The organism is Microbacterium sp. ProA8 (assembly GCF_039905635.1).
GTDB lineage: Bacteria > Actinomycetota > Actinomycetes > Actinomycetales > Microbacteriaceae > Microbacterium > Microbacterium chionoecetis.
Genome location: NZ_CP157000.1, coordinates 856,748 through 1,087,433 on the forward strand (window position 1 = coordinate 856,748; position 230,686 = coordinate 1,087,433).

The following is a 230,686-nucleotide window of genomic DNA, read 5'->3' on the forward strand; positions in this document are numbered from 1 at the left end:
GCCGGTGACGATCGACGCGAGCTGCGACGCGCTGTTCCCGCCCTCGGCCGACGGGACGCCCGCCTCCGCAGGCTAGGCCACGCGCCGGGCGGGTCCCGCCGGGGGATCCGTCAGGGACGTCCCATCCCGAAGTACGCCCACCCTGCGGCCCGCCACGCGCCCGCGTCGAGGCAGTTGCGACCATCGACGATGATGCGTCCGGTCGCGAGGTTCCCGGCGTGCTCAGGCGCGAGTTGACGGCGGTATTCGTCCCATTCGGTGACGACGATCACGGCGTCGGCACCGCGCAGCGCCTCGTCGCGATCCTCGACATAGGTGAGCTGCGGGTGCAGCCGGCGGGCGTTGCGGATGGCGGCTGGATCGGTGACGGTGACGGATGCCCCGAGTCCGTGAAGACGAACCGCGACATCGAGACCGGGCGAGTCGCGGATGTCGTCGCTGTGAGGCTTGAAGGCCGCGCCGAGCACCGTGATCTTCTTCTTGAAGACCGATCCGTCGAAGGCCTCGGCTACGAGGTCGACAGCCCTGTCGCGGCGACGCAGGTTGATGGCATCGACCTCGCGCAGGAACGCCACAGACTCGCCTCTGCCGAGCTCTTCGGCCCGCGCCGCGAAGGCGCGGATGTCTTTCGGCAGGCACCCCCCGCCGAACCCGATGCCGGCGCCGAGGAAGCGACGGCCGATGCGCACGTCGTGTCCGATCGCGTCGGCGAGCTGGGTGACATCGGCGCCGGTGACCTCGGCGATCTCTGCCATCGCGTTGATGAACGAGATCTTGGTCGCGAGGAAGGCGTTGGCCGCGACCTTGACGAGCTCGGCCGTCGCCCAGTCGGTGACGATGAACGGTGTGTTCTTCGCAATGGCCGGGTGGTAGACCTCACGCAGCACGTCCGCCGGGTCGGTCTTTTCTCCGGTCGCCGAGCTCTTCGAAGGGCCGACACCCACCACGAGCCTGTCGGGCTCGATCGTGTCTTTCACGGCCCAGCCCTCGCGCAGGAACTCGGGGTTCCACACGAGCGTTGCACCGGTGGCCTCGATGCGCGGCGCGAGCTCTGCGGCGGTGCCGACGGGCACCGTCGACTTTCCTGCCACCACGTCACCCGCGCTGAGGTGCGGGAGCAGGGCGTCGACCGCAGCGTTCACGTATGTGAGGTCTGCGGCGGACCCGTCCTTCTGCTGCGGAGTGCCGACGCCGATGAAGTGCACCGATGCCCCGGATGCCTCCGACACGTCGGTCGTGAACCGCAGGCGGCCCGACGCGACGCCGGCCGTGAGCAGCTCCTGGAGATGGGGCTCGTAGAACGGCGCCTCACCTCGGGAGAGGGACTCGACCTTGCGCGAGTCGACGTCGATGCCGATCACTTCGTGCCCGATCGACGCCATCGCGGCCGCGTGGACGGCACCGAGGTATCCGCAGCCGATCACAGACAGGCGCACGAGGTTCTCCGTTCGCGCGGCGGAGCGCCGCGTGAACATTCCTATCAGACGCCGTGAACCTGATTGAGCCGAGCCCCGGTCATCAGGCGGAGGCCTTGGCGCGGTTTCGTGCCTTCGCCGATCCGCGTTTCGCCGACTTCTTCGAGCCATCGGCGTCATGCGTGGAGCCGTACGTATAAGCGCCGTAACCGTAGCTGTCGGGCCCGCGCGTGGGCAGCATCGTCATGACGAGGCCGAGCAGCTGTCCGCCGGCTGTCTCGAGGCTGCGGATGGCGCCGGTGAGGTCGTGCTTGTTGGTCTTGCCGGACGCCGCGACCATGATGACGCCGCGTGTCTTCTTGCTCAGCACGGCGGCGTCGGTGACGAGCAGCAGCGGCGGCGCGTCGATGAGCACGTAGTCGAAGTGCTCGGTGAGCGCGGCCAGAACGTGGTCCATCGCGACCGCGCCGAGCAGCTCGCTCGGATTCGGGGGCACAGCGCCCGAGGTCAGCACGAAGAGCTGGCCGCGGCCCCACTTCTGCAGCGCGTCGGCGAGCTCGACCCGGCCGATGAGCACGTCGGTGAGCCCCACGCCACCCTCGATGCCCATGTAGTCTGCGACGCGCGGCAGACGCAGGTCGCCGTCGACGAGCGCGACGCGAGCGCCGGTCTCGGCCAGTGCGATCGCAAGGTTCGCAGTGGTGGTCGACTTTCCTTCACCAGGTCCGGCGCTCGAGACGACGAAGGAACGCGGCCCGCCCTCGATATTGAGGAACTGCAGGTTCGTGCGCAGGGACCGGAACGACTCGGCGCGGGGGCTGCGGGGGTCGGCGTGCACGATGAGCGGGCGCTTCTGCGCGCCCGGGTCGAAGGCGATGCCGCCGAGCAGGGGAGCGGTCGTGAGCTGCTCGATATCGTGCAGCGTGCGCACGCGCGTGTCGAGCACGGTCCGCAGCACGCCGATGCCGATTCCGGCGGCCAGGCCGAGCAGCGTGCCGAGCGCGATGTTGAGCATGGTGTTGGGGCTCGACGGGTTCGCCGGGGCCACCGCCGGCTGCACCGTCGTCACCTGCACGGGGCTCGCGGCATCCGGCGTCGTGGGCTGCTCGAGGGTCGTCTGCACTGCGTTGGCCAGACTGGCCGCCGTGGCGTCGGCGATGGCTGCCGCCTGCTCAGGGTCAGTGTCGGTGACGGTGATGTCGATCATCACGGTGTTGAGGGGAGCGGATGCCGACACTTGGCCGCTCAGCTGAGCGGCGGTCATGTCGAGCCCGAGCTGTTCGATCACGGGGTCGAGCACGAGCGCCGTGTTGACGACATCCACGTAGCTCGCAACGATCTGACGAGCGAAAGTCGTGCCCTGCACGAGGTCCCCCGTGGCGGCCCCTTCTGAGCGCACCGACACATAGAGCTGAGTCGTCGACTGGTACTCCGGGTCCTGCGTGAAGGAGTACGCCGCACCTGCGGCTGCGCCGACGAAGGTGAGCACGAGGATGAGGATCCAGTTCTTGTGCAGGATCCTGATGTAGTCGCGCAGTTCCACGTCGCTAGATTTCCTTCGTCGTCAGGCGCAAACGGGCAGAGCGTGCGCCGTCGGCCATTGTCTCACAGGGCGCGACTCAGACCTGGGCGGCTCCTAGGAGGCGGCGTGCGTCACCCCGTAGGTGTACTGGCTGTACGCCGTGCTGTCGGGACCCTTGGTCGGGAGCTTGGTGATGATGACGCCCAGCAGCTTGGCGTCGGCTGAGGCGATGGCCTTTACCGCTCCGGCGAGCTGCGGCTTGCGTGTCGAGCCGGACGCTGCCACGAGGATCGCTCCGGTCGTGAGGCGTGTGAGGACGGCCGCGTCGGTCACGGCAAGCAGCGGGGGCGCGTCGATGATGATGTAGTCGAAGGCGCGGCGCAGCTCTTCGAGCGTCTTCCACATGGCCCGCGAGCCGAGCAGTTCGGCCGGGTTCGGCGGCAGGCTCCCCGCCGGAAGCAGGAACAGCTTGCTGCGCCCCCACGGCTGCATCGCGCCCGACAGGGGCACTCGTCCGACGAGCACGTCCGACAGCCCCACGCCGCCCTCGATGTTGAAGTTGTCGGCGACGCGCGGCTTGCGAAGGTCGGCGTCGAGGAGCGCGACCCGCATGCCGGTCTCGGCGAGCGTCAACGCAAGGTTCGCGGCGGTCGTCGACTTGCCCTCGGCGGGTGCCGAGCTGGTGATGACGAACGCGGGAGTTCCCGCTTCGACGTTCAGGAACTGCACGTTCGTACGCACCCGCCGGAACGCCTCGGAGCGTGGGTCGTGGGGTGCGGCCCGCACAACCAGCGGCCGCTCGGCCGATTCGGGGTCGAACGGGATGCCGCCCAGGATCGGCGCATCGACGACGGCTTCGACATCCTGGACGGTCCGCACGCGGGTATCGAGCACCGAACGCAGCAGGGCGAGGCCGGTTCCGGCAGCGAGGCCCACGAGCAGGCCGAGAGCGAGGTCGAGCCGCAGGTTGGGCGACGACGGCTCGGTCGGCACCTTCGCGGCCGAGATGGTCTCGACGCGCACCTTGCTCTCCGCCTCGGTGCCGGTGGGCGCTTCGAGCTCGGTCGTGACGGCGGTGGCCAGGCTGTCGCCGATCGCGTTGGCCAGCTGCGCGGCCTGGCTGGGGTTCTCGTCGGTGACGGTGATCGTCATCACCTGGGTGTTGAGAGGAGCGGATGCCGTGACCTGCGCGGCGAGCTCGCCCGAGGTCGTGTCGAGGCCGAGGTCTTGGATGACTGAGTCGAGCACGATCGCGGTCGGCACGACCCGCACATAGTTGGTCACCGCCTGGCGGGCGTAGCTGGTGCTCTGCGCGAGGTCCCACGCGGCGCCGCTGTTGCGGACGGAGACGAACTGCTGCACGGTCGACTGGTACAGCGTGGGCGAGAGCAGCGCTGTCATAGCTCCGACCGAGCCGCCGATGATCGTGCACGCGAGGATCAGCAGCCAGCTGCGCCGAAGCAGCGCCACATAGTCCCTCAGCTGCAACGATCCCCCCACAGGTCTGCGGCCACACAGGCGCGCCCGGCTATTCTGAATGCTGGCGCCGGATGTGCGCGCCGAACAGCACATTCGATCCTCGCACATCACGAACGGTCTGCCATGAGCTCACTCGCCCGTCTCTTCCCCGAAGACACGTCCGCCACGTCGGCCGTGCCTGCGGTGTCGAGCCGTGAGGAGTCGGAGCGGGTCGAGCAGCTTTTCGCGAAGCCGCAGACGCCAACGGGCGCGGCACCGACAGCGGTCGACGACACTGCTGACCTGCAGGCGCTCGTAGGGGGGCGCGGTCGTGCGATGGCGATGGGCGGTGGCCCGGTCGCGGCTCCTACGCGGATCCGCCGGGCTGGCAACACCGTCGACGTGCTCAATGTCGTCACCGCTGTGATCGCGGTGCTCGCGCTGGTGCTGGCCACCGTCGTCGCCTGGATCGTGATCGCGTCGGCATCGCCCGAGACCGACGCGCTGCGCACCCTCTCACAGAGCGAGGCAGTGCTTGCGAATGAGACGCAGGCGGTGAATGCCGCCATCGGCCGGGTCGACCAGTCGCGCGCCGACGGCATCGCACTCGGACAGCAGTTCCAGCTGCCTCTCACGCAACTGCAGGGCATGAGCGACGACGCCGCGCTGGCTGCGGCCGAGACGGCGCGCGCCGCCTATCTCGCGGCTCTCGAGGGGCTGGCGGTTCCCGCGACGGTGACGGCATACGCGTCGCCTCCGGTAGATGAGGAGTCGCTGCCGTCGATCGGTGCGGCGATCGAGGGCGTGTCGACCCGTTCGACCGAGGTGTCGGGGGTGGCCGATTCCATCGCTGACCTGCGCACGCAGCTGTTCACTCTCGATCGCACGTTCGCGGCGGCGATGGCGACGTTCGCGGCGACGCTTCCCGCGAGCGCCCAGATCATCGTCGAAGAGAACCCATACGCAGACGAGACGTTCGCCGAGGCGGTGACGCAGACGGCGGATGCCGTCGCCACGAGCGCGCTCGCGACAGCGGAGTCGATCGCAACCCTTTCCGCATACTCCACGGCGGTCACCGCGCTGCGCGAGGATCAAGAGCGCGCCGAGATCGAGATCGCGGAACAGCTGGCTCGCGAGGAGGAGGAGCGCCGCCGGCAGCAGTCGGGCGGCGGTGGCGGCGGTGAGGAGACAACGGATCCCACGACTCCGACCGATCCGACCGTCCCGACGGATCCGACGGAGCCCACCGACCCGACCACTCCGGTCGAACCTCCGGTCGAACCGCCGCCCGGCGAGGGCGGCGGCAACGGCTGATCCGAACCCTTTCACTCGGTCGTTGACAGTGCGAAGCGAGGCGAAACGCCCGAATCTTCCCGGTCGTTGAGCGAGCGAGGAACGAGCGAGACGAAACGTCCCGAGCCTCCGCTTACCGCGCCGTCATAGCGATCGACATCACCCGCACGACCTGATCCACAGCAGGCACCAACTGCGAGGCAGACAACTGGTACGTCTCCCACGAGCGGCGGTACGGGTCGATCACGTCGTCGTCGGCAGGGTCGGCGGGCGGTGCGCTCATGCCGCGCTGCGCGGCGACGGCGGCCACCGCAGCGCGGGCTCGTGCACGTCCGTCGGCGCCGCCGACGACGGATGCCGCAGCGATCTCGTCGTCGGTGGTGTCAGCCGCCAGCCGCGCGAACTCGCGCAGCGTGAAGGCCGACCGCAACCGCGCCGGCGCGAGCTCGACGATCTTCCGCCGGTGCTCGCGGCTCATCGCCAGAATGAGGTCGGGGGAGCGCAACTCGGCGTCGGTGAGGTAGCGCGAGCGGTGATTGTCGGCGATCTCAGCCGCGACACCGAGCGCGAGGGCGAGGCGTTGCGCCTCCGCCGTCATCGCCGCGCTGGCGAGCCCCATCGTTCCTGCGCTGTGCACCAGCGGCGCGTACGTGGCGAGCCGAGTGCGCAGCAGCGTCTCGGCGAGTGGAGAACGGCAGATGTTGCCGGTACACACGGTGAGTATCTCGAACATCGCTCTTTCTCAGTGGTCCCGATGGGTCGGCCGGCGCGTGAGTTCGATCGTACGCGAGGGTTCTGGCAGCGGTGGCGCCGACTCAGTTCCCCAGGCGTACGCCCGCACCCCCATCGGCTCATCGCGATCCCTCTCGAAGTGCACGCAGGACGCCAAGCGCGTGGGAGCCGATGAGTGTCCGGTTGCACAGCGGCTAGCCTTGTCTGATGAAGGTTCAGGGACGCGGCGCGCTCGCCATCGTCTACGTCGCGCTGGCGATGTGGCTGGTGGTTCCGGCGACCATCGCGCTCGTCGAGGCCGGTTACTGGAGCGAGACCGAGCTGTTCACGAGCGTCTTGCTGATGGTCGTGCCGGCGACGATGCTCACGTTGTCTGTCGTATCGCGTGATCACAGCCTGGCTTGGTCGATCTTCTGGGCCTGGTCGTTGATCTTCCTTGGCCTCGCCCCGGCGTACCAACTGAGCCTGGGGATGCTTCCCTGGGGCGCAGTCTTGTCGCAGACGCTCGTCACGGACGCGCAGCGAGTCGTCTTGCTCGGATACTTGGTCGCGATCGTCGTCTTCGTCATCGCCTCGAGGTATGCGGGGAGCCGTGGGTTCACTCCGCCACGCCAGGTGGACGCCGGTAGCCCGCTTCAGCGCGCGACCGTGGCGATGATCTGGGTACACGCTGGGATTAGCCTGCTGTTCGTCGCTCTCATGGGCACGGCGATGTACTCGGGTAGAAGCGCCTTCAGCGCGCGGCTCGTCGAGATCGCAGCGATTCCCGGGATCGGTACGGCGTACTTTCTCTCGTCTGCGGGCGCGATCATAGTGCCGGCAATCGCAATCACGATCCGCAAGATGGGAGTTCCTGTCAGCGCGTGGCTGGTCGGGCTCTCGATGAGCGTATCCCTGCTGGTGACTAACCCGCTCATCGGCTCCAGATTCCTGACGGGGAGCTTTCTGGTCGCGGTCACCGCGGCGCTGCTCACCCGTACGGCGCGACGATGGCTTCCCGCCGGCGTCGTCCTTCTGTTCGTGACGGTGTTCCCTACGCTCGATTTGCTGCGCGGCGATGGAACCGGTGCGACGCGCATCGAGGTGACCGATCCATCGACCACGTTGACAAGCCTCGACTTTGATGCATTCGAAATGCTCTATCGCGCGGTGTCGCTCAACGGCCAATCGGCGCATGGATCGCCGAGCGCTGGTGAGCTACTTCTGGCTCCGCTTCTTCGTTGGGTCCCGATTCTCAGCGACAGCGTCCAGGGCAACGCGACCGGCCCGGTCGTCGCGCGGTCGACAGGAATGGGCTTCACGAATGTCTCCATGCCGCTTTGGGGTGAGGCCTTCTTGATCGGTTCCTGGTTGGGCGTGGTCGCCGGGTTCGCGGTTCTGGGCGCCGTCATCGCGGCAACCCGTCGCCCCAGTTCGCTGGCAGGCGTGCTGCTCGAGGTGCCTGTTGCGGCGCTGCTATTCATTGTCCTTCGGGGATCTCTTTACGAAGTCCTCGGTTACGTGCTGCTCGCGGTTGTGGTCGCATGGTGGCTGTCAACAGTTGAACAGAGGGGCGGGCGGCGATCTCAACGCGGGAGGGACAGCGGCCTTCGCGCGCCGATTGCCTCGCCTTCGGCGGCACGAGATTAACAGAGATCAGCCGCTCTTCGGTAAGCGCGGGTTGGGACTCCTGGTATCGTCGGTTGTCGAAGTTGTCCGAGTCTGGACTGACGAGTATCGCCACATGCAACCAGCCCAGCCGCTCCCGCCGCGCCAGCCTGAGATTCCCACATGGACTCTCGTCACGGTCACCTACAACAGCGCCGAGCAACTCCGACGTCACTGGCAGTCGAGAGTGCCGGCTTCAGTCCGGTGGATCGTCGTCGACAACGCATCCACCGATGACTCCCGCGAAGTCGCTGCCGCGCTGGGTGCCGAGGTTATCGCGCTTCCCAGCAATATCGGGTTCGGTGCGGCCAACAACGTCGGATATGCGCAATCCGACACCGAGTTCGTGGGATTCGTGAATCCCGACGTCAGTGGAGACTGGGACAGTCTTCCGACGCTGGCAGATGCGACCCGGCAGTCGGGGGGACTGCTCACCCCGCAGCTCATCAATCACGATGGCTCCCTTCAGCCGAACGGTCGCGGATGGCCGTTCCTGCTCAGCAAGGTCCTGCACCGCACCACCGACGGATCCCGTGATCGTTCGTACCGGCGCTATGCGAAGCGAGACGAGATGCGGAGTGTCGTCTGGATCATGGGCGCGGTCGTGCTTGCGTCTCGCGACGTCTTCGAGCGGCTCGACGGCCCCTGGGACGAGTGGTTCTTCGTTTACTACGAAGACGCAGACATCTGCCTGCGTGCGCGTCGTCTCGGCATTCCCACGATTGTCGCCGGAGGCGTCCATTGGCGCCACGGTTGGGAGAGGGCGACCTCCACATTCAATCACCACGCGTGGAGGCGGGAGATCCCATCGATGATGAAGTTCTACGCCCGCTACCCACTGCTCCTGTCGCCATTCATGGCATTGACGCAACGGTGGCTCGAAAAGGGCGGGCCGCGTTGACGCCCGACGAGTATTGCGGGTCCTGCGCGACCGGGTTCTGGCGTGAGTAAGCAGGGCGGCCGGGAAGTCCTCGGTCGCGGATCGGTGTACACAATCGGCACGGTGGCGCCGATCCTCGTCACGCTTCTCATCACTCCGTTGGTCGTGCGACTCGTCGGAACAGCTCAGTACGGGTATGTCGGCATTTCGATCACGACCTACCAGGCGGTCGCTGTCATCCTGCCGCTCGGCCTTCCCGCGGCGGTGACCCGTCACGCTCTGATCGAGCGTTCAGCACGCGCCGGTGCGGCCGGGCTCGTGCTTCTGGGCGCGGCAGTCGCCGTCGTCATCGCCATTCCGGTGGCGTTGACCTCTCCTGCCTGGGGTGCGGTCCTGTTCGGCGACGTGGGATGGCTCCTGGTCTGGCCGGTGCTCTCGAGCGTCGGCTTGGCGTGGATGGCATTGGGGCAGTCGATGCTCAGGGCCGACGACCGCGCGAAGAGTTTTGTCGCGCTCGGCTGGACCATGGCGATCGCGCCGCCGGCCAGTGCGCTCGCCCTGTGCGCACTCTCCGGCGCGGAGGTGGTCGTCTACTTGGTGGCCCTCGCGATCGTGCAGGTGCTGGTCGGCGCCGCCGCGGTATGGGTGTCCTGCCGCCGTGCGCATGCCACGACGTCGGCCGTCGAAGCGCGCGGAGCCCTGCGGGTCGCTCTGCCGACGGTGCCGCACCAGCTCGCGATGGCTTCGTTGGGCGTTGCCACGGTTGCGATCGTCACATCGATGGGCGGTGTGACCGCCGGCGGGCAGGCGCAACTCGCAATCCTGCTGGGAACCGCGCCGCTCACCATCTTGGGGGCTCTCAACAACGCATGGGCGCCGATGGTGTACCGAGCCTCGGGTGTGGAGCGCGAGCGGCTTCTGCGCTCCACGACCGCGGTCGTGTCCCTGGTCGCGCTCGCACTGACCGCCGCGTTCTGCGTGTGCGCTCCCTGGCTCGCTCTCATTCTGGTGGGTCCCGCGCATTCGACACCGCTCACGACCGCGGCCCTGATCACCTCGGCAGGCGCGGGATTCATGGTTCTATACCTCTCCAACATCCATCTGGTCTTCGTGAGCGGGCGGACCTCGCTGCTGGCAGTGGCGACCCCTGCCTCCCTTCTCATCAGTGTCGTCACTGCGTCGGCTGCGTCTGCAGCGTCGGGCGTCGCGATGCTCGCGGTGATCGTGGTCCCGGTGTTCTACCTGCTGCAGTATGCGGCGAGCACGGCTCTCCGGCACGTGGTGGGGCAGCCCGCAACGCGCGTGAGCGCGGCCGTGCCTGCCGTAGCAGCGTCCGGCCTTGTTCCGATCCTCGCCGCTGCAGGAGTCTGGATCGATGGCGCCGCCATCATCGCATTCATCGCGGCGGTTGTCATTGCCGCCATCGGTGGCGGCGCCACCTTCCTCATGTGGCGCCGCCTTCAGATCGCGGAGCTGCTGTGACGCCGGTCGGCGCGATCTGCATGGCGGTGTACCGTCCCGATGCAGTGGCGCTCAAGCGCCAGATCGACTCGCTGCAAGCCCAGAGCATTGGCGATTGGCGATGCGAGATCGCCATCGATGGGGGGCGCCCCTCGGATCTCGCCACCGTGCACTCCTGTGTGGGTGGCGACGGCCGGTTCAGAGTCGTCAACTACGTCGACCGCGTCGGCTTCTACCGCAACTTCGAGCGAGCGATGAAGCAAGTCGACTACGAAGTCCATTGGATCGCCCTCGCAGATCAGGACGACCGCTGGTACCCGGACAAGCTCGAAAAGCTGATACCCCTGCTGGACGGAGCTGAGCTCGTGACCGGGCAGGCCCGTGTCGTCATCCAGCAGGGAACCGAGATGGTCGACGGGGGTGCGACGCGACGCAGATGGCTGGGGCTCTTCGCGGATCTGCTGGACAACTCGGTGACGGGAAGCTTCTGCGTCTTCACGCCGTCGGTCGCGCGCGCCGCGTTGCCCTTCCCACAGCCCACCGACGCGGCATATCACGACCATTGGATCGGGGCATGTGCCGCAGCCGTCGGCTCGGTGCGCATAATCGACGATCCTCTTCAGGATTACATCCAGCACGATCGCAACGTCGTGGGGGAGTCGAGGGGCGGCCGGTGGCTGTCGCGCCTCGCGGACTGGCGCACACGCGCCGGTGGGTCGTTCTCGCTCAGCTACCTGGCAGCTGAGCGTTGGGGATGGCGCGTGGAAGTCGCCCGAACACTTCTCGAGAGAGTCGACGTCGACCCGAATGTGCAAGCGGATCTCGAGCTATTCGCGTCGGGTCGCCTTTCAACGCGGTTGGTGAGTCGAAGCCTGGGCGCGCTATGGAAGCGACAGGCCCCCGTAGGGCGCGTCGTCGCACTCCTCGTCGGGGCCGGTTCGGCATCGGGGCTCGGCGGCGGGCGGAATCAGGTCAGCGCGAGGAGAGCAGAGAATGGTTGACGGTTCGCGAGCGGCACGAGAATCGGACGAGTCCGAACGCCAAGCCGGGGCACCGCGGGTTCGCACGGTCGCGTTCTACCTGCCGCAGTTCCACGCCATCCCGGAGAACGACCGCTGGTGGGGTGAGGGGTTCACGGAATGGACGAACGTGCGACGCGCCGAACCCGCATTCTCGGGCCACGATCACCCGCGTCGGTCGACCGCTCTCGGCGAGTATGACCTCCGCGACGACTCGGTACTGCATCGACAGGCCGAACTCGCTGCCGCTCACGACGTCGACGCGTTCTGCATGTACTACTACTGGTTCGCCGGCAAGCGTCTGCTCGAGACTCCGCTCGATCTGTACCTCGATCGCGGGCCGGACTTCCCCTTCTGCATCTCGTGGGCGAATGAGAACTGGTCCCGGCGGTGGGACGGAAAGGACCAGGAGGTCCTGATCGCTCAGTCCTACGATGATTCCACCGCAGCCGAAGTCTTCGCCGACATGGCGAGATACCTCGCAGATCCGCGTTACCTGCGCTTCGACGGGCGCCCGGTCATCGTCGTCCACCGAGTGGATCATCTGCCCGATCCGCGGGGATTGGCCCAGACCTGGCGGCGGATGTCCGAAGCGGCGGGGTTGGGCTCGCCATACCTGATCGCCGCGGAGACCCGCCGGAACATCGATCCACGGGATGTGGGATTCGATGCCGTCGCGGAGTTTCCTCCCGTCGGCGCGAACACGCTGGGTTCCGCTCTCCTGCTTCCGCCCGCTGAGCTGAGCCGTCAGTTCCGCGGGCGGCTGATGTCGTATCGCCGGACGGCGAAGCGCTTCATGCAACGGCGCGACGCCTCGTTCCGCCGTCACCCGGGAGTGATGCCGGGTTGGGACAACAGCGCACGCCGCGGTATGAAGGCGACGGTATACGTCGGATCGTCGCCGCAGGCATATGGTGCTTGGATCGCTGACGCCCGGAGGCGCGAAGCGCGGCACGAGGGGCCGGGGCTGGTTTTCGTGAACGCGTGGAATGAATGGGCCGAGGGCGCGTACCTGGAACCGGATGCGTCCAGCGGTCAGGCCTACCTCTCCGCGACGCGTCGGGGTCGAATGCCCCCGACCGCCCGCCCAGCGGGAACCTACGGGTTGCCAGCGATCGGGTGGTGGTACTCACTGGCCCTCGCGGCGGCGGCCACCGGCCTGAACGCAGTTCGCACGGCAGGCGACAGCATGAGGCGTCGTCGTGCAGGCTGAGCTGGAAGAGCTTGCGGCCGAGATCGTGGACTCGTTGGCGTCGTTTGACTTCGGTCCGGAACACGGGTCCACCATGCGCCTCGTGGCCGGGGCGGCTTTCGGCCTGATGGCGAGTATTCGCCCTTCTCCCCGCGCGGACCAAGTGTTCGATGGTCCGGTCAACCTCATCGTCAACAATCCGGTCGAGCACGGTGCGAGGTTCAGTCGCGCCCTCGCGCAATCGCTTCCCACTACTGAACCGTCCACGGTGTTTGCAGATGCACGCCACGCGGATCCTCTGGTGGGCGAGGTCCGAGACCTGCCCGGGGTAGGGCTACGATCGATCCACGCCCTCGGATCCGCGTCGAGGCTGCGCCTCTATGCGCGGCTTCGGAGGCTTCCACTCGTCATCGAGCACATCAACGCGGTGCCCGATCGCTGGCGCGCCGAAGTGGCATTCCTGTCGCAGGCGTTTCGCTACCAGGCCGCCCTGAGGACGGACTTCTCGCGAACAAGTCTGATTGTCACAGACTTCGACCGTGGCACTACGGCCCGGCCCTGGGTATGGGCAGCCAGACGGTCGGGAAGAGCCGTGGTCACCGCGCTCCATGGCTCGCCGGCGTCGGCCACCTACCTGCCGCTTCTCGCCGACGCAGTGTTGGCGTGGGGCCAGGCTCAGTCGGTCTGGCTCGATGCGCATCGGACGGATGCGAGCATCCACGTCGTCGGACGGGCGGACCTGGAGAATCGAACGTCGATTGCGGATGGTGTCGATCGACTGGTGATCTGCCACTCCCGCGAGGAGTTGCTGCCTTCGGAACAGCAAGCGCTCGTCTCGCTGATACGCGACTTCGGTGGGATCGGGGTCGAAATCATCCTGCGTCGACACCCCAGCGCGCGCGGTCCCCTGCACGAGAGCTGGCGCCCGGTCGAGGACCTCGCCCAGGTCGTTCCATCCGCCGGGCAGCCGCTGACATCCTTCCTATGCCCCGGCGACTTCGTCGTCGGTGTTGCGTCGACGGCGCTGGTGGACGCGCTGGTATCCGGACACGGCGTCGCCGTGATCGCCGCGCCGTCACGGCCGCTGCCCGCGGATCTGAAGACGATCGCGCCGCTTTCGCCGAGCTTCACCCCAAGCACCGGGCACGCTCATGCCAAGCTCAGCCCAGACTACGTCGCGCACCTGGAGTCCCTGTCCATGCGGATCGTGGCGGCTGTCGGCTCCGAAGCGGCGCAAGCAATGAGCGCCGCCATCCTCGCACTGGCCGACCAAGGCGCACACCGCGTGGCTCCGGATTCGGCATCTGAGACCTGACATCGACGGCGTCGGCCGTTGTCGACCTCGATGCGGAAACGGAGAGCGGGTCAGGCGTCCAGCTTCTTCTGGGGCACGTCGGCGTTCAGCCGTGCGATGTCGGGGTGCAGTCCGAGGAGATCGATGATCTGATCGCCGGTCATGAGATGAGCCGAATGATCGTTTATCAACCGCGAGATGACCACCCAGTCGTCTGATGTGTCGAGTGTCAGACGGTACTGCGATGCATCGGACGATCGCCGAATCGACCGCAGGTTGATCCGCGACGCACCCCCGATGTACATGTACGGCGTCACGTGCTCGCGCTCGGCAGGAGAAACACCGAGTCGATCCGCTTCGTAAAGGAGCTCAGCGCTGAACACCTCGAAGTCGAAGCCCCGCGGGTATGTCCGGTCCAGGGTGTTGGAGAGGAAAGCTCGAGGATCCTTCAACGCGAGGTACTCCTCGACGCCTTGCCGAACGATCCCGCCGTCGATCAGCGGACAGTCGGATGTGACGCGGACCACTACGTCGAGATGGAATGTGCGCGCTGCGTCGGCGAACCGGGAGAGCACGTCGTGCTCGCTGCCACGGCTTGCCCCGGCGGCACCGGCGTCCCGCGCGGCGGTGGCGATGACGTCATCGGCAGCGCCGGTTGTCGTGGCGACGAAGACGGGGTAGCCCGCCCAACTCAGACGATGGACGTGGTGGGTCAGCACGTTCGCTCCGCCGGCTTCGAGCATCACCTTTCCGGGGAGTCGCGTGCTGGCCATGCGGGCTTGGGAGATGACCCCGACTCGAGTCATCGCAACGCCTCGGCGAGCGTGTCGATCACCTGATCCACCTGAACGTCCGACAGGTCTGGGAACAGCGGGAGCGACAGTTCCTCGCCGTAGAACGCCTCCGCGTTCGGGCACATTCCTCGCTTGTAGCCGGCGTCGGCGTAGACAGGATGCCAGTACACGGGCATGTAGTTGACCTGGACGCCTATGCCCGCGTTGCGCATGTGCTCGAACACGTGACGCCGACGGCCATCGAGTACGCGGAGGGGATAAAGATGCCAGACGGGATCGACATCCTCGCGCTGCACCGGGGTGCGGACAGCTTCGAGACTGTCAAGAGCGGCGTTGTAGCGCGCGACGATCTGCGCGCGACGGAGCTTGAAAGACTCAAGGCGCTTCAGCTGAGCCACTCCCAACGCGCTCGCCACGTCGGTGAGGCGGTAGTTGACACCGAACTCGTGCACCTCTTGATGCCACGCGCCCTCGTCCTGGATCCTGAAACGGTCCGCATCTCGGACCAGGCCGATGAAGTGGAACTCGTGCGCGCGCTGCGCGACGCTCGCGTTCTTGGCGACGACTGCTCCGCCCTCGCCTGTCGTGAGGTTCTTCGTCGGGAAGAACGAAAATGTCGTCACATCGGCGAGATCGCCGACCGGACGCCCGCGATAGGTGCCGCCGATCGAATGGGCCGCGTCGTCGAGGGTGACCGCCCCGACCGTGTCGGCTAGCGCCTGGAGCGCGTCGTAATCTGCGGGGTGGCCGGCGTAATCGACGGCTGCGATGACCTTCGTGCGGTCCCCGACGAGCGCCGCAGCCGCCGCCGGATCCAGGAGAGCCGTGTCCTCCTCGACGTCTGCGAACACGATTTTCGCGCCAAGGATCGAAGCCATCGCCGTCGTCGCCACGAACGTCATCGGCGTCGAGATCACTTCATCGCCGGGGCCGACGCCCAGCGCCGCATAGGCCATGTGGAGCGCGGCTGTTCCGGACGTGGCCGAAACGGCACGGTGCCCGCCTGCCATCTCGCCGATGCGACGCTCGAACTCGGCGACCGTCGGCCCGGTCGTCAGCCAGTCACCCCGGAGGACCTCGACGACGGCCTGGATGTCCTCTTCCGACACCGACTGCCGACCATACGGCAGCATCAGATTGCCGATTCGACGATTGCCGCGATCTCATCGCGGGTGTACCACTGGTCGTTCGCATCGGACCGGTACGCGAATCCCTCGGGCACCGGCACCGCGTCCGCGGGTGCCGTGTACCCCCAGGAGGCGAGGTCGGGCTGGATGATGAAGTACTTGCCGTCCTGGACCACCACCGCGCGCCGTCCCTCTTCGGGGCTGATCATCTCTTCGTGGAGCTTCTCGCCGGGCCGCAAGCCGACATCCACTAGTCCAGCGTCGGGGACGATCGCGTGTGCAAGATCGGTCACCTTCATGGAGGGAATGCGGGGAACGAGGAGTTCGCCGCCCTGCATGAGGTCGAACGTGTCCACCACCATCTGCACGGCCTGCGGAAGCGTGATGAAGAACCGCGTGCAGCGGAGGTCGGTGATGGGAAGAGGCTTGCCCTGGTCGCCGAGCGCCTTGAAGAAAGGAATCACCGAACCGCGAGACCCCATGACGTTGCCGTAGCGGACGACGGCGAATCTCGTGTCGTAGGCGGCGGCATAGTGATTGCCGGTGATGAACAGCTTGTCCGCGGTGAGCTTGGTTGCGCCATAGAGGTTGATCGGGCTGGAGGCCTTGTCGGTCGACAGTGCCACGACCTTCTTCACCCCGGCGTCGATCGACGCCTCAATGACGTTTTGGCTCCCGAGCACGTTCGTCTTGACGAACTCGAAGGGGTTGTACTCGGCGGTGTCCACCTGCTTGAGCGCGGCGGCGTGCACGACGTAGTCGACGCCGTGGAGTGCCCGCGCGAGACGCCGCTCATCGCGGATGTCGCCGATGAACCACCGCAGTCGCGGATCATCCTTGAAGATCTGCCGGACCTCGTACTGCTTGAGCTCGTCGCGCGAGAAGATCACCAGCCTGCGCGGGTCAAGGTGGTCGAGCGCGTAGCGGATGAACGCCTTCCCGAAGGAGCCCGTGCCTCCAGTGACGAGAATGCTGGATCCACTGAGGATGGACACGTGGTGGGCTCCTTGGATTGATTTTCGACGTTCGGGGCAGGGCGGATCCGACTTGCGTCGAGTCCGCAGCCGCGAAGCCCCCGAATTATCCTACTAAGGCGCAGGACAGCGCCATGCTCCCCGAGGTCGAAGGCAGCTCCGTGAACCCACGCACAACACTGATCCACTGCAACGGCGGCGGTGACTATGGAATGGGACACTGCATGCGCGCCCTCGCGCTCGCGGAGGAAGCGATCGGACGAGGGTGGCAGGTGCACATCGCCGGCGACCTTGCGCCGAACGCGGTAGATCTCCTAAACGGCGCCATTCCGACCGCGCGGGTCAGCCGTATCGCGTTGCGCGGCGTGGAAGAAGAACTCCTGCAGTTGCTTGAGGCTGAGTCACCTGATGTCGTGCATCTCGATACCTATTGGGGGACGTTCGACGCTCTGTTCGGACGTAAGTGGCTCCTGAGCAATATGCAAGACGGCCCGTTCGGGGTCCGCGACGCAGACGTCTCAGTGGATGCGAACCTCGGCGCGGAAGCGGCCTTCGTGCAGCCGGCGGCGCATCTCGTCCACCTCGCAGGTAGCCGTGCAGCACTCACGCGCCGCGCCGTTCGTCGACATCATCATGAAGTCAGGCAGCTGAGCGCCAGTGCGCCGCGAGCCGTGACGGTTGTGTTGGGTGGAACCGACCCTGGCGGCGTAACCCCGCTCGTCGTGGAAGCGCTGAGCGTCGTCGAGTGCGATATCGAGCTGACCGTTGTCAGCCCCTCTGGCGATCCGGCTGTCGTCGAAGCAGCGAGGCGTAGCCCGCACGCCGTGCGGGTCGTTCCTTTTGTGGAGGACCTGCCAGGGCTTGCGGTCGCCCAGGATCTTGTGATCAGCGCGGCTGGGACCTCGGTGCTTGACTTCGCCAGCATGGGCGTTCCGATGGCAATAGTCTGCGTCGCGGACAACCAGGTTGCAGGGTACAAGCGCGCGATCGCACAGGGGGTCGCGCTCCCACTTGGAACACCGCTAGCTGACGACCTCCACGAGAGCATCCGCGCACTCGGCCCGCTGCTGCAAAACGCAGCCGAACTTCGCCGATTGTCGGATCTGGGACGAGCTTCTGTCGATGGACTCGGCGCGTGGCGGGTTGTGTCGGCATGGGAATCCGTGCTCCAGCACCGACCGGCGGAACTGCCGCTCCGTGATCGCTGGGCGTCGCGCAGGGCCTCCCTGGCGGACGCCCGGCTGCTGTTCGAGTGGAAAAACGATGAGGAGACGAGACGACGGTCTCGCTCGACGGAGCCGGTCTCGTGGTCCCCACACTTGGAGTGGCTCACGCGCACCGTGGAGTCCTCAGAGCGCCGGCTGCTCATCGTCGAGCATGAAGGTCAAGCCGTCGGCACCGTGCGGTGGGACCACATCGGGCCGGCGCGGTGGGAGGTCTCCATCACTGTGGCTCCGCACGCGCGAGGCAAGGGAATCGCGCGCTACATCCTCGCAACCGCAGAGCTCAGCGCAAACGAATGGGCTCCCGTGACACTGGTAGCGGTGATTAACGAGGAGAACTTTGCGTCGCTCAGGCTGTTCGCGTCGGCCGGTTACCTGCCTGACCTGCCGGCTGATGAAGCGGGCTTCCGCGCTTTCGCCAAGCAACTTGCCTAGATCAGGTCCCAGGTGAGCGGCGTTCCTCGTTCGGCATCGGCTACGAATCTGCGCCCCATGACAATCTCCACGTTGTCCACGGGTAGACCACCTGCTGGTCGGATAGAACGCACATTCTGCGGTGAGACGACGTCTCCCGCTCGAACATCGGCGACAACGTAGAGAGAGCGACGAAGCGCGAGCACGGTGCGTTCCTGCTCCGTCGGGCCGAATCCCTCTCCGCTCTGCACGGCCAACCGCGCCTGATCGGACGCGACGACCAGCGACGCCATCTCCGCTGGGGACAACGAGAAGTCGGAGTCGACGCCGCCGTCACGCCTGTCGAGCGTAACGTGCTTCTCAATCACGACCGCACCGAGAGCGGCTGCGGCTACGCCGACGCCGATGCCGAGCGTGTGATCTGACAGACCCACGGGTACGTCGAAAGCGCGGCGGAGCACCTCGATGTTGCCGAGACGGGCCTCTTGGGGCTGAGCGGGGTAGGCCGCGGTGCAGGCGAGAAGGACCAGATCGCTGCACCCGGCGTCGCGGGCCGCCGACACGGCGGCGTCGATCTCGGCAAGGGTAGCCATCCCCGTGGACATGATGATGGGTTTGCCAGTGCGCGCGATCTCACGAATCAATGGAAGATCGACGATCTCGGCAGAGGCGGTCTTATACAACTCCACGCCGAGTTCCTCGAGGAATGCGATCGATGACAGATCGAAGGGCGTTGAGAAAGGAATGAGGCCCTGACTACGTGCCCGTTCGAAGATCGGCGCGTGCCAGTCCCAAGGAGTGTGTGCTTCTTCATACAGCTCGTACAGGGTCCGATTGCCCCATAGCCCGTGGTCATTCGCGACACGGAATGCCGGCTTGTCCGATGAAATGGTGAGGGTGTCGGCAGTGTACGTCTGGATCTTGAGCGCTTGTGCTCCTGCGCCGGCGACAGCATCGACGATCGCCAACGCGCGGTCCAGATCTCTGTTGTGATTGCCTGACATTTCGCCGATGACGAAGACCGGCGCATCGGCCGCGATTCTGCTGGTACCCACAGCGATGGCCTGTGTTGAAGTCACCCCACGAGCTTAGGTTGTCTTCGCGTCGGCGCTGGCCGTTCATGCAAGCTGCTGTGTCGCATCAGGACAGGGCGATCAGTACGCGCCGTCTTTCGCCACGACCGCACGCAGCGTCCGCCAGAGGATGATCAGGTCGCCCGTAAGCGACCAGTTCTCGACGTAATAGAGATCGAGGCGGATCGCATCAGCCCAGTCAAGGTCGGAGCGGCCACTGACCTGCCAAAGGCCGCTGATTCCCGGCCGCACGAACAGCCGACGGTGCGCGCCGCCCTCGTAGAGCGCCACCTCGGCGGCGACCTGCGGCCTCGGCCCCACGAGGCTCATCGATCCATCGAGAACGTTGAAGAGCTGGGGGAGCTCATCGAGCGAATACCGGCGGATGAACCTGCCCACGGGGGTGATCCGCGGGTCGTTCGTCACCTTGAACAGTGGGCGATCAGAGGTCCCTTGTGCGTCGAGCAGACTCTTCAGCTGATCATCGGCACCGACGATCATGGAACGGAACTTCCACATCTTGAAGGGCACGCCCTTGCGGCCGACGCGTTCCTGGCCGTAGAACAGGGGGCCGCGACTGGTCGACTTCACCGCGATCGCGACGGCAATCATGATCGGTGACGCGAGCAGGATGAGTACGAGGGCACCAAAGACATCAGATGCACGCTTGAGAAAGCGGTGGATGCCGGTGAACTCGGGATAGTCGACGTGGATAAGGGGGAGGCCCGCCACCGGGGTCGAATGGATGCGCGGACCAGCAACATCGGTGAGAGCCGGAGCCACGATCAGGCTGGCCCTGCGCTCTTCGAGACCCCACCCGAGCTCGCGCAACTGGCGCGGCGTGAGCGAGTGGTTGCCTGTGACCACCACGGTGTCGGCGCGAGCGCGGTCGACGTTCTCGAGCACGTGCTGCCAGTCGCCGATCACAGGAATGTCCTCCGTCAGAGCCACGTCCGTGCTCCCGTGCTCAGTGATCGCTCCGACGATTGCAAGCCCGCATCCGGGATCGCGCTGAATCTGCTGAGCGACGTGAATTGAGCTGGCGCGGTCACCGACGAGAACCGCGTGACTGAGGAGGCGGCCACGGCGACGGCGTCCGATCAGCCACTTGCGCCACATCCAGCGGCTGAGTACCAGGAGAGCCCACCCTACGGGCAGTGCGACGAGCAGATACGAACGTCCGATGGGCGCTTGCAGGGCGAACGCGAGGATGGCGAAGACCCCGAAGAACGAGAAGGTCGCGTTTGTGACCCGCTTGTACTCGACCACACCGGTGCCGATGATCTTGTAGTCGCGCGTGCCGAAGAGCCGGAGTGACAGCGCCCAGCCGAGCACCATCACGACTGAGACGAACGCGTATGTGACCGCCACATTGTCATCGGGGACGCCCGCGATCACGAGCTTCTCGCCAAAACCGATTCTCGCGATCTGTGCGCCGAACACCGCCATCGCGATGACGATCGTGTCGGTGATGGAGAGAAGCCTGGCGAACAGTCGCTGCCAGCGGCGGACGCGAGCGGCGGGTGACGGGAAGTTGCGAGGCCTGGGCGCGACCCACTCACCCCGCGGGGGGCGCACGGGAGCCTGAGGGCGCTCGTCGATCGCCACGCGTCAGAGTCCTCTGCTAGCGCGCTGGTGGCGGACTGTCACGTGCCGATCATCTCCCCCGAAGACTCCCCACCCTGCGCGGGCGCGCGGATGGCCCTAAATCGGTGAGAACCGTTCGAGGATACCAGCAGTAGAACAGCGCTTTCCTGAACACGTGCGCCAGCAATGCCAGCCTCGCTGCGGTGTAGGCTGACCCGAATCGGCCGTGATCTTAGGGAGGGCGCGCGCCGTTGGTTCGCATACCCGGAAGCGGCGACCCCAGCCGCGACGAAGCATCGCCCCCGGAGACCACCTCGCCTGCCGGTGGCGATGATCGAACGCGCGCGCTGGAAGAGCTGTTCGGCACTCCTCCTCCCATCCAAGATGACATGGCGCGGCCGGACGCCAGCACGGCCGACCGGCTCGCAGCCTTCTTCGCTCGAGTGCAGGATGAACAGCAGGCGAGCCCACCTGCGCGCGGCGACGCGCTGGTCGCCCCTGCCGTGAGCGCGTCCCCGGCGGAGGACCTCGCGCACCTCGCGTCCGTGACGGACGATCTCGTCCCGCCGGCGTCCCCGACGGAGGACCTCACGCCTCCCCCACCCGTGACGGACGAGGTCGCTCCGCGCGAGCGGGGCGACAGTCTGCCGCCGGCCGTGCACGACGACGAGGACCTGTTGGCGCTCGACGAGGGGGACCTGTACTCCTACGACGCCGATGACCTCTTCGCATTCGACGCCGACGGCGAGCTGATCGAGATCGACCAGGTGCACGACGACCAACCCGCGGCATCCGCTCGCGAGGCTCTGCCCGTCGCGGGTGCCCTCGCTGGGGCGCAGGCAGCACCCTCCACCTCGAAGCGTGCGGCGAGACGCGAGGCGAAGCTGGCTGCCAGAGCCGCGAAGGCCCCGGGCCCACACGGCGAGTTCGCATCGACGCCGCGGGGGCTGCGCGCCTGGGGCAAAGGGGCCTGGTGGGCGGTCGGGATCTCGGTCGCTCTGATCCTGGCGGTGGTAGCAGGAAGCATCTACGTGGCCCAGACGGTGGCAGCGCAAGCCGAGGAGCTTCGCGTTGCCGTCGCCGAGTTCGAGACTGCCGCGGAGGCTGCGGATGATCCCGTCGCAGCCATGGAAGCCGCGTACGCGAAGTACGACGAGACAGCTGCGGCCGCGCGGCCGGCGGCCGACAGTGCTGCTCCGGCGCTCGCGGCGGTTGCCGGCATGAGTGATCAGGCCGCCCTCGATGCGGCGAACGCCGCGCTGGGCTCGCTCGTCACACTGCTCGACACCACGACGCTGCCCGAGCGGCCGCCGCTCTACGCGCCGCCCGATCTCGCGACGATCGACGATGTCGACGCGGCCGAACAGGCGGCGGACGCCGCGCGGGACCATGCCGCCGACATCATCGCGGTGACGGAGAAGGTGGATGCCGCCACCGCCGCCGTGGCGCAGCATTTCACGGCACTCACCGAGGCGCAGCGGGTGCTCGGCGCCACGCTGCCCGCGACGGCCGAAGCGCTCGCAGAAGAGAACGACCTCGCACGGCAGTCGTTCCGCGACGACGTCCTCGCCACGGCGGGAGCCGTTGGCGCGGCTCAGGCCGCAGGGGGAAGTGGCGACCCCGAACTGCAGGCGTACGCGGCCGCCGTCACGGCGCTCCGCGACGACCAGAAGCGGGCGGAGGAGGCGGCAGCCGCTCGGCGCAACGCACCGGCGCCCCAGCCGCAGCCGCAGCCGCAGCCGCAGCCGCAGCCGCAGCCGCAGCCTGAGCCCGAGCCCGAGCCCGAGCCCGAGCCTGAGCAGCCCCCAACCGAGCCGGAACCGGCGCCGAGTCCGTGACCTGAGGCGCAGCGGCGGTTTGGCTGCGGCATCCGTCTGGCGTAGTATTGATCTTTGGTGCCTGCTCAGCTGACCTGGCACCACGAACGTGAGCCCTCCACTGGCGTGTTCGGTCCCTCGTCGAGAGACAGAACCACCCCGGAGTGGGATTCACGAACCTCTCCGTTCGAATCAAGAAAGCAGCACTACTGTGACGCGCACTTACACCCCCAAGGCTGGCGAAGCCCAGCGCGAGTGGCTGGTCATCGACGCGACTGACGTCGTTCTCGGCCGTCTCGCCTCGCACGCCGCCGTCCTCCTCCGCGGCAAGCACAAGCCGACGTTCGCCCCGCACATCGACCAGGGCGACTTCGTCATCATCATCAACGCCGAGAAGGTCGCCCTGACGGGCCAGAAGCTCGAGCAGAAGAAGGCCTACCGCCACTCGGGCTACCCGGGCGGCCTCAAGTCGGTCACCTACTCGGAGCTCCTCGAGAAGAACCCCGTCCGCGCCGTGGAGAAGGCCGTCCGCGGCATGCTCCCGAAGAACTCGCTCGGCCGCGACCAGCTGGCGAAGCTCAAGGTGTACCGCGGTGCTGAGCACCCGCACGCCGCGCAGAAGCCCACCGCGTACGTTTTCGACCAGGTCGCCCAGTAAGCGCCGCAGAGACAAGGACACACTGATGGCGAACATCGAAGAAACCCCCACGAGCTACTCCACCGAGTCCCAGGTCGACGAGACCGTCGTCGCCGCCGAGCGCCCCGTGCTCTCGGTGTCGGGTGCGGCCGTCGGCCGTCGCAAGCAGGCCATCGCCCGCGTGCGCGTCATCCCCGGCTCGGGCACCATCACCGTCAACGGCCGTGCGTTCGAGGACTACTTCCCGAACAAGCTGCACCAGCAGCTCATCGCCGACCCGTTCACGGTGCTCAACCTCACCGACGCGTACGACGTCATCGTGCGCATCTCGGGCGGCGGCCCCTCGGGCCAGGCCGGCGCGCTGCGCCTCGGCATCGCCCGTGCGCTGAACCAGATCGACGAAGAGAACAACCGCCCGACCCTCAAGAAGGCCGGCTTCCTCTCGCGCGACGCCCGCGTCATCGAGCGTAAGAAGGCCGGTCTCAAGAAGGCCCGCAAGGCGCCGCAGTACTCGAAGCGCTGATCGGCTTCACCTCCGTATGCCGATCTTTGGCACGGACGGGGTGAGGGGGCTGGCCAACGGCCCCCTCACCGCCGATCTCGCACTGTCTCTGGCCCAGGCGACCGCCGTCGTCCTGGGCCAGGGCCGTACCGCCGAGGCGCGCCGCGCCGCAGGCAAGCGTCTCAGCGCCGTCGTCGCGCGCGACCCCCGCGTGTCGGGCGAATTCCTCTCGGCCGCGGTCGAGGCGGGGCTCGCGTCCTCGGGCGTCGACGTCTACGACGCCGGCGTGCTGCCCACGCCCGCGGCGGCGTTCCTCATCGCCGACATCGATGCCGACTTCGGCGTCATGGTGTCGGCCTCCCACAATCCCGCCCCCGACAACGGCATCAAGATCTTCGCCCGCGGCGGCGTGAAGCTGCCCGACATCGTGGAAGCGCGCATCGAGCGCGCCATGGACGGGCAGAAGCTGCTGCCCACGGGTGCCGCCATCGGCCGCATCCGCCGGTTCGCGGACGCCGAAGACCGCTACGTCGTGCATCTGCTCGGCTCGTTGCCGAACCGCCTGGACGGCCTGCACGTCGTGCTCGACTGCGCGCACGGCGCGGCATCCGGAGTCTCTCCCGAGACCTTCCGGGACGCCGGAGCCAAGGTCACCGTCATCGGCGCCGACCCCGACGGCTTCAACATCAACGACGGCGTGGGCTCCACGCACCTCGACGTGCTGTCGAAGGCGGTCGTGGCGCACGGCGCCGACGTCGGCATCGCGCACGACGGCGACGCCGATCGCTGCCTCGCCGTCGACGCGGACGGCAAGATCGTCGACGGCGATCAGATCATGGCGATCCTCGCGGTGTCGATGAAGAACCGCGGCCGCCTCACCGACGACACGCTCGTCGCCACCGTGATGAGCAACCTCGGCCTGCACCGCGCCATGTCGGCGCACGGCATCCACGTCGAGACCACCGCCGTCGGCGACCGCTACGTGCTCGAGCGCATGACCGAGGGCGGCTTCGCCCTCGGCGGCGAGCAGTCCGGCCACGTCATCATGAGCGAGTTCGCGACGACCGGCGACGGCGTGCTCACGGGCCTGCATCTGGTCGCCGAGATGGCCCGGACGGGCAAGACGCTCGCCGAGCTCGCCTCGATCATGACCGTGTACCCGCAGGTGCTCGTGAACGTCCGCGGTGTGGACCGCACGCGGGCGGGCTCCGACGATGTGGTTCAGGATGCCGTGGCCCGCGCCTCCGCCGAGCTCGGCCTCTCGGGGCGCGTGCTGCTGCGGCCGTCGGGCACGGAGGAGATGGTGCGCGTGATGGTCGAAGCCGGCTCCGAGGACGACGCCCGCCGCCACGCGGACGCGCTCGCCGAGGTCGTGCGGGAGCGGCTGGCGCTGTAGCCGAGATGCGCCGGCGGTGGGGCCGGCGCACCCCGGGCGCCGGCATCCGGGATACTGGATAGCGTTATCTGCACGCGCACGCCCCGGGGAGACGAATGTCGAAGAGCGCCAAGCCTGCCACCCTCGCGGACGTCGCACGACTGGCGGGGGTGTCGGTCCCGGCGGCGTCGCGGGCGCTGAACGGCGGCGTCCGCGGCAAGCAGAGCGGGTCGCCCGAACTGCGCAGCCGCGTGGAAGAGGCGGCGCGCACGCTCGGCTACTCGGTGAGTCCGGCGGCGCAGGCGATCAAGGGCGGCCGGGCTCGCACGGTGGCGTTCATCGTCGGCGACATCGACGACTTCGGCTCGGCGACGATGATCGCCGGCATCATGCACGCAGCGGAGGAGCACGGAGTCTCGGTCGCCGTGCGCACGACCCGTGACGACTCCGCGCGCGAGATCGAACTGCTGGCACAGCTGCGGGGCGAACGTCACCTGGCCGTCGTCATGGCGACCAGCCGGACGACGGATGCCGCGCGCGAGGCAGCGGTGAAGGAGCAGTTGAAGGTGCTGAGCGACCACGGTGCGCGCATCGTGGTGATCGGCGACAACGACCTGGGGTTCCCGACCGTGACCGTCGACAACCGTCACGCCGCGCGACTTCTCGCTGAAGGACTGGCGGATGCCGGCAAGCGGCGCTTCGCGATGGTCTCGGGTCCGGACATCGAGCTGACCGCCCTCGAGCGCGTCGGGGGATTCGCCGAGGGGCTCGCGGCGCGCGGCATCGAGGTCGCGGAACGGGACATCGTGCACACCGAGTTCTCGCGCGACGGGGGATACCGCGCGGTCGAGCAGCTGCGCGACCGGCTCGCGGAGCTCGACGTGATCGCGGCGATGAGCGACGCGATGGCGGTCGGCGTGATCGCCCGCCTGCGCGAACTGGGCGTGTCGACGCCGGCCGACATCGAGGTGACCGGGTTCGACCACGTGCCCATGCTCGGCGATGTGCTGCCGGGGTTCAGCACGGTGGAGGTGCCGCTCGAGCACTTCGGCGGCGCGGCGCTCGAGCTCGCGCTCGCGCTCGACAACGGCGCGGTCCCCGCCGAGACGATCGCGCTCAGCGCGACGCCCATCCTCCACGGCACTCCGCTCGTCACTGTGTGAGCGCGATCGTGCCGTCGCCGCGGGCCGGGGAGGCGCCGGCGCGTAGGCGGAAAGCGCTTCACGAAACTATGTGGCAAACGTTGTCCACTTTGAGGTACTCTCTCCGAGACGGAAACGTTCCGGCACGAATCAAGGGAGATCACATGCATGACGCGATGACGCGGGCAGGGATGCGTGCCCGTATGGGCCGCCGCTCGCCCTGGATCGCCGGCGCAGCGGGCATCGCTGTCGCGGCACTCGCGCTGACGGGCTGCAGCAGCCCGGCGGACGACAGCGACGAGGGCGGCGCGGCGGCCGAGAAGACCACGATCCGCTTCCTCTACGCCACCGGCGACGAGACCTGGAACTCGGTGGTCGACACCGTGGTCGAGGCCTTCAACGACCAGAGCGACACGACGACCGTGCAGCTCGACCCGCTTCCCGCCGGAAGCGACTACGCGACGGCGCTGAAGACGATGGATGCCACCGGCAACTGGCCCGCCGTCGTCGACATGCGCGACACCCTCACGTACGTCAACGCGGGCAAGCTCGCGCCGATCCCCGATTCGGTCACCGAGCTCATCCAGCCGGAGGCGTTCGGCACTGCCGAGGACGGCAACGTCTACACCGTGCCGTACAGCGCGCTGAACGGCGAGATCGGCCTGAACATCGTCTACAACAAGGACTACTTCGAGGAGCACGACCTCGAGGTGCCCGAGACGTACGACGACTTCCTCGACCTGCTCGCCGACATCAAGGCGAACGGCGACGCGCCGCTCGCGACCGCCGCGGCGGAGGTGTGGCCGAGCGACCAGCTGTGGAAGCCGCTCGCCGCGCCGTACTTCGCGGAGTACGGCGACGAGGGCGGGTTCTGGACCGCTGCGCAGAACGGCGACGCCACCGTCGAGGACCTGCGCGAGCCGCTGCAGGAGCTGCTCGACATCACCAATGAGTACGTGCTCGAAGGCTGGCAGTCCACGGCGGACGCGCAGACCACGACGCTGCTCGTGAACGACATGGCGGTCATGGCGACCTCTTCGGCGGGCATCGGCCGTCTCAACGACATCAACAAGGTCGACCCGGAGTTCAACGCGGGGCTGTTCATCATCCCGGCCGAGGACGGGGCGATCAACGTGCTGAAGAACGCCGTCAACGGCGACACCGCCGGCGGCCTGGCGATCTCGGCCCAGGCGGCCGACGACGACGCCGAGTACGCGTCGGCGACGGAGTTCCTGGAGTACTTCTACCAGGTGGAGACCGCCAACCTGATGGAGTCGCAGGGCTGGTTGGCGCCGAACATCATCGCCGCGGACGAGATCGAGCGCAACACGTCGATCCCGGGTTCGAAGGACTACTTCGCGCTTCTCGAGAACCCCAACCTCGCGTGGTACGAGAACGTGTCGAACCTGTCCACGTTCAGCGCGTTCAACACGTTCTTCCGTCAGGCGCGCATCGAGATGCAGGACGGCCAGTCGTCGATCGACGACACCATCGCCAAGGTGCAGGCGGAGTTCGACAAGACGGTCGCAGCGGGCTGAGACCACACGTGACAGGGTGCCCGGGCAGCTGCCCGGGCACCCTGGAACGGAGGCGAGGAGGTCTCCATGACTGATCAGAGTGCCCTGCAGGGGCAGACCGCGGTGGTCGGCACCGCCGTCCGGCTCACCGGCGAAGGCCCGCTCGACGGCGCGCCGGAGGGCGCGGCCGACGACGTCCCGTTCCTTCCCGCCGGACCCCCGAGCGAGCTGCGCCGCACACGCCGGTTCCGCAGAGTGCGCTGGGTGATGCTGGGCTTCATCGCCCCGGCGCTGGTGGTGTACCTGCTCATGGTGATCGTGCCGTCGGTGCAGTCGCTGCAGCTGAGCTTCACGAACTGGGACGGCATCAGCCCGGACTACGACTACATCGGCGTCGCCAACTACGAGGAGATCCTCGGGAGCGGCAGGTTCTGGAACGCCGTCAAGAACACCCTCATCCTGGGTCTCGGATCCGCGGTCATCATCAACGCCATCTCGCTCGGCGTGGCCCTGATGCTCGACCACGTCGGCAGATGGCAGGGGCTGTTCCGCACCGCCGTGTACCTTCCCTCGCTCGTCAGCGCCTTCATCCTCGCGACGATCTGGAAGTACCTGCTGAACTACAACTTCGGCGCCGTGAACGTCTTCCTGCGTGACATCGGGTTGCCCGAGTCGGCGCGCGACTGGCTGGGCGACAGCTCGATCGTGGTGTGGGTCATCCTCTTCATCACGTGCTTCACGCTCGGCGGCAACACCACCCTCATCTACCTCGCCAACCTGCAGTCCGTGCCGCAGGACCTGGTGGAGGCCGCGCGGATCGACGGCGCCAACAGCCGCCAGGTCTTCCGCCATGTCACGTGGCCGATGCTCGCGGGCGCGGTCACGGTCAACATGACGCTCGCGATGATCGCGGGGTGGACCATCTTCGACCAGGTCATGGTGCTCACGTCCGGCGGGCCCGGGTTCGTCAGCGAGACCATGGCGTTCTTCATCTACAAGGTCGGCTTCGGCGAGTATCGCGCCGGCTTCGGCAGCGCGGCCGCGATCGTGCTGTTCCTCGTGGTGATCGTCAGCACCGTGGCGGCGAACGCCTACATGCGCAAGAGGGAGATCCAGGCATGAGCACCCAGACGCAACTGCTCGTCACGCCCGAGCGCACGCGCCGCCCGCGCACGCGGCGCCGCAAGCGGCTGACCGCCGGCCAGGTCGTCGTGATGATCGTCCTCGCGGTGCTGGTGCTGATCGTCGCGAGCCCCGTGCTGTACGCGCTGCTGAACTCGTTCCGGTCGTACGGCGAGATCACGATGGACCCGATGGGGCTGCCCACGCAGTTCACCCTCGACAACTACGTGCAACTTTTCCAGCAGACGGATTACGGCGAGGCGCTCGTCAACACGCTCATCATCACGCTCGCCACGGTCGTGCTGCTGATCGCGATCGTGCCGATGGCCGCGTACGGCATCGAGCGCGTCGGCGGCCGCACTTCCCGGTTCATCTACATCCTCTTCATCGCCGGCCTCATGATCCCGTTCCAGGTGCGCATGATCCCGCTGGTGAAGGGATTCGACGAGGTCGGTCTGTACAGCACGCTGACCAGCGTGGTGCTGGTGCATCTTGGCGGAGCGGCGAGCTTCGGCATCCTGCTCTACTGCAGCTTCATCAAGGGCATCCCGATCGAGGTGGAAGAGGCCGCGAACATGGACGGCGCAGGTCGCCTGCGCACGTTCTGGTCGATCGTGTTCCCCATGCTGCTGCCCGTGACGTCGGCGTTCGTCATCATCCAGGCGCTGGGGCTCTGGAACGACTTCTTCATCCCGCTGGTGTTCCTCGACTCGTCCTCCGCGGGCACGATCAACGTCGCGATCAACCGGATGGTGGGGCTGCTCACCTCGCAGTGGCAGCTCATCTACACCGGCGCGATCCTGGCGATCATCCCGTCGGTGGCGATCTTCGCGGCCTTCCAGCGCTACTTCATCAAGGGCATGTCGGTCGGGGCGGTGAAGGGATGAGCGCCGCGCCGACGACCTCGCAGCGTGGCGGCGCGATGGCGCGCGCGCGCGTCCTGCTCGCGCTCGACGGGCCGCTCGCGGCCACCGTGCTGACCGTCTTCCGGTCGTTCGTGCTGTCGGTCTCGTTCATCGGATGCCTCGTGCCCGTGCTCGCGTTCACGGCGCTGGTCGGCTGGCAGGCCACTCATCTGGCGGTGTGGCTGGGGTCCGTGGCGCTGCTGCCGCTCGCACCGGCGACATACGCGCTGCTGCGCGGTGCCCGCGCGCTGCTCTCGCAGCGCGGCGACGCGCCCACCGGACGGGAGTTCTGGACGTCGTTCGCTCGCGGATGCCGCGATCTCTGGTGGGCTGCGCTCGGCCTCGGCGTCGTGGTGGTGGTGCTCCAGTACGACCTGGCGCTGTTCGGCGGCACCGACGCGGTCGTGCTGCTGGCCGCGGTCGCAGCGGCGCTCGCCGTCGTGCTGCTGATCGGGGTGTGCGTCGTCGCGGCGGCGCAGCCCGCGGGCGTCCGAGGGCCGCTCGAGACCGTGACCGTGGCGATGCGCGCCATGGCGCGTCGTCCGCACATCGCGCTGAGCTGGCTCCTCCTCATCGGGGTCGGCCTGGCCGTCACGGCGCTGCCGCTGATCGGCCCCGCGATCGCCCTGTTCCTGCCCGCGACGGTCGCCGCCGGCATCCACATCTGCAACGACGCGCTGCGTCTTCCGCTGAACGACGAGACGAGACAGACTCCGTGACCGAAGCCGTCCATCATCCTGCCGCGCAACATCCCGCCGCACTTCCCTCTTCCGCGCTTGCCCCTGCCTCCCTGATCCCACGCGAGACCGGCCCCGCGGCACCGGTCACGAGCCGCGCGCGCGTCGGCGTGTTCGAACTGCGCTGGGCGGATGACGCGCCGGCGTCGCTGGTCGTGCCGTCGTCGGCGCACAGCGGCCGGCCCGGCGTAGGTCTCGTCGAGGTCTTCACGTCGGCCGAGCAGCGCGCCCGCACCAGCCAGGCGTACTGGCGGTCGGCTGTCGGCGAGCGGCTGCGCGTACAGGGATCGCAGGTCATCGCCGAGTCCGACGCCGTGCGCGCGGTCGTCGTGCAGAGCGACGCCGTCAGCGGGATCGAGGTGCGCACGACCGTCACGGCACCCACGGACACCTCGGCGGTGCGCATCCAGAGCGAGATCCGTAACGCCGGACGCGAGGCCGTGGTGATCGCCGCGATCTCGTCGGCGACGATCGGATTCGGGCGGTCGGCGCGCGATCTGGACGAGACGGTGTGGGGCTCGGCCGCGAGCGAGTGGCTCGCCGAGGACCGGTGGAGCGAGGTGCCGCTGCGCACGCTGCTGCCCGACATCTCGCTCGCACTGCACGCGCAGGACGCGCGCGGGCATGCCGGGCTCACGAGCCACGGCGGCTGGTCGAGCGGAGAGCACGTGCCGTGCGGCTACCTCTCGCGTGCTGACGGCGAGACGCTGGCGTGGCAGATCGAGACGAGCGCGGGATGGCGCGCGGATCTCTGCCAGGCGCGGGACGGCGGCGTGCTGTCACTGCTCGGCCCGACCGATCTCGAGCACCAGTGGGCGCACGAGCTGCTGCCCGGAGAGGCTTTCACCACCGTGCCCGTCGCGCTGGCGGTCGGGCCGCTGAGCCCGGGCACTCTCGGCAGCCCAGACGGTGCGCTCGGCGAGCTCACCCGGTACCGGCGCTGGCTGCGCGGTGCGGCAGGCACGCAGCAGCTTCCGGTCGTGTACAACGACTTCATGAACACGCTGATGGGGCAGCCGACGACCGACGAGCTGCTGCCGCTGGTCCGTCGCGCCGCCGAGGTGGGCGTCGAGGTGTTCTGCATCGACGCCGGGTGGTTCGCAGACCCGGCGATCGGGGACTGGTGGTCGACCGTCGGCGAATGGCGCGAGGCGCCCGCCCGGTTCCCCGGCGGCGGGCTGCGACGCGTCATCGACGCGATCCGCGACGCCGGCATGGCGCCGGGTCTGTGGCTCGAGCCCGAGGTCGTCGGCATCGACAGCCCCGCGGCATCGCGGCTCCCCGACGAGGCGTTCTTCCAGCGCTTCGGGCAGCGGGTGCAGGAGGACCGCCGCTACCACCTGGACTTCCGGCATCCTGCCGCTCGCGCGCATCTGGACGCGACCGTCGATCACCTCGTCGAGGAGTTCGGCATCCGCTATCTGAAGCTCGACTACAACATCAATCCGGGTGCGGGGACCGAGCACCACGCCACGACGGCGGGGGACGGACTGCTCGGGCACACCCGCGCGTTCCGGGACTGGCTGGTGCGGGTGCAGCAGCGGCATCCGTCGTTGCGCCTCGAGAACTGCAGCTCGGGCGCGATGCGCGCCGACTACGCGCTGCTGGCGGTCACGCACCTGCAGTCCACGAGCGACCAGCAGGACTTCCGGCTGTATCCGCCGATCGCGGCGTCGGCGCCGGCATCCATCCTTCCCGAGCAGTGCGGCAACTGGGCCTACCCCGCCCGCGACATGAGCGACGAAGAGACCGCGTTCACGCTCGTGACGGGGTTGAGCGGCCGGCTGTACCTGTCGGGGTTCCTCGACGAGCTGCGGCCCGACCAGCGCGCGCGCATCGCCGAGGCGGTGGCGCTGCACAAGGGACTGCGCGACTCGCTGGCCACCGCACTGCCGTTCTGGCCGCTGGGGCTTCCCGCATGGGACGACGAGGCGCTCTGCCTGGGGCTTCGCGCCGCGGACGGCGACCTGCTGTTCGTGTGGGATCGGGATGCCGCGCCCGCCGCATTCACGATTCCCGGGGTCGCGGGCGAGGTCGAGGTGCTGTTCCCGGCCGATGGGGCCGGGTGGGGACTCGACACGGGGCCGGGCGGGCTCGAGGTGTCGACGCCGGCAGGGATCGGTGCACGTGTGCTGCGAGTGACCCGTGGCTGAGCGCGTCACCATCGTCCCCGGACGCGTGTTCACGGACGATCGGGGCCGGACGGCGCAGCTGCACGGCATCGGCCTGCAGCGGGTCGGTGACCGGTGGCTCGCCTGGGGCGAGGACAAGGCTGCGGGCGACCGTTTCACCGCGGTCGCGTGCTACTCCTCGGACGATCTCGCGCACTGGCGCTATGAGGGCGACGCGCTGACCCGGGCCGACGGCGACATCGGCCCCGATCGCGTCGTCGAGCGTCCCAAGGTGCTGCAGCGCCCCGACGGGCGCTGGGTGATGCTCCTGCACGTCGATGGACCGGTCGAAGGCGAGGAGGGCGACTACGCGTATGCACGCGTCGGCTTCGCGATCGCCGAGCGCCCCGAGGGCCCGTACACGTACGTGCGCAGCGAGCGTCCCCTCGGCAACCTCAGCCGTGACATCGGCGTGTACCAGGAGGACGGTGTCGGCTACCTGCTCTCGGAGGACCGCGACAACGGCCTGCACATCTACCGCCTCCGCGAGGACCACCTCGGCGTCGAGGCGGTCGTCGCGACGCTCCGCCAGCAGGCCAACCCGGCGATCGGCTACGAATCGCCCACCCTCGTGCGTCACGAGGGCCGCTACTACCTCTTCGGCTCGGACCTCACCGGCTGGAGCATGAACGACAACATGTACACCAGTGCTCCGGCGCTGGAGGGGCCGTGGGAGGAGTGGCACCCCATCGCGCCGCCCGGCACCCGCACCTTCGAGTCGCAGGTGAGCGTCGTCGCGCCCGTCGGCGACGGGTACGTGTACATCGGCGACCGCTGGGATCCGTCCCGGCTGGCGGAGTCGCCGGCGGTGTGGCTGCCGCTGCGCATCCGCGACGGCCGGGTGGAGCTCGAGTGGCGCGACCGGTGGAGCATCGAGGAGCTCGGCGCATGAGGGCCGCACTGCTGATGGACCCGGCGCTCGTGCCGTTCGTGTTCGGCGACGCCGAGCGGGAGCGACTGGGCGAGATCCTCGAGGTCGACACCGGGGATGCCGCCACCTCGCTCGCGGACATCCCCGACCCGTCCGGGGTCGAGCTGCTGATCGCCGGCTGGGGCGTCTCGCGCGTGAGCCCGGACGACCTGGACGCGTTCCCGAAGCTGCGGGCGATCGTGCACTGGAGTGGGGGCAACGGCGCACTGGACGGCCCGGCGTCGCGCCGCGGCATCCGCATCTCCACCGCTCGCGCGGCCAACGCGATCCCGGTCGCCGAGTTCACCCTCGCGTTGATCACGCTCGCCGCGAAGGACGCGTTCTGGGCCTCGCGCCGCTACAGCGCCGAGCAGCGGTTCATCGACCGCGAGGCCGAGCTGCCGCGCACCGGGCTGTACGGCACGACGGTCGGGATCGTGGGGGCCTCGACCATCGGCACCCTCGTCGTCGAGAAGCTCCAGGGCAGCGACGTCCACGTGCTGCTCTACGACCCCTATGCCACCCCCGAGACCGCAGCGCGGCTCGGCGCGGAGCTCGTTCCCGACCTCGTCGCGCTCGCCGCACGGTGCGACATCCTCTCGATCCACGCGCCCGAGATGCCCGCGACGATCGGCATGGTGTCGGCGGCGGTCCTCGCGGCGCTGCCGGACGGCGCCACGGTGATCAACACCGCACGCGGTGCGCTGGTCGACCAGGACGCCCTCGTCGGCGAACTCCGGCGGGGACGGCTGCGAGCCGTGCTCGACGTCACCGAGCCCGATGTGCTCGAGCCGGGGCATCCGCTCTACACGCTGCCGAACGCGTTCCTCACGCCACACCTCGCGGGGTCGACGGGCAACGAACTGCGCCGCCTGGGCGAGGTGGCGCTCGCCGAGGTCGAGCGGTTCGTTGCCGGCACGCCCTTCGCGCACCCGATGCCCGTGCTGCCCTGATCCTCGTCCCTGGAGGCGCTTCGTGCCCGTGATCCACAACCCGGTCCTGCGCGGGTTCAACCCCGACCCCTCGATCCTGCGCGTCGGGCACGACTACTACATCGCGACCAGCACGTTCGAGTACCACCCGGCCGTCCGCCTGCACCATTCGCGCGACCTCGCGGAATGGTCCACGCTCGGCCATGCACTCGGCGACGGCTTCGACCTGCGCGGCATCCCCGACTCCGGCGGCGTGTGGGCGCCGAGTCTCACGCATGCCGACGGGCAGTTCTGGCTCGCGTACTCCATCGTGCGCAGCATGGACGGCGACGACAAGGACATCGACAACTACCTCGTCACCGCCGACGCGATCACCGGGCCGTGGAGCGAGCCGGTCCACCTGGGATCGCGGGGGTTCGACTTCTCGTTCTTCCACGACCCCGACGGCACGCACTGGATCGTCGGCGTGCAGTGGGACCAGCGGCCCGAGTACCCGTCGTTCTCGGGGCTGGTGGTGGAGCAGTACCTGCCCGGCGAACGCCGCACGAGCGGCGACGCGGTGAGAATCCATCGCGAGGATGGTCTCGTCGAAGGCCCCAACCTCTACCGCATCGCCGACTGGTACTACCTGCTGATCGCCGCCGGCGGCACCGGGTGGAATCACGGCATCACCATGGCCCGCTCGCGGAGCCTGCTCGGACCGTACGAGCGTGACCCGCGCGACGCGGTGCTCACGACGCGCGACGCGCCGGGGCATCCACTCCAGAAGGCGGGACACGGCGAACTGGTGCAGACGCCCGACGGCGACTGGGTGCTCGCGCACCTGGCGAGTCGCCCGACGCTGCACCTGGGGGAGCGCTACAGCACGCTCGGCCGCGAGACCTGCCTGCAGCACGTCGTCTTCGACGACGAGAGCTGGCTGCGGCTGGCAGACGGCGGTCATCACGCAAGCGTGGCCGTCGCGGTCCCCGGTGACGGAAAGGGGACGGATGCCGCACCCGGCCCGCGCGGCTGGGTCGACGACTTCGACGCCGACCTCCTCGACTCGACGCGCTGGTCGACGCTGCGCGCTGCATTGCCCCGCGCGACGGCGGATCTCGGCGCCCGGCCGGGATGGCTGCGGCTGCGCGGAGGGCACTCCGCGGCATCCGTGTTCGATCAGTCGATGATCCTGACCCGCGTCGAAGAGCACCGCGCCGACTTCGAGGTGATCCTCGACGCCGAGCCGCGCAGCCCCCGCGAGGCCGCCGGGCCCATCGCCTGGTACGACCGCGCCGGATGGATCTGGCTGCAGCTGACGCAGGATGCGGAGCACGGACGCCACCTGCGGGTGGTGCGCCGCGACGCTGCCACCACGACGCGCTCCGCGCCCATCGCCGTGCCCGAGGGGCCACTCGGCCTGCGGATGCGCCTCGATGGCCCAGTGCTGCGCTTCGCGTGGGCGCCGGCCGGCGAGGGGGCATGGCGCGAGGTCCCTGAGGACTACCCGGCGTGGACGCTGTCCGATGACCACGGGCCCCGACTGCGCTTCACCGGGCTCTTCTTCGGCGTGCGCGCCGACGACCTCGACGGGCGCGGCTGGACCGCAGACCTCGACCACGCCGCGATGCGCTTCGAGCCCGATCCCGCGTCCTGAATTGCCCCTTGACGCCTTCCAGGCGACACGACATCCTTAACCGGCAAACGTTATCCACCCTCATCCACGATCGGAGTCGATCGGGGCGACAGGAAGAGAGATCGATGAAGATCGAGCAACGACGCGGCGTCCGTCGCGTGATCGGAACCCTGACGGCGTTGGTCTTGGCGGCGTCCGGGTCACTCGCCGCGGTGCAGCCGGCGGCGGCTGCAACCGTCGCGCCGATCGCTCCGCCCGAGATCATCAGCACAGTGAGTGACGCCGGTTTCGCCCACCCGGGCGTCGGGTTCACCGCGGACCACCTCGAGAACATGCGTACTCAGGTGCTCGACGGTGTGGATCCCTGGGCGAGCTACTACGACGCCATGACCCAGACGAAGTACGCGGCCCGCACGTTCGTGCCCGAGAACGCGAAGGACGCCACCGACGCCCCGAAGAACGACGCGTACGCGAGCGCCGGCATGCGCTCCAGCGCACTGCGCGACAGCCTCGGCGCGATGGCGCAGGCGCTCGAGTACGTCGTCACCGGCGACGAGCAGTACCGCGCGAACGCGCTGCACGTGCTGCGCACGTGGAGCAACCTCGACCCGGCCAAGTACGCCTACTTCGCCGACGCGCACATCCACACCGGCGTGCCCCTCTACTACATGCTGATCGCCGCCGAGGTGGTGCGGGGCACCGATGCCGCGAGCGACTCGCTCAACGGCTACGACCTGCGCTGGACCGACGAGGACCAGCAGCGCCTCGAGGACAATCTCGTGCGTCCCGTGCTCGACACGTTCCTGTACTCCCCGAACCGGCTGTGGAACCAGCACCTCTACGGCGTGATCGGCATGGTGGCGGCCGCCATCTTCCTCGACGACGCCGACCTCTATGCGGAGCGCGTGGAATGGTTCACGGTGAACGCGGGCTACGAGAGCGAGCATGACCTGTACGGCGGAGACGTCAACGGCGCCCTCGCCTCGCTCTTCCGTGAGGTTCCCGCCGACGCGCCGGGCAACACCACGGGCGCGCCGTTCGTGCAGCACATGGAGATGCTGCGCGACCAGGCCCACGGCCAGGGGGACGTCGACATCTTCGTCGCCCTCGCGCGCCTCGTCGACAATCAGGGCACGATGCTCGACCCCGTCGCCGGCACCGTCTCGACTGCACCTGACGCGGTGTCGCCCTACCGGTTCCTCGACAACCGCATCCTCGCCGGCGCCGACACCTTCGGCGCGTTCATGATGGGGGAAGAGGTGCCGTACATCCCCGCGACCGAGGGCGGCGCGATCTCGCAGGCCTATCGCGGCCGGCTGCAGGACCCGATGAGCGAGGCGTATCTGCAGTATCGCTATGTCGCCGGCGTCGACGTCGAGGCCGAGGCGCCCCACGTCGCCGAGCTCTACGCCCACCGCGACGGGCCGCTGTACTACTACGGCGCCGCCGTCCAGAACTTCTGGAACGACCGCGGATCCGACTACACCGCTGCCGAGTACTGGGTGGCGTTCCCGCGCGAGCTCGCCGACGTGCCGGGCGCGGCCGCACCGCTCGCCGACGGCCTGGAGCTCTCGGTGGGAAGCTTCGGCACGCCGCTCGGCGGGGGAGCGCAGCGCGACACGGACGAGGACGGCACCTCGTTCATCCGCCTCGACGCGGCGGCGGATGACGCGCAGCTCGCCGTGCGGCGTGCGGTGTGGGCCGACAGGACGAAGGCCTCCCTGGTCGGCATCAAGCTCCGCAGCGACGGGGTCGCACGGTTTCAGGTCGCGCGCACAGCGCAGGAACAGCAGTACGAAGAGATCGTCGTGCCTGACACGGACGGCCAGTGGCGCTATGTCTGGCTCGACGTGAACGCCGAAAAGGCGCCCGGCGCCGTCGGCGACAACATCGTGTTCCTGAAGGCCACGGGCTCGGATGCCGTGGTCGACGTCGCCGGCGTGCTGGCACAGGCGAACGGCGTGCTCACTCCGCCCGTGTTCGGCGACGCTCCCGCCGTGGAGGTCATGGCCGTCGCGGGCGAGCCGTGGACGCGGGCCTTCCCGACCACGGACGCCGGTGGGGGCGAGGTGCAGCTGGAGTTGCAGAACGCGCCCGCGGGCGCCGAACTCGCCGGTGAGACCGTCAGCTGGACGCCCTCGCAGAGCGGCACGGCCGACATGGTCGTCGTCGCGTCCGATGCGACGACCGTGACGGCTCTTCCCGTCGCGGTCACCGTCGCCCCGAACCGCGCGGCGGCGATCGGCAAGCTCCTCGAGCGCATCGAGGGTGGCTCGGAGCTGTACACGACGGAGACGTGGCAGCCGGTGGAGAATCTCGAGACGCAGGCGCGTCAGGTCCGCAAGACCGCGAGCCCGGCGGAGTTCGCCGACCTGCTCGCCCGGCTGGGCGATGCGATCGCCGAGCTGCAGCTGCTCAACCCGCGGCTGCCGGACGGCTCCCTCGACTACACCGGCATCGTGACCGCTCCGGCGCTGAGCACGTCGCAGCTCCGGGTGCTCGCAGACGGCGACAATCAGACGACGTGGGGCGATCAGCGGGTGGCCGGCATCGCCTTCGACTTCGGGCCGGGCTTCCGCGTCTCCGCCGACGCGTTCGGAATCCAGGCGCGCGACGCGTTCCCCAACCGGGCCGAGGGCACCAATGTGTACGGCTCCGACGACGGCGCGACCTGGACACTCCTCACGCAGCACCCGAATGCCGGAGAGGATGCCGCCGTCGAGTGGATCCCGGTGCGGGACGAGGTCCGCGACCAGCGGTACCGGTTCCTGAAGTTCCAGGTCGACGAGCCGGGGGTGCCCTCGGATCCGGCGTACCCGGGCATCTGGAGCATCGCCGACATCAGGATCGACGGGGTGCGCAGCGAGGCGACCGGTGCCATGGACACGGTCACGATGTCGTCGTCGGACGGCGTGGCCGGCCGGGTGGTGGCCGGCGACCGCGTCGAGCTGCGGATGACAGGCCCGGCGGGCAACACCGGGGTGCAGGTGACGCTGCTCGGAGAACCCGCGCAGGTCACGTCTCCCGCCCCCGGCGAGTGGGTGGCCTCGGCGGCCGTGCCCGCCGCAGCCCCGGCCGGCGCCGCGGTCACCTTCACCATCGCCTTCACGACGCCGGACGGCAGGACGGCCGACCCCGTCGCCGCGACGACCGACGGCTCGAAGCTGTTCCTGTCCACCGACGAGGGACTGCTCGACGATGCGTTCCGCGGCGCTACCGTGCTGCGTCCAGACGGCGTCGTCGATGCCGCGTGGACCCAGTACACGGCGAAGATGTTCGACGGCGATGCCACGACGCACTCCGACACGCGCCTGAACGCGGGCACCTACGGGAACGTGTGGGACTTCGGCACCGATGCCCGTGTGACAGTCACGGGCGCCGAACTGCTCGTGCGGCAGGACGGGTACGGCACCTCCCGCATCGCCGACATGCGCCTGGAGGGGTCGAACGACCTGAAGACGTGGACCCGTCTGACTCCGGGCGTTCCCGCGAAGACGCTCGAGTGGCAGCGGTGGCCGGTGCAGGGGCAGGCTGCGTACCGCTACATCCGCATCGCGAACGGGCAGATCCTCGGTGTCGCCGAGCTCCGGCTGTTCGGCAGCGTGGTGCCGTTCTCCGGCTGACATCGGCGGCGAGGGGTTGGTCCAGAACCGGCCTCTCGCCGCCGCCCCGGACGTCGGCCGCGGCATCCGTCGGCACGAAGTCTCCGGCTCCGCTCCGCGCAGGCGCACCCATAGGCTGAAGGCATGCCCACAGGTGCGACTCCCGGCAGCGGACGCGCGCGGGTCAGCGACGTCGCCGCCGCAGCCGGCGTCTCGCCGACCACCGTCTCGCACGCCCTCAGCGGCGCCCGGGCCGTCAATGCCGAGACCCGCGAACGGATCCTGGCGGTCGCACGCGAGCTGGGGTACGTCCCCGACCGGGTCGCGAGCGGACTGCGCCGGCGCCGCACCGGCGTCGTGGGTCTGATCGGCGACGACCTGGCCGCCACGCCCTTCGCCGGGCGGATCATCGAGGGCGCACGACGCGCCGGCCTGGAGCGGGATGTGCTGCTCATGGTGGCCGAGAGCGGCGGTGAGGCGGAGGCGGAGCGCGACCTCGTCGCCCGCTTCCTCGCGCAGCGCGTCGACGGGCTCCTGATCGCGCGGATGTACCACCAGCGCGTCGATCGACCGGCGGTACCCGACGACGTGCCCGTCGTTCTCGTCGACGCCGCTCCGGAGCCGGGCTGGGAGGTCGACGCGGTGGTGCCCGACGAGGCGCAGATCGCCACCTTGGCATGTGAGCGGCTCATGAGGGAGGGCCACCGCGAGGTCGCGTACATCGGCACGGTCGACGAGTCCCGCGCGGCCCGAGGTCGCCTGATCGGCGTGCGCTCTGCCCTGGGCGACGCGGGCATCGCCCTCGGCGACGGCCGACTCGAGTTCTGCTCCTCGGATGCGGCGGGCGGACGGGAAGCGGGCGGCCGGCTGCTCGATCAGCCGGCGCCGCCGACGGCCGTCATCTGCTTCAACGATCAGATCGCGATGGGCGTGATGCAGGCGGCGACGCGGCGCGGCATCCCGGTTCCGGCCGGACTCTCGATCGTGGGCATCGACGATCTGCATCCGGTCGCCGACGCCCTCGACCCGGGGCTCACCACGATCGCGCTGCCGCACGACGGCATGGGCCGCTGGGGGATGACGCGCCTGCTCGACCGTATCGACGGCACGGCGCCGCCCCTCGGCGACGGCCTTCACCTGGTGCGCGGCTGGCTCGTCGAGCGTGCATCGGTCGCCGCGCCGCCCACCCGCCCGCCCCGCTAGTCGCGCTCGGGCGCGCGTGCGACCGGTGCGACCCGCAGCGGCGTGAGGCTCGCGTCCGACACGACGACGTCACCCCGGGCGCCCTCGAGCAGCAGCCCACGCTCGCCCGCGGTCCCGAAGGTCGCCATGGTGAGCGCGGCCTCGCCCCCGCCCGCGAACACCTCGATCGAGGCGGCATCGACGACGATGTCGAGCTCGATCCGCCCGTCCGTCGGCTCCGCTGGTGCGGTGCGCACCTGCCGGTACGCGTCGGGCATGCTCCCCGCGACCGCGTCGGAGTCCCGTGTCGCGAAGGCGACCTGCCGATCGAAGTCGTAGCCGACGGTTGCGAAGCCGCCGTCGCCGGTCTGGACCTTGACGCGCAGCTCGCCCGCTTCGCCCGAGGCATCGAGCCGTACCCGGTAGGCCCCGGATGCCGGCACCTCCAGCTCCACGGTGCTGTCGGCGGCGAGCCGCATGTCGTCGATGGGCTGCGGCTCGCCCTCGAGGGACTCGAGCTCGGCCGCGGGACTCGAGCGCAAGGTGGCTCGCCCTCGTTCGGAGCCGAGCGTGATCGTGCGGACGATCGAGTCGGATCCGCCGTGCCACTCCTCGGTCGGGAACCGGTCCGCGTACGCCCAGTTGTTCATCCATCCGATGCTGTAGCGCGTCGCGAGTCGCTCCTCCTCCCCGAGCCGCGGGTCGTCCCACGTGACCGCCGCGTAGTAGTCGGGTCCGTGATCGAGCCACTGGTGGCCGGTGCCGTCGGCGACGAAGCGCTCGCCGTCCCACTCGCCGACCCAGTACGCGGTGCCGGTGGTCATGCCCTCGGCCGCGCCGTTGGCGCCTGCGACGAGCACCCATCGCACGTCGTCGGCATCTCCGCCCACCGACATGGGGAACAGGTCCGGGCACTCGAGCACTCCGAGCCCGGTGGTGGCGAAGTCGGACGTGTAGGTCCACTCGCGCAGGTTCGGCGATGTGTAGAAGCCGATCCGGTCGTGCTCGGCGAGCGCCATCACCCAGTGCCGGGCCGACTCGTCCCAGAACACGCGGGGATCGCGCCAGTCGGCCACGCCGGGGTTGTCCATCACCGGGTTGCCGTCGTACGACTCGAAGCTGTACCCGTCGTCGCGCGAGAAGAACAGCGACTGCCGCTGCACGCCGTCCACCTGCTGTGTGACCAGGGCGATCACCGCGCCGGCGCCGAAGCCGGCGGTGCCTTCCTCGTCGACGACGGCCGTGCCCGTCCAGATGTCGCCGAGGCCGTTGGCGTACTTCTCGATCGCGACCCCTTCGTCCTTCCAGTGCACGAGGTCGGTCGAGGTCGCGTGGTACCAGGCCGTGCCGTTCCCGTCGGGATAGTCGGCGTTGTAGAGGTAGTAGTAGTGCCACACGCCGTCAAGGAGGAACGGTTTCTGGGGGTCGTTCATCCAGTTCTCGCCGGGCGTGATGTGGATCCCCGGCCGATGCGGTGACCAGTCCGCCGGTCGCTCGGTCGCACCGGCCGACGGCGCGGCCGGCGAGGGAGCCGTCTCCGCCACCTTCCCCCGGGGGAGGCCGATGGCCAGCACCGCGACCACTGCCACGGCCAGCACCGCGAGCGCGGCGGCGACGGCGATCACGACGGAGCGTCGGCGGCGGGGCGTGAAGGGGATGTCGCCTTCGGGCATGACGGATCCTTCCATGGTGGTTCGGGTGGGGATGCGGCGGACGGATGCCTCGGCACGAGGCCGTGCCGAGGCATCCGTCGTTTCTGCAGTTCCGGTCAGCGCAGCGTCTTCTCGTTGCCGCCGGGGTTGATGTTGATGTTCGCCGGGATATCGGCGTAGCCGCCGAGTCCGCCGGTGCCGTACGAGTAGTCGACCGCCGAAGAGGCGCCGTCGATGTCGATCTTGACCGTCGGCGCGAGCGTGCCGCCGCGGCGGAAGTCGCCCTCGGTGCCGATCGTGTCGATGAAGGACTGCACGAGTCCACCGGGCATCACGTAGTGCGAGTACGCCTGGAAGTGCCCGATCGGCTGGTTGAAGTCCGGGGCGAAGGGCTGTCCGCCCGCGAAGTTCAGGTTCGTCGGGTTGCCGAGTGCGAGGCCCGAGCCGGCGTTCATCGGCTCGTAGTCGCTGCGGATGCCGTCGCCGACGAAGCCGTAGACGCCCTCAGGACCGTCGATGCCATTCGCGAACGTGCCGCGGTGGCTGATGGTGAAGAGGTAGTACTTGCCGTCCTTCATGTAGATCTGCGGGCGCTCGGTCTGGTCGGTGACGCAGTTCGCCGACAGGATGGGCGGGAGGAACTCCCACTCGGTGAGCTCCTCGTTCTTCGCCTTCGCCAGGCCGACGTTGCCGATCTGGTACGTGGCGCCCGAGGCGTTCACCTGCTCGACCGTCTCTGCGAAGGGATCTCCCTCGCGGTAGCCGAGGTCCTCCTCGGTGCACGTCGCGCTCTCGCGGGGCATGGCGGAGTTGCCCTCGAAGACCATGAAGGTCTCGCCGGGGTGGGCCGGGTCCTCGAAAGTGAACGGGTCGCGGAAGTTGAAGAACTCGTTCTGCGCACCGGTCTGGTAGTACGTGCCATCGGCCTGCAGCAGGTCGGTGACCTCGTCGAATCCGGTCAGCTTCACGCCGTTCTTGTTCGCGTGCACCTTCCCGACGCTGAGTGCGATGCGCGGGTCGTACGGCTTGCGGTTGCTGCCGTCCTCGTTGCGGTAGAACGCGACGTCCGTGAAGAACAGCTTGATCTCGCCGCCCTTCGAGATGCGCGCCGAACCCGACCACTGGGTCTGGTGGCTGTACGACTGATCGGGGAAGATCCTGCCCGTCACTCCCTCGTCGAAGACGAGGCCGCCGTACGTCCAGCCGCCGTTCTCAGGCCGCTCTTCGGCAGGGAGGCCGGCGGGGCGGTAGAAGTAGCCGATCTTCGCGAAGACATGACGCTCGTCGAACACGAGGTTGCGGTCGGCCACGAGCGAGAAGATGATCTCCTGGCCGTTGACGCTGTACTGGTTCGCGTCCTCATCGGTCAGCGGCCACGAGTCCCAGACCCAGACCTCCTCGTTGCTCATGTCGGGGAAGTCCTGCGGAACCGCGGGCATCGTGAGCTCGGCGGGCATCGAGTTCTGCTTCGAGCCGGCGGTCGGGTCGGACAGCCGCTTGAGCTGCCGCGCGTCCGCCCGGGTCCACTTGGCGGTGAAGTCGTCTTCGGGGGCATAGGCCTCCTGGGTGTGGACGGTCGGCTCAGGTCCGTCCTGGAGGTCGGGCAGAGCCGTTGCGGTGGTGGAGCCGACGGCGGCAGCGGCGGGCAGGCCGACCAGTGCCGACACCGCGACGGCGGCGGCCGTGACGCCGCCGGTCAGGATGCGCCTGAGGCGCTTCGGGGGAGTGTTCATTTCTGGAGCTCCTTCGAGATCAGGTGATGCAAATCGATTTGCATCACCCCTCCATAGTGACACGGACCGGACGATCGCGCATGTCGGCCGTTCGGGGGACAGCGGCTGCGACGACACGGTGCTTGACGCGACGCCGGTCGTCGGTTCATAATCGACCCGTTCGATAAATCGATTTACCACAATGGAGTGCACAGCATGGCGAGGGCCCGGATCTCAGACGTGGCGGCGGCAGCCGGCGTCTCGGTGACGACGGTGTCGCTCGTCATGAACGATGTGGAATCGCGCATCTCGGACGAGACGCGGCAGCGGGTGCGCGAGGCCGCGCGGGCAATCGGGTACGCGCCGAGTTCGGTCGCCCGCGGACTGCGCACGCAGCAGACCCGGACCGTCGGCCTCATCTCGGACCAGATCGCCACGACCCCGTTCGCCGGCGACATGCTCGCCGGCGCGCAGGACGCCGCGCGAGAGAACGGCTACCTCGTCTTCCTCATCGACACCGGCGGCGACAGCGTGATCGAAGCGGATGCGATCCGCGCGCTCACCGCCCAACAGGTCGACGCGCTCATCTACGCGTGCATGTGGCATCAGGTGGTCCCGGCTCCGACCGGGCTGCCTGCGGGGGCGGTCTTCCTCGACTGCCGGCCGGAGGGCGGGGGCTTCCGCTCCGTCGTCCCCGATGACCGCGCCGGGGGTGCAGCGGCCGTGCGTCAGCTGGTCGCCGCGGGGCATCGGCGCATCGCCTACATCGACACCGACGACACTCCCATCGCGTCGGCCCTGCGCCACGAGGGCTACCTCGAAGTCCTCGCCGAGAACGGCATCCCCGTGGATCCCTCGCTCCACGTGCACGGCGAGACGACCGCCCGCGGCGGGCGCGCCGCGTTCGAACAGCTGCTCGAGCTCCCCGAGGAGCAGCGCCCCACCGCGATCTTCTGCTTCAACGACCGCATGGCGGCCGGCGTGTACATCGCCGCGCACCGCCGCGGCCTCGACATCCCGCGGGACCTCTCGATCGTCGGCTACGACGATCAGCAGCTCGTCGCCGCAGAACAGGATCCCCCCCTCACAACCATCGCCCTGCCCCATTACGACATGGGCCGCTGGGCGATGGAGGTCGCGCTCGGCGTCCGCGCAGAGGGGGATGAGGACGCCACGCACCTCATGGAGTGTCCCGTCATCCGACGAGACTCCGTAGGCCCGCCGCCGGCGCAAGTCGCCAAACCGAACCGGCGACGGGCTTCACACACCGAGAGGCCGCCGGAGGCGGCCACCGATCGGTGACCCACGCGGGCGTGGGTCACCAAGAAAAGGAAACCACAACAATGCGCACAAGGACCCCGATCCTCGTGTCCGCGGGGCTGGTCACGGCGATCGCCTTGACCGGCTGCGGGCAAGCCGGCCAAGGAGACGCCACGACCGCGGACGGCCGCACCGAGCTGACGATGTGGACCCACTCGGCGGGCAACCCCGCCGAGCTCGAGGTCTACGAGAAGATCATCTCCGACTTCAACGACTCGCAGGACGAGTACGAGGTCGTCCACGAGTCGTTCCCGCAGGGTGCCTACAACGACGCGATCGTCGCCGCCGCGGCATCCGGAGATCTTCCCTGCCTTCTCGACCTCGACGGCCCCATCATGCCCAACTGGGCCTGGGCCGGATATCTGCAGCCGCTCGAACTGCCCACCGAACTCACCGACTCGCTGCTGCCGACCGCGGTCGGCAAGTGGGAGGGCGAGATCTACTCCGCCGGGTACTGGGATGCGGCTCTCGCCATCTTCGCGCGGCAGTCGGTGCTCGAGGGCAACGGCATCCGCATCCCGACGATGGAGGAGCCGTGGACGGCCGACGAGTTCGGCGCCGCTCTCGCGACGCTGAAGGATGCCGGATACGAGACGCCGATCGACATCGGCGCCGAAGACACCGGCGAGTGGTGGCCGTACGCGTACTCGCCGTTCCTGCAGAGCTTCGGTGGTGACCTGATCGACCGCTCGACCATGCTCACCGCCGACGGCGCGCTCAACGGACCCGAGGCGGTCGCATGGGGCGAGTGGTTCGCCGGTCTCTTCGCCGACGGCTACGCCGACAACAGCGGGACCGTCGGCAACCAGGAGTTCGTCGACGACGAGGTGGCGCTCAGCTACACGGGCGTCTGGAACGCCGTCGCCGCACTCGACGCGGTCGGCGACGACCTGCTCATCCTGCCCCCGCCGGACCTCGGCAACGGCCCGAAGATCGGCGGCGGCTCGTGGCAGTGGGGCATCTCGTCGGAGTGCAACGACGCCGACGGCGCTCGTGAGTACCTCGAGTTCAGCTTCCAGGACGAGTACATCACCGAGTTCGCCGACAAGCAGGTCGTGATCCCCGCCACCGAGGCGGCCGCGCAGGCATCGGAGTACTTCGGCGACGACGGCGCCCTGCGTCCGTTCGTCGAGTTCTCGCAGGAGTACGCGGTGCTGCGTCCCGAGACACCCGCCTACGCCGTGATCTCGGCCACCTTCGAGACCGCCGCGAAGGACATCATGAGCGGCGCCGACGTGCAGGAGACGCTCGATCGCGCTGTGTCGGACATCGACGCGAACATCGCGTCGAACGACGGGTACGGCTTCCAGTGATCCGCCGCGCCGGCGGGGGCCTCATGCCCCCGCCGGCGCATCCTCAGAGAGACCTGCCATGACTGTCACTCCACCGACGGTCGCCGCCGAAGAACCTCGGCGCGAACTCCGTCGCTTCCGCTCCATCAAGGGGCGCGAGACCTGGGCCGGACTCGGCATGATCGCCCCCGCCGGCATCCTCCTGGTCCTGTTCCTGATCATCCCGGTGATCCTCGCCTTCACGCTGTCGTTCACGAACGCGCGGCTCATCTCGCCCAACCCCCCGCGCTTCGTGGGGATGGACAACTTCGTCCGCGCGTTCACCGCCGACCCGCTGTTCGTGCAGTCCGTCGGCAACACCGCCGTCTTCGCGCTGGTGGTCGTGCCCGTGCAGGCGGCTCTCGGGCTGCTGCTGGCGGTGCTCGTCAACCGGCGCATGCGCGGCGTCACCGCCTTCCGCGTGATCTTCTTCATCCCGGTCGTCACCTCGATCGTCGTGGTGTCGATCCTGTGGAAGTTCATGTACCAGCAGGACGGCCTGATCAATTCGATGATCGACGCCTTGACCTTCGGGCTGTGGTCGGGCGCCGACTGGCTGAACGATCCGCAGACCGCGCTCGGCGCGATCATCTTCATGTCGATCTGGCAGGCCGTCGGATTCCACATGATCATCTGGCTGTCGGGTCTTCAGACGATTCCCGAAGAGCTCTACGAGGCCGCCAGGATGGACGGCGCGAGTCCGTGGCGTCAGTTCACGAACGTCACCTGGCCGGGCCTTCGACCGACGATGGTGTTCGTGCTCGTCACGATCACGATCGCAGCGCTCGGCCTCTTCGTGCAGGTCGACGTGATGACCCAGGGCGGGCCGCAGGGTGCGACCTCCACCATCGTCTTCCACGCCGTGCGGAAGGGCTACGAGCAGCAGGAGATCGGCTATGCCGCCGCGATCTCGCTCATCTTCTTCGTCGCCGTGCTGATCATCGCGCTCATCCAGCGCCGCGTGACGCGAGAGAAGGACTGACTCATGTCCGAAACCCGAACCCTCACCACAACGCGTGACGCACGTCGCCCGGCGCCGCCCGCGGCCCCCGTCCGCAGCGAGAAGTCGCACCGACGGCGCGGGAAGATCCTCCTGTACGTCGCGATGTCGCTGTTCGGCATGCTGTTCCTGTTCCCGCTCGTGTTCATGTTCGTCTCGAGCCTCAAGCCCGACGCGCAGATCCTGCAGGACGTCGATTCGGTGAACGCGTTCCTCCCCACCGGAGACATCAGCCTCGACAACTACTTCGGCGTCTTCGATCGCGTGCCTGTCGCGCAGTTCCTGTTCAACTCCGTGTTCGTCACCGTCCTCACCGTCGGGCTCGGTCTCATCGTGAACTCGATGGCGGGCTTCGCGCTGTCGCGGCTGGAGTGGAAGGGCCGCATCGTCGTCCTCGCGCTGGTGATCGCCACGCTAATCGTGCCGTTCGAGACGATCGCGGTGCCGATGGTCTACTGGGTGGCGCAGCTGCCGACGCTCGTGATCGAAGGCGGGGTGCTGAAGTACGACTTCGGCTGGCTGAACACCTACGAAGTCCAGATCGTGCCGTTCATTGCGAACGCGTTCTCGATCTTCCTGTTCACGCAGTACTTCTCGACGATCCCGAAGTCGCTGGACGAGGCCGCTCGCATCGACGGGGCCAGCTGGTTCACCATCTACCGCCGCATCCTCGTCCCCCTGTCGGGGCCGGCGTTCGCCACCGTCGCGATCCTCACCTTCCTGCCCGCGTGGAACCAGTACCTCTGGCCGCTCATGGTGGTGCAGAAGGAGGAGCTGCGGCCGGTGATGGTCGGCATGCAGTACTTCTTCCAGCTCAACACCGCGTGGGGTGAGGTGATGGCGTACACGTCGCTCATCACCCTGCCGGTGCTGATCGTCTTCCTGATCTTCCAGCGGGCATTCGTGAGCAGCATCGCGGCGAGCGGGGTGAAGGGATGAGCACGGATGCCGCGCCGCGCGTCGTCGTGATCGGCGAGTCCCTGGTCGACATCGTGCACCGCACCGCCGGCGGCGTCGATGAGGCGCCGGGCGGCAGCCCCGCGAATGTCGCCCTCACACTCGGTCGCATCGGCCGCGCTCCGACCCTCGTCACGAGACTGGCCGATGATGACAGAGGACGCCGTGTGCGCGGCTGGCTCGAGCAGTCGGGGGTCACGGTCGACGCCGTGGCCGCACCGCGGACGTCGACGGCCACCGCGCTGCTGGATGCGGGCGGGGCGGCGACGTACACGTTCGACCTGGAGTGGGATCTCGGCGGCGACGTCGCACGACTCACGGAGGAGGTGCTCACCTCGGCCGATCTCATTCACGTCGGATCGGTGGGCGCCTTCCTCGAGCCGGGCGCCGGCCACGTCGCCGCACTCGTGCGGGCGGCGCACGGCCGGGCGATCGTCACGTACGACCCCAACATCCGCCCGTCGCTCGTGCGCGACCCTCAGGCGGTGCGCGCCCGGGTGGCCGAGCTCCTCGGCATCGCCGATGTCGTCAAGGCCAGTGACGAGGATCTCCGGTGGCTGCACCCCGGGCGGGACGCGATCGAGGTCGCTCGTGAGTGCCTCATCGGCGGCCCTGCCCTCGTCGTGGTCACGTGCGGCGCCGACGGGGCGATCGCAGTGACCGCGAACGGCGAGGTCGTGGTTCCCGCCGTGACGACCGAGGTCGTCGACACGGTCGGTGCCGGCGACACCTTCATGGGCGCGCTCATCGACGGCCTGCTCGCTCGCGAGCCGGGCCTCGGCCTGCGGGCATCGGGTGGCGGCATCCGTCCCGGCGAACTCGACGCGCTCCTCCGGCGCTCCGCTGCGGCTGCCGCGATCACGGTGTCGCGTCCGGGCGCCGACCCGCCGCGGCGGGAGGAGCTGCTCGCGCGGACCGCGTGACGCCCACCGACCGAACCCCTCCCTCGGGGACTGATTCCGGCTTTTCCGCCGGCCACTTCACCCGGCGCGCCGTGTCGCGCCTCACTCGAAAGGCTTCTCTCTTGTTCGACCTCCCCGGCTCCTGGGTATGGGACTTCTGGTTCGCCGATGACGGCGACCGCTACCACCTGTTCTTCCTCTACGCCTCGCGCGCGCTCCATGATCCGGATGCCCGCCACCATCGCGCAGCGATCGGCCACGCGGTCTCGACGGACCTCGTCGAGTGGACGCAGGTCGCCGACGCGCTCGTGCACAGCGATGCTCCGGCGTTCGACGAGCTCGCCACCTGGACGGGGTCGGTGGTGCGGCATCCGGACGGCACGTGGTTCATGTTCTACACGGGTGCCTCGCTCTCGGCCGACGGCCGGAATGTGCAGCGGATCGGCTACGCCACCTCGCCCGACCTCCTCGTCTGGACCAAGGCGGAGGGACCGGTGCTCGAAGCACGCGAGCCCTGGTACGAGAAGCTCGCGAGCGGCGCCTGGCACGATGAGGCCTTCCGCGACCCCTGGGTGTTCGCCGACCCGGACGGGGACGGATGGCACATGCTCCTCACGGCCCGCGCCCCCGAAGGGCCCGTCGCCGGGCGTGGTGTGGTGGGTCACGCCTGGTCGGCCGACCTGCGCACGTGGGAGCTTCGCGCCCCGCTGACCGCGCCGAGCGAGCAGGGGTTCGGGCAGCTCGAAGTGCTGCAGGCCGAGGTCGTCGACGGGCGGCCGGTGCTGATCTTCTCCTGCCTCGCCGAACACGCCACCGACGCGCGCCGCGACAGTGGCGGAGGCACCTGGGCGGTGCCGGCGGAGAGCTTGCTCGGCCCGTTCGACGTGGACGCCGCGTACCCCTTGACGGACGAGCGCCTCTACGTCGGGCGCCTGCTGCGCCGCCGCTCGGACGGCCAGTGGCTGCTCTTCGCCTTCCGCAACGCGGGCGACGACGGGGCGTTCGTCGGAGGCGTCACCGATCCCATGCCCGTCGAGTGGCGCGGAGGGCGGCTCGTCCAGCGCGCCACCGAGGCGGTGGCGAGCGCCTGACACCGATCGGGCCGGCACCCCGCGGGCGGGTGCCGGTCCCGCCCGCGGTCGCGGGGTGCGAAGCCCGCACGGAGAAGGGATGACGATGGTGTCAGATGCAGGACGCAGGCGGGTGCGGCTGGCCGCCGGCGCGCTCGCCGTGATGGGTGTCGGCGTGGCCGGAACGCTGATGGGTGGGTCACCGGAGAACGCCGCCCGAGCGGCCGACTCGGATGACGAGTACCGCGCGCAGTACCACTTCACGGTGCCGGACCACTGGAAGAACGACCCGCAGCGGCCGATCTTCGTCGACGGCAAGTTCCACTACTACTACCTGTACAACGGCGACTACAACGCCGATCCGACGGCGAACTTCGGCACGGAGTGGCGACTGGCGACCTCCTACGACGGGGTCGTCTTCGCCGATCAAGGCGTTGCTGCGCCCAAGAAGACCAATGCCAACTACGACCTCTGGTCGGGGTCGGCGGTCGTCGATCACGCGAACACCGCCGGCTTCGGCGCGGGCGCCGTGGTGATGCTCGTCACGCAGATGGATCATCCGACCCTCGCCCAGCAGGCCAACGCGTCCGGCCCGCAGGCGCAGTTCCTCTGGTACTCGACGGACGGCGGCAGGAACTTCCGGCCGCACGGCGAGGCGCCCGTCATCCCCAACGATGGTCGAGCGGATTTCCGCGATCCGAAGGTCGTCTGGGATGCCGAGCGAAGCCGGTGGGTGGCGCTGATCGCCGAGCGCGATCGCGTGAGCTTCTACACCTCGCCGGATCTGAAGAACTGGTCGCGGGTCTGGGAGTACGTGAACCCGGGCATCGGCACCATCGAGTGTCCGGACCTGTTCCGGATCCGTGCCGACGACGGCTCCGTCAAGTGGGTCTTCGGCGTCAGCGCGAACGGGTACGCGACGAACGAGCCGGCGACATTCGCGTACTGGACGGGCTCGTTCGACGGCACGTCGTTCGCCTTCGACCAGGATGCCCCGCAATGGCTCGACCACGGGTTCGACTGGTATGGGGCGGTGACGTGGGAGCACCCGGCGGCGCCTTTGGATCGCCGGTACGCCGTCGGCTGGATGAACAACTGGGATTACGCGCACTCGACGCCGACGTGGGGATCCGACGGGTTCAACGGGACGGACTCCATCACGCGGGAGATCCGGCTCGCGCGCTACGGTTCGACGTTCAGCCTGGTCTCCCAGCCGGTCGCCGCGCTGGAGAGCATCGCCACGACGCGTGTCGAACTCGGCGACGTCACCGTGGACGGGTTCCTGCCTCTCGCGTACGAGGGGGACGCGTACCAGGTGGAGGCGGACGTGACGTGGCAGACCGCAACCAACATCGGACTGCAGCTGCGGCGATCCGCCGACGGAACCCGCCACGCCGACGTCGGGGTCACCGAGACCTATGCGTATCTCAACCGCGGTCAGACCGGTCATCCCGCCGGCACCTGGAAGGCCGAGAGCCGCTCGCCCTTCTCGTCGGACGGCGGTCGCGTCCACCTGCGGATCCTGGTGGACCGGACGACGATCGAGGTGTTCGTCGACGACGGCCGGTATGTGCACTCCAGCCAGGTGTTCGCGCCCCCCGCCGACGACGGCATCGCGCTGTACTCGGCGGGTGGTCCGGCAGCGTTCCACGACCTGACGATCACGGAGTTCGGCAGCGTCGTGCAGCGGCCGGCCAAGATCATCGGCGACTTCGAGGGCGCCTCGTGGGGAGAAGGCTGGACGGCGACCGGCAGCTTCGCCGCAGCCGCTCCCAGCTCCTCGGGCCTGGCCGGACAGGTCGGGACGCGGGTCGCCGACACGTTCGCAGGCGGGGGCGATCCGGCGACGGGCACGATCACGTCACCCGCCTTCACCGTCGACCGGAACTTCGTTCACCTTCTGATCGGCGGGGGCGATCATCCGCTGGGCGTGGAGCCGGCCACTTCGGTGCAGCTGCTCGTCGACGGCCGGCCGGTGCGCACCGCGACCGGCGAGGACTCCGCACGGCTCCGCGCGGTCGAGTGGGAGGTGAGCGAGTTCGCGGGCCGGACGGCGCAGATCCAGATCCTCGATGACGCGACAGGCGCGTGGGGACACGTAATGGTGGATCAGGTTCTGCTCAGCGATTGAACCGCGGACTTGAGACGTGAGACTCCCAGTCCCTAGAGTGACGGAGGTGCTCGGACTCTGGGGGGATCGAGCACGGCGATCCGTGGACGGCCCCGTGCCGTCGCGCGGACGACCAGGTCGGTGCCGGGTTGTGGGGACCCGGCACCGGATCTCGGCCGTCGGCTCGGCATCGTCGGACACGCCGTCGGCTCCGCGGGATAATCGAAGGATGCCGGAGTCAGGACCTCGATCGCGGAGACCCGCGGGGCAGACGCGCACGCTCATGCTCGAGGTCGCCGTCGCCCGGGTCAAGGCGGAGGGGCTGCAGCTCGACTACGCCAACATCGAGCTCGAGGATCTGATCCGCGCCGCGGGCGTGCCGCGCTCGACGGTCTTCCGCATCTGGCCCGACCGTGCGGCGTTCGTCGCGGATCTGGTCCGCGCGCTGTTCGAGGCCGATCCGGGGTTCGAGACCGGCTTCGACGATGAGACGCTCGGCTTCATCGAGCACGCCGTGACCGAGGGCGCGGCTGCGGCGAGCTCGCCCGAGGAGCAGCAGGCGGCCCTTCGCGACGTCCTGCGCGCGGCGGTGGCGCACAACATGGCCGCGGTCGAGGACACCGTCGCCTGGCGCGTGTACCGCACGATGTCTGCGGCGCTCTCGAGCGGGGATGCGGTGCCGGGCGGCGACGACATCCGCGCGCTGCTGTCGGAGATCGTCGGCCGGTATCTGGATCGGATGGCCGAGCTCTACCGCGTGCTCAACGCCGCGTTCGGGCTGCGCATGCGGTCGGGCCTCGACGAGCGCGACCTCGCCATCGCCGTCATGGCCACGATCGACGGCATGGGCGACCACCGCCGGATCAACCCCGTGATGATCGACGCTCCGCGCACGGTCTCGCTGGGGGTCGAAGGTCCGCGCGACTGGCACCTGGCGGGGATCGCGATCTCCGGCATCCACGACGCGTTCACCGAGCGCATCGAGACGTAGTCCGTTTCCGCAGCACCGTCGATCAGGCGCTCGGCGCGCTCCAGCTGAGCGACTCGATGTAGCGCAGCAGCACGCCTTCGCGCAGTGCCCACGGCGAGACCTCGAGCTCGTCGATGTCGAGCGCCCGCATCGCCTCGTGCAGCACGACGGCGCCGGCCACGATCTGGAACGTGCGGTCGGGAGTGATCCCCGGCAGCTCCTGTCGAGCGGATGCCGGGATCCGGGCCAGCCGCGGAATCCACGAGCTCAGAGAGGCGCGGGGGAGCAGCATCCGTTCGATCCCCGACCATCCGGGAGCGGGGTAGCCGACCAGCTTCGCGAGCGACCGGATCGCCTTGGACGAGCCCACCACATGGTCGGGGCGGGCGAGCTTGCCGAAGGTCGCGGCAACCGGTCTGAGAGTGGTGCGGGCATGGTCTCGGAGCTTCTCGACGGCCGCCTCACCCGGCGGGTCGTCGGGAAGGAACTGGATCGTCATGCGCCCGGCACCGAGGGGGACGGATGCCGCGGCCTCGGGCAGCTCGTCGGGCCCGGCCGCGATCTCGAGCGAGCCGCCGCCGATGTCGAACAGCAGGATCTGCCCGGCGGCCCAGCCGAACCAGCGGCGCACGGCGAGGAAGGTGTACCGCGCCTCGGTCTCGCCGCCCAGCACCTGCAGCGGCTGGCCCAGCGCCGCCTCGATGAGCGCGATGACCTCGGGGCCGTTCTTCGCCTCGCGCACGGCCGAGGTCGCGGTCGCCAGCAGCTCGTCCACGCGCTCGGACGCGGCGACCTCACGGGCCTGGGTGACCGCGGCGACCAGCGCGGTGACGCCTTCTTCGGTGATCGACCCGTCGGGCGCGAGGTAGCGCATCAGGCGCAGCACGGTGCGCTGGCTCGTCGTCGCGAGCGGCCGGCCCCCGGGACGGACGTCGGCGACCAGCAGATGGACGGTGTTCGAGCCGATGTCGAGGACTCCGAGGCGCACGCGTTCAGAGTAGCGGCAGGGGCGTGCCCGGCCGCCCGGTCGTGCGGAACGGCGGGAGATGACGGATGCCGGAGGCCCCCGGCATCCGTCATCCCGCCGCCAGCGGCTACGATGAACGCGATGTCCGCCGATGAAGCGACCACCTATGACATGGGTGCTGTCACCCCCGTTCTCTCGCTGTACCGCGAGATCGACCGCGCCGACTGGGCACGGCTGGCCTCGGGGCTGACGCAGCCGCTCAGCGAGACCGAGATCGTCCAGATCCGCGGGCTCGGAGACCGCCTCGACATGGCCGAGGTCGCGCAGGTGTACGTGCCGCTGTCGCGCCTGCTGTCGCTGTATGCCGAGTCCACGAAGCGCCTCGGCGCCGAGGAGTCGGGGTTCCTGGGCGAGGCGGACTCGACGACGCCGTTCATCGTCGGCGTCGCTGGGTCGGTCGCGGTCGGCAAGTCGACGATCGCCCGCCTGCTGCGCGAACTGACCTCGCGCTGGCCGGGCACGCCGCGCGTCGAGCTCGTGACCACCGACGGCTTCCTGTATCCGAACGCCGAGCTCGAGCGTCGCGGACTCATGGACCGCAAGGGCTTCCCCGAGTCGTACGACCGCCGGGCGCTGGTGTCGTTCCTCACCGAGGTGAAGAGCGGCGCGCCCGAGGTGCGGGCGCCGTTCTACTCGCACATGCGCTACGACATCGTCCCCGACGCCGTCGTCACCGTGCGCCGCCCCGACATCGTCATCGTCGAGGGCCTCAATGTGCTGCAGCCGCCGCCCACTCCCAACGACGTCGCGGTGAGCGACCTGTTCGACTTCTCGATCTTCGTCGACGCGGATGCCGAGCACATCTCGCAGTGGTACGTCGACCGCTTCCTCGCGCTGCGCCGGGCCGCGTTCAGCAACCCGAACTCGTTCTTCAACGTCTTCGCGCAGCTGTCGGACGACGAGGCCGTGGAGCGCGCTCTCGGCTACTGGAACACGATCAACCTCCCGAACCTCGAGGAGAACGTGCTTCCCACTCGCCACCGCGCGAACCTCGTGCTGCAGAAGGCCGCCGACCACACCGTCGAGAAGGTGCTGCTCCGCAAGCTCTGACGCCTGGCCGCGGCGCAGGCGGCGGACCGCGGCATCCGTCCCGTTCTTGGCCAGTCGCCAAGTTGTGCACCTCGAACCCACCGTTGTTGGCGAGTCGCCAGGACTGCGATGGCGGTTGACGGTGCGTGGTCGCCAAGATCGGCGCGGGCGCGGCGCATTTCTTGGCGAGTCGCCAGATTTGAGTGACCGGGTGCCGGGGCCTGCGGCATCCGCTATTCGTAAAGGAACCGCGCAAAACCCGCCGCCTAGCATTGTGGGCATGTGTGGAATCGTCGGATACGTGGGCCCGCGCCCGAGCCAGGCCGTGCTGATCTCGGGGCTCTCGCGTCTCGAATACCGCGGCTACGACTCCGCCGGGATCGCCGTGATCGACGGTGACGGGGGGCTCGGCATGCGCAAGCGCGCGGGCAAGCTGCAGGTGCTGCGCGACGACCTCGCCGCCCGGCCGCTCGCCGACGGCACCACCGGCATCGGCCACACCCGCTGGGCGACCCACGGCGGCCCGACCGACGGCAACGCGCACCCGCACCTCGCCGACGACGACAAGCTCGCCGTCATCCACAACGGCATCATCGAGAACTTCGGCGAGCTCAAGGACGAACTGCTCGCCGACGGCTTCACCTTCCGCAGCGAGACCGACACCGAGGTCGCCGCCGTCCTGCTCGGCCGCGAGTACGACCGCACCGGCGATCTCGTCCAGGCCTTCCGCGCCGTCGTCTCGCGCCTCGAGGGCGCGTTCACGCTCCTCGCGATGCACCAGGACCAGCCCGGGCTCGTCGTCGGCGCGCGCCGCAACTCGCCGCTCGTCATCGGGCTCGGCGAGGGCGAGAACTTCCTCGGCTCCGACGTGGCGGCGTTCGTCGAGCACACCCGCAACGCGCTCGCCATCGGGCAGGACCAGATCGTCGCGATCACGCCGTCGGGCGTCGAGGTCACCGATTTCTCGGGCAACGCCGTCGAGGTCGAGCCGTTCGAGGTGACCTGGGATGCCGCCGCCGCCGAGAAGGGCGGCTGGTCGTCGTTCATGGCCAAGGAGATCTCGGAAGAGCCCGATGCGGTCGCGAACACCCTGCGCGGGCGCGTGCGCGACGGCGAGGTCGTCATCCCCGAGCTCGACGGTCTGGATGAGCTCTTCCTCGGCATCTCGCGCATCATCGTGATCGCGTGCGGCACGGCGGCGTACGCCGGTCAGGTCGGCAAGTACGCGATCGAGCAGTGGACCCGCATTCCGGTCGACGTCGAGCTCGCGCACGAGTTCCGTTACCGCGACCCGGTCATCGGGCCCGACACGCTGGTCGTGTCGATCAGCCAGTCGGGCGAGACCATGGACACGCTCATGGCCGTCAAGTACGCGCGCGAGCGCGGCGCGAAGACGCTGTCGATCTGCAACACGCAGGGCGCGACCATCCCGCGCGAGTCCGACGCCATCGTCTACACGCACGCGGGCCCCGAGGTGGCTGTCGCCTCGACCAAGGCGTTCGTCGCGCAGATCACCGCGCTGTACCTGTTCGGCCTGCACGTCGGCCGCATCCGCGGGGCGATCGCCGCCACCGATGCCGCCGACCACGTGCGCGAGCTCGAGGCGATTCCGGGCAAGATCGCGCAGATCCTCGAGCGCGAGCAGCCCCGCATCGAGCAGTTCGCGCACTGGATGGCCGACACGCGGTCGGTGCTGTTCCTGGGTCGCCACGTCGGCTACCCGATCGCGCTCGAAGGCGCGCTCAAGCTCAAGGAGCTGGCCTACATCCACGCCGAGGGTTTCGCCGCCGGCGAGCTCAAGCACGGACCCATCGCCCTCATCGAGCCAGGCCAGCCCGTCTTCGTCGTGGTGCCGTCGCCGCGCAAGTCGGCGGAGATGCACAAGAAGGTCATCTCGAGCATCGAGGAGATCCGCGCCCGCGGCGCCCGCGTCATCGCGATCGCGGAGGAGGGCGACGCCGCCGTGCTCCCCAAGGCCGACGAGGTGCTGCGCATCCCGCTCGCGGGCCCGTTCTTCGAGCCGCTCCTGGCGGTCGTGCCGCTGCACATCTTCGCGATGGGCCTGGCCACGGCCAAGGGCCTCGACGTCGACCAGCCGCGCAACCTCGCCAAGTCCGTCACTGTCGAGTGAGCGCTGTGGAGTGAGCGCACTGGCATAGCGCCGTGCCCCTCGCTCGCTGGCGGCGGGTGTGAAAGTTCCGGGCTCGATTGTGGAAATCGACGCCCCGATGGCCCGTCAGAGGCGATCGGTCCCGGTTCTTTCACCGAGGCCGGGCGGGAGCGTCGCCCGGTAGTCTGACGGATGCCGCGCGCGCGGCGCGGCAGGAGGTTCACGTGATCGTCGGAATCGGTGTCGACCTCGTCGACATCCCGCGGTTCGAGCGGACCATCGAGCGCACACCGCGGCTCGTCGAGCGGCTGTTCTCCGACGCGGAACGCCGCCTGAAGCCGCACTCGCTCGCGGCGCGGTACGCGGCGAAGGAGGCCCTGATCAAGGCCCTCGGCGGCTCGGACGGCGTGCACTGGACCGAGATCGAGATCGCGTCCGAGGCATCCGGTCGCCCGCACTTCTCCCTGACCGGGTCGACGGCCGCCGTCATCGCGGAGCGCGGGATCACGGCCCTGCACCTCTCGATGTCGCACGACGCCGGCCTCGCGACCGCCTACGTGATCGCCGAGGCGGCGCCGGGAACCTCCGTCTCGCCGAACCAGGGGATTCGCGCCCAGACCGAGGGTGACGTCACCGGTGTCGACGGGGATCCCCTGTCTCGGCGCTCCCTGAGCGCCGGCACACCGACCGCGGAGGGGGCCGAATGAGCCGCCTTCCCGGCGGCGCGCTGCGCGAGGCCGTCGTCGACGTCGGCGCCATCGAGGACAACGTGCGCCACCTCCGCCGGCTCACCGACTCCGAGATCATCGCCGTCGTCAAGGCCGACGGCTACGGCCACGGCGCGGTACGGTCGGCGCTCGCCGCCCTCGCGGGCGGTGCGACGCGCCTGGGCGTCTCGGACATCACCGAGGCCCTCGCGCTGCGCCGCGCCGGCATCGACGCGCCCATCGTCGCGTGGCTGCACGCCCCCGGCGCCGACTTCGCCGAGGCGGCCGCACGCGGGATCGAGCTCGGCATCTCGAGCCTCGAGCAGCTGCAGCAGGCCGCGGCTGCGGCATCCGCCGATCGTCCCGTCGGAGTCCACCTCAAGATCGAGACCGGGCTGTCGCGCAACGGCATTCCGCCCGAGGACTACCGCGTCGTGTTCGCCGAGGCGGCGCGGCTCGAGCGGATCGGCCGCGTGCGCGTCATCGCCCTGTTCAGCCACCTCTCGAACGCTTCGGTCGAAGACGACCGTGCCGCACTGCGCGCCTTCGAGGAGGGCGCGGGGATCGCCGCCACCCTCGGGCTCGCCCCGCCGCTGCGGCACCTCGCCGCGACGCATGCGGCCATCGACCTGCCCGAGTCGCGCCTCGGCTGCGTGCGCATCGGTATCGGCCTGTACGGACTGTCGCCCTTCGCCGACCGCACCTCGGCCGACCTCGGCCTCCGACCGGCGATGACGCTGCGCGGCGCGGTCGCCGCGGTGCGCCGCGTGCCGGCAGGCAAGGGCGTGTCGTACGGGTACGACTACCGCGCCGAGCGCGACACGACCCTTGCCCTCGTGCCCCTCGGCTATGCCGACGGCGTTCCGCGACAGGCCTCGGGCGCAGGACCGGTGTCGATCGGCGGCCGGCGGTTCACCGTCGCCGGCCGCATCGCGATGGACCAGTTCGTCGTCGACGTGGGCGACGCTGCCGTCGCGGTCGGCGATGAGGTCGTGGTGTTCGGCGATCCGACGCTCGGCGCTCCCGCCGCGACGGACTGGGCGGATGCCGCGGGCACGATCAACTACGAGATCGTCACGCGCGTCGGCCCCCGAGTCGCCCGCCGGCAGGTCTCGGAATGAGCGGGAACGCCGACGACACGCCCGTTGTTGAATCGAGCGTGGACACGAAGATCTCGAACACGGGCACCCACGGATTCGACGCACTCGTCGGCACGAGGGAGATCTCCTCGCCCGAGGCCATGGAGGCGCTCGGCGAGGAGATGGGACGGATGCTGCGCCCCGGGGACATGGTGGTGCTCACCGGTCCGCTCGGGGCGGGCAAGACCACCCTCACCCGCGGCATCGGGCGGGGGCTGGGGGTGCGGGGCCCGATCCAGAGCCCGACGTTCGTGCTCGCCCGCACGCACCCCTCCCTCGTCGGCGGTGCGCCGCTCGTCCATGTCGACGCGTACCGGCTGGGCTCGGCCGCCGAGCTCGACGACCTGGACATCGACTTCGACGGCTCGGTCGTCATCGTGGAGTGGGGCCGGGGCCTTGTCGACGGCATCCGCGACCACTGGTGGGACGTCGAGCTCGAGCGCGAGTGGCACGGGCGAGGGCAGGACGACGCGTGCTACGGCGTCGCCCACGAGGCGGAGCTCGACGCCGACGCGCCCCGGCTCGTCAGGATCGCCCGCCACGGCGCAGCCGGCGCGGATGACGCGCCGACTACCCTGGGAGGGTGATCCTCGGCATCGACACGTCGCTCGGCTCCGCAGTGGCGGTCGTCGAGCCCGACGGCGTCATCCGCTCCGAGGTCCGCAGTGTCGACCCGCGCGGCCACGCAGAGGTCATCGGCACGCTGCTCGAGCGGGCGATGGCCGAGGCATCCGTCACTCCCTCCGACATCACGCATGTCGCCGCGGGAATGGGACCCGGCCCGTTCACCGGGCTGCGCGTCGGCATCGCGGCTGCGCGCACGTTCGCGCTCGGGCGCGGACTGCCGGTCGTACCCGTCGTGAGCCACGACGCCGTCGCGCTCGAGCTGCTGCTGCACAGCGCGCTCACGGCCGACTGGGGATACGTCGGCGACGTCGAAGACGGCGCGGCCGAGACCTTCGCGGTCGTGACGGACGCACGCCGGCGTGAGTTCGCGTACACGCTGTACCGCGGCATCGACGACGACGGCCTGCCCATCCGGGTGGCCGAGCCCGCGCTCGTTCCGCGCGACGACCTCGACGCCGCGCTCGCACACGCCGAGGCGGCACGCCGCGACGCCGACCACATTCCCGCCGCGATGCTCGCGCTCGCGGCAGCTCGCGCACTCTCGGCCGGGCGGACGATCGGCCACGCCGACGCGCTCTATCTGCGGTCGCCCGACGTGACGCTGCCCCACGCCCCGAAGCGGGTGAACCCGCACGCGTCGAGCACGCCGGGGGAGCAGCGCACGCCGGTGACGGCCGCGCGACCGACCCACCAACAGCAGCGGGGCGAGGCATGAGCATTCGCAGGGCCACCGGCGACGATCTCGCCGCCATCATGACGCTCGAGCGCGCATCGTTCCCGACCGACGCGTGGTCGGAGGCGATGATGCGCGAAGAGCTGGTCTCGCCGCACGGCTGGTACGTCGTCGACGACGAGGCCGGGCGCCTCGTCGGCTACGCAGGACTGCGGGCGGTCGCCGGGGCGAAGGATGCCGACATCCAGACCATCGCCATCGCCGACGTCTCGCGGGGCCGCGGCCGGGGGCGGACGCTCCTGCGGACGCTGCTCGAGGAGGCCGCACGCCGCGAGGTCGCCCACGTCTTCCTCGAGGTGCGCGCCGACAACCCCGTGGCCCAGAAGCTGTACGCGTCGGAGGGGTTCGCCGAGATCGGCCGCAAGCCCAGGTACTACCAGCCCGACGACGTCGACGCCGTGGTGATGAGGCTCGACGTGCGGGCCTGGCGCGGCGCATCGACGGGCTCGGCGAGCGATGCCGACGGCGGCTCGGCCAGCGAGGACGCCGGCTCGGGGACCGCGTGGGACGGAGGGGTGTGCACGTGAACCGCGCCGAACCGCTGGTGCTCGGCATCGAGACGAGCTGCGACGAGACCGGCATCGGGATCGTCCGCGGTCGCACGCTGCTGTCGAACACGATCGCGAGCTCGATGGACGAGCACGCCCGCTACGGCGGGGTCGTGCCGGAGGTCGCCGCCCGCGCGCACCTCGAGGCGCTGCAGCCGTCGATCGAGGCGGCGCTGGCCGAGTCGGGCGTCGCGCTCGCCGACCTCGACGCCGTCGCCGTGACGAGCGGTCCAGGCCTCGCCGGAGCGCTCATGGTCGGCGTCGGCGCGGCGAAGGCGCTCGCCGTGTCGCTCGAGAAGCCGCTGTACGCCGTCAACCACCTCGTCGGTCACATCGCGGCCGACGTCCTCGATGCCGAGGCGCCCCCGCTGGAATATCCGACGGTCGCGCTGCTGGTCAGCGGCGGGCACACGTCGCTGCTCCTCGTGCGTGACCTCACCACGGACGTAGAACTCCTCGGCGAGACCATGGACGACGCTGCGGGTGAGGCGTTCGACAAGGTCGCGCGGCTGCTCGGGCTGCCGTATCCCGGGGGGCCCGAGATCGACCGGGCCGCGGCATCCGGAGATCCCAAGGCGATCCCGTTCCCCCGCGGGCTCTCGCGCGCGTCCGACATGGCAGGGCATCGCTACGACTTCTCGTTCTCGGGTCTGAAGACGGCCGTGGCTCGCTGGGTCGAGCAGCGCCAGGCCGCTGGCGAGCCGGTGCCGGTTGCGGATGTCGCGGCGAGCTTCCGCGAAGCCGTCGTCGACGTGCTCGTGACCAAGGCGCTCGCCGCGTGCCGCGACTACGAGGTGCCGCGCCTGCTGCTCGGCGGCGGCGTCATCGCCAACCGTCGCCTGCGCGACGTGGCGCTCGAACGCGCCGCGGCAGAGGGCGTCACCGTGCGGATTCCGCCCCTGTCGCTCTGCACCGACAACGGCGCGATGATCGCCGCGCTGACCTCCGAGCTGATCATGGCGGGGCGCGCGCCCTCAACCCTGGAGTTCGGCGCCGATTCGACGCTGCCCGTCACTGAGATCCAGGTCGCGGAATCGGCATGACGGACGAACGGATGCCGCCGCCCGGCGACGACGCCACGCCCGAGCCCGTCCGGCCCGGCGCAGCGACCGCGCCGCGGCCCGCCGAGCGGGCCATAGCACCGGCGGCCACGCCTCGGGCGGGCGCGGAGGCGAGCGATCCGCCTGCGGATGCGATGGAGCCGGCGGCTGAAACCGAGCCTGCGGCAGCGGCGGCCGACGCCGCGCCCGTCAAGACCGAACAGGCAGCGAAGACAGACCCGGCGACGACCGACGCGCCGCCGGTGGAGAGTGGCTCGGCGGCCCCCGACACGGCGGCGGAGCCCGACCCGGCGGCGGAGCCCGATGCGGCGGTCCCCGACACGGCGGCGGCCGACCCGGCGACCGAAGCAGCTGCGGTGGAGAGCGATTCGGCGGCGGAGCCCGGCCCGGCGGAGCCCGGCCCGGCGGCGCCCAGCCCGGCGGAGCCCGCCCCGGCGGCGCCCAGCCCGGCGGAGCCCGCCCCGGCGGCGCCCGAAGCGGCTGCCGTGGAGACAGCTCCGGCAGCGGCTACAGGTCCGGCGACGACCGACGCGGCGCCGGTGGAGGATGTCTCGGCGACAGTGACCACCGACGCGGCGTCGGTGGTGACGACAGACCCGGCCGCTGCCGAGCCGCCGCACGCCGCGGCCGAGCCCACCGTCGGCGCGAATGAGCCGGAGACGGGCGCGGCGCCGCCAGCGCGATCGGCCGGTCCCACCGTGACGTCGGTTTCGCCGGACGTCGATCTCGCGCAGGAGGCTTCGCCCCTGCCGGGGGTGCACCGCGGCGGATTCCAGCGGCTGCCCACGGCACCCGTCGCCGTCACCGTGGAGACGGCGCCCTCCGAGCCGGGCGGGGATTTCACGCCCGACGACGCGTCGTGGCAGGCGACCGACTCCGCGTTCCACCGCGGCTTGGCAGGCTGGGCACTCGCCTTCGCCGTCGTCGGTCTCCTGGTGTCGATGTTCGTCGGCTGGGGCTTCCCCATCGGACTGGTGGCGGTGGTCTGCGCGATCATCGCGCTGCGTCGTCCGCTGGAGAACCGCGCCATCGCGGTGTGGGCGATCGCCCTCGGCGGGCTGTCGATCCTGTACAGCGCCGGCTGGCTGCTCTACACCGCGATGCGGGCCAACCTCATCCCTTGACCGCCTGAGCCGCCAGTCACCCCCCTTCTCACGTTCACTTGCGCTGAACGTACAGAGAGGGCGGCATCGCGCGTACGTTCAGTGCAAGTGAACGGAGTCAGGAGAACGAGCGCGGCGCGGCGCGGCCCAGCGACGGGCTCAGACCCGGTCGGCGAGGATCGCGGTGCGTCGGTTGCCGATGCGAGTGAGCAGCAGGGTCGCCGACCCGGACCCCCGGAGCTTCAGGCGCGGGCGCAGGGCGGCGGGGTCGACATCCACCCCCCGCTTCTTGATCTCGAGCGTTCCGATGTCGCGCTCGCGCAGCGCCTTGGCGAGGGCCTTCACATCCGCCGGCAGCACCTCGCGCACCCGGAAGGTCGAGACGAACGGCGAGGTGAGGGCGGCGTCCGACGTGAGGTACGCGATGTGCTCGTCGAGCATGCCCGCCTCGAGGCTGCGAGCGACGTCGCCGATGAGTCGCGCGCGGATGACGGCGCCGTCGGGCTCGTGCAGGTAGGCGCCGAGTGCGCGAGCGGGTTCGTCCTCGGCATCCGTCTCTGCCGTCAGCTCGTGAGCCTGCGCGCCGTTCGCGCCGTCGCCGCGGATCACCAGCGCCGCACGGCGCACCCCCTCGCGCGCGAGCGCGCCCGACCACAGCACCAACTCGACGGTCGACCCGTCGGCGCTCACCCACTGCGCCTCGACATCGTCGGGAATGAGTCCGCGGTCGAGGCCGGGCCCGAGCTTGACGCCGACCGGCAGGCGTCGCGCCAGGTCGAAGACCCAGTCCAGCGACGGCGACCAGTCCTCGGGACGGGTGCGCGCGGTCTCGGTGTGGCCGGCGGTGCGTCGCGCCGGGTCGAGCCAGACGGCGTCGATGCCGTCGAGGTCGGCGTCTTCCGCCGTGCCGTGGCGCACTTCCACATCGGTGCCGAACGGCGCGAGGTTGTACGCGGCGATGCCGGCGGTCACCTCGTCGGCGTCGACGGCGGTGACTCGCAGGCCGAGGCCCGCAAGGCCGAGGGCGTCGCCGCCGATCCCGCAGCCGAGATCGGCGACGTGCGTGAAGCCGGCGTCGCGGAACCGCGCGGCGTGACGCGCGGCGATGGGCAGACGCGTCGCCTGCTCGAGTCCGGCGCGGGTGAACAGCATCCGCTCGGCGAGATCGCCGAACTTCGCCGCCGCGCGGGTGCGCAGCCGGGCCTGGCCGACGACCGCCGAGACGAGGTCGGGGGAGTGGCCGTCGCGGCGCAGGCGGGTGACCGCGCGGGCGACGTCGTCGGACGACTCGACCGGCGGCATGGTGTCGAGCAGCCGCAGTCCGTCGGACGTCAGGAGCGCTTCGAGTTCGGAGAGTTCCACCCGCCGAGCCTACGGCGCGGGCGCGAGAATCGGCCGCGCGGGGTCACAGACCGGGGCGGCGGCACGGGCCGTGCGACGGTGGCTCGGTGCCATCGACCGCCGCGCAAACGCCGACCATGGCCGCCTGTGACGCCCGATTGGCACTCACGTTGCATGAGTGCCAGACGGTTGCCTAGACTGTCATCAGCACTCTCAACGTCAGAGTGCTAACGAGTCTTAGTCTCAAGAAAGAAGAGGTAGACCGTGTCGGTTTCCATCAAGCCGCTCGAGGACCGCATCGTCATCAAGCAGGTCGAGGCCGAGCAGACCACTTCCAGCGGTCTGGTCATCCCCGACACCGCCAAGGAGAAGCCCCAGGAGGGCGAGGTCTTCGCGGTGGGTCCGGGTCGCATCGACGACAACGGCAACCGCATCCCGCTCGACGTCGCCGTCGGCGACCGCGTGATCTACAGCAAGTACGGCGGCACCGAGGTGAAGTTCGGTGGTGACGAGTTCCTCGTCCTGTCGGCTCGCGACGTGCTCGCGGTCGTCGTTCGCTGAGTCCCGCGCACAGCGCGTACCGAAAGGGTCGGATGCTTCGGCATCCGGCCCTTTCGTCACGCCCGGCGCGGGCGTCGCCCGGTTCCGGTGTCACGAATGCGGGCTTCGCGGGCGTTGTTGCAGCATGTCGTGACCCTCGAACCGAGGCGGGCACGGTTCGGGTGTCACGAACGGCGGGTTCCTGGGCGGTGTTGCGGCGCGTCGTGACCCTCGAGGCCGGGGCGGGTCGCCCCCGCGGCCGGCCGGACCTGGGCGGACGTAGGCTGGTGCGGTGACTCCTGAACCGTCCTCGAGATCTGGCGAGGGCGGTATCGACGAACTCGCACAAGCCGCAGCGGCGACCGGCGGGATAGCAGTGCCGGCGGCATCCGGATCAGAACTCCACTCCTCGCGGGAGCGGACGCTCGGCGGTGTCTACGCCTTCAGCGCCTACCTGCTCTGGGGCTTCATGCCGCTGTACTTCCTGCAGCTCGTGCCGACGGGGCCGTGGGAGATCGTGGCATGGCGCATCGTGCTGTCGCTCGGATTCTGCGCCCTGCTGCTCACGCTGACGCGCACGTGGGCGCGACTGGCGGCGATCTTCCGGCAGCCGAGGGTGCTCGGGCTCACCGTGATCGCCGGTCTGCTGATCTACGTGAACTGGCAGGTCTTCATCTACGGTGCCCTGAGCGACCAGGTCATCGAGACCAGCCTGGGCTACTTCATCAATCCCATCGCGACGGTCCTGCTCGCGGTGCTGGTGCTGCACGAGCGCCTTCGCGCGACGCAATGGGTCGCGATCGGCATCGCGGCCGTCGCCGTGCTCGTCATCGTCATCGGCTACGGCGCCTTCCCGTGGATCGCCCTCACGCTCGCGGCATCCTTCGGCGTCTACGGCCTGGTGAAGAAGAAGGTCGGCCCGTCGGTCGACGCCGTGAGCGGCCTGACGCTCGAGACGCTGTGGCTGACCCCGATCGCGACGATTGTCCTGGTGGTCGTGGGCGTCACGGAGGGGCTGACGATGGGGGCGAATGGCTGGGAGCACGCGGTGCTGCTGGGCCTCGCGGGCATCGTCACGGCGATTCCGCTGCTGCTCTTCGCGTCCGGCGCACGGCGCGTGTCGCTGACGACGATCGGCCTGCTGCAGTTCGTCGCTCCGGTGCTGCAGTTCATCATCGGGGTGTGGCTGCTCCACGAGCCCATGCCCGTCGAGCGCTGGATCGGCTTCGCGCTCGTGTGGGTGGCGCTCATCGTGCTCACGGTGGACTCGGTGCTGCACGCCCGGCGGGCGCGCGCCGCGCGCTGACGCCGGGTACCACGCGCGCCGCGCTCGCGTGGATGCGGCGAAACCGGGGATTCCCGTCGAAACCGGGGACGACGCCCTCGGTTTCGACGGAAATGCCCGGTTTCGGCGTGCGTGGCGGCGGGCGCTCGCGGGTCAGCGCACGAGGCGGGCGATGGCCTGCGTGGCCTCGGTGATCTTCGCGTCGGCCTCCGCGCCGCCCAGGCGTGCGGCATCCACCACGCAGTGGCGCAGGTGGTCGTCGAGCAGACCCACGGCGACGGCCTCGAGGGCGGAGGTCAGGGCGCTGATCTGCGTGAGGATGTCGATGCAGTACTTCTCGTCCTCGACCATCTTGTGGATGCCGCGGGCCTGTCCCTCGATGCGCTTGAGGCGGTTGAGGTACTTGTCCTTGTCCGTGATGTAGCCGTGGTGCGCGGCGTCGCCGTCGGGTGCAGAGGCGTGGTCGAGGACGGCGTCGCCGTGAGTGTCGATCGTCATGTCTGTGGACCCTTCATTGTGAGCGATGTTCATTATTTCGAGGTGGCAGCCGGCGAGAGCCAGCCCCCGAGGCCGCCCGCTACGAGGCAGCCCACTACGAGGCTCCGACCAGCGCCGCGGGCATCGGCTTCTTCTGCTGTGCCTGGCCGGTCGTGCCGCCCGACAGGCTGCGGAACCTCCGCAGGCGGAGGCTGTTGCCCACCACGAACACGCTCGAGAACGCCATCGCCGCTCCCGCGATCATAGGGTTCAGCAGGCCGAGCGCGGCGAGGGGGATGGCCGCGACGTTGTAGGCGAAGGCCCAGAACAGGTTGACCTTGATCGTGCGGAGGGTGGCGCGTGACAGGCGGATCGCGTCGGCCGCGCTGCGCAGATCGCCGCGCACCAGAGTGATGTCGGATGCCTCGATCGCGGCATCCGTCCCGGTTCCCATCGCGAGACCGAGGTCGGCCTGGGCGAGCGCGGCGGCGTCGTTCACGCCGTCGCCGACCATCGCGACGACGCGTCCCTCCGCCTGCAGCTGCGTGATCACGGCCACCTTGTCCTGCGGCAGCACCTCGGCGATCACGCGCTCGATGCCGACCTCATCGGCGATCGCGCCCGCCGCGGCCGCGTTGTCGCCGGTGAGCAGCACCGGCGTGAGCCCGAGGGCCCGCAGCTGCGCCACCGCCTCGGCACTCGTCGGCTTCAGCTGATCGGCGACCACCAACAGCCCCCGCACCTGGCCATCCCACGCGGCCAGCACGGCGGTACGCCCGAGCGTTTCGGCCGACGCCTTCGCGGCGGCGAGGTCGGCGGGAAGAGCCAGCGTCCAGTCGGCCAGCAGCGACTCGCGTCCGACGAGCACCGCGTGCCCCTCGACGATGCCCGACACGCCCTTGCCCGGAACGTTCTCGAACGACTCGACGGCGGGGAGCGCGCCGGCCTCGGCCGCGGCGCCGCGCGCGATCGCCTGTGCGATCGGGTGCTCCGAGGCGTGCTCGACGGCACCGGCGAGACGCAGCAGCTCGGCCCGGGCGCCGGCAGAGGCCGAGTCGGCGGGGGCCGAAGCGGATGCGGCATCCGTCCCCGCGCTCGCGGGGCCGGCGACCACGACGTCGATCAGCGACATGCGCCCCATCGTGACGGTGCCGGTCTTGTCGAGCACGACGGTGTCGACGGTGCGTGTGGATTCGAGCACCTCAGGACCCTTGATCAGGATGCCGAGCTGAGCCCCGCGGCCCGTGCCGACGAGCAGCGCAGTCGGAGTGGCGAGACCGAGCGCACACGGGCAGGCGATGATCAGCACCGCCACCGCGGCGGTGAACGCCATCGACGCGGAGGCACCGGTGAGCAGCCACCCGGCGAGCGTGCCGAGCGCGATGAGCAGCACGATCGGCACGAACACGCCGGAGATGCGGTCGGCCAGACGCTGCACCTTGGCCTTGCCCGACTGCGCATCCTCCACGAGGCGCGCCATCTGCGCGAGCTGGGTGTCGTCGCCCACGCGCGTCGCGCGGACCACCAGGCGACCGCCTACGTTGACTGTGGCGCCGACCACGGCGTCGCCGGGCGCGACCTCGACCGGCACGGATTCACCCGTGACCATCGAGGCGTCGACAGCCGATGTGCCCGAGGCCACGACCCCGTCGGTCGCGATTTTCTCGCCCGGGCGGACGACGAACTCATCGTCGGCGCGCAGATCGGCGATGGGCACCCGCACCTCGTCGCCGGTCGGCCGCAGCACCGCCACATCCTTCGCCCCGATCTCGAGCAGCGCGCGCAGGGCGGCGCCCGCCCGGCGCTTGGAGCGCTGCTCGAAGTACCTTCCGGCCAGGACGAAGGTCGTCACGCCGGCCGCGACCTCCAGGTAGATGTCTCCGGCGCCATCACTCGGGGTCACCGACCACTCGAACGCATGGGTCATGCCGGGCATGCCTGCGTGGCCGAGGAAGAGCGCGTAGAGCGACCAGAGGAACGCGGCCGAGACGCCCAGCGAGATCAGGGTGTCCATCGTCGCGGCGCCGTGGCGCAGATTGATCCACGCCGCCCGGTGGAACGGCCAGGCGCCCCACACCACGACCGGCGCCGCGAGCGCCAGCGACGCCCACTGCCAGTACGTGAACTGCAGAGTCGGAATCATCGCCAGCAGGATCACCGGCGTCGACAGCACGATCGACCCGATCAGGCGGTGGCGCAGGCTCGTGAGCTCCGGATCGGCGGCGTCACCCGCGACCGGCTCGACAGCCGGCGGGGCGGGGAGGGCGGCCGAATACCCGGTCTTCACGACCTCGTCGATGAGCGCCTGCGGGTCGAGTCCCGCGGGGACGCTGACGAACGCCTTCTCGGTGGCGTAGTTGACGGATGCCTCGACCCCCTCCATCCGGTTGAGCCGCTTCTCGATCCGCGCGGCGCACGACGCGCACGTCATCCCGCCGATCTCGAGTTCGACCCGGGCGGGAGGGGGACCGGCGAGCATCAGGCGCGGACCGCGCTGTAGCCGGCCTCGTCGACGGCCGCGATGACGGCGTCGTCGGCGACCTGGGTGGACGAGACGATCTTGAGCGTGCCGGAGGCCGCACTCACCTGGACGTCCTCGACGCCCGCGAGCTTGGACACTTCGCCGCGCACGGAAGCCTCGCAATGCCCGCAGCTCATTCCGGTCACCTTGTACTCGGCCTCAGCCATGTCTTCTCCTCGTGTCGTGCGGTGTTCGGATACCCCTGTGGGGTACGTCGATCCAGTGTATACCGGCCAGGGGTATAGGAGGCCGTGGGGGAGCGGTTTCCGTCTTCCGCGGCATCCCACGCCCGCAGAGTGAGCTATCCACAGGCACGGCGGGTCGAAGGGCCCAGGATTTGCCCGCCGATCACGGTTTTCAAGCTGTTACAGATCGTTAACGAAAGGCAACATTGCGGAGGCCCGGGGGCGATTAGGTTTAGTGCACTGGGTCGGCGCCCGAGCCGTTCCCGTGTTAATCACACAGCAAGGAGCAACATGAGCGTCTTCACCCGCTCGCGCACCACCACCACCCTCGGTGGCATCGCGCTCATCGGCGCCAGCGCCCTCGTCCTGGCCGGCTGTGCCGGTGGTGGCGGCACCGGTGGCGAAGAGCCCAACGAAAGCGCTGGGCCCGCCGAGGAAATGACCCTGACGGTCGGCACGGCTCTGCCGCAGACGGGAAACCTGGCGTTCCTCGGCCCGCCCGAGGAGGCGGGTGTCGCATACGCGCAGTCGCTGATCGAGGAGTACGCCGAGACCACCGGCCTCAGCGTTGAGCTGGTCTGGGGCGACTCGGGCGACCTCGACAACAAGGCGTACGAGACCGAGGTGCCCCGCATCCTCGCCGAGGACCCGGCCGCCATCATCGGCGCCGCGTCGTCGGGTGTCTCGCTGCAGTTCATCGACCAGGTCATCGGCGAGGGAACCATCCTGTTCTCGCCGGCCAACACGTCCGACCAGTTCACGACGTACGAGGACAACGGACTGTACTTCCGTACCGCCCCGTCCGACGTACTGCAGGGTGAGGTCCACGGCAACTTCGTCGCCGAGCAGGGCCACCAGACCCTCGGCCTGATCGTGCTGAACGACGCGTACGGCACCGGTCTGGCGCAGTACATCACGGAGGCCTTCGAAGGCGCCGGCGGCGAGGTCGTCGCCGCTCCGACGTACAACCAGGGCGACACCTCCTTCGACGCGCAGATCTCCGAGGTGCTCGCGGCCGACCCGGACGCGATCTCGGTCATCAGCTTCGACGAGGCGAAGACCATCCTGCCGGCCCTGATGGACCGCGGCTTCGACCCGAACAACCTGTATCTCGTCGACGGCAACATGGCGTCGTACAAGGACGACTTCCCCGCGGGCCTGCTCGAGGGCGCGAAGGGCACCTACCCCGGCCCGACGCCGGACCAGGTGCAGGAGTTCATCGATGGACTCGACGCGTTCGTCGAGGAGTCGGGTGACGAGCCGCTGAAGGACTACACCTACGCTCCGGAGTCGTTCGACGCGCTCAACCTGATCGCGCTCGCTGCTCTCGCCGCTCAGTCGACCGACCCGGCCGACATCGCCGAGAAGCTCATCGAGGTCTCCGGTGGTTCGGGAGACGGCGAGAAGTGCGAGTCGTTCGCGGCTTGCGCCGACATCATCCTCGCGGGTGACGTCGCGGACTACGACGGCGTCTCCAGCCCGGTGACGTTCGACGAGGTCGGCGACCCGACCGAGGGCTTCATCAACATCTACCAGTACGGTGCGGACAACACGTACACGCCGTTCGAGGGCTGAGAAACCCTCACACGGAACGCCCTCGGGTCCTCGGACCCGGGGGCGTTCCCCTTTTCTCCGGTACGAGCGGGAGCGCACCGCTAGGGAGCGTCACGCTCCGCCCTCGGGCACGGCGCCGGGCATCCGCGCGTGGCGACATCTGACGGCGGAGGGATGGATGCCGAGCGCAAGCTGCGGGCCATCAGAAGCCGGCATGGACCGCCACCCGTTGGGCGCGCCGGTGCCAGGAGCCGGGTGTGAGACTTCGGACGCGAGGAGACCGTGCACGGACGCGAGGAGCGGGGACGCGACCAGGCGGAAGGCGCCGCGTCAGAGGCCGGACCCGAGAGGGTGGACCCGAGACGCCGGTCGAGACGCGCGAAGGCCGTACGACGCAAAGAAGAGGGGGACGGATGCCGCGGCATCCGTCCCCCTCTTCTCGTGTCGTGCGCGCTATGCGCCGAGCGTGCCGAGGTAGAGCTCGGTGACCTTCGGGTCGTTGAGCAGTTCGCGACCCGTACCGGTGTAGGCGTCACGGCCCTGGTCGAGCACGTAGCCGCGGTCGCAGATCTGCAGGCAGCGGCGGGCGTTCTGCTCGACCATGATGCAGGTCACGCCGGCCTTGTTGATCTCCGAGACCCGGATGAACGCTTCATCCTGCCGGACCGGGGACAGGCCGGCGGACGGCTCATCGAGCAGCAGCACCTTCGGGTCCATCATCAGCGCTCGGCTCATCGCCACCATCTGACGCTCACCACCGGAGAGCGACCCCGCGCGCTGCTTGAGGCGCGTGCCCAGCTCGGAGAAGATGCCCGTGACGAACTCGAGACGCTCCTTGTAGACGCCCGGGCGCTGGTACAGCCCCATCTGGAGGTTCTCGGCGATGGTGAGGCTGGGGAACACGTTGTTGTTCTGCGGGATGAAGCCGACGCCACGGGCGACCAGCTTGTTGGCCCGGAGCCCGGTGATGTCGTCCCCCTCGAGCGTGATCGTGCCCTTGCGCACGTTCACCTGGCCGAAGATCGCCTTGAGCAGCGTCGACTTTCCGGCGCCGTTCGGGCCGATGATGCCGATGAGCTCACCCTCGTGGGCGACGAGGCTGCAGCCGTTGAGGATGTTCACGCCCGGCAGGTAGCCGGCGTGCACCTCGTCGACGACGACGACGGGTGTTCCCGTCGCGGTGGGAGCGGTCATTTGCCGTCCTCCTTCTCTTCCTCGGCCACACCCTGATCGACCAGAAGGTCGGCACTGGCCGTCGCGGATGCCTGGGCATCCGTCGTCGGATCGGCCTGGACGACGTCGATGCGACCCGTCACGACGCCCAGATCGAGCTCCTGATGGGCGCCCAGATAGGCGTCGATGACGGCGGGGTTGTTCATGACCGTCGTCGGGTCGCCCTCGGCCACGATCTTGCCCTCGGCCATGACGACGACCCAGTCGGCGATGTGGCGCACCATGTGCATGTCGTGCTCGACGAAGAGCACCGTCATCCCCTCCTGCTTGAGGTCGATGATGTGGTCGAGGAGCGACTGGGTCAGCGCGGGGTTCACGCCGGCCATCGGCTCGTCGAGCATCACCAGCGTCGGCTCGGTCATGAGTGAGCGGGCCATCTCGAGCAGCTTGCGCTGACCGCCCGACAGGCTCGCGGCGAAGTCGTCGGCCTTGGCGTCGAGCTTGAACTTCTCGAGCAGCACCATCGCGCGATCCTCGAGCTCGGCATCCTGCGATCGCCAGAGCGCGGGGATCATGCCCCCCCAGAACTTCTCGCCGCGCTGGTTCTTGGCGCCCAGCTTCATGTTCTCCATGACGGTGAGCAGGCCGAGCGCCTTGGTGAGCTGGAACGTGCGGACCAGCCCCAGGCGCGAGACCTTGTAGGCGGGGACGCCCGACAGCGATTTGCCGTCGAACGTCCACGTGCCGTGGTCGGGCTTGTCGAATCCGGTCAGCAGGTTGAAGAGGGTCGTCTTGCCGGCGCCGTTGGGACCGATGAGGGCGGTGATCGCTCCCCGCGGGATCTCGAGGTGCTCGACGTCGACGGCGGTCACGCCGCCGAAGGCGCGGTGCACGCCGTCGGCGATGATGATCGGGTCGACCTTGGCGACGCCGGGAACGGCCTCTCCGACGTGAAGACCGGTGGTCTTGGGGCGGGCGACCGGCGCGGTGCCGGTGGCCGGAGCGTTTTCACTTGACAAAGGTCAGCTCCTTCCTGTTGCCGAGGATGCCCTGCGGCATGAAGATCACGAGCAGCATCAAAGCGACGCCCACGAGGATGAAGCGCAGCGTGCCTGCCTGGATCTGGTTCAGGCCCGGCAGCCAGCCGGCCTGCGCCATCGCCGGGAGCACGTTCGACAGGAAGGTCTGCAGCGCCCAGAAGATGACCGATCCGAGGATCGGACCGAACACAGTGGCTGCGCCACCCAGCAGGAGGGCGGTCCAGACGAAGAACGTCAGCGAGGTGACGTACACACCCGGGCTCACCGCAGACGGCAGGGCGTAGACGACGCCGCCGGCGGCGGCGAGCACACCACCGAGAACGAGCGCCTGCATCTTGTAGGCGAACACGTTCTTGCCCAGCGACCGGACCGCGTCCTCGTCCTCGCGGATGCCCTTGAGAGCGCGCCCCCAGGGGCTGCGGGTGAGCATCCACACGACGAGCGCTGCGAAGCCGAGCGTCAGCAGGCCCATGATGCGCACCCACCACTGGGTCTCGTTGTAGACCCACGGTCCGAAGCCGTACTCGCCGGCGGGGATCGGGTTCGAGGCGCGGAAGCTGCCGTGGTAGCCGCTCAGTCCGTCGGCCGATCCAGTGAATTCGTCGAATGCCGTCGTGAGGAACAGCAGGCGCACCACTTCGGCGGCCGCGATCGTCACGATGGCGAGGTAATCGCCCCGCAGACGCAGCGTCGGGATGCCGAGGATCAGGGCGAAGACCGCCGCGCCCCCGAGTCCGACCAGAGCGCCCGCCCACCAGGGGAAGTCGAACGACAGGACGGAGATCGCGTAGCCGTAGGCGCCGATGGCCATGAAGCCTGCGATGCCCATGTTGATCAGGCCGGCGTAGCCGAAGTGCACGGCGAGGCCGAGAGCGGCCAGCGCGTAGCCGATGGTCGCCGGGCTGAGGATCGACGAGGCGGTGTTGGAGAGAATCTGAAGCAAGTCCATGAGTGTGTGTCCCTATCCGATTCGCTCGCGTCGTCCGAGGATGCCCTGTGGTCGGAACAGCAGGATCACGATCAGGATGAACAGTGCGCTGGCGTACTTGAGGTCGGCGGGGATCCAGAGGCTGGAGACCTCCACCAGGATTCCGACGATCAGCGCACCGACCAGGGCGCCGTACGCGGTGCCCAGCCCGCCGAGCACGACCGCGGCGAACATGAGCAGCAGGATCTGCGCGCCCATGTCCCACTTGATGCCCGGGCGGTAGTACGCGTACAGGATGCCCGCGAGGCCGGCGAGCGTGCCGGCCACCACCCACACGACCCGCACCACGGCGTCGACGTCGATACCGGAGGCCGCGGCCAGCGACGGGTTGTCCGAGATCGCGCGCGTCGCCTTGCCGATGCGGGACCGCGTCAGCCAGAGCGCGAAGGCCACGATGACGAGGACCGAGATGGCGAGCGACACCATGTCGACGACGCTCATCTGAACGGCGCCGAACAGCGGGATCTGATCCTCGGCAGAGCCGGGGAGCTGCAGCGTGCCACCGCCGATGAACAGCTGGAAGGTGTAGCGCAGCGCGAGCGAGAGCCCGATGCTGACGATCATCAGCTGCACCACGCCGACGCGCCGCCTGCGCAGAGGTCGCCAGAGGATCATGTCCAGGATGAGGCCGAGGCCGGCACTGAGGATGACGGCGGCCGGATAGCCCAGCCACAGCGGGAGTGCCAGGGTCGCCGGCCCGACGAGCATGAACGCCGCGATGGCACCGAATGTCACCATCTCGCCGTGCGCGAAGTTCGAGATGCCCGTCGTGCCGTAGACGAGCGTGAGCCCGATGGCGGCGAGGGCGAGCATCAGGCCGAAGCTGAGGCCCTGCACCACCCGCTGCATGAACTGGTCGAAGAAGCTCGTGACGTTGCGCTCGCCTTCGCCGATGAAGAAGTTGACGGTCGCTCGACCGCCCTGCCCCATCTCGACTTCCTTGACGTTCGGGGAGTCGTCCTCGGGGTCCACCACGACGATGCCCTCGGGGAGGGTCTCTTCGTCGAGCGTGACGACATACGTCTCGCCGCGCTCGGGGACGCCCACCCGCCATTGGCCGTTCTCGTCGGTCTCGACCTCCTGCTCACCGCCGGGGCCGTCGACCGTGAGCGCCACTCCTTCGAGAGGCTCACCATCTAGTTGGACATTGCCGCTGATCCGGTACGGATCGTCTTCATCGGCGTGCGCGGGGATCGCACCAGCGAACATCCCCAGCGCGACGAGCAGCAGTCCGAAGAGTGCGGCTGTGACGCGCGCTCCTGCAACACGTCTCGTGGTCACAGTCGTAGGACCCACAGAACCTCCAGTTCGCCACCACGCGGACACCGAAGCTCGGGTCGCATCGGCTGTGATGTTCGACGGTACGAGCGTAATGTGTCGCGCTTGTTTCGCCTACGCCACCATGTGGATAAGTGATCCGATCGAAACCGGACATCCTGCCCCCGCCGCATGCTCGGGTCGCGCCCCCGCGGGAACGCCCGCGGGCGCACGCGCGGGCACCCGCGCGTGCCGTATGGCGCGGGAACAAACGGCCACGCCCGACGCTTAGAATCGAGTACGGAGCGTCACGAGCGCACCGGCCGTCGTCGTCCACACCGAAACAACGCGCCGCGCGCGAGGAGACCCCCCATGGAGCACAACGACCCTTTCGGCTTCGTCGGACTGACGTACGACGACATCCTGCTGCTGCCGGGACACACCGACGTCATCCCCAGTGAGGCCGACACGTCGTCGCGGGTCACGCGCCGCATCACCGTGGCCACGCCCCTCCTCAGCGCCGCGATGGACACCGTCACCGAGGCGCGGCTCGCCATCGCGATCGCCCGCGAGGGCGGTCTGGGCATCATCCACCGCAACCTCTCCATCGAGGAGCAGGCGTCGATGGTGGATCGCGTCAAGCGCAGCGAGTCGGGCATGATCACCGACCCGATCACCACCACCCCCGACGCCACCATCGACGAGGTGGACGCGCTGTGCGCGCAGTACCGCATCTCGGGCCTGCCGGTCGTCGACGAAGAGAACCGCCTCGTGGGCATCGTGACCAACCGCGACATGCGCTTCGTCTCGGGCTTCGAGCGCCAGACCACGAAGGTGCGCGACATCATGACGAGCGAAGGCCTCGTCACCGGCAAGGTCGGCATCAGCGCCGGCGAGGTCATCGCCCTCTTCGCCCACCACCGCGTGGAGAAGCTCCCCCTCCTCGACGACGACGGCAAGCTGGCCGGTCTCATCACCATCAAGGACTTCGACAAGAGCGAGAAGTACCCGCTGGCCACCAAGGACGAGCAGGGCCGCCTGCGCGTCGGCGCCGCCATCGGCTTCTTCGGCGACGCCTGGCAGCGCGCCGAGGCCCTCCGCGACGCGGGCGTCGACGTGATCGTCGTCGACACCGCGAACGGCCAGTCCGCCGGTGTCATCGACATGGTGCGCCGCATCAAGGCCGACGAGTCGTTCGCCGCGATCGACGTGATCGGCGGCAACGTCGCGACGCGTGAGGGCGCGCAGGCGCTCATCGACGCGGGTGTGGATGCCGTCAAGGTCGGCGTCGGACCGGGCTCCATCTGCACCACGCGCATCGTTGCGGGCGTGGGTGTGCCCCAGGTCACCGCGATCTACGAGGCCTCGCTCGCGGCCCGTGAGGCCGGCATCCCGATCATCGCCGACGGCGGCCTGCAGTACTCGGGCGACATCGCCAAGGCACTGGTCGCCGGGGCCGACACCGTGATGCTCGGCTCGCTGCTCGCCGGAACCGACGAGTCGCCGGGCGAGATCGTCTTCCAGGGCGGCAAGCAGTTCAAGCTCTACCGCGGCATGGGCTCGCTCGGCGCCCTCCAGACGCGCGGCAAGAAGACCTCGTATTCGAAGGACCGCTATTTCCAGGCGGACGTCCCCACCGACGACAAGCTCATCCCGGAGGGCATCGAGGGTCAGGTCGCCTACCGCGGCCCCGTCTCGGCGGTCGCCTACCAGCTCGTCGGCGGCCTGCGCCAGTCGATGTTCTACGTCGGAGCCCGCACGGTCGAAGAGCTGAAGGCCAAGGGCAAGTTCGTGCGCATCACGCCTGCGGGCCTCAAGGAGTCGCACCCGCACGACGTGCAGATCGTCGTCGAGGCCCCTAACTACAAGCGGTAGCCGGTCCGGCCGGCCGGTCGAGCGAACGGATGCCGCGGCGCGGCGTCAACGGATCCGGAACGCCTCCGCGGCTCGGACCGTGCCGTCGGCCGCGAGGTCGGCGAGCACCGATCCGACCGCCGGCGTGAACTTGAAGCCGTGGCCCGAGAAGCCCGCGCCGACGACGATGCGGCCCCGGCGATCGAGCACGAAATCCTCGGAATCCGTCGAAGTGTACGTGCAGCTGATCGGCTCGGCCGAATCGGGGTCCAGTCCCGGGAACCACTCGGCGACGTAGTCGCGCAAGGCGGCAGCGAGCTCGGGCACCGGCCGGAACGTCCGCTGGTCGGGGTCGACGACGGGTCCGACGTGGTGGAGGCCCACTTTCACGCCCTCGCCCGGCGTAGGCATGCCGTACACGTTGCCGATCGGCCCCCGGTCAGGATCGACGAAGTGGTTGAACGACGGCCACGGGGCATCCGGTGAGATCGCGGCGAAGTGCGCTGGGCTCTCTTCGGTCACCGTGAGCCGGGGGAGCGGGAAGGACGCGGGCAGGATGCCGGGGGTCCAGGCGCCCGAGGTGACCACCGCCGTGTCGGCCACGACGTCGTAGCGGCGCTCGCCGTCGTCGATCGTGAGGGCGACGCCGTCGTCGCGTTCCTCGAGGGCGATGACGCGGTGGCCGAAACGGATGTCGGCGCCCAGGCGGCGCGCGCCGCGCTCGAGAGCGCCGAGGGCCGCCGCCGCCCGCACGACACCGGCATCGGGCGTGAACAGCACGTCGCCGGCGAACCGCATCCCGCTCCAGCGCCGCCCGGCATCACCCGCCCCGAGGATCTCGGCACGCTCACCGCGTTCGACGAGCGCGTCGTGCACCTGGGCCACCACCGCATCGTCGCCGTGGGTGACCAGCCCGTGCAGCCGCAGCAGCGGCTCGCCGGTCGTGCGCGAGAGCTCGTCCCACTCGGTGCGGGCGAGGGCGAGCAGGTCCAGGTAGTGCGGCGCGGCGTAGGCGTTGTTGAAGTTGCGGGTCGCACCGTGCGACGCGCCATGCGAGTGGCCGCGTTCGAACCGTTCGAGGGTGAGCACCCGGTGGCCGCGGCGGGCGAGCTGCCACGTGGTGGCGAGTCCCATCGCACCGGCGCCGACGACGAGATACGGAACATGCTCGGTCACGGGTCGGTCCTCCACGGTTCTCGGGCTCCCGCCCGCCGAGCGGACGCGGAGCGCGTCGCAGGCGCGGGCTGCGGCATCCGTCTTCCATCCTCGCGCAGCACAGGTGAGGGATCGGAGGGGAGTCGGAGTATGACGGCCCGCGATCCCCGCCTGCGCGGCGGTGTGTCGCTAGCCTGGCGCCATGATCAGGCAGCGGCAGCACCCTGCGGCGACACAGCGGACGACCCGCCTCGAGGCCTTCACCGACGGCGTCTTCGCGATCGCGGCGACGCTCCTGGTGCTCGACCTGACGACGCACACGCTCGGCCAGGTCGACTCCGACGCCGACATGTGGTCGGCGCTGGGCGGCATGTCCGAGCTGTTCGTCAACTTCGTGCTCAGCTTCGCGCTGCTGTGCATCCTGTGGATGGTGCACGTGCAGCAGTTCGAGCACATCGCCCGCGTGGATTCCATGATGCTGTGGCTCAACAACGCGCGGCTGCTGTTCATCGTGCTGGTGCCGTTCGCGACCGGGCTGATGACGGAGTACGAGCAGTACTACGCGGGCCGGCTCGCGATGCCGGTCACCTTCTTCCTGGCGATCCTGGTCAGCTGGGTGCAGTGGCAGTGGGCGGTCCGCCATCGCGAGACCATGCTGCCCGACATGAGCGCCGCGGATGCCGCCGCCTACGGTCGCGGCTCGCTCAGCGCTCTGATCATCAGCGCCGCAGTGGTCATCCTGTCGCCGTGGATCGGGTCGATCGCGTTCCTGCTGTTCCTGCTGGACGGCGTCTTCACGCGGGCGCTGCGCGGCAAGGGCGCCTGATCGCGCGGATGCCGACAGCCGGGGTGTCCCGCCACCGACCACATCATGTGCTCTCGCCGAGTGCACCTGTCTGCGACGCGCAGAGCATGCGGTTTCGGCGAGAGCACACGATGTGGACGGGCAGGCGGGTTCAGCGCGCGGCGGCCGGCTCGAGCGCGACGGCGTCGTTCTCGGCCAGGCCCGGGTCTGCGGGGCCGGCGGGCGCGGCATCCGTCGCCCTGCCCGACGGGAGCCACAGCGCCACGACCGTGGCGGCGAGGAGCACCGCGGCGCCGGTGAACACCGCCGGCCGCGCCGCGTCGACGTAGAGATCGGGCAGGAGCTCGCCGCCGGCGCTGACGAAGATGGCGGTCATCACGGCGGTGCCGAGGGCGACGCCGAGTTCGCGGACAGTGGAGTTCACACCGGACGCCTTCGCGTGGTCGACGAGCCCGAGGGTGGCGAGCAGGGCGGTCGCCGAGGGGGCGAACACGAGCGCCATGCCGACGCCGGCCATCACGAACGGCACGATGAGCGCCGGGTAGTCGAGGTCGGTCGACATGATCGCCGCGATCCAGGTGAGCGCCGCACCCTGCAGGGCGAGGCCGAGCACCAGCAGCACCCGCGTGCCCACGCGGGGGGCGAGGATGCCGGCGATCGGGGCGACGATCATCGGCGCGAGCGTCCACGGTGTGGTCTGCACGGCGGCCTCGAGCGGGGTCGAGCCCTGCACGACCTGCAGGTACTGGATGAGGATGAACACCGAGCCGAAGGTGCCGAAGCTGAACGCGAAGCCGACGACGTTCGTGATCGAGAACGAGCGGTCGCGGAACAGCCGCAGCGGCATCAGCGGGGCCTTCGCGCGCAGCTGCCACACCAGGAACGCGGCGATGAGGAGCGCGCCGACGACGATCTCGACGATGACCCCGACCGAGTCCCAGCCGTCGTCGTTGCCGCGCACGATCGCGTGGACGAGTGCCAGCACACCGGCTGCGGCGAGCACGGCGCCGGGGACGTCGATGCGGGCTCGTGCGCCGAAGTCGTTGTTGAGCACCATCAGGGCGAGCGGAATCGCGATGAGGGCGACGGGCACGTTGATCCAGAAGATCGCCTGCCAGTCCCATCCCTCCATGATCGCGCCGCCGACGAGCGGCCCGACAGCGACGCCCAGCCCGGAGACGCCGCCCCAGATGCCGATGGCCAGCGCCCGCCGCGCGGGCGGAACTGCCCCGCTCAGGAGCGCCAGCGACAGCGGCATCACGCCCGCCGCGCCCAGACCCTGCACGGCGCGGGCCGCGATGAGCTGCCCAGGGTCGGTGCTGAGGGCGGCGAGCACGGAGCCCGCGCCGAAGACCGCGATGCCGATCGCGAACAGCGTGCGCCGCCCGAAGCGGTCGCCGAGCGCCGAGGCGATGAGGATCGCACTGGCGAACGACAGTGTGTACGCGTTCACGAACCACTGCAGCTCCTCGACGCTCGCCCCCATCTCACTGTGCAGAACGGGGAGGGCGTTGGTCATGACGAGGTTGTCGAGGGTGGCCATGAACATCGGGACGGATGCCGCGGCCACCACGAGCGCGAACGGGCGCGGTCGTCGCGTGCGCAGGGCGAGGGAGGTGTCGGTCATGAGAGTCTCCGGTTGTAATCGAATGATTACCACAATGTAGTAATCGACTGATTACAAAGTCAAGTCATTCGCTGATAACCTCGGGGCATGACTTCTGCGCAGCGCGATGGCAGCGGCGCCGCCGCTCTCGATGAGCCCGCCGAGACGGGCAAGCGCCTGTCGTCCGACGAGCGGCGCCGGCAGATCCTCGTGGCCGCGATGGCCGTGTTCGGCACCCGCGGGTACGAGGGCGCGACCACCGATGAGGTCGCGCGTGCGGCCGGAGTCAGCCAGCCGTACGTGGTGCGGCTGTTCGGCTCGAAGGAGAACCTCTTCCTCGCGGCCATCGAGGACGCCCTGACACGGCTGCTGGCGGCGTTCCGCGCCGCGCTCGCCGAGGACGACGGCGGGGCCGACAGCGACGGGCCCACCGCGGCCAAACGCATCGGGCAGGCCTACGTCGATCTGATCGAGGTGCGCGGGCTGCACCAGACGCTCGCGCACGCGTACCTCCTGGGCAGCAATCCGGTCATCGGGGCCGCCGCGCGCCGCGGGTTCGCCTCGGTCTGGCGGTTCTTCCGCGACGAGATGGGGCTCAGCGCCGACGAGGCCCGCGCATTCATGGCCGAGGGCATGCTCATCAGCACGATGATCGGGCTGCGCATCGTCGACGACTACGGCTCGGACCCGCAGATCACCGAGCTGTTCCGCTCGTGCTTCCCCACCGAGCTGCCCCACGTTCTCGACGTCCTGCCTCGAGGCACCGAGCGCTGGTAGCGCGCCGGGTCGAGGCATCGGTCGACCGACCTCGTCGAAAGCACATGACTTCCGCCCGCAGGACGTGTGATGTCGGCGAGAGCCTGCGATCTCGACGGCCGGCAAGCGGATGCCGAACCTGGCCGCCGTCCGAGGCGCGGCGTATCGTCGGGGGCATGTGCCGGAACATCCACACGCTCCACAACTTCGAGCCCGCGGCCAGCTCCGACGAGGTGCATGCGGCCGCCCTGCAGTACGTGCGCAAGATCGCGGGCACCACGAAGCCCTCGAAGGCGAACCAGGACGCGTTCGACCGTGCCGTCCACGACATCGCGCACATCACGCAGCACCTGCTCGACGACCTCGTGGCGGTGACGCCTCCGAAGAATCGCGAGGAAGAGGCCGCCAAGGCGCGCGAGCGGGCCATCAAGTCGGGACGCTACGCCGCGCCCGCCGCCTGAGTCGGTCAGTGAGCGAGCGAGGGACGAGCGAGACGGAACGCACCTTACCCGGCGCAGCCCGTCGGCTTGGGGCGTTTCGTCTCGCTCGCTGGCGCTCCCTCGCTCAACGATCGATGCCTCTGCGACCCGGTCGTTGAGCGAGCGAGGAACGAGCGAGGCGGAACGCGCCTTACCCGGCGCAGCCCGTCGGCTTGGGGCGTTTCGTCTCGCTCGCTGGCGCTCCCTCGCTCAACGATCGATGCCTCTGGGACCCGGTCGTTGAGCGAGCGAGGGACGAACGAGGCGGAACGCGCCTTACCCGGCGCAGCCCGGTCGGCTTGGGGCGTTTCGTCTCGCGCGCTGGCGCTCCCTCGCTCAACGACCGATGCCTCTCCGACCCGGTCGTTGAGCGAGCGAGGGACGAGCGAGACGGAACGCGCCTGACCCGGCGCAGTCCGTCGGCTTGGGGCGTTTCGTCTCGGTCGCTGGCGCTCCCTCGCTCAACGACCGATGCCTCTGGGACCCGGTCGTTGAGCGAGCGAGGGACGAGCGAGACGGAACGCGCTTTACCCGGCGCAGTCCGTCGGCTTGGGGCGTTTCGTCTCGGTCGCTGGCGCTCCCTCGCTCAACGACCGATGCCTCTGGGACCCGGTCGTTGAGCGAGCGAGGGACGAACGAGACCGAACGCGCTTTACCCGGCGCAGCCCGTCGGCTTGGGGCGTTTCGTCTCGCTCGCTGGCGCTCCCTCGCTCAACGACCGATGCCTCTGCGACCCGGTCGTTGAGCGAGCGAGGGACGAACGAGGCGGAACGCGCCTTACCCGGCGCAGCCCGGTCGGCTTGGGGCGTTTCGTCTCGCGCGCTGGCGCTCCCTCGCTCAACGACCGATGCCTCTCCGACCCGGTCGTTGAGCGAGCGAGGGACGAGCGAGACGGAACGCGCCTGACCCGGCGCAGTCCGTCGGCTTGGGGCGTTTCGTCTCGGTCGCTGGCGCTCCCTCGCTCAACGACCGATGCCTCTGGGACCCGGTCGTTGAGCGAGCGAGGGACGAGCGAGACGGAACGCGCTTTACCCGGCGCAGTCCGTCGGCTTGGGGCGTTTCGTCTCGGTCGCTGGCGCTCCCTCGCTCAACGACCGATGCCTCTGGGACCCGGTCGTTGAGCGAGCGAGGGACGAACGAGACCGAACGCGCTTTACCCGGCGCAGCCCGTCGGCTTGGGGCGTTTCGTCTCGCTCGCTGGCGCTCCCTCGCTCAACGACCGATGCCTCTGCGACCCGGTCGTTGAGCGAGCGAGGGACGAACGAGACGAAACGCGCCGCGACGGCGAGAGCGTCCGGTCTGAGATAGTCTGGTCGGCTCCCCGTCGGCGACGGACGCTTCGACTCGTCCCTCGCTCAGCGCACGTGCTGAAACCGGAGCAGACAGGGAAACACCGTGGGTTACATCGACATCGCCGCCGTCTCGTATGCGCTGCCGGATGGGCGGCCGCTGCTCGACGAGGTCTCGTTCCGCGTCGGCGAGGGCTCGACCACCGCGCTGATCGGGCAGAACGGCGCCGGCAAGACCACGCTGCTGCGGATCATCCGCGACGAGGTCCCGGCGCTCTCGGGCGTCGTCTCGATCGACGGCGGGCTGGGCGTGATGGACCAGTTCGTCGGCCACGGCGGTGCCGGCCAGACCATCCACGATCTCCTCATCGCCGTCGCGCCCGACCGCGTGCGTCGCGCCGCTCGTGAGCTCGAAGACGCCGAGGCCGCCATCATCGAGCGCGACGACCTCGACACGCAGATGCGGTACGCCGGAGCCCTGGCGGACTACGCCGAGGCAGGCGGCTACGAGTACGAGACCGTCTGGGACACCTGCACGACGGCGGCTCTCGGCATCCCGTTCTCGCGTGCCCGGTTCCGCGAGCTGACGACGCTGTCGGGCGGCGAGCAGAAGCGGCTCGCGCTCGAGGCCCTGCTGCGCGGGCCCGACCAGGTGCTGCTGCTCGACGAGCCCGACAACTACCTCGACGTGCCCGGCAAGCGATGGCTCGAGGAGCGCCTGCGCGAGACGCCGAAGACCGTGCTGCTGGTCTCGCACGACCGCGAGCTGCTGGCGCGCGCCGCCGATCGCATCGTGACACTCGAGGTCGGCGGTGCGGGCAGCACCGCGTGGGTGCACGGCGGCGGGTTCGGCAGCTATCACCGCGCGCGCGACGACCGGATGGCGCGCCTCGACGAACTGCGGCGGCGCTGGGACGAGCAGCACGTCAAGCTCAAGGAGCTGGTGGCCGCCCTCAAGGTGAAGGCCACGGCGAACGACACCTTCACCTCTCGCTACCGCGCCGCGCAGACGCGCCTGCGCAAGTTCGAAGAGGCCGGCCCGCCGCAGGAGCGCCCGCGCGAGCAGGACCTCGATGTGCGCCTACGCGGGGCGCGTACCGGGCGACGGGCGGTCGTCGCCGAGCAGCTGGAGCTCACCGGCCTCATGAAGCCGTTCGACCTGGAGGTGTGGTTCGGCGACCGGGTCGCGGTGCTGGGCTCGAACGGCTCCGGAAAGTCGCACTTCCTGCGCCTCCTGGCCCGCGGCGGCACCGACCCGGACGGCCGGCTCGGGCACCTCACGACGACCGGCGCGGCGCTGGATGCGGTCGCGCACACCGGCCGCGCGATCCTCGGTGCGCGGGTCGTGCCGGGGTGGTTCGCGCAGACCCATCGCCACCCCGAGTTCGACGGCAAGACGCTGCTCGACATCCTGCATCGCGGCGAGGATGCGCGCAGCGGTCTGCCGCGCGAGGCCGCCAGCAGCGCGCTGGATCGCTACGGCCTCGTCGCCCAGGCGGAGCAGACGTTCGACAGCTTGTCGGGCGGGCAGCAGGCGCGATTCCAGATCCTGCTGCTCGAGCTCTCGGGCGCGACGCTGCTGCTGCTGGACGAGCCGACCGACAACCTCGACCTCGTCTCGGCCGAGGCGCTGCAGGACGCCCTCGCCCGCTTCGAGGGCACCGTCCTCGCCGTCACGCACGACCGGTGGCTCGCGAAGTCCTTCGACCGCTTCCTGGTGTTCGGCTCCGACGGGCGCGTCTTCGAGTCGGACCAGCCGGTCTGGGACGAGACGCGCGTCGCGCGGGCGCGCTGAGGGGTGACGGATGCCGCGGCCCGCGGCATCCGTCTCGTCAGGCGCGTTTCGTCTCGCTCGTTCCTCGCTCGCTCAACGACCGGGAGTCCGAGTTCGGTCGTTGAGCGAGGGAGCGCCAGCGGCCGAGACGAAACGCTTCGGGCCGACCGGATGCGCGGGGAGCTGCGATCAGAGCGGGGCTCGGGCGGCGACAACGCCGCCGGGTAGGCTGGTCGGGTGAGCATGGACATCGAGCTCGGCCGGGCCAAGCGCGCGCGTCGCGCCTACACGTTCGACGACATCGCGGTGGTGCCGTCGCGGCGCACCCGCAACCCTGAGGACGTCTCGACGACGTGGACGATCGACGCGTTCAGCTTCGACATCCCGGTGCTCGGCGCCCCCATGGATTCGGTCGTGAGCCCGCGCACCGCGATCATGCTCGGCCAGCTCGGCGGCCTCGGCGTCCTCGACCTCGAAGGCCTCTGGACGCGCTACGACGACCCGGAGCCGCTCCTGGCCGAGATCGCCGGCCTCGAGAAGGCCGCCGCGACCCGCCGCATGCAGGAGCTCTACGCCGAGCCCATCAAGCCCGAGCTCGTGCGCGACCGCCTCGCCGAGATCCGTGCGGCCGGCGTCACCGTCGCCGGCGCGCTCACCCCGCAGCGCACGCAGGAGCTGTACGAGACCGTCGTCGCCGCCGGGGTCGACCTGTTCGTGATCCGCGGCACCACGGTGTCGGCTGAGCACGTGTCGAGCGTCGACCAGCCCCTCAACCTCAAGAAGTTCATCTACGACCTCGACGTCCCGGTGATCGTCGGCGGCGCGTCGACGTACACGGCGGCGCTGCACCTCATGCGCACCGGCGCCGCCGGCGTGCTCGTCGGATTCGGCGGGGGAGCGGCATCCACCACCCGCGTGACGCTCGGCCTGCACGCCCCGATGGCGACCGCCGTCGCGGACGTCGCCGGAGCGCGCCGCGACTACCTCGACGAGTCGGGCGGACGCTACGTGCACGTCATCGCCGACGGCGGCGTGGGCACGTCGGGCGACATCGTCAAGGCGATCGCGATGGGCGCCGACGCCGTCATGCTGGGCGTGGCGCTTGCGCGCGCGACGGATGCCCCGGGCCAGGGCTTCCACTGGGGTCCCGAGGCGCACCACTCCCGGCTGCCCCGCGGCCGCCGCGTGAAGGTCGACCAGGTCGCCTCGCTCGAGGAGATCCTCTACGGCCCGGCGCCGGTCGCCGACGGCACCGCGAACCTCATGGGCGCGCTGCGCAAGTCGATGGCGACGACCGGATACTCCGATCTCAAGGAGTTCCAGCGGGTCGAGGTCGTCGTCGCGCCGTACGCCGCGGGATGAGTGACCCCGACGACGCCGACGACGACCCCCGGTCGTTGAGCGAGCGAGGAACGAGCGAGACGAAACGCCTCGGTGGCACCGACGACTCCCTGCCGCGGCATCCGACGAACGGGCGCGTTTCGTTTGCGGGCGCTGGAGCGCCCTCCGCTCGACGACCGGAAGCAGACGAGCCGGTCGAGGAGTTCCCGCCGACGCTCCGCGAGGTGATGCTGCGACCCCGCTGGATCGGGATGCTGCTGCTCTGCCTCGTGGTGGCGGGAGTGTTCGCCTGGCTCGGGCAGTGGCAGCTGGGTCGTGCGGTGGTGACGAATCCGGTTCCTCCCGGTGCGACCGAGGAGGTTCAGGATCTCGCAGACGTCGCGGCGCCCGGCGAGTACCTTCCCGAGCCCCTCGTGGGCCAGCGGGTGGAGACGGCCGGCAGCTGGGTGCCCGGCGACTTCGTCATCGTGCAGTCGCGGTTCAACGACGGCGTCGAGGGCTTCTGGGTGACCGGTCAGCTGCGCCTCGACCCCGACCGCACGGAGACCTTCGGACCGACGTCGCTCGCAGTGGCCCTCGGGTGGGCCGCCAGCGAGGACGAGGCTCGTGCTGCCATCGACGAGCTCGAGGAGGAGGCATCCAGGTCTTCCGCGGAAGACGCCGTCGAGGTGACGGGTCGCCTCATCTCGGACGAAGGTCCGGTGCTGCCGCCGCGCGGCAGCGACCCGCAGACCCTGACGCGCATGTCGCCGGCGGCCCTGCTCGGTCAGTGGCACGACGTCGAGGGGCTCTTCGTCTACCGTCCGTACCTGGCATCGGAGGACGCGTTCGCCGGCCTCGATGCGATCTCGTCGCCGGCGCCCGCCGAGGGCTCGGGCGTCAACTGGCTGAACATCTTCTACGCACTCGAATGGGCCGTCTTCGCCGGCTTCGCGTTCTACCTCTGGTACCGCCTCGCGAAGGATGCCTGGGAGAAGGAGACCGAGGACTTCGAGGACGACCGGCGCGAGTCGGGGGGCGAACCGGAGCCCTCGGCATCCTGAAGCCGTCCGCCGGGACGCGACGGAGGCGGCGTTGAGCCCGGAATCCGAGCACCGTGCCGCGGGTAGACTGGGGGCCATGCCCCGCGCCCCGAAGCTCGCTTCCTTTCCGGCGATCCGCGGAGCCCTGAAGTTCTACCAGATCTGCTCGATCATCACGGGCACGATGCTGCTCCTGCTGGTGGCCGAGATGATCGGCAAGTACGCGCTCGGCTACGAGCTGTTCCTGGGCGGCTCCGGTGGATTCCTCTGGTTCGCGCCCGTCGTCGAGACGGCCTCCGGCCTCGAGTCCACGGGTGACGGGTTCAACCTGTCGCTCGGCATCCTCGTCGCCCACGGCTGGTTCTACGTGGTCTACCTGATCTCGTGCTTCCGCGTGTGGAGCCTGATGCGCTGGAACCTCCTGCGCCTCGCCATGCTCGCCGCGGGTGGCATCGTGCCGCTGCTGTCGTTCTTCATGGAGGCGCGCGTCGCGCGCGACGTGAAGACGTACCTCTCCGAGCGCGAGGCCGCTGAGCTGCACACGCGCGCCGAGCACTCTTCCGCTGCTGATTCCCTTCCGACCCCCGCCCCCGCCATGCCGACGGAGAACAAGCGTTGACCCAGAGCCTTTCAGAAACAGGGACCGACACCTCCCAGCGCCCCGTTCTCGTCGTCGACTTCGGAGCCCAGTACGCGCAGCTCATCGCGCGACGGGTGCGCGAGGCCGGCGTCTACAGCGAGATCGTGCCCCACACCGCGAGCGCCGCCGACATCGCGGCGAAGAACCCGGTCGGCATCATCCTGTCGGGCGGTCCGTCGTCGGTCTACGAAGAGGGTGCCCCGGCGCTCGACACCGACGTCTTCGACCTCGGCGTGCCGACGCTCGGCATCTGCTACGGCTTCCAGGTGATGGCGCAGGCGCTCGGCGGCGAGGTCGCACACACCGGACTCCGCGAGTACGGAGCGACGGATGCCGCGGTCACGGGTGACGGCGGCGTGCTGCTGGGCGGCCAGCCGGTGGAGCAGAACGTCTGGATGAGCCACGGCGACCAGGTCGCCAAGGCGCCCGAGGGCTTCGAGGTCCTCGCCTCGACCGGAGCGACCCCGGTGGCCGCGTTCGGCAGCGACGAGCGTCGCCTGTACGGAGTGCAGTGGCACCCCGAGGTCAAGCACACCGACTACGGGCAGAACGTCATCGAGAACTTCCTGCACAAGGCAGCGGGCCTCGCGGCCGACTGGAACAGCGGCAACGTCATCGCCGAGCAGGTCGAGCGCATCCGTGCGCAGATCGGCACCGGTCGCGTGATCTCCGCCCTGTCGGGCGGCGTCGATTCCGCGGTCTCGACCGCGCTCGTCCACGAGGCCGTCGGCGACCAGCTCACCGCGATCTTCGTCGACCACGGGCTGCTGCGGAAGGGCGAGCGCGAGCAGGTCGAGAACGACTACGTCGCCTCGACGGGTGTGCGCCTCATCACGATCGACGCGCGCGAGCAGTTCCTGAACGCGCTCGAGGGCGTCAGCGACCCCGAGCAGAAGCGCAAGATCATCGGCCGCGAGTTCATCCGCTCGTTCGAGGCCGCAGAGCGCGAACTCGTCGCCGAGGCCGCGGCCGACGGCGAGCCCATCCGCTTCCTGGTGCAGGGCACCCTGTACCCCGACGTCGTCGAGTCCGGCGGCGGCACGGGCACCGCGAACATCAAGTCGCACCACAACGTCGGCGGGCTCCCCGAAGACCTGCAGTTCGAGCTCGTCGAGCCCCTGCGCACGCTGTTCAAGGACGAGGTGCGAGCCATCGGCCGCGAGCTCGGACTCCCGGAGGCGATCGTCGCCCGCCAGCCGTTTCCGGGCCCCGGCCTCGGCATCCGGATCGTGGGTGAGGTCACCGCTGACCGCCTCGAGATTCTGCGCGACGCCGACGCCATCGCGCGCGAAGAACTGACGAAGGCCGGCCTCGACGGCGAGATCTGGCAGTGCCCGGTCGTGCTGCTCGCCGACGTCCGTTCGGTGGGCGTGCAGGGCGACGGGCGCACCTACGGGCACCCGATCGTGCTGCGTCCGGTGTCGTCCGAAGACGCGATGACCGCCGATTGGACGCGCCTGCCCTACGACGTGCTGTCGAAGATCTCGAACCGCATCACCAACGAGGTGCGCGAGGTCAACCGCGTCGTGCTCGACGTCACGTCGAAGCCGCCGGGCACCATCGAGTGGGAGTGATCCAGCCGGCGCCTCGGACCTTCGGGTCCGGGGCGTCGCTGTCGTCTGCCGGCTGTCGGGGTTGCGGGTGCTTCGGAGAGGTGCGGGAGGATGGACGCGTGACTGCGGCCCGCGACGAGACCCTGCCCGACGCCGACTACGTGCTCCTGGGCAGCCGCGTCGCGCTGGGACTGGACGGCGGGTTCGCCGTCGCAGTGCCGGCGCGACGGGGCCTGCTGGCCTCGGCCGGCGCAACCGATCCTCTGCAGCTGAGCGTCGACGGGGCGTCGCCCGAGACGCATGCCGCGCAGCGGCAGGCGTTCGTCGATGCGGGTCTGCTCGACAGCACCGCCTCGGCGCGCAACCTCTTCGACGACATCGTGGCCGAACCGTCGTGGCTCTTCGCGGCGGGGGAGCCGGCGGGCGACGCGGCGGCGACCGGGATCGAGTATCGCGTGGTGGAAGACGCGGCCGCAGCCAGCCCCGTCGTCTCGCTGCCGGTCTTGCGTGACGACCCCACCTGGCACCTCTCCGACGCGCCGATCATCGTGCACGCTCCGGGCGGCGACCGCATGCTGCGCGGCTTCCGCAGCCTGTATGCCGCGTGGCTCACGCATATCGCCGAGCAGCGACGCGCCGCCGCCGGAGATCCCGACCGGTTGTTCGTCGTGATCCTCGAGTCGCGGCAGATCGGTGAGGCCCTGGCCGACTGGGACGATCCGCGCGTACGTCTCGTCCACACCGTGCACAACTCGCACCTGCCGGCGCCGCACGACGATCCCGATGCGCCCGTCACGGGGATGTGGCAGCGCTGGCTCTCGACGGTCGACCGCTACGACGCCGTGCTGTGGCCGACGGCCGCGCAGCGCGACGAGGTGGCGGCGCGGTTCGGCGACCCCGGCACGTTCCACGTCGTGCCCAACACGATCGAGCTCGGCACCGAGCCGCCGCATGCGGCATCCCGCGATGCGCGCCAGGTGGTGATGCTCAACCGGCTCGCGCCGCAGAAGCGCGTCGACCTCGCGATCCGCGCGTGGGCGCGGGTCGTCGGCGTCGTCCCCGACGCACGGCTGGACGTCTATGGCGATGGGCCGCTGCGGGACGAGCTGCAAGGGCTCATCGACGACCTCGGGCTTGCGGCATCGGTCACGCTCCACGGGGCTACGGCCGACCGCGACGCGTTCTTCGACCGCGCGGCGCTCTTCGTCACGTCGACCGCGTTCGAGGGGCAGGGGCTGTCGATCGCCGAAGCGCTCGCGCGCGGGCTGCCCGTCGTGTCGTTCGACGCCCGTTACGGCCCGCGCGAGGCGATCGGCGACGCCGGCGTGCTGGTCGCGCCCGGGGATGTCGACGGATTCGCCGACGCGATCACCCGTCTGCTGCAGGACGACGCCCGCCGCGCCGAGCTGTCGTCGCGGGCGCGTGCCGCCGCGGCGGCGTTCACACCCGACGTGGTGCGCCCCGCCCTCGTCGCCGCGCTCCGCGCCGCGGTCGAGAACCCCTCCCGGCGTACCCCGGCAGGCTGAGCCGCGCTCCGACGCTCGTCGTGTCGGATACCGGCAGTACGGTCGGGCCATGGGCATGCGGGTGGTCGCGGCGACGCAGGCGGGATGGGATGCCGTCGACAGCGTCATGCAGGCCGATGCCTCGTCGCGCAACTGTCAGTGCCAGTTCCACATCCTCGAGAACGCCGATGCGCGCCGCACCACGCGCGAGTCCCGGCGAGAACTGCTGCGCGAGCAGGTGCGCACGCTCGACCCGCCGCGTGGTCTCGTCGCATTCGACGGCGACACGGCGGTGGGCTGGTGCGGGGTCGAGCCACGCGTGCGGGTGCGCCACGTCCTGGCGAGCCGACTCGTGCGCGCTCACAGCCTGTACGCGGCCGACGACCCGGGAGTGTGGGCGATCTACTGCATCCTCGTACCGCCGCGGCGACGCCGCGGCGGAGTCGGTGCGGCATTGCTGGCGGCGGCCCTGGACCACGCCGTGGGCCACGGCGCGACGGCGTTCGAGGCGTACCCGATCGACACGTCGAAGCGCGGCGGCGAGCTCCCACAGGGTTTCTCCACGGGCACCGTCGCCATGTTCGCCGGGCACGGCTTCGCGGCGGTCGCGGCACTTCCCTCCGCGCGCACGCTCATGCATCGGCCCGCCTGAGCAGCGGCCGCGACCGGACCGTGCCGCCGCCCCCAGGCCTGAGATCCCGGGGCAGACGCTCCGCCCTCGGCAGAGCCGCCGGGAGCGGAAACGGATGCCGCCGCCGCCGCATCCGCGCAGGCTGGGGGCATGGCAGACGAAGGCAAGATCCCCCAGTTCGGGGCTGAAGCGCGGCGCGAGCTGTTCCACCAGCGCGTGCTCGTGCTCGACGGCCCGCTCGACGACGACAACGGCACCCTGATCGCGACGCAGCTGCTCGCGCTCGCAGCCGAGGACGAGGCATCCGATATCGCGCTCTGGATCCACTCGCCCGGCGGCTCGGTGCCGTCGATGCTCGCGATCCGCGACGTCATGAACCTCATCCCCAACGACGTGGCCACCCTGGCGCTCGGGCTCGCCTGCAGCGCAGGGCAGTTCCTGCTGTCGGCGGGAACCCGCGGCAAGCGCCGCGCGCTGCCGCACGCGCGCATCCTGATGCATCAGGGATCCGCCGGCATCGGCGGGTCGGCGGTCGACGTGGAAGTGCAGGCCGACGACCTGCGCCACATGCGCGACACCGTGCTCGGCCTCATCGCGCGCGACACCGGGCAGAGCATCGACCGTATCTTCGAGGACTCGCTGCACGACCGCTGGTACACAGCGACCGAGGCCCAGGACTACGGCTTCATCGACGGCATCGTCGACGACTTCGCGCAGGTGGTGCCGCGACGGCGACGGCCCGCCGGTCTCGGCGTCGGCGCAGACGTCACGGCGACCCGGGAGGTGGCGGCATGACCTCGTACACGATTCCAAACGTCGTGGCGCAGCATCCGCGGGGCGACCGCATCATGGACGTTTACTCGCAGCTGCTCACGGAGCGCGTCGTCTACCTCGGCACCGGGATCGACGCCGGCGTCGCGAACGCGCTCATCGCGCAGCTGCTGCACCTCGACGCCGACAGCCCGGACCGCGACATCCAGCTCTACATCAACTGCGAGGGCGGCGACCCGGCCGCCATGCTGGCCGTCTACGACACGATGCAGCACGTGCGACCCGACGTCGCGACGACTGTCGTCGGGCAGGCCATCGGCGTGGGTGCCGTGATGCTGGCCGCCGGCGCGCCGGGCAAGCGCTCGGTGCTGCCGCACGCACGCGTGGTGCTGCATCAGCCCGCCGGACAGGGGAGGGGCGCGATCCCCGACTTGATCCTGCAGGCCGACGAGCTCGTGCGCGTGCGCGGCGAGGTGGAGGAGATCCTGGCGCGCCATACCGGGCAGGATGCCGCGAAGCTGCGCGCCGACACCGACCGCGACCGGGTCTTCACTGCGACGGATGCCGTCGCCTACGGTCTTGCCGACCACGTGCTGGAGCGGGTTCCGGCCCGCTGAGCGAGAGGAAACCGGTCGTTGAGCGAGCGCAGCGAGACGAAACGCCTCGGGGTCCGTGCGGACATCAGGCGCGTTTCGTCTCGCTCGTTCCTCGCTCGCTCAACGACCGGGGCGGGGTGAAGCGCGTTTCGTCTCGCTCGTTCCTCGCTCGCTCAACGACCGGGGCGGGGTGAGGCGCGTTTCGTCTCGCTCGTTCCTCGCTCGCTCAACCACCGGCGGTAGGACGAGCTCGGGGACGTTTCCATCCGGTCGTTGAACGAGCGCAGCGAGACGAAACGCCTCGGGGTCTGCGCAAAAGGTCAGGCGCGTTTCGTCTCGCTCGTTCCTCGCTCGCTCAACGACCGAGGGTGAGGCCGTACGTCTCGCTCGTCCCTCCCTCGCTCAACGACCGGCGGATCCGGGGGCGCCGGGCCAGGACTTGCCCTCCCAGGGGTCGTAGTCGGCGATCAGGGCCTCTTGCGGCGGGCGCTCGGCCTCGGGCACGTGCTGCAGGTTGACGCGCACGCGGTACCAGAGCGAGCTCGACCCGCGCATGCCGTCGATCATCACATCGGCGGGATGCAGCTGAGCGGCCACGGCCGGATGCCGCGTCTTCCACTCCTCGAGAGCCGCGGTCGACTCGGACTTGGACTTGGTGCGGGCGATCTCGATGAGCGGCATCGTGGACTGGCGGCGCCCCGACCCGTCTGTGCCGCGCGGCGCCTTCTCGGCCGGGCCGAGCTCGTCGGCCAGACGCAGCAGCCCGTCGAGGGTGCCCACGGCGTCGTCGATGCCGGCGTGCGGATCGCCGAGGTCGGCGAACCGCTGGGGGACGGTGAGCAGGGTGAACTCCTCCGGGCGGCGCTTGCGCACCTCGTCCCAGTCCAGCGGCGTGGAGACGCGCGCGTCGGGCAGCGGGCGGATGGAGTAGGCCGACGCCACGGTACGGTCCTTGGCGTTCTGGTTGAAGTCGACGAACACGCTCTCGCCGCGCTCCTCCTTCCACCACCGTGCGGTCGCGAGGCCGGGTGCGCGGTTCTCGACCTCACGCGCGAGCGTCTCGGCGGCGACGCGCACCTGCTTGTAGTCCCACTGCGGTGCGATGCGCACCAGGATGTGCAGGCCGCGGGACCCGCTGGTCTTGGGCCACCCGACGAGCCCGACATCGTCGAGCACCTCGCGGGCGACGAACGCGACGTCGACGATCTGCCCCCAGTCCACACCGGGCATGGGGTCGAGGTCGATGCGCAGCTCGTCGGGGCGGTCGAGGTCTTCGGCGCGGACGGGATGCGGGTTGAGGTCGAGGCACCCGAGGTTGACCACCCACGCCAGGCCTGCGGCATCCCGGATCACCGCCTCTTCTGCCGACGTCCCGCGCGCGTAGTGCAGCGTCGCGGTGTCGATGAAGTCGGGGTGGTTCTCGGGCACGCGCTTCTGGAAGAACGGCTCGGCGTCGATGCCCTTGGGGAAGCGCTTGAGCACCATCGGCCGCCCGCCGGCCCCGCGGAGGGCGCCTTCGGCGACGGAGAGGTAGTAGCGGACGACATCGAGCTTCGTGATCCCGAGCTCGGGGAAGACGATCTTGCCCGGGCTCGAGATGCGCACCTCGTGCCCCTCGACATCGAGGATCTCGGCTTCGGACTTCGCGGGCGTCACCCGGCCAGGCTAGCGACGCCCCACGACATGGGCCAGTGGCCTGCCGGACGTGTCAGGCGGCGAGGGCGAATGTCGTGCGGCATCCGACCGCCGCACGGTCGGCGCCGCGCGATCGGAGGTCGTCGACGACGCCCGCGGTGAGCTCGATCAGCGTGACCTCGAGTGCGCCGGCGACGGCCGCGATCATCTCGCTGGAGGGCTCTTTGAGGCCGCGCTCCATCTCGGACAGGTACTGCGGCGAGACGCCCGCGCGATCGGCCGTGTCGGCAAGGCGCTCGCCGCGTTCGTGTCGCAGGCGGCGCAGGCGGTCGCCCAGCGCGTCGCGCCAGAGGGGCTCAGGGTCACGAGGGGAACGCGGCGCCTTCGTCGGCAGCGGGATGATCTCGGCCATGCGCTCACGATAGAACGACAGCGCTGGGGGCTCGAAGTGGTTCCGCTCTGAGCAGAACCGCCCGGATCTCGTGCACGGAGTCGGAGACCTCGACCGACGCGCCGTGTCGAGGCATCCGTCACCGGCGTTTCGTCCGCGATCTCCGACTCTGTGCACGCGTGCCACGCGTGCACAGACCACGTACGGGTGCCTGGCGAGGGAAAGCGAACGGCCGCCCGGAGAGCCGGACGGCCGTTCAGGAGCGCTGCGCGCGGAATGTCAGTTGTCGCCGCGCGCGATAGCGATGATGCGGAGAATCTCGACGTACAGCCAGACGACGGTGACCATGATCCCGAAGCCGCCGAGCCAGCCGTACTGACGAGGAGCGCCGTTGCGGACACCCTGCTGGATGTTGTCGAAGTCGAGCACCAGCGAGTAGGCGGCCATGATGACGACGAAGACGCCGATGAGGACACCCCACGGGATGCCGAAGAGCGGGCTCTCATTGCTCAGCATGCCGAAGGCTCCGCCCGCGATCGGGGCGTTGAACATCATCAGGACGATGTTGATCAGCGAGAACACCAGGTAGCCGACCATCGCGATGAGGAAGATCTTCGTGGCCCGCTTCGACGCGCGGATCTTGCCGCTCGCGAAGAGGGCGAGCGTGACGCCGACGACTGAAAGCGTCGCGAGGGTCGCCTGCAGGACGATGCCCTCCCACTGGACCTCGAAGAACGCCGAGATGCCACCGACGAAGAGTCCTTCGAAGGCGGCGTAGGCGAAGATGAGGGCCGGGCGGATCTTCTTGCGCGAGGTGAAGATCACGACGAGCGACAGCACGAAGCCGCCGAGGGCGCCAAGGATCCAGGGGAGGATCGAGATCTGGCCGGGAGCCGTTGTCGACGTGCCGCCGAGGGTCCACACCCAGCCGACCGCCGCGAACGCGACGAGGACGGCGAACAGCCCGACCGTCTTCCAGACGGTGTCCTCGACCGACATCCGGCCGGTCTCGATGGCACCGGCGGGCGGGGCGGCGTACATGCCCTCGAGGTGGGCCTGGGCTGCGGCATCCGTTCCGGCACGCTGCGCGGTCGAGGACTGCGTCGGCGCCGGGGGCGGGGTCAAGCTCGCCGCCTGGCGGCCGCCCGGGTAGGTCTGAACGGCCTTCGGATCCTGGAAGGCCGGGTTGCTGAACGCGGGGTTGTTGAGGGCCACTGCTCTCACACTCCAAGTCACGGGGGTTGAACAGCACGGTGCTGTTGATCAACATTATCCGACCGGCGGCCGCACGGCACGGATCGGCGCTGAGAGACGGCTATGAACGGATGCCGCTTCCTCGCCCGCGGGAGTAGGCGAGGTGGTCGCTGGCTACGCTGGAACGGTGCCGCGCCGCAAACCGCTCGTCATCGGGCACCGGGGTGCACCCGGGTATCGCCCGGAGCACTCGCGCTCGTCGTACGCGCTCGCATTCGCGATGGGCGTCGACGCCGTCGAACCCGACATCGTGGTCTCCCGTGACGGCGTTCTCGTCGTGCGGCACGAGAACGAGATCTCAGGCACGACCGACGTCGCCGACCGGCCCGAGTTCGCGGACCGGCGCACCACCAAGACCGTCGACGGCGAACAGCTCACCGGCTGGTTCACCGAGGACTTCACGTGGGACGAGCTCGCGACGCTCCGCTGCCGGGAGCGGATCCCGCAGCTGCGACCCTCGAGCGCGAGCTTCGACGACGAGCAGCTGGTGCTGCGACTGCGGGACGTGCTCGACGCGGTCCGCGAAGCCTCGCTCGAGTACGGGCGAGAGATCGGCGTGGTGCTCGAGATCAAGCACGCCACGTACTTCGCCACGTGCCTCGGCGCCGCCGGCGGGTGGGACATCGCCGACCTCGTCGAGGCGGAGCTGCGCGAGGCCGGCTGGGCCGATGGCGAGCTGCCGCTGACGATCGAGGCGTTCGAGTCCACGGTGCTGTTCGCACTCAGGGAACGCGGCATCCGCGCGGCGTACGTGTATCTGCTCGAGGCGTCGGGCCGGCCTTTCGACCTCTTCGCCGCGCACGGCAAAGCCGCGCTGACGTACCGGCAGACCGCGGCGCCCGCCGGTCTCGACGCACTGGTGGGACGTGTCGACGGGATCAGCGTCGACAAGCGGACGATCCTCGCTCCTGACAAACTCGGGCGCACCAGCGGTCCTTCCGCGGTCGTCGCCGACGCCCACGATCGCGGGCTGCGCGTCTTCACCTGGACCTGCCGACCTGAGAACCGCTTTCTGATCGGGCAGTTCCGCACCCGCGGCGGCCCGGCGGCGTTCGGCGACTGGGAGGCGGAGTGGGGCATGATCCGCGACGCCGGCGTCGACGGCGTGTTCGTGGACCACCCCGATCTCGGAGTCTCGTTCTTCCGCGGGTGAGCGCCGCGCTTCTTCGGCTTCGGGCGGTGCGAAGCGTGGCGCGATTGCGGTGACCCTCGTCAGGCGTAGAAGCCCTCGCGCAGGTTGATGCCGTGCTCGACCCACGCCTTGAGCGCCGCGAGCATGCCGGTCCAGCCCTCGCAGTTGCCGAACGCGCTCTTCGCGCCGCCGGCGTCAGCTCGCCAGGCGGACTCCGTGATCGTCACGAGCGTCCGCTCGCCGTCGTCGATCGGCTCGAATTCGAAGGTGGTCGTGGTCTCGGCCTCCAGGCCGTCGCGCGCTTCCCACCGGATGACGAGCCGACGCGGTGGGTCCGACTCCACGACGGTCACGGGGAAGCGGCCGGGAAAGTCGGCGAAGTCCCATGTGACGTCGGCGCCCTGTTCCAGGCGGCCACGGGCGCCGCCGGTCGTGAAGTACCGCGAGAGCTGCTCGGGGTCGGCGACCGCCTCGTAGACCTCGGCCACCGGCCGTGCGACGCGGCCCGACACGGTGAACGAGAGTGCGGTGAGTTCTTCAGACATGTTGTAGTTTTATAACATGACGGATGCCGCGCGCAAGGGGTCCGACGACGACCTGGTGGACGACCGCGTGTTCAAGGCGCTCGCCGCGCCGCTGCGCCGGCGCATGCTCGATGCCCTGAAGGGCGAGCCGCTCACGACGGGGGCGCTGTGCGCCCGCTTCTCGGAGGTCGATCGCACGACCGTGCTGCAGCACCTGCGCGTGCTCGAGCGCGCAGAGCTGGTCACGGGCCGCAGGATCGGCCGCGAGCGCCACCTCGCCCTCGCTCCGCTGCCGATCAAGCGCATCCACGACCGCTGGATCGGCGAGTACGCGCGCGCCGCGGTCGATCTGCTCGAACGGCTGAACGACTGACGGCTTCTAGCTGAGGCGCTCCTGGATCACGCGGGCTGTCGCTGCCGGGTCGGGGCGGTGCATCACCGACTCGGGAACGATCACCAGTTCCGCGCCGTCGATCGCCTCGGCCAGGCGATCGGCGGCCGTGATGAGGAGGGGGAAGGTCTGCTCGCCGCGCAGCACCGTCACCGGTGTGGTCACCGCGAGCATCTCGGGGGTCGGAGTCGAGACATCTTGCACGAGCTTCGTGTCGTAGACCGTCGACTGCGCCAGCGGAAGCATCGCCGGGAACTGGTCGCTCGCCCGGATCTGCTCGACCATCTCGGTCGGCAGTCCGACGTTCTCGAGCTGGAACGTGACGATCGCCTCTTCGGGACGGCCCTCGTCGACGTACCGCTGGAGGCGTTCGGCGAGATCGTCGGCGGGTTCGTCCACGCCGAACCGCAGCGGCGGCTCGGACAGGAACAGCGCGCGGATCGGCACGCCCCGGGATGCTGCGACCAGCGCGAGCACCGCGCCGGAGGAGTGGCCGAGAACGGCCGCGTCGCCGCCGACCGCCTCGACCACGGCTGAGAGATCCTCGACCTCGCGATCCGGCGTGGAGCCCCGCGCGTCGCCGCTCGAGCCGCGGGCGCGGCGGTCCCACGCGACGGCGCGGTAGCCGGCATCCGTCAAGGCCTGCGCCAGTCCGGCGGCGTCGGCCGCCGTCGAGAGGGCGCCGTTCACGATGACGACGACGGGACCGTCGCCCTCACCGGTCTGGTCGTACGCGATGGGTGTGCCGTCGGCAGAGGTCACGGTGCGCATGGCGCCCAGCCAAGCACGGGCCGCCGACATCCGCACCCCCACGTTCTCGGGGCGGCCTGTTCGCTGTCATCGAACATAGGTTGCCGACCACATAACTCTGCTAACGTCATTCATGTTGCCGACCACACGAATGAAGGAGACGGCCATGAAAGCTCAAGTCATCACCCGGTTCGGAGAGCCGGAGGTGTTCGAGGCGAGAGAAGTCGATTCGCCCTCGGCGGGCCCGGGGCAGGTGCTCGTGCGCGTCGCCGTGGCGGCGGTCAACCCGCTCGATGCCAAGATCCGCGGCGGCGCCCTGTCGTCCATGTTCCCGACGACCTTTCCCGCTGTGCTCGGGAACGAGATCGCCGGTGTCGTGGAAGCGGTGGGCGAAGGCGTGACCGAGCCCTCCGTGGGCGACCGCGTCGCCGGCTTCGTCCCCTCAGGCGGCTACGCCGAGCTGGTCGTGACGACGCCCGATCGGGTGGTGCGCGTGCCCGACGCGCTGCCCCTCACGAAGGCCGCCACCATTCCGACCGCCGCCGAGACCGCACAGCGCGCGCTCGCGCTGCTCGATGCGCAGCCGGGCGAGACGGTCGTGGTCAACGCGGCGGCCGGCTCGGTCGGAAGCGCCGCCGTGCAGCTGCTGAACGCGGCGCGCGTCCGCGTGATCGGCACGGCGTCCGAGGTGAACCACGACTACGTGCGCGCACTGGGCGCGACACCGGTGCGCTACGGCGATCACCTCATCGCCGACCTCGCGCTCGCCGCGCCCGACGGGGTGGACGCCGCATTCGACGCCGGCGGCCGGGGCTTCGCGGACCGGATGCTGACGCTGGTCGAGCCGTCGCGCATCGTCACGATCGTCGACTTCGCCGCCGCGCGCCATGGTGTGCAGATCGCGGCGGGCGACCCGTTCGCAGTGGATGCCCGTTCCCTCGCGCCCGTGCTCGACCTCGCGGCCCACGGGCGCTTCGCCACCGAGGTGGCCGGCGTCGTGGCCTTCGACGGTGTCGCCGAGGCTCACCGTCGCAGCGAAGACGGCCACCTGCGCGGGAAGCTCCTCGTGCACGTCGCCGACATCGCGGGAGCGAACGCATGAGCGCGCTGTGGGAGACCGCCACGGTGGGCCGCATGCAGCTGAGCCACCGCCTGGCGCTCGCGCCGATGACCCGCAGTCGGGCGCTTCCCGATGGCACGCCGGGCCCGCTGACCGCGGAGTACTACCGGCAGCGCGCGTCGCTGGGACTCCTCATCAGCGAAGGCGTCCAGCCCTCGGACGACGGTCAGGGCTACCTGAACACCCCGGGCATCTACCGTGCCGCTCATGTGGAGGGCTGGCGTGAGGTGGCGGATGCCGTGCACGCCGAGGGCGGCCACCTGGTGCTGCAGCTCATGCACGTCGGACGGATGTCGCACCCCGAGAACACGCCGCACCACCGCACGCCGATCGCGCCGTCCGCGATCGCGCCGGGTGTGGAGATGTTCACGCCGAGCGGGCGGCAGCCGATCCCGCAGCCGCGCGAGATGAGCGGTGACGACATCGCCCGGACGATCGCGGAGTTCCGCCACGCGGCGGCGAAGGCCGTCGAGGCCGGCGCGGACGGCGTGGAGATCCACGGGGCGAACGGCTACCTGCTGCACCAGTTCCTCTCGCCGAACGCCAACACCCGTACCGACGGCTACGGCGGCTCGATCCCCGCGCGCTCGCGCTTCGCGCTCGAGGTCGCCGCCGCCGTCGCCGACGAGATCGGCGGCGACAGAGTCGGCATCCGCATCTCGCCCGGTCTCGTCATCGGCGGCATCGACGAGGGACCGGATGCCGCGGACCAGTACCGTCATCTCGTCGGCGAGCTCGCCGGGCTGAACCTGGCCTATCTGCACGTCGTGCAGTCGTCAGATGAGGTGCTGCTGCGGGACCTGCGCGACCTGTGGCCGAGCGCACTCCTCGTGCTCCGCGCAGGGCGCTCGCTCGATGCCCTCGGGGACGACATCGACGCGGGTCTCGCCGACATCGTGCCCATCGCGCGGTGGGCGCTGGCGAATCCCGACGTCGTCGAGCGGATCCGCTCCGGTGCGCCGATGAACGACGCCGACCCGGCGACGTTCTACGGTGGAGGGGCGGCCGGGTACACCGACTATCCGGCGCTCGCGAGCATCTCTTCCTGATGAGGAACCATGGCGGCCCAGCCCACGACCCCCGACCCCGGTGAGCACGGATCGACGCTCGCCGACGTCGCGCCTGTGAGCTGGGCCGTCATGCAGCTGGCCCACGCACAGCGCTCGCTGGCGGCTCAGCGCCTGGCGGCGCTCGGCCTCTTCCCCGGGCAGGAGCTCGTGCTGTCGCAGCTCTGGGCCGCCGACGAGCGCTCTCAGAAGGAGCTGCGCTGCCTGCTCGGGCTCGACCACTCGACGATCGCGAAGACCGTGCAGCGCCTCGAGAAGGCCGGGCTGGTGCGCCGCGAGCGGTCGGCGGCCGACGGCAGAGTCACCCTCGTGCAGCTGACCCAGGCGGGTCGTGACCTGCAGAAGCCCGTGGAGGAGATCTGGCGAGGACTCGAGGCCCGCTGGGCACACCTCGATCCGGCCGAAGCCGAGCAGCTCACGTCACTGGCGCGCTCCATGCGGGAGCGGGCCGACTGACCTCGCGCGAAGACGCACGGTTGACGGCCCGCCACGGCGGCTGACCGTCCGCTGATCGCCGACGGCTCCCCGGTGTGACCGCCCGAGCGATGACACCCGTCCGTTCATCCACTGCACACACGCGATTCATCGACTTCGGGCCGAAGACGTCGGAGCATAGGTGCAATCGGCGCCGGCGCCGCGCATCGACGACTGCAGGACCTGCGTGGCAAGGCGTGACCGACGACCTCTGCGACGCGGACCCCGCGTCACGACCCAGAGGAGCATCGCCATGGTCCGACCTTCCCGAGTGCTCTCGCTCTACGAGGGCTTCTTCACCGGTGGAGCGCGCATCCTGCACACCGACGTCATCGCCGGGCTCCATGCCGGCGGTCACCAGGAGCACAGTGTCCTGGCCATCGCGTCCCGCGCCCAGCGGGAGTCCACGGTGCAGCGCATGCAGGACGATCCCCGCTATCTGCAGCTGGTGGGCGGCGGCGTCCGCGTCAGTAGTCTCGGGAAGCTGGCCGGCGGGCATCCGGCCGCACCGGAGAGCTTCACGGACCGACAGCTCAAGATCGCCGCCGAGGCGGTGCACTCCGCCGATCTGATCCTGTCGCTCAAGGAGCAGCCGCTCGGCATCCTGCTCGCCCTGCAGGCGCGCGGACTGATGAGCGACGCACCGGTCGCCGCCTGCCTCCACCGCTCGGATCCGCTGCACTCCGGGCCCGCGCTCGGCTGGCTGACACAGGCGGCCGCATCGGGCCTCCTCACCGCGACGATCTCATGCGCGGAGGCGACCGACCGCGCCTACGCGCGCGCCGGCGTGACGGCGAGCCGACGCTACGTCATCGCGAACGGCATCGACACCCGCCGCTTCCGCCCCGGCACGAAGACCGAGCAGCAGGCGACGCGGCGGGCTCTCGGCATCCCGTCGGGGGCACCGGTCGTCGCGTACGCGGCGAGGTTCGACCCCATGAAGGACCCCGGCCTGTTCCTGCGCGCGCTGGCGGCCCACGCCGCGGGGCATCCCGGCACGCACTACGTCCTCTGCGGCGCCGGCATGTCGTGGGAGAACCCTGCCTTCCGGGCGCTCGCCGCGGAGTCGGGCGTCGTGCCCACGGCGCAGATCCATGCGCTCGGCATCCGTCAGGACATGCCCTCGATCTACCAGGTCGCCGATGTCATCGCTCTGACGAGCGCTTTCGGCGAGGCCTCGCCGCTCTGCCTGATCGAGGGCGCGGCATGCGGGGCGACGCCGGTGACCACGGATGTCGGCGACGCCGCCGCGCAGATCGACAGGATCGGAGTGATCACCCCCGCGGATGCGGGGACCATCGCGGACACCTGGCAGACGGTGCTGCAGAACCGGCCCGAGTTCCGCCGTCGGGCCCTCGCCGCCCGACCGCGCCTGGGACGGCGCCGGATGCTGAGCCAGTACCGCGCCGTCGCCTTCGACCTGCTCCGGCGCGAGGAGGTCGCGGCGTGAGGCAGGTCCGCAGCTGCGGCGCGCAACCGCTGTCTTCGGGGCAGGGCAACGGGGACGGAGCGGAGTGACCGCGGCCGGGGTGCGAACAGCGGAGCGCACGGCGCCGCCCGAGCCGGTGACGCGTCGGCTGTGGGGAGTGACCGCCGTGCGGATCGCGGCGATCTACCTCGCGTCGCGCGTGATCACGACGGCGTTCTTCCTCCTCGCCGCGGCCCTCTCGCCGGCCGGCTCCCGCTTCGGCCCCGGCGCCGACCTCGCCACCTACGCGGTCGCGTGGGACGCGCAGCACTACCAGCGCATCGCCGCCGAGGGGTATCCGATCGACCTTCCGCTCACTGACGCGGGCGAGGTCGCGCAGAACGCGTGGGCGTTCATGCCGTTCTACCCGTGGGCAGCGCAGGCGACCGGATGGCTCCTCGGCTCGTGGACGGCGGGCGCTGTCGCGCTCGCCGTCGTCGCCGGGTACCTCTGCTGCCTGGTGCTGCGCAGCATCCTGAAGCCCGCGATCGGAGAGACCGCGTCGCTGTGGGCGGTGGCGTTCTTCGCGTCCGCCCCGCTGGCGGCCATGTTCCAGGTCGCGTACGCCGAGGCGCCCTGCCTGCTGCTGATCATGCTCGGCATACGGTGCCTGCAGCGGAGGCGGTACGGCTGGCTCTACGTCATCCTTCCCGCCATGGCTTTCACGCGGCCGGGCGTGCTGGCCTTCGCGCTGTGCCTCGGGCTCTTCGGCATCCGTCGATGGCTGACCCGTGCACAAGAGTCGCTCGCGCGACGGGAGGCCGTGCACATCGTGGCGCTGGGCGCGCTCGCCACGGCGCTCGGACTCTCGTGGCCCGTGATCGCCGGGGTCGTGACCGGCCGCCCGGATGCGTATCTCGCGACGGAGCTCTCGTGGCGCCGGCTCTGGGTCGGCGACGACGGGGGATTCGTCCCCTTCGAGGGCTGGCCGCAGGCGACCGATTACTGGTTCCGGTCGTGGGGGCTCGACCCGGCGTGGGGACTGGTCGGGCTCGTCGCCCTGGTGATCGCCGTCGGTGCCGTCATCGCGTCCAGCCCGCACGTGGTGCGTCTCGGACCCGAGATCCGCCTCTGGGCGGCCGGCTACCTCATCTACCTGCTGGCCGTGTTCCTCCCGCAGTCGAGCGTGTTTCGGCTCCTGTTCCCGCTGTCGCCGCTGTGGGGTGCCGTCGCGCTGCCGCGTAGCCGCGTGTGGCGGCTCGGCGTGCTGGCTGCGTGCCTCGTGGGTCAGTGGTGGTGGATCTGGAACATGTACGGGCTGGGAACGGAGTTCTGGCACATCCCCTGACCAGGCAGGCGGCACGTCGCCACCCGGCGGCCGCGTGCGACGAAATTCGCCGATCCGGCCCTCACCCCCGCGCAGGCGGCGTAGCCTCCCGGGCATGACACCATCGCCTTCCGGGATCACCACGGCCGGTCAGCTGCGCGCATCGGGTCACACCTATCGTCCGGTGCGGATCGAGCTGCGCGAGAACCTCCTCGCGGCGCTCGCCGAGGGACGCGATCCGTGGCCCGGCATCCACGGGTTCGACCACACCGTGATCCCGCAACTCGAACGCGCGATCCTCGCGGGGCACGACATCGTGCTGCTCGGCGAACGCGGCCAGGGCAAGACGCGCCTGCTGCGCAGCCTGAACGGGCTGCTCGACGAATGGTCGCCGGTCATCGAGGGGTCGGAACTCGGTGAGCATCCGTTCCACCCCATCGCCCCGGCATCCGTCCGCCGCGCCGGCGAGCTGGGCGACGATCTGCCCGTCGCGTGGCGCCACCGCAGCGAGCGGTACGCCGAGAAGCTCGCCACCCCCGACACGTCGGTGGCCGACCTCATCGGCGACGTCGACCCGATCAAGGTGGCCGAGGGTCGCTCGCTCGGCGACCCCGAGACGATCCACTACGGGCTCGTGCCGCGCAGCAACGGCGGCATCGTCGCGATCAACGAGCTGCCCGACCTGGCCGAGCGCATCCAGGTGTCGCTGCTCAACGTCATGGAGGAGCGCGACATCCAGATCCGAGGCTACGTGCTGCGCCTCGACCTCGACGTGCTCGTCGTCGCCACCGCGAACCCCGAGGACTACACGAACCGCGGCCGCATCATCACGCCGCTGCAGGACCGCTTCGGCGCCGAGATCCGCACGCACTACCCCCAGACGATCGACGAGGAGATCGCGGTCATCCGCCAGGAGGCCGACCTCGTCGCCGAGGTTCCCGCGCACCTCCTCGAGATCCTCGCGCGCTTCACGCGCAACCTTCGCGAATCGGATGCCGTCGACCAGCGCGCCGGTGTCTCGGCGAGGTTCGCGATCGCCGGCGCCGAGACGATCGCCGCGGCGGCCCTGCATCGCGCGACCCGGCAGCACGAGGAGGTCGCCGTCGCCCGACCCGTGGACCTCGAGACGGCCGTCGACGTGCTCGGCGGCAAGATCGAGTTCGAGACGGGGGAGGAGGGTCGGGAACGCGCGATCCTCGAGCATCTGCTGCGCACCGCGGTCGCCGACACCGCGCGCGCGCACCTGCGCGGCCTGGACTCCCGCGCGCTCGCCGATGCCCTCCACGACGGCGCCACGGTGATGACCGGCGAGCAGGTGACGGCCGCCGAGGTGCTGGCGGCGATGCCCGTGCTCGGCGAGTCCGACCTGTACGACCAGGTGGCAGATCGCCTCGAGGCCCGCACCGCCGGCGAGCGCGCCGGCGCGCTCGAGCTGCTGCTCGAGTCGCTCTACCTCGAGAAGCGCATCGGCAAGGACACCGCGGGCGGTGAGACGGTCTATGGATGACACGTCGGGGCGAGGCATCCCGTAATGCCGCGCAGCTTCCACCGCGCGCCCGGCCACGCCGCGCGATACGGACGGTACACGGGCGGCGATCCGCTCGCGCCGCCCGTCGAGGTGCAGTCGGCGCTCGAGGCGATCGGGCAGGACGTGATGGCGGGCACCTCTGCCGACCGCGCGCTGCGCGAGTACCTGCGGCGCGGCGACCGCGACCGCGAGGGGCTCGACGACCTCGCCCGCCGGGTGCGCGAGCGTCGGGCCGACCTCGTGCGGCGCCACCGGCTGGACGGAACGCTCGAGGAGGTGCGCAAGCTGCTCGACCGCGCCGTGCTGGAGGAGCGCAAGCACCTGGTGCGCGATGTCCACCTCGACGACGACGCCCGCGCCTTCGCCGAGATGCGGCTCGAGAACCTGCCGGCCAGCACCGCCGCGGCCGTCAACGACCTCGCCGACTACGACTGGCAGAGCCCGAGCGCGCGGGCCGACTACGACCGGATCCGCGAACTGCTCGGCCGGGAACTCCTGGACCAGCGGTTCGCCGGCATGAAGAACGCGCTCGAGAGTGCCACGGATGCCGATCGCCAGGCGATCCGCGACATGCTCAACGATCTGAACGACCTGCTCGAGAAGCGCCGGCTGGGCGACGACACGCAGGAGGACTTCGACGAGTTCATGCGCAAGCACGGGGACCAGTTCCCCGAGGACCCGCAGAATCTCGACGAGCTCCTCGACACGCTCGCCGAGCGCTCCGCGGCCGCGCAGCGGATGCTCAACTCCATGACCCCCGAGCAGCGGGACGAGCTCCTGAGTCTCGCCGAGCAGGCCTTCGGCTCGCCCGACCTCATGCAGTCGCTGTCACGACTCGACGACAACCTGCGCTCGCTCCGGCCGGGCGAGGATTGGACGGGATCGGCATCCTTCTCCGGCGATCAGCCGTCCGGTCTCGGCGAGGCGACCGGCATCATGCAGGATCTCGCCGACCTCGACGCGGTCACCGATCAGCTCAGCCAGTCGTATCCGGGCGCACGGATGGACGACATCGACCTCGATGCGCTCGAGCGGCTGGTGGGCGAGGATGCCGCCGTCAGCGCCCGGACCCTGCGCGAGCTCGAGCAGGAGCTGAGGGACACCGGGATGCTGCAGCGCGCGTCCGACGGGCAGCTCCGGCTCACCCCGCGGGCGATGCGCCAGCTGGGGCGGGCCCTCCTGCGCGACATCGCGACGCGGCAGTCGGGCCGCACGGGCCGCCGCGAGACGCGGAACGCGGGCGCCGCCGGAGACCGCACCGGCTCGACCCGCGAGTGGGCGTTCGGCGACACCGAGCCCTGGGACATCCCCCGCACCGTCTCGAACGCCGTGCTGAGGACCGTGCTCGACGGCGGCGACGTCTCGGCCGGGGTGCGCCTCGACACCCGCGACGTCGAGGTCGTCGAGACCGAGCAGCGCACGCAGGCCGCTGTCGCCCTTCTCGTCGACACGTCGTTCTCGATGGCGCTCGACGGCCGCTGGGTGCCCATGAAGCGCACCGCGCTCGCCCTGCATCACCTCATCTCGACGCGATTCCGCGGCGACAACCTCCAGCTGATCGCGTTCGCCCGCCACGCCGAGGTGATCGACATCGAGCAGCTGACGGCCAAGGACGCCGTCTGGGACAAGGGCACCAACCTGCAGCATGCGCTGCTGCTCGCCCAGCGGCACTTCCGCCGCAACCCGACGGCGCAGCCCGTGCTGCTCATCGTGACCGACGGCGAGCCGACCGCCCACCTGCGCCCTGACGGCAGCGCGCACTTCGCCTATCCACCCGATGCGCGGACGGTCGCGGCCACGGTGCGCGAGCTCGACACCGTGCAGCGGCTCGGCGCGCAGACGACGTTCTTCCGCCTGGGCGAGGACCCCAGCCTCGCCCGATTCATCGACGCCCTCGCGCGGCGGGCCGGTGGACAGGTCGTCGCACCGGAGCTCGACGACCTCGGGCGGGCCGTCGTGGACAGCTACCTGAGCTCGCGGCATCCGGGCCACGGGTCGCCCGAGGACTTCGGCGACATGCTGAACGGGCGCAGCTGGTGGTGGTAGCGGCGCGGTGACGGAACCTGTCATCGACGCATGCGGCGTACTTTGGGGTTGCCTTACCCAATCCGTCGGGTGCGTCTCGAAGCGTCATCCCCAGATGGTCCGCTACAGCCGAGTGATGCGGGACGCGCGAGGAGGAAGAACCTGCTGTCAGCCACGCACGGCGGTGCGGATCCGCTCGATCGGGAACTTCGGTGACCGGTCCGCGTACAGCAGTCCGTTGGTCTCCTGTCCGGTGTCGGTCAACTGCGTGTAGCAGAAGCCCGCGAGCTCGCGAGCGGTGCGCACCGAGCGCAGGATCGCACTCACCTGCTCCTCGAAGGCCACCACATCGGTCGCGGTGGAGTAGCCCCAATCCTCGTCCGATCCCGTCGCGAGGCTCACCCCGCCGAACTCCGTGAGGAGCACGGGTTTGGCCTCGCCCGCCGCGGCGACCGACATGCGGCGCCCGGCGGGGCCGAAGCCGTTCAGCATCGAGGCGACGCTCGCCTCGTCACCGTACCTCTGGGCGAGCACCGCGGGATCCGACTCGTAGTCGTGGATGGTCCACAGGTCGGAGGAGGTGTGCTCCCAGCCGTCGTTCGATACCACGGGGCGCGTGCCGTCCAGCGCGCGGGTCAGATCCGTGATGGAGCGGCTCAGCGCCTGCTGTCGCGCATCGTGCGAGATGTGCTGGACGCCCCAGCTCTCGTTGAGGGGAACCCACACGATGATGCAGGGGTGCGACTGGTCGCGTTGCACGATGTCGGTCCACTCGCTGACGAGGTTGCGGATCGCCCGTGCGTCGAAGGCGTAGGCGCTCGCCGTCTCCGCCCAGATCATGAGACCGAGCCGGTCCGCCCAGTACAGGAAGCGGGGGTCCTCCGCCTTCTGGTGCACCCGCGCCGTGTTGAAGCCGAGGCCCAGGATCAGTTCCACCTCGCGGCGCAGCATCTCCGGCGTGGCGGCGAGGTGCGTCTCGGGCCAGTAGTTCTGCGCGAGGACGGCGCGGACGATGGTCGGCCGGTCGTTGAGTAGCAGGTGGTCGCTCGAGGCGAGCACGCTGCGCAGGCCGACGTAGCTGCCCACCACGTCGCACGGCGTGCCATCGGCCTGCTCGAGGGCGACGGTCGCGCGGAGCAGGGTGGGTCGATCGGGGCTCCACAGCAGCTCCTCGTACTGCTGTCCGTTGAGCTGCGCCGGAATGACCAGCCGGACGGGGCAGACGGTCCGGCCCATCGTCCGCACGCGGGCTTCGGCGAGCAGCACGCCGTCGTGCGAGAGCGCGACGGCGACCCACGAATCCGACGGTATGGGGCCTTCGAGGTCGACATCCACGTTCACGGTCGCCGAGGGCAGGTCGCTGCGCCACGTCAGGCCGGCCACCGAGCCGCTCGGCACGCACTCGAGCCACACCGGCTGCCAGATGCCGGTGGTGCGGTGGTACCAGATCGAATGCGGCTGCTCGTACCAGTCCTGCTTGCCTCGCAGTACCGAGACGTCGCCCGGAAGGTCCACCGCGCGCACGATCACGACGTTCTCGCCGTCGGGATCGATGACGTCGGTGACGTCGGCCACGAAGGGGGACTGACCGCCCTCGTGGGTCGCGACGACCTGGCCGTTCAGCCAGACGGTCGCCGAGTGGTCGACAGCGCCGAAGTGCAGCAGCACGCGGGAGCTGTCCGGTCCCCATCCGGCGGCGCGCAGTTCATCCGGCTGCATGCGGCGTCGGTACCAGACGCAAGGCAGGAAGCCCGTCTCGTGGATCCCGGAGGCCGGCGACTCGGGCGGGAACGGGACGATGATCGTGCGATCGAATTCCACGTCTCGGACCGACTTCACCAGGTCGTCGTCGCGCGTGAAGTCCCATGCCCCACCCAGGTCGACCCAGGCGGGTCGCACCAGTTGGGGACGGGGGTAGGTGCCGTCCTGCGACGAGGCGTCGACGCCGCCGAGCTGCCAGTCTGCGATGGTCATTCGGATGCGCCTCTCGTGCTCGCGCGATGCGCGATGGAATGTCCTACGGTGTGGATGCCGTGAGCCGGATGATCGGTGAGGAGCAGGTCGATGGCCTTTCGTGCGAGTGCCGGGGTGTCTGGCGACACGGAGCTCAGTGCGGGTGTGCTGTAGCGCGCCTCGTTGATGTCGTCGAAGCCGATGACCGCGACATCGTCCGGAACCCGGATGCCGGACGTCACCAGGACGTGCATCGCGCCGAGCGCGAGCAGGTCGTTGAAGGCGAACACGCCGTCGACCTCGACGCCGTCGTCGATCAGCCGTCGGGCCGCGGCAGCGCCGTCGGGGCTGTGATACTCCGAGACGTGGATGATGAGTCGGTCGTCGACCTCGATCCCCGCCTCTTGGAGGGCAGCGACGTAGCCGGCGAGTCGCAGCACGGAGGTCTCGTTGGGTCCGGAATCCTGTGCGCCGATCGCGGCGATGCGGCGGCATCCCTGATCGATCAGGTGCATCGTGGCAGCCTTCGCTGCCGCCGTGTTGTCGACCGTGACATGCGGGAAGGTGCTGTCGCCGATGTGCTCGCCGAGCAGCACGAGCGGCGTCGAGTCGAGCCTGCCTTGGAGATCACGCGCCGTGAGCGCGAGCGGGCTCAGGATGAGCCCGTCCATGACGGGCGCGCCGATGCCGTCGCTGATGCGTCGCTCGGCGTCGGCCCGGCCGTCGGTCTGGTTGACCAGCACGGTGATCGAGCGTTCCTGTGCGGCCCGCACCAGTTCGGAGGCGAGTTCGGCGAAGTACGGCTGGCTCAGTTCCGGAATCGCCAGCGCGATCATTCCGCTGCGTCCGCTCCGCAGCTGACGCGCCGCAGCGTTCGGCCGATAGCCCAGCTCCACCAGGGCCTCTCGCACCCTTTCGCGCAGCTCGTCGGTCACCCAGCCCGTTCCGTTGACCACGTTCGACACGGTCTTCGCGGAGACGCCGACGCGGTCGGCGACGTCCTTCAGGGTCGTCCGTGGCATCGCTCCAACCTTTCCTGCTCAGCGTGGCGTTGTTGACATTGGCACAACGTCGACGCTTGTTCAACGATTACCGTTCATGTATAACGGTAATCGGTCCGTTCGTTCAACGTTGAACGGCATATTCGAAGGGGATTGATCCATGAAGTCACAGCAGACCGGGCCCGCGGTTGTCCGCGGACGGACTCGGAAGGCCGTTCTCGCAACGGCGGCGTTGAGCGCTGCGGCGCTCGTCTTGGCAGGGTGCGCAGGGCAGGGCTCGGGCGGCGGCGGGGATGAAACGAACGCCGACGGCAAGATCGTCCTCGACTTCTGGAACGGCTTCACCGGCCCCGACGGCCCGGCGCTGGAGCAGGTCATCGCGGACTTCAACGCGTCGCAGGACGAGGTCGAGGTGAAGGCCAACATCATGCCGTGGGACACGCTGTACCAGAAGGTCCTGACGTCGGTCGCCGGCAACGACGGCCCCGACATCGTGGCGATGTCTGCGACGCGGATGCCGCAGTTCGCGGACGAAGGGCTGTTCATCCCCCTCGACGACTACTACGAGGACCCTGACAACGACACCGAAGCCCTCGCCACGGCCGCGGTCGAGGCATCCATGTACGACGGCAACAACTACGGGGTGCCCGTCAATTACGCGACGATGATGATGTTCTACAACAAGGACCTCTTCTCGGCGGCCGGACTCGACCCCGAAGCGCCGCCGACGACGTGGGACGAGTTCGCTGCGATGGTGCCGCAGCTCAGCGTCGACGAGAACGGTGACGGCAAGCCTGAGCAGTACGCGATCGCGCTCGCCGACCACGAGACCGTGCCGATCTTCCCGTCCCTGCTCTGGGGCACCGGCGGCGGGATCGTCTCAGAAGACGGCACGACCTCGATGCTCGGCGACCCGGAGTCGATCGAAGCCCTCGACTTCTGGGTCTCGCTCGTCCGCGAGCAGCGGGCCGCGCCTGTCGGCTTGAACGGCGCTGACGCAGACAAGCTCTTCCAGACCGGGAAGGCGGCCATCGAGATCGTCGGGCCGTGGATGACGACCGGGTTCGATGAGGCCGGGCTGAACTACGGACTGGCCAAGCCGTTCGCCGGACCGGCCGAGGACGCCGTCCTCGCGGATGTCGTGTCGATGGGGCTTCCCGCCAACACGAGCGACGAGAAGAAGGAAGCCGCCTACAAGTTCTTCGCCTACTGGAACTCCCCTGAGGGTCAGATCACGTGGGCGAACGGCTCGGGATTCCCGCCCACGCGCGCCGACGTCGCCGACCAGGTCACCGAGAGCCCGTATCCCGCGATCTTCGGCGCTCCCGAGGTCGCCGACAGTGCGCGGGTGCTGATGCCCGGCGTCGCAGCGGGCGGCCCGATTCTGGAGACCGTCTTCACGCCGGCGCTGCAGAAGGCGCTCAACGGGGAGGGGTCGGTGGAGGACATCTTCACCGAGGCATCCACGCAGGTGCAGGCCGAACTGGACAAGTAATCACGAGGGGGCGGGCGGCGGCTCGTCGCCCGCTCCTCGGAAAGGTCTCACATGACGTCGACGTCTGTCGCTCCGGCGCCGCCTACCGTCGCAGCCCCCGTCCACCGCCGCCGTCTCCGTGCGAACGGCCGGCGCACGATGACCGCGTGGCTGTTCCTCCTGCCCGCGCTGATCATCCTCCTCGCGTTCACGCTGTACCCGATGGGGCAGGCCGTGTACCTGTCGCTGACCGACTACAACCTCATCCGGTCAGCTGAATGGGTGGGACTCGCCAACTACGAGGAGCTGATGCAGGATCCCGCTTTCTGGAACGCCTTCGGAAACACGGTGCTGTACGCGCTCGTCGTGACGCCGGTCACCGTGGTGTTCGCGCTGCTGTTCGCCCTGATGCTCAATCAGCGTTTCGCCGGCCGCGCGTTCTCGCGGACCGCGATCTTCCTGCCCTTCATCGTGTCGCTCGGGATCATCGCCATCGCCTGGGCGTTTCTGCTCGACCCCAACATCGGCCTGCTCTCGTACTGGCTCAGCCTGATCGGCATCGCTCCGGAGCAAGGGTGGCTGACCGATCCGCGCTACGCCATGGCGGCGGTGATGATCGTCGGCGTCTGGAAGAACGTCGGGTTCTACATGGTCATCTACCTCGCTGGGCTCCAGTCGATCCCGGTGGACATGTACGAAGCGGCGCGCCTGGACGGCGCTGGACCGTGGCAGCGTTTCCGCAGCATCACGCTCCCGCTGCTGTCGAATCAGACGCTCCTGGTGTCGGTGCTCGCTCTCATCGCGACCCTCCAGGCCTTCGACCAGATCTGGGTGATGACTCGCGGCGGCCCCTTCTTCCGTACCGAGACGCTCGTCATGCTCATCTACCGCGAGGGATTCCAAGAGCTCCGGTTCGGCTACGCCTCCGCCATCTCGTTCGTGCTGCTGGTCTTCGTGTTCATCCTCTCGATGATCCAGTTCGGCTTCCTCCGTCGTAAGCAGGTGACCTACTGATGTCCGCGCCCACAGTGACGAGATCGCGGGATGCCGCGCCCCGAACGTCGTCCAAGCCCCGACGCAGTGCGACCGGGCGAAAGAGCCACGCCACTCGCTGGCTGCTCGCGATCACCTCGATCTTCACCGGCCTGGTCGTGCTCCTGCCGATCATCTGGATGGTCTTCACAGCGTTCAAGCCGGAGGCCGACATCGTCACCTATCCGCCGACGCTGTGGCCACGCGAGCTGACCGTGGAGCACTTCGTCGAGGTATGGGAGCGCATCCCGTTCGCACGCCTCTACCTCAACACGATCATCTTCGCCGGCGGCGTCACGCTGATCTCGCTGCTGTTCGACTCGATGGCGGCCTACGCCCTGGCCCGCATCCCCTTCAAGGGGCGTGGGATCGTGTTCGTCCTCATCCTGCTGCTCCTGATGCTGCCCTTCCAGGTGACCCTCATCCCGCTCTACGACATGCTCAGCGGGATGGGCCTCACGAACACGCTCCCGGGGCTCATCATCCCGCGCATGACGAATGCGTTCGGAATCTTCTTCCTGACGCAGTTCTTCCTCTCGCTGCCGAAAGACCTCGAAGAGGCGGCGCGGATGGACGGGGCATCCGAATGGCGAATCTACTGGGGCATCATCATGCCACTCGCCCGGCCCGCTCTGCTGACGCTCGGGCTGTTCCACTTCCAGTACAACTGGAACGACCTGCTCTGGCCCCTCGTGATGTCGTCGTCGGTCGAGACCTCGACGCTCCCGGCCGGCCTGGCGCTCTTCATGGGTCAGCACGTCGTCGAGTACGGACTGCTCATGGCGGGGTCGCTCCTGGCGCTGCTGCCGGTCGTGATCTTCTTCCTGCTGATCCAGCGCAGCTTCGTCGCCGGCATCGCGACCACCGGCCTCAAATGAACCGTGCGACCTGCTCCCGACCACACACACGAAAGGATGCGGCGTGAACGACGTCCCCTGGTACACCGACGGGCGCCTGCGCTACGGCGTGGGCATTGAAGACACCTTCATTCCTCAGGAGGCCGTCGGCCACCGCAAGCTCGACCTGTACGAACTCACCCAGCACTACGCCCACTGGCGCGAGGACCTCGAACTCGTCGCCGAGAGCGGAGCGGAGTTCGTGCGGTGGGGCATCCCGTGGTATCTCGTCGAGCCGCGGCCGGGTGAGTTCGACTGGTCGTGGATCGACCAGGTCGCCGAGAAGATGCGGGAGCTCGGGCTGCGGTGCATCGTCGACCTGATGCACTACGGCACGCCGCTGTGGCTCGACAACTCGTTCCTGAACGCGTCGTACCCCGAGCGCGTGGCGTCGTACGGGCGCGCCGTCGCAGAGCGCTACCGCGACACGTGGACCGACTTCACACCGCTGAACGAGCCCGCCGTGAATGCCGAGTGGTGCGGGCAGAACGGCTCGTGGCCGCCGTACCTTCGCGGGCAGGACGGCTTCGTCAAGGTGCTGATCCCGCTCGCGCGCGGCATGGTGCGCACCCAGCAGGAGATCGCCGCCGTCCATCCCGAGGCCACCTTCGTCCATGTCGACGCCGGCTTCCTCTACGACGGCGACACCTCACCCGAACCCCGGGCTGTGTTGGACGAGCGTCGATTCCTGGCGCTCGATCTGGTGACGGGACGCATCGACGACACCTCGCCGCTTCGGGACTGGCTCGCGCGTCACGGAGTGACCGACGGCGACCTGCAGTGGTTCCGTGACAACGCGGTGCATCCCGACGTGATCGGCGTCAACTACTATCCGCACTTCACGAAGGTCCGGCTCGAGCAGGGCACGTCCACGCCCGTGCGGGCGGGCACCGACGGGCTGCGTGAGCTGATCGAGCTGTATTCGGCCCGCTACGACGCGCCCCTCGCCCTGACCGAGACCTCCCTGGTCGGCACTACGGAGGAGAAGATCGCGTGGCTGCAGGAGTCGACCGCTGTGGTCGAGGCGATGCGCGGCGAGGGGCATCGCATCATCGGGTACACCTGGTTCCCCTTCTTCACGATGGTCGACTGGCTGTACCGGTTCGATCAGAAGGAGCCCGACGAGTGGTTCCTGCGGTTCGGGCTCGTGGATCTGGTGCGCGGCGCTGATCGAGGACTTCAGCGCGTCAAGAACCAGGCATTCGAGGTCTTCCGTGACCTGGCGGCCGGCAAGGTCGACGGGGTCCAGCAGCGCGACGTCGCCTGACCGGCGGGCGCCCGAGTGTCTTCGCTTCAGGCGATGGGCTGTGTTCGCGAGAAACGTGCGCGGGGCGACCTCTGGCCGCCGAGCGGGGGAGCGCAGCGCTCGAACAGGTGACGGCGCGCGTCGAGCCGCCACGATGCGCAGCGGACGCGGCGCCGCCCGCGCCGCTCCGACAGGCCAAAGCACGCGCCCGCACCACGCGCACACGCGGCCGAGGCGCCCGTGTCAACCGGGTGCCTCGGGCCGGCGTTCTCCCTAGCCTGAGGTGATGGCGCTCAGAGAACTCTGGTTGGTCCGGCACGGGGAGAGCATCGGCAACGTCGCCGCGACGAGATCCGAGATCGAAGGACTCGAGGTCATTCCCCTCGATGAGCGCGATGCCGACGTTCCGCTCTCCGACACCGGCCGCGAGCAGGCGGCGGCGCTCGGTGACTGGCTGCAGAGGCGGCGGGCGACGATCGACGCCTACTGGGCATCGCCGTATCTCCGTGCCCGCGAGACGTTGGAACTCGCCCTCGGCGTCTCGGGAGGCGGCGCGACGGTGTTCGTGGACGAGCGTCTGCGCGACCGCGAGCTCGGCATCCTGGATCTCCTCACCTGGACGGGTGTGGCGCGCCGCCACCCCGAGGAGATGGCGCGGCGCAAGCACCTCGGCAAGTTCTATCACCGCCCGCCCGGCGGGGAATCATGGGCCGACGTCGCCCTGCGGCTGCGCTCCTTCCTGCGCGAGGCCCTCGAGGGCTCGGATGAGAGCGTCATGATGGTGGCGCACGACGCGGTGGTGATGCTGCTCCTGTACGTGCTGCTGCCACTTCGTGAAGACGAGCTGCTGGCGTTCGCCAGTGACCACACCGTGCTCAACGCGTCGGTCACCCACCTGGTTCGCGGCGAGCGCGGCTGGGAGCTCGTCGAGTTCTCCGACGTGACGCACCTCCAGCGAGAGGACGCGGATGTCACCGCCCACCCGGGGAGCCCCGATGTCGAGCCGGCCTGAGCGCGTCACCGAGTCGCTCCTCCGCGGCTGGGGTCTGCCCGACCCCGGCGACTCCAAGAAGTCGCGCGGAGACGTCGTGGTGGTCGGCGGCTCGCGCACATCGCCGGGCGCGGTGCTCCTGGCGGGCGAGGCCGCGCTTCGCGTCGGGGCCGGACGTGTGGCGCTCGCCGTGCCGCAGTCGATCGACGCCCACGTCGGCATCGCGCTCCCCGAAGCCGGCATCCTCGCCCTTCCGGATGACGCGGACGATCCTCTCGACGGCGAGGTGCGCGAGCAGCTGGAGTCGGCGGATGCCGTCCTCGTCGGACCCGGATTCTCCGACGCCGCGGAGACCCGCGCCACGCTGCTCGCCGTCGCGGCGGTGGGTCCGCAGCTTCTCGTGCTCGACGCGTTCGCCCTCGGCGTGCTCGGCGACGTGGATCGCAGCGCTCTGCCGGCGCAGCTCCTCCTCAATCCCAACAAGGAGGAGGCCGGCATCCTGCTGGGACGCGACCTCGACGACCACGAAGACGACGTGCGCGAGATCGCGCGGCGTTTCGACGCGGTGGTGAACTGCTACGGCGTGGTCGCGGATCCGGACGGCCGCACGTGGCGCGTCGACGAGGGCGACGCCGGCCTGGCGACGTCGGGGAGCGGCGACGTGCTCGCCGGCGCGATCGTCGGCTTCGCCGCGCGGGGACTGGAGCCGTCGTCGAGGGCAGCGGTCTGGGCCGCGTGGACCCACGCCCGCGCGGGCCGGCTGCTGGGCGCGCGCCTCGGACTGGGGTTCCTCGCGCGGGAACTGGCGCGGGAGCTTCCGGTCGCCGTAGGCGAGGTGGGGGTCTGACGACGGCGGATGCCGGGGTCTGTCGTGGTTGCTGGAGCCGCTGCTGCTCAGCCGCTGTTGCTCGCTGCGCGGTGCGGGCGCAGCTGTCTCACCCGGGGCGTCCCGACCCGAAGGGAAATGCGCGCAGCGACAGACGCGTTGGCCTCTCGCATGCGCTCGATCGTCTACTCCCGCACCGGCAGTCCCTCCGTCCTCTCGCTCGAGGAGCGTGAGCTCGGCGATCCAGGACCCGGCGAGGTGCGCGTCAAGGTCGCGGTCTCGGGCGTCAACCCGACGGACTGGAAGGCGCGCGCGGGAGGCGGAGCGAAGCCCGCGTTCGATGAGGTCGTGCCGAACCAGGACGGCGCCGGCGTGGTCGACGCGGTCGGCGAAGGCGTGAGCGGCCTCGCGGTCGGCGACCACGTGTGGCTGTACCTCGCGCAGCACCAGCGCCCCACCGGTACAGCGCAGGAGTACACGGTGGTTCCTGCGCACCGCGCGGTGAAGCTGCCCGACGGCGTCGGCTTCGATGTCGGAGCAAGCCTCGGTGTGCCCGCGATGACGGCGCATCGGGCGCTCACCGTCCACGAGTTCGGGCCGGCGCGCCTGTCGCCCGGGTCGCTCGACGGACGCGTCGTGCTGGTCGCCGGCGGAGCAGGTGCCGTCGGTCACGCCGCCATCCAGCTCGCGGTCTGGGCGGGCGCGACCGTCATCGCGACGATCTCGAGCGACGAGAAGGCGGCGTTGGCGCGCTCCGCGGGCGCCCACCACATCGTGAACTACCGCGACGACGATGCCGCTGACCAGATCGCGGCGCTCGCACCCGGCGGCGTCGACCACATCGTGGAGGTGTCGATCGCGCAGAACGCCGGCCTCGACGGGCAGGTCGTCGCCAACCACGGCTCGATCGCGTACTACGCCGACAACGGCGGAGAGGAAGCCACCATCCCGGTGCGACCGACCTTCGCCAAGAACGTGCGCATGCAGGGACTGCTGCTGTACACGGTCGGCGAAGCCGCCTTGTCAGCCGCCGTCGAGGACATCACGGCGGCGCTGCACGACGGTGCGCTTCCCGTCGGTGAGGCGGCCGGACTGCCGCTGATCTGGTTCCCCCTCGACGAGACGGCGAACGCCCACGACGCCGTCGAGAAGGGCGCCGTCGGCAAGGTGCTGGTCGACGTCTCCGGCGAGAGCGACTGACCGGACGCCCGACGCGCCGAGAGCGCTCTCCTCCGCGCCACGAGCGGCGGACCCCTACTGTGGGCTCTGTGCGGGAGAGCGGGGCTGAGCCCGCACCTCGGGCCGTTCCGCTCGTCCCAGGTCCACCGACGTCATCGCGCCAAGCGGTGGTCTTCGAGCACCGCGTCGATCGTTCGCCGCGCCCTGCGTGCCTCGCTCTCGGGTGAATGCGATCCCGCGAAACGGGCGGCGACGATCAACGCCTTCCAGATCGCCCAGCCGCGGGCTCGTGCCCAGGTGTCGGCGTCGAGCGCGCGGTGGTCCCGAAACGCCTCGCGTGCGTCGCCACGGAACGTCGCGATGCCGATCACGAGATCGCAGGCAGGGTCGCCGATGCCCGAGGTGCCGAAGTCGATGACCGCCGCGAGCCGGCCGTCGTCGTCGACCAGCAGGTTGCCCTCGCTGACGTCGCCGTGGAACCACACCGGCGGGCCCTGCCATCGACTGGAGGTCGCGGCATCCCACACCTCGTACGCCCCGCGGGTGTCGATGCTGTCGCCGAGCTCCTCGATGGCATGGAACGTCTCCGCTTCGTAGACCGACGGCGAGTCGCCGCGCGAGAAGTTGTGCGCGCCCGGCAGCGGTCCTCCCGCGGCGTCGGCGCGCTGCAGCGCCGCAAGGAAGTCGCCCAGATCCGATGCGAACTGCACGTCATCGGCGATGAGGTCACTCGACGGCGGGCGCCCGGGCAGCCAGCGATACACCGACCACGGAAGCGGGAATCGCTCTGTGGACCGCCCGATCGCCACCGGCTGGGGGATCGCCACGGGCACATACGGCGCGAGCACCGGCAACCACTGCTGCTCCTTCTCGACCTGCAGCACGTAGGCCGAACTGCTCGGCAGCCGCACGCTCAGGTCGTCGCCGAGCCGGAACGTGCGATTGTCCCACCCGCCGGGAACCACCTGGGTGATCGGAAGCGCACTCCATCGGGGGAACTGCTCGGCGATCAGGGTCGCCACCAGCTCGACGTCGATCGTGGTGTTGTGAATCGTCCTGCTCCTCGCGGTCGGGGCCGCAAGCCTCGCATCGGCGGAAGCCGCGGCAAGCTGATCAGCGGTGATCGTCGTGCACCAGCGTGGCATCGGGCACCGACGCGGTGTCAGCCGCCGGCTTGCGCCTCGAGGACGTCTGCGTCGAGCTCGTCGCGTGAGCGCAGCCCGAGCTTGCGAAGCGCGTTCGACATGTGCGTCTCGACGGTGCGCTGTGACAGGAACATCTCGGCGGCGATCTCGCGGTTCGTCCGTCCTGCGGCCGCTCGCCCGACGACCTCGCGCTCTCGTCGCGACAGATCGTTGCCGTGTGCCGGGCGCCCGCCGCGCCACGGGTAGGGCACGGGAACGCCGTGGCGACGCATCGTCCGCGTGACCCGGGCGATGTCCTGCCGTGCCGACAGGCGGCCGTACGCGGTGAGTGCCTCGGTGAGCAGCCGCGGACCGTCGGCCGCACCACGGGCGCAACGCCAGTCGCCCAGCCGCTCGGTCGCCTGCGCGGTCATCTGGATCAGACCTGCCGCGTGCGCCATCGTGCGCGCGCCGGACATCCGCTGCTCGGCAGCCTCGCCGTCACCGTCGAGCTGCGCGATGAGGGCTTCGCACATGGTCACCGCCACGGAGATGGCCGGGGCTTCGACCTGACGGACGTGCGCGCCGATCGCCGTCACCCGGTCACGGACGTCGTCCGTTCTGCCCAGCTCCGTGGCGGCATCCACCAGGCACACGAGAGCGTCGGCCGCCCAGGTCCACATCCCCTTCCGCTGGATCTGGTCGAGAGCCGCCTCGGCCGCGTCGAACCCGCCGCGTGCATCGCCGAGGATCAGCCGAAGCCGGGCGAGCGCGGCACGTGCGGGAATCAACGGCCACGCGGCACCCACCGTCTCGCACTCGCGGATGAGCGCCGTCAGACGCGCGGCCGCCTCCACGGTGCTGCCGAGAGAGCCCAGCATGAGGCAGTGCAGGTACTCGGCTTCGAATGATGCGGCGCCGAACCCGAACGCGCGTGAGGCCAGCTCCTGGGTGCGTTCCGCAAGACCGTCCCACCGGCCGGCGGCGTGGTCCATCATGGCGCAGACGAGTTCGTACACCTCCAGGAGCCGGGCCGACCCCGACCGCTCCGCGATCGATCGACCCTCGCTCAGCAGCTCGTCGGCGCGGCTCACGTATCCGATGTGGAGCGCACCCTGGGCCCAGTTGATGGCCGCTCGTGCGTGCTCTCGCGGCTGGGTGAGAAGGACCGTGTCGTGACGGGCGGCGTCGATCAGCTGCCAGGCGTACGGATCGCCCTGCTCCAGGAGGAGGGAAGCCCGCGCGATGCGCACCCCGAGTTCGACGTCCGGTGAACCGGCTCGGCTCGCCGCCTGCTCGGCCTGCAGGGATCGCGCGAGATGCACCTCGAGCGGCACGTCGACGACGGTCTCGGGGGCAGCCAGCACCGCCAGCGCGCGCGCCTGCAGATCGGGCCGGTCGTAGAGGTCGTCGATCGCACGCTCGATCTCGCCGTAGCCGTCGCGGGCGAAGCCCTGCTGGCGGTACAGCCGGCCGAGGGCGAAGCGGAGTTCGCCGCGAGCCGCCTGCGTCAGCTGCTGGCTGTCCAGGAGCCGGGTGAGGATCGGGGCGGCTTCGGCGTGAGCGAGTCCGTCGACAGCCACTCGCCCGAGTTTCGTCGCGATGCGCACGCGGTCGTCGAGCGAGAGGGCGGCCATGTCGGCGGTCGCCTCGCGCAGGAACTCGGCGGCCGCCGCCTCGTTCCCGTGGCGCACGGCCTCGTCGGCCGCCGCCTCCGCCCAGCGCACGAACTCCCTGACCCGGTCGGCGCGCTGGTAGTGGTGTGCGATCCGGGCCGAGAGCATCGGATCCTGTCGGTGCTCCAGCACCTCGGCGACGCGTGCGTGCCACCATTGGCGCGTCGGCAGCGGCGTCGCGTCGTAGATGATCTGCTGGGCGAGCACGTGGCGGAAGCGGATGCGGCCATCCTGATCGTGGAGCAGCCCTGCCGCGTGCGCCGATGTGAGAGCAGTCGCCACCTGCCGGGCGTCGTGCTCCGTGACCTCCGCCAGGAGGGCGGGATCGATGGAGAGCTCGATCACGGCTGCCGCAGCGATCACTTCCCGGGCTGTCGCGTCGAGGGTGGTGAGCCGCTGCACGACGACATCGCGGAGCGCAGTGGAGACCGACAGGGCGGCGAGCGCGTCCGGGTGGCTGGGGATCTCCGCGGCGGGGAGGCGCGCCAGCAGGGTACGGAGGACTTCTTCGACGACGAAGGGCACACCGCCGGTGACGTCGTACAGCCCGGCAGCGATCGGATCCGGCACATCGATGCCCAGCAGATGACGGGAGAGCTCGCCGACCTCGGCGACGTCGAGCGGCGCGAGCCGGACGCTCCGGGTGCGGCCGGCGGGTGCCCGGGCGAACGCCTCACCGACAGGAGTGGTTCCGAGATCCGTGCGACTGGTGACGATGATCGTGAGCTTCGCCGGCTGGTGAGCGACGAGATACGTCAGGAAGTCGAAGGTGACGGTGTCGGCCCAGTGCAGATCCTCGAGCACCAGGACCGCAGGCGACACATGCTCGAGCAGCTCCGTCGCCGCACGGAAGATCTGGTGCCGTGCCTCCCGCTGATCCGCCGGTCGCTCCGGCGGAGCCGGCAGGCGATCGGCGATCTCCGGCACCAGCGGAGCCAGGCTGCCCACGATCGGGCTCAGCCCCTCGATCTCGATGAGGTCGCCGTGATGCTGGAATGCGTCGAGCACCGGACCCAGCGGGAACGGGTCGTGAAGCTGCTGACAGTGGCCGACCAGCACTGCGGAGGTGCCTGACACGGCGGTGAGGAGTTCACGGACCAGTCGGCTCTTGCCGATGCCTGCTTCACCCTGGATGACGATCAGGGCGGGAGGAGCCGCAACAGCAGCCGTCAGCGCGGTGAATTCGGTATGACGACCGACCAGCACGGGCGACACCCCGCCGGCGGGTGGAGCGGATTGCTGGGGCATGACTCCCATTCCCTCGGGTGGGGCGCGAGCAAAAGTCAGTGTAGGTCACGGATGCCGGCACCATTCACCCGTCCGTAACCTGCAACGCAACGTGTGAATCGAATCATCCGCGCGCGAGGAGAGACTGTGACCAGATATCTGAGACAACGACAGCGGCGATTCACCCCGCCGCGAGTGACGATCGCGCTGGCAACCGCCGTGGCGCTCGCAGCCACGGCGGCACCGGCCGGCGCGTTCGCTGCGACCGCTCCTGCGGCGCCGGGCGGCGTCTTCACCGCGGCCCCCGTGGAAGACGGCGGCGAGCCCCGCGGCAGCATGGAGGTGACCCGCCCCGAGGATTCCCAGGCCGCCACCCCGGAAGCGGGCGAGCCTCAGACGTATGTCGTCCAGATGGAACTCGCGCCGGCCGTGGCCTACGACGGCGGCGTGGATGGGCTGAAGCCGACGAAGCCCCGTGGCAACGCCAAGATGGATCCGGCCGACCCGGCCGTGGAGGCCTACAGCACCCACCTCAAAGGGCAGCAGCGCGCCGCCCTGGCGAAGGTGAAGGGGAGCGCGCCCTCGTACAGCTACGTCTACAGCTTCAACGGCTTCGCGGCCGAACTCACCCCTGCGCAGGCCGCCGAACTCGAGGCGCAGCCCGACGTGGTGGCGGTGCATCCGGATGAGAAAGTCGAGGCGGACACGTCGTCGACGCCGAGCTTCCTCGGCCTGGACGGCGAGGACGGACTGTGGGGTCAGCTCGGCGGACCCACGGGCGGGAAGAAGTCGCCCGGAGCGGGCGAGGACATCGTCATCGGCGTCATCGACAGCGGCATCTGGCCCGAGGTCGGCAGCTTCTCGGACCGCGACGCGTCGAACAAGCTCGCCTACCAGGGCAAGCCGGAGGGCTTCCGTGGCACGTGCGCGTCGGCCGAGACCGTCGGTGACGACTCGTGGGACGCCAACCTCTGCAACAACAAGCTGGTCACGGCGCAGTACTTCAATGCTGCCTGGGGCGGGAACGAGGGTGTCGCGCAGCAGCTGCCCTGGGAGTTCCTCTCACCCCGCGACTACAACGGCCACGGCACGCACACCGCGTCGACCGCCGGCGGCAACCACGGCATCGACGTGACCGGTCCGGCCGACCCGTTCGGCGAGATCTCCGGCATCGCACCTCGCGCCCGGATCGCGTCGTACAAGGCGCTGTGGTCTGTCGAGGACGGCTCCACCGCGAACGGCTACACCTCCGACATGGTGGCCGCGATCGACAAGGCCGTCGCCGACGGCGTCGATGTCATCAATTACTCGGTGTCGGGATCGAGCACCGACTTCCTCGAGCCCACGGAGGCGGCGTTCCTGAACGCCGCGGCCGCCGGGATCTTCGTCTCGGCATCCGCCGGCAACGACGGCCCCGATGGGGCAACGGTCGCCCACCCCGGGCCCTGGCTCACCACCGTCGCGGCGGGTACCCACGACCGCACGACGACGAGCGCCGTGGTGCTGGGCAACGGCGCGCGCTATGAGGGCGTTTCCCTCAGCGCCTCGGCCGTCGGCCCCGTCCCGCTGATCGCGGGAGCCGCCGCACGCGCCGCCGGTGCCTCGGCCGTATCAGCGGTGCGCTGCTATCCGGCGAGTGCCAACAACGGCAAGCCGGGCCTGGACCCCGCCAAGGTCGCCGGCAAGATCGTGCTCTGCGAGCGCGGGGGCGACATCGCCCGCGTGGACTCTTCGCGTGCGGTGGCCGAAGCGGGCGGCATCGGCATGATCTTCGTGAACGCGTTCGAGAACTCGCTCAACGCCGACTTCCACTCGGTGCCCACGGTGCATCTGCAGGACACGGCCGGGGGTGCGATCAGCGCCTACGCGGCCTCTGCCGGAGCTACCGCGAGCATCGAGAAGGCGGTCATCGCGAACGGGGGCGCTGCGCCCTACACGGCCGGCTTCTCCTCTCGCGGCCCGCTCATCGCCGGCAACGGCGACGTGCTGAAGCCCGACGTGATCGCTCCGGGACAGGACATCCTGGCCGCCGTGGCGCCTCCCGGTCAGGGGGGAATGGACTTCAACCTGATGAGTGGCACGTCGATGGCGGCGCCGCACGTCACGGGCCTCGCCGCGCTGCTGCGGGACCTGCACCCCGACTGGTCGCCGATGGCGATCAAGTCGGCCCTGATGACCACCGGCTCGGACGTCCTGGACGGCGAGTCTTCCAGCGACCCTGACCTCATCTTCAAGCAGGGTGCCGGACACGTGCAGGCGACCAGCGCAGCGGATCCGGGCCTGGTCTACGAGAGCGGTGTCGAGGACTGGCTGGCGTTCCTGTGCGGCTCGACCCGCAACGTGCCGGCCGACACCTGTGACGGCCTAGAGGCGGACGGGCGCTCGCTGGACCCGAGCGACCTCAACTCCCCGTCGATCGGCATCGGTCTCCTCGACGGCACGCAGACCGTCACCCGCACGGTGACCAACGTCGACGACCAGGCCGCCACCTACACGGCCTCGGTCACCGGCCTCGCCGGGGTGGATGCCGACGTCGAGCCGAGCACGCTCACCGTCGCGCCGGGCGAGACCGCGTCGTACTCCGTCACCTTCACGGTCGGCGAAGAGACCCCCGTGTTCGACTACCTCGCCGGGCAGCTCTCCTGGACGGACGGCAGCCACACCGTGAGGTCGCCGATCGTGCTGCGGGCGAAGCAGCCGGGTGACGAGGACTGGTCGGCGCGCTACGACGGCGCCGGCGGGCAGTTCGGCAACTCGACGGATGTCGGCAGCGAGGTTCTCCTGCACCCCGAAGGTGACCGCGTCTACATGAGCGGCTTCGCCCGGCCCCCGTCAGCGGGCGGGCTGGTGGCCGACTTCCTGACCGCCGCGTACGACCCCGAGACCGGGGACGTGCTCTGGGAGGAGCAGTGGGACGCCACCGGCAACGGCGGTGGCGATGAGCCGACCGGCTTCGGGATGAGCCCCGACGGCGAGACCCTGTACGTCGCCGGGACCAGCGGTGGCGATTACCTGACCGCGGCCTACGACGGGGCCACGGGGGAGCGGCGATGGGAGACGCGTCTCGATGGTCCAGGCCAGGAGGGCGACTCGCTCAACGACCTGGTCGTCAGCCCCGACGGAGCGACCGTCTACGTCACCGGGTACCAGAACATGGGCGGGCCGCAGCTCGACTACGCCACCGTGGCGTACGACGCGGCGACCGGTGCACAGCGATGGGTTGCGCGGTACGACGATCCGGTGAGCGGCACGGACGACGCCCGTGGCATCGCGGTGAGCGACGACGGTTCGACCGTGGTGATCACCGGGCAGAGCCAGGGTGAGAACACCGGCCTCACCGACTGGGGCACCGTCGCCTACGACGCCGCCACCGGCGAGCAGCTGTGGGATGTCCTGCGCAACGGCTCCGATGGCATGGTCGACATCGCGCAGAACATCGCCGTCACCGGCGACACCGTGATCGTCGCGGGTGGTCTCGCCAACACCGACCGTCAGAACGATTGGGAGACCGTGGCGTACGACCTGGCGACCGGCGAAGAGCGCTGGGCAGCGGGCTATGGCGAGGCGCTCACGGATACGCCGCAGTCGATCGCCCTCAGCCCCGACGGCAGCACGGTCGTGGTCGCCGGCAACGTGGAAGGCAGTGCCGACATGGACTACGCGACGGTCGCCTACGACGTGGTCAGCGGTGAGCAGCGGTGGGCCGCGCGGTACGACGGCACCGCCCACGGGATGGACGTGGCCTGGGACGTCACGCTGACCGAGGACGGCACGCGCGCAGTCGTCACCGGCGAGTCCGGCAACGTCGACACCGGTTGGGACTACGTCACGATCGCGTACGACATGAGCACCGGCGAGCAGATCTGGTCGGCGGGGTACGACGCGGCCGGAGCCAGCGACGGGGCCAACGGCGTGGCGGTCGACCAGGCCGCAGATGGTTCACGACGCGTGTTCATCACCGGCGCCAGCACCATCCCATTCGGCCCGGCTGGGATGGACAGCAACATCGATGCAGCGACGGTGGCCTACTTCGACCCGTTCGAGTAGCCGGCACGGGCGCGACCGCCGGGAGAGGGATCGTTCCTCGCCCGGCGGTCGCGCCGTTTCCGCGTCATCCCGGAATCGCGTCGAGCGCCGCCCGCACCTCGTCGAGCCATGTGGCGGAGCGGGCTCCGTCACCCAGGGTGAGCGCGGCCGTCAGGTCGGCGCGCGCCGCGTCGACGCGACCGAGCCCGAGCTGCGCCAGGCCACGGTGGCGGTGAGCCGAGGCATGCCCGCTCTGGAACTCTGCCGACGAGCCGATCGCAAGGGCAGCGGATGCCGCGGCGACAGCCTCTTCGTGCCGGTCGAGCTGGAGCAGCCCGTAGGCGATGACCGCGTGGGCGTTGGCCTCCGTCAGGCCGCGGATGCTCGCCGGCAGCTCGTCGCCGACGCGCGCCACGAACTCGAGCAGCTCACGGTGCTCACCGATGGCCGCTTCGGGCTCGTAGCGGCTGCGGATGCTCGCCCCGATCGAACGCGCCTGCAGCTCGCCCTCGACATCCCGGGCCGCGGCGAAATCCTGCACCGCGGCATCCGCATATCGGTGAGCCACGTCAAAATCGCGCACGTTCAGCATGCTCCAGGCGAGGTAGAAGTTCGCCCAGCCGCTCTGCTGCACGTCGCCCGCACGCCGCGCGGCCTGGAGTGCGGCCTCGGCGGTGGCGCGCGCCTGCGCCGGATCGAAGGTCTCGACCAGCTGCGCCCACGCCAGGTAGCCCAGATGCCGCGCCTGCTGCGCCGGGTCGTCGAGCGCCGCGGCCGCCGCCGCGGAGGTGGCGAAGACCTCCTGCCAGCGTCCCCAGGCACGCCAGAGGTCTGAGAACCAGTGCAGCGAGTCGGCGACCGCCAGCACCGTGACATGGTCGCCGCGTGCGGCAGCGGCCTGGTACGCCGAGAACCAGTGCTCGGCCTCGGTGATCAGCCAGGCGCGTGCGTCGTCATTCGACGAGAACGTGAGCCGGCCGTCCACCGCCGGCGCATCGGGCGGTCGCGGCTCGAAGCGCGCGCCCGCGGTGATCGCCGTGGCGAGCAGCCAGTCGCGAAGACGGCGGCGCTCCGCCGAGATCGCCTCAGCCGGCTCCTCCGCGCGGAGTCGGGATGCCGCGTAGAGGCGCAGCAGGTCGTGCAGGCGATAGCGGTCGCCGCGGAGCGTCTCGACCAGACCGAGCGCGGCGAGCCCGTCGAGCAGGTCCTCCGCATCATCCACATCGAGGTCGCCGACCGCGCCCGCGAGCCGCGCGTCGAACGACGGCCCGTCGACCAGCGACAGCCGGCGGAACAGCGTCTGCGAGGGCGCGGCGAGATGCTCGTACGAGAGTCCGAAGGTCGATTCCATGGCGAGGTCGCCGGCCACCAGGGCGCTCAGGCGGCGCTCTTCTCGGCGCAGCCGTCGGAGGAAGTCCTCCACGGTCCACGTCGGCTGGGTCGCCAGACGATTGCCGGCGATGCGGAGCGCGAGCGGGATGTCGTCGCAGAATCCGGCCAGTTCGTCGAGGTCGCCGGTCTGCGCCTGCGCTGCGGGGATGATCCGCCGGAGGAACGCGATGGCCTCCTGCCGGGGCAGGGGACCGATCGTGAGCGCCGGGCCGACTCGAGCCCGGCGAGCGCGCGGCGAGACGTGACCACGATGGTGCCCTTGCCGTCAGAGCTCAGCACGGGCCGGATCTGCGCTTCGTTTGCGGCATCGTCGAGCAGGATGGCGACAGCGGATGCCGCAGCCGCCGTCCGCCATGCCGCCGCGGCCTCGCCCAGCGTCTTGGGCACATCGGGATCACCCGTCAGCTGTCGAAGCAGCGCCTGCAGCACCTGCAGCGGCGTCAGCGGCACGGCGTCGAGCCCGCCGAGATCCACGAACAGCCGGGTGGGCGTCCGCGATGCGCACCGGTGGAGCGCCTCGATGGCGATGGAGGTCTTTCCCACTCCCGGTGCTCCGTGCAGCACCACCGGCGCCGCCAGATCGCCTGTCGCGCCGGTCGGGTCGAGCTGTGCGACGACACTGAGGATCTCGGACTCCCGGCCTGTGAAATCCGCGAGTCGGTGCGGCTCGATGTCGACGGATCGAGCATCCGCCACCGCAGGCTTTCTGCCGGCACGAGCGGACGCGAGGAAGCGCTCGCGTTCGTCATCTTGAAGCTCGAGCGCATCTGCGAGGGCGAGCATCGTGCCGCGGCGGGGCCCGAGACTGATGCCGCGTTCGATGTCGCTGATGGTGCGGTCGCTCACACCCGAGCGTTCGGCGAGCCCTTCGAGGGTGAGGTCTGCGTCACGGCGGTGCTGGCGGAGCAGTTCTTGCAGGGGTATCGCTGAGTTCATCCGTCGGAAGGCGCCGGATGCGAATCTGCGTGAAAACTTCGTGGTGCCTGGCGGGGCGATGGACTCGAATGGGACGTACTGACCACAGTCCGAGGGTCTCAGCGTTGCGCCTCTCTGCCAAATCCCGTCGGACGGTTCTCGTATCTCGCCGTCCGGCACCCCAGAGAAAGAGAGAACCCATGTCGGATTCACCCACCATCGTGCTCGTCCACGGTGCCTTCGCCGACGCCGCGAGCTGGGCGCCCGTCACGCGCCGCCTGCTCGACGACGGCTACACCGTGCTCGTGCCGCCGGTGTTCAACCGCAGCCTCTCGGGTGACGCGGCGTACCTGAAGTCGTTCGTCGAGCAGATCGACGGTCCGGTGCTGCTGGCCGGCCACTCGTACGGCGGCGCGGTGATCACGGTCGCCGGCGTCGCCGAGAACGTCGTCGGTCTCGTCTACGTGTCGGGCTACGCACTGGACGAGGGCGAGAGCCTGGGCCAGCTGCAGGGCGGCTTCCCCGACTCCGAGCTCGCAGCGAACCTCGTGTACGCGCCGTACCCCGTCGACGGCGGCGAGCCGGGCACCGACGTCTCCGTCAAGATCGACGCCTTCCCGCAGGTGTTCGCCGCCGGTGTCGACCCCGAGACGGCTCGCGTGCTCGCCGTCTCGCAGCGGCCGCTCTCGGCGGTCGCCTTCGGCGAGCCGGCTCCGGTCGCCGCCTGGAAGACCAAGCCGTCATGGGGCATCGTCTCGAGCGCCGACCACACCATCAACCCCGACGTCGAGCGGTTCGGCTACCAGCGCGCCGGCGTGCGCAAGGTCATCGAGATCGACGCGCCGCACCTCGTAATGCAGACCCACCCCGCCGAGGTCGCGGCCGTCATCACCGAGGCGATCGCCGAACTGGCGTGACCCTGCAGCGCACTTACTCATCCATCGCGACAGACGGAGCACACTGATGCCGTACATCACCACCGCAGACGGAACGCAGATCTACTACACCGACCAGGGCTCGGGGCAGCCGGTCATCCTGAGCCACGGCTGGCCGCTGAGCTCGGACGCCTGGCAGGTCGAGCTGAAGCTGCTCGCCGACCACGGCTACCGTGCGATCGCGCACGACCGCCGCGGTCACGGCCGGTCGTCGCAGCCCTGGCAGGGCAACGACATGGACACCTACGCGCGCGACCTCGCCGAGCTCGTCGAGCAGCTCGACCTGCACGACATCGTGCTCATCGGCCACTCCACCGGTGGCGGCGAGGTCGTGCGGTACGCCGCGCAGCACGGGGTCGGCCGCGTCGCCAAGATCGTGACGGCCGGTGCCGTGCCGCCCGTCATGGTCAAGTCCGAGTCGAACCCCGACGGCACGCCGATCGAGGCCTTCGACGCCATCCGCGAGGGAGTCCTGAAGGACCGGTCGCAGTTCTACCAGGACCTCTCCGTGCCGTTCTTCGGCGCGAATCGCGAGGGCTCGAAGGTGTCGCAGGGCGCGCGGGACGACTTCTGGCGCCAGGGCATGCTCGTCGGACTCAAGGCCGCCTACGACTGCGTCGCCGCGTTCTCGGAGACCGACTTCACCGACGACCTGAAGTCACTCGACGTGCCGATCCTCCTAGCCCACGGCGACGACGACCAGATCGTTCCGATCGCGGATGCCGCGGTCAAGAGCATCGAGCTCGTCAAGCACGGCGAGCTGAAGGTCTACCCCGGCGCTCCGCACGGCATCGCGGGGGAGTACCAGGAGCAGCTGGACGCCGACATCCTGGCGTTCCTCGCGAAGTAGCCCACCGCGGCGGGCGCGCGCGAGGGTGACCACGCGCGCCGCGCGCGATATGCGATGACGGATGCCGCAGCCGAGGGCTGCGGCATCCGTCATCGTCCTTCGGTTCGGGCGACGACGTCGAGGGCCGGCGATAGCATTCGTCGCATGGCCGAGGAGCCCGCGTCATCCATCACCGTCGACCACCACTTCGATGCTGACCAGAGAGCCGTTTGGGAAGCCTGGACCGATCCGGAGGTCGTACGTCGCTGGTGGGGCTCCGACCCCGACGGCGTCGTGACGTCGGCAGCGCTCGATGTGCGACCGGGCGGCCGTTTCGCCGTCTCCTTCAAGACTCCAGCGGTGATCTGCACACCAGCACCGGCGAGTACCTCCGCGTCGAGGAACTGACCGCACTGGAGTTCACTTGGTCGTGGCTCAGCGAGACCAACGCCCCCTCTCGAGTGAGTGTGGTCTTCACGCCCGATGACACCGGAACGCGAATGCGCTTCGTGCACGGCGAACTCCGGGGCGTGTCGGATCACGATTACGCAGAGGGTTGGCGACGCACCTTCGCGAAGCTGGACCGCGTGCTCGCGGAGTAGACGCCCGGATCGAGCGCCCCGAAGAGGAAACTCGGGGTGACAGGATGGGCCGATGCGACAGGGGGCTGTGGGTCACGTGCGGCTGGTGGAGCATCTCGGGCGGCCGGTCGTCGAGAAGCGCATGGTCGATCCCGGTCGGCACGACACCGAGGTGCTCGCCCTGAGGGCTCTCGCTTCCTCGGGCATGCCGGTGCCGGGGCTCGTCGATGTCCGCCCCGGCGCGATCCATATGACGCTCATGCCGGGAGACCGGCTGGACGAGGTCGAGCCCGACGAGCGACTTGCTCGGCTGCGCGAATCAGCCGCTCTCTTGCGTCGTCTGCACGAGCTGCCGGCTCCGTCCGGGCTCCCGGTCCTGACGGACGACGCTTTGCTCATCGAGCGCTACCGGGGCGCAGGTGGCCCGCCGATCCCCCTGACCATTCCGCCGGCCACCGATTCGGCCTTCTGCCACGGCGACTGGACGGATGGAAATCTGCTCGCCTCGGGCGGCCGCATCACGGCGATCCTCGACTGGGAGAGAGCACACCTCGGCGACCCTCTCAGGGAGTTGTCCCGGGCGGCATGGGGGGCGTCGCGGAAAGACCCGCGGTCGTTCGACGTCATGGTCGAGGGGTACGGCGCCGATCCCACCGCGGTGAGGGCGTGGAATGCGCTACACGCCGCTGAGCTCTGGCTGTGGTTCTCGGAAGCCGGCCCACCCGAATATCTCGATCAACTCACCGCCGAACTGCGAAGCTGGCCCGCCTCATAGCACAGAGGTCTGGTCGAGTGAATATCGCTCGCCTCGCCGAGCCGGCGAATAGCTTGGATCGCATGAAGTCGACGATCGCGGGTACGACCATGCCGATTCTCGAGCTGACGCTCGAGTCGGGCGAGAAGATCGTCGCCGAGGGCGGTGACGTCGCGTGGATGTCGCCCGGCTTCGCCTTGGACACGTCGACCGTGCACGGCACCGGCGGGCAGGGCGGTTTCATGAGCGGCCTCAGGCGGGTGCTCGGCGGCGCGCAGCTGTTCCTGACCGAGTACACGGCTCCCGCGCAGGGCGGGCTGCTCGCGTTCGCCGCGCAGCTGCCGGGCACGATCCGCCAGCTCGACATCGACGCCGCGGACTCGTTCATGGTCCAGCAGGGGTCGTACTCCGCGAGCACCGCCGGAGTCGAGGTGTCGGTCGGGCTGCAGAAGAAGCTCGGCGCCGGCATCTTCGGCGGCGCGGGCGTGGTCTTCCAGAGGCTGGCCGGGAACGGAACCGCGTGGGTGCAGCTGGCCGGGGAGATCACCGAGTACGAGCTGACGGCCGGTCAATCGCTGCTCATCCACCCCGGGCACCTCGCGATGTTCGAGGCCGACATGAATCTGGAGTTCAGCTCGGTGAAGGGCATCAAGAACAAGTTCTTCGGTGACTCGCTGTTCCTCGCGGAGATTCACGGGCCCGGTCGCATCTGGCTGCAGTCGATGTCGCCGGCGAAGCTCGCCGCCGCCATCGAGCCGTACCTGCCGGATCGTTCGTCGAGCTCCAGCAGCAGCTCCTGACGGGATCGGCTAGCTCGCGGCATCCGTTTCGACGGGACGTTGTCGACCCGTCAGCGCTGACCGCAATGCCGGGAAGGTGAGGACGGCGATGACGACCGCCGCGCCGGCGGCGATGGCCGCCGCGATGTTGGCAGCCTGCAGCCCGGCTTCGGCGGCTGCCAGTGCACTGCCACCCGCATCGAGCTTGGCGGCGCGCCTGGCGGCGTCGACGGCGCCGAACACCGCGATCCCGATGGCCCCGCCGATCTGAGCTGTCGCGGACGCGAGGCCTGAGCTGACGCCCGAGTTGCGGGCCGCGATGCCTTCGGCGATGACGAGGGTCGTGGGCGTGAAGCTGAATGCGACCCCGGTCGCGGCGACGATGAGCGCCGGGAGGACCCGCAGCGGGTAAGAATCGCCGTTGTCGACCGCGGCGAGCAGGAGATGAGCGACGACGAGAAGCACGAGTCCGATGGCCGCGACGCGTTGGGGTCCGAGCTTGTTGAGTGCCGTCGGGAGGACGAGGATGCTGACCGCAAACCCCGCGAGGGATGTCGGAAGCATCGCGAGACCGGCGATGGCCGGGTCGTATTCGAGGACCTGCTGCAGCAGAAGCGCGACGAGCACGAAACAGGCGACGCGGGCGCCCCCGCCGAGCAGATTGACCGCGATCCCACCGCTCACCCGGGCGTCTCGGAGAACCCGAGGCGGCAGCACGGGATCCGCGGCGCGCTTCTCGACGAGGCCGAACCCGATGAGGCAGAGGACGGCCACGACCGTCGCGCCGATGACCTCCACCGAGACGAGTCCGCTGTGGGGCGCGGAGAGCACTCCGAACACGATGGCGACCGCTGCGCCGGTGAGGAGCGACGCTCCGGCCGCGTCGAACGGGCGCCCCGCCGCACCCATTCCTGCGGGGAGGATCGCCCAGCCGGCCACCCCGATGATGGCTGCGACCGCCCCCGTCACGAACAGAACGCTCTGCCAGCCGAACGCCGCCGTGAGGAGTCCGCCGACGGTGACGCCGGCCGCACCTCCGACGGTGGAAGCGGCGCCCCAGCCGCTCATCGCCCGCACACGCGGCGGGCCGGTGAAGGTGGCGAGGATCACGGACATGGCCGCCGGGCTCAGCATCGCCGCACCCACCCCGTGGATGAGGCGGGCCGCGACCAGCATCGTCTCGGTCGTCGAGAAGCCGCCGATCACGGAGCCGACGACCAGCACGCCGGCTCCGAAGAGGAACATCCGACGGCGCCCGAAGACATCCGCCGCACGGCCCGAGATCAGGAGCAGTCCGCCGAAAGTGAGGAAGTAGGCGTTCAGGACCCAGGCGGTTCCGACGGGACTGAGTCCGAGGTCGGCCACGATCGACGGGAGTGCGACGTTCAGGATGCTGGAGTCCAGCATCACCACGAACTGTGCGGCGACCAGGGTGAAGACCAACGGCAGAGTCGAGGATGTGCGCATGTGCAATCGCCTCCAACACTGGAGCTTAGCCGCGCCGCGAGTGTCGCTCTCGGGGCTGCGTCTGCCGCTCTACGGGTCGGCGGGACTGCTGCGTGGGGAGTTGGGCGCGAGGGCGGATCTTGGCGCCGCGCGCTCGCGGTGATCTGTCGGACATGACGACTCGCTTCCCCTGATTGGCTGGCGGGTGAACCCCCGACCATAGCCGCCTTCGCAGGAAAGTCAACTCGCGGCACCGGCTCGGAAAAATCCCGCTGACTTGCCTTTTCTAGGAACCTGGCTATGGTGATGGCCATGAGCACCACGGCCCGCACCCACGCCACGGAGCGTCTCGTCGACGCCTCCGTCGTGACGGCAGTGGCCGACATCGCGGGCGCCCGTCACGAGGTGCTCCCGCCCCGGCGGCGCGTCGCGAGTGGACTGATCATGCAGCCCACTCGTCGCGCCGCGCCCCCGTGAGCCCCGTCCACCCCGACCGGTCTCACCGGACACCCAGCGCGTCGCATCAGCGGCGCTTTTTTTGTACCCGAGGAGCACGCCATGAAGATTCCCACCACCGACCCCATCGCCCTCGGCGGTGTCCGGCGCGAGCTCGAGCGGCAGCTCGAGGAACGGCTCGCCGTCCTCCAGGAGCTTCAGCCGTTCGCCCTCCCGAGCGTCGATCCCGTCGCCTACCAGACGTCGGCATCCCACCGCGTCGCGATCGACCAGATCACCGCGGCGCTGAACCGGATCGATGCTGGCACCTACGGCTTGTGCACCCGGTGCGGTCGGCCGATCGCGCCCGCGCGGCTCGAGGTCCTTCCGTACGCGGCCGCCTGCATCGAATGTCAGAGTCATGCTGACGCCGCGTAGCAGCAAGCCGGTCCCCATCCCGTCCATCGCGCCGCTGGCCCCGGATGCCGGCACCAGCGCGCGCCGCCGGGTATCACCGGCGACCTCCGTCGCGTGGATCCGGCGGCGTGCGGGCGAGTTGCTCCGGCCGCGAGGCGATCGCGTCTCGCACCGCCGGCTGGTCGATGACCGCTCTGAGACGCCGCCCGGAACTGGTGCTCGCCCACATGACGCAGGCGCCGCGTCCGCCGGCACGTTCCGCGGCGCGACCGCTCGCTTCGTCGCCCTCGGCTGACACGCGGTGCTCCGCTGGCGTGAGGTCACGGCCTGCGCTCCCCACGGCCGTGGCAGCCTGGTGCAGGCTCGAATCGGGAGCCGTGATCCGTAGTCTGTTGACCCGCTCCTGAGCGAGGGCCAGTATGAGGATCGTTCGCATCGCGGCGAACCTCCGCGAGCGGGCGGCCGGGCGATCAGCCCGGCGCTGAGACACATCTGCGCACAGGGGGTACGCATGTTCCGTCAGCTCGCCGTCGCCACCGCCGTGGCATTGGTCATCTCCGGAGTCGGGGTGGGGCCGGCCATGGCCAGTCCGCCGCCACCCGATGTCGCCGATGACGTCGGCGTCGGCGTGTACGAGGCCACCGTCGACGCGGACGGTCTCGCGGCGATCGCCGAGCTCGGAGTGGATCGCGCGGAGGGCGAGCTGAACGTGCAGCCCGGCGCGGACGGCACGTTCGTGGTCCGGGTCGTCCTGCCGTCCGTGCAGGCCGACCAGGTCCGCGCCGAGGGCATCGACCTGCAGCCCGTCGTCGACGACGGAGCGGCCGACCAGGGGATGCGGTCGTTCGAGGCGCAAGCGGTTCCCGAGGGCGTCTTCCGCCCCTACCTCGGTGAGGGAGGCATCGCAGAGGAGCTCGCGGCGCAGGCGGCGGCGTATCCCGACATCGCACAGCTCGTCACCTTCGGCGAGACGTGGAACGGCACGGAGATCCAGGCGGTTCGCGTGACGCGCGACCCGGGAAAGGTCGCGGAGGGCAAGCGGCCCACGACGGTCTTCCTCGCCGCACAGCACGCGCGCGAGTGGATCACCCCCGAGATGGTGCGCCGACTGCTCGACGAAGTGCTGACCTCGTACGGCAGCGACCCGAAGATCACAGATCTCGTACGGAACACGGAGATGTGGTTCATCCCCGTGGCGAACCCTGACGGCTATGACTTCACCTTCGAGGTGGCTCCGACGCCCGATGACCCGGGAACCCGCCTGTGGCGCAAGAATCTGCGGGACAACAACGAAAACGGAGTGCTCGACGGCGGAGACGGCGTGGACCTGAACCGCAACTCGCCGACGCGCTGGGGCTACGACAACGAGGGTTCGTCTCCGAACCCGATCAGTCTCACCTATCGTGGGCCGTCGCCCGGCTCGGAGCCCGAGTCCCAGGCGCTCTACGACCTGTTCGCCAAGATCACGCCCGAGTTCTTCATCAACTACCACTCGGCTGCCGAGCTCCTGCTGCACGGCATCGGCTGGCAGGTCGCGACTCCGTCGCCCGATGACGTGCTCTACGAGGCGATGGTCGGCGACGATGCCGATCCGGCCGTTCCGGGCTACGACCCCGACATCGCGGCAGAGCTGTACACGACGAATGGCGACATCGACTCCCACATGCAGGAGGCGTACGGGACGCTCGGATTCACGCCCGAGATGTCGACGTGCCTCGTGGCGGTGGCATCCGATCCCGACGACGACTGGACGGAGGAGGACTGCGGGGAGAACCTCCAGGGCTTCGACTTCCCCGACGACGAGGAGCTGATCCAGGCGGAGTTCGCGAAGAACGTCCCGTTCGCCCTCGCTGTCGCCGAGTCGGCGCTCGACCCCGATGATCCCGTCTCGGTGGTCGGACGGGATGCCGAGGACTTCCGCGTCGACAGCTTCTCGGTGTCGTACGGCGACCCGCAGACAGTGGCCGTCACCGCCAAGCGCGCGCTGAAGTCCAAGAAGCTCATGTACTCGATCAACGGCGGCCGTGCCGTCCAGGCGGCGATCTCCGAATGGGAGGGCGGCGAGCGCTACGGCTTCGAGAACGACGATTACTACGCGGAGTACCGGGGCGTCGTGGAGGGAGCAAAGCCCGGCGATTCGGTCGAGGTGTGGTTCACGGGCGTGGCATCCGCCAACGACCTGCCGAAGGGGGAGAAGGCAGGGAAACGCGAGAGCACGCACTTCACCTACGAGGTCGCCCAGGACACGGGCAACTCCGTGCTCGTCATCGCGAATGAGGACTACACGGGTGGCAGGAACGCCCAAGAACCGGTTCAGGCCGACGAGCCGAAGTACGTCGACGAGCACGTCGCGGCGCTCGAGGCCAACGGTGTGACCCCAGACGTCTGGGACGTCGATACCAACGGCGTGCCGCACGACCTCGGCGTGCTGAGTCACTACGACGCGGTGCTCTGGTATCTCGGTGATAACCGTTTGACGCAGGATGAGGAGGACCTGCTCACCTCGTACTTCGGCACGCCGCTGCCCAACCTCGCGGTCGCGGAGCGCCAGCAGTACCTGACGATCGCCGTACGCGACTTCCTCAACGAGGGCGGCAAGGTCGCCTATGACGGTGAGACGACGGCGTACTACGGCCTCGGAGCCAGCAACTTCGGCGGCATCTGGTACGGCCTCGACGGGGCACCCGATCAGGACTGCGTGGTCACGGCCGATCCGTTCTCGGATTGCCTCCTGCTCGCCGACGACTTCACCCAGTACTGGATGGGGGCGTACGGACGACAGAACGCCGGAGCCGAGACGGGCACCGAGGGCATCGCTCCGCCGCTCGACGGCGTGACGCTCGAGTTCGGCGGCCCGGCGACGGTCGACAACCCGATCAACGAGGTCGGCGCGTTCGTCGTCACGAGCGACGTTCTGCCCGTCGACGAGTTCCCGCAGTTCGCCAGCGAGGGCGTCGCAGAGTATCCCGACCCGTTCGCTGCGGTCGAGGGCGACTGGGCGGCGGCGGCCGGCCATATCGACGACGGCTACCAGCGGCTCGGTCGGACGTACGACCTCACAGGGCTGACGGCCGCGAACGCACCCGCGTTCGAGGCGCAGATGGCCTTCGACACCGAGGAAGGCTACGACAACGTCATCGTCGAAGCCCGCCCGGTCGGCGCCGGCGACGACGCGTGGACCACCCTGCTCGAGCAGGGCGGCGCCACGAGTTCCGCGGTTCCGACGGAGTGCGAGGCGGGCTTCCTCCTCGATCTCCACCCGTGGCTGCTGCACTACCTCACGCCCGGCGACCCGTGCACGACTCCGGGCACATCGGGAGAGTGGAACGCCCTGACCGGCTCTTCGCTCTGGATCCCGGTCTCGTACGACCTGAGTGCGTACGCGGGCGGCCAGGTGGAGGTCGTCGTGAGCTACGTGACCGACCCGGCGACGGGCGGCCTCGGCGCCATCATCGACGACACGAAGCTGATCACCACGGCCGGCACGTCCCAGGCCGAGGGCTTCGAGGAAGGGCTGGGTGCCTGGCAGGTGCTCGGCGCCCCCGAGGGCAGCCCGGACAACCTCTCCGACTGGGAGCGCTCGGACGGCCTCGCTGAGCTCGCCTCCGTGACCGCCACCGAGGACACGCTGCTCTTCGGCTTCGGCCTCGAGCAGCTCGTCACGCCCGAACAGCGGGCTGAGGTGGTCGGTCGTATGCTCGACCACTTCGGGCTCTGACCGAACGGAGCACGCGAGACGGATGCCGCGCCGGGTTCGCCCGGCGCGGCATCCGTCATCTCACCCGCCGCGAGCGGTGCGCACCCAGCTGGAGATCGCTGCCGTCCAACCGACGCCACCTTCGTGTACGTCGACGCCGGCTTCCTCTCCGACGGCGAAACGTGTTCCGTGACGACGCAGTCGATGGGGCGGCCTACAGCCCCAGGTAGTAGTTCTTGATCACCTGAGCCATCAGAAAGCGGCGCTCCTTGAGGAAGGCCGGATACGACTCGGCTGTTGTCGTCCTCACACTGGCTGGGACCGCGTTGGCACGAAGATTCGCTTCGAGTTCACCCTCGGAACTGATCTCACCCAGTCGAAGGGCACCGTCCGCGATCTGCGCGTCGACCAGAGACATGTATTCGCCCGGCGCCCTGTCTTTTATCGCGATATTGATCGGGGTCTCGGTCAGCGCGAAGTTGGCGATCTGGTTGTAGTCGCTGCGATCGTTCACGCCCTGCTTGACGAGGTAGTTCTTCGGCACGACGTGGTGGATATCGCCGACTTCCTCGATCATGCTGCCGACCGTGACGTTCTTCGAGAGGAACCCTCGGAAACCCCCGTGGGTCTGCGCAACAAGAAACGCCAGGAAGTAGGGGCTGCGGACGCTTGAGGACTCCATCTCCATCGGGAGCGCCACGTTCCAGAAGTTGTCCGCGAGCTGGGACGACTCGATATCGCGGAGCACCTGAAGCGCGCCGATCTCATCGATCCTTCGGATGTCAGCCTCGAACGCGGTCTCGAAGCTGCCTGTGTAGCGGCCGGTGAGCACCGACATGACGAACCAGCGTCGCACGACAAACTTGATCTCGCCCTCGTTGAGGTTCTTCTCGGTGCGCAGCTTGAGGTAGAGCGCGTATGCGAAGTTCAGAGCGTTCTTCGAGCTGATGAGCCGCGGGGCAACGAAGCCCGCTGACTTGATCGTCAGCGTGAACTGCTGGAAGTTGTACTGGTTCACGATCTCGAGCAGCACCCGTTCGAGGCGGTCGAAGGACTCGACCGCGAGCTCCTCGCTGAACGTCCGGGTCTCGAAGTCGCGCCCAGAGAGGACGCTCACCAATGCGGCGACCTTGCCGCGTGAGAACTCTTTGATGCCGGCCACTCGAATGACGTCGGTGTACGACGGGTCATACAGGTCCGAGTTATCGTGCTTCAACCATGAGATGGCCTGCAGGTAGCCGGACTCCGCGAAGCCCGTGTCGTTCTCGGCGATGTCGGTGTAGACGTGCGGCGCGACCGAGAGGTGGCAGAAGTAGTCGATCAGCTTGCGAAGGTTGCTCCCGAGGGTCCCGTGGCTGGAGATCTTGCTCATCGCGAAGTCGGCGCTGCTCAGCGGTACGCCTTTGGAGTTGATCCGGATGAAGATCTCGGTCACCGTCTCGATGTCGAGGTCTTCCGCCAGCGTGATGATGCCGACCTGAGCCTGCTTGATCGCGGACAGCCGCTGGAGCGCCTGCTCGACATGCGCCACGTCGACCTCGGGATTGGCCTCCATGTACGCCTTCGTGGCAGAGAACGCGGATGGCGCGTTCACGAACTCGGCGACGTCCGAAATCCAGGCGCTGTCTCTGTCTATGACGGGAGTGAGGGTCGCGAACTGTTCGGTCGTCGGGTTGAACGCGATTTTGATCCGCTTGCGCTTGTAGCTCTTGTCTACGACCATCTGACCCACGAGCGCCGCAGTCATGGCTGTGATCCGCTGCTGACCGTCTATCAGGATCTGCCGGAACGATGACTTGGATCCGTCCTTCAGTCCGACGTCTGCACTTTGCCAGGTGATGAGATACCCGATCGGGAACCCGTTGTAGAGCGAATCGAGAAGGTCTCGAACCTTTGTGGAATCCCACACGAACGGACGCTGCATCTCGGGGATCGCGACCTGTCCTGACTTCACCCACGTGAGGAGGGTCTCGACAGAGTGCTGCTGGACGGTGTACTTCGACAAGGGAGTTCCTTCGCATGAGTCCCGAGATGGTGGGCGCCGGACGCGTCGTCGACGACGGTCATTGGCACCGCTGACGAGCTTTATCCTGCCTTAAGTCCACCCTGCCGAAGCACGACGCAACGGTACTTTGCGCGGGTGAGCGCGACGTACAGAAGGTCGCTCCACTCGAGGCCCTGGGATTCGACGAACGCAGTCGCCTCCGCCCCGAGATCTGTGAGCACGACCGCATCCGCATCCAGTCCCTTGAACTTGAAGACGGATCGCCACCGGATCTTGCCCGGCATCCCCTCGCTCTGGAGCTGCTTGCGCAGCCACCGTTCGTCCTGGGTCCTCTCGGGTCGCGCGAGCAGCCGACCGGCGAGCGACCGCTTCTCCGCGAATGGGCTCAGTACGACGATGTCTTCCGCCGCGTGGTGCTGAAGGAGTTCGCGCAGCGCGGACGCCAGGGCTCCCGTCTCGTTGCCGTCCGTGATGGCGATCGTGCTGAGTCCGCCGGGGACGCTCCTCGCCACGCGGTGGCGGGTGTAGCCGAGCTGCTGCTTGAGGGTCGACTCGACCGCCGAGGTGAGACCCGGCACAGCACGGCAATTCCGCCGTACGCGGACGTGCACGAGGTCGGGGATGAGGCTCTTCGCGATCGCGTACGGATTCACCTGCTCATCGACGCGTCGCATGATCTGCTGGCGGGAGTCGCCTGCGAACACAAGCTTCGTCCCCGCCGGACGGCCCGTACCCGCGAGGGCGAAGATGAGCTCCAGCACGAGCAGGTTGCCTGCGACGTCTTGGAACTCGTCGATGCAGATCGCCTCGTACCCGCCGAGGTGCGGCTTCTCACGCAGGACCGCGATCGCCTGCTCAGGCAATTCGCGGGTGTACCACTCGTGCGGGGCATCCGGCGGGTTAGCCGGCATGCCGACCAGTCGCAGCATCAGCGAGTTGAGGTCGGCGACGTCGACGTTTGGCAGCCCGCCCACGAAGCGCTGCAGTTCGTCCGCCATGAGAACGTTCCAGCAGGCCACGAGTGTCTTTCGCCCCTCGCGGTTGAGGCGGCGCGCCGACTGAGTGATCAGGTACGACTTTCCGGTTCCGGCAGGGCCTTCGAAGTACACATGGTCGTTCGTCTCGATCAGTTCGAGCACGACTTCCTGCGATCCGAGCAGCTTTATCTCGGTCACCCGACGCTCGTGTGCGCGCTCTTCGGGTGTCTGCTTCGCGACGAAGTCCGCGATGAGAGCGTCGGCGATCGGGTCGACGCGCTCAGCGGTCAGCGCGGCCGGATCGTTCGCGACCTCGTCAACGGCCGAGTACCACGTGTCGTACTCGGCGAGCGTCTTCTCGATGAGCCAGGTGGGCCGGCTGAGATCGTCACTCCACCCCAGCTCCCATTCGAAGAACTGCAGATCGCCCGGCGTCTTGTTCTCGAACTGGTGGCGCCCAATCGAGGTGAACCACACCAGGCGGGCGATCGGCTCGCTTCCGGTGAGCAGGTCGCGTTCGCGAAGATGATGACGGATGCTGCGCCGAGCCCCGTCGAGCTGCTTGAGCGGGTCCTTGTGCGGCTGGGGCACGCGGTCGAGGTACCAGTCGCCACCCTTGTACTCGACGTAGGCGGGCGACTTCACCTCGATGACGAGGATGCCTCGGCCTGGCGCGAGGACGATGAAGTCCGCCTCTCCCTGGAACGCTGAGGCGTGTCGTCCGATCCCGAGCGAGTGGATGGCCACCCAGTCGTCGCGGCCTTGGATGCCCTCGAGCGCGCTGAACACCTTGCGTTCGGAAGAGTTGGCCCCCTCGCGCGGGTATGCCGGGATCATGCGAACCATATCTGCCTCCGCCCTACGAGACTTTGACGGCTTGGAACAGCCCTCGTTCGTCGCGTTCGATCCGTCCGGTCTCGAGCCCGCGCTGAAGCCCGCCATCCAGTCGTGACGCCACTCCTTCGGTGAGGCGTTTGCCGCCGAAGAGCGCCAGCGCCTGGCGTTTCAGCTCGTCCTCGTTCATGCCGCCCCCCAGCTCGGCGACGATGGCCATCGCGTTAGCGATCTCCTCGAGCGGAACATGCTCGATGTTGCGACCATCTCCGGGCTGGCTGCGACGGGCGTCTCGCCATTCGAGAGGATCAAGTCCAGTAGGCCATGCACAAGATCGGTCGGTCGTGCGGAGATACTCCTGCGGCAGGCAGCGCAGAATCGCGTCGGCGCGCGCGGCCGCGACGCGGTTCAGTCCGAAAGACTCCGCAGCTAGCTTCGCGAGCCTCATTTTGTGGATGGGACCCTCCTTCTGCACGATTTCGCGCAGCACCGAGCGCACCTTCTCAGTCGCGGCGTCGTGCGGCAGGCGATCAAGTGTGTCGGTCGTGCCGAATCGCTTCGGCTCCCACTCGACGAATTGGCGCAGGTGCGGATGACGCAGCTCTGTGCGGACCAGTGCGGCCGCGTCGCTCCGGGGTGCCGAACGCAGCAGTGTCGGAGCGTCGGCTGAGGCGTGCGGAACGACGGACTCGGCTGGACGTGAGGCGGAGGCGGCCGGTCGAGCCTCGGCCTTCAGCCGTTCAAGCCGTAGTACGGCGCCAGCCTTCACGACAGCCGCTGAGAGCCGGGCGAGCGTCGCCTCACGCTCCTGAAGCCATTCCGGCAGCCATACCCGCTCGACGCCCGGCCACCTCATGAGGCCCTTGAGCACGTCGATGGGGAGGCCATCGCGGTCCGCAACCGTGCGGCGTGCCCGCCAGCTCTCGCCGTCGAGGAGAACTGCGACGAGCGGCTGACTGGGGTCGGCCGCGTCAGCGATCGAGATGTCGACGCGGAAGTCGGACAATCCGAGGTCGGTCTGGACAGCGAACCCGCGGTAGCGCAGTTCGTCCGCGATGTCGTCCCGGTGGCGATCGACCAGGCGCTCGCGATGAGCGCTGTCGGTGGTCGATTCGACACCGGACGCAGCGAGCTCGAGGTAACCCTTCAGGTGCTTGATGCCGATAGACGCGGTCTCTTCGGCGCGCAACTCGGACGGGTCGAAGCTGGCGAACAGAATCACCTGCCGACGGGCGCGGGTGATCGCGACGTTCAGTCGTCGCTCGCCGCCGGCGCGGGACAGCGGACCGAAGTTGAGCGGAATGATTCCGCGTTCGTTCGCACTGAACGCGACGGAGAACAGGATGGTGTCACGTTCGTCGCCTTGCACGTTCTCCAGGTTCTTCACGAACAGGCCGTCTCGCTCGTCCAGCGCTTGAGCGAGCCGGCCGTCAGGGGCTTCTCGCAGCAAGGTCTCGATCAGCGTGCGCTGCTGTGCGTTGAAGGTGATGATCCCGAGCGATGGGGTCTCGTTGGGCGAGTTCGCGAATCGCTGCGTGACTTCCCGGACGATGGCTTCGGCTTCGGCGGCGTTCGTCCGCAAGTCGCGACCTCGGCCCGAGCGATTGAAGTGTCCCGCGACGCGGACGAGGGAGATTCCGTGGTCGGTGTCGACGCTGGAAGCATCCTCCGACCAGGGTGCGGGGAAGGACGAGAGGCGGCTGTCGTAGTAGGCGTGGTTGCTGAACGAGATGAGGGCCTCGTCCTGGCTGCGGTAGTGCCATGACAGCCACTTGCGCGGAACGCGGGCCTGCACGCACTCGGTGAGGATCGATTCCTCGTCTGCGACGACATCAGCGACGGACGAGGCGTCAGAATCGATGTCATTGCTCACTTCGGCGAAGCTCGACGGCGGCATCTGTTTGCTGTCTCCGACGACCACGACCGAGGTGCCGCGACCCATCGCTCCGACAGCGTCCGCCACGCGGATCTGGGATGCCTCGTCGAACACGACGATGTCGAACATCTTCGCCCTCGCGGGGAAGAAGCGCGCCACCGACTCGGGGCTCATGAGAACGCAGGGGGCGATCTGCGTGATGAGGTCGCCGTAGTTTTCGAATAGTGCGCGCACTGTCATTCCGCCGCGCTGGCGTGAAAGTTGACGTTTGAGTTCGCCCATCATGCCGCCCTCATATGCGGGGTCGATGCGACGCTTGGCGATGATCTCGGCAGGGATCCACCGAGGCAGGGCGTCACGGATTGCGGCGGCGCTGGAGGTGAACCGACCGATGGTGCGGTTGTGTGCGGGAACGTCGAACGCCGCCATGGCCTGCGAGTCCGCCCGCTCAGCCATCGACGCCTGAGCGATGCCCTTGTCGAGTGAGAGGGAAGCGAGGTCTGCGGGAAGAGCGCCGGTGAGGAGCGCGTCGTGGGCGGCGGTCATACCGAAACGGATGAGCGGCTCGAGATGCTGCCGGAAGGCGACCCACCGATCGAGGGTGACAGGTTCGGTGGTCGCGAGATTGCGGGGACCTGCGGTCGACCGCCATGTCGCGAAGAAGTCATCTGACCCGGCCCACGCGGCGAAGGCATCTGTTCCATCACCCGCGGGTTCGGCCACCCCGCTCGCTGCGGCGAGCGCACGCCACGCTTTCGCGAGTCGGGTGAGCGCGCCGGCGAGGTCGGCGTCGGGGCGGCTTGCAGCGTAGTAGCCGCGGAGCGCCTGCCGAAGGTCGGGGTGGCCGCCGCTCGAGGACAGCGCGGAGCCCAACCACACGCCCCACGCGAGTGTGGCCTTCGCGGGCTCCAGGCCTTCTCGCAGGTAGGGGTTCCAGTCGGACGACACGAGCGAGAGTGGGATGTTCGCGAGCGCCGCCCGCAGTGCCCTGATCTCGTCGGCCGTGCGTGCGACGTCCGCAGTGAGAGCGGTGACGTCCCGGGCGGGGAACGAGCGTGCATCAGTCCGCAGGGCGGTGCCGAATTCCGCGAGGACCGCGCGTTGACGTTTGCGGCGCCCGAAGAAGCCAGAGGCGTCGGCGGCAACGGCCGCGCGGTGTACGGAGTTGACGTCTCCGTCCAGCGCTTCTGGGCCGACCGAGGCGAACCAGGGGCGATCGGCATTGCTGGCGTTTAGCCGATCCTGGAGGGCGGGCACCTCACCGGACAGCGTGCGCGCATACACGGCGTCGATCGCATCCAGCGGGTGTCGCGGCGCATTCGCCAGCGACGCCCAGCGATCGAGATGACCCGGCGAGGACACGAGGGCAAGCAGCTCGGGACTCGGCTGACGAGCGAGGGCGTCGGTGAGAGCAGCGTCGAACTCCCGCGCGGCGGCGTGGAGCGCGTTCGTATCGAGCGAGTTTGCTGCCGACACTGCCACGAAGCCCCAAGGGTGCAACGGGGACGGATGAGCGAGGTCCGCAGTCTCGGGCAGTGTGCGCAGCAGATCGCGAAGGTATTCGAACTGTTCTTCCGTCCCGGTCGCGACCAGCGCTGCCGGGATGTCGAGCGCCTCGATGTCCTCTGCCGAGGCGAGAAGCTGAGCGCGGGCAGAATACAGGGACAAGCCGGCGGAGTTCGGCTCGTGGAGGCGCTGCGCATAGCGCTTGAGCGAGCCGCGGCTAGCTGCTGCGGTCTCTGTGTAGGCCTTGAGTGCCGCGCCGTCCGGCCGCGCCAGCGCGTCGATCGCAGCGCGGATCTGTGCCCGTACCGCCGTCGGGCGCGCTCCTTTGTCATGCAGGTCGAGCGAGAAAGGGCCGAGGCCTACGGCATCCAACCGGTCCTTGACAACATCCAGGGCTGCGCGCTTCTCGGCGACGAACAGCACGCGTTTTCCGTTGGCGAGAGAGTGCGCGAGCAGGTTGGTGATCGTCTGCGACTTTCCCGTGCCAGGAGGGCCCTCGAGAACGAAGGTGCGTCGAGCTTCAGCCTCGGCTACTGCTTCGAGCTGCGAAGAGTCTGCAGGCACCGGAACCGCATTGTTCAGTGCGTCGAGGTCGACCGCCGTCGGTGCGGGGAACGGGTCGACGAACTCTGCTGTCGGCGTGTGGATCAGGTGCGTGACGAGGGAGTTGCTTGCGAGCTCCCGCCAGTTCTCGTCCAAGTCCTTCCACAGTCGGTACTTCGCGAACTGGAGGATCGAGAGGTCAACCGTGTCTTCGACAGTGAACGGGAGTCGTGCCGACGCGAGCGCCCGCCGTGTCGCGGTGAATGCTGCGGGCAGATCGATTCCCGAGTCATCCTTCGCAGGATTGGCGAGACCGGGGATGTCGAGGCCGAAACTCAGTCGCAACTTCTCCAGGAGGCAGAAGTTCGGCGTGGATTCCCCCGCCTCATCGATTCTCAGGCGGAAGGTGTTGCCACCGCCAGCTGCCTCGAGGCTGACGGGCACGAGAACGAGCGGAGAACGCAACTCGCGGTCGTTGAACGTCCACCGCAGCATCCCGAACGCCAGATAGAGGTTGTTGGCGCCCGTCTCTTCGATGATGGTCCGGGCTTTGTAGGAGAGCGCCCGCAGACGGGCGGTGTAGGTGGCCTCCGTGACGCCGACGAAGACCTGCTTTCGTTCGGTCAGCATCCCTGCGCGGGAGGCTTCCGGCAGATCCTGACCGAAACGGATACCTCGGCTGCCGTCGATCGTCGGGATGCGGTCGTTCGGCACCAGCGTGATCGTGGTGCCATTGTTGATCATGTCCTCGAACTTGGCGAGAGACGGCTGAGGGACCGCGAGCGGGTATCCCGACTTCTCGCCATAGTTGATGAGTCTGTTCCGCAGACTCAAGTCGAGCAATGCATTCTTCCAGAGGGCGACGCGAGCTGGTACGTCGCGCGCGACTCCTCCGGAGATCGCCTCAGCGGACGGAGCGTAGTGCAGGGCGTCAGGTGCTTGAGCGACGGCGTACTCGAAGATCTTCACCTCACCCGACTCGTTGACGGCACGACTCGGCAGGGGATAGATCCTCGCGAGTCGCGCCTGCATGATGTCTGTGATCCCCTGCACAGACGTGACGTCGCCGGCGAGCGTGGTGATGTGATGTTGCCGACGTGCGTCGGCGAACGGCTTTGACGTCGTGCCGCCAGTGAGGAACGTCGTCTCCACGACTTCGATCTGCCCGATGCCGACGTAGTTCACTGCCTCGGCCGGATCCAGCTGAGCCGGCCCGTCGAGGCTCGCCTCATCGCGCCAGTATCCGAGGAAGATGTGTCCGGCAAGCAGCCACAGCGTCGAGTTGATGCCGGCTTGCTCGAGCGCCGCTGCGAGTGTGACTGTCGTGTCGAGACAAGTGCCGAGTCGACCTTCGAGCACCTCCCCGGGCGTGCGCACCTTCTGACCGTCGAGCCCCCAGCTCGCGGGAGGTTCGGCGTAGCGGATGTCGCGAGCTCGCGCGCTCTCGTAGATGGCCTCCACGATCGCGTCCACCCGCTCTCGCGAGCCCTGCTGATAGCCGTCGAGTGCCGGATTGCCTGTCATCTGCTGCAGGCGGTCGGATGCCTCGACAAGAAGAGACGTGATGGCGGGAGAGTGAGGTTGCACGAACGAGGCGAGCAGCTCGAGGCTGAGCTGTGGTGGGTTCGCACGCCATTGATTCGCCGCGAGCACCGTCACAGGAGTGTCGCGGTGTGCGATCACACCACCGTCGGCATCGCGCAGAGTGACACGCACGACGCCTTGCGTCGGGTGTTCGACAGCGAGCATGCGCACCGGATCGAGCACGAGGTCCGCGTTGCGCAATGTGGTGGGCGTGGTCCCGTCGAGATCGACGATGACCACCTTCGGGTCCCCCAGCGAGCCGATCGTGCAGATCGCTTCGATCTCGACGGACGCCCCGCGCATCTCCTCGCCTTGATAGTCGATCGTGACCTCGTCGACGATCGCGATGGAGTTGTGTGCGTGCGCGTAGCTCAGATCGGGCAGGGCACTGACCACGATCGCCGCGGCGGTGTCGGGACGGGATGCCGCGGGCTCTGGGAAGACAGGGGCGGCGACCGCAGGAGTCGTTGCATCTTGGGGCGCGGTCGCGGAGATGTCAGGCGTCGCCTGCGGTGCCTCGAGCGTTGCAGCGGAAGCCTGCACGGGCGTGGCAGTTCCCGATTCGGCAGTCATCGCCGCGAGCACCGGTGCTTTGAGCTCCCGCAGGCGGTCCGCCTGGCTCTCCGCACGGAGTCCGCGCAACAGCATCTCCGCCGAGTCAAGCGCGCGATACGTCTCGGCGATCGAGAATTCCTCGTTGTGCGCCCACTTGTTGCGGACATTACGCAGCTCGCTCGCCCAGTTCTGCGCCTGGCGGCCGAGGAGACCCCCGAACGGGTATCCAAGGGACCCGAACGACTCGGTTAACGCGCGGAGGATCAGCGAGAGATCACGGGGGTTGTACCGGGCGAAGCTACGGCCCGCTTGTCGGTCCTTGCGCTCGAGAATCTCGGTCCAGTCCTTGACCTCGGGTGCGAGTTCGCGGAAGCGCGCCGCAACCATCGGGGCGAGCCCCTCGCTCAGCGCGTCGAGCGCCCCTTCGATGTGGTCTCGCGCATCGAACTCAGGCATTTGCACTCCTCACAGATCCCTCGTCCTCAAACATTTGCACAGCCCGCAGACGTGCTGGTCAGCTCCAGATCTCGAGCGCCGCTGGGTCCCACATCTCGATCTGCGTCACCCCGTTGTAAAGGAAGATTTCTCCTGACCCGCAGACCGTGGTGCCGGAGGCGACCGGCTCGAGGTAGATGTCCCAGAAGATGATCGTGAAGCGGTCAGCGGAGGGGTAGTCGCTACCCACGTTGAGGAATGTACCGTCCTCGGTCTCGCGCGCACTCATGAGCGGACCGCACACACGCTGCACGGTGCCCACGTAGTCATGGGTCTGGTCCCAACCCAGACCACCGTCGGGCCACTCCGGTGCGGCAGCTTCTTCGCTCACACCAAAGCTGCACCACCCATCCTGGGCGAGGAGATCCACCGCTTCAGCCCGTGTGCCGTAGCCGAGCAGCTCGTCGCAGGATTCGATACGGAACTCATTGTCGATCGTGTTCGACAGATAGTCGGCTGCGATCTCGGACTCGTCTGAGCAGTTGAGGCGCATTGCCTCCATGGTGGAGTTGATGTCGCCGCTGTCGGTCCTGGCGTACTGAACCGTCGCGGCCAGCAACTCGGAACAACTCGGGCCGATGTCATCGGATCCATAGGCGGCGTCCGGACTGTAGGTCGATGCCCGAGTACACGCCGTCAGCGACACAACCAACAGCACGGCGGTGAGCGCAGGGAAGACCATTCGCACCGTGGTCTTCACTTCGTCCCCTTCGGACTTACAGAGTTGCTCCGCTCGTCCGCGTAGCGGGGAGCCATGGACTCCATCTGGTCCATCACGAGCTTGATCGCCTCGGGCTGCTTGTCGGGCGGGTACTTGTACTTCACGAGCAACCGCTTGATCGACGATCGCAGCTTCGCGCGCACGTCGTCGCGCACGGTCCAATCGGTGCGCACGTCGCGCCGCATAACCGCGACGAGCTCGCGCGCGATCTGTGCGAGCACATCTTCGCCTTGAACGTCGATCGCCGACTCGTTCGTCGCGACGGCGTCGTAGAACGCGAGCTCGTCGCTCGACAGCGGGGGTGAGAACGTCGACCCACGGGATGCCTCGGCCGCGACTTCCTTCGCCAGCTCCACAAGCTCAGCGATGACCTCCGCCGAGGTCAGTTGCTGATTCGTGTACCGGTTCATGATCTCGGCGATGCGCTCCGAGAACGCGCGCTGGCGCACGAGATTGCCGCGCGTCGCGGCCGATCCGGCATCGGTCAGGGATTTGCGCAGGGCCTCGATCGCGAGGTGCGTGTTCGGCGCCGCCTGAGCTTTCGCGAGGAACTCCGGACCCAAGTCATCGAGGGCGAGGCGCGGAAGCCCGGCCGCGTCATAGATGTCGAGTACGTCGCCCGGCGCGATCGATTCGGCGACGAGCGCGCCGAGGAGCCGTGAGATCTCCTCTGGAACGGGCTGGTCCCGTGACTGCCGCTCGATCGCGTCGAACTTCGCCATCCATACGCGCACCTCCTCGTAGAAGGCGATCTCGTCGTGCAGCTCGGCGAGCCCGTCACGTCCAGACGCGAGCGCCCACGCGCGTGCCAACTGTCCGGTCGCCGTGCGGTAGCGCGACGCCAGACGCTCCGGTCCCAGCTCTTCTGCGTTCAGCGGGTTCTGCGAGCTGCGCAGGTAGTTCGTGGCAGTGGTCGCCGCAGTACGCCAGGCCCGCGAGCCACCCTGCTTGACGATCGAACGCCAGTCGCACTCCGCGAGCATCTCGCGGATCTGCGCCACAAGCTCGGTCGCGATCGCCACGGCTTCATCGACGTCGCGCCCGATCGGCTTGTTCTCCTGATCCGAGACGGTGTACTCCGACAGCGCCTTGGCGAGATTGTCGGCCAGGGGAGCATAGGCGACGAGCAGCCCGTCCTGTTTGCCCTTGAACGTGCGGTTCACACGGGCGAGTGTCTGCATGAGCAGGGCGCCCTTGAGAGGGCGGTCGAGATAGAGCGTGTGCAGGGGCGGGGCGTCGAATCCGGTCAGCATCATGTCTTTGACGATCACCAGTTCGAGCTCGTCGCCGGCATCCTTCAGCCGGGCCTTGATCGCCTTGTTCTCGGATTCGCGTCGCACGTGGTCGCTCACGGGTGGCTGATCCGAGGCCGAGCCCGAGTAGACGACCTTGATGCGGCCTGAGTCGAGCGCGTCAGAGTGCCAGTCCGGCCGCAAGGCGATGATCGCCGTGTAGAGCCGCGCGCAGATCTCACGCGTGCCACCCACGATGAGCGCCTTACCGGGAGACTCGAGGAACGGCTTCATCCGCTCGCGCCGCTCTTCCCAGTGCTGCACGAGATCGGCGGCGAGGGTCTCGATCCGCTCGGGCGCGCCGTATACGGCGTTGACGACGGCGACGGATGCCTCGAGCCGAGCCCTCTCGGTGTCGTCGAGCCCGAGCGTGTACTCGTCGGCGGCGCGGTCGATGTCCTCTTCGCTGGCGCCGTCCGCGAACGAGACCTTGATGAGCCGCGGCTCGAAGTACACCGGCACCGTGGCGCCGTCATCCACCGCCCGGGTGAGGTCGTAGATGTCGATGTAGTCGCCGAACACCGCGCGCGTGTCGCGCTCGGCGAATGAGATCGGCGTGCCGGTGAAGGCGATGAGGGTCGCGTTCGGCAGCGCATCGCGCAGGTGCCGCGCGTAGCCGTCGAGGTCGTCATAGTGGCTGCGGTGGGCCTCGTCGACGACGACGATCACGTTGCGTCGGTCTGTGAGGAGCGGATGCTGCTCTCCGGCGTCCTTCTCGTCCTTGCTCAGTCCGAACTTCTGCAGCGTCGTGAAGTAGATGCCGCCGGTCACCCGGTGGCGCAGCTCGTCACGCAGGTGCGCACGTTCGCGCACCTGCACCGGCTTCTCGGCGAGCAGCAGGCTCTGATCGAACGTCTGGAACAGCTGCCCATCGAGCTCCGTGCGGTCGGTCACGACGATCACGGTGGGGTTCTTGAGCTTCGGATGCCGCGACACGAGGTTCGCGTACAGCTCCATCTCCATCGACTTGCCCGAGCCCTGCGTGTGCCACACGACGCCGGCCTTGCCGTTGGTCTCGACGGCCTGCACCGTGCTGCCGACAGCCTTCGTCACGGCGAAGTACTGGTGGGGCTTCGCAATGCGCTTCGTGAGTCCGTCGGAGTTCTCGTCGAACGCGGTGTAGTTGCGCACGAGCTGGAGGAAGCGCTCCTGGTTGTAGAGCCCGTTGAGCGCGTCGTCGATGGGTTCGACCGAGATCCCCTCCTCGAGGCGGGGCTGAGTGAGGGGTGCACCGTCGTCGTCCACGTTCCACGGCGCGAAGTGGTTGAGCGGAGTGAACGGTGTACCGTACTTCGCCTCCAGCCCGTCGCTAGCGAGCGTGAGCACGCAGAAGCGGAACGCCATCGGAAACTCGCGCAGGTAGGTCTGCAGCTGTGCGTGCGCGGGGGCGACGCCGGTGGATGCCGAGCCGGCCCGCTTCAGTTCCACGATGCTCAGCGGCATCCCGTTGACGAAGAGCACGATGTCGAACCGCCGATGCAGGTCGCCCTGGCGCAGTGTGACCTGGTTGACGGCCAGCCAGTCGTTCTCGGACGGGTCGGAGCCGAGCAGCCGGAGCCTCGGGTTCTGCTCGACTCCGTCGGCGTCGATGTAGCTCAGCGGATACCCGCCGACCAGGTACTGGTGGATCCGGTGGTTCTCGGTGATCGCATCCTGCGATTTGGGCGACGCGATCTCAGCTACTGCCTGCTGAAGATACTCGCCAGGCACGCCGGGATTCAGCCGGCGGAGTGCCTCGAGCAGGCGCGGACGGATGAGCAGGTCTTCCCATGAGTCCCGCTCGCCGCTGCCGGGCGCGACGTTCTCACCCTTCGCCGGCTTCCAACCCAGGGGCTCGGCGAGCGTGTCGAGCGCGTCGTGCTCCCAGGCTGCTTCGGAGAGGGTGGTCACCTCAGCGCTCCGTGCCCTCGGTTTCGGCGGTTTCCGTCGTGTTGGTCTCGCCGGTGCGCTGAAGTCGGTTCGCGATCTTTCCCGCGAGCCGCCCGGTGGACATCCGGGCGTTCTCGAGGGTGTCGCCTCCGAAGCGGCCGACGGTCTGCAGACCGTCCTTGCCCGCGCCGACCACGCCATCGCGCACATCGGCGGCTGCCGCAGACCAACGGCGGGCTTCGAGGGCTGCGCGCTCATCGGCGACGCCGAGGGTCGCGTGCAGGGCACTGACGTCAACCGCGACCTCGTTGCTCGCGTGCACCACGACCTTCGCCGACATCGGGTTCAGCAGCACCTTCGAGTTAGCTCTGCTGGCGGCCGCGTCCATGCGGGCGACGAGCTGCGTCGTCGTCGTGGCGATCAGCTCGCGTCGGCGTTGCCGCGCCGTCTGCAACGCGATGCGATGCTTGTCAAGTTCGTCCGGCGACGCGTCGAGCACGCGATCGAGTTCCAGGACACCCATTCCCTCCTGCAGCTGGAAGCAGCGAGCGAGTACGGCGAGCCACTCTACGGTGGTGTCTTGCGCCTGCTTCGATAGGTCGGCGAGCTCACCGATCTTCGTCTCTCGCTCGAGGTTCTCGGCAAGACCGTCGAGCTGCCGCAGGGCATACGCCTGGGTGCGTGCAATCGTCGCCGCATTGCCCTGCACCTTCGACCACGTCACCTCGGACACTCGGCCGACCTCGGCGCGCACGACCATCGCTTCGTCGAGCATCAACTCGACGCCGATCATGTCGGCGAGCACCGCATCTTTCTGAGCACGCAGGATGTCGTCGACTTTGGCGTCGATCTTCGCGAGGTACTCGGTGATCTCCTCCATCGTCTGCTGCATGGCGTATTGCGCCATGATGCCGCCGACGCCAGCGAGGAGCGCGGGGTTCGTGAGCATCGCGGTTGGTTTGCCCACGAATTGCAGGTTCTTCGCGAACTGACCGTTCGGTGCCCGGAGCGTCGCATGATCGAACTTCGTCAACGAGTTCTTCACTTTGGGAAGGTGCTGGGCGGCACTCCACGACTCTTCCGTCAGCTTCATCCACCTCCCGGCGTTCGCCGAGACCTCGGACGCTGTCTGCAGCGCCGACCCGCCCTTCGCAGCGAACGAAGTGATTCCCCGAAGGTCGAGTTCGCGCGACGGCAGTCCTGCCGTCGCGACGAACAGTTCGACGGCGGCCGGCCTGCCGATGACGACCAGTCCGTCGCCATCGCTGATGAGCTCGATCTCATCGCCCGGCTCGTCAGCAGGAGTGCCGAGGGGTTCGGATGCGTAGGTCATGGGCGTGCGTCTCTCTCCGGGTTGCCGAGCTCGGTCACGAGGTGAACTCGAATTCGAGATTGATCGTGGGATCGATGGCTTCCACGATTCGTGTGTAGAACGCCGCGGCTTGATCTTCGAGCACCGGACGGAAGCCGTCGATGTGCTCGTCAACCGCCTCATCGGAGAGAATCTCCTCGAATATCGCGGTGGTGTCGATCTCCGGTGTCGTCCAGCTGAGTGCGCCGTTCTCTTCCTTGGCCACGCTCAGATCGGGGTTGACGTAACCCAGGTAGATGAAATCGGGGATGAGGACGCGATAGGAGTTGTCGCCCGTCTGGACAATCTCCACGTCCTTCCCCTCGATCCCATACTTGGCGTCGTACTCATAGCGCACGAGGACCGACCGCTCTGTACCCGGGAGAGTGAAGAGCTGGAAATCGCCGATCGCGAGCTTGAGGCCATCCGCGCGCTCCTCCTCGACATCCGTCATGCCCGCGGTCAGAAGAACCACCTGCTCCTCACCCTTGATGGAGCGGATCACCTGTGTGTCGCGCGACTCGGCGGCACCGAGAAACTTGCCGACTGAGACGCCGGCAACGGCGGCTCCGCCGACGAGGGCCAGGATGAACGCGACGAGCAGGACCTTCGCCCAGACGGGCGTCTTCTTGACATGCTTCGATGCGGGTGCGGTCGCCGAAGGCGGCGCGGACGTGGTGGTCATGCGTTGAATCTCCCCAGATGCGTGCGACGGTGCAGTCTTGTGAATGTATCCGGTATCGAGCCCGTTGCGCTCAGACGCCGGCGGCGGCCGCAACCTTCTCCGCATGGCGGACGCGGAGTTTGCCCGACATGAGCTGCGGAAGCAGTGCGTCGCGGGTTGCGGCGAGCGTGCGGTTCTCGCGGCTGACAGCGTCAATGAGTTCGATCAACGCATCCGCCTGGTACGTGAAGCTCGCGATCCTTGTCGTGTCAGCGAGTGCGATCGGCAGTGCGAGAGCTTCCGAACGATTCAGGCCGGGAACCGCCGAATCATTGTTCATCTCGTCGAGGCGGAGTGTTCGGAGGAGGAAGTATAGATATGGCTGCGAAATCCCCGCGCGCGTCCCACGGACGTAGAAGGTTGTGTCGATTGGGAAGTGTGGCCCGCTGACCCAGTGAACGCTTCCGGCAGACCCCTTGCGGCCGACAACCACACCCGAGCGGTCGACGAGAGCAACTGAATGCGCACCGCTGATGCCCCCGCTGCCAACCACGGCGACTTCGCCAGAGCGCCGCGCGGCGGCAGACAACGCTTTGCCGTATTCGAGCGAGACAATCGCTCCAAGCGTGCTCTTGGAGTGTGCAGGATCGGCTTGGATCAAGCGGAACTGGGTCTCCATTAGGCCCCACGCGGTCGCGGCGAGGGCGGTGTTGGCGGCGATCTTGTCGTCGAGGGCGCCCAGCACCTCGGCGATCGCCTGCTGCTCTGGGAGCGGCGGGAGCGGGATCGGGATGCTGCGGAGCGACGTGAGCGGTTGCCCGATTCCCGGCGTTCCCACCGTCGAGGCGCGGCTCAGCAATTCGTCGCGACCCTTGTCGCGGAAGTAGAGAAGAACGAACCGCGAGTCGGCCACGTCCGTGTCGACCGTCAGCTTCATCATGCTTGATGAGAGCAGCCATTCCTGATCGTCTACCCGTGCAACACGACCTATCGCCCCGCGATGAGGGAAGACCAGGTCACCGGGTCTCACCAGACACGCAGGGAACTCATCCGCGGTTTCGCGAGCCACGTACACGAGGTCGTCGGTTGAGAGTCCCCATCGATCGCCTATGTTCTGTCCGCGCACGACAGGCACACCACTGCTCGTGTAGCGATCAGCACGCAGCGCGGATCCGAAGGGTCCAATCGCGATGGAACGCGGCACGGGTGCGGCGATGTCAGCAATGGTGACGGTTTGGATCATGACACTCGCTCCAACTGTTCGCGCACAACCTCGGCGAGCCGCGCCGACTCCGCGAACTGCGTCTCAAGCTCTGCTCGCAACCGCGCGAGCTTCTCCTCGATCGGCTCGCCATCGTCCTCGACATCCGCGGCGCCGACGTAGCGACCGGGCGTCAGCGCGTAGTCGGCGGCCTTGATCTCGGCGAGGGGTGCGGAGTAGCAGAAGCCGGGGGTGTCGGCGTATGCGCCGGGTGCAGACGTTTCGTCTCGCTCGTTCCTCGCTCGCTCAACGACCAAGACCTCGGGCGCTTCGACAGGCTCAGCGACCGGTGTGGCCGGGAAGGCGAAGGCGGCGGCATCCGTCTCTTGGCCCATCCAGGCGTGGAAGGTGCCGGCGATCTTCGCGATGTCGTCGTCGCTCAGGGCGCGCTCGGCGCGATCGACCATGTGGCCGAGGTTGCGGGCGTCGATGAAGAGCACCTCGCCTGCGCGCTTGCCCTTGTCTTTCGCGAAGAACCAGACGCACACTGGGATGCCGGTCGAACGGAAGAGCTGCGTCGGCAGGGCGACCATGCACGAGACGAGGTCGGCCTCGACGATCTCGGCGCGGATCTGGCCCTCGCCGCCCGAGTTCGACGACATCGAGCCGTTCGCCATGACGACGCCGGCCTGCCCTCCGGGAGCGAGTTTGGAGAGGATGTGCTGGATCCACGCGTAGTTCGCGTTGCCGGCCGGCGGCACGCCGAAGCGCCAGCGCGGGTCGGACTCGTTGCGGGCCCAGTCCTTGATGTTGAACGGCGGGTTCGCCATCACGAAGTCGGCCTGCAGGTCAGGGTGCAGGTCGCGGGCGAACGTGTCGCCCCAGCGCGGACCGAGGTTGCCCGACAGCCCGTGGATGGCGAGGTTCATCTTCGCCATGCGCCACGTGCGCTCGTTGAGCTCCTGCCCGTACACCGAGATCTCGCTGCTCTCGCCGTGGTGCGCGTCGATGAACTTCTCGGCCTGCACGAACATCCCGCCCGACCCGCACGCCGGGTCATAGACGCGCCCGTGCGTCGGCTGCAGCAGTTCGACCAGCACCCGCACGACTCCGGCGGGCGTATAGAACTCACCACCCCGCTTGCCCTCGGCCGCGGCGAACTTCTCGAGGAAGTACTCGTACACCTCGCCCAGCAGATCGCGCGCGCGGCGCCCGTCCGACCCGCCCTGGCCCTGCGCGGCGAACCGTGCGGAGTTCAGCAGATCGAGCAGCTCACCCAGTCGGCGCTGGTCGACGCTGTCGCGGTTGAAGATGCGGGGGAGCGTGCCCGAGAGCTGCGGGTTCGCCTGCATGACGGCATCCATCGCCTCATCGATCAGCAGGCCAATCGACTTCTCGACGCCGTCGACCGATGCACCCTTCGCACGCTCGGCGAGGAACCCCCACCGCGCGTTCGCCGGTACCCAGAACACGCCGCGTCCGGTGTACTCGTCGGTGTCGTCGATGAGGTCGGCGATCTGGTCGTCGTCGTACCCCTCGGCCGTGAGCTCGGCGCGGATGCTTGCACGCCGCTCATCGAAGGCGTCTGACACGTACTTGAGGAAGACGAGACCGAGGATGACGTCCTTGTACTGCGAGGCATCCATCGATCCGCGCAGTTTGTCGGCGGCCTTCCAGAGCGTGTCTTTCAGCTCCTTCATCGTCGACGGCGCCTGCGGGGCGGCTTTCGGTATGCGGGGCATGGTATTCCTTACTGCGGAACGGATGCCGCGGCTGCGGCGGGATCGGTGAGCATGACTGTGCCGGAGGCAACGCCGGCGGCGAGCAGGTCGGCATAGGCGTCGAGGGCTTCGACGCGGTGTTCGAGCGCTCTGCGGCGCGTAGCGATATCTGCGAGTGCGGCCCGGAGCGGCGCCGTCTGCTGCGGGGCTACTCGACGCAGCCGCCACCGTCGCCACGATCCGGCACCGCCGGGCGAGCGATCGATGTCGAGCGCCATGAGTTCGGGCACGAGGCCGCCGGGGTCGGACGCGTCGATGCGCAGGACGCGAGCGGGATGCGCCACGACCTTGGAGCCGTCGGCATCAACCCACGCCTTCGCGGTCGGTGAGGTGCGGAAGATGATGTCGCCCGGTGCTGTCAGTCGCGCGGAAGGATGCCGCTGCGCGAACACCATCGGATCGACGCGGTGCTCGCCGATCTTCGCGGGATTGTCGAGATCCTCGGCGCCGACCGCGACGAGACCGGTGGGCGAGTACTCGTCGTGCGCGAGGCGCGTCCCAGCCAGAACACGCAGGTGCCGATCGGTGAGGAGCGCATCCACCGACGCCGAGTCGAGTGGGCGCCCGGGTGCCGAGGTGGGCGAGGCCACGGGGACGTCGTCGGGCATGCTCGCGCGGGCCTGATCCAGCAGCGCCGGGAGTTCCCGTGTCGAGCTTCGGGCGGTGGCAGCGCGGGCGCCGGGGCCGAGCAGATCACCGCGTGCGGCGAGCAGCGAGGTCGTGCGCACGAGCCGAGTGAACCGGAACGCGTGCGCACGCACATCGTGAGCGCTGCCCATCGCGGCGACCACATCGCTCGCCAGGTCCGCCCTGGCCGCTCGTGTCAGCGTGACCTCGGTGAGGTCGGCGACCGCCGTGAAACGATCGGCCAGCGGGACGTCGCCGGCCTCGCGCCCCAGCACCCAGAGCGCGAGCGCCTCTCGAGCGGCCGAGGTGACCAGGCCGGAGGGGAGCCGCACGATGGCGCGGACGCGCCCCGACCGCAGCACGTCGGTGCGCGTCAGCGCGTCAGTCGTCGCGATCGACCCGATCAGAACGCCGGCCGGTGCGAGCACCAGTGCCCGGTCATCGTCGCGCATGGCGAGAACCAGCTCGTCGAGTGTCCGGAGCATCTCCGACGCCAGGAGAGCGCCGGCCGAGGGCAGGCGCGTGACAGTGAGCCGCGGCGCCAATCCAGAGGTGTGGTCGAGAGTCAACGCGATGCCGTCGAGCAGCAGGCGCCGGACGATGCCGCGCCGCTCTGGCTGCTCGGCCAGGGAGACCTCGGAATCGGCGAGAGCGGAGATGAGCTCGTGTGCGAGCGCCGAAGCGATGCCTGCGGCGACGACGAGCGTGGAGTCGCGTCCAGCCATGAGCGCTACCGACAGGCCGAGCAGCAGCGCCTCGGCGTCAGCCGTGAGCGGACCGGCGGATCCGCCGGCTGCTTTCGTCGACGCATGGCGCCGCTCAAGGAGCCGCGATGCCGCGAGGGGCGAATACGCGGCGTCGGCAAGCAGATCAGCCCACTCCGCCCAGGCCGGCTCAGCTGCCGACACTTCGGCGGCCAGGCACGAGTCGTCTGGATCCGCGACGGCGGCCAGGCGGCTGAGCGCGTCGGCGTCCAAGCCGCCGACAGTCTCACCGGTCACCGCGTGCAGGGCGAGCAAGGCATCGACCGCTGCCACATGCTCGGCATCCGCGAAGTCGAACCCCCGCGGGACGGCAGACGCCGCTGCGTCGGCCACAGCTTCCGGATTATTCCCGTGGTCCGTGCGCACCAGCCACTGGGCGATGGACATCGCGTCGAAGAAGGGACGTCCGTCTTTCTGGTGTGCCGCATGTGGAAACGGATCAGCGGTCCCACTGAAGCGGGCTCGCCACATCGATGCCACCGGCCGCTGCACGCCGGCCAGGCGCGCGACGCCGGCCAGGTCGATGAGAAGCGGGGGAGTCGAGGACATGTCGCCAAAGCTAGCGGTGAATCAGGCAACTTTGTACGCAACATCCGATAAGAGGGCTTATCAAGCTGGTTGCTCCATGCACCATCCGACTCGAACCACTATCGGTTCCGGCGGCAAACGTCGCCGCGACAGGCGGGGCTCTGCTGGGGGGCCGCTCCGCCTGTCGCTCAACCTCGACCTCGACCGGAGCATGTCATGCACAAGATTGCACCCATCGCCGCGGCATCCGTCGCCCTCATTCTCTCGCTGACGGCGTGCTCGCCGGCGCCACGCGCCGACTCGGGCAAGACACCCGACACCGCGCCCGTCGCGACAGCCGAGGCCACGCCCGAGGCGACGGAGGCTGCCGCACCGTCTGAGTTCGGTGAGACGGTCACCAGCTCGCGCGGCAATCTCGTCAAGGAGATCGGCCAGCTCGCTGGAACCTCCGCGCTGGCATCGGATGTCGTGACGTCGAGATTCGCCGTCACCGACATCGTGCTGGACCCCGAATGCACCAGCGGCTTCGCCGAGGCCCCGGCGAACGGTCACTACCTGGGCATCCACCTCAACATCGAGACGACTCCCGAATTGGCCGAAGACGAGTTCCCCTGGATCACGTTCACCCAGCACGACTGGCAGGCCTACGACGCCGAGGGCAAGCGACTCAACGACCCGGTCGGCAACGCCTGGTCGTGCCTCGACAGTGGCCAGCAGCTGCCGGTCCAGATCGGCCCGGGCCAGAGCGTCTCGGGATGGATCGTCCTCGACGTCGCGGCGACGAACGGATTCGTCGTGCTCGCGATGGCCGGCAGCCCGACCGGCTGGGAATGGGCGTACTGAAACGGCGACCTCTCCTGATAAGAACGAGATGCCCGCTGCACCCGGAGGTCAGCCGTATGAACATCACGCACACTGCCTGGGGTGCGCCCGCGCTCGAGGCCCTGCGAGCGCTCGTCGCCGAGGCGCAGCGCGACGACTCGCTCGCGCCCGTCACCGTCATCGTGCGCGACAACATCGCGGGTCTTACGGTGCGGCGCGCCCTCGCGCGTGGCGTTGATGGTCGCCTGGGTGTGGCAGCGATCACGACCGTCACGCTCCCACGTCTCGCCGAGCTGGAGCTGGCGCGCGCGGGGAAGACGAGTACTCCCGTAACGACCGCGACGCTGACGATGGCATGGCGAGCCGAGCTCGCGCGCGAGCCGCTGTCGCTCGCGCGGGTGGCCGAGCATCCGTCGACCGTCCGCGCTCTCGTCCGCGCACACCGCGAACTGCGCCGCGTCGATGCTGCCAACCTGCAGGCGCTGGCGGGCCAGTCCGAGCTGCTCGCCGATGTGGTCGCGCTGCACCGTCGTGTGCTCGCGCGCCTCGGCGAAGAGCGGCGGGATGAAGCGGCGCTCGTCGAGGCTGCGAGCATTCTCGACGGTGGCGGCCGCCACCTTGGCCGGATCATCGACTTCCTGCCCGCGCGGCGCACGCCCGCCGAGCAGCGCTTCGTCACGCAGCTGACCCGCGGCGCCGACGCGCACGGGATCTTCGCGGGTGAGGCAGAGGTCATGGCATCCGAGGTCTTGCACGCCTCAGACGCCGACGAAGAGGTACGGGCCGTCACTCGTCAGGCGTTGCAAGCCCTCGCTACGCACCCCGGCCCTCGACTCGCGATCCTCTACACGGCCCGCTCGCCCTACGCGAGTCTGCTGCACGACCGCTTCACGGAGGCCGGGATCTCCTTCAACGGTCACGGCGTGCGCCCGCTTCGCGACCGCGCAACGGCGGATGCCTTCCTGACGCTGCTCGCTCTGGATGGCGCCGACCTTCGCCGTCGCGAACTCTTCGACTGGCTGGGGCGTGCGCCGATCCGCCTGGCGGCCGCCGATCGCATGACACCGCCCCGGTCCGCGTGGGAGCGCATTTCACGCGAAGCGGGCGTCATCGGCGAAGACCACTGGACGACGCGTCTTGACGCCTTCGTGCGCACCAAGCGGGCAGAGCGAGAGGAGCTTGCGAGCGACCCGGATGCCTCGGAAGGCAGCATCCGTCATCGCGAGATGTCGATCGATCAGGCCGAGGGTTTGCGACTGTTCGTCGCGGAGCTCCGCGATCAGCTTGCGGCGGCGACTCGTGTGCAGACATGGGCGGAGCTCGGCACGTGGGCGCTGAACGCCCTGCACCGCTACCTCGGCCCGTCGCACGAACTCCACAATCTGCGCGAGGACGAGCAGCGCGCCGTCATCGCGATCGAACAGACGCTGCGCTCACTCGGCGACCTCGACGGGGCGCTGGGCGGCGGCGTGACTCCTCGGCCGGATGCGCTGCGCGACATCGTCGAGGCAGATCTCGAGGCCCGCATGCCGCGCGTCGGCCGTTTCGGCGAAGGCGTTTTCGTGGGCCATGTCTCGTCTGCGGCGTCGCTCGACGTGGCCCGCGTCTGGGTTGTCGGGCTCTCGGAAGACCTGTATCCCGGCAGACTCAACCCCGATCCGCTGCTTCCCGAGCGCGCCCGGGCGGCCTCGGGTGGCGCCTTGCCCACGGTCAGTGAACGCGTCGACGACCTGCGGCTCGCGCTCGCCGCTGCCCTTCACGCGGCGCCTGTCTCGACGGCGAGCTTCGCGCGCGGCGACCTACGCCGGAGCACCGAACGCCTGCCGAGTCGCTGGCTGATGCCGACCATTCGGGCGCTCGCCGGGCTGCCGACGCTCCCCGCGACGAAGTGGGACGACGCGGAATCTGCCCTCACCGGCCTCAGCTCGAACTGGTCAGAGACGCGCACGGCCGAGTTGCCGGCGACCGAGCAGGAGCTGCGCCTGCGTCGCCTCGCCGCGGGTGACGAGCTGGGCGATCCGGTGTTGTCCGACGCCGCAACGCTCGTCGACGCGCGCCGTAGCGTTGCCTTCACTCGCTTCGACGGCAACCTGGCCGGCGTCGCGGACCTGCCCGACCTCACGAACGGCCACACACTCGTCTCGACAACGGCGCTCGAGGCCTACGCCAAGTGCCCGCACGCGTACTTCGTCGAGCGGATGCTGGGGGTCAAGCCGCTCGAGCAGCCAGAGGAATCGGTCACGATCGCCCCGATGCACGTCGGAAACCTCATCCACGAGACGATGGACGACCTGACGCGCGAAGAGGCCCAGCGTCTTCCCGATTACGGCGGGCCGTGGACGCCGGAGCAGCGGGCGCGTCTGCGTGAGCTCGCGAACGCGAGGGCCGACGACTACGAGGCTCGGGGTCTGACTGGGCACCCGCGGCTTTGGGCGACCGATCGGGCGTCGATCCTCGCCGATCTCGACGCGATGCTCGACGACGACGACGCCTTCCGGGCAGCCGAGAGCGCGCGGGTGCTCGCGAGCGAGCTGCATTTCGGCATGCGCGGGATCGGGCCCGTGCACGTCCAGGTCGCGAGTGGTTCGGTCGGCCTGCGCGGCAGCGCCGACCGCGTTGACCAGCGCGCCGACGGATCGCTGGTCGTCACCGACATCAAGTCAGGCAGCTCGCGCGGCTTCGCCGACATCGAGCGCGGCGATCCGCTCGTGGCCGGCACGAAGCTCCAGCTGCCCGCATACGCCCTCGCAGCCAAGGCCCGGTACGGCGAGCAGCCCGTCACGGCCCAGTACTGGTTCGTGCGCAAGGATCGCGGGCGCCGCATCGCGGTGCCGCTCGACGAGGAGTTGTCGTCGCGATACCGCGACATTCTCGACACGCTTGCCGACGGCATCCGGTCGGGGATCTTCCCTGCGAAGCCGCCCGAGAAGGACGACTATCTCTTCGTCACATGCCCGTGGTGCAACCCCGACGGACTCGGGTACGGGTCGCTGCGGGACGGGTACGCCAGGAAGAACACGGATGCCGCGATGCGGCGCCTGCTCGGAGTCATCGACCCCGCGGTGGTGTCCCAGGCTGGGACAGCTGGTGCAGAAGAGGGGAGCGGCCGATGACCCTCATCGAGGTACGGGATGACACGGGAGACCGGACCGCGATCGCCAACGACACTGATCGCACCCTTTTCGTCGAAGCCGGTGCCGGCACAGGTAAGACCCACGCGCTCGTCGGTCGCGTGAAGACGCTCGTGCTGCGTGACGGTGTGCCGCTGACGCACCTCGCCGTCATCACCTTCACTGAGAAGGCAGGCGCCGAACTTCGCGATCGGCTCCGCGCCGCCCTCGAAGAGGTCGGTGCGGACGATCCGCAGTATTCCGCTGCAGGCAAGGCCGTCGAAGACCTCGACCACGCCCCGATCGGCACCATCCACTCGTTCGCGCAGCGCCTTCTCGCTGCCTATCCCATCCAGGCCGGCATGCCTCTGCTCGTCGAGGCGCTCGACGAAGTGGCCTCGTCGGTGGCCTTCGACGAGCGGTGGTCAGTCGCGCAGCGCCGTCTCCTCGATGACGAGTCGCTCGCGGCGCCGCTCGGGTTGCTGCTCGGCGCGGGCCGAAAGCTCGATGACCTCCGCTCCCTTGCGCGCGCGTTCGGCAACGACTGGGACCTCATCGCCGATCGCGTGCTCGCCGAACCCGTTCCCACGGTGATGCCCGCGCTCGATGTAGACCCCATCTTGAGGCAGGCGCAACTCCTGCTCGACCGGCGATCGGAGTGTCGGGATTCTGGTGACCGGCTGGTCACAAAGCTCGCCGACGTCGAATCCAGCCTCACCCAGTTGCGGCGTGCGACAAGCGATGTGGAGCGCTTCCGTCTCCTTGGCTCGCTGGGGATGTTGAAGTTCGGCAACTTCGGACGCAGGGACAACTGGCCCGACATCGCCGGCATGCGTGGCGCGTGCGCAGACCTCGCGTCCGAGGCATCCGCCCTCGTCGCCCGTGTCGTCGACGCCGCCGTGCGCCCCGTCGCACGCTGGATCGCGGCGTGGGTGCTCGAGTCCGCCGAGGCGCGGATCTCGTCCGGCGAACTCGAGTTCCACGACCTGCTCGTGGCGGCGCGCGACCTCCTGCGTCGCGATCCCGCCGTGCGAGAGGAGCTTCAAGAGCAGTACCGGTACCTGCTCATCGACGAGTTCCAAGACACCGATCCGATCCAGCTCGAACTCGCCGTGCGCATCGCCGGCGGGCTGGAGGCGGAGGCCATCGATTGGCGCGACATCAGCGTTCCGCCGGGATCCCTGTTTCTCGTCGGCGACCCGAAGCAGTCGATCTACCGGTTCCGTCGCGCGAGCATCGAGACCTACCTCGAAGCTCAGGAGAAGCTCGGCACTACGGTCTCGCTGAGCCGCAACTTCCGCACGACGCCACCCGTGATCGACTGGGTGAACGGACTGTTCGGGGGCGTCATCGTCGAACAGGACCGCAAGCAGCCGCCCTTCGCCGCCCTCGCGCCGTATCGCCAGGCCGAAGCTGTGGGGGCTGACGTGACGTTGCTCGGAGTCGAGGAGCATCCCGACGCACGACTGACCGCTGACGAGTTGCGCGCGTTCGAAGCAGCTGACGTCGCCGGTGTCGTCACGCAGGCGCTTGTCGAGGGGTGGACGGTGTCTGACAAGCGCACCGGGGAGTGGCGCGCGATCCGCGCGAGCGACATCGCCATCCTCATCCCAGCGCGCACCTCGCTGCCGTTCCTGGAGGCCGCGCTGAGCGCGGCCGGCATCTCCTATCGCACCGAATCGAGCTCGCTCGTCTACTCGGCTCCGGAGGTACGCGCCATGATGGCCGCGCTGCGTTCGATCGCCGACACCGGCGATGAGCTGGCGACCGTCGCCGCGCTCCGCTCGCCGCTCTTCGCGTGTGGCGATGACGACCTCTACCGCTATCGGCGCGCCGGCGGACGGTTCCGCGTCGGAACGAAGATCCCGGATGCCGCAGCGGAACTGCCCGCAGCCCTCGCCATGGACTGGCTCGGGGAACTTGCTCGTCGCAGCCGCTGGATGAGCCCGGCTGAGCTGCTGACCGAGCTCGCCCTCGAGCGGCGTGTGCTCGAAACCGCTGTCGTCACCGACGCCGCGCCACTTGCCCGCGATCAGTGGAGCCGCGTGCGGTTCGTCATCGATCAGGCTCGTGCCTGGGCAGAGGTCGAGCACGGCGGCTTGCGCGAGTACCTCGCCTGGGCGACGCGTCAGACGGAGGAGGGCGCACGCGTCGCGGAAGCGATCCTTCCTGAGCACGACCTCGACGTGGTGCGCATCATGACGGTGCACGCGGCAAAGGGCCTCGAGTTCGGCATGGTCGTGCTCTCGGGCATGACCGCACGCCCGCGCAATGTCCCCGGGGTGCAGCTGCTCTGGCCGGATGCCGGCGGATACGCGGTGCGGCTCGGGTCGGGCGTGCAGACGAACGACTTCGAGACGGCGAAGCCGCTCGACGAGCAGATGGACGACCTCGAACGTCGGCGCCTGCTGTATGTTGCGGCGACGCGCGCCCGCGACCATCTCGCGGTCTCGCTGCACCGGGCCGCCAACGCGGTGCAGACCTCGGCGCGCGTGCTGGCAGGCGGTGGGGCATTGGACGCACCCGGTGCCGTCGCCTTTGTGCCGACCGACGACCGCCTTGCAACGCCGCTCGCGTCGAACACCGTGCCATGGGCGGGGACGGATGCCTCGTGGCGCGAGTCCGTCGAGGCTGCCCGCGCGCGATCGGCGGCCGTGGCGGCGCGATCGGCGTCGGGACTCGAGGGCACGGAACCCGAGGCCTACGGCGAGATCGCCGTGTACGTCGCGGCCGAGGACGAGGCGCTGGCGGAGGTCACGGCGGGGAAGGCGAAGGGGGCACGAGACCTCGAGCTGCCACCGTGGCTCAAGGGCCGGTACGGAACGATGATCGGGCGAGCTGTGCATGGTGTGCTGCAGACGGTGGCGCTCGACGGCTCGGCCTCCGACGACGAGTTCGCCGCGGTCGTGGCGGCGCAGTGCGCGGCAGAAGGGGTGACCGAGTTCGCCGACGCTGTCGCGGGGTACGCCCGATCGGCTCTGGCCTCGCGCACCGTGGGCAAGGCATCCCGTCTGGAGCACTGGCGCGAGCTCTTCGTCGCCTCGGTGGAAGGTGACGGAACGGTGCTCGAGGGCTTCATGGACCTGATGTACCGGGACGCCGACGGTGGGCTGAGCATCGTCGACTACAAGACTGACGCGATCCCGGTAGGCGCCGTTAGAGCGCGGTCGGCGTACTACGCTCCGCAGCTGCACGCCTATGAGCGGGCGCTGACGGCGGCGACGGGTGCGCCTGTGCGCTCGGTGCTGCTGTTCGTGCGCGCCGACGGCTCGGCTGCGTGGGAGGTGGAACTTGCACCCGCGGGCGCGTAGACGCCGGGGGTCTGTGTCTGCGCTCTGTGGCAGAGTGATCGGCGTTGCGGCCACATTGGGGCACTGGGCGGAACAGTCTGACAAGCGGCGTATGCCCGGCTGGGCATGGGGATTTTCATGAACGACGAGACGGGGCAGGTCCTCGCGCACCACATCGACGGCGGAGCCGACATCGATCCCCTCGACGAGAGCCTTCGAGTGCTGTTGCTGAGAGATCGGTTGCAGGGGATCCCGGATCGACTCGATCTTGGAAGAGTGCGAATGGGGGTTCGCATGCGCAACATTCTCAGCCGCGAGGGCCTAGGGAGCTACGGCGAGATCAAGCTGATGTCGGTCAACGACCTGCTCGCCCTGAGGGGCGCGGGGGTGGGATCGGTGCGTGAGCTGCTGGAGGGCCTCATGACGGCGACGGGTTCGCCTCCCGCACCCGAGGTGGCCGCGATGGATGCTGCGCCGGAACCCAGATGGAAAGCTGACGTGGTCGAGGACCTGGAGACACTCGCGCGCTGGCATCGAATCCTCGGATCCGAGGATGTCTCGGTACTCACGGCGCCGGACGGCGTCGTCGAGCCTGCCGCGGTCGCTTCCGCGCGTGCCAGGATAGCGGCGCTCGCGGCATCCGATCTGCTCCCCGACGTGGAAGACGGTGGCGCGGCCGCCGCAGCGGTAGAGGCGGCGCTCGCCGGCCCGGGCGACCGCGAACTTACCGTGCTGCGCGATCGGGTGATGGCTGACGACCCAGTGAGTCTCGACGATCTCGGCAAGCAGTTTGAGGTGACGCGCGAGCGCATTCGGCAGATCGAGTCGAAGCTCATCGCCATTCTGACCGAGCGCACGAGGGCGGGCGACCTTCACTCCCTCGCTACGATCGCCTCCGGCGCGATCGGATCGCTCGTGGGGTTGCGAACGCTTGTGCAGCGCCACCCGACACTCGGAGAGCACGTGTCCGCCATCGGGCAGCCCGTGTGGCGCTTCCTCGATCGGATCGACCTCTCGTACGAGATCAAGGACGGCTGGTGCGCCCGCGGCACCGTGGCTGGTGCGGTCGCTCAGACGAAGAGCGAACTGACGCGGCTTGCAGCCGGGCGCTCTTTCGTCGAGCTGGCGGCTGTCGACAGCCCGGGTCTCGAGCTGTCGACGGAGTGGCTTGAGTACTGCGGGGTAACGCTGCTCCGAGGATGCGCGTTGCTCGGCCGCGCCGGCATGCCCGATCGCGCCGAGGTCATTCTCCATACTCAGCAGGAGCCGATGTCGTCCGAAGCCCTCGTCGCCGGGCTCGGAGTTGATCGGAGTGTGCGATCGCTCCGGAATCAGCTCTCGGAGGACCCCCGTTTCTCGCGAGTCGACCGCGATGACTGGGGGCTCGCGTCGTGGGGGCTCACCGGCTACCTCGGCATCCGCGCCATGATCGGCCGATCGCTGACCACCGCAGGCGGAGAGATGACCATCGACGACCTCGTCGCTGACATCACGAGCCGCTTCGATGTCTCGCCGCGCAGCATCGTCACGTACGCAACGTCGTTCCCGTACATCACGCTGAAGGGCGTCGTGCGTCGTCGTGCGCGTCGAGACATGCGGCGACCACGGCGGAAGGGTCTCGCCCAAACGCGGGGACTCTACCGCCACGACGACAGCGTCAAGCTCCGGTTCGTCGTCAACTCCGAACATCTCCGGGGCAGCGGCAGCCCGTTGCCGAACGCGCTCGGCGAGGAGATCGACCTATCGGTCGCCGAGGCGAAGACGCTCGTGCGCACCGGCGTCGAAGGAACCATCCTCGTGTCCTGGCGTGGCCCGCAGATCGTGCTCGGAAGCGTGCGCGCCGAGATCGAGAAGCTGGGGCTCCGGGAGGGTGACCTCGCATTCTTCGTCTTCGGCACCGACGGCACCTTCGGCGTCGAGCCGGTCCAAGAGAGCAACAGTACGGAAGCTCGGATTCTTGCTCTCACGGGCGACGCTCGCTCGGACGATGCAGACGTGTGGGCGACACTCGCGGACCGCATCGATTCGGCTGCAGGCGAGCGGGACGCTGTCCTCGCCGCACTGTCAGCGCGCGGGGACGCACAGATCGTCGAGATCGCAGGAACCCAAGAGGCGTATCCGGCCGTACAGAGGAGCCCGACGGAGCGAGTTGGTGAGGATCAGACCGCGATGTCTGGGTCTCCGTAACGCTCCGATCGTCACCCGGCAGCGGCGGCGAGTCAGTCGCCGACGATCTTGTCAGGCCATCGGTGCGCGTAGGTCGCCAGTCCCTCGATGTCGGCGTAGACACTGGCAAAGTGGTAGCCGAATCGATCCTCGAGTCGGCTGCGGATCTCCTTCTTGCCGTCGACCGTGATGCGATAAGTGAAGACGGGTGCATCCGCGCGGGCGAGACGATCGGTGTTCGCACGTCCGAGTCGCAGGGGGATCGAGGAGAACTCGCGCATCTGGGCGGCGGTCAGATCGTTCCACCCTGTGTCGGCGAACACGGGCGCTCCATCCAACAGGAACGCAGCATTCTGCGCGGGGATCCGAGCGTGCAGTGCAGGCGGCCGCCAGATCTTGCGCCCCGCGCCTGTTCCCCACTGCTGTACACGGCGGGCGCTATCGGACTTGAGTTGGTGCCAGCGGGGGGTGTTCGTCTTCCATAGCGAGTTCAGCTGCAGCGGCTCGTTGTCGTCGACGAACACCAGAAGGCGGCCGTCGAGGTGGTCACATTCGTCATCCCGTGACACCGCGAACCAGGCCGCGATGAGCGGATTGAAAGTGACGTCGAGGAGTCGGGTCGGCGCGCCCACGTGCTGCATCTGCGCGAACAGCGGGAGTGCCGGTGTTCCGTCGAGTCGCCAGTCGATCCGGGCGAGGCGAAGAAGCTTCTTCTCGGCGCGCACGAGATCGTCTTCGGTCGCAGGTTCGTTCTTCACCCGCTCGATGGCGCGTGCGAGCGAGCTGTGCAACCCCCAGGACGCATTTGCCTGCCCACGCCAGACGAAGCCGCGGTAGGGGTAGAGGGTTGTCAGAGTATCGACGACCCGCTGGAAATCGTCCCAGCCTTCGATGCGGTCTTCCCAGCGTTCGTAGAGGCGAGTCGCGTCGATCGGACCGTCGAATCGTGTCGGCATGACCGAGATCATGGCAGAGGCTCCGGTGCGGCGACAGGATTGCGGCTGAGGCGCTCGACCGCGTCGCGCAGGAACTGCTTGGGGGCGAATCCGGGCAGAGTCATGCCGATGTCCTGCCAGGCCTGCTCGAGCGAAATGCCATGATGGCGGACTCCGTAGAGCGCGGCGACCGCTGCCGTGCGGCTGCGGCCCTCGGCGCAGTGCAGGAACACGCGCCCGCCTTCGCGGCGGAGGGTGGCGACGGCATCCACTGCGTCTTCGAGGACGACGTCGAGGTGATTGTTTCTGTAGTCCTGGTCGATGAGCCAGATCTGGACGCTCTCGACCCTGCCGGGTGTGTGACGGCGCCCGATGCGGCAGAGGGAGACGACAGCATCCACCTCATTGGGGAGTCGATCGAGCGCGGCGATCGAACCGATCCAGACACCGTCGTCATACGGGTGCCTGAACAGGTGATCGTTGAACGGATACACGGTGGCTCGGGCGGCGCTGGGCCACCCCTCAGGGTCCGGCTTCCCGTGCCGCGCGGCGAGGCATGCGAGTCGGACGAGCTCATCAGAGCCCAGCCCGGGCCATCCGTGCAGACGGCGTTTCATCGACCAGGGCAGAGCGCTCGCTCCCCACGTCGCGCCAGCGAGCGATCCTGCGATCGCGGCAACCGTGTCGGTGTCGCCTCCCCCGCGTACCGCGCGTTCGATCACATCGCGCGGTGACGTCGCTCCCGAGAGCGCGGCAAGGGCAGCCTGGAACGCGCGGACGACCCAGCCATTGCCTTCGCGGAAGTCGCGAGGGTGCGCGTGAAGGTGCGTCGCTTCCTCGATCAGGTCGCTCCACCGATTCCGGCGGTCCGAGGGAATCCACGCCAGCTGAGCCCGGATGTCGAGCTCACCGGTCAAGATCGCGTGCCGGACGGCGAGACACCAGAGTGTGCACGCATCGACGTTGTCGATCTCCCAGTGCGTGAGTTGGGCGATCCGTCCTGCTGCCGAGCCAAGCTCGGCCGGCGAACGGTCGAGGTAGCCGAGTGCGTCCGGTCCCGTGCGCATGAGGGACCCGTTGCCGCCACTGCGCCCAGCGCCGACGTGCATCGCCTCGGCGACGTTTCTCGCGTCCTTCTCATCCGCGTCGTCGGCGAGCCGGCCGAGCACGGAGCGAGTTTGAGAGCCCACATCCTTCGCCGTCCGAGACCAATCGCGCCAGCTCCGCAGGATCGTCGCCATCGACGACTCGTCTTCGAGCTTGTGCCCGTCCGCCAGCAGAGCCAGGACCGGCATGGCCATGCTGGTGTCGTCGGTCCACTCGGCGACCTCGTGACCGAAACGGCCGACACCGAACTCAGGTGTCACGGAGTCCGAGAGCGCGGGGCCGAACTCGTACTGCGAGCCGAGCGCATCGCCCGCAGCCGAGACCACGACGGCTCCGGCGGCGCGATCGAGCTGCGGCGCGGAGAGGTGCATCAGTGTGCTCCCACCGGGGTGACGTGCGAGCGCTCGCCCGAACGCACCGAAGAGGCACTCTCAGTGCGAAGGTAGAAGAACTGCCACTTCCCCTGAACGGGGGAGTCTCCAGTGCATGTGTACACGGCGGACGGATGGGATGCCGCGGGCTGGCCCAACGGGATGGTCAGCGAAGCTCCTGTGTACGGCCCGCCGAGATCGGGCAGGTCGCCGTACGAGGCGCCGTCCAACGGGCCGCCGAACAGCTGGCACAGGACCCTGCCCTCGATGCTCTCGTTCATGTTGTGCTCCTTCGATTAAACGCATATCTGCGCTAAAGCCAGTCTGCCTGCCGTTGCCAAATTGCGCAAGACTGCGTTAAAAGCAAATGAATTGGTATGTTGGGCAGGCGATATTTGCGCGGCTCTGAGCTAAATGTCGGTGGCAGGTGACAAACTTCGAACGAGAGGGAATGGAGGAGCGCATGGTCCGTACGTCGTTGCCGGTGCAGAGACCTGGGGGAGCTGTGGCGGCCCCGGAGATGGAGCAGGCTTTCGCCACGGAGGTGGAATCATGGTTGCGCCATCACGTGGTCGCGGCGCCGCCCGTGACCTGGAGTCCACGCGGCAACGGGCTGATCGCCGTCCGTTCCGTGGACGAGATTGCCGAACGGGTGAGCGGATTGCTCACTGAAGGATCCTGGGCGGTGGCGAGGCGGACACATGCCTCGTTGTGGGCGCAGTGCATGCGAGTGGACGGGGGCTGGATCGTTGAAGTCAACGGTGTTCCCGGACCCGCCTGCTTCACGCGGCGAGTGCAGCAGGCCCGGGGTCGTCCACGTCTTTGGCAGGCCATCGGCCGTCGGCGGGTCTACGATGCCGGCCATCTGATGGCGGACTATCTGCCCCACGACGTCTTGACGAGCCCACTGCAGGTGGCGCAGATCATGTGGGCCTGGCTACGGGCATCATCCCTTCCTGATGGGTACGCATTGCGAGACCTGTGATCAGGCCGGCCCCGCGATCCAGCACGACGTCCGCTAGATGAGTTTGCAGCGAGGAGAGACGAGATGAGTATGAACGACGCCGCCAGTGGACCGAAGCAGATCCTTTACATCGACATGGACAACACGCTGGTCGACTTCCGGTCCGGCATCGACCGAATCGACACCCGACAGCACGCCGACTTCGCGGACCGGTACGACGAAGTCCCGGGCATCTTCGCCCTCATGGAGCCGCTGCCAGGGGCGATCGAGGCGTTCCATGAGCTCGCGGAGGTGTACGACACGTACATCCTGTCCACCGCGCCGTGGTTGAACCCGTCGGCCTGGCAGCACAAGATCGAGTGGGTCCAGCGGCACCTCGGCGAGCACGACGGCACGCCCGCGTACAAGCGACTGATCCTTTCGCATCACAAGAACCTGAATCGCGGGGACTTCCTCGTCGACGACCGGCCGTTCCACCGCGGTGCCGACAGGTTCGAGGGTGAGGTCATCGCGTTCGGAACCGACGAGTTCCCTGACTGGCCCACGGTTACGCAGTACCTGTTGAAGCGCGCGACCTCGGCCGGATCCGTCGTACCTGTGAAGGGCGACGCTGACGGGGGCGACGGCGCCGCTTCCGCATCATCCACGGTGCAGGAGAAGCCGATCTCCGACCTCAGCGACACGGAGCGGCTCGAGCAGTCGGCGCGCGCCCAATCGCTCGCGGTCGCCGTGCACACGGGCCAGCGCGACAAGCTGGGGGTGGACTACATTCGACACCCGGCCGCCATCAGCCTGCACTTCGACCCCATCGCGAACACCGTCGAACACTGCGCCGCCTGGTTGCACGACGTGCTCGAAGACACAGCCGTCGATGCTCGCAGGCTGCGGCTCGCCGGCATCCATCCCGCCGTGATCGAGATCGTCGCGCTGCTGACGCGTGACTCGAACACGAGCGGCGACGACTACTACCGTCGCATCGCTGGGAATGCCGCGGCGCGCGCCGTGAAGTACGCCGACGTCACACACAACACTGACCCCGACCGCGTCGCGCCCCTCGATGAGCCGACGAGAGATCGGCTGCGCGAGAAGTACGAGCACGCCCTCCAGGTGCTCGGTCTGCCATGGCCCGATCACGCCGCCTTGCGCGCGAGCAACGCGTGGGTAGTGGGAAATCCGCAGGTCTACGGACGGCGATGATCTACCGCGACAGCCACGGCAAATCCCTCGAGGACTATCCGCGCCCATCGGTCGCGGCCGACACCGCGGTCCTCACGATCGCGGGCGATCGGCTCTGCGTGCTGCTCACGCTCACCAACGACGCCACCCGCCGCGAGGAAGCGGAATGGCGGCTGCCAGGGACATTCATTCACTCCGGCGAGACGCTTCGGGATGCCGCCACCCGGGCACTGCGCGACAAAGCCGGCGTCGTCGGCGTCGAGGTGCGACAACTGCACGTGTTCGACGCGCCGCAGCGCGACGATCGCGGCTGGGTCCTCTCCGTCGCGCACTATGGCGTCGGGCGCGCCGAGGCCCTCATGACGAGCGAGCGGGTCCGTCTGGCCCCGGTCGATGAGCTGCCGCCTCTCAAGTACGACCACGCCGCGATCGTGGCGTTCGCCGTCGACTCGGTGCGGACCGACTACCGGCGCAGCCCCGACCCCGAGCGGCTGCTCCTCGCACCGTTCACCATCCGACAGCTCCGCCTGCTCCACGAGATCGTCCTCGGAGAGCAGCTGCTGCCCGACACTTTCCGGCGCACCATGCTCGACAAGCTCACGCCTACCGGCGCGCAGCTGCGCGAGGGGCGCGGCCGTCCAGCCGAGCTCTACCTGCGTGCATGACGAGGGAAGGGGCACCACATGTTAGGTGCTGTCCGTTCAGGCCCGATTCGTGGGCAACGGGAGTGGTACATCACCCTCCGCCGCTCAGACCAAGAGCCGAATATTATTCACTCGGGTTGATCCACTATGAACTCCCGATGAGGAGGCGCCCGCGCTATGTCGACGCGACGGCGGGAGTCGAACCCGCTGCGCGACCGGGTATGAGCCGGCGCCCGGAACCAACCGGATCGTCGCGATGCTCCCGCTGGGCGGGAACGTCACCACCGTAGCGGGACGCCGATGGGCGTGCGCAAGAGATTAATGATGGTTTCGCCGTGAGTCGACGGATGACGGCCGATTCGATCGGGCGGGAGGCGGCGTGGGCGTTTCGTCTCGCTTCGCTCGCTCAACGACCGGGAGGTCGGTGACCGCCCACAGGCACCGGCGCGGTGCTGTCGCGCACCATCAGCGAGGTCGCGAGCTCGACATGCCGCGAGGAGGGCTTGTTCCCCTCGGCCATCACCAGAACCGTCTGCACGGCCATTGCGCCCATCCCCTCGAGGTGCTGATGCACCGTCGTCAGCGGCGGCGTGGTCCACGCCGCCTGCGGGGTGTCGTCGAATCCCATGACGCTCAACTCCTGGGGAACACGAATGCCGAGCTGGTGGGCGGCCGCCAGCACACCGACGGCGATCTCGTCGTCGCCGGCCATGATCGCGGTCGGAGGATTCGCCGACGTCAGGATGTCGCGCGCGTGCTCGGCTCCTGTCTCGATCGCGAACTGACCCGCGCGGATCAGCGATGCGTCGATGCTCACTCCCGCGGCGTCCAGCGCCGCCTGGTAGCCGTAAAGCCGGTCGCGCGCGGCGTCGGACGCCTCGGGACCGCCGATCCAGGCGATGCGGCGATGACCGAGCTCGATGAGGTGCTCGGCGGCGGTGCGCGCCCCTGCCCAGTTGCTCGAACCCACGCTCACCATGCGCGGGTGGTGCGTGTCGACCGGGTCCACCATGACGAACGGCAGGCTGGCGTTGCTCGCGGCCTCGATCAGCCCGTCCGGCTGCGACAGCGTGAGGCCGACGAAGCCGACGACGCCTGACGCCTTCTGCTCGTCGATCCACTCGCGGGCGACGGCGCGCTGCGTGCGGGAGCCGCGGGCAGGTGCGAGGCGCGTGATGAGATCGAGGCCGGCCTCGGTGGTCGCCGCGAGCACACCCTGAAGAACGCCCAGGATGTACGGCGACGCGGGGATGTCGAAGACGACGGCCAGCGCGCGACGGTCGGGGGCCGGCGCCGGCGCCGTGCTCGGTCGGTAGCCGAGCTCCGCGACCGCCTGGAGCACGCGCTCGCGCGTGTCAGCCGAGATGTCTTCGCGGCCGTTCAGCGCCTTCGACACGGTGGCTCGCGAGACGCCGACCGCTGTCGCGACGTCTGCGAGGGTCGCGCGATGCTGCCCGGAACCGCTCACCACGGCGTCGCAAGCTCCGAACTAGTTTCGAAATCCAGTTCCACTTTCGTCCTCCGCGGGTCTCACCTGTCGGCTCGATGTTGACAGCAGCATGCTCTGCTGTCTAGCCTGATCGAACGATACATGTTGCGAAACATTTTCGCAAGTATCGAATCCACCCGCATCTCGACCAACGGAGGTCATCCTTGTCCGTCGTGACAACGCCCGCACTCATGATCGACGGACGGTCGTCTGCCGACGTGCCGCTGCATCACGTCTGGAGCGTGTGCCTCGGAGCGGGGAGGGCGAACGAGGCGCTGCGTGCGGACTGGCAGAGCCATTTCCGCGAAGCGGTGAACACGCTGGGTGCCCGCTACGTGCGGTTCCACGGCGTCTTCCACGACGACATGTTCGTGTACCGCACCTCCAACGGCGGCGGCTTCGGGCCGGCGACGCCTCTGGAGAAGCCCGTCTTCACCTTCGCCTACGTCGACAAGGTGTTCGACGCCATCCTCGACATGGGCGCACGGCCCTTCGTCGAGCTCGGCTTCATGCCGCGCGAGCTCGCCACGCAGACCGAGACGCTCTTCTGGTGGAAGGCGCACTGCAGCCCCCCGAACGACATGGGGGCCTGGGTCGACCTCGTCACGGCGACCGTCGAGCACTGGATCGAGCGCTACGGCATCGACGAGGTGCGCACGTGGCCCTTCGAGATCTGGAACGAGCCCAACCTGGTGCCGCACTTCTGGACCGGCACCCGCACCGAGTACTTCGAGCTCTACGAAGCGACGGCGAGAGCGCTGAAGGCGATCGACCCGGCCCTGAGGGTGGGCGGTCCTTCCTCCTCGGTGTTCGTGCCGGACTCGCGCTACGACGGCGAGTACCACGACAAGTCGGTCGAGGCGGCGACCGCCGAGGCGCCGGATCCCGAGGTGCTGCCCTGGAAGCCGGTCTGGATCAACGAGCTGATCGCGTACTGCGCCGAGCGGGATCTGCCCATCGACTTCCTCTCCACGCACCTCTACCCCACGGACTACGCCTTCGACACGCAGGGCGTCGGGCGGTCGATCAGCCGGGGTCGCGATGCCACGCGGCAGGACCTCGAGATCATGCGGCAGGTCATCGCCGACTCCCCGTACCCGAACGCCGACCTGCACATCACCGAGTGGTCGACGTCGCCGTCCAGCCGCGACCACATGCACGACACGGTCTATGCGGCGACCTACATCGTGCGCGCCTTCCTGCAGTGCCACGACCTCGCCGACTCGATCTCGTACTGGACGTTCACCGACGTCTTCGAGGAGGGCGGGGGCGGCATCGGGCCGTTCCACGGCGGCTTCGGGTTCGTCAACGAGCAGGGCATCCACAAGCCGACGTTCCACGCGATGGCCATGCTCAACCGCCTCGGCGATCGCATCGCCCTCCAGACTGATCACGGCATCATCACGAAGACCGAGACGGATGCCGTGGCCGCGGTGTTCTTCAACTACCCCGAGTCGATGGGCTCGCACTCGGTGGGCGGGGCCACCCGCTACGAGCAGACGCGCCGGCTCGCGGGCGAAGGACCGGCCCGCCGCATCCTCCACGTCGTCGACGGGCTCATGCCCGGCGACGTCTATGCCGTCGAGATCCTCGACCAGGAGCACGGCAACGTGGCCGAGGCGTGGCACCGCCTGGGCCAGCCGCTCAACCTCAGCCGTCACCAGGTCGCCGATCTCACGACGATCGCCGACGACCTCGACCGCAGCTCGCTCACCGTGCGGGCCGACGGCGTCCTCGAGATCGACATCACCTTGGCGCCCTGGGCCGTCATGTCGATCTCGCGCACCAACCCCTGACCCAGAGATCCCGCGTACAACGACGTCACGAAAGGACCACCATGAGAATCAGCAAGCGCGCCGGGGCGATCGCCGCCACCACCGCCCTCGCGGCCCTCGCCCTCACCTCCTGCAGCGGAGGCGGCGGCGGCGCCGGCAGCGGCGGGGGAGAGGCGACCGACGACAACAAGCCCGACAAGCTCACCGTCGCGGCGTGGATGGACTTCCCGCCCGAGCTTCTGAAGTCCTTCGAGGAGGAGCACGGCATCGAGGTCGTCGTCAACTCGTTCCCCGACGGCGCCTCGGCCCAGACAGTGCTGCGCAACGGCCTCTCGTCGAACGGCGCCGGCCTGTCGGACGTCCACCTGGTCGAGATCGACTGGTGGACCGAGATGATGGCGGTTCCCGAGGACTGGGTGGAGCTGCCCGAGATCCCCGACCGCTGGCTCGACTGGAAGGTGACGCAGGGGTCGGTCGACGGCGTCATCACCGGGTACGGCACCGACATCGGTCCGCTCGGCATCGCCTTCAACCAGGACATGACCGGTGCCGCCGGCCTTGCGGCCGATCCCGAGTCGTTCGGCGAGTTCATCGGCGGGGATGCCGCCACCTGGGAGTCCTTCCTCGACGCGGGCCGCGAATACGTCGCCGCTTCCGACAACTACTTCGTCGACTCGCTCTCGAGCGCGTTCCAGGCCGCCATCAACCTGCTGCCCGACGCCTTCGAGGACCCGGAATCGGGCAATCCGTACAACCTCGCGGACAACACCCAGATCCAGGAGCTGTTCATGACGTTCGCCGAAGCGGCGGAGGACGGCGTCTCGGCCGGCATCCCGATCGGCCACGCGGACTGGGGGGCCGGATTCCAGAACCGTCAGTGGGCCACCGTGGTCACCCCCGCCTGGATGGCCGGCATCATCGCGGAGAACGCCGACGGGGTGCCCGGCTGGCGTGTCTCGAGCACGTTCCCCGACGGAGGCGGCAACTGGGGCGGCTCCTTCTTCGCCGTTCCCGCCACCGGCGAGAACACCGGGTGGGCAGTCGAGCTGGCCGACCACCTGACCTCGGCCGACGCCGCGGTCGAGTGGTTCCACACCACCGGGCAGTTCCCCTCGCAGGTGGAGGCGATCGCGAGCCCTGACATCGCCGAGACCGAGAACGAGTTCTTCGGCGGGCAGAAGCTCGGCCAGATCTACGGCGACCTCGCCGCAGAGGCGGGCGACGCCGCAGCGGGCGGGTACCGAGGCGAGAACTTCGCGGGGATCCAGACGCTCGTCACGGACGGCATCCGCCTGGTCGAGACCGGCAGCGCCACCCCGCAGGAGGCCTGGGACTCCGTGGTCGCCGATTTCGAAGCGCTCGGCTTCGAGACCGCCGACTGATCCACAGATCGCGGCCCGGCGCGCTCCGCGAGCCGGGCCGCGATCGCCCGACATGGAACAGACATCACGGAAGGCACGAAGGATGGCTCTTCAATCAGCGGCACCGCGACCGGTGCGGCGGGTCGGCTGGGGGCAGCGCCTCTCCCGCTGGGACGTCAAGCTCTCGCCCTACCTCTACGTCTCGCCGTTCTTCCTGCTCTTCGCAGTGTTCGGGGCGTTCCCGCTGTTCTTCAACATCGTCGTGGCGCTGCACGACTGGCACCGGCGCGCAGGGATGGGCGACTTCGTCGGCCTCGACAACTTCGCCTGGGTGCTGCAGCAGCCGCTGTTCTGGCGCTCCCTCGAGAACACGATCTCGATCTTCCTGCTCGGCGGCGTCCCTCAGCTGATCCTCGCGCTGTTCATCGCGTCGATCCTCGATCAGAACCTCCGCGCGCGGACGTTCTGGCGGATGAGCGTGCTCATCCCGTTCGTCGTCATGCCCGTGGCCACGTCGATGATCTTCGGGCAGGTCTTCGGCCAGTTCGGCATCCTGGTGCCGAACCTGCACGCGCTCGGCCTCTTCACCGAGAGCAGCTCGCCGTTCTTCCAGGAGCGCCTGCTGTCGCACATCGCGATCGGGTCGATGGTGGTCTTCCGGTGGACGGGCTACAACGCCCTCATCCTCCTCGCGGCCATGCAGGCGGTGCCGCGCGACCTCTACGAGGCCGCGACCGTCGACGGCGCGGGCCGCAGCCGCCAGTTCTTCTCGATCACGATCCCGAGCATCCGGCCGACGCTGATCTTCGTCATCCTGACGATGACCATCGGCGGGCTCGAGATCTTCGACGAAGCGCGCCTGTTCGACGGCGGCGGCACCGGCGGGGGCGCGGGCGGCACCGACAACCAGTGGACCACCGTGATGCTGTACATGTTCAATCTGGGATTCGGGGAGTGGCAGGACCGGTTGGGTCAGGCGGCGGCCGTCGGCTGGATCTTCGCCTTCATCATCCTGATCATCTCGCTGCTGAACTTCGTCCTGACGCGGGCGATCTCCTCGTCAGACGCCCCGCGCACGGGCCGAACACGACGTCGAGCCCGCGGCGCACGGATGCCCCAGCCTGTTCCCGTCCCCGCCACGGCCCCCGTCGAGGCGACCACGTCACCGGCTGTGGCCGACGACGCCATGGAAGGAGCGCGCCGATGAGCACGGCGTACATCGAGAACACCGCCGGTCGAGGGGCCGCGCGATACGCGGCCAAGCGCGCGTCGCGCGGCCGGCCGATCGCCGCGCACCACCCGTCGGCCCGCCGCCCCGGTTGGGTGACCTACGCGATCCTCGGCGTCGTCTTCGTCATGTCGGTCTTCCCGCTCTATGCCGCGGCGATGTACGGCTCGTCGACGACGACGGAGATCTCGCGCGCCGTCGGAACCCTGCCTCGCTGGCTGCCGACCGCCACGCTGTTCGAGAACTTCGGCGCGGTGGTCGCGGCCGAGCAGTTCAGCATCTGGCTCGCCTTCGGCAACTCGCTGCTCGTCGCCGTCGCCGTCAGCGCGAGCGTCGTGTTCTTCTCGACGCTCGCGGGATTCAGTTTCTCGAAGCTGCGGTTCCCGGGCCGGCAGGCTCTGTACGTCGCCGTACTCGCCACGTTGATCATTCCCGCGCAGGTCGGGACGATCCCGCTCTTCGTCATGATGAACGAGTTCGGCTGGATCGACTCCGTCCTGGCGCTGATCGTCCCGGGTCTCGTGGGCGCCTTCGGGGTCTTCTGGATGACGCAGTACCTGCAGGAGGCGCTGCCGTATGAGCTCATCGAGGCGGCGCGCGTCGACGGAGCCTCGATGTTCCGCACCTTCTGGTCGATCGCGCTCCCGGCGGCCCGCCCGGCAGCGGCCACCCTGGCGCTGTTCACCTTCATCGGCTCGTGGAACAGCTTCTTCTGGCCATCGGTCGTCATGCGCTCGCAGCTCACGATGCCGCTCGTGGTGCCGCAGCTGCGCGGGGCGTTCACCTCTGACACGGGCCTCGTGATGGCCGGCGTCTTCCTCGTGGCGCTGCCGCTGCTGGTCGTCCTCGCCCTCGCGGGCAAGCATCTCGTCGCCGGCGTCATGGCGGGCGCGGTCAAGGGGTAGGCCGCTCCGAGGTGCGCTCTGCGGCCTCGTGGGTTACGTGCTCGAGGTCGTCCGCGCGCCGAACATGACCCGACGGTGCGGTGGATAAACCGGAGGTCGGATGCCGCGGCGGACGCGGCATCCGTCGTCAATGTCCGTCGTGGCTGACGACCGGGAGCACCGTGCCGTCGGCGTCGAGGAGTGCGGCGCCCTGGCATGCGCCGAGCGCGGGAACGACGAGCACTGTCACGACAGCAGCCGCAGCGATCACGCCCCCGAGGCTCGTTCGCCTCGAAGGATGCCGGCGGCCCCGGAGGATCCCGCACGCCACGACGACTCCGAGCGCGATCTCCAAGGCGATCGCGACGACGCTCGCTCGGCCCGGCGCGGTAGCGAGCAGCACCAGCGCCACGAGTACCCCCACGGACACGCCGGCAACCGCCCCCCGCGGTGCCGGCGTGCGATCGAGGGCGAGGCTCGCAGCTCCCCACGCCAGGGCGCCGAGGCCCAGCACGACGGAGAGCACGCCGAGCACTCGCGAGAGGGTGTCGGCCTGGATCGCCACGATGGCCGCGGCGCCGAGCGCGATCTCAACGAGCCCCAGCCCCCACGCGGCGACGGGCACCCACGACGGTGCGCGGTCGATGCCGCGCTCGGTCATGGGTGCCTCGCGCCGCACGATCACGCGGTCGCGACCCGCGACGACCGCTCGGCGCCCAGACCGACACCGAGCAGGACGAGAGCGCTGGCGAGGTGCAGGAAGTGGTCGGGGGTGTTCAGCGCCAGGATGTTCGCCGCGGTGCCGACGAGGAAGAAGCCGACCACGCCGAGGAGCAGGTACGCCGCGCCGACGGTGATGTTCACGATCTTGGCGGGGCGGACGCCGCGCAGACCGGCGATGAGCAGTGCCGCTCCGATCAGGAGGTGCGCGATGTTGTGCAGCGGGTTCACCTCGAAGATGCCCAGCAGCAGTCCGCCCTCCGTGGCGATGAAGCTGACGCCGCCCGTGAACGCGAACCCGAGCAGGCCGACGAGCAGGTAGACGGCGCCGAAGACCGTGGCGACGATGCGGTTCGGTGACGATCCCATGGGAGACCTCTCTTTCTCAGCGGCGATCTGCCGCGCTGTGAAAGGTCTTCGGTGTGAGGGGGAAATCGGATGGGATGCTGAGGCTGAGGTTTGCTCGTGGGCTCGGCGCGTTTCGTCTCGCTCGCTGGCGCTCGCTCGCTCAACGACCGCGACAGAAGCGCCCCAGCTACCGCGGCTCAGGCCTCCGGCCGAGGACGCTCAGTGGGGACTCGGATGACGAACGTCGAGTCCCCACTGGCGCACTCGAGGTGCTCTCAGCCCGCCATGACCCGGGCGTGAAGGGCCTGCACGGCGTAACGCGCCGACCAGAACGCTCCGTGCTGCCACGCGGAGATCTCCGACATCCAGTCGCCGGCGAAGTACACGTTGCCAGAGCCGGTCTGGAGCCTCTTGAACCCCGGCGAGGTGGTGTTCGGGAACGCCCACGCACCCTCGATGTAGGGGACACGGTTCCACGCGATGGAGAACGACTGCTCGAGCTCGGTGCGGTACTTCTCGCCGTGGATCTTCACACCCTGTGCCACCGCGCGGGCCTCGCGGTCGCGCGGGCTCAGCGCTGCATAGGTGCGAGCGGCGTTGCCGGTGTTGTAGTAGCCGACGACGAGGCCCTTCTTCTCGCCGTACCCGTACGACGGGTACCAGATGTGCTGCAGGTCCATGTCGGTCTCGGTGATCCCGCCGTAGATGCGGTGATCGTTCTCCCACCACCGCGAGCGGTACTGCAGGCCGATCTTGCCCGCCGGCGACGCCGCCGAGAACTCGCCGAGCGCAGAGTCGATCTCGGTACCCCAGTTCGTGCTCCACTTGCGCATGAGGTGCGCCGGTGCGGTGACGATCGCGAAGTCGGCATCGATGACGCGTGCGGGCCCGTTGGGCGGGCTGTACGTCACGGACACGCCCGACGCCGTGTTCTGGATGCCGGTGACCGGCGACTGCAGGTGCACGTTCTGCCGGCCTATCGCCTTCACGAAGTAGTCGTAGATCGTGTCCATGCCACCCTTCGGCTGGAACATCAGCATGGCCTGCTCCCAGTTGATCTCGAACGGGAAGTAGTTGCCCATCCTCGTTCCGAGAACCTCGGATATCGTGCCGGGGCCGGGAAGGGGAGTCCCGTGCTCGTTCCAGGCGGAGGGGTAGACGGAGTAGCCGCGGTTGGAGCCGCCCTTGTACGTGCCGTCGGCCTGGAGCGAGCCCCACCGGCTGAGGAAGTCGCGCAGCCGCTCTTTGTCGGTCGCCGTGAGCTTCTGGTCGAGCGCACCCTGATCCGTGGCATGCCTGAGGAGCTCGGAGGTGTAGCCGAACCAGTCGGCTTTGGCGGTGCGGTAGCGGGTCGGGTTTCCCGGCGTCGAACCGGCGCTCTCGTTGTAGAGGTAGGCGTCGGCGTTCGCGTTGGTGAAGACCTCGTACGGCACACCGAGCTCGCGGAGGTAGTCCATGGTGACCATCCACTGCGCGATGCGTCCGGCGCCCGCATTCATGTAGACGCCGTTGTCCCACTTCGCGGTCTGGGTGTGCCCGTCGAGGTCGGTCTCCTTGTCACCCGGCCGGATGGTGAGGGTCCGGCCGCCGGCACGGTGGCGCGCCTCGAGAACCGTGACGTGGTAGCCCGCCTTCTGAAGTTCGTACGCGCTTGCAAGGCCCGCGGGGCCGCCGCCCACGATGACGACCTTCTTCGACGAGCGTCCCGTGAGGGAGAAATCGCTGCCGCTGGGCGGCGTCCACGACAGTGAGGCGGCGTCCGCCTCGGTCGGCGCGAGGCCGAGTGCTCCCATCGTCGCGAAGAGCACGCCGGCGGTGGAGCCTGCGCCTACCGCATGAAGGAAGCTGCGGCGCGAAACGCTCGCGGGTGTCTGAGTTTCCACGTAATAACCCTCTCGATCTCAACGCATCACCCTGCGAGGCGACCGCCGCCCGCGAGGCATGATCAGTGCGTCACGCGCACATATGGGCAATATGCCAGTGCGGGAACTCGCCCCCATTTCGTCCGCTTTGCGGTGATGTAAACCGTTTGATTCCGGAATGCCGCCGGGCAGCCCGCCGAGTCCCACGTCGCGTCACAGCCGGGACTCGCCGATGACCTCAACGGGAAACATGCGAATGCGAGGCTTCATGCGCCATGACGCATGCACCAGCCCGGCTGGTGCTGCCTGGAACTCGAGGAGACCCATGAAGACCCGCTACAAGATCGCGCTCGCCGTCGCCATCACCGCTGGAATCGCCGTCCCGAGCACCGCGGTCGCCGCTGACGCGCTGTTCCGCCCGAAGCCGACCGAGGCCGTCCCCTTCGTCACCGGTGACACCCCGTCGATCGCCGATGGTGTGGCCCTCGGCAAGAACGTCGCCTGGTACAAGTCCTCGGGCCTCGGGCCCTCCGCGCTCAACACCACGCCGGGTATCTCGGCCGAGGCTCGCTACATTCCTACGGACGTGTTCCCCGGTGGCGCACTGCCGGCGGGTGTCACGATCACCGAGGCGCAGTCGATCAACGCTCTCATGAGGATCGGCGAGAACCTGAAGAAGGCGGGCCTGTCCTACGAGGACGTGACCTCGATGCGAGTGTTCCTGCAGAACCCCGCCGGTGAGCAGGCGGCGGACTTCGCCGGCTGGAACCGCGGCTACCGGCAGTTCTTCGCGAACACGAACCTGGCCACCGGGGAGACCATGCAGGTGCAGTTGGGATCCGTGGCCGGCGCGCCGAAGGTTGTGAACCCCGCGCGTCCGTCCCGGTTCACGATCGAGGTCGAGAACCTGCCGGTGAACGGATGGCTGGTCGAGGTGGAGGTCGACGCGGTCTACCCCGAGTGACTGGACGGCGCTGCGGGGGCGGACTGTAGTCGATAGCCGACCCCCGCATCGCCGGTTTGCGACGGCATGGTCCGACGCGGTGAACTTGACCAGTGCCCACGACCGACGACCTCGCCGACGAGCTGGCGATCGCCGTCGGCGGAGCCGACATCTTCGCCGTCTATCAGCCGCAGGTGTCGTTGGAGAGCGGGTCGATCGTCGCCGCGGAGGCACTATGCCGCTGGCGGCATGCACGGCTCGGCGACATCGATCCCGCCACGATGATCGAGGTCGCGGAACGCAGTGGCGTGATCCACGCGCTCGGCCGAAGGATGCTCGACGAATGCCTCGACGCGCTCGCCGGGTGGCGCGAGACGGGACGCGCGTGGGCCGTCGCCGTGAACGTCTCGCCGCTGCAATTCGAGGACGAATCCTTTGCCTCGGATATCGCCGCGGAGTTCGAGCGACGCGCGTTCCCGCCTGGGTCGCTCGTTCTCGAGCTGACGCAGGACGTGCAGCCAGCCGAGGAGGGCGTGGTGCCGCAACTGCACATGCTCCGCGAGATCGGAGTGGAGATCTCGTTGGCGGGATACGGCACCGACTCGTCGTCGCTGGACCGGCTTCGCAGTGTGCCCGTCACCGAGGTGAAGCTTCCGGGTGAGCTGGTGCGGGCGGCAGCGGGACCCGCACTGGCTTCGCTGCGAGACAGCGTCGAGATCGCACACGCACAAGCGTTGCGAGTCGTCGCCGAAGGGATCGAGACGCTCACTCATCTCGACATCGCAGTGCAGCTGGGCTGCGACCGCGCGCAGGGCTTTCTCATCCGGCATCCGGATTCGGAGATCGTGTTCCCGTAGACCGTCGCGAGCGCGAGCGCGAGCGCGACGAGTGCGGCAACCGAAATCGGATGGGATGCCGCGGGCCGACGTTGCTCGTCGGCTCGGGGCTTCGTCTCGCCGCGGCTCGCGCAAAGACCGGGCTGCTGCATCCATGAGCGCTCCTCCGCCGGAATAGTTCTTCGAGGCCAGCGCCGGCTTCGAGGGGAACTGGAGGAGGAATCGCCATGCGCGCACCGACCGAGGCATTCGCCTACCGCTACGCCGACTACGGCGACGCCGACGTTCTCCATCGCCATCAATACCCACTGCCGGCGCCCGGGCCGGGCGACGTGCTGGTCGAGGTGATCTCGACGGCGATCAACCACATGGACGCCTTCCTGCGCAACGGCAGGGAGGACACCTGGCACGACGACCCGTGGCCGCGGCTGTCGGGCAGCGACTTCGCCGGCATCGTCCGCGGCTGCGGCCCGGGCGTGACCCGGCTGCGGGTGGGCGCGAGCGTCGTCGGGCACACCCGGACGGGCGCCCACGCGAGCCACATCATCGTGCCGGCCGACCAGCTCGTGGCCAAGCACCGGAGCATCGAGTGGGAGGTCGCCGGAGGTCTCTTCCTCGCCGGGGCCACCGCCTTGGAGACCCTCGATGACCTTCGGATCGGCGCCTCCGACACGGTGGTCATCTCCGCAGCGGCGGGCGGCGTCGGCAGCATCGAGGCGCAGGTCGCGAAGCACCGCGGCGCCCGCGTGATCGGCACGTGCGGCGAGCGCAACTTCGACTACCTGCGGCAGCTGCACATCACGCCCGTGAAGTACGGCGAGGGGATGGCGGACCGGATCCGGCGGCTCGCGGGCGGACCGATCACCGCGTACATCGACAACTACGGCAAGGACGGGAGCGACGTCGCGGAAGCGCTCGAGGTTCCTTTCGAGCGCTATCGCTCCAGCGCGGACAGGCGCGAGGTCGAACTGCGGATGCTCCGGGACGACCCCGAATCCGTTGCGCACGCGACGCAGGTGCTGCAACGGGTGGTGGATCTGGCCGGCGTGGGAGCGTTCCGCCTGCTGGTGTCGGGCCTGTACCCCATCGAGGACATCGTGGAGGCCTTCGAAGACCTGGCGAAGCTGCACGCGCGCGGGAAGATCGTCCTCGCCACACACCCGGTCACGCGGACGCGGTCGCTGCGCGCCCGGGAGATCTTCGAGCGGATGCCGTAGCCGGGGCTTTACGGCCTCGGCACAGGATCTGTCCAGTCCCTGCTTCGAGTCGCACAGCCCTGGCAGGCTGGTGCCATGCGAGAAGGAGATGCGATGAAGCAGCGCACGCTGGCGGGACGACAGGTTTCGGCGATCGGCCTCGGGGCCATGCCGCTGTCGATGAACAACGACAAGGAGTATCCGTCGTTCGAGGATGCCGTGGCCACCGTGCACGCCGCGCTCGACGCCGGCGTCACCCTCATCGACACCGCCGACATCTACGCACCGGACGGTGAGGAGATGGGCCACAACGAGCGCATCGTCGCCGAGGCGCTGCGCACCTGGGACGGCGACGCGTCGAGCATCTTCGTCGCGACGAAGGGCGGCATCAAGCTGGGCGACGGCGGCGCCAAGGTGCGCGACGGGTCGGCGGCGTACCTGCGCTCGGCGGTCGAGAAGTCGCTCGACATCCTCGGCGTCGACCAGATCGAGCTGTACCAGTACCACCGCCCCGACCGCTCGCTCGTGTACGGCGACGTCATCGCGGGTTTGAAGAAGCTGCAGGATGACGGCCTGGTGCGTGCCGTCGGCATCTCGAACGCGAGCGTCGAAGAGATCCAGATCGCCATCGACGTGCTCGGCGAGGGGAACCTCGCCAGTGTGCAGAACGAGTTCTCGCCGAAGCATCCGGGAAGCATCGACGAGGTGCGCTTCTGCGGAGAGCGCGACATCGCGTTCCTGCCGTGGAGCCCGCTGGGCGGCACCGGCGGCGGAGCGCGTCGAGTCGGCGACCGGTTCTCGGCGTTCCGCGAGGTGGGCGAGGCGCACGGCGTCAGCCCGCAGCAGGCGGTGCTGGCCTGGGAGCTGGCGCTGGGCTCGCACGTCATTCCGATTCCGGGTGCGCGGCGCGCGGCATCCATCATCGACTCGGCTCAGGCCGCAAACCTCGAGCTCAGTGCGGACGAGGTCACGCGTTTGTCGGAGTCGGTGGGGATCTTCGACGACTGAGTCAGCGGCCGCCGTACTTCGGGGTGGACGCGCGAGGGCCGCGTGGGTCTTGTCCAGTGTCGGTGCCCCGTCGTAGGGTCTCAGGCGTGTCACTCGTGAACGATGTCGTGCGCGCGTCTCTCCGCGCCGTCAATCCAAGGAGCCGATGCTCGGCGACCCGCTGAGTGTCGCGGTCGACGCTGTCGGCCGACCTTGTTCGATTCACTGCCCGTGCGGTTCACCCCGCGCGGCGAATACGAGAGACGGCACGATCATGCACGAATCCCTCTGGAGCGCCCAGCGTTTCCGTGAGTTCCTCACCCTTCTCCGCGGCAGGACCTTCGGGCCGCCTATCGAGGATGAGGAGCGTGACGAGTTCCTGCGCCAGGCGCGCGTCCGGATCGTCCCTGACGTGCAGCGCCGTGTGCTCGCCGAGGTCGGTTCCACGGTGGATGGGGATGGCGTGGCCGTCGTCGCGTTCGAACTGCTCGAGGACTGCACGTCTGACAGTCGGCGCACGTGGCTTCTCGCCAGCTCGGACCCGTGGCGTTACCTCGCCGATCTCGTCGCCCGCGAGGTGACTGCGGCGTACGGCGAAGCGGTGCGGCGCATCGGAGACGACGACGAACTCGCCGGAATTCTCAGCGCCAGCACCCGGCCTCAGCTCGAGGCGGGCGCCGAGGAGTAGGGGAGAGCGAGGGACGAGCGTGCCGAGGGGCGACCGTCGGGTGGCTCTCGATACGCTCGTTCCTCGCTGCTCAACCCACAGGAGACAACGGATGCCGCTTCTCGACCACCTCGGAATCACCGTCGACGACCTGCCCCGCGCGGTGGCGCAGTTCGACCCGGTGCTCACGGTGCTCGGGATGGAGCGGACGGATGCTGACACCGGGAGCTCCTGGTACATCGAGGACGAGACCGAGCTGATTCTCTTCCCGGCCCGGGAGGCGGGAACCGGCCCACACCGGCATGGGACGGTCGGGTGGCAGCATCTCGCGTTCTCCGTCGACTCCCGCGAGGAGGTCGACCGGCTGCACGCCATCGCGATCGCGGCGGGGTGGGTCGCGGTGCGGGAGCCCAAGCTCTACCCGCGGTTCAACGACCGCTACTACGCCTCGTTCGTCGAGGACGACAACGGCATCCGCATCGAGTTCATGTACAACCCTCCGAAGGAGGAACCAGGCGTCTGAGCCGGGTGGGTTCGGGCACTCTGTGTGCGCATGCCCTGCCCGTGCGCTCAGCCGCCGATGAGTGCGGAGATGAGCCCGCTATAGGCGTTCCCTGCCACCGCCGCGGCGATGCCGATGCCTGTGATGAGCGCGCCGGCGCTCCAGAGGCGACGCACTCGATGTGCCTGTTCGACGTCGCGCTGCAGGGACTCGAACGCAGCCACCTGGTGGGTAGTGGAAGCGGCAGGTTTCGGCATCCATGTCTCCTGTCGAGCGACGGCGGTCGCAAGGCGCTCGCGGTCAGTCGGCGCGAGAGCGGCTTGCCGACGCTTCAGCCATCGAGCCAGCTCTCCTTCGCGCAGCACGATGACATCGGCGGGATGCTCTTTGAACGTGATGTCGCGTGCGCCGACGATGGCGAGGATCGGAGTCACCGTCACAGGAATGCCGGTGACCGTTGTCATCAGTCGGGTGACGCGCTGCGCCTCGAAACGCGCGTTGCGGAGATGATCGGTGGGCTGACCGTTCACAAGGAGGCGGCGGTTTCCGACCCACATCGTGGCGTCTTCGTGGAACTTGGTGTTGACCGTGAAAAGGCCGGGCGGCCCTAGGGCGACGTGATCGATGTCGCTGCCGCGCTCGCCGATCGGCACCGAGTGCAGGACGGTCCACTCGTCGCCGAGAGCGTCCAGACGCTTTGCCACCCGACGCTCGCCGAGGGCGCCGAGGTACCACGGGCGCGAGTCGGCGGAGAGGGGCGAACGGCCGAACAGCTTCGCCAGAGCGGAGCGTGGAGCGACGGATGCCTGGGCGCTGAGACATGCGGTGATCACAGAGGCCGCGGGCACTCGTGCGAATTCGGTGGAGGGCTCGGGCTCGCTCATTGGTGCGAGCATACGGCGGGTGATTGACGCAACTCGTGCGGAAGGTGCGGGAAGGGTCGTCTCGAACGTTTCTCGCTCGGTCAAACGATCGGACCGTGGTTCCGCCGAAGGCGTCGAGCGCGGCATCCGACTGCCATGCTGTAGCCGTGGCGCAACCCAACGATCTCCTCGCCGTCCTCATCGACGCTGACAACGTGTCACCTGCGCGGATCGGCGCGGTACTCACCGAGATCACGCAGTACGGCATCGCCTCCGTGAAGCGCGTGTACGGCGACTGGACGAAAGCGAACCTACGGGGATGGAAGGATGCCGCGAGCGAGCACGTCATCCACCCGATGCAGCAGTTCGACAACACGGTCGGTAAGAACGCGACCGACAGCGCGCTCATCATCGACGCGATGGATCTTCTGTACACGCGGCGGTTCACCGGCTTCTGCATTGTGTCGTCAGACAGTGACTTCACGCGGCTCGCGTCGCGGATCCGGGAGGACGGGGTCACGGTGTACGGGTTCGGCGAGCGGAAGACGCCGGAGGCGTTCCGCAATGCCTGCGACCGTTTCACATACCTGGACGTGTTGGTCGAGCCGGATACGGGAGTGGAGCCGGATGCCGGAGCGGTCGCCGCAGTCGTGACACGCGTGCCGGGGAACAAACTCCGCGGTGACACGAAGCTCCTGTCGACGATCCGTCAGAGCATCGGCACCGCGTCGGGAGACGACGGATGGGCGAACCTGTCGGCGGTGGGACTGCAGATCCGCAAGCAGCTTCCCGACTTCGATCCCCGCAACTGGGGCTATGCGAAGCTGTCGGAACTCCTTCGCGAGTTGGATCGCTTCACGTTCGAGCAGACGAACGGGGGCGGCGGGGTGCGGGTGAGAAACCGCTGAGCAGTGCACGGCTCTTCTCAGCGGGGATCTGCCGTCTTGCGGTCGGGCGAGCTCGACGCTCTTGAGGTCTGCCAGGGGTAGTGGAATCGTCGGAGTCCCCAGCGATGATGCCGGGGGCGATCGGCGAAGGGGCGCATCCGATGTCCGACGAGCAGTTCCTCACCATTCCGTCGATTCCCGGTGAGGTGAAAGACGATCGCCATCCGGGGTCGATCGAGGTCCTGAACTGGAGCTGGGTGGTCTCCCACGCGACATCCGGCGGGGCGGGCGGGGGAGGTCGGGTGGGCAAGGCGGAGCTGTCCGACATCATGCTGGTGCTCCGCTTCGACTCGGCCACTCCGCGCCTCTTCGATGCCTGCGCGCGTGGCAAGCGGTTCGCTGAGGTGCTGCTGTCCGTCCGCCGCAACGGGATGATCGGCGACTACCTCACTCTGCGGCTGGCCGATGCTGCCGTGACCTCCGTCAGCACCGCGCACTCGGGCGACGATCCGGTTGTTCATATCTCGCTGGGCTTCGCTTCCGTCACGATGACGTACCAGATTCAACAGCCGGACGGCTCGTTGGGTGACCCGATCTCGGTCACCCTCGGGGGACAGCAAGCCTGACGAGGCTGCGGGGTTGGCGCGTTTCGTGTTGGTCGTTGACGCTCCCTCGCTCAACGCCCCGAGGTAACCGGACTACGACGCGTCGGTCTGCCACGCCCGCAACTGCTCGACGACGAACGCGTGGTCGTCGGCCTGCGGCAGGCCGGAAACGCCGACGGTTCCGACGACGCCGACGCCGGCGATCGTGATCGGGAAGACGCCGCCGTGCGCTGCGTACGCGGTGGTGTCGAGGCGCGCGTCGTTGTCGAAGTCGCCGCCGGCGGCGCGGAACGACAGCCCGACACCGAACGACGAGCGCCCGTAGCGCCGCGCGACGCGGGTCTTCCGATCGAGCCAGCCGTCGTTGTCGGCGCTCGAGCCGGGCAGCGCGGTGTGGAACACCCGCGCCTCGCCGAGGCTGATGCCGATGACGATCGGCAGGCCGGCGGCCGCAGCGGCCTCGCGCATGCGGGAGCCGAGGGTCCAGGCATCCGTCACATCGAAGCGGGGGAGCACCACCTCGGCCTCCTCAGCTTGGACGCGGGCGAGCTGGGCGGCGATGTCGTCGGTCATGGGACGAACGTAGCGCGACCGATCGCGGCAGGGTGCGGGGCGGCGTTCGCGCTTGGGGCCGAGGACGCTGCGCGCCATTGCGTGCGACGAGGGTGGCAGTTTGCTGCGAGCGCTGGGTCGCGCGACGCCCGCGCTCGCAGGATCGTGCAGCGCTCAAGCGGAACACCGAGGCGGTGGTCGAGCGGGGCATCTCGCGTGATGTGGGGGAGGCGTTCAGCAGCGATTCCTCCACAGGTGGGGGTTTCGTCGGTGGTTTTGAGGTTGTCCACAGAACCAGTTCTGACCTGGTCTTTTGAGGTGCTACGGATGTCGGAACCCCTCACCAGAATGGGTACATGAACTTCCCGCTCGCCGACCTCGAGGGCATCGCCGATCTGCTCGGCGACACCCTCGGCTCGGCGCTCGGCGGCGAGGCGCACCGGGCCCTGTCGAACCGCGAGCTCGTGGATGCGTTGGGTGTCGTCGAACGGCTGGGACGGATCACGGATGCTGCGCGCCTTGCGCTCGCCGGAGAGGTCGGGCGACGCGCCGACTCGGAGTTCGGAGACGATGCCATCACTGCACAGTTCGGGTGCGGATCGGCGCAGGAAATCGTGGAGCGGACGACGCTGGTGTCCGCCGCGACAGCGCGGGCACGGTTGCGAGATGCGAAGGCGATCACCGGCAGGATGACGCTGACGGGGCAGACACGCCCGGCACCACTTGAGCATGCGCGTGCGGCACTTGCGGCGGGGCGGCTCAGCGCCGATGCGCTGACCACGATCGTCGACGCACTGCGGCCCCTCCAGGGGCGGTGCTCGGTCGACGAGCTCGAGGCTGCCGAGTTCGAGCTCGTGGGAGCCGCGGTGGGCGATGCCGAGGCGCCGGCGTGCGGCATCCATGAATTGAAGGTCATGGCGACCACGTGGGCGTTGTTCCTCGATCCGGATGGTGCACTCCCCGATGAGGAGTACTCGGAGCGGATGCGTGGGATCCGCGTCAGCCGACTGTCGCGTCGCGGACTGCGACGGATCTACGGCGATGTCACGGACGACGTCGCGGCGCAGTTCGACCGGCTCGTGGACGCGCACCTCAACCCGCGTGTGCAGGACCGTGGGCCGCGGTTCGTCGATGCAGAGGCTGAGGCTGACGGCGTGCCCGACGACTGCGTGCCGGATCCGCGCACTATCGACCAGAAGCGCCATGATGCGTTCGCGTCCATCCTGTCGGCGGCAGCCGGCGCGGCCGAGACTCCCACGTTGGGCGGTGCCGCACCGACTCTGATCATCACGACGACCGAGGAAGACCTGGCCACGCCGAAAGGTGTTGCGTTCGTCGAGAGCGCGGCCGGGCCCGTGCCGGTTCCGGCGTCGTTCGCCCGGCACGTCGGCTGCCACGGGACGATGCACCGCGTGACTCTTGCGGCGAACGGCGCGATCAAAGCGCTCCGCATCGAAGACCGCGTGTTCAACCACTGGCAGCGCAAGGCGATCGGCGCCCGCGACGGTGGCTGTGTCATCCCGGGCTGCACCGTATCCGCCGCCTGGTGCGAGGTGCACCATGTCATCGACTGGGCGAAGGGTGGCCCGACCTCCGTCGACAACGGCGTCCTGCTGTGTTGGCACCATCATCGCGGCATCGAGACCAGCGGTTGGGAGATCCGCATGGTCGACGGCGTGCCTCACGTGCGACCACCTGGCTGGGTCGACCCGCAACGACGATGGCGAGAGCCCAACCGGCTCCTGCTCAATGAATTGAGACGCGCGAGGTCCGCGTAGACCCCGACGTTCGCGCCCCGTGCGCCGACCCCCAGAGATTCAGATGCGGTGGTGGTTGCCGCGGCACGGGTCGACGGCTGGGTTGGGGTGTTTCGGCTCACGAGGAGGTTGAGCGTGTCGAGGCGCCGTACGGTCAGGAACCGGTGGGCGAGGTTGCTCGTTGGTCCGGGGCGTTTCGTCTCGCTCGCTGGCGCTCGCTCGCTCAACGACCGAGGGCCCCAGCCTGCTGACGTTCGTTGAGCGGAGGGCGCTCTGGCGCGCGAAGACGAACGTCGCTACTTCTGCGGGACGCCAGGGGCGTTTCGTCTCGCTCGCTGGCGCTCGCTCGCTCAACGACCGAGGGCCCCAGCCTGCTGACGTTCGTTGAGCGGAGGGCGCTCTGGCGCGCGAAGACGAACGTCGCTACTTCTGCGGGACGCCAGGGGCGTTTCGTCTCGCTCGCTGGCGCTCGCTCGCTCAACGACCGAGGGCCCCAGCCTGCTGACGGTCGTTGAGCGGAGGGCGCTCTGGCGCGCGAAGACGAACGCCTCTACTTATGCGGAACGCCAGGGGCGTTTCCTCTCGCTCGCTCGCTGGCGCTCCCTCGCTCAACGACCTGCCAACTCACGCGGGCAGCTGCCGCTCTCGCTCCTTCACGCGCTCTGGCGGCACCGGTGGCGCGGGCTTGTCCAGGGCGCGCAGCATCCGTTCCAGGGTCTCGCGCAGCTGCTCGCGGGCGGGTGAGGCGAGGTCGGTCGTGTACTCGACGCCCTCCGGGATCCACGACAGGCCGTACATCGTCTCGCGGAAGTCGCCGCCACCGACCGGCCAGCGGGTGCGGCCATCGCCCTCATCCGAAGCGCCTTGACCCCACTGCCCGAAGTAGTCGCGCATGGTCTCGAGGGGCAGCTCCATCACCGCGTCCGCCTCCACCGCCTGGCGCACCCACGATCGCGCGACGAAGATGAACTCCTCGATCTGCTCGGGCGTGAGCGGCTTCGGCTCGAACAGCACGCGGGTGTGCTCGACATCCGCCAGCCGGTCGACGCGGAAGGTGCGCCAGTCCTCCTTCTCGAGATCCCAGCACAGCAGGTACCAGTGGCGGTCGGCGGGGGCGAGCGCGTGCGGTTCGACACGGCGATGGGTGACCTCCCCGGATGCCGCGGTGTACACGAAGCGCACCCGCTCGTGGTCGCGCGTGGCCAGGGCGAGTTCTCCTAGCACCTCTCCCGAGACGGCCGCACCCGCGTTGAGGCCGGCCGGCTGCACGGCCTCGGCCAGCGCCGCCACGCGGCGGCGCAGGGGAGCGGGGAGTACTTGCTCGAGCTTCGCGAGGGCGGTGATGGTCGTCTCGGGACCGCTGACGAGCCGTTGGGACGCCGCAACCCGCAGTCCGATCGCCATGGCCACGGCCTCCTCATCGGTGAGCAGCAGCGGGGGCACCGCGCTGCCGGCCTCGAGGCGGTAGCCGCCTGCGGCACCCGGCGACGACTCGATGCGATAGCCCAGGTCACGCAGCCGCTCCACGTCGCGACGAACGGTGCGCTCGGTCACGCCCAGGCGGTCCGCCAGCTCGGAGCCGGGCCAGTGGCGGTGGGTCTGCAGCAGGTTCAGGAGCGAGAGCGCTCGCGTCGTCGTATCGGACATGATTCAAGATTGCCCTAGATTGCGGACCGGAACTGTCCGCATTGGTTCCTAACCTGAGGTCATGGCGAACGAATCGATCATCCAAGCGCAGGGACTCACCAAGCGCTTCACCGTGAAAGGCAAGACCGTCGAGGCCGTGACCGACCTCACGTTCGAGGTGGCGCGCGGCGAGCTCGTCGCGTTCCTCGGACCCAACGGCGCCGGCAAGTCGACGAGCCTGCGCATGCTCACCACCCTGATTCCGCCGACCGCGGGCACGGCGAAGGTCGTCGGCTTCGACATCCTGAAGCAGCCCGCCGACGTCCGGGCCCGCATCGGGTATGTCGGCCAGCTCACGAGCGGCAGCTTCTCGCAGCGTGCCCGCGACGAGCTGCTGAGCCAGGGCGCGTTCTACGGCATGTCGAAGGCCGCCGCGCGCACCCGGGCCGACGAGCTCATCGAGTCGCTGGACCTGGCCGGCTTCGCGACGCGGTCGGTGCAGCAGCTGTCGGGCGGGCAGAAGCGCCGGCTCGACATCGCGCTGGGGCTCATGCACGCGCCGCCGCTGCTCTTCCTCGACGAGCCGTCGACCGGGCTCGACCCGCAGAGCCGCGCCAACCTGTGGCAGCACATCATCGACCTGCGCGCGCAGCACGGCACGACGGTCTTCCTCACCACGCACTACCTCGAGGAGGCCGACCGCTACGCCGAGCGCGTGATGGTCATGGACCGCGGACGCGTGATCGCCGACGACACCGCGACGCGGCTCAAGGCCGAGCTCGCGGGCGACGTGCTCACGTTCGGCTTCGCGACCGAGACGGATGCCGCAGCCGCCGTCTCCGTCGTGCAGAGGCTGATCGACCGCGAGGTGCGACGGACCGGGGAAGAGGCAGCCGGCGAAGGGGAAACCGGCGAAGGGGAAACCGGCGAAGGGGTAGCGCAGACCTTCGTGACCGTGACGGCACCCGAGGGCGACGCGCTGCTCCCCGCCGCCGTGCGCGCACTCGACGCCGCGGGGCTCACGGTCCGCACCGCGACCGGCGTGCCGCCGACGCTCGACGACGTCTTCCTGGCGCTCACCGGCCGCACCCTGCGCGAAGCGGGCGAGGGCGAGGGTGAGCCCGACGAAGCAGATGACAACACGGATGCCTCGGCCGAGGCATCCGGAACCGCCGACGTGGCGGCCGAGAAGACAGGAGCGAACCGATGACCGCCCAGATCCAGACCCGGCCCGACACCGCGGTACGGGCGAACCCGGCGCGCGACACGTGGAACGTGCTGACGCGCGAGCTGAAGCCCGCGATGCGCGACCCGTTCACGCTGATCTTCAGCCTCGTGCAGCCGCTGGTGTTCCTCGGGCTGTTCGCGCCGCTGCTGGTCGGCTCGTCGGGCCAGCCGGTGGGCGAGACCCTGCAGTGGTTCGTGCCCGGCGTACTCGTGATGATCGTGCTGTTCGGCACCGGCGCGACCGGGTCGAACCTGCAGTACGAGATGATGACGGGCTCGCACGAGCGCACGCTCGTGGCGCCGCTGGCGCGGTCGTCGCTGCTGGTCGGCCGGGCGCTCAAGGAGATCGTGCCGATCATCGTGCAGGCGCTCATCATCGTGCTCATCGCCTGGCCGTTCGGATTCACGATCAACGTCCCGGGGCTGGTGATCGGCCTCGCGCTGCTGGCGGTCTTCGGCATCGGGCTCGGCGCGCTCTCGTACACGCTGGCGCTGAAGACCAAGGACCGCGAGTGGCTGTTCTGGGGCGTGCAGCAGACGCTGATCTTCCCGCTGCTGATCCTGTCGGGCATGCTGCTGCCGCTCGACGAAGCACCCGGGTGGATGCGCGCGATCTCGACCGTGAACCCGATCAACTGGGTCGTGCAGGCCGAGCGGGCGCTGTTCGCCGGCGACCTGGGCGACATCACGGTGCTGTGGGGCTGGGTCGCCGCGATCGTGCTGGCGGTGGTCGGCCTCGCCGTCGGCATCCGGGCGATGCGCAAGAGCAGCTAGGCCTGTGCCGTCCGGTCGCTGAGCTTGTCGAAGCGCCTTCGACAGGCTCAGCCACCGGGGCTTGACGAAGCATGACGGATGCCGCGGCCCTGGGTCGCGGCATCCGTCATCAGTCGGCGGGTGACTCGCAACGGGTGTACAACGTGTTCGGCGGTCTGTCGGGAGCGCCGATAACGCACACCTAGGATCAGAGGATGACGACGGCGCGACGGCGAGGCATCCTCGCTGTCGTCACGGCTATCGTCCTGCTGGCGATGGGCGCCGGGGTCGCGTTCGTGGTCGGAGATGCGCTCGGCATCCGCACCGAGCCGGCTGCGCAGATGCAGTCCCAAGCGCCCGTGGTTGCTGCTGCGACGGATGCCGCGGCCCCGCCCGAGATCACCGCCGTCGACCTGCCCACGACAGAGCGCGTCGACGTCGCGATGGACGAGCTGCTCGACGCGGTCGCGGACGCACCCGCACGCGCCGGGACGGCATCCCTCGCCGTCGAGATCCTCGGTGCGGACGCCGGCGACGAGGCCGACGGGTACACGCTGGACGGCGACGCCGCAGCCCTGCGCATCCAGGCGGAAAGCGAGGCCGGCGCCACACGGGCGATCTACGACCTCGCCGGCCGGGTGCGCGCCGCACAGCCTCTCACCGACCTGCTCGGCACGCATGCGGCATCCCGTCTGCCGCTGCGAATGAGCGACCTGGGAGCCGTCGGCGTGACGCCCGACCCGGCCGAATGGGAGTCGGGCGACGACTACTCGCACGCATCCAAGGCGTTCGCCGCCGTCATTCAGCCCGAGGCGCCGTACATCGATGAGACCGCGCTCGCCGCGGCGTTCGAGGACTTCGACGGATTCCTGCGCCACTCGCTCGCGAACGGCATCAACGCCGTGGCATTCCCGGGTTTCGTCGAGTTCGTCACGTTCGACGACGCGCCGGACGGCGCCGTCTATCCCGAAGGCGACGACCACCGCGACAAGGCGCTCGCCCTCCGCGAGGCCTTCGCGCCGTTCTGGGAGCGCGCCGACGAGCTCGGCGTGAAGGTGTTCCTGCGCACCGACATGCTGGCCCTCACCGGACCCCTCGAGCGCTACCTCATCGACCGTTTCGGATCGCTCGACACCGAGAACCCCGAGTTCTGGGACGTCTACGCCGCCGGCCTCGACGAGCTGTACGAGGCCGTGCCCGCACTCGACGGCGTGCTGATCCGCATCGGCGAGGCGGGACCCGTCTACGACGTCGGCGGCTGGGACTACTACTCCGCGCTCGAGGTCACCACCGTCGACGCGGTGCGGACGATGCTCGGGGCGTTCACGGCGCAGGCCGAGGCATCCGATCGCGAAGTCATCTTCCGCACGTGGAGCGTCGGCGTCGGCGCCGTCGGCGACATGCACACGAACGACGCGTCGTACGAGGCCGTGCTCGACGGCATCGACTCGCCCGCGCTCATCGTGTCGACGAAGTACACCCTCGGCGACTTCTACACGTGGCTGCCGCTGAACCACACGCTCGAGCAGGGCGATCAGCGGCGCATCGTCGAGTTCCAGAGCCGCCGCGAGTTCGAGAACTTCGGCGCCTTCGCGAACGATCTCGGCCCGCAGTACCAGGCGGCGCTGCAGCAGCTGCTCGCCGCGAACGACCGCGTGGAGGGCGTCTGGGTGTGGACGCAGGACGGCGGACCCTGGCGCGCCGGACCGATGTCGCTCTACCTCAAGTCGGGCTTCTGGCAGCTCTACGAGCTGAACACCCAGGTGGCGGCTGCCCTCGCCCAAGACCCTGAGACTGACGTCGCCGAGGTGAACGCCGACTGGGCGCGGGAGTGGTTCTCGGACGACCCCGCGACGGTGCAGGCGATCACCGAGGCCATGGCGCTCTCGCGCGACGCCATCGCGCAGGGGATGTACATCGAGCAATTCGCCGACAAGCGGGTGTTCGCCATCGGGCTCGAGCCGCCGCCCATGATGTGGATCTTCGAGTGGGACATCCTCACCGGCGACTCCGCCGTGCTCGACGTGCTCTACGCGATCGTGCGCGACAGTGCTGGTACGGCCGAAGCCGGTGCTGATTCGGTCGAGGCGGGTGCCGGCGGAATCGACGCGGCGATCGCCGGCGGTGCGCAGGCGGTCGCGGACGTCGAGCGGATGCGGGATCTCGTGACCGGGACGGATGCCGCGACCTGGCGCTCGCCCGACATGCGCGACGCCTTCGTGGACACCCTGGACTACGAACTCGACACCCTGCGGCTGCTTCAGGCGTATCGCGCGATGATCCTCCACCAGGGGGAGTGGCACGACACCCTCTCGCCCGACGCGTATGCCCGGTGGGATGCCGACCGTGCCGACTACGAGGCGCTCGCCGCCGCGCACCTCGAGCGGTACGAGGGCGACATCGACTATCCCGCGTTCAACCTGACGGCCGCGCAGCTGGGTGTGGAGCGCGCGGAGCGCGACCTCACGATGGCGTGGCTCGCACGTGGCCTGCTGCTGCTCGCGCTCGCGTGGGTCGTCATCGGCATGCTCGCCGCCCGGACACGCCTGGTCGCGCGGCCCGGCGCCGCCGCGGCGCGCGCAACGTGGATCGCCTCGACCCGCCCGTGGCGGGCGCGGGAGTCGACGCTCGGCCTGCTCGAACTCGACCGCTGGCTGCTGTTGATCGTGCCGGCCGCGCTGCTGGTCGCCACACGGGCGGTGCAGACGTCGTTCCTGTCGTGGACGCACGTCGCCGTCACCATCGGCGCGTGGGTCGTCTTCGCCCTCGTGGTGCGGCTGTTCGTCTGGCGGCGGTCGCCGTGGCCGGTCATCGCCGCGGTCGGCGGGGTCGTGATGCTGCGGTGCATCGTCACGCTGTTCGCGCTGTCGTTCACGGGACCGGGCGGCTACTGGTTCGCGTTCTGGACCGACCCGGTGCTGCGCACCGCCTATATCGCGGTCGCCTTCGCGCTGTTCGTCTGGGTGTTCGTCGCCGCCGGGTGGGCGCTGGCGGCGCAGGTACGCGCGCGCCGCGCCACCGGCTTCGTGCTGGCCGCCGTCGGTGCCGGTCTGCTGATCCCGTCGGCCGTCGTGGGACTGGTCGGCCTCGAGACGGCGCTCACGCTGTGGAACGACGAGATGGGGCTGCTGCCCTGGGGCCTGGCCCGCATCCTCGGCATCACGACCTACCTCGAGATCCCGGATGCCACTCCCTGGGCCGCGGCCGCCTTCGGCGCCGTCCTGCTCGTCGTGGGCACCGCTCTGGCACTGCCCTGGCGGCGCAGGCGAGCGGTTGCCCGCACGAGCTCCGAGGCGCGCAGCGACGCGCCTGCGGCACCGTAGCGGCCGGTCGACGTTCCCTCCCGAAGGAGGGGGTACGGCACCGTCCTGTCTCGAGCACCCGCGTCGAAGGACTATTCTGGGAAGATCCCCCGAAACGATTCGAAGAGGTATTTCCCATGCGCTCACGAAGCACAGCACTCCTGTCCATCGCCGCCGTTTCCGGCCTTCTCCTCGCCGGCTGCGCGTCGACCGCCGAGCCCGAGCCCACGTCCACGTCGGCCGCATCGTCGGTCGTCGAGTCGTCGGTCTCCGAGCCCGCAGCCGCGGGCGAGCGCGTCGGCGCGGACGGCACCGAGCTCGAGGTCTGGAGCAGCATCGTCCCCGACGAGAGCGCTGCTGCCGTCCTGGACGAGCCGGAAGCCGGCAACCAGTGGGTGACCGTCAACGTCGCCCAGTGGGTCACCGACGAGGACCTCTCGGACGTCGACGTCGCGCCCGTCCTGCGCTCGACCGAGGACGAGTCGTTCTCGGCCGAGGCCGTGTCGCAGCGCTCGGTCGACGTGCCGATGACGCCGGAGAAGTCCTACACGTTCGTGTGGAGCTTCCAGGTGCCCGAGGCGCTCGTCGACGCCGAGACCCTCGTGCTCTGCGTCGGCTCGGGTGACGAGGGCTGCAGCAGCCTCGCCGCCGAGTGATCCCACGGCGCCGCCCCTTGGGCGGCGCCGGATCCACCGCGTTCGCGCCGTGCACCTCCGGGTGCACGGCGCGAACGCGTTTCGGTGGGCGGTCTGACTTCCGGCGATCGGTCGGCATCTCTTGTATGCCAATAGTTTGTATGCAAAGCTTTGGCCATGATGACGACGACTGCGACCCCGCTGGAATCGTCGGTGTGCTTCGCGCTGTACACGTCGATGCAGACGACCCTGCAGCTCTACCGCGACCTGCTCGAGCCGTGGGGGCTGACCTATCAGCAGCTCATGGTGCTCGCGATCGTGTGGGAGCGCGACGAGGTCTCGCCGGGCGAGCTCGCCGAGGCGCTGTGCCTCGACGCCAGCAGTGTGTCGGGACTCGTCGGGCGGCTCGAGCGCATGGGGTATCTGCACCGCGAGCACCGGTCGACGGATCGTCGCTCGGTGCGGATCACCGCCACCGCGCACGCCCTGGCGGTGCGCGGCGAACTCGGCCATATCGAGCGCTGCGTCGCGGAGGCCATGCAGGTCACGCCCGCCGACGCCGAGGCTGTCATCGGAACACTCCGGACGCTCCGCACCTCGATGCGCGGCTACGACGCGCGCGCGGCATCCGTCGCCTCATGAACGGCAAGGAAGGGAAACGCATGACCCTCGAAGAGATCCCCGTCACCACGATCCACGGAGAGACCACCACGTTCGGCGAGCTCACGGACGGCCGGCTCGCGCTCGTCGTGAACGTCGCCTCGCGGTGCGGGCTGGCTCCGCAGTACGAGCAGCTCGAGGCGCTGCAGAAGGCCTACGCCGACCGTGGCTTCATCGTGATCGGCTTCCCGAGCAACCAGTTCCTGCAGGAGCTCTCGAGCGAAGAGGCCGTCGCGGAGTACTGCTCGACGACGTGGGGCGTGACCTTCCCGATGGCGGAGAAGGTGCGGGTCAACGGCCGCAACGCCCATCCGCTCTACCAGGAGCTGACCGCGACGCCCGACGTCGACGGCAAGAAGGGCCGCATCACGTGGAACTTCGAGAAGTTCCTGGTCAGCCCGTCGGGCGAGGTCAAGCGGTTCGCGCCGCAGACCAAGCCCGACGCCCCCGAGGTCGTCGAGGCGATCGAGGCCTGGCTGCCGGGGGAGTAGTCCCGCCGCTCAGGCGGACGTCCGCTCAAGCGGCGCGGACCAGGTCGGCGGGGACGATGTCCTTGCCGAGCGGCATGAGCGAGATCGGCACGAGCTTGAAGCTCGCGATGCCCAGCGGGATGCCGATGATCGTGATGCACAGCGCGACGCCCGTCACGATGTGACCGATCGCGAGCCACCAGCCGGCGAGGATCACCCACACCACGTTGCCGAGGAACGATCCGACGCCGGCGCCCGGCTTGTCGACGACGGTGCGGCCGAAGGGCCACAGCGCGTACAGGCCGATGCGAAACGAGGCGATGCCCCACGGGATCGTGAAGATCAGGATGCACAGCAGCACCCCCGCCAGCAGGTAGCCGAGGAACATCCAGAAGCCCGACAGCACGAGCCAGATGACGTTGAGGAGGGTGCGCACGGGTCGATTCTCTCGATCGGATGCCGCGAACCCGGTGTGAGGCCGGGTGCAGGGCTGGTTGTCGTTCCGTTCAACAGGTCAACCGGCCTTCTACAGGAGGTTGGTTCGTTTCAACGTCCTGTAGAGGCGCGGTTGACCTGTTCGGGGGTCAGGTTCGGGCGGGAGAGGATGACGCGCGCCGACGCTCGAGGCCGCGCTGGGCGCGGCGGGCGATGCCGACGACGCCCGTGATGAGCGCGAACATGCCGAGGAGAAGGACGGCGATGGCGATCGCCGTCGCCGGGTTCAGCCCCACGAGCCACGACGTGAGCACCGCCTGTCGTGCTGGATCGAGGAGGATCCACAAGGCAGTGGCTGCGATCGCGGCGAGGACCAGCCCCCACACGATTCCCGCCCAGCGGATGCGCGGGCCGGTGAGATCCACGGATGCCGCGGGCGCGGGCCGCTCGGGCACCGCCGTCTGCGCCGGCGCCTGCCAGGCCGGTGGCCGGGTGTCGACGTAGGGCGGCGGCAGGACGGCGGTGGCCGCCGTGTCCACGGGGTCGGTGTGGGCGGGCTGGGCGGGGGCGTCGGCGCCGGGCGCGGCATCCGGAGTCTCAGGAGTGCTCATGGCGGGGCTCATTTCTCGTAGATCGTGACGCGGACCGAGCCGGTGCGCTGGTCGAGGGTGATGTGCTGCGTCGTGACGGCGTCGGTGGTGGGATCGTCGTTGCTGACGCGCCAGTCGACGGTGCCGTCGCTGCCGGGCTTCACCGTGCCCGACTCGACGTCGCCGCCGTCGGACCCGGGCAGTCGTTCGAAGACCACGGATCCGTCGCCGAGGGTCGCGTCGAGCTCGAGCACGGTGCCCGGGAAGACCTCGATGTCGGTGCCGCCGATGCCCTTGGTGAGGACGACGCCGCCGGCGCGGACGTCCTCGGACTCCGACAGCGGGCTGACCGAGATGAACGTGCTGCCGAAGGGCTGTACGAGCACCTGCTCGTAGCTGGCGGTGCCGAGATTGACATCGCCCACTGCGAAGCGGTCGGGACCGGATGCCGCCGCCACCGATCCGCCGATCACCAGCAGCACGATCGTGACGGCGGTCAGGAAGCCGCTGCGGCGGCGCGCGATGCCCGCGACGACCATCGCGAGAGCCGTGACCAGGGCGGCGGTGAAAACGCCGATGGCACCGGCGAACGGCGTGGACGCGGTGGCGAGCACCGCGAGCGCACCCGCCACGACCGCGGCGCCCAGCGCGGTGAGGACGAACGCGAAGCTCGTGCGCGGCCGTGTGGCGTGACGGAGCTGGCGACGCTCCTCCGCCTCACGGGCGAAGGCGGTGCCGGCGGCCTCCCGCTCGCGGCGCGCCTGCTCGCGAGCCGCGCGCTCGGCGTCCTGCTGGCTGCGCTGCCACTCCTGGTTCTGCGTGCGCCACGCCTCCTGTCGCGCGCGCCAGTCGGCGACCTGCGCGTCGTTCGCCGGTGCGCCGGCGGCCGTGGCCGAGGCATCCGTCGTCGCATCTCCCGTCACGGACCCGGCCGGCGCCCGACCGGCCGAGTCCGTGGCCCCTGCAGCGGCTGCCGCGAAGGGAGAGGTCGCACCGTCACCCGAATGAGGTGCGACCGGGGGGACGGGCGGCGCGGAAGCCTTCTGCGCCGCCGCCCAGGGGGACCGGTCGGCGCGTGCCGACCGGACGATGAGGAACACGAGTCCACCGATGAGGGCGACGCCCAGCAGGAAGCCGAGCACATCGAGCGCCGAGACGCCGGCGGCGCCGCCGTCCCACGCCCACGGTGCGAAGCCGGTGAGCGCCCACACGGGCCAGAGGAGCACGTTGCGCAGCCACGGCACCACCGGGACGAATCCGACGGCCGCGAGGATGAAGACGCCGGTCATCGCCTGGTCGTACCGGCCGTGGAAGAGCTCGCGAAGGTGGATACGGCCATCCGTGTCGGGCAGCAGCGCCCAGGCGATCGCGTAGACGAGCAGGGCCGGAAAGCCGAGCAGTGCGACGACCACGAAGATGCCGCGCACGATGATGGGGTCGATCCGCAGGCGCGCGGCGAGTCCGCCGCACACGCCGCCGAGCCAGGCGTCGCCGCGGGCGATGCCCAGCCCGCGCACCCAGTCGAAGAACCGGTCCGATGCGTGCGGCGCCTCGGGTGGCGCGGGCGGCGGCGGTCCCGGGTCGGCGGGGGGAGCGGAGGTGGTGTCGGTCATGGTTCCACCCTGGCCGCCGCCGGCAGGCGCCCGCTATGGGGTGATCCCCTGACCCTTCCCTGATCCTCGCGCCCGGGTGTGGTCGGGGGCGGAGGGCGGTGATTGGATGGCGGCATGCCTTCGAACCCGCCCGCCGCGGTCCCCGCGACCTCGCCGCCTGTCGTGGACGGGGCGGACGGCGGGGTTGGCGGCGCTGCTGCCGGTGAGGTTGGAGGCGGGCCGACGGCGGCGCTCGAGCGACCGACGCTCCGGCGGCCGCGGGACTGCGTGGTGTCGGGGGTCTCGTCCGGACTCGCCCGCCACCTGGGGTGGCCCGTCTGGCTCGTGCGCACGAGCTTCGTCGCGCTCACGCTCGTCTCGGGCGCCGGAGTGCTGCTCTACGCGTGGCTGTGGCTCTTCATGCCCTGGGACGACGCCGAGCCCGGCACCGGGCCGGACGCCGGCCCGACGGGCGGGGCAGTGGCCTCGGGCGGTGCAGATCACCCGGCGCACGACGCCGCGCTTGCCCCTGCGCCCGACCCCGCGTTCGGCAGCGCGCCGCTGCGGGTGCCGACGCGCCGTGCACCGGTGGCGTGGATCCTCACGGGCGCGGCGATCGCCGCCACGGTCGCGACGGTCGCCGCCATCGCGCTGTTCTCGGGGAACGGCATGGCGCAGACGTCGATGCCCGGCTGGACGGGCGGCGTGTTCATCGCGACCGCGCTCGCCGTCGCCGCGGGCGCCTGGGCGACGCTCGTCGATCGCCGAGATCCGGCCCGGGGCCCGCGGCACGAGGCGGTCGTGCGCATCGTCGTCACCGTGGTGCTCATCGTGCTGCTGCTCGCCCAGCTGACGACCCTGCAGCAGGTCGGGGTCGCCGGGTTCGTCTATGCGCTGATGCCGCTCATCGGGATCGCGCTGGTCTACTCGTCGATGCTGATCGACAAGTGGCGTGAGCTGTCGGGGGAGCGCGTGCGGCGCATCCGGGAGGAGCAGCGCGCCGAGATGGCCGCGCACCTGCACGACTCGGTGCTGCAGACGCTCGCACTCATCCAGAATCGCGCGGGCGCGTCGAGCGAGGTGGCGCGGCTCGCCCGCGCCCAGGAGCGCGAGCTGCGGGCGTGGCTCTACGACGGCGATGCCGCCGCCGACAGCGACCTCTCGACCGACCTCCGCGACTACGCGGCGGCCCTCGAGCTGGACTATCCGGTGCGCATCGACGTCGTCTCGGCCGGGCTTCCGGCCGAGCGCGCCAGCGGCGAGGTGGCGGCGGCGTCCCGCGAGGCGATGCTGAACGCCGCGCGCCACGCCGGCGGCGACGTTTCGGTGTACATCGAGGGCAACGCCAACGCGGTCGACGTCTACGTGCGCGACCGCGGCCCCGGGTTCGACCTGCAGGATGTGCCGGACGACAGGCTCGGCATCCGTCAATCGATCCTCGGCCGCATGCGCCGCGCCGGAGGATCGGCCACCGTGCGTCGGGGGGCCGGCGGCGGCACCGAGGTGCACCTGCGGTTCGGGGCGGCCGCGGCATCTGGTTCCGCGGGCGCGTCCGGCGCCGTTGCCGGCCGCCCGAACCCCACCGCTTCCGGCTCTTCACCGGGTGCTGCATCGGAGGTGCGCCGTGGCTGATGGCCGGGTTCGCGTCGTGATCGTCGACGACCACTCCATCTTCCGGTCCGGCCTGCGCGCCGACTTCGACGCGTCGATCGACGTCGTCGGCGAGGCCGCCGACGCGGCGGCCGCCGTCGCCGTCATCGAGGCGACGCGTCCCGACGTCGTGCTGCTCGACGTGCACCTGCCGTCGGGGCAGGGGGCGACCGCAACCGGCCCCGAGGCCGCCGGCGGCGAAGCGGTGATCCGGGCGGCCGGCCCCGTGGTGCCGACGACGCGATTCCTGGCGCTGAGCGTGTCGGATGCCGCGGAAGACGTCGTGCGCGTCATCCGCGCCGGTGCCAGGGGCTACATCACGAAGGGTTCGTCGGGTGCGGAGGTGAGCCAGGCGGTGCACGCGGTCGCCGAGGGCGATGCGGTGTTCTCGCCGCGTCTGGCCGGCTTCGTGCTCGATGCGTTCGGGGCGGCAGTCGGCGAGACAGCGGCGACCAGCGACGAGCTCGACCGCCTGTCGGCGCGCGAGCAGGAGGTGATGCGGCTCATCGCCCGCGGCTACGCCTACAAGGAGGTCGCCGCCGAGCTGTTCATCTCGATGAAGACGGTCGAGTCGCACGTGTCGGCGGTGCTGCGCAAGCTGCAGCTGTCGTCGCGCTATGAGCTGACGGCGTGGGCTTCGGCGCGCCGCCTGCTCTGAGCCGCTACCGCAGCATTCGGGGCGTGATCGCTCTGGGAGAGGATGAAGATCGCGTGACGTGGCCGGCATCTTTAAGCTCGGGACGTGCAAGAACCCCAGGGGAGCCCGACGCTCGGCGAGGTGCTCGGCGAGATGGTGCACCGCGCCGCGGATGAGGTCGAGGCGACACTGCCGGCCGCGGTCGCCGACGAGCCGGACGGTGTACATCAGCACCGCGTGCGCGTGAGGCGCCTGCGCAGCGTGCTCGGAGGCTTCCGAGACGCGCTGGACGCCCGCGCGGCCGAGCGCGTGCGCGTGGCCTACGCAGAGTGGGGGCGGGAACTGGGCGTCGTGCGCGACATCGAGGTGCGCGCCCAGGTCGCGGCCGAGATGCTGGAGCGGGCGGGGATCGACGATCCGGACGTGCAGCGGCGGCTCATCCGCAGCGAGCAGGAGGCCTACTCGGGGGCTCATCAGCGGCTGGTGGAACTCGCAGCCTCTCCGCGCGCCGAGGAGCGCGCGCGGCTGCTGCGCGAGTTCGTGGATGCGGCGAATCCCGTCGAGCCCGATCGCGAGGCCGCGGAGGTGCTGACCGCGGCGGTGGCGAGACAGGCACGTCGCGTGGAGAAGGCCGATTCCCGCCTCGACGGAACGGATGCGCGCTATCACGCCCTCCGCAAGTCCGCACGACGCCTGCGGTACGTGGCGGAAGCCGTCAGCGACGGCGCTCCCGGGCTGTCCACGAAGGAGATGGAGGAACTCGTGGAGGCCGGCGACGACATCCACGATGCGCTCGGCGCCCACCGTGACGCCATGCTGCTCGCACAGCGTGTGGATCATGAGGCATCCCTCGCCGGGCGCGCGGGGGAGCTGTCGCACGCGTACGACAGGATCGCCGAGGTGGCCCGCGACGAGGCCTCGGAACGCCTCGATGAGGTCCCGAAGGCGATGCGGCGACTGAAGGCCACGGCATCCCGTCTTTCGTGAGCTGCGGCGTGCCCACGTCCGTGGCTGCGAGGCCGGCAGCCCGCCCGGCCGGTGTCGGCGCGGCGACCTAGACTTGGTGGGACATGACCGACGCCATTCCGACCGCGCCGGGCGCGGGTACCGTTCGTCCGATCGTCCTCGACGCCGCCCACCCGATGGGCGCTGCGCCGCACGTGGGCGCGCGTTCCGACGAAGACCTGCTCGAGGGGCTCAACCCGCAGCAGCGCGAGGCCGTGACCTACCGCGGCCAGGCGCTGCTCATCGTCGCCGGCGCGGGCTCGGGCAAGACCAGCGTGCTCACCCGCCGCATCGCGTCGCTGCTACGCAACCGCGAGGCGTGGCCGAGCCAGATCCTCGCGATCACCTTCACCAACAAGGCTGCCGGTGAGATGCGCGAGCGCGTCGAGCATCTGGTGGGCGATTCGGCGCGCGGCATGTGGATCTCGACGTTCCACTCCGCGTGCGTGCGCATCCTCCGCCGCGAGGCCGAGCAGTTCGGGTTCACCAAGTCGTTCACGATCTACGACTCGGGAGACTCCCGCGCGCTCATCAAGCGGCTCGTCAAAGAGCACGAGGCCGACGCCTTCGGGCTCACGCCCGCGGCCACGCAGTCGAAGATCTCGAAGCTGAAGAACGAGCTGGCGGATGCCGAGTCCTACGCCCGCACGGCCAACATGAGCGACCCTGCCGAACGGGTCTTCGTCGAGCTCTTCGGCGCGTACCAGCGCGAGCTGCAGCGGGCGAACGCCTTCGACTTCGACGACCTCATCGGGCAGACGGTGTTCCTGTTCCGCGCCTTCCCGCAGGTGGCGGACGTGTACCGCCGTCGGTTCCGTCACGTGCTCGTCGACGAGTATCAGGACACCAACCACGCGCAGTACGCGCTGATCCACGAGCTGACCCGGCCGCCGGGATCGGATGCCGCGCCGATGGCCGGATCCGGCGGCATGATGATCTTCGAGGCCGAGCCGGCCGCCGAGGACGGCGCCTCGCTCACCGTCGTCGGCGACTCCGACCAGTCGATCTACGCCTTCCGCGGCGCCGACATCCGCAACATCAGCGAGTTCGAGAAGGACTATCCCGGCGCCAAGGTCGTGCTCCTCGAGCAGAACTACCGCTCGACCCAGAACATCCTCTCCGCCGCGAACGCCGTCATCGGCCACAACTTCGACCGCAAAGACAAGCGGCTGTGGACCGACGTCGGCGAGGGCGAGAAGATCATCGGCTTCACCGGCTATTCGCAGCACGACGAGGCGCAGTTCGTCGCCGACGAGATCGAGGCGCTGCACCGGGCGGGCGTCGACTACTCGCAGGTGGCGGTGTTCTACCGCACCAACTCGCAGTCGCGTGCGCTGGAAGAGATCTTCATCCGCTCCGCCCTGCCGTACAAGATCATGGGTGGCACGAAGTTCTACGAGCGTGCCGAGATCAAGGACGCCCTGGCGTACCTCGTGGCGGTGGCGAACCCCGCCGACGAGATGGCGATGCGCCGCATCATCAACCGGCCGCGTCGCGGCATCGGCGATGTGACGATCGAGACCATCTCGCGCTACGCGGCGGACCAGCAGATCACGTTCCGCGACGCCCTTGCGAACTCGTCGGCGCTGGGAGTCGGGCCCAAGATCCAAGCGGCCATCGCGCATCTGGACGCGGTGCTGGCCGAGGCATCCGAGATCATGCTTCCCGCGTCGGGAGAGCTCGCGCCCCCGACCGCGGTCGCCGACGGTCTGCAGCTGCTGCTCAACAAGAGCGGCTACTACGACGCGCTGCGGGCGAGCAAAGACGCGCAGGACGAGGCGCGTATCGAGAACCTCGACGAGATGGTGGCCGTCGCCCGCGAATTCGCACGCAACAACCCCGAGGGCACACTGCTCGACTTCCTCACCGAGGTGGCGCTGGTGTCCGATGCCGACGACCTCGAGGACGCCTCGGGCTCGGTGTCGCTCATGACCCTGCACACCGCGAAGGGCCTGGAGTACGACGCGGTGTTCGTCACCGGCGTCGAGGAAGACCTCATCCCGCACCGCATCTCGGCGGGTGAGCCGGGCGGTCCGCAGGAGGAGCGGCGCCTCTTCTACGTCGGCATCACGCGTGCCCGCAAGCGCCTGTACCTCTCACTCGCGATGACGCGCGCGCAATTCGGCGAGGTGACCGTGGCGATGCCGAGCCGCTTCCTGCAGGAGATCCCGAACGAGCTGCTCCACTGGCGGCAGTCGCCCGGCGACGTGAACTCCCGCGGCGGCACCCAGTCGCGGGCACTCAACGCGCGGCGCGGCTCCGGCTCGGGCTCGGGATTCGGCGGCTCGGGAGGGCGGCGCTACGGCGACGACCTGGTGCCGCTCGCGCGCCGCGAGCCGGCCGGCAACCTCGAGCGCTTCGCGAACAAGATCCCCTCCAAGGTGCGCGACAACGGCGACATGGAGCTGGCGCCGGGCGACCGCATCCGTCACGACGACTTCGGTGAGGGACGAGTGGATGCCGTCACCGGCGAAGGCGCGAAGCGCGTGGCGCACGTGCGGTTCGACGCCGCGGGTCCGAAGAAGCTGCTGATCAAGATCGCCCCGATCTCGAAGCTCTGACGCGGCGGCTCGCGCCGACGAGGCAGCCGGCGATCTGAGGTGCGGGGCGCGTGGTTTCGTCTCGCTTCGCTCGCTCAACGACCGGTACTCCTCGGTCGGTCGTTGAGCGAGCGAGGAACGAGCGAGACGAAACGCGCGCACCCGGCGCACACGAGTGGCTCGACGCATCGCGACGCGCTTCACTCGTTCAACCAACCGGGTCGTTTGCGGTTCGCTCGGCGAGCAGGTGGTGGTGTGCCAGGCGGCGAAGCGCGAGCATGACCGGCTCGTACATCGCCGTCCCCAGCACGGCGTACGTCACGGCCTCTGAGGGTGACATGCCCGCCATCGGCGCCACCTCGGCCGCGGCGACCTGGCGCATCGCGGCGCCGTAGCGGGCGAGGGCGGCGGGGGAGGCATCCAATCCCGCCGCACCCAGGGCGCGCAGCGCCTCGTCGAGCTGAGCCACCGCGGTGAAGTCGGCGTCGTAGGTCAGACCGAGTTCGGCGATGGCCTTCCGGGCGCGCGGGTAATCCTCTTTCCCGCCGTCGACGTAGGGCGGAAGGGCGCCGACGGCGCGCCCGAGGGTCTCCACCGCGTCGTCGAGCGGGGCGTCGATGAGCGCGAGCACCTCACGGACCCGCGCCAGCGGGAGGCCGCGCACGTCGGCCAGCGCGGCGATGAGCCGCAGCCGCGCGACGTGCTCGTCGCCGTACTCGGCGCGCGTGGCCGAGAGGGCCTCGCCCCGGGCCAGCATGCCCTCACGGATGTAGAACTTCACGGTGGCGACCGGGACGCCGCTGAGCTCCGACAGCTCCGAGATCTTCATGGCGATCCTCCGGGGTCTTGTGCTGGATAGTATAGCTATCCAATACTGGAGAGCATAACTATCCAACGGAGGTCATCATGTACCCGGTCCTCACGATCGTCGCCGGCGCGACGATCCTCACCGTCATCGGCGTGATGTCGGGCGGCACCTTCCTGCTGCGCATCGCATCGCACGGTCTGCCGTTCAACGACCTGCAGAAGGCCTTCTTCCGTGCGGGCCATGCCCATGCCGGCGTGCTCGTACTGCTGGGACTGGTGAGCCTGCTGCTCACCTCGGCGGCGGGCGCGGCGCTCCCGTGGCAGTGGGCGTCGGTCGGGGTGCTCGCGAGCGCGATCCTGATCCCGGGCGGGTTCTTCCTCTCGGTGCTGGGACGCGACCCGCAGCGGCCCGGGCGTGCGATCGCGCTGCTGTGGGCCGGCGTCGTCGTGCTGGCGGCATCCCTTCTCGCCGTCGGCATCGGCGTGATCGCTGCGGGGGTTGCGGCGCTGGGATGACCGCGGGGCCTGTTCGGCGACTCGGCTCGGCGAGCAGGTCGGAGCGGCGGGTTAGGCTCGCACAATGGCCTTGTTCTCGCGCCGTCCGAAGAAGCCCGCCGAGCAGTCGACGCCGTCCCCCGAGTCGTCGCCGGCGGAGGAGACGACGGCCGGCGCAGACCCCACCCACGACGCTCCGTCGGTGAGCGATGCGGCGCCCGCCGGTGCGGCCGCGCCCGAGCACGAAGGTGTCGCGGCCGTCGAGGGCGCCGATGCGAGCGTGCCCGCAGGCGATTCCGATGCGGATGCCGCAGCCGGCGTGTCCATCTCGGTCTCGTCGTTCGGGGGGCTCGGGGTGTCACCCGCACCCACGCCGGCTGCGGGTCCCGAGGGCGCGCCTCGGGGAGACGAGCCGATGCCGACGGGGCCCCGCCCGCGGGTCGGAACGCGCGAGTGGATGCGTACGGCGCCCGAGCCGACCGAGACGGTACCCGGCCTCCGCGACAACGTCCTGCTGCGGGCGGCGCTGGGCCGCGTCGGCGACGCACCGCAATCGCAGGCGCTGCTGGATGTCGCGCGACAGCTGATGCAGGGACATGTCTTCCTGCGGGTCAAGGGCGACGCGCGCACCCTCCTCGCAGAGGGCAAGGGGCTGCCGCTCGCGGTCGCCAACGCGGGCGAGCGCACGTTCGCGCTCGTGTTCTCGAGCGGAGCGGCGCTGCAGGCCAGCCTGAAGGCCGACGGCGACACCGACACCTCGGCGATGGGCCAGCCGGTGCTGACGGTGCTCCGGCACGTGCTGGGAAGTACGTACGACGGGATCATCATCGACCCGGCGTCGGCGCCCTCGCGCGCGGTGCTGCCCAAGGAGCTGCTCCAGCGCGCCGTCGATCAGGCGGACCCGCAGCTCACCGTGAAGACGCTGCTCGCCGCCGAGCGCACACCCGACATCGGCGCCAAGGTCGCCGAGGCGCTCACCCGCGTGCCGCTGTGGGTCGCCGTCGGCACGGCGGCGAACGGCGCGCCGGGTCTCGCCGAGGGCCGCGACGGGAGCGGCGCGCGCTTCCTCGAGATCTACTCGCACCCGCTCGAGGTCGCCGTCATGGGCCGCGGCGACAACGCGGCGCCGATCACCGCGGCCCAGCTGTCGCGCGCCCTCACCAGCGACGAGGGGATCACGGGCGTCGTGGTCGATCCGGCCGGCCCCTGGATCCGGCTCACCCGCGACGACCTCGGCCCGGTGCTCGACCTGACCCACTGACGGCTCTCGCGCCGCCTCGGATCGAGAGGCGGCTTGATGGTTGACACGCGCCTACATGCGGGTATCCTATTCAACATAAACGTTGATAAAGGATTCTGTTGAGCATGAACGATCAGGAGCTGGACCGGGCGTTCGTCGCCCTGGGTGACCCGGTGCGCCGTGCGATCATCGCGCGCCTGAGTCGCGGGCCGGCGACGGTGGGGGAGCTTGCCGAGCCGTTCGCGATCACGATGCAGGCCGTGTCGCGCCACATCAAGGTGCTCGAAGACGCCGGGCTCGTGACCCGGTCCCGCGACGCGCAACGCCGTCCCGTCCATCTCGACGCAGCGGCGCTGGAGCAGCTCACCGCGTGGATCGACCGCTACCGACTCGACGCCGAGCGCGCGTACCGCCGGCTGGACACGCTGCTCGCGACCGCGGTCGCGCCCCAGCCGGGGGCTTCGTCCGCCGCCACCGCTCACCAGGCTTGAGAACCCCTCGCACACGACCGACACGAAGGAGAAGGAATCATGAGCAACCCCCTCATCATCGAAGCCGTTCCGGGTACGTCGTACGCCGACATCACCCGCGAATTCGACGCACCCGTCGAGGCGCTGTTCCGCGCTCACGCCGACCCCGAGCTGTTCGGCCAGTGGATCGGACCCGGCGAGGAGCGCACCGAGATCACCCACTGGGACTTCCGGACCGGCGGCGGCTACCGCTTCGTCCAGCGCGATGCCAACGGCGAGTACGCGTTCCGCGGCGTGTTCCACACCGTGCGCGAGAACGAGCTGATCATCCAGACGTTCGAGTACGAGGGCTGGCCCGACGAGGTCAGCATCGACGTCATCCGCTTCGAGACGCTCGAGGGCGGCAGGTCGCGGATCGCCGACCGCAGTGTGTTCTCGAGCATCGAGGTGCTCGAGAACATGCAGTCCGAGGGCATGGAGCGCGGTATGCGCGAGGGCTACGACAAGCTCGAGAAGATGCTCGCCGGGGAGAGCTGAGCCATGGGCAAGGTCGTGGCTTCAGCATCCATGTCACTCGACGGTTTCGTCGCCCACGAGAACAACGACCCGGGCCGGCTGTTCGATTGGTACGAGGCCGGCGACGTCGAGGTCGTCACCGCGAGCGAGCCCGCGTCGTTCCACCTGACACCCGCGAGCGCGGACTACTGGCGGGAGTGGGTCGGCGAGATCGGCTGCCTCGTCGTCGGACGGCTGCTGTTCGACATCACCGACGGCTGGAAGGGCGAGCACCCGCTGGGGGTGCCGTACGTCGTGCTGACGCACGAGGCGCCGACGGACTGGGCGCACGCCCGCACCGGTAACGCCCACTTCGTGACCGACGGCATCGAGGCCGCGATCGCGCGTGCCCAGGAGATCGCCGGCGACCGGGCGGTCGCACTCGCCGCCGGCACCGTCGCGGGCCAGGCGCTCGGCACCGGGCTCGTCGACGAGGTGGCGGTGGACCTCGTGCCGGTGGTGCTCGGCAGCGGCCACCGCTACTTCGCCGACGTCGACCCGGCGGCGGTGCGGCTGGGCGATCCGACGACGATCATCCCGAGCACGCGGGTGACGCACATGGTCTTCCCCGTCGAGCGCTGAGCGACGTCGCGCGCGGCCGTCGAGAATTCAGGAGACACGCCGGCGTCACCGGCGAGCACGGATGCCCCGGCTGCGTGTCTCCTGAATCTCGCACACCTCGTGCCGTGTGAACGACCGGCACCGGCGTGGCCGACCGGCTCGACAGCCCTCGACTCGCCGGGGCGGAGCCCGCGGGCGGGTGGCCTCTGTCGCGGGTGCCCGCTAGCGTCGGACCATGGCGTCGGAGCGCATCACCCTCACCGTTCCCGGTCCGGACGGAGACCGCGAAGTCGGAATCTCGAATCCTCGCCGCGAGATCTGGCCCGAACTGGGGATCACCAAACAAGAACTCGCCGAGTACCTCATCGCCGTGCAGGGGCCGTTCCTCGCCGCCAACGGCGACCGGCCGGTGTCTCTCGAACGCTTCCCGGAGGGCGTGGGGGGCGAGCGATTCTACTCCAAGAACCCGCCGAAGGGCGCTCCGGCGTTCGTCGAAGCGCAGACCGTCACGTACAACAGCGGGCGGCGGCATCCGCAGATCATCCTCACCGAGATCGCCGCGGCGGTGTGGGCCGTGCAGATGAACACCATCGTCTTCCACCCCTGGGCGTCGCTGACCGCGAACACCGACAACCCGGTCGAGCTGCGCATCGACCTGGATCCGCAGCCGGGAACCGATTTCGCGGATGCCGCAGCCGTCGCCCCCGCGCTGCGCGACGTGCTCGCCGAGGCGGGTCTGACGGCGTTCCTCAAGACGAGCGGCAACCGCGGCATCCACGTGTTCTGCCCCATCGAGCCGGAGTGGGAGTTCCTCGAGGTGCGCCACGCGGTCATCGCCGCTGGACGCGAGCTCGAGCGGCGGATGCCCGACAAGGTCACCATGAACTGGTGGAAGGAGGAGCGCGGCGAGCGCATCTTCATCGACTTCAACCAAGCCAATCGCGACCGCACGATGGCGGGCGCCTACAGTCCGCGGGCTCTGCCGACCGCGACCGTCTCCACCCCGCTCACCTGGGACGAGCTCGAGGCGGGCGTCGATCCCGCCGCGTTCACGGTGCGGACCGTGCCGAAGCGCCTCGCCGAGATCGGCGACCCGTGGGCCGACCTGCTGGCGAAGCCCGGGCGCATCGACACGCTGCTCGAGTGGTGGCAGCGCGACCTCGACGACGGCCTCGGTGAGCTGCCGTTCCCGCCGGACTTCCCGAAGATGCCGGGTGAGCCGCCCCGCGTGCAGCCGAGCCGCATCAACCCCGAGAACTGGCCGAAGGACGAGGGCTGACCCGGGTTCGGTCACCCCGAGGGGTCGGGCAGGTTCCGGATCAGCGCGATCGCGAGACCCGCCGCCGTCGCCGGTGTGAGCCCCATCGTGCCGCGCGGGTCGTCGGCGGTGACCTCCGACACGACGACGGCCACGGCATCCCGCGACCGGTCGACGACCAGTGCTGTGCCGCCGTCGCCCTGCGCGTAGTAGACCTCGCGGGGCCGGTCGACCCACCACTGGTAGCCGTAGCTCGTCGTGCCGATGTCTCTTGTGGCGACCAGGGCGGAGGTCGCCTCCACGGCCCAGGTCGGAGACACCACCTGCGTGTCGCCCCAGGCGCCTTCGTCGAGGTACAGCTCACCGATCCGGAGGAGATCCGAGGGGCGCAGCCGCAGATACGACCAGCCCAGGTTGATGCCCTGGGGGTCGGCCGGCCACGCGATCTCGGCGTCGTCGTACGAGGGAACGAGCGCCGGGAGATCGGCCACGGACGCCAGGCGCTGCTCCCACAGCGGATCGGTGTCGATGCCCAGCGGATCGAAGAGCGCCTGCTGCGCGAACTGCAGCAGCGACATCCCGGTCGCCTGGGTGATCACGGCGGCGAGGATGTGGGCGCCGGCGTCCGACGGGAGCACCCGGCCGCCCACGGGATCGCGGATCGTCCGCTCGGCGAGGATCGCGGCGATCCAGTCCGGGGCGGCCCCGGCGGCCGCGCCGACTCTGAGGGGAAGGCCCGCGGTGTGCGTGAGCACCGACTTCAGCGGGATGGCGGCGGTCTCGGGGGTGAGGCTCCCGGCATACGCAGGGAGCAGCTCGCCGAGCGTCGCGTCGACCCCGCGGATGAGGCCGCGATCGATCGCGATGCCGACCAGGGTCGACGTCACGATCCTGGTGACGCCGCGCACGTCCCACGTGTCGCCGGCAGTGGAGTCGACGTACCGCTCGTACACGAGCTCGCCGTGCTGCTGGATGATGACCGCGCGGACCGTCTCCTCGCCGTAGACGACGTCGAACACCGAAGCCAGCTCCTCGTCCATGACCTCGGAGGGCGACGCCGAGGGAGCCACCGCGCAGCCCGTCGCGATCAGCAGCGCGCCGAGCGCCGCGCCGGCGAGAGCGCGCCGCACTCCGGCCCGGCGTCGCGGTGCGCGGGGGTGGGACTCGGCCATGGAAGCCTCCGTCAGCGGTGACTCTGGCCGCACGGTACACCCGCGCCGATCGCCCGGACAGGGGGTTCCGCCGTGGGCCGGAGTCCGCTGGCGAGGCGCGGATCAGCGCGGGAGGACGCTGGGCTGACTTCAGACCAGGACGTCGGCGAGGTCGTAGGCCGCGACGACCTCGAGCTGCTCGTACGTGCACGACGTCGGATCGCGGTCGGGGCGCCACCGTTCGAACTGCACGGTGTGGCGGAACCGCCAGCCTTCCAGCTGGTCGTAGCGCACCTCGAGCACGCGCTCGGGGCGCAGCTTCACGAACGACGAGTCGGCGCGGCCGGCCTGGAAGCGCGACTTCTCGCCCTCGCCCTTCAGCGCCTCGCCGTCGGCGTCGCGCTGCACGAGCGGGGCGAGCTCGTCGATGAGCTCGAGACGGCGCGCGTTGCTCCAGGCGGCCACGCCGCCGACGGGGTAGAGCGTGCCGTCTTCGCCGTACAGCCCCACCAGCAGGGAGCCGACACCCTCGCCGGACTTGTGGATGCGGTAGCCGAGGGCCACGACGTCGGCCGTACGCGCGTGCTTGATCTTGAACATCGTGCGCTTGCCGGGCGCATACGGCTGGTCGAGCGGTTTCGCGACGACGCCGTCGAGCCCGGCGCCCTCGAACTCGGCGAGCCAGCGGCGCGCGAGGTCGGGATCGTCGGTCGTGCGGGTGACGTGCACGGGGTCGGGCACGTCGCGCAGCAGCTCGACGAGCGTCTCGCGCCGCGTGGCGAACGGCTCGCTCTGCAGATCGCGGTCGCCGACGGCGAGCAGGTCGAAGGCGATGAACATCGCCGGCGTCTGCTCGGCGAGCATGTTCACGCGGGATGCCGCGGGGTGGATGCGCTGCGACAGCGACTCCCAGTCGAGCCGGCGTCGGCCGTCACGATCGACCGGCACGACGATCTCGCCGTCGAGCAGACAGGGTTCGGGAAGCACCCGCGCGAACGCCTCGACCAGCTCGGGGAAGTAGCGCGTGAGGGGCTTCGCGCCCCGCGAGCCGATCTCGACGCTCTCGCCGTCCCACGAGATCAGGGCGCGGAAGCCGTCCCACTTGGGCTCGTAGCTCAGGCCGCCGGGCACTTTCGCCGCGTCGGGCACATCGGGCACGGACTTCGCGAGCATCGGCGCAGGGATCTCGTACGGCATGGATCTCATCCTGCCGTGGTCCGCCGACACCCGACACCCTGTGCCGGCTGCGGTGCGGTCGGGACCTCGCGGGGCTGCGGCATCCGGAACGCTGCAGGAGTTGGGCCGACGGATGCCGGGGTTCGTGCGAGCGCGGTCAGACCGAGGAGGCGGCCGACGCCGTCGCGACGTACAGCGCGGCGGCCTCGGCGCGGTTGGCGGCGCCGATCTTCGCCAGGATCGCCGACACGTGCACCGACGCGGTCTTCGGGCTGATGAACAGCCGCTGCCCGATCTGCGGGTTGGTGAGCCCCTCGGCGATCAGCTCGAGCACCTGAAGCTCCCGTGGGGTCAGCGACGCCACGATCCCGGCCTTCGTCTCGGAGGCGGAGGCGGAGGCGGAGGCGGTGCCTGTCGGAACGAGGCGGGCCTGCGCCGCGAGCTCCGCGGCCCAGCGCGCGGCGCGCGCGACACCCAGCGCCGGCGCCTCGGCGATGATCGCGCCGAGCAGGTCTGCGGCTTCGTCGCGCTCGCCCGCGTCGATGAGCGCCCAGGCCAGGCGGCAGCGCGCCGTCTGCAGGTGCCACGTCGGCATGCCGCCGGGAGTCAGCTCGTCCACGAGCGAGCGCCAGGCCGTCACGCGGTCGTCGGCCGGGGCGCCGTCGCCGTCCGCGAGCACGGCACGGATGAATCTCGACACGCGCCCCGCGAGCTCGTTGTCGGGCCAGCCGGCGAGGGCTCGCTCGATGCGCGCCCGCACCTCGGGGTCGCCAGGGTGGCCGGGGGAGTGCGTCAGCAGCGCCGCCGTCAGCACGGCATAGCGAGCCACCGTGCGGCTGCCCTTCGGATGTTCGGCGGCAGCCAGCGCGGCGGTGGCGGCATCCGTACCCTCGCGCGCGTGAAGGTTCAGGGCGGCGTCTGCCCGCTCGACCACCCACCAGGCGGCCTTGTCGGGAAACAGGCGCTGCGACTCCTCGATGCGGCCGCGCTCGGTCGCGAGCAGGTCATCGCGTTCGCTCAGGCGGTCGTCCCACGCCAAGTGCGACGAGAGCAGGCGCAGCGTCGAGGCGGCATCGGCGCGGCTCATCAGCCGTCGCGCGCGTCGCGCGTAATGGAGCGCGTTCTCGGGATGCCCGGTGGCGAACAGGGCGAACGCGACCGATTGGGCGATCGCCGCTCCCGAGCCCCGCTCGATGCCGGCGCGGACGACGTCCTCGTAGTGCTGGGTGCCGACCACCACGGCCTCGTCGAGGCGCCCGGCCGACACCAGCATGTGGGTGAGCGCATTGCCCACGTACGCGCGCATCGACGGGTCCAGTCGCAGAGCGACGGCGCGCTGCAGGGGCGCCAGCGCCGCCGCATCCTGATCCTCGTCGCCGGCGAGCCGCCACGCTTCCACGGTCAGCGCGACGGCCAGGGCGGCGTCGTCGCCCACCTCTTCGGCGAGGGCGATGGCGCGGGCGGCGTGCTCGGCGGCATCTTTCCCGTGCTCGTCGATCGCCATGTTCGTGAGCACGCGGGATAGCAGCACCCGGGCGCGGCGGTCGTCGAAGCCCTCCAGCAGCGCGACGGCCTCCTCGAGGTCGGCGGGGTGGCCGGTGTGATCGAGGTTGAAGGTCTGGACGTACCGCTGCCGCATCAGCGCCGCGCGCATGAGCGGATCGTCCGGGCAGACGGCGAGACCCTCGTTGGCCGACCGCAGGGAGCGCTCGGGGTCGCCGAGGTCGTGCCATGCCTGCGCCGCATCGAGGTGCAGCGCCGGCAGGGTCGTGCCCGCGCGGGCCTCGGCGTCGGGAACCTGTCCCCAGAGCTCGGCGAGACGCTCCGCCAGCTTCGCTGAGGTGGCGGGTGAGAACCGCGTGCGGGACTGATGGAGTGCGGTGACCGTCGCATCGAAGGCCGCCGGCAGGTCTCGGGCGGCGAGCCAGTGCTCGGCGACGGCGGAGGCGTCGTCGAGAGAGTCGCCGCGGTGCTCGCCCAGGTGCTCGGCATAGCGGCGATGCACTCGGACCCGCTCGCTCGGCAGCATCTCGGCCTCGACGGCCTCGCGCGTGAGCGCGTGGCGGAACGCGTAGCCGGCGCCGTCGGCGGTGATGACGCGCGTGTCGATCGCCTCCCGCACCGCGGCGTCGAGCGCCGGTTCGTCGAGCGTCGCCACGGCCGCGAGCACGTCGTGGTCGACGTGCACTCCGCCCGCGGCCATCGTGCGCACGACCTGCTGGGCCTCTGCGCCGAGCCGCATGTAGCGGGCGAGCACGAGCTCCCGCAGCGTGTCGGGCAGGGCGTGGTCGCCGAGATCGACCAGCTCTTCCACCAGGAAGGGGATGCCGCCGCTGCGCTGCGCGAGCGCTTCGACCACGCGCGGGTCCAGGCCGCTCGCCAGCTGGTCGACCTGCTCGGCGACCTCGTCGGGCGTGAGCGGCATGACCTCCACGCGCACGACGGACCGCGTGCGGTCGAGTTCGGCGAGCACGGGCCGCAGCGGATGGAAGCGGTCGATGTCGTCGGAGCGATAGGTGGCGACGATCGTCAGCCGCCGGCCTCGAAGCGTGCTGGCCAGGGTCTTCAGCAGTGCCATGGTGGCGGCATCCGCCCACTGCAGGTCTTCGAGCACGACGACCACATGGCGGCGCCGAGACAGCTCCTCGAGCAGCACTTCGATCGCCTCGGCGAACTCGCCCGCCGGCTCGTCGTGCTCGGCGGCCGTGTCGGCGATGCCGGGCACGAGCGCCGCGAGGCTCGCGATCGCTGCGGCCGAGCCGGCGGCCTCGCGCAGCGCGTCGGTGCCGACGGCCTCGTGCAGGTCGCGCAGGACGCGTCGGATCGGCCCGAACGGTGCGCCGATCGGCCCCAGGTCGACGCACTGCCCGAAGGCCACGACGGGGCTCGCCGCATCCTCTGCGTCGACGGACGGCTTCCCCGACCCGAAGTGGTCGGTCGTGACGAGCGCGAGGAACTCCTGCACGAGCCGCGTCTTGCCGACACCCGCCTCTCCGCGCACCACGACGGTGCGGGGGCGACCCCCGGCAGCCTCGTCGAACGCCTCGAGCAGGGCGGCGAGCTCGTTGTGCCGGCCGACCATGCGCGGGCTCGAGGGGAGTGCGGGCATGCTCATATCGTGGCACTCCCCGCCGACACGCGGAGCGTCATCGCGTGGCGACGGACGTGGTGCTCCGGCCCGCGGCCACCGCACCCGCTCGGGGCGTCCGGTGCGTCGAGGTGCGCAGCCAGGCGCCGCGCGGACGACGCTGCCCGCCCACGAGGGCCGTGCTCCGCTCGCGCTGAGCCGCGATGAGCTCGTTCTCGCGGACGAGGTCGGCCGCGCGGTGCTGGTCGAGGAGGTAACCGGCGTAGGTGGTGTCGTTCATGAGTCTCTCCCGTCGCGGCGGAACCTCGATGCGGGTTCCGGCGGTGTGCTGACAGGAACGACTTTCCTCGCTAAGGTGGGTGCTCCCCATCGGGTGGATGCCCTGTGTTGGCGAGCGGGAGTGCCTTAGATGCGTCTCGCGGGGCCTAAGTCATGCGACCCCCCGGCCTTGGCCGGCGACCGGCGCCGGGCATCAGCCCGCGACGGGACGTTTCGGCCGCGCCCAGCGTGCGGGGAGGTCGGGGCCGTCCCAGACCTGGATGACGCCCCAGGCCGCGGCGGTGATGGGCACGGCGAGCACAGCGCCGACGATGCCGCCGAGGACCGTGCCTACGGTCAGGGCGACCAGGATGACGAACGCGTGCAGCTTCATCGACCGGCCCATGAGCACGGGCTGCAGGAAGTTGCCCTCGAGCTGGTTGACGAGCACGACCACCCCGACGACCAGGAGGGCGTTGAGGGGCCCGTTCGCAACGAGTGCGACGAGCGCCGCCACGATGCCGGCCACCGTCGCGCCCACGATCGGGATGAAGGCGAGCAGGAAGACGAGCACCGAGAGCGGGATCGCCAGCGGAACCTGAAGGATCAGCAGACCGATCAGGATGCCGATGGCATCGACGGCTGCGACGGTCGCCGTGCCGCGCACGTACGAGCCCAGCACCGTCGTGGTCTTGTCGCCGATGCGGCGCGCGCGCAGGTAGTTCGTCCCGCGGAACGGCCGCAGCAGGAACTCCCACATCTGGGGACCGTCCTTGAGGAAGAAGAACAGGATCGTCACCATGAGCACGAGCCCGGTCACGAAGTTCGCGACCGCGCCGACGCCGGCAAGCGCGCCGGAGCCGAACTGCGCGCTCGTGACGAAGTCGGTGAGCGTCTTCACCCACTCATCGAGCTGATCCGGCTGCACGAAGTCGAACGGCAGCGTCTGCATCCAGGCGAGCAGACGCTGGAAGCCGTCTTCGGCTTGCGCGTACAGGTCGTCCCACTGGTCGCGCACCGCCCACACGATGAGCCAGCTCAGGAGGCCCAGGATCACCACGATGGCGAGCAGCGTGATCAGCGTCGCGAGGATCGACGGGATGCCGCGCCGCCGCATCCAGCTCATCACCGGGTTGAACGCGCACGCCAGGATCAGCGCGATCACGAGCGGGATCGTGACGAGGGTGAGCGACTGGATCGCGAAGAAGATGGCCGCGGCCACCGTGACCACCACGATGATCTGGATCGCACGGATGCCGAGCTTGCCGAAGCCGTCGGCCCACAGGCTCCACGGCGCGCGGGTCGCCCGCGGCTCGACGTCGTGCGTGTCGACGACGACGCGCTGAGGGTCGTTTCGGAACAGTCCCATGTCGCGAGGGTATGCGTCCGGGGCCTTCCCGCTCTGCGGGTTGCGCGCGAGTCCCGATCCGGGCTAGGCGAACGCGCTCATGCCGGTGATGTCGCGGCCGATGAGCAGCGCCTGCACGCTCTCCGTGCCCTCGTAGGTGTGGATCGCCTCGATGTCGGCCAGGTGCTGCATGACGCCGTTCTCGAGCAGGATGCCGTTGCCGCCGAGCATGTCGCGCGCGGTCGAGGCGATCCGTCGGGCGGCGCGGGTGTTGTGGTACTTCGCCAGCGAGGCCTGCGTCGGACGCAGTTCGCCCCGCTCCTCGAGATCGGCCATCCAGCGGCAGTACAGCTGCATCGCGGTGAGCTCCTCGAGCATGTTCGCCAGGCGCTCCTGCACCATCTGGAACTTGGCGAGGGGCCGTCCGAACTGGATCCGCTGCTGCGAGTAGGCGAGTGCCGCCTCGTAGCAGGCGGTGGCGTGGCCGAGCGCCGACCACGCGACGCCTGAGCGGGTGGAGTAGAGCACGGTCGAGGCATCCTTGAAGCTCCTCGTGCCGGGGAGCACGGCGTCGAGGGGCACCCGCACGCCGTCGAGGGCGATGTGCGCCTGGTGGATGCCGCGCAGCGACGCCTTGCCCTGGATCACGGTGCCGGTGTACCCCGGCGTGTCCTGCTCGACGAGGAAGCAGCGGACGGCGCCGTGGAACTCGTCTTCGGCTTCGACGCGCGCCCACACGAACGTGATGCCGCCTGAGGCGCCGTTGCCGATCCACTTCTTGGCGCCGTCGATCACCCAGGAGTCGCCGTCCTTGCGGGCGACGGTCTCGAGGGACACCGAGTCGGATCCGTGGTCGGGCTCGGTGAGGGCGAAGGATGCCGGAACCTCGCCGCGCGCGACCGGCACGAGCCAGCGCGCCTGCTGCTCGTCGCTGCCGAAGAGGGCGAGCGTGCGCAGGGCGAGCCCGCCCTGGACCGCGAGGACGGTGCCGAGCGAGCCGTCGCCGCGCGAGATCTCCATGTTCACCAGACCCGCCGCGAGAGGGGAGAGCCGGGTCAGAGCCGGGTGCGCGATGCCGTCGGTGAAGAGGTCGAGCTCGCCCATGCGCATGGCGAGATCGAGCGGGTATTCGGCGGTGTCCCAGGCGTCGAGCATGCGCGTGCCGACCTCGTCGATGTAGGACTCGGCGCGTTCCCACGCCTCGCGATCGGCGGCCGGGATGTCGGCGAACACGGCGTAGTAGTCGGTGCCGCGGCGGGCGGTGACGTCGTAGCCTTCGACGCTCTGACCGGGGCGGGGCTGGAAGTCGGCCATGATCGGGCTCCTGACGCGGTGTGACGGGTGCTGCGGCATCCGGTTCAGTGGAACTGAATCCCACGAACCATAGTACTCAGTGTCACCCGATTCCTGCTGGCCGCGTTTCGTCTCGCTCGTACGTCGCTCGGTCAACGACCGGGTCGAGGGAGACGACGAGGTCAGCCTGCCGACGCGCCGGTCGGTGAGCGAGCGAATCGAGACGAAACGCAGCCTCAGCGTCTGCTAACGTGGGAAACCGACCAGCCGGTATGTTTGCCCGTCGCAGTCGTTCTGTCGCAAGGAGGCGCCATGACCCACGACCACGCCCGCCGTTTCGAGGGCACGGTGTCGCTCGTCACCGGTTCGAGCCGCGGCATCGGCTTCGCGATCGCACGACGCCTGGTCGACGAGGGCGGATCGGTCGTCCTCACCGGCCGCAAGCAGGACTCCCTCGATTCCGCCGTCGCCGAACTCGGCGACGCTGCGACCGCCGTCGCGGGCCGCGCCGACGATGCCGACCACCGTGCCGCCGTCTTCGCGCACATCGGCGAGCGCCACGGCCGGCTCGACCACCTGGTCAACAACACCGGCATCAACCCGGTCTACGGCCCGATCGTCGACGTCGACGCCGCGGCGGCGCGCAAGATCCTCGAGGTCAACGTGGTCTCGGCGCTGGACTGGACGCGTGCCGCGCTCGCCGCCGGCCTCTCCCGCTCGGTCGTCAACATCGCCTCGGTCGCCGGCCTCGGCGCGAGTCCCGGTATCGCGTTCTACGGCATCTCGAAGGCCGCCCTCATCAACCTCACGGCGCAGCTCGCGTACGAGTTGGCGCCCGGCATCCGCGTGAACGCGGTCGCGCCGGCCGTCATCAAGACGGCGTTCGCCCGGGCGCTCTACGAGGGGCACGAGGCCCAGGCGTCCGCCGCGTATCCGCTCGCGCGTCTGGGCGAGCCGGCAGACGTGGCCGGTCCGGTCGCGTTCCTGCTGTCGGACGACGCCGCGTGGATCACCGGCCAGACGCTGCCGATCGACGGCGGCGCCGGCATCCGTCCCCTCACGTGACGGGATGCGCGACCGGTTCGGGTGAAGGATGAAGGCATGAAGGATTCCCACGTCGCCGACGACGTCACCCGCGCCGCCGTCGAGCTGTTCGCCCGCCAGGGCTACGCCAACACGAGCGTGCAGCAGATCGTCGAGGCCGCCGGCGTCACCAAGGGCGCGATGTACCACTACTTCGAGTCGAAGGACGACCTGCTCTTCGGCATCTACGAGCGGCTGCTGACGCTGCAGAAGGCGCATCTCGACGACATCATCGGCCGGGGCGGCACCGTCGACGAGGTGCTGCGCGCCGTCTGCGTGGACGTGCTCGAGACCTCGATCGACTCGATGGAGGAGGGGGCGGTGTTCTTCCGCAGCCTCAACATGCTGTCGGCACCCCGCCGGCAGGAGGTCACGCGCCGCCGCCGCGCCTACCACGACGAGTTCGCCGAGCTCATCTCGCGTGGGCAGGCCGAGGGCCTGTACCGCACCGACATCCCGCTCGCGATGCTGGTCGCCCACTTCTTCAGCGACGTGCACTACCTGTCGCACTGGTACTCGCCCGAAGGGCCCGAAGACAAGACGCTCGTCGCCGAGCAGCTGACCGACCTGTTCCTGACCAGTCTGAGGAGAACGGATGCCGCACCCTGAGGTGACCCCGAGGTCCGACGCTGCGGGCGCCCTGCCCGACGCGATGCGCGCGTGGCGCGTGACGCGGCTGGGCGAGCCCGCGGAGGCCCTGTCACTCGACACCGTCGCCGTGCCCGCACCCGCCGCGGGGGAGGTGCTCGTGAAGGTCGCCGCCGTCGCGGCCAACTTCCCCGACGTGCTGCTGTGCCGGGGCGAGTACCAGGTGAAGCCCGAGCTGCCGTTCAGCCCCGGGATCGAGCTGGCCGGAGTCGTCGCCGCAGTGGGCGACGGGGTCGCGGGACTCGCAGTGGGGGAGCGCGTCGTCGGATCGAAGATCGGTGTGCTCTCGGAGTACGCGGTGCTGCCGGCATCCGATGTCTGGCGGGCCCCTTCCGCGTTGTCGGACGCCGAGGCCGCCGGTCTGACGGTCGCGTACCAGACGGCGTGGTTCGGACTCCACCGCCGCGCGGCGCTGCAGCCGGGTGAGTGGCTGCTGGTGCATGCCGCCGCGGGCGGCGTGGGGCTGGCGGCCGTGCAGCTCGGCGTCGCCGCCGGTGCGCGCGTCATCGGTGTCGTGGGGTCGGACGCCAAGGCCGCGGTCGCTCGCGAGGCGGGGGCCGAGGTCGTGCTGGTGCGCGGTTCCGACGATCTCGCCGCCGGAGTCAAGGCCGCGACCGGCGGCCACGGCGCCGACGTCGTCTTCGATCCGGTGGGCGGGGCGGCCTTCGACGCCTCGACCAAGTGCATCGCCTTCGAGGGGCGCATCGTGGTCGTCGGCTTCGCCGGCGGCACGATCCAGACGCTGCCCGCGGGTCACGTGCTCGTCAAGAACTACTCCGTGCTGGGCCTGCACTGGGGCATGTACCCCCGCGTGCGTCCTGATCTCATCGACGTGGCGCGGACGGAGCTGACGCGCCTGGCCGATGCAGGGACGATCCGCCCGGTCGTCGACCACGCCGTGCCGTTCGAGCAGGCGCCCGAGGCGCTCACGGCACTCGCGTCGGGATCGACCGTCGGCCGCGTCGTGATCGAGCTGACGTCGTGAGCGGGCGTCGTCTCGATGTCAGGTGGCGGTGTTCGCTTCATGCGCTCTCGCCGAACGCACACGATGCGTGCGTGACGGACGTGTGTTGTCGGCGTGAGCACATGATGCGCACGGATGCCGCGACCCAGGCGGGGAGCGCGCGGTGAATCGGTTCGGACTGGATGGCCGCGTCGCGCTCGTCACCGGCGGGGCGCGCGGCATCGGGGAGGCGTACGTCCGAGCACTGCACGCGGCCGGCGCCCGGGTCGTGATCGCTGACATCCTCGACGACGACGGCGTCGCGCTCGCTGCGGGCCTCGGCGATGGCGCACTGTTCGTCCACCTCGATGTGACGGACGAGAAGGCATGGGATGCCGCGGTGGCGGCATCCGTCGACGCCTTCGACTCGCTCGACGTGCTCGTCAACAATGCCGGCATCGCGAACGCCGCGCCGATCGAGCACCTCACCACTGAGAAGTGGAACGCCGTCATCGCCGTGAACCTCACCGGCGTCTTCTTCGGCTGCCGGGCGGCCGTGCCGATCATGAAGGCGCAGGGCCGGGGCTCCATCATCAACATCTCGTCCGTCGAGGGCATGCGCGGCAGCCCCGGACTGCACGGCTACACCGCGGCGAAGTTCGGCGTGCGCGGGCTCTCGCAGTCGCTCGCCGTCGAGCTCGGCGCGTTCGGCATCCGCGTCAACTCGGTGCACCCGGGTTTCATCAACACGCAGATGACGACGCGCATCGACCCGGCGCACCTCGACATCCCGCTCGGACGACCGGGTGAGCCGTCGGACCTCGCCGGCACCATCGTGTTCCTCGCCTCCGACGCCTCGTCGTTCACGAGCGGCGCCGAGTTCGTCGTCGACGGCGGCATGATCGCCGGGATCCCGCACAAGTAGCCGTTCCGAGAGTGCCGGACCGGCTGGGGCCTCCGCACGGGCCTTTCCGAGCGGGCGGCCTCGCCCCGCGCCGCCGTCTGCCGGGGTGGACGTCGTCGAGGATTCAGGAAATCTGGCGTCGCAGCTGGCCGGTCGGGCAGCCTCCGCGGCGTGTCTCCTGAATCCTTGACGAGCGACGAGGGACGGGCGACGTGCGACGAGCGACGTGCGACGTGCGACGAGCGACGAGCGACGAGCGACGAGCGGCGAGCGACCGCGACCGGTGGTCGGGCGGTCTGCCGGTGGACCTCGTCGAGGATTCAGGAATCCTGCCGTCGCAGCTGGCCGCTCGGGCACCCTCCGCGGCGTGTCTCCTGAATCCTTGACGGCCGCTGCCCGCTGAGCCTTGCCCGCGCCTCCGGCCGCGCGCGCCAAGACCCGGCGGCGAGCTCGCGCGGCGGGTCACGGATGCCGCCGCCGGGGGCGGCACCACGGCTCACTGCGCACGCCGCGGAACGGGCGCGGGTCGCTGGTCACGATCGTGCAACAACAACATACCGCCCGGTCGGTTTCTGCGATACAGTGGGCGCACCCGACACGAAGAGGTGCCGATGAACGCAAGATCCGAGGCCGAAGACCGCGCCCCCGCGCGGCTCGAAGTGAACGCGCTGAGCGTCGCGTTCGGCGGCCTG

General features: G+C 69.3%; 186 protein-coding genes, 1 tRNA gene and 1 pseudogene (2 of these 188 cut by a window edge). 123 read left to right on the forward strand and 65 right to left on the reverse strand.

The window, feature by feature from the left end; translation table 11 throughout:
• A protein-coding gene (locus ABG085_RS03720) for a DUF4012 domain-containing protein (RefSeq protein ID WP_347978081.1) crosses the window boundary here: on the forward strand, window positions 1-76 show its final stretch. 1,889 nt of this gene lie to the left of the window's left edge; only the last 76 of its 1,965 coding nucleotides appear in the window; its start codon lies beyond the left edge, outside the window; the stop codon is at window positions 74-76.
• Between the two features lie 34 nt (window positions 77-110).
• On the opposite strand, the gene ABG085_RS03725 is transcribed toward ABG085_RS03720, so the two are convergent.
• The 3 genes from ABG085_RS03725 to ABG085_RS03735 form a co-directional block, all read right to left on the reverse strand.
• A complete protein-coding gene (locus ABG085_RS03725) occupies window positions 111-1,436 on the reverse strand; it encodes a UDP-glucose/GDP-mannose dehydrogenase family protein (RefSeq protein WP_347978082.1) in 1,326 nt (441 codons plus the stop codon).
• Window positions 1,437-1,518: 82 nt separating this feature from the next.
• The gene (locus tag ABG085_RS03730; protein ID WP_347978083.1) at window positions 1,519-2,958 is read right to left on the reverse strand and encodes a polysaccharide biosynthesis tyrosine autokinase; all 1,440 of its coding nucleotides are present in this window, start codon (window positions 2,956-2,958) and stop codon (window positions 1,519-1,521) included.
• Between the two features lie 93 nt (window positions 2,959-3,051).
• Window positions 3,052-4,524, reverse strand: coding sequence for a polysaccharide biosynthesis tyrosine autokinase (locus ABG085_RS03735; protein ID WP_347978084.1), 1,473 nt, complete (start codon window positions 4,522-4,524; stop codon window positions 3,052-3,054).
• Between the two features lie 15 nt (window positions 4,525-4,539).
• Here ABG085_RS03735 and ABG085_RS03740 point away from each other — a divergent pair, with 15 nt between their 5' ends.
• The gene (locus ABG085_RS03740; protein ID WP_347978085.1) at window positions 4,540-5,709 is read left to right on the forward strand and encodes a hypothetical protein; all 1,170 of its coding nucleotides are present in this window, start codon (window positions 4,540-4,542) and stop codon (window positions 5,707-5,709) included.
• 112 nt (window positions 5,710-5,821) lie between these two features.
• Here the strand turns inward: ABG085_RS03740 and ABG085_RS03745 are convergent, their stop codons facing one another.
• A complete protein-coding gene (locus ABG085_RS03745) occupies window positions 5,822-6,421 on the reverse strand; it encodes a low molecular weight phosphatase family protein (protein WP_347978086.1) in 600 nt (199 codons plus the stop codon).
• Between the two features lie 206 nt (window positions 6,422-6,627).
• On the opposite strand from ABG085_RS03745, the gene ABG085_RS03750 reads away from it, so the two are divergent.
• The 6 genes from ABG085_RS03750 to ABG085_RS03775 all read left to right on the forward strand — a co-directional run bounded on the left by ABG085_RS03750 (window position 6,628) and on the right by ABG085_RS03775 (window position 13,934).
• Window positions 6,628-8,049, forward strand: a complete 1,422-nt coding sequence (locus tag ABG085_RS03750; RefSeq protein WP_347978087.1) for a hypothetical protein — start codon at window positions 6,628-6,630, stop codon at window positions 8,047-8,049.
• A gap of 94 nt (window positions 8,050-8,143) precedes the next feature.
• Window positions 8,144-8,968, forward strand: coding sequence for a glycosyltransferase (locus ABG085_RS03755; RefSeq protein ID WP_347978088.1), 825 nt, complete (start codon window positions 8,144-8,146; stop codon window positions 8,966-8,968).
• Window positions 8,969-9,070: 102 nt separating this feature from the next.
• Window positions 9,071-10,429, forward strand: a complete 1,359-nt coding sequence (locus tag ABG085_RS03760) for a hypothetical protein (RefSeq protein ID WP_347978089.1) — start codon at window positions 9,071-9,073, stop codon at window positions 10,427-10,429.
• A complete protein-coding gene (locus ABG085_RS03765; RefSeq protein ID WP_347978090.1) occupies window positions 10,426-11,409 on the forward strand; it encodes a glycosyltransferase in 984 nt (327 codons plus the stop codon). The genes ABG085_RS03760 and ABG085_RS03765 overlap by 4 nt, the downstream gene beginning before the upstream one ends.
• Window positions 11,402-12,640, forward strand: a complete 1,239-nt coding sequence (locus ABG085_RS03770) for a glycoside hydrolase family 99-like domain-containing protein (protein WP_347978091.1) — start codon at window positions 11,402-11,404, stop codon at window positions 12,638-12,640. The genes ABG085_RS03765 and ABG085_RS03770 overlap by 8 nt, the downstream gene beginning before the upstream one ends.
• Window positions 12,630-13,934, forward strand: a complete 1,305-nt coding sequence (locus tag ABG085_RS03775) for a hypothetical protein (RefSeq protein WP_347978092.1) — start codon at window positions 12,630-12,632, stop codon at window positions 13,932-13,934. Before ABG085_RS03770 ends, ABG085_RS03775 begins: the two co-directional genes overlap by 11 nt.
• Before the next feature lie 50 nt (window positions 13,935-13,984).
• On the opposite strand, the gene ABG085_RS03780 is transcribed toward ABG085_RS03775, so the two are convergent.
• From ABG085_RS03780 to pseB, 3 genes are read right to left on the reverse strand one after another with little or no spacing between them, the layout of a single operon-like run.
• Window positions 13,985-14,719, reverse strand: coding sequence for a hypothetical protein (locus ABG085_RS03780; RefSeq protein WP_347978093.1), 735 nt, complete (start codon window positions 14,717-14,719; stop codon window positions 13,985-13,987).
• Window positions 14,716-15,840: a DegT/DnrJ/EryC1/StrS family aminotransferase gene (locus ABG085_RS03785; RefSeq protein ID WP_347978094.1), complete on the reverse strand. Its 1,125-nt coding sequence runs from the start codon at window positions 15,838-15,840 to the stop codon at window positions 14,716-14,718. The genes ABG085_RS03780 and ABG085_RS03785 overlap by 4 nt, the downstream gene beginning before the upstream one ends.
• Window positions 15,840-16,829, reverse strand: coding sequence for a UDP-N-acetylglucosamine 4,6-dehydratase (inverting) (gene pseB, locus ABG085_RS03790; protein WP_347978095.1), 990 nt, complete (start codon window positions 16,827-16,829; stop codon window positions 15,840-15,842). The genes ABG085_RS03785 and pseB overlap by 1 nt, the downstream gene beginning before the upstream one ends.
• A 113-nt stretch (window positions 16,830-16,942) precedes the next feature.
• Here pseB and ABG085_RS03795 point away from each other — a divergent pair, with 113 nt between their 5' ends.
• Window positions 16,943-18,466 (forward strand): bifunctional UDP-2,4-diacetamido-2,4,6-trideoxy-beta-L-altropyranose hydrolase/GNAT family N-acetyltransferase, encoded by a 1,524-nt coding sequence (locus ABG085_RS03795; RefSeq protein ID WP_347978096.1) that lies wholly within the window; start codon window positions 16,943-16,945, stop codon window positions 18,464-18,466.
• Here ABG085_RS03795 and pseI read toward each other — a convergent pair.
• Window positions 18,463-19,524 carry a pseudaminic acid synthase gene (gene pseI / locus ABG085_RS03800; RefSeq protein WP_347978097.1) on the reverse strand — a complete coding sequence of 354 codons (1,062 nt, stop codon included), beginning with the start codon at window positions 19,522-19,524 and terminating at the stop codon, window positions 18,463-18,465. The two genes, ABG085_RS03795 and pseI, sit on opposite strands and share 4 nt — an antisense overlap.
• Before the next feature lie 75 nt (window positions 19,525-19,599).
• On the reverse strand, window positions 19,600-21,126 hold the full coding sequence (locus tag ABG085_RS03805; RefSeq protein ID WP_347978098.1) for a sugar transferase: 1,527 nt from the start codon (window positions 21,124-21,126) through the stop codon (window positions 19,600-19,602).
• A gap of 368 nt (window positions 21,127-21,494) precedes the next feature.
• On the opposite strand from ABG085_RS03805, the gene ABG085_RS03810 reads away from it, so the two are divergent.
• The 15 genes from ABG085_RS03810 to ABG085_RS03880 all read left to right on the forward strand — a co-directional run bounded on the left by ABG085_RS03810 (window position 21,495) and on the right by ABG085_RS03880 (window position 41,292).
• Complete coding sequence (locus tag ABG085_RS03810; RefSeq protein ID WP_347978099.1) at window positions 21,495-22,943, forward strand: hypothetical protein; 1,449 nt, start codon at window positions 21,495-21,497, stop codon at window positions 22,941-22,943.
• Between the two features lie 190 nt (window positions 22,944-23,133).
• Complete coding sequence (rplM, locus tag ABG085_RS03815; protein WP_163617015.1) at window positions 23,134-23,580, forward strand: 50S ribosomal protein L13; 447 nt, start codon at window positions 23,134-23,136, stop codon at window positions 23,578-23,580.
• Window positions 23,581-23,605: 25 nt separating this feature from the next.
• The gene (gene rpsI / locus ABG085_RS03820; protein WP_347978100.1) at window positions 23,606-24,082 is read left to right on the forward strand and encodes a 30S ribosomal protein S9; all 477 of its coding nucleotides are present in this window, start codon (window positions 23,606-23,608) and stop codon (window positions 24,080-24,082) included.
• Window positions 24,083-24,098: 16 nt separating this feature from the next.
• On the forward strand, window positions 24,099-25,457 hold the full coding sequence (gene glmM / locus ABG085_RS03825; protein WP_347978101.1) for a phosphoglucosamine mutase: 1,359 nt from the start codon (window positions 24,099-24,101) through the stop codon (window positions 25,455-25,457).
• Between the two features lie 95 nt (window positions 25,458-25,552).
• A complete protein-coding gene (locus ABG085_RS03830) occupies window positions 25,553-26,599 on the forward strand; it encodes a LacI family DNA-binding transcriptional regulator (protein ID WP_347978102.1) in 1,047 nt (348 codons plus the stop codon).
• A 143-nt stretch (window positions 26,600-26,742) separates the two neighbouring features.
• Window positions 26,743-28,116, forward strand: coding sequence for an ABC transporter substrate-binding protein (locus tag ABG085_RS03835; RefSeq protein WP_347978103.1), 1,374 nt, complete (start codon window positions 26,743-26,745; stop codon window positions 28,114-28,116).
• Between the two features lie 66 nt (window positions 28,117-28,182).
• Window positions 28,183-29,217 carry a sugar ABC transporter permease gene (locus tag ABG085_RS03840; RefSeq protein ID WP_347978104.1) on the forward strand — a complete coding sequence of 345 codons (1,035 nt, stop codon included), beginning with the start codon at window positions 28,183-28,185 and terminating at the stop codon, window positions 29,215-29,217.
• Window positions 29,214-30,104: a carbohydrate ABC transporter permease gene (locus tag ABG085_RS03845; protein ID WP_347978105.1), complete on the forward strand. Its 891-nt coding sequence runs from the start codon at window positions 29,214-29,216 to the stop codon at window positions 30,102-30,104. Before ABG085_RS03840 ends, ABG085_RS03845 begins: the two co-directional genes overlap by 4 nt.
• Entirely contained in the window at window positions 30,101-30,841 is a 741-nt protein-coding gene (locus ABG085_RS03850; protein WP_347978106.1) for a hypothetical protein, read from the forward strand. The genes ABG085_RS03845 and ABG085_RS03850 overlap by 4 nt, the downstream gene beginning before the upstream one ends.
• Window positions 30,838-33,012 (forward strand): glycoside hydrolase family 36 protein, encoded by a 2,175-nt coding sequence (locus tag ABG085_RS03855; protein ID WP_347978107.1) that lies wholly within the window; start codon window positions 30,838-30,840, stop codon window positions 33,010-33,012. The genes ABG085_RS03850 and ABG085_RS03855 overlap by 4 nt, the downstream gene beginning before the upstream one ends.
• Entirely contained in the window at window positions 33,005-33,922 is a 918-nt protein-coding gene (locus tag ABG085_RS03860) for a family 43 glycosylhydrolase (RefSeq protein WP_347978108.1), read from the forward strand. Before ABG085_RS03855 ends, ABG085_RS03860 begins: the two co-directional genes overlap by 8 nt.
• Window positions 33,919-34,893: a hydroxyacid dehydrogenase gene (locus tag ABG085_RS03865; protein WP_347978109.1), complete on the forward strand. Its 975-nt coding sequence runs from the start codon at window positions 33,919-33,921 to the stop codon at window positions 34,891-34,893. The genes ABG085_RS03860 and ABG085_RS03865 overlap by 4 nt, the downstream gene beginning before the upstream one ends.
• Window positions 34,894-34,915: 22 nt before the next feature.
• Window positions 34,916-36,508 (forward strand): family 43 glycosylhydrolase, encoded by a 1,593-nt coding sequence (locus tag ABG085_RS03870; RefSeq protein WP_347978110.1) that lies wholly within the window; start codon window positions 34,916-34,918, stop codon window positions 36,506-36,508.
• A 104-nt stretch (window positions 36,509-36,612) separates the two neighbouring features.
• Entirely contained in the window at window positions 36,613-40,110 is a 3,498-nt protein-coding gene (locus tag ABG085_RS03875; protein ID WP_347978111.1) for an alginate lyase family protein, read from the forward strand.
• 123 nt (window positions 40,111-40,233) lie between these two features.
• Window positions 40,234-41,292: a LacI family DNA-binding transcriptional regulator gene (locus tag ABG085_RS03880; protein WP_347978112.1), complete on the forward strand. Its 1,059-nt coding sequence runs from the start codon at window positions 40,234-40,236 to the stop codon at window positions 41,290-41,292.
• Here ABG085_RS03880 and ABG085_RS03885 read toward each other — a convergent pair.
• The gene (locus tag ABG085_RS03885) at window positions 41,289-42,944 is read right to left on the reverse strand and encodes a glycoside hydrolase family 32 protein (RefSeq protein WP_347978113.1); all 1,656 of its coding nucleotides are present in this window, start codon (window positions 42,942-42,944) and stop codon (window positions 41,289-41,291) included. The two genes, ABG085_RS03880 and ABG085_RS03885, sit on opposite strands and share 4 nt — an antisense overlap.
• Before the next feature lie 95 nt (window positions 42,945-43,039).
• Complete coding sequence (locus ABG085_RS03890; RefSeq protein WP_347978114.1) at window positions 43,040-44,656, reverse strand: glycoside hydrolase family 68 protein; 1,617 nt, start codon at window positions 44,654-44,656, stop codon at window positions 43,040-43,042.
• 195 nt (window positions 44,657-44,851) lie between these two features.
• Between ABG085_RS03890 and ABG085_RS03895 the strand changes: the two genes are divergently transcribed.
• The 8 genes from ABG085_RS03895 (at window position 44,852) to ABG085_RS03930 (ending at window position 54,316) form a co-directional block, all read left to right on the forward strand.
• A complete protein-coding gene (locus ABG085_RS03895; protein WP_347978115.1) occupies window positions 44,852-45,937 on the forward strand; it encodes a LacI family DNA-binding transcriptional regulator in 1,086 nt (361 codons plus the stop codon).
• Window positions 45,938-45,978: 41 nt separating this feature from the next.
• The gene (locus ABG085_RS03900; protein ID WP_347978116.1) at window positions 45,979-47,268 is read left to right on the forward strand and encodes an extracellular solute-binding protein; all 1,290 of its coding nucleotides are present in this window, start codon (window positions 45,979-45,981) and stop codon (window positions 47,266-47,268) included.
• Window positions 47,269-47,326: 58 nt separating this feature from the next.
• A complete protein-coding gene (locus tag ABG085_RS03905; protein WP_347978117.1) occupies window positions 47,327-48,268 on the forward strand; it encodes a sugar ABC transporter permease in 942 nt (313 codons plus the stop codon).
• 3 nt (window positions 48,269-48,271) lie between these two features.
• Window positions 48,272-49,225, forward strand: coding sequence for a carbohydrate ABC transporter permease (locus ABG085_RS03910; RefSeq protein WP_347978118.1), 954 nt, complete (start codon window positions 48,272-48,274; stop codon window positions 49,223-49,225).
• Window positions 49,222-50,166, forward strand: a complete 945-nt coding sequence (locus ABG085_RS03915; protein WP_347978119.1) for a carbohydrate kinase — start codon at window positions 49,222-49,224, stop codon at window positions 50,164-50,166. The genes ABG085_RS03910 and ABG085_RS03915 overlap by 4 nt, the downstream gene beginning before the upstream one ends.
• A gap of 101 nt (window positions 50,167-50,267) precedes the next feature.
• Window positions 50,268-51,236 carry a glycosyl hydrolase family 32 gene (locus tag ABG085_RS03920; protein WP_347978120.1) on the forward strand — a complete coding sequence of 323 codons (969 nt, stop codon included), beginning with the start codon at window positions 50,268-50,270 and terminating at the stop codon, window positions 51,234-51,236.
• Window positions 51,237-51,315: 79 nt separating this feature from the next.
• Window positions 51,316-53,346 carry a GH32 C-terminal domain-containing protein gene (locus tag ABG085_RS03925; RefSeq protein ID WP_347978121.1) on the forward strand — a complete coding sequence of 677 codons (2,031 nt, stop codon included), beginning with the start codon at window positions 51,316-51,318 and terminating at the stop codon, window positions 53,344-53,346.
• Between the two features lie 262 nt (window positions 53,347-53,608).
• Window positions 53,609-54,316 (forward strand): hypothetical protein, encoded by a 708-nt coding sequence (locus ABG085_RS03930; RefSeq protein WP_347978122.1) that lies wholly within the window; start codon window positions 53,609-53,611, stop codon window positions 54,314-54,316.
• Between the two features lie 22 nt (window positions 54,317-54,338).
• Here the strand turns inward: ABG085_RS03930 and ABG085_RS03935 are convergent, their stop codons facing one another.
• Window positions 54,339-55,283 carry a Ppx/GppA phosphatase family protein gene (locus ABG085_RS03935; RefSeq protein ID WP_347978123.1) on the reverse strand — a complete coding sequence of 315 codons (945 nt, stop codon included), beginning with the start codon at window positions 55,281-55,283 and terminating at the stop codon, window positions 54,339-54,341.
• A 120-nt stretch (window positions 55,284-55,403) separates the two neighbouring features.
• Here ABG085_RS03935 and coaA point away from each other — a divergent pair, with 120 nt between their 5' ends.
• The 9 genes and pseudogenes from coaA (at window position 55,404) to ABG085_RS03980 (ending at window position 64,400) form a co-directional block, all read left to right on the forward strand.
• Entirely contained in the window at window positions 55,404-56,372 is a 969-nt protein-coding gene (gene coaA / locus ABG085_RS03940; RefSeq protein ID WP_347978124.1) for a type I pantothenate kinase, read from the forward strand.
• Between the two features lie 259 nt (window positions 56,373-56,631).
• Entirely contained in the window at window positions 56,632-58,482 is a 1,851-nt protein-coding gene (gene glmS / locus ABG085_RS03945) for a glutamine--fructose-6-phosphate transaminase (isomerizing) (protein WP_347978125.1), read from the forward strand.
• Between the two features lie 203 nt (window positions 58,483-58,685).
• A pseudogene (locus tag ABG085_RS03950) lies at window positions 58,686-59,033 on the forward strand (holo-ACP synthase); the annotation flags it as partial.
• A gap of 131 nt (window positions 59,034-59,164) precedes the next feature.
• Complete coding sequence (gene alr / locus ABG085_RS03955; protein WP_347978126.1) at window positions 59,165-60,289, forward strand: alanine racemase; 1,125 nt, start codon at window positions 59,165-59,167, stop codon at window positions 60,287-60,289.
• Between the two features lie 38 nt (window positions 60,290-60,327).
• On the forward strand, window positions 60,328-60,894 hold the full coding sequence (gene tsaE / locus ABG085_RS03960) for a tRNA (adenosine(37)-N6)-threonylcarbamoyltransferase complex ATPase subunit type 1 TsaE (protein WP_347978127.1): 567 nt from the start codon (window positions 60,328-60,330) through the stop codon (window positions 60,892-60,894).
• On the forward strand, window positions 60,891-61,649 hold the full coding sequence (gene tsaB / locus ABG085_RS03965) for a tRNA (adenosine(37)-N6)-threonylcarbamoyltransferase complex dimerization subunit type 1 TsaB (RefSeq protein ID WP_347978128.1): 759 nt from the start codon (window positions 60,891-60,893) through the stop codon (window positions 61,647-61,649). Before tsaE ends, tsaB begins: the two co-directional genes overlap by 4 nt.
• Window positions 61,646-62,194: a ribosomal protein S18-alanine N-acetyltransferase gene (rimI, locus tag ABG085_RS03970; RefSeq protein WP_347978129.1), complete on the forward strand. Its 549-nt coding sequence runs from the start codon at window positions 61,646-61,648 to the stop codon at window positions 62,192-62,194. The genes tsaB and rimI overlap by 4 nt, the downstream gene beginning before the upstream one ends.
• Entirely contained in the window at window positions 62,191-63,258 is a 1,068-nt protein-coding gene (tsaD, locus tag ABG085_RS03975; RefSeq protein WP_347978130.1) for a tRNA (adenosine(37)-N6)-threonylcarbamoyltransferase complex transferase subunit TsaD, read from the forward strand. The genes rimI and tsaD overlap by 4 nt, the downstream gene beginning before the upstream one ends.
• The gene (locus tag ABG085_RS03980; RefSeq protein WP_347978131.1) at window positions 63,255-64,400 is read left to right on the forward strand and encodes a hypothetical protein; all 1,146 of its coding nucleotides are present in this window, start codon (window positions 63,255-63,257) and stop codon (window positions 64,398-64,400) included. The genes tsaD and ABG085_RS03980 overlap by 4 nt, the downstream gene beginning before the upstream one ends.
• Before the next feature lie 138 nt (window positions 64,401-64,538).
• Here ABG085_RS03980 and ABG085_RS03985 read toward each other — a convergent pair whose 3' ends face one another.
• A complete protein-coding gene (locus ABG085_RS03985; protein WP_347978132.1) occupies window positions 64,539-65,741 on the reverse strand; it encodes a class I SAM-dependent methyltransferase in 1,203 nt (400 codons plus the stop codon).
• Between the two features lie 243 nt (window positions 65,742-65,984).
• Between ABG085_RS03985 and groES the strand changes: the two genes are divergently transcribed.
• Window positions 65,985-66,281: a co-chaperone GroES gene (groES, locus tag ABG085_RS03990; RefSeq protein ID WP_163618107.1), complete on the forward strand. Its 297-nt coding sequence runs from the start codon at window positions 65,985-65,987 to the stop codon at window positions 66,279-66,281.
• A 355-nt stretch (window positions 66,282-66,636) separates the two neighbouring features.
• Window positions 66,637-67,566 (forward strand): EamA family transporter RarD, encoded by a 930-nt coding sequence (gene rarD, locus ABG085_RS03995; RefSeq protein WP_347979273.1) that lies wholly within the window; start codon window positions 66,637-66,639, stop codon window positions 67,564-67,566.
• 132 nt (window positions 67,567-67,698) lie between these two features.
• Here the strand turns inward: rarD and ABG085_RS04000 are convergent, their stop codons facing one another.
• The 3 genes from ABG085_RS04000 to ABG085_RS04010 all read right to left on the reverse strand — a co-directional run bounded on the left by ABG085_RS04000 (window position 67,699) and on the right by ABG085_RS04010 (window position 70,710).
• On the reverse strand, window positions 67,699-68,043 hold the full coding sequence (locus ABG085_RS04000) for a metal-sensitive transcriptional regulator (protein WP_347978133.1): 345 nt from the start codon (window positions 68,041-68,043) through the stop codon (window positions 67,699-67,701).
• Between the two features lie 94 nt (window positions 68,044-68,137).
• The gene (locus tag ABG085_RS04005; protein WP_347978134.1) at window positions 68,138-70,501 is read right to left on the reverse strand and encodes a heavy metal translocating P-type ATPase; all 2,364 of its coding nucleotides are present in this window, start codon (window positions 70,499-70,501) and stop codon (window positions 68,138-68,140) included.
• Window positions 70,501-70,710: a heavy-metal-associated domain-containing protein gene (locus tag ABG085_RS04010; protein ID WP_347978135.1), complete on the reverse strand. Its 210-nt coding sequence runs from the start codon at window positions 70,708-70,710 to the stop codon at window positions 70,501-70,503. The genes ABG085_RS04005 and ABG085_RS04010 overlap by 1 nt, the downstream gene beginning before the upstream one ends.
• Before the next feature lie 309 nt (window positions 70,711-71,019).
• Here ABG085_RS04010 and ABG085_RS04015 point away from each other — a divergent pair, with 309 nt between their 5' ends.
• Window positions 71,020-72,303, forward strand: coding sequence for an ABC transporter substrate-binding protein (locus ABG085_RS04015; RefSeq protein ID WP_347978136.1), 1,284 nt, complete (start codon window positions 71,020-71,022; stop codon window positions 72,301-72,303).
• A gap of 432 nt (window positions 72,304-72,735) precedes the next feature.
• On the opposite strand, the gene ABG085_RS04020 is transcribed toward ABG085_RS04015, so the two are convergent.
• From ABG085_RS04020 to ABG085_RS04035, 4 genes are read right to left on the reverse strand one after another with little or no spacing between them, the layout of a single operon-like run.
• Window positions 72,736-73,476: an ABC transporter ATP-binding protein gene (locus ABG085_RS04020; protein WP_347978137.1), complete on the reverse strand. Its 741-nt coding sequence runs from the start codon at window positions 73,474-73,476 to the stop codon at window positions 72,736-72,738.
• The gene (locus ABG085_RS04025; RefSeq protein WP_347978138.1) at window positions 73,473-74,474 is read right to left on the reverse strand and encodes an ABC transporter ATP-binding protein; all 1,002 of its coding nucleotides are present in this window, start codon (window positions 74,472-74,474) and stop codon (window positions 73,473-73,475) included. The genes ABG085_RS04020 and ABG085_RS04025 overlap by 4 nt, the downstream gene beginning before the upstream one ends.
• Window positions 74,464-75,444 carry a branched-chain amino acid ABC transporter permease gene (locus tag ABG085_RS04030; protein ID WP_347978139.1) on the reverse strand — a complete coding sequence of 327 codons (981 nt, stop codon included), beginning with the start codon at window positions 75,442-75,444 and terminating at the stop codon, window positions 74,464-74,466. Before ABG085_RS04030 ends, ABG085_RS04025 begins: the two co-directional genes overlap by 11 nt.
• Before the next feature lie 12 nt (window positions 75,445-75,456).
• Complete coding sequence (locus tag ABG085_RS04035; protein WP_347978140.1) at window positions 75,457-76,764, reverse strand: branched-chain amino acid ABC transporter permease; 1,308 nt, start codon at window positions 76,762-76,764, stop codon at window positions 75,457-75,459.
• A gap of 348 nt (window positions 76,765-77,112) precedes the next feature.
• Between ABG085_RS04035 and guaB the strand changes: the two genes are divergently transcribed.
• On the forward strand, window positions 77,113-78,615 hold the full coding sequence (guaB, locus tag ABG085_RS04040; protein WP_347978141.1) for an IMP dehydrogenase: 1,503 nt from the start codon (window positions 77,113-77,115) through the stop codon (window positions 78,613-78,615).
• Window positions 78,616-78,660: 45 nt separating this feature from the next.
• Here guaB and ABG085_RS04045 read toward each other — a convergent pair whose 3' ends face one another.
• Window positions 78,661-79,770, reverse strand: coding sequence for an FAD-dependent oxidoreductase (locus ABG085_RS04045; protein WP_347978142.1), 1,110 nt, complete (start codon window positions 79,768-79,770; stop codon window positions 78,661-78,663).
• Window positions 79,771-79,951: 181 nt separating this feature from the next.
• Between ABG085_RS04045 and ABG085_RS04050 the strand changes: the two genes are divergently transcribed.
• A complete protein-coding gene (locus tag ABG085_RS04050; RefSeq protein ID WP_347978143.1) occupies window positions 79,952-80,575 on the forward strand; it encodes a TMEM175 family protein in 624 nt (207 codons plus the stop codon).
• Between the two features lie 130 nt (window positions 80,576-80,705).
• On the opposite strand, the gene ABG085_RS04055 is transcribed toward ABG085_RS04050, so the two are convergent.
• Entirely contained in the window at window positions 80,706-82,181 is a 1,476-nt protein-coding gene (locus tag ABG085_RS04055; protein WP_347978144.1) for an MFS transporter, read from the reverse strand.
• Between the two features lie 87 nt (window positions 82,182-82,268).
• On the opposite strand from ABG085_RS04055, the gene ABG085_RS04060 reads away from it, so the two are divergent.
• From ABG085_RS04060 to ABG085_RS04110, 11 genes are all read left to right on the forward strand, one after another.
• Window positions 82,269-82,937: a TetR/AcrR family transcriptional regulator gene (locus ABG085_RS04060; RefSeq protein ID WP_347978145.1), complete on the forward strand. Its 669-nt coding sequence runs from the start codon at window positions 82,269-82,271 to the stop codon at window positions 82,935-82,937.
• Window positions 82,938-83,092: 155 nt separating this feature from the next.
• A complete protein-coding gene (locus tag ABG085_RS04065) occupies window positions 83,093-83,377 on the forward strand; it encodes a DUF2277 domain-containing protein (RefSeq protein ID WP_347978146.1) in 285 nt (94 codons plus the stop codon).
• Between the two features lie 1,413 nt (window positions 83,378-84,790).
• On the forward strand, window positions 84,791-86,479 hold the full coding sequence (locus ABG085_RS04070) for an ATP-binding cassette domain-containing protein (protein ID WP_347978147.1): 1,689 nt from the start codon (window positions 84,791-84,793) through the stop codon (window positions 86,477-86,479).
• Window positions 86,480-86,701: 222 nt separating this feature from the next.
• Window positions 86,702-87,820: a GuaB3 family IMP dehydrogenase-related protein gene (locus ABG085_RS04075; protein ID WP_347979274.1), complete on the forward strand. Its 1,119-nt coding sequence runs from the start codon at window positions 86,702-86,704 to the stop codon at window positions 87,818-87,820.
• Between the two features lie 206 nt (window positions 87,821-88,026).
• The gene (locus ABG085_RS04080) at window positions 88,027-88,842 is read left to right on the forward strand and encodes an SURF1 family cytochrome oxidase biogenesis protein (RefSeq protein ID WP_347979275.1); all 816 of its coding nucleotides are present in this window, start codon (window positions 88,027-88,029) and stop codon (window positions 88,840-88,842) included.
• A gap of 76 nt (window positions 88,843-88,918) precedes the next feature.
• On the forward strand, window positions 88,919-89,440 hold the full coding sequence (locus ABG085_RS04085; protein ID WP_347978148.1) for a DUF3817 domain-containing protein: 522 nt from the start codon (window positions 88,919-88,921) through the stop codon (window positions 89,438-89,440).
• The gene (guaA, locus tag ABG085_RS04090; protein ID WP_347978149.1) at window positions 89,437-91,035 is read left to right on the forward strand and encodes a glutamine-hydrolyzing GMP synthase; all 1,599 of its coding nucleotides are present in this window, start codon (window positions 89,437-89,439) and stop codon (window positions 91,033-91,035) included. Before ABG085_RS04085 ends, guaA begins: the two co-directional genes overlap by 4 nt.
• 98 nt (window positions 91,036-91,133) lie before the next feature.
• Entirely contained in the window at window positions 91,134-92,540 is a 1,407-nt protein-coding gene (locus ABG085_RS04095) for a glycosyltransferase (RefSeq protein ID WP_347978150.1), read from the forward strand.
• A 49-nt stretch (window positions 92,541-92,589) separates the two neighbouring features.
• A complete protein-coding gene (locus ABG085_RS04100) occupies window positions 92,590-93,171 on the forward strand; it encodes a GNAT family N-acetyltransferase (RefSeq protein ID WP_347978151.1) in 582 nt (193 codons plus the stop codon).
• Window positions 93,172-93,300: 129 nt separating this feature from the next.
• Entirely contained in the window at window positions 93,301-93,945 is a 645-nt protein-coding gene (locus tag ABG085_RS04105) for an ATP-dependent Clp protease proteolytic subunit (RefSeq protein ID WP_347978152.1), read from the forward strand.
• Entirely contained in the window at window positions 93,942-94,538 is a 597-nt protein-coding gene (locus ABG085_RS04110; protein WP_347978153.1) for an ATP-dependent Clp protease proteolytic subunit, read from the forward strand. Before ABG085_RS04105 ends, ABG085_RS04110 begins: the two co-directional genes overlap by 4 nt.
• A 381-nt stretch (window positions 94,539-94,919) precedes the next feature.
• Here ABG085_RS04110 and ligD (ABG085_RS04115) read toward each other — a convergent pair whose 3' ends face one another.
• The 3 genes from ligD (ABG085_RS04115) to ABG085_RS04125 all read right to left on the reverse strand — a co-directional run bounded on the left by ligD (ABG085_RS04115) (window position 94,920) and on the right by ABG085_RS04125 (window position 97,758).
• Window positions 94,920-96,173, reverse strand: coding sequence for a non-homologous end-joining DNA ligase (ligD, locus tag ABG085_RS04115; protein ID WP_347978154.1), 1,254 nt, complete (start codon window positions 96,171-96,173; stop codon window positions 94,920-94,922).
• Window positions 96,174-96,225: 52 nt separating this feature from the next.
• The gene (locus ABG085_RS04120; RefSeq protein WP_347978155.1) at window positions 96,226-96,564 is read right to left on the reverse strand and encodes a helix-turn-helix transcriptional regulator; all 339 of its coding nucleotides are present in this window, start codon (window positions 96,562-96,564) and stop codon (window positions 96,226-96,228) included.
• Window positions 96,565-96,822: 258 nt separating this feature from the next.
• On the reverse strand, window positions 96,823-97,758 hold the full coding sequence (locus ABG085_RS04125; RefSeq protein WP_347978156.1) for a Bax inhibitor-1/YccA family protein: 936 nt from the start codon (window positions 97,756-97,758) through the stop codon (window positions 96,823-96,825).
• Window positions 97,759-97,924: 166 nt separating this feature from the next.
• Here ABG085_RS04125 and ABG085_RS04130 point away from each other — a divergent pair, with 166 nt between their 5' ends.
• Window positions 97,925-98,950, forward strand: a complete 1,026-nt coding sequence (locus tag ABG085_RS04130; protein WP_347978158.1) for a glycerophosphodiester phosphodiesterase family protein — start codon at window positions 97,925-97,927, stop codon at window positions 98,948-98,950.
• Window positions 98,951-99,009: 59 nt separating this feature from the next.
• Here the strand turns inward: ABG085_RS04130 and ABG085_RS04135 are convergent, their stop codons facing one another.
• Window positions 99,010-99,474, reverse strand: coding sequence for an SRPBCC domain-containing protein (locus ABG085_RS04135; protein WP_347978160.1), 465 nt, complete (start codon window positions 99,472-99,474; stop codon window positions 99,010-99,012).
• Between the two features lie 16 nt (window positions 99,475-99,490).
• Here ABG085_RS04135 and ABG085_RS04140 point away from each other — a divergent pair, with 16 nt between their 5' ends.
• On the forward strand, window positions 99,491-99,826 hold the full coding sequence (locus ABG085_RS04140; protein ID WP_347978161.1) for a metalloregulator ArsR/SmtB family transcription factor: 336 nt from the start codon (window positions 99,491-99,493) through the stop codon (window positions 99,824-99,826).
• Window positions 99,827-99,832: 6 nt separating this feature from the next.
• On the opposite strand, the gene ABG085_RS04145 is transcribed toward ABG085_RS04140, so the two are convergent.
• Entirely contained in the window at window positions 99,833-100,615 is a 783-nt protein-coding gene (locus tag ABG085_RS04145; RefSeq protein WP_347978162.1) for an alpha/beta hydrolase, read from the reverse strand.
• 145 nt (window positions 100,616-100,760) lie between these two features.
• Here ABG085_RS04145 and ABG085_RS04150 point away from each other — a divergent pair, with 145 nt between their 5' ends.
• The 7 genes from ABG085_RS04150 to ABG085_RS04180 all read left to right on the forward strand — a co-directional run bounded on the left by ABG085_RS04150 (window position 100,761) and on the right by ABG085_RS04180 (window position 109,564).
• Window positions 100,761-101,696: an NADP-dependent oxidoreductase gene (locus tag ABG085_RS04150; RefSeq protein WP_347978163.1), complete on the forward strand. Its 936-nt coding sequence runs from the start codon at window positions 100,761-100,763 to the stop codon at window positions 101,694-101,696.
• The gene (locus ABG085_RS04155; RefSeq protein ID WP_347978164.1) at window positions 101,693-102,763 is read left to right on the forward strand and encodes an alkene reductase; all 1,071 of its coding nucleotides are present in this window, start codon (window positions 101,693-101,695) and stop codon (window positions 102,761-102,763) included. The genes ABG085_RS04150 and ABG085_RS04155 overlap by 4 nt, the downstream gene beginning before the upstream one ends.
• A 9-nt stretch (window positions 102,764-102,772) precedes the next feature.
• Entirely contained in the window at window positions 102,773-103,237 is a 465-nt protein-coding gene (locus ABG085_RS04160) for a MarR family transcriptional regulator (protein ID WP_347978165.1), read from the forward strand.
• Between the two features lie 271 nt (window positions 103,238-103,508).
• Window positions 103,509-104,705 carry a glycosyltransferase gene (locus ABG085_RS04165; protein WP_347978166.1) on the forward strand — a complete coding sequence of 399 codons (1,197 nt, stop codon included), beginning with the start codon at window positions 103,509-103,511 and terminating at the stop codon, window positions 104,703-104,705.
• A 64-nt stretch (window positions 104,706-104,769) separates the two neighbouring features.
• Entirely contained in the window at window positions 104,770-106,011 is a 1,242-nt protein-coding gene (locus ABG085_RS04170; protein ID WP_347978167.1) for a hypothetical protein, read from the forward strand.
• 94 nt (window positions 106,012-106,105) lie between these two features.
• Entirely contained in the window at window positions 106,106-107,497 is a 1,392-nt protein-coding gene (locus ABG085_RS04175) for an AAA family ATPase (protein WP_347978168.1), read from the forward strand.
• A gap of 24 nt (window positions 107,498-107,521) precedes the next feature.
• Window positions 107,522-109,564, forward strand: a complete 2,043-nt coding sequence (locus ABG085_RS04180) for a VWA domain-containing protein (RefSeq protein WP_347978169.1) — start codon at window positions 107,522-107,524, stop codon at window positions 109,562-109,564.
• A gap of 147 nt (window positions 109,565-109,711) precedes the next feature.
• On the opposite strand, the gene ABG085_RS04185 is transcribed toward ABG085_RS04180, so the two are convergent.
• Both ABG085_RS04185 and ABG085_RS04190 read right to left on the reverse strand, forming a co-directional pair.
• Window positions 109,712-111,517 carry a glycoside hydrolase family 2 TIM barrel-domain containing protein gene (locus ABG085_RS04185; protein WP_347978170.1) on the reverse strand — a complete coding sequence of 602 codons (1,806 nt, stop codon included), beginning with the start codon at window positions 111,515-111,517 and terminating at the stop codon, window positions 109,712-109,714.
• On the reverse strand, window positions 111,514-112,518 hold the full coding sequence (locus ABG085_RS04190; RefSeq protein ID WP_347978171.1) for a LacI family DNA-binding transcriptional regulator: 1,005 nt from the start codon (window positions 112,516-112,518) through the stop codon (window positions 111,514-111,516). Before ABG085_RS04190 ends, ABG085_RS04185 begins: the two co-directional genes overlap by 4 nt.
• Window positions 112,519-112,750: 232 nt before the next feature.
• On the opposite strand from ABG085_RS04190, the gene ABG085_RS04195 reads away from it, so the two are divergent.
• The 7 genes from ABG085_RS04195 to ABG085_RS04225 all read left to right on the forward strand — a co-directional run bounded on the left by ABG085_RS04195 (window position 112,751) and on the right by ABG085_RS04225 (window position 120,162).
• Complete coding sequence (locus ABG085_RS04195) at window positions 112,751-113,992, forward strand: ABC transporter substrate-binding protein (RefSeq protein WP_347978172.1); 1,242 nt, start codon at window positions 112,751-112,753, stop codon at window positions 113,990-113,992.
• A gap of 51 nt (window positions 113,993-114,043) precedes the next feature.
• Window positions 114,044-114,985, forward strand: coding sequence for a sugar ABC transporter permease (locus ABG085_RS04200; RefSeq protein WP_347978173.1), 942 nt, complete (start codon window positions 114,044-114,046; stop codon window positions 114,983-114,985).
• Window positions 114,985-115,881, forward strand: a complete 897-nt coding sequence (locus tag ABG085_RS04205) for a carbohydrate ABC transporter permease (RefSeq protein ID WP_347978174.1) — start codon at window positions 114,985-114,987, stop codon at window positions 115,879-115,881. The genes ABG085_RS04200 and ABG085_RS04205 overlap by 1 nt, the downstream gene beginning before the upstream one ends.
• Window positions 115,882-115,924: 43 nt before the next feature.
• The gene (locus ABG085_RS04210; protein ID WP_347978175.1) at window positions 115,925-117,166 is read left to right on the forward strand and encodes a family 1 glycosylhydrolase; all 1,242 of its coding nucleotides are present in this window, start codon (window positions 115,925-115,927) and stop codon (window positions 117,164-117,166) included.
• A gap of 265 nt (window positions 117,167-117,431) precedes the next feature.
• Window positions 117,432-118,157, forward strand: coding sequence for a histidine phosphatase family protein (locus ABG085_RS04215; protein ID WP_347978176.1), 726 nt, complete (start codon window positions 117,432-117,434; stop codon window positions 118,155-118,157).
• Window positions 118,141-118,983, forward strand: coding sequence for an ADP/ATP-dependent (S)-NAD(P)H-hydrate dehydratase (locus ABG085_RS04220; RefSeq protein ID WP_347978177.1), 843 nt, complete (start codon window positions 118,141-118,143; stop codon window positions 118,981-118,983). Before ABG085_RS04215 ends, ABG085_RS04220 begins: the two co-directional genes overlap by 17 nt.
• A gap of 150 nt (window positions 118,984-119,133) precedes the next feature.
• On the forward strand, window positions 119,134-120,162 hold the full coding sequence (locus ABG085_RS04225; RefSeq protein WP_347978178.1) for an NADPH:quinone reductase: 1,029 nt from the start codon (window positions 119,134-119,136) through the stop codon (window positions 120,160-120,162).
• A gap of 131 nt (window positions 120,163-120,293) precedes the next feature.
• Here ABG085_RS04225 and ABG085_RS04230 read toward each other — a convergent pair whose 3' ends face one another.
• Together ABG085_RS04230 and ABG085_RS04235 are read right to left on the reverse strand one after the other, a co-directional pair.
• Window positions 120,294-121,163 (reverse strand): aminoglycoside phosphotransferase family protein, encoded by an 870-nt coding sequence (locus ABG085_RS04230; RefSeq protein ID WP_347978179.1) that lies wholly within the window; start codon window positions 121,161-121,163, stop codon window positions 120,294-120,296.
• Window positions 121,164-121,303: 140 nt separating this feature from the next.
• On the reverse strand, window positions 121,304-124,189 hold the full coding sequence (locus ABG085_RS04235; RefSeq protein ID WP_347978180.1) for an AAA family ATPase: 2,886 nt from the start codon (window positions 124,187-124,189) through the stop codon (window positions 121,304-121,306).
• Between the two features lie 174 nt (window positions 124,190-124,363).
• Between ABG085_RS04235 and ABG085_RS04240 the strand changes: the two genes are divergently transcribed.
• Window positions 124,364-128,215: a S8 family serine peptidase gene (locus tag ABG085_RS04240; RefSeq protein ID WP_347978181.1), complete on the forward strand. Its 3,852-nt coding sequence runs from the start codon at window positions 124,364-124,366 to the stop codon at window positions 128,213-128,215.
• Window positions 128,216-128,279: 64 nt separating this feature from the next.
• On the opposite strand, the gene ABG085_RS04245 is transcribed toward ABG085_RS04240, so the two are convergent.
• Both ABG085_RS04245 and ABG085_RS04250 read right to left on the reverse strand, forming a co-directional pair.
• Window positions 128,280-129,617 carry a hypothetical protein gene (locus ABG085_RS04245; protein ID WP_347978182.1) on the reverse strand — a complete coding sequence of 446 codons (1,338 nt, stop codon included), beginning with the start codon at window positions 129,615-129,617 and terminating at the stop codon, window positions 128,280-128,282.
• Window positions 129,572-130,522 (reverse strand): helix-turn-helix domain-containing protein, encoded by a 951-nt coding sequence (locus ABG085_RS04250; RefSeq protein ID WP_347978183.1) that lies wholly within the window; start codon window positions 130,520-130,522, stop codon window positions 129,572-129,574. The genes ABG085_RS04245 and ABG085_RS04250 overlap by 46 nt, the downstream gene beginning before the upstream one ends.
• A gap of 179 nt (window positions 130,523-130,701) precedes the next feature.
• On the opposite strand from ABG085_RS04250, the gene ABG085_RS04255 reads away from it, so the two are divergent.
• The 5 genes from ABG085_RS04255 (at window position 130,702) to ABG085_RS04275 (ending at window position 134,400) form a co-directional block, all read left to right on the forward strand.
• Window positions 130,702-131,418: an alpha/beta hydrolase gene (locus ABG085_RS04255; protein WP_347978184.1), complete on the forward strand. Its 717-nt coding sequence runs from the start codon at window positions 130,702-130,704 to the stop codon at window positions 131,416-131,418.
• Between the two features lie 46 nt (window positions 131,419-131,464).
• A complete protein-coding gene (locus ABG085_RS04260) occupies window positions 131,465-132,286 on the forward strand; it encodes an alpha/beta hydrolase (protein WP_347978185.1) in 822 nt (273 codons plus the stop codon).
• A 144-nt stretch (window positions 132,287-132,430) separates the two neighbouring features.
• The gene (locus ABG085_RS04265) at window positions 132,431-132,673 is read left to right on the forward strand and encodes an SRPBCC domain-containing protein (protein WP_347978186.1); all 243 of its coding nucleotides are present in this window, start codon (window positions 132,431-132,433) and stop codon (window positions 132,671-132,673) included.
• A 246-nt stretch (window positions 132,674-132,919) separates the two neighbouring features.
• Window positions 132,920-133,621: a phosphotransferase gene (locus tag ABG085_RS04270; RefSeq protein ID WP_347978187.1), complete on the forward strand. Its 702-nt coding sequence runs from the start codon at window positions 132,920-132,922 to the stop codon at window positions 133,619-133,621.
• A gap of 62 nt (window positions 133,622-133,683) precedes the next feature.
• The gene (locus tag ABG085_RS04275; RefSeq protein ID WP_347978188.1) at window positions 133,684-134,400 is read left to right on the forward strand and encodes a TIGR00266 family protein; all 717 of its coding nucleotides are present in this window, start codon (window positions 133,684-133,686) and stop codon (window positions 134,398-134,400) included.
• A 9-nt stretch (window positions 134,401-134,409) separates the two neighbouring features.
• Here the strand turns inward: ABG085_RS04275 and ABG085_RS04280 are convergent, their stop codons facing one another.
• Window positions 134,410-135,846 carry an MFS transporter gene (locus tag ABG085_RS04280; RefSeq protein WP_347978189.1) on the reverse strand — a complete coding sequence of 479 codons (1,437 nt, stop codon included), beginning with the start codon at window positions 135,844-135,846 and terminating at the stop codon, window positions 134,410-134,412.
• Window positions 135,847-136,137: 291 nt separating this feature from the next.
• Here ABG085_RS04280 and ABG085_RS04285 point away from each other — a divergent pair, with 291 nt between their 5' ends.
• The 3 genes from ABG085_RS04285 to ABG085_RS04295 all read left to right on the forward strand — a co-directional run bounded on the left by ABG085_RS04285 (window position 136,138) and on the right by ABG085_RS04295 (window position 140,395).
• Complete coding sequence (locus ABG085_RS04285; RefSeq protein WP_347978190.1) at window positions 136,138-136,302, forward strand: hypothetical protein; 165 nt, start codon at window positions 136,138-136,140, stop codon at window positions 136,300-136,302.
• A gap of 81 nt (window positions 136,303-136,383) precedes the next feature.
• On the forward strand, window positions 136,384-136,698 hold the full coding sequence (locus tag ABG085_RS04290) for a TraR/DksA C4-type zinc finger protein (protein ID WP_347978191.1): 315 nt from the start codon (window positions 136,384-136,386) through the stop codon (window positions 136,696-136,698).
• A 490-nt stretch (window positions 136,699-137,188) separates the two neighbouring features.
• Window positions 137,189-140,395, forward strand: coding sequence for a M14 family zinc carboxypeptidase (locus tag ABG085_RS04295; RefSeq protein WP_347978192.1), 3,207 nt, complete (start codon window positions 137,189-137,191; stop codon window positions 140,393-140,395).
• Window positions 140,396-140,588: 193 nt separating this feature from the next.
• Here ABG085_RS04295 and ABG085_RS04300 read toward each other — a convergent pair whose 3' ends face one another.
• From ABG085_RS04300 to ABG085_RS04345, 10 genes are all read right to left on the reverse strand, one after another.
• The gene (locus ABG085_RS04300) at window positions 140,589-142,328 is read right to left on the reverse strand and encodes a DUF262 domain-containing protein (protein WP_347979276.1); all 1,740 of its coding nucleotides are present in this window, start codon (window positions 142,326-142,328) and stop codon (window positions 140,589-140,591) included.
• A 131-nt stretch (window positions 142,329-142,459) separates the two neighbouring features.
• Entirely contained in the window at window positions 142,460-144,202 is a 1,743-nt protein-coding gene (locus ABG085_RS04305; RefSeq protein ID WP_347978193.1) for an NERD domain-containing protein, read from the reverse strand.
• A 13-nt stretch (window positions 144,203-144,215) separates the two neighbouring features.
• Entirely contained in the window at window positions 144,216-150,710 is a 6,495-nt protein-coding gene (locus ABG085_RS04310; RefSeq protein WP_347978194.1) for a DUF3320 domain-containing protein, read from the reverse strand.
• 58 nt (window positions 150,711-150,768) lie between these two features.
• Window positions 150,769-151,449 carry a hypothetical protein gene (locus tag ABG085_RS04315; protein WP_347978195.1) on the reverse strand — a complete coding sequence of 227 codons (681 nt, stop codon included), beginning with the start codon at window positions 151,447-151,449 and terminating at the stop codon, window positions 150,769-150,771.
• Window positions 151,446-154,652 carry a type I restriction endonuclease subunit R gene (locus ABG085_RS04320; RefSeq protein WP_347978196.1) on the reverse strand — a complete coding sequence of 1,069 codons (3,207 nt, stop codon included), beginning with the start codon at window positions 154,650-154,652 and terminating at the stop codon, window positions 151,446-151,448. Before ABG085_RS04320 ends, ABG085_RS04315 begins: the two co-directional genes overlap by 4 nt.
• A gap of 1 nt (window position 154,653) precedes the next feature.
• Window positions 154,654-155,964: a hypothetical protein gene (locus ABG085_RS04325; protein WP_347978197.1), complete on the reverse strand. Its 1,311-nt coding sequence runs from the start codon at window positions 155,962-155,964 to the stop codon at window positions 154,654-154,656.
• A gap of 34 nt (window positions 155,965-155,998) precedes the next feature.
• The gene (locus ABG085_RS04330) at window positions 155,999-156,667 is read right to left on the reverse strand and encodes a hypothetical protein (RefSeq protein WP_347978198.1); all 669 of its coding nucleotides are present in this window, start codon (window positions 156,665-156,667) and stop codon (window positions 155,999-156,001) included.
• A 70-nt stretch (window positions 156,668-156,737) separates the two neighbouring features.
• Window positions 156,738-157,889 carry a restriction endonuclease subunit S gene (locus ABG085_RS04335; RefSeq protein WP_347978199.1) on the reverse strand — a complete coding sequence of 384 codons (1,152 nt, stop codon included), beginning with the start codon at window positions 157,887-157,889 and terminating at the stop codon, window positions 156,738-156,740.
• Complete coding sequence (locus tag ABG085_RS04340) at window positions 157,886-159,589, reverse strand: class I SAM-dependent DNA methyltransferase (protein WP_347978200.1); 1,704 nt, start codon at window positions 159,587-159,589, stop codon at window positions 157,886-157,888. The genes ABG085_RS04335 and ABG085_RS04340 overlap by 4 nt, the downstream gene beginning before the upstream one ends.
• A gap of 8 nt (window positions 159,590-159,597) precedes the next feature.
• Window positions 159,598-161,568: a hypothetical protein gene (locus ABG085_RS04345; protein ID WP_347978201.1), complete on the reverse strand. Its 1,971-nt coding sequence runs from the start codon at window positions 161,566-161,568 to the stop codon at window positions 159,598-159,600.
• A gap of 195 nt (window positions 161,569-161,763) precedes the next feature.
• On the opposite strand from ABG085_RS04345, the gene ABG085_RS04350 reads away from it, so the two are divergent.
• From ABG085_RS04350 to ABG085_RS04365, 4 genes are all read left to right on the forward strand, one after another.
• Window positions 161,764-162,390, forward strand: a complete 627-nt coding sequence (locus ABG085_RS04350; RefSeq protein WP_347978202.1) for a hypothetical protein — start codon at window positions 161,764-161,766, stop codon at window positions 162,388-162,390.
• Between the two features lie 56 nt (window positions 162,391-162,446).
• Complete coding sequence (locus tag ABG085_RS04355) at window positions 162,447-165,482, forward strand: PD-(D/E)XK nuclease family protein (protein ID WP_347978203.1); 3,036 nt, start codon at window positions 162,447-162,449, stop codon at window positions 165,480-165,482.
• Window positions 165,479-168,790, forward strand: coding sequence for a UvrD-helicase domain-containing protein (locus tag ABG085_RS04360; RefSeq protein ID WP_347978204.1), 3,312 nt, complete (start codon window positions 165,479-165,481; stop codon window positions 168,788-168,790). Before ABG085_RS04355 ends, ABG085_RS04360 begins: the two co-directional genes overlap by 4 nt.
• 117 nt (window positions 168,791-168,907) lie before the next feature.
• Window positions 168,908-170,956: a sigma factor-like helix-turn-helix DNA-binding protein gene (locus ABG085_RS04365; protein WP_347978205.1), complete on the forward strand. Its 2,049-nt coding sequence runs from the start codon at window positions 168,908-168,910 to the stop codon at window positions 170,954-170,956.
• A 32-nt stretch (window positions 170,957-170,988) separates the two neighbouring features.
• On the opposite strand, the gene ABG085_RS04370 is transcribed toward ABG085_RS04365, so the two are convergent.
• The 3 genes from ABG085_RS04370 to ABG085_RS04380 are packed head-to-tail and all read right to left on the reverse strand — an operon-like array spanning window position 170,989 to window position 173,629.
• On the reverse strand, window positions 170,989-171,903 hold the full coding sequence (locus tag ABG085_RS04370) for an FRG domain-containing protein (RefSeq protein ID WP_347978206.1): 915 nt from the start codon (window positions 171,901-171,903) through the stop codon (window positions 170,989-170,991).
• Window positions 171,900-173,348, reverse strand: a complete 1,449-nt coding sequence (locus ABG085_RS04375) for an ADP-ribosylglycohydrolase family protein (protein ID WP_347978207.1) — start codon at window positions 173,346-173,348, stop codon at window positions 171,900-171,902. The genes ABG085_RS04370 and ABG085_RS04375 overlap by 4 nt, the downstream gene beginning before the upstream one ends.
• Window positions 173,348-173,629, reverse strand: coding sequence for a hypothetical protein (locus ABG085_RS04380; protein WP_347978208.1), 282 nt, complete (start codon window positions 173,627-173,629; stop codon window positions 173,348-173,350). Before ABG085_RS04380 ends, ABG085_RS04375 begins: the two co-directional genes overlap by 1 nt.
• Before the next feature lie 170 nt (window positions 173,630-173,799).
• Here ABG085_RS04380 and ABG085_RS04385 point away from each other — a divergent pair, with 170 nt between their 5' ends.
• The 3 genes from ABG085_RS04385 to ABG085_RS04395 all read left to right on the forward strand — a co-directional run bounded on the left by ABG085_RS04385 (window position 173,800) and on the right by ABG085_RS04395 (window position 176,153).
• The gene (locus ABG085_RS04385; RefSeq protein WP_347978209.1) at window positions 173,800-174,333 is read left to right on the forward strand and encodes a hypothetical protein; all 534 of its coding nucleotides are present in this window, start codon (window positions 173,800-173,802) and stop codon (window positions 174,331-174,333) included.
• 63 nt (window positions 174,334-174,396) lie between these two features.
• Entirely contained in the window at window positions 174,397-175,509 is a 1,113-nt protein-coding gene (locus ABG085_RS04390) for a hypothetical protein (protein ID WP_347978210.1), read from the forward strand.
• The gene (locus ABG085_RS04395; protein ID WP_347978211.1) at window positions 175,506-176,153 is read left to right on the forward strand and encodes an NUDIX domain-containing protein; all 648 of its coding nucleotides are present in this window, start codon (window positions 175,506-175,508) and stop codon (window positions 176,151-176,153) included. The genes ABG085_RS04390 and ABG085_RS04395 overlap by 4 nt, the downstream gene beginning before the upstream one ends.
• A 162-nt stretch (window positions 176,154-176,315) precedes the next feature.
• On the opposite strand, the gene ABG085_RS04400 is transcribed toward ABG085_RS04395, so the two are convergent.
• Together ABG085_RS04400 and ABG085_RS04405 are read right to left on the reverse strand one after the other, a co-directional pair.
• Window positions 176,316-176,388: transfer RNA gene (locus ABG085_RS04400), tRNA-Met, on the reverse strand.
• A gap of 150 nt (window positions 176,389-176,538) precedes the next feature.
• Window positions 176,539-177,603: a LacI family DNA-binding transcriptional regulator gene (locus ABG085_RS04405; RefSeq protein ID WP_347978212.1), complete on the reverse strand. Its 1,065-nt coding sequence runs from the start codon at window positions 177,601-177,603 to the stop codon at window positions 176,539-176,541.
• Window positions 177,604-177,794: 191 nt separating this feature from the next.
• Here ABG085_RS04405 and ABG085_RS04410 point away from each other — a divergent pair, with 191 nt between their 5' ends.
• The 4 genes from ABG085_RS04410 (at window position 177,795) to ABG085_RS04425 (ending at window position 182,890) form a co-directional block, all read left to right on the forward strand.
• Entirely contained in the window at window positions 177,795-179,417 is a 1,623-nt protein-coding gene (locus ABG085_RS04410; RefSeq protein WP_347978213.1) for a beta-xylosidase, read from the forward strand.
• Window positions 179,418-179,458: 41 nt separating this feature from the next.
• Window positions 179,459-180,778, forward strand: coding sequence for an ABC transporter substrate-binding protein (locus tag ABG085_RS04415; protein ID WP_347978214.1), 1,320 nt, complete (start codon window positions 179,459-179,461; stop codon window positions 180,776-180,778).
• Window positions 180,779-180,860: 82 nt separating this feature from the next.
• Window positions 180,861-181,964 carry a sugar ABC transporter permease gene (locus tag ABG085_RS04420; RefSeq protein ID WP_347978215.1) on the forward strand — a complete coding sequence of 368 codons (1,104 nt, stop codon included), beginning with the start codon at window positions 180,861-180,863 and terminating at the stop codon, window positions 181,962-181,964.
• Window positions 181,961-182,890 carry a carbohydrate ABC transporter permease gene (locus tag ABG085_RS04425; protein WP_347978216.1) on the forward strand — a complete coding sequence of 310 codons (930 nt, stop codon included), beginning with the start codon at window positions 181,961-181,963 and terminating at the stop codon, window positions 182,888-182,890. The genes ABG085_RS04420 and ABG085_RS04425 overlap by 4 nt, the downstream gene beginning before the upstream one ends.
• Window positions 182,891-183,017: 127 nt before the next feature.
• Here the strand turns inward: ABG085_RS04425 and ABG085_RS04430 are convergent, their stop codons facing one another.
• The 3 genes from ABG085_RS04430 to ABG085_RS04440 all read right to left on the reverse strand — a co-directional run bounded on the left by ABG085_RS04430 (window position 183,018) and on the right by ABG085_RS04440 (window position 185,820).
• Window positions 183,018-183,530 carry a hypothetical protein gene (locus ABG085_RS04430; RefSeq protein ID WP_347978217.1) on the reverse strand — a complete coding sequence of 171 codons (513 nt, stop codon included), beginning with the start codon at window positions 183,528-183,530 and terminating at the stop codon, window positions 183,018-183,020.
• A 20-nt stretch (window positions 183,531-183,550) separates the two neighbouring features.
• Window positions 183,551-183,958, reverse strand: coding sequence for a DUF4383 domain-containing protein (locus ABG085_RS04435; RefSeq protein ID WP_347978218.1), 408 nt, complete (start codon window positions 183,956-183,958; stop codon window positions 183,551-183,553).
• A gap of 254 nt (window positions 183,959-184,212) precedes the next feature.
• Entirely contained in the window at window positions 184,213-185,820 is a 1,608-nt protein-coding gene (locus tag ABG085_RS04440) for an FAD-dependent oxidoreductase (RefSeq protein WP_347978219.1), read from the reverse strand.
• Window positions 185,821-186,124: 304 nt separating this feature from the next.
• Here ABG085_RS04440 and ABG085_RS04445 point away from each other — a divergent pair, with 304 nt between their 5' ends.
• The 6 genes from ABG085_RS04445 (at window position 186,125) to ABG085_RS04470 (ending at window position 190,951) form a co-directional block, all read left to right on the forward strand.
• Complete coding sequence (locus ABG085_RS04445) at window positions 186,125-186,763, forward strand: Rid family hydrolase (RefSeq protein WP_347978220.1); 639 nt, start codon at window positions 186,125-186,127, stop codon at window positions 186,761-186,763.
• Window positions 186,764-186,855: 92 nt separating this feature from the next.
• On the forward strand, window positions 186,856-187,599 hold the full coding sequence (locus ABG085_RS04450) for an EAL domain-containing protein (RefSeq protein ID WP_347978221.1): 744 nt from the start codon (window positions 186,856-186,858) through the stop codon (window positions 187,597-187,599).
• A gap of 206 nt (window positions 187,600-187,805) precedes the next feature.
• Window positions 187,806-188,795: an NADP-dependent oxidoreductase gene (locus ABG085_RS04455; RefSeq protein WP_347978222.1), complete on the forward strand. Its 990-nt coding sequence runs from the start codon at window positions 187,806-187,808 to the stop codon at window positions 188,793-188,795.
• Between the two features lie 93 nt (window positions 188,796-188,888).
• On the forward strand, window positions 188,889-189,782 hold the full coding sequence (locus tag ABG085_RS04460; protein ID WP_347978223.1) for an aldo/keto reductase: 894 nt from the start codon (window positions 188,889-188,891) through the stop codon (window positions 189,780-189,782).
• A 145-nt stretch (window positions 189,783-189,927) separates the two neighbouring features.
• Complete coding sequence (locus tag ABG085_RS04465) at window positions 189,928-190,449, forward strand: hypothetical protein (RefSeq protein ID WP_347978224.1); 522 nt, start codon at window positions 189,928-189,930, stop codon at window positions 190,447-190,449.
• A gap of 91 nt (window positions 190,450-190,540) precedes the next feature.
• Window positions 190,541-190,951 (forward strand): VOC family protein, encoded by a 411-nt coding sequence (locus tag ABG085_RS04470; protein ID WP_347978225.1) that lies wholly within the window; start codon window positions 190,541-190,543, stop codon window positions 190,949-190,951.
• 47 nt (window positions 190,952-190,998) lie between these two features.
• Here the strand turns inward: ABG085_RS04470 and ABG085_RS04475 are convergent, their stop codons facing one another.
• Window positions 190,999-191,940 carry a nuclease-related domain-containing protein gene (locus tag ABG085_RS04475; protein ID WP_347978226.1) on the reverse strand — a complete coding sequence of 314 codons (942 nt, stop codon included), beginning with the start codon at window positions 191,938-191,940 and terminating at the stop codon, window positions 190,999-191,001.
• Window positions 191,941-191,960: 20 nt separating this feature from the next.
• On the opposite strand from ABG085_RS04475, the gene ABG085_RS04480 reads away from it, so the two are divergent.
• Window positions 191,961-192,701 (forward strand): NYN domain-containing protein, encoded by a 741-nt coding sequence (locus ABG085_RS04480; RefSeq protein ID WP_347978227.1) that lies wholly within the window; start codon window positions 191,961-191,963, stop codon window positions 192,699-192,701.
• 140 nt (window positions 192,702-192,841) lie between these two features.
• The gene (locus ABG085_RS04485) at window positions 192,842-193,306 is read left to right on the forward strand and encodes a type VI secretion system tube protein Hcp (protein ID WP_347978228.1); all 465 of its coding nucleotides are present in this window, start codon (window positions 192,842-192,844) and stop codon (window positions 193,304-193,306) included.
• A gap of 72 nt (window positions 193,307-193,378) precedes the next feature.
• On the opposite strand, the gene ABG085_RS04490 is transcribed toward ABG085_RS04485, so the two are convergent.
• Window positions 193,379-193,858, reverse strand: a complete 480-nt coding sequence (locus ABG085_RS04490) for a heme-degrading domain-containing protein (protein WP_347978229.1) — start codon at window positions 193,856-193,858, stop codon at window positions 193,379-193,381.
• Window positions 193,859-194,193: 335 nt separating this feature from the next.
• Between ABG085_RS04490 and ABG085_RS04495 the strand changes: the two genes are divergently transcribed.
• Window positions 194,194-195,615, forward strand: a complete 1,422-nt coding sequence (locus tag ABG085_RS04495; protein WP_347978230.1) for a DUF222 domain-containing protein — start codon at window positions 194,194-194,196, stop codon at window positions 195,613-195,615.
• A 603-nt stretch (window positions 195,616-196,218) separates the two neighbouring features.
• Here ABG085_RS04495 and ABG085_RS04500 read toward each other — a convergent pair.
• Window positions 196,219-197,241: a YafY family protein gene (locus ABG085_RS04500; protein ID WP_347978231.1), complete on the reverse strand. Its 1,023-nt coding sequence runs from the start codon at window positions 197,239-197,241 to the stop codon at window positions 196,219-196,221.
• A 61-nt stretch (window positions 197,242-197,302) separates the two neighbouring features.
• Here ABG085_RS04500 and ABG085_RS04505 point away from each other — a divergent pair, with 61 nt between their 5' ends.
• From ABG085_RS04505 to ABG085_RS04530, 6 genes are all read left to right on the forward strand, one after another.
• Window positions 197,303-198,430, forward strand: a complete 1,128-nt coding sequence (locus ABG085_RS04505) for an ATP-binding cassette domain-containing protein (RefSeq protein ID WP_347978232.1) — start codon at window positions 197,303-197,305, stop codon at window positions 198,428-198,430.
• Window positions 198,427-199,221, forward strand: a complete 795-nt coding sequence (locus ABG085_RS04510) for an ABC transporter permease (RefSeq protein WP_347978233.1) — start codon at window positions 198,427-198,429, stop codon at window positions 199,219-199,221. Before ABG085_RS04505 ends, ABG085_RS04510 begins: the two co-directional genes overlap by 4 nt.
• Window positions 199,222-199,415: 194 nt before the next feature.
• Complete coding sequence (locus ABG085_RS04515) at window positions 199,416-202,523, forward strand: hypothetical protein (RefSeq protein ID WP_347978234.1); 3,108 nt, start codon at window positions 199,416-199,418, stop codon at window positions 202,521-202,523.
• A 116-nt stretch (window positions 202,524-202,639) separates the two neighbouring features.
• Window positions 202,640-203,158, forward strand: coding sequence for a hypothetical protein (locus tag ABG085_RS04520; RefSeq protein WP_347978235.1), 519 nt, complete (start codon window positions 202,640-202,642; stop codon window positions 203,156-203,158).
• A gap of 156 nt (window positions 203,159-203,314) precedes the next feature.
• The gene (locus tag ABG085_RS04525) at window positions 203,315-203,779 is read left to right on the forward strand and encodes a MarR family transcriptional regulator (protein ID WP_347978236.1); all 465 of its coding nucleotides are present in this window, start codon (window positions 203,315-203,317) and stop codon (window positions 203,777-203,779) included.
• A 20-nt stretch (window positions 203,780-203,799) separates the two neighbouring features.
• Window positions 203,800-204,288 (forward strand): glutathione peroxidase, encoded by a 489-nt coding sequence (locus ABG085_RS04530; RefSeq protein WP_347978237.1) that lies wholly within the window; start codon window positions 203,800-203,802, stop codon window positions 204,286-204,288.
• A gap of 25 nt (window positions 204,289-204,313) precedes the next feature.
• Here the strand turns inward: ABG085_RS04530 and ABG085_RS04535 are convergent, their stop codons facing one another.
• From ABG085_RS04535 to ABG085_RS04545, 3 genes are all read right to left on the reverse strand, one after another.
• Window positions 204,314-204,703, reverse strand: a complete 390-nt coding sequence (locus ABG085_RS04535; RefSeq protein ID WP_347978238.1) for a YccF domain-containing protein — start codon at window positions 204,701-204,703, stop codon at window positions 204,314-204,316.
• 148 nt (window positions 204,704-204,851) lie between these two features.
• On the reverse strand, window positions 204,852-205,313 hold the full coding sequence (locus ABG085_RS04540) for a hypothetical protein (RefSeq protein ID WP_347978239.1): 462 nt from the start codon (window positions 205,311-205,313) through the stop codon (window positions 204,852-204,854).
• A gap of 8 nt (window positions 205,314-205,321) precedes the next feature.
• Window positions 205,322-206,905 (reverse strand): PspC domain-containing protein, encoded by a 1,584-nt coding sequence (locus ABG085_RS04545; RefSeq protein ID WP_347978240.1) that lies wholly within the window; start codon window positions 206,903-206,905, stop codon window positions 205,322-205,324.
• Between the two features lie 114 nt (window positions 206,906-207,019).
• On the opposite strand from ABG085_RS04545, the gene ABG085_RS04550 reads away from it, so the two are divergent.
• The 4 genes from ABG085_RS04550 (at window position 207,020) to ABG085_RS04565 (ending at window position 212,737) form a co-directional block, all read left to right on the forward strand.
• Entirely contained in the window at window positions 207,020-208,516 is a 1,497-nt protein-coding gene (locus ABG085_RS04550) for a PspC domain-containing protein (protein WP_347978241.1), read from the forward strand.
• Window positions 208,509-209,192 carry a response regulator transcription factor gene (locus ABG085_RS04555; RefSeq protein WP_347978242.1) on the forward strand — a complete coding sequence of 228 codons (684 nt, stop codon included), beginning with the start codon at window positions 208,509-208,511 and terminating at the stop codon, window positions 209,190-209,192. The genes ABG085_RS04550 and ABG085_RS04555 overlap by 8 nt, the downstream gene beginning before the upstream one ends.
• A gap of 84 nt (window positions 209,193-209,276) precedes the next feature.
• Complete coding sequence (locus ABG085_RS04560; protein ID WP_347978243.1) at window positions 209,277-210,158, forward strand: CHAD domain-containing protein; 882 nt, start codon at window positions 209,277-209,279, stop codon at window positions 210,156-210,158.
• An 83-nt stretch (window positions 210,159-210,241) separates the two neighbouring features.
• Complete coding sequence (locus ABG085_RS04565) at window positions 210,242-212,737, forward strand: UvrD-helicase domain-containing protein (protein ID WP_347978244.1); 2,496 nt, start codon at window positions 210,242-210,244, stop codon at window positions 212,735-212,737.
• A 187-nt stretch (window positions 212,738-212,924) separates the two neighbouring features.
• Here the strand turns inward: ABG085_RS04565 and ABG085_RS04570 are convergent, their stop codons facing one another.
• Window positions 212,925-213,545, reverse strand: a complete 621-nt coding sequence (locus tag ABG085_RS04570; RefSeq protein ID WP_347978245.1) for a MerR family transcriptional regulator — start codon at window positions 213,543-213,545, stop codon at window positions 212,925-212,927.
• 77 nt (window positions 213,546-213,622) lie between these two features.
• Between ABG085_RS04570 and ABG085_RS04575 the strand changes: the two genes are divergently transcribed.
• From ABG085_RS04575 to ligD (ABG085_RS04600), 6 genes are all read left to right on the forward strand, one after another.
• Complete coding sequence (locus tag ABG085_RS04575; RefSeq protein ID WP_347978246.1) at window positions 213,623-214,039, forward strand: hypothetical protein; 417 nt, start codon at window positions 213,623-213,625, stop codon at window positions 214,037-214,039.
• Window positions 214,040-214,103: 64 nt separating this feature from the next.
• Window positions 214,104-215,279: an SseB family protein gene (locus ABG085_RS04580; protein WP_347978247.1), complete on the forward strand. Its 1,176-nt coding sequence runs from the start codon at window positions 214,104-214,106 to the stop codon at window positions 215,277-215,279.
• A gap of 104 nt (window positions 215,280-215,383) precedes the next feature.
• Window positions 215,384-215,749 carry a metalloregulator ArsR/SmtB family transcription factor gene (locus ABG085_RS04585; protein WP_347978248.1) on the forward strand — a complete coding sequence of 122 codons (366 nt, stop codon included), beginning with the start codon at window positions 215,384-215,386 and terminating at the stop codon, window positions 215,747-215,749.
• A gap of 39 nt (window positions 215,750-215,788) precedes the next feature.
• Complete coding sequence (locus ABG085_RS04590) at window positions 215,789-216,265, forward strand: SRPBCC family protein (protein WP_163617979.1); 477 nt, start codon at window positions 215,789-215,791, stop codon at window positions 216,263-216,265.
• Window positions 216,266-216,268: 3 nt separating this feature from the next.
• Window positions 216,269-216,865, forward strand: coding sequence for a dihydrofolate reductase family protein (locus tag ABG085_RS04595; protein ID WP_347978249.1), 597 nt, complete (start codon window positions 216,269-216,271; stop codon window positions 216,863-216,865).
• 214 nt (window positions 216,866-217,079) lie between these two features.
• Window positions 217,080-218,123: a non-homologous end-joining DNA ligase gene (gene ligD, locus ABG085_RS04600; protein WP_347978250.1), complete on the forward strand. Its 1,044-nt coding sequence runs from the start codon at window positions 217,080-217,082 to the stop codon at window positions 218,121-218,123.
• An 11-nt stretch (window positions 218,124-218,134) separates the two neighbouring features.
• Here ligD (ABG085_RS04600) and ABG085_RS04605 read toward each other — a convergent pair whose 3' ends face one another.
• The 6 genes from ABG085_RS04605 to ABG085_RS04630 form a co-directional block, all read right to left on the reverse strand.
• Complete coding sequence (locus ABG085_RS04605; protein WP_347978251.1) at window positions 218,135-219,274, reverse strand: serine hydrolase; 1,140 nt, start codon at window positions 219,272-219,274, stop codon at window positions 218,135-218,137.
• Window positions 219,275-219,403: 129 nt separating this feature from the next.
• A complete protein-coding gene (locus tag ABG085_RS04610; RefSeq protein WP_347978252.1) occupies window positions 219,404-220,450 on the reverse strand; it encodes an ATP-dependent DNA ligase in 1,047 nt (348 codons plus the stop codon).
• 136 nt (window positions 220,451-220,586) lie between these two features.
• Complete coding sequence (locus ABG085_RS04615) at window positions 220,587-223,538, reverse strand: AAA family ATPase (protein ID WP_347978253.1); 2,952 nt, start codon at window positions 223,536-223,538, stop codon at window positions 220,587-220,589.
• Window positions 223,539-223,575: 37 nt separating this feature from the next.
• Complete coding sequence (locus ABG085_RS04620) at window positions 223,576-223,797, reverse strand: hypothetical protein (RefSeq protein ID WP_347978254.1); 222 nt, start codon at window positions 223,795-223,797, stop codon at window positions 223,576-223,578.
• 192 nt (window positions 223,798-223,989) lie between these two features.
• A complete protein-coding gene (locus ABG085_RS04625; protein WP_347978255.1) occupies window positions 223,990-225,144 on the reverse strand; it encodes an AI-2E family transporter in 1,155 nt (384 codons plus the stop codon).
• A gap of 63 nt (window positions 225,145-225,207) precedes the next feature.
• Window positions 225,208-226,437: an acyl-CoA dehydrogenase family protein gene (locus tag ABG085_RS04630; protein WP_347978256.1), complete on the reverse strand. Its 1,230-nt coding sequence runs from the start codon at window positions 226,435-226,437 to the stop codon at window positions 225,208-225,210.
• Between the two features lie 291 nt (window positions 226,438-226,728).
• Between ABG085_RS04630 and ABG085_RS04635 the strand changes: the two genes are divergently transcribed.
• The 5 genes from ABG085_RS04635 to ABG085_RS04655 form a co-directional block, all read left to right on the forward strand.
• The gene (locus tag ABG085_RS04635; protein WP_347978257.1) at window positions 226,729-227,481 is read left to right on the forward strand and encodes an SDR family oxidoreductase; all 753 of its coding nucleotides are present in this window, start codon (window positions 226,729-226,731) and stop codon (window positions 227,479-227,481) included.
• Window positions 227,482-227,517: 36 nt separating this feature from the next.
• Window positions 227,518-228,108 carry a TetR/AcrR family transcriptional regulator gene (locus ABG085_RS04640; RefSeq protein ID WP_347978258.1) on the forward strand — a complete coding sequence of 197 codons (591 nt, stop codon included), beginning with the start codon at window positions 227,518-227,520 and terminating at the stop codon, window positions 228,106-228,108.
• Window positions 228,095-229,132 carry an NADPH:quinone oxidoreductase family protein gene (locus tag ABG085_RS04645; RefSeq protein ID WP_347978259.1) on the forward strand — a complete coding sequence of 346 codons (1,038 nt, stop codon included), beginning with the start codon at window positions 228,095-228,097 and terminating at the stop codon, window positions 229,130-229,132. The genes ABG085_RS04640 and ABG085_RS04645 overlap by 14 nt, the downstream gene beginning before the upstream one ends.
• Before the next feature lie 142 nt (window positions 229,133-229,274).
• Window positions 229,275-230,015, forward strand: a complete 741-nt coding sequence (locus ABG085_RS04650; protein ID WP_347978260.1) for a glucose 1-dehydrogenase — start codon at window positions 229,275-229,277, stop codon at window positions 230,013-230,015.
• 590 nt (window positions 230,016-230,605) lie between these two features.
• Window positions 230,606-230,686, forward strand: the 5' end (the start) of a protein-coding gene (locus ABG085_RS04655) for an ABC transporter ATP-binding protein (RefSeq protein WP_347978261.1). Its footprint extends 657 nt past the window's final position; the window shows 81 of its 738 coding nt (coding positions 1-81); it begins with the start codon at window positions 230,606-230,608; its stop codon lies off the right edge, out of view.

Coding starts and splice junctions, on each gene's coding strand:
- ABG085_RS03735 (WP_347978084.1), bottom strand. CDS start 4,524: ATGTGCGAGGATCGAATGTGCTGTTCGGCGCGCACATCCGGCGCCAGC.
- ABG085_RS03740 (WP_347978085.1), top strand. CDS start 4,540: ATGAGCTCACTCGCCCGTCTCTTCCCCGAAGACACGTCCGCCACGTCG.
- ABG085_RS03745 (WP_347978086.1), bottom strand. CDS start 6,421: ATGTTCGAGATACTCACCGTGTGTACCGGCAACATCTGCCGTTCTCCA.
- ABG085_RS03750 (WP_347978087.1), top strand. CDS start 6,628: ATGAAGGTTCAGGGACGCGGCGCGCTCGCCATCGTCTACGTCGCGCTG.
- ABG085_RS03755 (WP_347978088.1), top strand. CDS start 8,144: ATGCAACCAGCCCAGCCGCTCCCGCCGCGCCAGCCTGAGATTCCCACA.
- ABG085_RS03770 (WP_347978091.1), top strand. CDS start 11,402: ATGGTTGACGGTTCGCGAGCGGCACGAGAATCGGACGAGTCCGAACGC.
- ABG085_RS03780 (WP_347978093.1), bottom strand. CDS start 14,719: ATGACTCGAGTCGGGGTCATCTCCCAAGCCCGCATGGCCAGCACGCGA.
- ABG085_RS03785 (WP_347978094.1), bottom strand. CDS start 15,840: ATGCTGCCGTATGGTCGGCAGTCGGTGTCGGAAGAGGACATCCAGGCC.
- ABG085_RS03795 (WP_347978096.1), top strand. CDS start 16,943: ATGCTCCCCGAGGTCGAAGGCAGCTCCGTGAACCCACGCACAACACTG.
- ABG085_RS03810 (WP_347978099.1), top strand. CDS start 21,495: ATGGCGCGGCCGGACGCCAGCACGGCCGACCGGCTCGCAGCCTTCTTC.
- rpsI (WP_347978100.1), top strand. CDS start 23,606: ATGGCGAACATCGAAGAAACCCCCACGAGCTACTCCACCGAGTCCCAG.
- glmM (WP_347978101.1), top strand. CDS start 24,099: ATGCCGATCTTTGGCACGGACGGGGTGAGGGGGCTGGCCAACGGCCCC.
- ABG085_RS03830 (WP_347978102.1), top strand. CDS start 25,553: ATGTCGAAGAGCGCCAAGCCTGCCACCCTCGCGGACGTCGCACGACTG.
- ABG085_RS03835 (WP_347978103.1), top strand. CDS start 26,743: ATGCATGACGCGATGACGCGGGCAGGGATGCGTGCCCGTATGGGCCGC.
- ABG085_RS03840 (WP_347978104.1), top strand. CDS start 28,183: ATGACTGATCAGAGTGCCCTGCAGGGGCAGACCGCGGTGGTCGGCACC.
- ABG085_RS03845 (WP_347978105.1), top strand. CDS start 29,214: ATGAGCACCCAGACGCAACTGCTCGTCACGCCCGAGCGCACGCGCCGC.
- ABG085_RS03850 (WP_347978106.1), top strand. CDS start 30,101: ATGAGCGCCGCGCCGACGACCTCGCAGCGTGGCGGCGCGATGGCGCGC.
- ABG085_RS03865 (WP_347978109.1), top strand. CDS start 33,919: ATGAGGGCCGCACTGCTGATGGACCCGGCGCTCGTGCCGTTCGTGTTC.
- ABG085_RS03875 (WP_347978111.1), top strand. CDS start 36,613: ATGAAGATCGAGCAACGACGCGGCGTCCGTCGCGTGATCGGAACCCTG.
- ABG085_RS03880 (WP_347978112.1), top strand. CDS start 40,234: ATGCCCACAGGTGCGACTCCCGGCAGCGGACGCGCGCGGGTCAGCGAC.
- ABG085_RS03885 (WP_347978113.1), bottom strand. CDS start 42,944: ATGCCCGAAGGCGACATCCCCTTCACGCCCCGCCGCCGACGCTCCGTC.
- ABG085_RS03890 (WP_347978114.1), bottom strand. CDS start 44,656: ATGAACACTCCCCCGAAGCGCCTCAGGCGCATCCTGACCGGCGGCGTC.
- ABG085_RS03895 (WP_347978115.1), top strand. CDS start 44,852: ATGGCGAGGGCCCGGATCTCAGACGTGGCGGCGGCAGCCGGCGTCTCG.
- ABG085_RS03900 (WP_347978116.1), top strand. CDS start 45,979: ATGCGCACAAGGACCCCGATCCTCGTGTCCGCGGGGCTGGTCACGGCG.
- ABG085_RS03905 (WP_347978117.1), top strand. CDS start 47,327: ATGACTGTCACTCCACCGACGGTCGCCGCCGAAGAACCTCGGCGCGAA.
- ABG085_RS03910 (WP_347978118.1), top strand. CDS start 48,272: ATGTCCGAAACCCGAACCCTCACCACAACGCGTGACGCACGTCGCCCG.
- ABG085_RS03915 (WP_347978119.1), top strand. CDS start 49,222: ATGAGCACGGATGCCGCGCCGCGCGTCGTCGTGATCGGCGAGTCCCTG.
- ABG085_RS03925 (WP_347978121.1), top strand. CDS start 51,316: ATGACGATGGTGTCAGATGCAGGACGCAGGCGGGTGCGGCTGGCCGCC.
- ABG085_RS03930 (WP_347978122.1), top strand. CDS start 53,609: ATGCTCGAGGTCGCCGTCGCCCGGGTCAAGGCGGAGGGGCTGCAGCTC.
- coaA (WP_347978124.1), top strand. CDS start 55,404: ATGTCCGCCGATGAAGCGACCACCTATGACATGGGTGCTGTCACCCCC.
- glmS (WP_347978125.1), top strand. CDS start 56,632: ATGTGTGGAATCGTCGGATACGTGGGCCCGCGCCCGAGCCAGGCCGTG.
- alr (WP_347978126.1), top strand. CDS start 59,165: ATGAGCCGCCTTCCCGGCGGCGCGCTGCGCGAGGCCGTCGTCGACGTC.
- rimI (WP_347978129.1), top strand. CDS start 61,646: ATGAGCATTCGCAGGGCCACCGGCGACGATCTCGCCGCCATCATGACG.
- ABG085_RS03980 (WP_347978131.1), top strand. CDS start 63,255: ATGACGGACGAACGGATGCCGCCGCCCGGCGACGACGCCACGCCCGAG.
- ABG085_RS04000 (WP_347978133.1), bottom strand. CDS start 68,043: ATGACGATCGACACTCACGGCGACGCCGTCCTCGACCACGCCTCTGCA.
- ABG085_RS04005 (WP_347978134.1), bottom strand. CDS start 70,501: ATGCTCGCCGGTCCCCCTCCCGCCCGGGTCGAACTCGAGATCGGCGGG.
- ABG085_RS04010 (WP_347978135.1), bottom strand. CDS start 70,710: ATGGCTGAGGCCGAGTACAAGGTGACCGGAATGAGCTGCGGGCATTGC.
- ABG085_RS04015 (WP_347978136.1), top strand. CDS start 71,020: ATGAGCGTCTTCACCCGCTCGCGCACCACCACCACCCTCGGTGGCATC.
- ABG085_RS04020 (WP_347978137.1), bottom strand. CDS start 73,476: ATGACCGCTCCCACCGCGACGGGAACACCCGTCGTCGTCGTCGACGAG.
- ABG085_RS04030 (WP_347978139.1), bottom strand. CDS start 75,444: ATGGACTTGCTTCAGATTCTCTCCAACACCGCCTCGTCGATCCTCAGC.
- guaB (WP_347978141.1), top strand. CDS start 77,113: ATGGAGCACAACGACCCTTTCGGCTTCGTCGGACTGACGTACGACGAC.
- ABG085_RS04050 (WP_347978143.1), top strand. CDS start 79,952: ATGATCAGGCAGCGGCAGCACCCTGCGGCGACACAGCGGACGACCCGC.
- ABG085_RS04055 (WP_347978144.1), bottom strand. CDS start 82,181: ATGACCGACACCTCCCTCGCCCTGCGCACGCGACGACCGCGCCCGTTC.
- ABG085_RS04060 (WP_347978145.1), top strand. CDS start 82,269: ATGACTTCTGCGCAGCGCGATGGCAGCGGCGCCGCCGCTCTCGATGAG.
- ABG085_RS04065 (WP_347978146.1), top strand. CDS start 83,093: ATGTGCCGGAACATCCACACGCTCCACAACTTCGAGCCCGCGGCCAGC.
- ABG085_RS04075 (WP_347979274.1), top strand. CDS start 86,702: ATGGACATCGAGCTCGGCCGGGCCAAGCGCGCGCGTCGCGCCTACACG.
- ABG085_RS04080 (WP_347979275.1), top strand. CDS start 88,027: ATGCTGCGACCCCGCTGGATCGGGATGCTGCTGCTCTGCCTCGTGGTG.
- ABG085_RS04085 (WP_347978148.1), top strand. CDS start 88,919: ATGCCCCGCGCCCCGAAGCTCGCTTCCTTTCCGGCGATCCGCGGAGCC.
- ABG085_RS04100 (WP_347978151.1), top strand. CDS start 92,590: ATGGGCATGCGGGTGGTCGCGGCGACGCAGGCGGGATGGGATGCCGTC.
- ABG085_RS04105 (WP_347978152.1), top strand. CDS start 93,301: ATGGCAGACGAAGGCAAGATCCCCCAGTTCGGGGCTGAAGCGCGGCGC.
- ABG085_RS04110 (WP_347978153.1), top strand. CDS start 93,942: ATGACCTCGTACACGATTCCAAACGTCGTGGCGCAGCATCCGCGGGGC.
- ABG085_RS04120 (WP_347978155.1), bottom strand. CDS start 96,564: ATGGCCGAGATCATCCCGCTGCCGACGAAGGCGCCGCGTTCCCCTCGT.
- ABG085_RS04135 (WP_347978160.1), bottom strand. CDS start 99,474: ATGTCTGAAGAACTCACCGCACTCTCGTTCACCGTGTCGGGCCGCGTC.
- ABG085_RS04140 (WP_347978161.1), top strand. CDS start 99,491: ATGACGGATGCCGCGCGCAAGGGGTCCGACGACGACCTGGTGGACGAC.
- ABG085_RS04145 (WP_347978162.1), bottom strand. CDS start 100,615: ATGCGCACCGTGACCTCTGCCGACGGCACACCCATCGCGTACGACCAG.
- ABG085_RS04150 (WP_347978163.1), top strand. CDS start 100,761: ATGAAAGCTCAAGTCATCACCCGGTTCGGAGAGCCGGAGGTGTTCGAG.
- ABG085_RS04155 (WP_347978164.1), top strand. CDS start 101,693: ATGAGCGCGCTGTGGGAGACCGCCACGGTGGGCCGCATGCAGCTGAGC.
- ABG085_RS04160 (WP_347978165.1), top strand. CDS start 102,773: ATGGCGGCCCAGCCCACGACCCCCGACCCCGGTGAGCACGGATCGACG.
- ABG085_RS04165 (WP_347978166.1), top strand. CDS start 103,509: ATGGTCCGACCTTCCCGAGTGCTCTCGCTCTACGAGGGCTTCTTCACC.
- ABG085_RS04175 (WP_347978168.1), top strand. CDS start 106,106: ATGACACCATCGCCTTCCGGGATCACCACGGCCGGTCAGCTGCGCGCA.
- ABG085_RS04180 (WP_347978169.1), top strand. CDS start 107,522: ATGCCGCGCAGCTTCCACCGCGCGCCCGGCCACGCCGCGCGATACGGA.
- ABG085_RS04185 (WP_347978170.1), bottom strand. CDS start 111,517: ATGACCATCGCAGACTGGCAGCTCGGCGGCGTCGACGCCTCGTCGCAG.
- ABG085_RS04190 (WP_347978171.1), bottom strand. CDS start 112,518: ATGCCACGGACGACCCTGAAGGACGTCGCCGACCGCGTCGGCGTCTCC.
- ABG085_RS04200 (WP_347978173.1), top strand. CDS start 114,044: ATGACGTCGACGTCTGTCGCTCCGGCGCCGCCTACCGTCGCAGCCCCC.
- ABG085_RS04205 (WP_347978174.1), top strand. CDS start 114,985: ATGTCCGCGCCCACAGTGACGAGATCGCGGGATGCCGCGCCCCGAACG.
- ABG085_RS04215 (WP_347978176.1), top strand. CDS start 117,432: ATGGCGCTCAGAGAACTCTGGTTGGTCCGGCACGGGGAGAGCATCGGC.
- ABG085_RS04220 (WP_347978177.1), top strand. CDS start 118,141: ATGTCGAGCCGGCCTGAGCGCGTCACCGAGTCGCTCCTCCGCGGCTGG.
- ABG085_RS04225 (WP_347978178.1), top strand. CDS start 119,134: ATGCGCTCGATCGTCTACTCCCGCACCGGCAGTCCCTCCGTCCTCTCG.
- ABG085_RS04235 (WP_347978180.1), bottom strand. CDS start 124,189: ATGCCCCAGCAATCCGCTCCACCCGCCGGCGGGGTGTCGCCCGTGCTG.
- ABG085_RS04250 (WP_347978183.1), bottom strand. CDS start 130,522: ATGAACTCAGCGATACCCCTGCAAGAACTGCTCCGCCAGCACCGCCGT.
- ABG085_RS04255 (WP_347978184.1), top strand. CDS start 130,702: ATGTCGGATTCACCCACCATCGTGCTCGTCCACGGTGCCTTCGCCGAC.
- ABG085_RS04260 (WP_347978185.1), top strand. CDS start 131,465: ATGCCGTACATCACCACCGCAGACGGAACGCAGATCTACTACACCGAC.
- ABG085_RS04265 (WP_347978186.1), top strand. CDS start 132,431: ATGGCCGAGGAGCCCGCGTCATCCATCACCGTCGACCACCACTTCGAT.
- ABG085_RS04270 (WP_347978187.1), top strand. CDS start 132,920: ATGCGACAGGGGGCTGTGGGTCACGTGCGGCTGGTGGAGCATCTCGGG.
- ABG085_RS04275 (WP_347978188.1), top strand. CDS start 133,684: ATGAAGTCGACGATCGCGGGTACGACCATGCCGATTCTCGAGCTGACG.
- ABG085_RS04280 (WP_347978189.1), bottom strand. CDS start 135,846: ATGCGCACATCCTCGACTCTGCCGTTGGTCTTCACCCTGGTCGCCGCA.
- ABG085_RS04285 (WP_347978190.1), top strand. CDS start 136,138: ATGAGCACCACGGCCCGCACCCACGCCACGGAGCGTCTCGTCGACGCC.
- ABG085_RS04290 (WP_347978191.1), top strand. CDS start 136,384: ATGAAGATTCCCACCACCGACCCCATCGCCCTCGGCGGTGTCCGGCGC.
- ABG085_RS04295 (WP_347978192.1), top strand. CDS start 137,189: ATGTTCCGTCAGCTCGCCGTCGCCACCGCCGTGGCATTGGTCATCTCC.
- ABG085_RS04305 (WP_347978193.1), bottom strand. CDS start 144,202: ATGGTTCGCATGATCCCGGCATACCCGCGCGAGGGGGCCAACTCTTCC.
- ABG085_RS04310 (WP_347978194.1), bottom strand. CDS start 150,710: ATGCCTGAGTTCGATGCGCGAGACCACATCGAAGGGGCGCTCGACGCG.
- ABG085_RS04325 (WP_347978197.1), bottom strand. CDS start 155,964: ATGACCTACGCATCCGAACCCCTCGGCACTCCTGCTGACGAGCCGGGC.
- ABG085_RS04330 (WP_347978198.1), bottom strand. CDS start 156,667: ATGACCACCACGTCCGCGCCGCCTTCGGCGACCGCACCCGCATCGAAG.
- ABG085_RS04335 (WP_347978199.1), bottom strand. CDS start 157,889: ATGATCCAAACCGTCACCATTGCTGACATCGCCGCACCCGTGCCGCGT.
- ABG085_RS04340 (WP_347978200.1), bottom strand. CDS start 159,589: ATGCCCCGCATACCGAAAGCCGCCCCGCAGGCGCCGTCGACGATGAAG.
- ABG085_RS04345 (WP_347978201.1), bottom strand. CDS start 161,568: ATGTCCTCGACTCCCCCGCTTCTCATCGACCTGGCCGGCGTCGCGCGC.
- ABG085_RS04350 (WP_347978202.1), top strand. CDS start 161,764: ATGCACAAGATTGCACCCATCGCCGCGGCATCCGTCGCCCTCATTCTC.
- ABG085_RS04355 (WP_347978203.1), top strand. CDS start 162,447: ATGAACATCACGCACACTGCCTGGGGTGCGCCCGCGCTCGAGGCCCTG.
- ABG085_RS04360 (WP_347978204.1), top strand. CDS start 165,479: ATGACCCTCATCGAGGTACGGGATGACACGGGAGACCGGACCGCGATC.
- ABG085_RS04365 (WP_347978205.1), top strand. CDS start 168,908: ATGAACGACGAGACGGGGCAGGTCCTCGCGCACCACATCGACGGCGGA.
- ABG085_RS04370 (WP_347978206.1), bottom strand. CDS start 171,903: ATGATCTCGGTCATGCCGACACGATTCGACGGTCCGATCGACGCGACT.
- ABG085_RS04375 (WP_347978207.1), bottom strand. CDS start 173,348: ATGCACCTCTCCGCGCCGCAGCTCGATCGCGCCGCCGGAGCCGTCGTG.
- ABG085_RS04380 (WP_347978208.1), bottom strand. CDS start 173,629: ATGAACGAGAGCATCGAGGGCAGGGTCCTGTGCCAGCTGTTCGGCGGC.
- ABG085_RS04385 (WP_347978209.1), top strand. CDS start 173,800: ATGGAGGAGCGCATGGTCCGTACGTCGTTGCCGGTGCAGAGACCTGGG.
- ABG085_RS04390 (WP_347978210.1), top strand. CDS start 174,397: ATGAGTATGAACGACGCCGCCAGTGGACCGAAGCAGATCCTTTACATC.
- ABG085_RS04395 (WP_347978211.1), top strand. CDS start 175,506: ATGATCTACCGCGACAGCCACGGCAAATCCCTCGAGGACTATCCGCGC.
- ABG085_RS04415 (WP_347978214.1), top strand. CDS start 179,459: ATGAGAATCAGCAAGCGCGCCGGGGCGATCGCCGCCACCACCGCCCTC.
- ABG085_RS04420 (WP_347978215.1), top strand. CDS start 180,861: ATGGCTCTTCAATCAGCGGCACCGCGACCGGTGCGGCGGGTCGGCTGG.
- ABG085_RS04425 (WP_347978216.1), top strand. CDS start 181,961: ATGAGCACGGCGTACATCGAGAACACCGCCGGTCGAGGGGCCGCGCGA.
- ABG085_RS04430 (WP_347978217.1), bottom strand. CDS start 183,530: ATGACCGAGCGCGGCATCGACCGCGCACCGTCGTGGGTGCCCGTCGCC.
- ABG085_RS04435 (WP_347978218.1), bottom strand. CDS start 183,958: ATGGGATCGTCACCGAACCGCATCGTCGCCACGGTCTTCGGCGCCGTC.
- ABG085_RS04445 (WP_347978220.1), top strand. CDS start 186,125: ATGAAGACCCGCTACAAGATCGCGCTCGCCGTCGCCATCACCGCTGGA.
- ABG085_RS04455 (WP_347978222.1), top strand. CDS start 187,806: ATGCGCGCACCGACCGAGGCATTCGCCTACCGCTACGCCGACTACGGC.
- ABG085_RS04460 (WP_347978223.1), top strand. CDS start 188,889: ATGAAGCAGCGCACGCTGGCGGGACGACAGGTTTCGGCGATCGGCCTC.
- ABG085_RS04465 (WP_347978224.1), top strand. CDS start 189,928: ATGCTCGGCGACCCGCTGAGTGTCGCGGTCGACGCTGTCGGCCGACCT.
- ABG085_RS04470 (WP_347978225.1), top strand. CDS start 190,541: ATGCCGCTTCTCGACCACCTCGGAATCACCGTCGACGACCTGCCCCGC.
- ABG085_RS04475 (WP_347978226.1), bottom strand. CDS start 191,940: ATGCCGCGCTCGACGCCTTCGGCGGAACCACGGTCCGATCGTTTGACC.
- ABG085_RS04485 (WP_347978228.1), top strand. CDS start 192,842: ATGTCCGACGAGCAGTTCCTCACCATTCCGTCGATTCCCGGTGAGGTG.
- ABG085_RS04490 (WP_347978229.1), bottom strand. CDS start 193,858: ATGACCGACGACATCGCCGCCCAGCTCGCCCGCGTCCAAGCTGAGGAG.
- ABG085_RS04495 (WP_347978230.1), top strand. CDS start 194,194: ATGAACTTCCCGCTCGCCGACCTCGAGGGCATCGCCGATCTGCTCGGC.
- ABG085_RS04500 (WP_347978231.1), bottom strand. CDS start 197,241: ATGTCCGATACGACGACGCGAGCGCTCTCGCTCCTGAACCTGCTGCAG.
- ABG085_RS04505 (WP_347978232.1), top strand. CDS start 197,303: ATGGCGAACGAATCGATCATCCAAGCGCAGGGACTCACCAAGCGCTTC.
- ABG085_RS04510 (WP_347978233.1), top strand. CDS start 198,427: ATGACCGCCCAGATCCAGACCCGGCCCGACACCGCGGTACGGGCGAAC.
- ABG085_RS04515 (WP_347978234.1), top strand. CDS start 199,416: ATGACGACGGCGCGACGGCGAGGCATCCTCGCTGTCGTCACGGCTATC.
- ABG085_RS04520 (WP_347978235.1), top strand. CDS start 202,640: ATGCGCTCACGAAGCACAGCACTCCTGTCCATCGCCGCCGTTTCCGGC.
- ABG085_RS04525 (WP_347978236.1), top strand. CDS start 203,315: ATGATGACGACGACTGCGACCCCGCTGGAATCGTCGGTGTGCTTCGCG.
- ABG085_RS04530 (WP_347978237.1), top strand. CDS start 203,800: ATGACCCTCGAAGAGATCCCCGTCACCACGATCCACGGAGAGACCACC.
- ABG085_RS04540 (WP_347978239.1), bottom strand. CDS start 205,313: ATGAGCACTCCTGAGACTCCGGATGCCGCGCCCGGCGCCGACGCCCCC.
- ABG085_RS04545 (WP_347978240.1), bottom strand. CDS start 206,905: ATGACCGACACCACCTCCGCTCCCCCCGCCGACCCGGGACCGCCGCCG.
- ABG085_RS04550 (WP_347978241.1), top strand. CDS start 207,020: ATGCCTTCGAACCCGCCCGCCGCGGTCCCCGCGACCTCGCCGCCTGTC.
- ABG085_RS04565 (WP_347978244.1), top strand. CDS start 210,242: ATGACCGACGCCATTCCGACCGCGCCGGGCGCGGGTACCGTTCGTCCG.
- ABG085_RS04570 (WP_347978245.1), bottom strand. CDS start 213,545: ATGAAGATCTCGGAGCTGTCGGAGCTCAGCGGCGTCCCGGTCGCCACC.
- ABG085_RS04575 (WP_347978246.1), top strand. CDS start 213,623: ATGTACCCGGTCCTCACGATCGTCGCCGGCGCGACGATCCTCACCGTC.
- ABG085_RS04580 (WP_347978247.1), top strand. CDS start 214,104: ATGGCCTTGTTCTCGCGCCGTCCGAAGAAGCCCGCCGAGCAGTCGACG.
- ABG085_RS04585 (WP_347978248.1), top strand. CDS start 215,384: ATGAACGATCAGGAGCTGGACCGGGCGTTCGTCGCCCTGGGTGACCCG.
- ABG085_RS04590 (WP_163617979.1), top strand. CDS start 215,789: ATGAGCAACCCCCTCATCATCGAAGCCGTTCCGGGTACGTCGTACGCC.
- ABG085_RS04595 (WP_347978249.1), top strand. CDS start 216,269: ATGGGCAAGGTCGTGGCTTCAGCATCCATGTCACTCGACGGTTTCGTC.
- ligD (WP_347978250.1), top strand. CDS start 217,080: ATGGCGTCGGAGCGCATCACCCTCACCGTTCCCGGTCCGGACGGAGAC.
- ABG085_RS04605 (WP_347978251.1), bottom strand. CDS start 219,274: ATGGCCGAGTCCCACCCCCGCGCACCGCGACGCCGGGCCGGAGTGCGG.
- ABG085_RS04610 (WP_347978252.1), bottom strand. CDS start 220,450: ATGCCGTACGAGATCCCTGCGCCGATGCTCGCGAAGTCCGTGCCCGAT.
- ABG085_RS04615 (WP_347978253.1), bottom strand. CDS start 223,538: ATGCCCGCACTCCCCTCGAGCCCGCGCATGGTCGGCCGGCACAACGAG.
- ABG085_RS04620 (WP_347978254.1), bottom strand. CDS start 223,797: ATGAACGACACCACCTACGCCGGTTACCTCCTCGACCAGCACCGCGCG.
- ABG085_RS04625 (WP_347978255.1), bottom strand. CDS start 225,144: ATGGGACTGTTCCGAAACGACCCTCAGCGCGTCGTCGTCGACACGCAC.
- ABG085_RS04630 (WP_347978256.1), bottom strand. CDS start 226,437: ATGGCCGACTTCCAGCCCCGCCCCGGTCAGAGCGTCGAAGGCTACGAC.
- ABG085_RS04635 (WP_347978257.1), top strand. CDS start 226,729: ATGACCCACGACCACGCCCGCCGTTTCGAGGGCACGGTGTCGCTCGTC.
- ABG085_RS04640 (WP_347978258.1), top strand. CDS start 227,518: ATGAAGGATTCCCACGTCGCCGACGACGTCACCCGCGCCGCCGTCGAG.
- ABG085_RS04645 (WP_347978259.1), top strand. CDS start 228,095: ATGCCGCACCCTGAGGTGACCCCGAGGTCCGACGCTGCGGGCGCCCTG.